Origin of the sequence: Bradyrhizobium sp. WU425 (assembly GCF_021052305.1) — a bacterium.
GTDB classification, from domain to species: Bacteria; Pseudomonadota; Alphaproteobacteria; order Rhizobiales; family Xanthobacteraceae; genus Bradyrhizobium; species Bradyrhizobium canariense_D.
Genome location: NZ_CP088089.1, coordinates 6,799,890 through 7,030,575, shown reverse-complemented (window position 1 = coordinate 7,030,575; position 230,686 = coordinate 6,799,890). Strand labels below are relative to the sequence as shown.

The window sequence follows — 230,686 nt, the reverse complement described above, 5'->3', positions numbered from 1 at the left end:
TTGGGACTGGATCGACGGCGAGGTCGCGCCGCTCTACAGCGAGAATGGCCGGCCCGGGATCGAGACCCGGTTCATGATCGGGCTGCTGTTGCTCAAGCACACTTACGGGCTGTCCGATGAGGGCGTTTGCGAGCGCTGGGTTCACGACCCGTATTTCCAGTTCTTCACCGGGCAAGAGTTCTTTCAGCATGCCTTCCCGCACGAGCGCTCGGACCTGAGCCATTGGCGCAAGCGGCTCGGCGACAAGTTGGAGCTGCTGCTGGCGGAGAGCCTGCGGGTGGCGCACGAGGCCGGCGCGTTACGCGGCCAGGACCTCAAGCGCGTCACCGTCGACACCACGGTGCAGCCGAAGGCCATCACCTTTCCGACCGATGCCAAGCTGCTCCATGCGGCTATCAAGGGGCTCAACCGCCTGGCGAGAAGGCACGCCGTCAGGCTGCGGCAATCCTATTCTCGTGTGGCCAAGGCCGCCGCGATGATGGCGGGCCGCTACGCCCATGCCAAACAGTTCAGCCGGCATCAGCGGCAGTTGCGCATTCTGCGCAGCCGGCTCGGCCGCATCATCCGCGACATCCGCCGCAAGATCGAGGGCCAGCCGGCATTGGAGGAGGCATTCGCCCTCCCGCTTGGCCGGGCCGTGCAAATCCGCTCGCAGCAGCAGCGCCAGCGCGGCTGGAAGCTTTATTCCTTCCATGCCCCGGAGGTGGAATGCATCGGCAAAGGCAAGGCCGCCGCGCCTTACGAGTTCGGCGTGAAGGCCTCCATCGTCACCAACAACCGCCGGGCGCCCGGTGGCCTGTTCGTACTGCACGCCAGGTCGCTGCCCGATAATCCCTACGACGGTCATACCCTGCGGGACGTCATCGACCGCACCGAGGCGCTCACTGGCTGTCCGATCGAGCGGGCCTATGTCGACAAGGGATATCGCGGCCACGACACGCAAAATCCCCGTCGCGTCTTCATTTCGGGCCAGAAGCGCGGCGTGTTCGGCGCCATCAAGCGCGAGCTCCGGCGCCGCTCCGCCATCGAGCCCATCATCGGACATCTGAAGGCCGAAGGTCACCTTGGCCGCTGCTATCTCAAAGGCCGCGCCGGCGACGCCGCCAACGTCGTGCTCTCAGCAGTCGGCCACAACTTCCGCCGTATCCTCGCCTGGCTCAGAGAACTCTTGTGCCTCTTCCTGATCCAGCTATCGCATACGCTTGCCTGTCCGCTCCCGCTCAATTCGGCTTCTTAACGGACGACTAAATATCCGGGCGCCAGCGCTACGGCCGGACTTGCGAGGCGTCTTCTCGATGATGGTCCAGAACAGGAGTGGGGCCGCGCTGGCCTTGCGTACGAATGTTCCGCCCTACTGGCTTTTGACTTTTTCTAAACCGCTGGCAAGTCGGCGGCGCTAGTAGGGCACGGGCGACTTCACCTATATCTACGATATCGCGATGGGCAGTTTCACGGTTGGCTCGGGCGCGGTTCGCTCATCGTCTTTCACGGGGGGCAGTTCACCGACAACCCCATTGCGGTGTTCATCGGACAAAACTCGAGTGGCACGCGCAATTTCGCTTCGACTCCGAGCGTCCTGCCGACCTTGATGCGCTTCTCGCTCGGTGTCGCGTACAACGACGTCCTCAACCGACTTCGATAGCCGCACGCTTGCCGCTTGGTCATGTCCTCGATGCCCTGGCAGCTTAGTGTTTCGTTTACCAATCTCAGGTAGGAAATTGTGCGTTATGTAGGGTATGGGGGCCATGTGCCCTAATTGTGGAGGTCGCTATGACTGCGGACGAGCCATCTTGGAAGATGTTGATCGCCTTCTTGACGGTAATCACGCTCTCCACGGTTTTGCTTCACGCTGGGCACAAGCCGGAGATCGCGATCATGCCGTGCTTTCTGTTGTCGATGCTGATGCAGGGGCGGCTGACCGAGTGATGGCTTCGACCAAAAAGCCTACCGATCTCGCAGACAAGAGTCCTTCCGGTCCGGCCGATGTGATGCGTGCCCCCCGCATCCTAATCGTCGATGACGATAAGGCTGATGCAGATCGCATTGGAACGGCGTTAAAAAATCCCCTGACGAAAATTGGGCAGCTTGATTGCAAGATAGAGTGGGTCAACGACGTAGCAAGCGCTCGCCAATATCTCGAGAAAGATGATATCGACTTGTATTTCCTTGACCTTGATATCTCGGAATACTGGGGAAAGCCGACCGACAAGGAAACGGGCAAAGCTTTCGTGAAAGCTGTAATCAACAATACGAATGCTGGCATCATCGTATGTTCTAATCTGCCGATTGACGAGGAGGCGCCACCTCTCATCGAGTATGGAGCAGATGATTACGTCGAAAAATCCTACGGCTTCATGGCAATCGCACCCCGGGCAATGTCGGTCTGGCGAAGAACGCATACCGAGAGGCGTTCCAAGCAATCGCATTCCGGCCGGAGGTTTCGGATCGGGAATTGGATGTTCACGATTGGTGATCGTCAGATTACCGATCGTTTGGGGATCTCCAAGCGGCTTTCGATAACCGAACACATTTTCCTGCGCCATCTCTGTGCGGTGCAGGGTCATGCTATCGATAGCGAAGTCTTCAACATCGAGGTGCTGCGTAGAGAGAAAGGTGATAAGCACGTTCGACTGGACGTCTTCGTGCCAAGGCTTCGCGCCAAGTTGAACAACACGATCGACTTGGTTCCCCAAGGGCGAACGGGGATTTACAGGCTCTTGGACGTTGAAGAAGTGTTCTCCTTATAGTTTGCTATGGCGCCTTGAGTGTAGTTTTCAATTTTTGAAGATCCCAATACGGATCGATGAACGGGCACTTGTAGTTGGGTCCGATATATTCCCTCTCGGCGTCATCAAAGAAGATCCGAGCCGCACCATGAGACTCCTCAGGTATGATCAGGAAAGCGGCGTCCTCTTGTATAAAGTCTAGGTCGCCGACGTGCCACCACTCTCGTTGCCATTCGAAGAAGTAGGTGGTTTTGCCTGGTGCCTGGCTGGCAGCCGACCACCTCGAGCCCTCGCTTTCGCGAGCGTCAGCCGATTCTTTCCAAATAGGCCAGACACTTTTCGAGGTTATCCTTGGCTTCGCTTAAAAGCCTCTTCGTCTCGCCCAGTCGCTTGAAGTCAGGTTTCACCGGGCCGGCACCCACCGCGCTTAAGTGATGGCAAACAGTCGTGAGATCGCTAGACATATCCTCGAGAACGAAAGCTATATTTTCGAGCGGCACTAGCCCCGAAAAAAAGGTGTTGGATACAGTGTCGTCCTGGCCGGTCGGCCCCTCGAACCTCACCTCGACGAGCGGGACTAGGACATCGCGATTGTCACGCGCAGCTCTGCCCATACTCATGACCAGCGAGCTGAATGTCGCCGAGATATATGTAAGCCGGTCGACCAGGGCGCTTCCATACAACATGACAGCGTCGGGATCGCTTTGCACCTCACCCGGCTTCGAAGCACTAAGATCTTCATTCGACATGTTCGGTGTCCTCTCCCTGCAGATGCAGGATCCCCACGGGGAATGAGACGGCTTTGGCACTCGTCATGGGTTCTATCGTGTAGGAGCCGTGCGCTTCGGCCTTTTTTGCCTGTACGACAGCGACGGTAAGAGCTTGATAGGAGCTTTTCGTCCTCGCCTTCATATATCCGGGCGCGGCGGGTGCCGGCCCATGGAAATGGAGCAGATAGTCCTCCATCGCTCGCCGGACGCCGACAGCGCTCGCGTTCAGCGTCCCAGCTGTGGCGTGCGATGAGCCCTGCATTGCCAAATCAATAAAGGTGCGAACAACCGTGTCTGCATCTGCTGCTAGGTGGAGCGGGTGGGCGGCTACCGGAAATTTGTCTCGAACGAGATGGGTTGACCCGCCACGCTCCTTCGCTTCGCGCTTTTCTAGCGCAAGCAAGCCGTCACGCGTCAGCGCGAAATGAGCGAATTTGCCCTGTGTTGTTCGCTCCACGAAACGCGCATTCGTCATGAGGCGGAGGATACGGCTGAGATTTGCATCTCTCAGAGACAACCTCTTTGCGATCGCTGCCTTTTCCATCTGGCCCGACGGTGTGTCGCGGAGTAACGCAAGTATTGCGACGACGTGCTGACGATGCATGACCTCGTCCGGACGCGCGAGCTTCGAGGTATTGATCGACATCTGCAGAAGGTCGTAGAATGCTCTGAAGCGCTCCGCATAGGCAGCATTCCTTGGTCCGAGTGTTGCGCTCATCCGACGCAAGATATCGAACCATTCCCGCAGCTCAGGGTCACGCCGACGGCTTTCAAGGGCGTTCCAAACCCACGCCCCGAGTGTTGCATAGAGGCGCTCCAAGCTTCTTTCGGAGCCCTCTTTGAGGAGGTCCGAAATGACACGCCGTGCCTCGCTCGCCGTCGCTTCGCCCGTCTCTATCTTTTCCAATGCTACGTCCGACATGGGCTAGCCCTACACCACAACCATTAAGAACGTTTTACAACGATTTACTCTGATTTTAGTCCCCGAATCTAGGTGTCAAGGGCCCCATTTGTAGGCAGCCCAAACGCTTTTTTGACCGAGTTCCTCGAGAGAAACCGCGCTGGGTTCCTTCAGAAGCGGTAGGACGCTACCTATTCTGTGATCTTTGAGCGCTGTTTGGGTCGGATGCTGCACCACGAAGCTACGGGTGCCGAACCGCACCTCAACCTGAGCCGCAGTGATCTGGTGGCCGTGCATCGTGCGGTCGTTTCCCATCGAGGGGACAAGCATCACGTCCACATCGAGTTCGCTGAAGGGTGTCTCGCAGACGTCACAGAAATCCAGGCAAATGGCGATCCCAATCAAAGCGCCTTCGGTTGCCAGGACACATACGCGGTCACCCGCAGCGATGTTTTCCGTTCCCCAACCATCGTCCGCGTACGGGGCGATCTTGTCGTAGATCAGGCGCTCCTCTCCATAGCCGTTGTAGATCCGGGCTCGGTTGACGATCCCACGGTCGGTTGTCTCGTGCCAGGTCCCTGGAATCAGAATTTCGGGAGCTTCCAGCTCGTCCGTAATGTCGCGATCTCGAACGAGCTTGAGGATCTTCTCGCGCAATTCCGGCGAGACGGTTAACTCGGGCCACACAATCGCGATGCAGTTCTCCTTCAGAGCCTGACTGATCTGCTGAGAAATCGTGTCCTCAGCTAACGGCACCTCAATGCCCGAGATGATGAAGCGCTTATCGCCCTCTGTTGAACAGAACTCTGGCTCGAGCTCTAGTGGCTTGAACAGGCAAGCGCCCATCTTCCATTCGCTCACATCCGGTGCGGTACTATGCAATGTGCGAGTATCCACGACCTGGACAGGATAGCCCTGTATCACTGAGGGCAAGATCCGATGAAAGAGCAGGCCTCGTTTTGAGTAGGCCTGCAGCCTTCGAGCCGGACGCAATGCGCTCACGCCCTGCCGCGGAATGAACCAACATCTAAGCTGCTCGACGTGCCACTCACTCGGCGCGATCGGCCAATGAGTCCGCCGATCAGCAAGCGCACGATCGAGTTCCCGTATCAGGCCGCCCATTCTTACGGCCGCGAGTTCAGGCGTCTCATCGGACAGCGACCAAGAGAGATGCCCATCTCCTATTGCGCCGGTGAAGCTCTCTCGTGCGTCCTCGATTCGCTTTTCTGTAAGATTTCGGTAGGCCTTGTGCACGCTTCCCGGAGCATTCCGAAACAGCGTATCGAGCTCGATCAGAGCTTTCCTGAGATCATCCCGACTGGCCTTCGTGACTAGCTCCTGCCGCGCGGCAAGCTCCCGCGCCTCCTTCTTCCAGGCATCAAAAACTGACGTTTCGGCTCGGCTGTCCACGCGCCCAGGCAAAATTTTCGTCCCAATCACCACCACCAATATATTCCATCGATAGGCGTGCGCCGACGATTTTGCAATCGGCCCGACCAGTTGCTCACACTTGTCGGCCGGTGCCGAGCCGCCACAAGTGACTCGCTTTCGCAGAAGTGTACGACCGCAGTGAAAATCTGCGCAAAACCGAGTGGGGACAACGAAAAGCTGCATTGTTGTCACGATGCTATTGACGAACCCATGCGGACTGTTTTTCAATGTGCACGGGAGATCCGCGGGTGCTCAGGCACGCGGACGGGGGCGTTCATATGGGGATATTCAGCCGAGCCGCGGCTGGCATTGGCATCTGCCTTGCCGTGGGCGGGTGCACCAGCCTGTATCATATTCATGACCCGCAGACAGGTGTGATCACGGTGGGTGAGCTGCCGTACTTTCTCAAGTCGATCAGGTGTGAGGTCGTGACTTTCTACCAGCTCGAACGCGAGAGGCGAAAGGAATACCTGAAGATCTACAAGAGGCGGCCTGAAGAGGCGTTCGATAGGTACGCTCATTTCGACATCGACCCCTTCCTGTACGGCACATTCTTTCTGGAGTTGAAGGTGACCGATACCGGCGGGCTCGGATCCGGTACAGCATTCGACTACAAAAGGATTCTGAGCGTGAGCAGTAATGACGTGACCCATGTGGGCCCCACTGCTTCAGCCCAGGATACCTATGACCTGATCTGGTCATTTCTGATGAAGCAGAACGCCCAGCTAGCGTCCGATACGGCGCCGGCGCCGGCGGATCCAGCAAGGTATGAGCGTGGCTGCTATCGAGGAGCGCCTGCGGACCTGATCGAACTCGAGGGCCTCGCCGAGCATAAGTATCCGGACCGCGCCGCCTACAAGCGCATCATTGTCGATGCATCCAAGCCGCTCGCAGCTTGGTTACGGGACAACGCGATCCTCATAGCCGCCAACAATCTCACGCCGGCCATGCCTTCGGAGAGCGCGGAGCCGGCGCAAATGACGTACACGTTTTCAGTCCAGGTTACTGGCGGCGTCGAGGCAAAATACTCTCTCACCTCGTCGCGCTGGACGCCTGCTGCAGTCCAGGCGTCGGCCTCCGCTCAGCAATTCAGTAATCTCGGAATCTACATCAACGGTCCGAATGCCGTCCTTGCTAACGGAGCCAAATCCGGGTCCGCCGGCTATGCGGACAAAACGCCGCCGCTTGGATCAAAGGACAATCCAATTTACACGGCACCCTCGCCGGGAGGAGAAAAGTCGCAGGAATTCCCGGGAGCAGCCGGGTCCACCGGGCGCCGTACGGGCGCTGGGCCTCGGACAAATGGTTTCATTGTGGCGCCAGTGCCTGTGTTCCCGCCGACCCCTACACCGACGCAGTAGGAAAATGTTTCGCCTGTGGCCGCCCAGACTCGTTCTGTTGCTCGTCCTCTTGTTCTGCTGGGGGGCGAACGCTCAACCTGCGCTTCCTTCGGGAGTCTCCGAAATGGAATTGTACGGCACGGTCATTCGCGGCTCGAAATGGGACATCAAAGAGATACCGGTCTGCTGGGAAAACCTGCAGCCGAAGGATCAAAAGTATGCCGATCTTGTTCGAAAAGCGGTTGCGGAAACGTGGGAGACTGCGGCGCAAGGTGGCGTGCGGTTTTCGAAGACCTGGCCGTCCTGTACCGACGGCGCGCCGGGTGTGCACGTGCGAGTCTCTGATGAGGGTGCCCACACCGACGTCGTCGGCAAGTATCTCGACCGCAAGCCATCGGGCATGACTCTCAATTTCAGTTTCGATCATTGGAGCAAGGGCTGTCGAAATAGACGCGAGTTCTGCATTCGTGCGGTTGCAGTCCACGAGTTCGGACATGCTCTTGGTTTCACCCATGAACAGAACCGCGACGATGCGCCGGAGCAGTGCCGCAACGAGAAAGCTTCTGGCTCGGTCGGCGATTATAAAGTCACCAAGTACGACCCCAATTCCATAATGAACTATTGTAATCCAGCATGGAACGGAAACGGACAGCTCAGCCCTCTCGATATCGCCGCTGTCAGGACATTCTATCCCTCCTGACACTCGGCCCTTTGGTATTCATGGGCGCTCCCGCGCAGGCGGATCGTGCGGCAGTGCAAATTGCTGCGCGTTACAACGTCAGGACGGTTCACGTCCAGTTCGTTGGCGTGATGTACAACGACAAGCAGGAAGTCGGCGGCGGCTCCGGGCTGCTCATCGGCGACAGCCTCGTGCTGACCAACAGCCATGTGATCGGACGCGAGGAGAACTATAAGAGCTTCGAAGTCAATGCCCGTCTCGGGTCGCGCAATGCGAACCCGATCAAAGTCACTGCGGTTCATCGCGACGATGCCAGAGACTTGGCTCTTCTCGAGCTGTCGCAGTCCGCCGGAAACAGCGGAGGCGCCTCTCGTTGTCCGATGCCCGTGATCGATGACAACCAGCAAGCCCCGATGGGGACTCAGCTTTATCTGCTCGGTTATCCGCTCGATCTGGATCTGAGCATATCGAGCGGTCTGATAAGCAACCAGACTAGCCCGAACGGTCGCTGGCAAACGAACACGGTCATGAACGTCGGCAATAGCGGCGGCCCCGCATTCAACGAGTTCGGCGCCCTGCTGGGGATCGCAGTTGGCGGCATCGTCAAGTGGAACGAGGCGGATGTTTTTGGCGTCAACTTCATCATTCCCGCCACCGTGATTACTGCAAGCCCCCTGTACAGCATGATCGCGGCCATTCCGCAGCCGTCTGTTTGCTGGACCAAGTGGGTCGAGACAACGATCTCGTTTGAGAACTGGACCAAACTGAATTCCACCCATGTGCAGACGCAAGCCAATGCCGGCGTGAAGATCCCCGAAATCCTCTCCGGAGCGATCCATACGCTTCTGCCCGAAGACCGCCGCCTCATCGTGAACGTCCCGGTGTCGCAGCTCGTCGACCCGAAGCTGATCGAGCGGGCGTATACGGTGGACAAAACCAAGGACGATCACCCGGTCGTATTTGCGGAGCATTCGGCGGACTACGCCGAGACTTTCCCTGCTGAGCCCGGCTACCGCATCACAGGGTGCACGTGGCACGTTGAGACCGCCAATGGTGCCAGCAATATCGGTTGCGCGATCAACGGCGGCGGGGCGGAGGTTCGCTTCACCTACAAGCTTACCAGCGGACCTGCTGTCGACAGGTATCGCGGATGGCTGGGCGCTACGGTCAACGTTTCCCAAACCCTTGCAAAGTAGGTAGCTGATCGATGGTCATGCTCGTCTTGCCAATTCGAGGTTCGAACCGGTTGCATCGGCTCGGCCACGCGTTCCAGCAGCTTCGAACAGTGCTCATTGCCTTGTTTTGCGCGCTCGCGACCGGTTGCGCCCACCAGGGTCCGGCCTCGCAGCAGGCCAACCGGCATATACAGAAGGCGCCCCAGAAACATGAGAGCGCGTTCAAGAAATACGGCTATCGCTATGGCCCCGGGTACTACCACCATGTCCGGCACTATCATGCCTATCGGCCGTGGCGACGGACAACCGGTGAGGCGAGCGAGGAGGCGCCTCCCGACAAACGCAGCACCGGAGCCGCGGTGGTGGTCAATAGATCTGTGATTAAGGGGTTGGTACCCGTCTACTTCGCCACCAATCGCGTGGTGACCGGTGGGTCCGGTCTGGAATTGACCCAGATCTCCTATAGTCGTGCGGCCACCAACACATTTGGCTGCGTGACGGTTAGCATTCCCATCGTTCACAAGATGGGAGAAGTCGAAACGCCGAAGACAAGCTGGTTCGGGATGCGCAAGGAGGCGGAGGCCGATGGAAAGCACTTCCGAATCCAGAAGCTCGATCGTCTTTCTCGTGAGGAGTTTGCTTCCGCTATCGCAAATCCGGCCGACAGCCTGATGCTCTTTGTGCACGGCTACAACGTTGCCTTTTCGGACGCAGCCTTCAAGGCGGCTCAAATTGCTTTCGACGCGAACTACAAAGGCCGTGTCATGATGTACTCCTGGCCGTCCAAGGGCGGAGTGAAGGACTATGACTACGATCGGGAGAGTGCTTTGTACGCTCCGGATGGCTTGTTCGATCTCCTCCAGCTCATTAAAACGGCGGGCAAAGTGTCACGGATTATCGTGATTGCGCATAGTCTGGGCAGCGAGGTGGTTTTGGGCGCCTTGCAGCAAGCCGCGCTGAGCCAGACGGCGCTCGGGATTACTGAATTGATTTTTGCGGCCCCGGACGTCGATCGCGACATTTATCTTCAGCGCGCGAGCCAAATCAAGGCAGCGGCGGGCGCGGTGACGCTATACGCGTCCTCGACGGATCTCGCGTTGCTCGCCTCCATGGAGAAAGCGCAATCCACGTCGCGAATGGGGTTCGTAACCAAGAGCGGGCCAACTCTCGTGCCCGGTATCGAAACGGTCGATGTTTCTGCTGTGGGAAGCGAAATGTTTGCTCTAAATCACAGTACGTACTCAACCAGCCGCGCGGTTCTCGATGACATAGGCCGGATCATCTCGTCTTCGACGCATCTTAAACCCCCGCAGCGGACGCCGACCCTGCGATCGATGCCCGACGATTCGAATACGACTTATTGGATGTATCCATATTAAGAATCGCTCTTCGATCAGCAAACGACCGTACAGCGCCCCAGGCGCCGCCAGATTGTCATCCCCTCCGCTGATTCCGACCAGCTATCCAGACGCATCCCTGCCCGCCCGCGAGCGCATCGAACCGGGTGCCGGGTCCGCGGATTCGTTGATCGGGACTGGATCACCAACTTTGAGTCGGAGGCTCCTTATGAACATGTTCGTCTCGTCTGCGGCAGCGGCGGGCGCGCCAGCCGTCGCCATGAACTTGGCTCCCCATGAGCCTGTCGTCGACCACCAGGGCATTTTGGCCCGGGTTGAGCAAATCGTCGACGTGCTGCGGACCCGTTATATTTGCGAAGGCTGGCAAATGGACGAGGACGGGGCAGCGCGCGCTTTGAACTATTTCCGTCGGCATGTGGAGGGGCCCGGTTTCAAGGAAGAAGACGAGGACACGCTTGAATTCACTCGCGTGCTGGAATTCTTCAGATCGCATGGTCAATCTCTCGATTGGGCGCACGACGGCGATCTCGCTGAAATGATTTGTAGGCTGGCGAAAGTATCCCCGCGTGGAGGCGCTTTGGGCGCCAGCTGCGTCAAGGCCGACCCGACCTTCGCAGAAATCGAGTCTCATAAGAAAGCGAGTGCAGACTACTCGGCTGCAATTCGCGATGTGGTACCAGGCACCCTTGATCCGGATACGGTGAAGGAAGAGACGTTCGGCGACCGAGAGGCTGAAGTCCGTCACGAACTCGCCACAAGCGTTCCGACAACGTTGCCCGGACTGCTCGCGATGCTGACCTACGTCGAGGACGTCTCCAGCGGAAAGTATTCGGCAGCGGACGGCCGGACAATGCTTTTGACAGGAACGACCTTTTGAACGTCATCGTCAGCGCGCAAGATTGCCTTCGTGACCACTCAGCCGGCTCTGCCGTCTGACGCCCACCGGCTTGGATGAATCGATGCCCGGTTCGCGCCGGCGGGCTTTCGACCGTCTAGTCCGCCCAAACTGTGGCAGCTATTCCCGACAGGGCTGTTTCCGAGTGAACCTGTGGGCGAGCTGGGGACAACGGAATGAAAGGCTGAGAATGTGGCTTTGCGGGCCTAAACCCGGCTAACGCCAAATCAGCAACACACGGAGTCTCGCATGTCTATTGGACCGCACAGCGTGAAGCCCGCTGACATTCGGAAGACCGTGGACGTTCTAATCGCTGCCTGGAATCCAGCGTGTTGAAGTTGATCGCGGCGGCAAGATCACCGTTACCACCGGGAAACACCCGCCCGCGGGTGCGGTTCAGGCGACCGCGGATTGAGGGAACGGGTATGATCTCGCTAGTATTCGAAGATGTGGTTGGGGAAGCCGTCAAGATGCTGAGGTCGACCGACCGATTCCCTCATCGCCGAAAGATCACCTCCAAGACCTTCGCCGACGCAAGATCCTTCAATCTAATCTCAGGCACGCTGTTCAATTTGGTGCCTGCCGGCGGCGGCTGGACTGTCGGGGATCACAGGCTTGCGCACGAAGCTATCGGCCAAGAACTTCTGGTGCAAAATGCGACCATTCAGATGGTTTGCTGAAATGCGTGAGCAGATGCGTAAGCCAGCACTCAGACGCCGCCTGAATGCTGGCGCCGCAGCGCTAGAAGCCCGCGGGTGCGCACGCCATCGAGCTCGGCAAGAGGTCGTGTCCCCGGTGGTGGTGTAGCTCGGTAGAGCAAAGCCGCCCGGACGCGCGCCTTCAAACAGCGCCGTAGCGGGCGGGCGGCTTTGCGGTGGTCACCGGCAGTTCTCCGGTAGGATCGGGTTGCGATACGCCAACGCAACCGAGGAACCACCGATGACCGACGACATGATGAACCTGCGCACGCTCGTGGAGAAGACCCCTGATGCCGATCTCTTGCGCGAGATGATTGGCTTTGCCGCCCAGCGCCTGATGGAGCTGGAAGTGGGAGGCCAGACGGGGGCGGCCTACGGCGAGAAGAGCCCCGAACGTCTGGCCCAGCGCAACGGCTACCGGGACCGGATCTGGGAGACCCGCGCCGGTGCGGTTGAGCTGCGGATTCCCAAGTTGCGCAAAGGCTCCTACTTCCCTGGCTTCCTGGAGCCGCGCCGCATGGCCGAGAAGGCGCTCACTGCCGTGGTGCAGGAAGCCTATGTGCAGGGCGTCTCGACCCGCTCGGTGGACGATCTGGTGCAGGCGATGGGCATGACCGGCATCTCCAAGAGCCAGGTCAGCCGGCTGTGCGGCGAGATCGATGACAAGGTGAAGGCCTTCCTCGCCCGTCCGATCGAGGGCGACTGGCCGTATCTGTGGATCGACGCCACCTACGTGAAGGTGCGCCAGAATGGCCGCATCGTCTCAGTCGCGGTGATTGTCGCGGTCGGCGTCAATAGCGACGGCCGACGCGAGGTCCTCGGCATGGACATCGGCCCTTCCGAGGCCGAGACGTTCTGGACGGCGTTCCTGCGCAAGCTCGCCCGCCGCGGCCTGCGCGGCGTCAAGCTGGTCGTGTCCGACGCCCACGAAGGCATCAAGGCCACCGTCGCCAAGGTGCTCAATGCCAGCTGGCAGCGTTGCCGCGTCCACTTCATGCGCAACGCGCTGGCGCATGCTGGCAAGAGCGGGCGGCGCGTCGTCTCCGCCTTCATCGCCACCGCCTTTGCTCAGGACGACGCCGAGGCCGCGCGAACCCAGTGGCGCAAGGTCGCCGACCAGCTCCGCCCCAAGCTGCCCAAACTTGCCGGCTTCCTCAACGAGGCCGAGACCGATGTGCTCGCCTACATGACCTTTCCGCCACAGCATCGGACCAAGCTGCACTCGACCAACCCGATCGAGCGTCTCAACGGCGAGATCAAACGGCGGACCGAGGTGATCGGCATCTTCCCCAACGAGGACGCCATCACTCGCCTCATCGGCGCGATCCTGCTCGAACAGAATGATGAATGGGCCGTCCAGCGTGCCCGCTACATGACACTGGAAACCATCGCGCCGTTGAGCGATGATCCGAGCGTCAGCATCACGGCTATCGCCAGCTGACCAGCCCGGCTCCAGCCGGCGAACGCGGTGGCCCGCCGCCACCTACACCACGCCACGGGACACGATCCGGCAAGATCGCAGGCAATCCCTGTGAAGGCATTAGCACCTCTACAACAACGATCGTTCGGAGATCATCTGGACCGACTCTGACGTCGCGCGGATCAGGAAGGCCTGCTCTGCCGAAATCGCCCACGCCGTTGATCTGGCCGGGCATACTGGCTTGCGCCTAGGCGACTTGCTGCGTTTGTCCTGGTCTCATGTTGGCGAGGACGCGATTGTGCTGACGACCGGCAAGACGAGCACACCGATTCAGCAGGCCCACCAGTACACTGAATTGTTTGTCAGGGATCGGTCGAAAGCGGGCGATTCGCGTTGTATGTGGGCAACGACCACGTTCAAACTGCCCACGATCTTGTACCACTCGAACAGTATCGCCCTGTAGTCGCCTGTACAATGATTACCTTTTCGTCGGCGAACGAAGGCGGTCTGGGCAGCAGGTCAAACTTCGGTTCGTCGCTCATAAGCACATCCTAGCGTAGACATCTCGTCGCGCCCCCTCTCCAAATTTCTACCGATTGTTATATTTCCTCGGGCGAGGCTGGTTGGACCCGGACACATCTAATTTTCGCACAATAAGACAACGCGACCGCCGTTGTCCGCTGCCCTGGCAGCGTCACAGCAATGATGGCCGCACTCATAGTGGTCGTTTGCTGTCAGCGTTCACAGAGCGCGTTGACGCCACGGCCCCCAGCGGCTGACATTGATGAAACCTCAAAGCGCTGCAACAGATGCTGCTCTGCAATAGAAACACCCATTGGTTGTCGCACGATCATCGTTATAGGATAGGTGTGGCTTTTGGGCCGTGGATTTTCCTAGCTTCAGTTGTTGTCGATCCAATTTGTCGAGAAGGATCAAAAAATGCTTCGAGGGCGTGCTGTCGTTAAGCCGTTTTCCATAGCAATCTTACTCTCGCTAGTCGCACTTGGCTGCTGGCCGGTTCTCGCCGAGCGACCTCGCCGGTCGGCGGACGCGCCCAAATTGCTTGAACGGCAAAGATGTTTTTTCGGGATTACCCTCTTAAGGCACGAGCCGAAAAATGTGTCTGTGGAGCAAATGAGCCATGATGGGACACAGATTCCTTGGGCGGGCACCGCAAAGACCAATCGAGTAGTTCTGCGAGTAGGCGGCGATCCAGATCCTTCGCCCAATATTTGCCCGCCGAGGGGGATCGTCGAATTCGAAATCAGAGAAGGGCACGAACAGTTTACGTATCAACCCAATATCCTGTCTCCCGTAGCAGGATGTCTTCCAAACGATTGCTCTCGACTTGTAGGGGCAACAGCCGTGACGCTGCAGCCCAAGACGGCGTACAAATGGCAAGCTCGTCTCGTGGCTATCTATGACTGGATGGAGTGCACAAAACTCCGGTTGCCGCTGCACCGGCGAGGCGAACAGGTGGCCAGGATTTTGGGAAGAGATTGGCCTCCCCGTGCCCGGCTATTTCTCATTCTTTACGCCGTAGGCTGATGCGGATCAATGCTCAGGTTCATCTAACATGGTCTCCAAACGGCTCTTGCTCTGCTGCCCGCTCCAGCCCGCCGTCTTCTGCCGATTGTTCTCGCCCCTACGATTCGAAGCCTATTTCGAAGCTTCTCCACCTCTCTAAGCTCGGCGATGAGCGTTTGGAGGCGTGCGTGCAGAACAGCACAGCTGTAGCCCTCGCGAATATTGGTCATTACCTGCCCCGGAATATAATTTGGATTAAGGAGCCACGATAAAACAGGACATTTGAGCAATCGCTAATTCGTGCGTTTAGTGGGCTAGAGCTGTAGCCGCCAGATGCTCCCAGTACTCTGCCTCTGCGAGCAGCTTCCAGCTTCTCTCGGGATCACGCGCGGCGGCTTGTCGGCATAGCAACGCCATCGCGCGAAAGCGGCGCATAGCTTCCATCGCAAAACTCCCTGCTTCTGTTTTCCCCAATCCTATTTTTTATTACTGCGGTGGAGTCATCATGATTATCGGACATAACTAAATTTGCCCTTTGAGGGCATCCAATTGGGTTCCGTCAGAGCATCGAAACGGAACTGCTTTCGCTTCAGGCTTCACATCAGTTTCGAATGCCACTTGATGCGGCATTGTCGCGCGCGGATTTCGCAGCTTGACGTAATCCTTCAATAACCGTCGAAGCAGCGCCGTCAGCGCTGGCGGGTTACGACAGCAAACCTGCCCATGCTCCTCAACCCGACGGCGCTCAGGACACTCAGCCAACATGGCATGATGCTTCGCGGGAGCACCCGCTTGTTCGGGGCGCTAACCCATCTGAACCAACGCCCCGGTTTGACCAACAAATATTTTGAATCTGCAATAAACTGCGCCGTTTGTAAGCGCACGTGATAATTTGGAGAGCGCTGGGCCCGAAGCTCTCGACCGAAAGCTGATACGCCGCGATGCGCGGCTTATTTGGGGCGCTGCTCAGCTGCCGGCCCGCCTGAGTGGAGTTGCTCATGAGTACTGAGCGGAATCCCGACCCTGTGATCCTGTTGTTCGCGATTGCCGTGATAGTCGCGGCGTTCGCGGCATTCGTCACGACGTTTGAGCGGGTTGGGAGCACCACAGCTGGTGGCGAGGCTCCCTCCGGGACCACGGGGATGGGCAAGCCTCGCACGCCTCTTGAGCGAGCACCAGACCCATCAGCAGGGAAGTAACCGCCACACCGGTGCCGGCGCGTGTGCCCGTTCTTGTATTGCAGCATCGCCCCCGCAGCCTTGTCAATCGACTGAACCTTCGAACGGAGCTGACCCGAAACACAAAGCGAAAGGAACGCGCAGCGACAACCCCTCTGGTGTCTGGGGCCTTCCAAGTTCACGCTACCGTCTTTTGGAGCTTGTATGGTCCTACCTCCGATTGCATACTCTTCCCGTTGCGGCCTGCATATTGTTTCAATAGTCATTGTTCGAGGCAGTAATGAGTAATCGAGGTCAGGTTTACAACTATTCGGCTATTCTGCGTGAACGGGTCGAGGAGCTCATCGCACTATTCGGGCAACTGCAGACGCTTAGGCGTCGCCTGCAAGCCGCTAACGCGAGAAGGTTTGGTCGGCGTATCCCGAAGGCCGCGCGGAGAAGGAGAGTTCTTCGGCGGTGATAGCTACCGTTCAATGCAACGATCGCGCGTCCCCGCGTCGACATTGATACGAAGCCGCGTCCAGGCCGCTTCAAAACACCTGCATCTGCAGCCATTATCTGCAACACCGAAGCGTTGGAGCAACAGTTTCCCGGCGCTTTGACCAGTGCGCGATTCTTAATTTGCGTCGTGTGCGCGACTCAGACCTGCTCTCCGTGGGAAGCAGACAGGCGGCGGGGGAATGGTTGTACGCGCGGGGGCCATTGTTACGTTGCTGCTGCCCCTGGGCTCCGAAGCCTTCGCTTCGCGTCACTACAGACCCACATCGCGGTATCATGCAGCGAGGTCAGATACTACGTCCCGAAATATTCGGCACCGGTGGCCGAGATGTACGCTCGTAATCAGCGCGCTACCGACGCACAAATCGAATGGGCCCGACGTTGCGTGGCTTCGAACGAGGCCGCCGAAACAGGGCCGCGCCGGTACGAATGAGCATGACCGGTGATCGCCTGGACATGCTGCATATTCTTAGACGCTAAATCCGTGGCGTAACTCAAGTGACACCAAAAATAGAGCCGCATTCGCGCGGCTCCTCCTCTTACTGCGGGTCGGCTTCGTCGCCCTCAGCTTCGTCCCGCTCGGCTTCTCCGTCGTCCTCTTCTTCTTCGACATTGTAGCCGAAATCGACTTCTCTGAAATCGATTCGAGAGGCGGCGCATCGTCCTCCAACTCGGTTCCGCATCTTTCGCAGCGCTGAACGAAGAGCCAGGAGTGTTCTTCGCTAATGCGAGAGTGACGGCATTCGGGACACCAGAGAAGGTCGCTCATGGCAGTCCTCTTTTGTCCGATCCTTCAAGGTCGACCTTACTCATTGGTTCACCAGTTGGAGCTCGCTCCCTTTCTTCTTGCGCGTCGCGCGGGGTTTCTTGAGTGCCGCAGTCTCCTGAGTGATCTGCTCCTTCAGCGTTTTAAGCTCGTTATCTATCGATGTTTTTTCAGCGACGAGTTCAGTTATGCGCTTTAGCCTGTCCACTATAGTTCTCCTATGTGCAGGGTTTTTCCACGCATTGGTACCAAGGCTGTTCGAAGACCCAGCCTTTATCGACGGGCTGCAGTGTGTTGCCCGTGATCGTCGGAAACGTTTCGAATGCAAAGTGGTTGAGAAAGCGCAGCGCGATCGACGGCAGCAGCTCCATCATGCTTTCGCAGAGAGAAGCAAGCTGGAGTATGCAGATTGGCGCCGGGCGCCGCAAAAAACCGAGCTCAAGTCGGAATGACGCTGAGGTGGACGCGCGCTGAGCCCAAGCGAAGCTCCGCGGACCAGAAAGATAGCGGTTCAAGTTTCAGAACAGCATTTTGCTGACCGCCCGGGAATGCGCGAGAGCGTCGTCGCCCAGGCGGCTCTTGAGCGCTTCCTGGATCGGGCCGCCTATGGCTGCTTTTGTTTACGCGGCCATCGAGCAGGTGCTCAACTTCTGCATTTCGGGTGGGCTTTCCTCGTCCAGTACGCGACGGGGTGAATTCTCGAGCAATGGCCGCAAAGGAAGGAAACTATCCCTCAATCCCCCTTGGCTCAAAAAGTTACATTGGAAATGTCAGATCGCACTCAAGCGCAAGTCGACGGGCCAAAGCAGGTCAGTTCACGTCGTGATCCCGAGCGCCGAAATGGTCATCCTGGAAGCCGATCAGGACGTGGAGTGGTGAACTCGCCCTTGCGCTGCCTGACTTCCCGCCTCATCGGATAACAGGCGCGTCAAGAACCTCCGACCGACCGATTGCCTGAGAAGCTCCAAGCAACTGGTCGGATATGCGACATGCGTCGCAAGCTCGACAGGAATGATACAAAAAATGCGTAATTTCAATGAGCGCTGGCTGGCATGCGACTTGCTATTTTCTCCGCAGAGCCAGGTAAAGCGAATTTGAGCAATGACCAGTCTGACTGAGAGCGCAAGTCAAGTCGGTGCGGCGAACCTGCTGAGCGTCCGTTCGCGGGCCCCCTCGATCAAAGTGGAGAACTGGCTACGCGGCCAGCCCGTTAGAAAGTTCGAACGTGGGAAAGTATATATCCTCGAATTTTGGGCGACGTGGTGCGGACCATGTATCGCCTCGATGCCAAATCTGGTGGTCCTGCAAGACAAATACAGGAACAACGGAGTTGAGGTGGTGGGCATCGCTGCTCACGAACAAGCTTCGACGGAAAATGAAGCGCGAGCCAGCTTGGACGCCTGGTTGACAAAAAGCTTGTCAAATCTGAACTACGCGATCGCATTCGACTACGCCGGCGAAATGAACAAGCTTTGGCTGGATCCAAGCTTTTCTGTCGGGATTCCCACGTCATTCGTCGTTGACCGTGACGGCCACATCGCCTTTATTGGCCATCCGACGCAGCTCGATCATGCCTTGCCCAAAGTTCTGAACGGATCCTGGGCAATGAGCGACGAAGCCAAAGCGCTGGATGCGGAAAGGATAAACACGGGCCGACGCAGAAAGCGTGAACTATCGCAGAAGAGAGCTCTGGTGGAGCCAATCTTTGCCAGACTTGAGCCCGCCATGAAGACAAAGGATTGGCCGACAGCCCTTTCAGCTATCGAGGAGGCCCTCGCCGCGATGCCGGACGAGGTCACCTTCCGTGGGCTTCACGCGGAATTGTTGCTTCACAAGATACGCGACCTGGGGGCTGGCCTGCCGGTGCTGCGCCAATTAGTTCGCGACGCGATCGAGAAGAAGTCCGTGGTTTGGATGAGCGTCGCGATCCGCCAACTGTTCGACCCCGCGAAAGACTACTCCGATTTTCCACATGCGGAGCGCTTTGCCATGGGCAAGGAGCTCTCCGAACACATCCTGGCGGCGAATCCGCCCCGCGGCAACGACGGCGCGAAGTTCCTGTCGTACGGGGCGGTCGCTCAGTACTATTACGAGACCGGTAAGAGGGACCGCGCGATCGAATTGGTCGAGGTGGCGCTGAGATGGCTGGATGCAGCGCCTGCCTCGGATCTAGCGAAACGGGACGTCGTGCAGTGCTCTCTCCAGGCGTTGGCGAGCTACAGGAGTGAGAAGCTTTTTACGAGGAGTGCTGTTCAGCCCCGCAAAACACGGCTCTCGAAAAACCGGAACCGAGATCGCCAAGGGAGGCAGCGTGAGCAATGCTGCTTGGCGTGTCTTTTCGGCCTCGTGGTTTTGCGATCGAAATCGAAGCCTCTTGGGAATGTCCGGGCATTCACATGAAGTGAGGACAGGAGCCGCGAGCCGGTGAACGCAGGCGAGGCCGCACCACCATAAGTTCTTTATGGCGAATGCTTCCTCAAGTTTGGTCGCGCTCCGACGCGATAGCGGCGAGAGTGCCTGCTGAAGTGAAGATGGTTGGCGGCTGCTAAGATTGACGTCCTAGAAGATGCTGGATGGCATCTTCGAACAACTAAAAAGATAGAAATGGGTGGTGACGCTGATGCTTTCTAGCTCTCAAGGAAGCTTTCTCAAGTTTCTATCGTTGCTGTTGGAAGCGGTTCAGGACTTCGTTCCGCTTGGACGGCAAGCCGATTCGGGAGAGGCGCCAGTCCGTGGCTCTGGACTGTGCTGTTCGGAGCCGTCACATTCCCCTGCGCCCTCCGGTGAAGGAACACTGAGCGAAGCTGTACCTTCAATGAGCCTCTTTGCGAGCACGGCGCCGGGTCGAGCATGATGTACAATCAGCGCCAGCGCCGCTCTGCCAAAGCCGCCGCCCTGTTCCGGAAATCTGGGCCCTGGTACAAAGTGCTTTACGTCCAGGTACTCATAGCGATCCTGATTGGCATTCTCGTTGGCTGGCTATGGCCCGCTGTGGGGACGAGTAGCTGGGTCAAAGCGCTTGGTGATGGGTTCATCAAGCTGATCAAGATGGTGATCGCGCCGATCATCTTCTGCACTGTTGTCTCCGGAATTTCGCATGTTCAGGATGCACGAAAGGTCGGCCGAGTCGGCGTCAAAGCGCTACTTTACTTCGAGATCGTATCAACCTTCGCGCTCATCCTGGGTCTTGTGATGGGCAATCTCGCTCAGGTCGGTCATGGGCTCGCTCCCAAGGGGGATGCCGCGGCCGTAGCCAACTACGTCAAGACGGCGGAAGCGCAGAAGACGGTCGAGTTCCTCCTCAATATCATTCCGGATAGTGTAGTTGGCGCCTTGGCCCGAGGTGACGTGCTCCAGGTGCTACTGTTTGCCATCCTATTCGGGTTCTCGCTGATGGCGCTTGGGGAGGGGGGTGAGCGGATGCGCGGTCTGGTTGACGATGCTGCGCAAGCGGTGTTTGGAGTCATCAGGATCGTAATGAAGGCAGCGCCAATCGGGGCGTTCGGCGCCATGGCCTACACTATCGGCGAATTCGGACCGTCCGCGCTCGGTAAACTCCTCGGATTGGTTGCCCTGTTTTATGTGACAGCCGGGCTCTTCGTGATCATTGTGCTTGGCCTGATCGCGCGCTTGGTAGGCTTTTCTATTCTAAAGTTCATCGGGTATATCAAGGATGAGCTGCTGATCGTGCTCGGAACATCGTCGTCCGAAAGCGCGCTGCCGCAGTTGATGGAAAAACTGGAACGGCTCGGCTGTTCGAAGGCGGTCGTTGGCCTGGTGGTGCCGACAGGATACTCGTTCAATTTGGATGGGACGAACATTTACATGACGTTGGCGACCTTGTTCATCGCGCAAGCGCTCGGGGTCGATCTCAATTTCGGCCAACAGCTCACGATACTCATTGTGGCGATGCTCACCTCGAAAGGCGCAAGCGGTGTTACCGGTGCCGGCTTTGTCACCCTGGCCGCGACCTTGACTGTGGTCAGTCCTGAACTTGTCCCTGGCATTGCGATCGTATTCTCGATCGATAAGTTCATGAGCGAGGTGCGTGCGCTTACCAACATAATCGGGAACGGTATTGCCGCGGTGTTTGTGTCCTGGTGGGAAGGCGAACTCGATAGTGTTTCGCTACACGCGCAGTTAAAATAAATGTGCCAGCTCAGCCTAGATCGCTGACGAATGCCGCGGGCCAACAAAGCCGTACCGTTCAATCCTGACTGGTAACAGGCGACCATCCGGTGGAGACATTTGTTTTATTCAAAAGTGCCACACAGACCAATGGTTCCCCTTAAGCTTTCGATTTCGAAAGCGAGCCAGCTCGACCGTTCTCTTATGAGCATCATTTAGATCACGCATGATCTACGCGTAGTAGCCAGGATGGCCCGATCGTGATGGTCATGCATGGCGAACTCATCGTGGACTAAAACCCGAGGATCAGGCAGCGGGAGAACCCTGTGGCGAAGGTCACAGTCCATCAGTTTACGAACTGCGACATCGGCATTCGCCGTTCCCGAGACGAGCATGAGGCCATCATGCAGGTGATTGCGGAGGGTGACGGCGATACGGCAGCGCGGCGGATGCGCGCCCATATGCTGAACGCGGCTGCGGCACTCAGGCGCTATATTGATGATGCTTTGGTAAACAGTGCAGCGGCGATGCGCCTGAGAACATTCGACAAGTGACGGCAAGAGCTGGAGCATTTGGCGGCCAACAAAGAGCTCATTAGGAACTTAGTTTGGATCGCCAGAGAGGAATTGGAGCGCCCTCTCTCTCTCTTGAATAGGAGGCCGGTGGTTCGAGCCCACCCAACTCTCCAAGACGCCGAGCTTGGGGCGGACGCGGCCTGCGGAGGGATTCAAGGACAGCTGCGGAGGCGGCGCGCGAGCAACGCCGGTCATCAAATGATGAGCTGCTGCGAACCCGGATCTTATCGAGGACGCCGTAAACGGAGCCGCGACATTCACTGAAAAGCGTGCGCCGATCCGGCTGAACGCCTGATCAACAAATCGAAAACGGGATCGATAGTCGACCATTCGGAGTGCGATCGCCATTGGGCACGATGCGATGCTTGACCAGCGGTCGGCCTGTTGAACCTGAGGAATCGTTATCCTTGGGACGGGTGCTCACGAGAATGGAAGAAACCGCTCTTCGACCTTCGGGCGCGGGGAATTCAGGGCAAATCCAGACCCGATAGCAAAAAAAACAGCCGGATCAACCGCACAGCGACTTGGAAGTGGTTGCTTTGGGCAGTGCATCGCTGACAGAATGGCCTTGTTATTTTGGTGTGGGTTGCGGTTGTGAACTTCCAAGCGTCCATAATGAAGGTGCTTGCCAGCTGCCCGAATGGGTTGGCTAGGCTTCCGGACATTAAGCGCGACCTCGCATTTCTCGCGACCTGCGGCTCGGATTGGGCGGAGTATAGCAAGCGCCTTGGTGCCGCGTTTCCTTCGCTGGACATCTTCTCGCTCGGTTTCGTGCAGCGATATTCGTTCGGCTGGCGGTTGACCGCGAAGGGTGCGATTGCGCTTGAGATGATGGAAGAGAGCGCCAGAGCCACGGTGCGTGGTATCGAATCGACGGGGGAAGCGACCGCGCCGGACTCCGTCCGAGTAGATCCATCACTGTCAGACGTAGAGGAAGTTGGCGGGCAGAGCGAGCAACCGGCGTCACCGGCGGATCGGCGCGCCCGGTTTACCGTGGTCGAGGGTGGCCAAAGCAAGGCCGCGTAGCAGCTCCTGTCGGTCCGCAACGTGCGCTTTACACGCTGCTTTGGGGCACAATGGAGCGGCCCGCAGTTTCCGCAACGACTTGGACTGCGCTTCGGTGGTGCGAGCTCAGCGTCGTCCGAAAGCCAATCGCAGCGAGCAGCGCGCGGTTTTTGTTGGGGGGCTGACGAGGCTTTCACAACCGCTTGGCCGCTAACCCATTTCTTTGATTCCGCCTTTCCCACGGCATAGACCTTGACCTACACCGTAAATGGTTACTTGAATTTGGATGCCGGATGTTACAACGTGGCTGTTCGCTCACGTACGCGGGCTCTGCTGCGTTCTGCATTCACGCAGAGCCTTCCCCCAAGATTCTGGAGCCCACGTTCACGAAAAGCCAGCAAAAATTCAAACAACCGCTCTGGAAAAGGCCAGAAGAACTCACCAATCGATTCATCGGCGCGGCGCTTGCAAAAATGAGTACCAGCTGACCTGCATTGAACCAGCAATGAAAACTTGCCTACGAAATATCCGAGCAGGCCGAGCGGCGTGTTTCGAGCTCAGTAGAATCGGCGCTGGCCAGTCTCGCTAGCTGCGACAGCTCTTCTCAAACGCTTCTCGATAAACGAGCGCTCAAATTCGGTCAGGCGGGTTCGCAATTACCGGCGGTATCGTTGGATGTTGTTTTGACAAGCTTGCGTTCGAGCCGACTGCTCAGTTTCCATCATCGGCAACTCACACTGGCCTTTTTCATGACGTCGAAGCTCCGCTGCTTCCGCATGCCTAGCCGGATTAGCGGTCTCGCCGACTGCGATGTAGTCACTCAAGCCGGCGCCACCTGACGAAACCAAGGGCCGTGGCGGCGGTTGTTCAACCGCGCCCTTGAGAGCTCCCACTGAAGTAAGGCGAACAGGCCGACGGTGACGAACCTGTGAAGCAGTTCACAAAGAAACGAGAGTTCACTTTCGGTCAAAGGCTTCTAATCGGCCGCACGCGTGGCCCCCATCGTGAGTGTGAAGCAGCCTTGCGAGGCCACTCTAGCAGGCGGAGCCGTCAGGACCCATCCGTCGAGCGGCTGCCCCGTCGGTCGCGGCGGCGGTCTCTCGCTCTCTGTCTCAGACGCGAAATCCTTTGTTGCCGCCGCAAAACGGCGGGCGGTTCGGCAAATCCGCTGACAAATTGCGCTCTTGCGCGGAAACAGCAGTAATTATGCGGTCAATTTGGAGGACAATCTCGGTTCAGGCAGCGTACTTGGCAGCAATTAGCGCTCTCAAGTTCGAGGCGGTTATGTAATTTGCCTTCACCGCAGTGAGGATCACTCTGCTCAACTCGATCTCTCTGCATTCAGCTAAAAGCCGATCTTCTCGGCGCTGTCTCAAGCTGGTTACCCGCTGCTGACGGACTGTGTCTCTGTAGAAGCCCTCGCTCTGAGCCGAAGTATCTCGGTCTAATTCTTTAAATGACTATTGAAGCTGTTATTGAACAGCGTGAGCCTATGAAGTGCGATAAGCGGAAGGCGAGGCGTGTTCAATTTGAACATCAGCACAGAGCCACTCTCTTGGGGGCTGATGGAACATGGTGGCGCGATTGCGTATTCATCGATGTTTCTGAAACTGGCGCGAGACTGCGAATAAGTGGACCGACGGATGTCCTGCAATCGCGTCGGTGTTTCCTATTGCTGTCCACGACGGGGCTGGCATTCCGGCGTTGCGAACTGGTTCGACTGAACGGGCAGGAAGTCGCGCTGCGGTTTGTGACAAGGTGGACTGTTGGGGGGCGCCCGGCACTCCGGGCGACGTTTCCAACGCCGGGGTCAGACTAAGCGAAGGAATCACTATTCCGACGTGTCGCGCCATCGCGAACGATCAGCGGGTTTACCCCAACGAGGCTCGGTGGCCGGTTGCGTCCTCGCATTGGCTAGGCGGGCGGCCGCGGCGGGTTCGCGCTGCCGATCCCGTATTTTCATGCCTTGTGGAGGACATGCTTTCCTTTCACGTGCTCATGCGCTGCGACAGGTCCGGAGAGGGTCAATCGGCCCTTTAATTGCGGTTTGTTGTCAAGCTCTTCCTCTCTCCAGTGACACGCCGGTAGCGATTGCTCCGTCGGAGCTGGTCAGGTTGCGGAGACGGAGCGATCGCGGATGGCGAGACGATTGCCTAGAGGGCTTGGCAATCGACGTCGTTGGCGGCTTCGTCGGGTTGGGTTGATGTCGTAGTTGGGGTCATGGTCCTTTCCGAGGTCGCGAGCACCTCATGATGATGTCCGGATCGGGCGCCTCAACGTTTGCAGCGGAGTGCGGGCGAACCGCCACCAGCCGATTGACCGAGGTCACCACGACCACCGTTCCAGCGGGACATCGCCAGTCCGGCGGACCGGACCAGGAACTTGCGAGCAAATATCAGATTGGCTTCGGCTGGCCCCAGTCGAACGACGTGCCATCGACCCAGATGCAGTGGAGAATCACGGCGATGTTTCGGGCGATGGCGACCCTTGCCTTCTTCATGCCGATCCGCTTGGCGAGCTTCATGCCCCAGGCCTTTAGGGAGACCACTTTTTGGTTCGATAAAGAAGGACAGTGGCGGCCTCGAACAAGTAAGTTCGGAGAAGCCGGTCGCCCCATCGAGATATCTTTCCGTCGTGTCGCGCCATCGCGAACGATCAGCGGTTTACCCCAACGACCCTCGGTGGCCCGTTCCGTCGCATTCGGTAGGCGGGCGCCCGCGGCGGGTTCGCGCTGCCGATCGCGTGTTTTCATGACTTGGGAGGACATGCTTTCACGTGCTCATGGGCTGCGACAGGTCCGGAGAGTGTTAATCGGCCTGCAAGTTTTGCAGGCTAATTGCTGGCCGCCATCATCATCCCTTCTCGGTGGAATATTGCCCGCATGAAGCATTCGGCCGGCTGCCACATCGAAGGATCACTGGAACCGGAGATCAGGGCCCACTTAAAGGCTGTCGCTGGGTCGAGAGCGACGTTCTTTTCCCGAATGCCATCATTCTCACTATCGCGGCGGACGCGAAAGGGTGGTGAATTGGCGTACTACACCGCGGTTCGGATCCCGCAGGCGATCGACAAGAACAAGCTTGACAAGGGCCGCAAGGGTGGCCGCAATCAGGAGAACCTGCTTCGGCTGGAAATGCGCGTTGGAAGGTGTTCGCAAATTCGCGTCTCGAAGAATGAAGATCGACTCCGTTGTGGCGTCAGAAACCGATTTATGAGGCTGCGGTTTCGAAAGGTCGCTGCGAGCTTAAATCCCGCGAAGGCGTCAGGTCGATCCGCTACAATCGACCTGAGAGTTCGAGAAAGCCGGCGCTGAAGGACATGAGAAAAGGTCCGGCAAGCTACGCGATCGCCTGAATGGAATTCGAGAAAACGCTTGCTGGCCGATCCAAGCCGTAGTGATCGCGCAGCGTTTTGCCCGCGTAGTCGTGCCGGAACAGACCGCGCCTGCGCAGGATCGGCACGACCTGCTCGGCGAAGATGTCGAATCCGCCGGGTAGCCAAGGCGGCATGACGTTGAAACCATCGGCCGCGCCGTTCTCGAACCATGTCTGGATGTTGTCGGCGATCTTTTCCGGCGGACCAGCGATCACCCAATGGCCGCGCGCCCCCGCTAGTCGTTGCACGAGTCGACGAAGGGTCGGTTTCTCGCGATCCACGATATCGACCACCAGCTTGAAGCGGCTGGCCACGCCGTGCGCGCTGCCAGTATCGATCAAATGACGGGGAAAGGGATCGTCGAGGTTAAAGCCTGAAAGGTCGAGCCCGAGCATCTGACGCAGCTGGGTCAGCGAATACTCTGGCTGGATCAGGTCATTGAATTCTTCCTGCAGCCGGTCGGCCTCGAGCTGCGTGCTGCCGATGAAAGGGCTGATGCCGGGCAGGATCTTGATCTGATCCGGGCTGCGATCGAAGGCGCGAGCCTGGCGCTTGATGTCGGCGTAGAATTCCTGGGCACTCGCCAGTGTCTGATGCGCGGTGAAGATCGCCTCGGCGAAACGTGCTGCAAAGGCCCGTCCATCGTCGGACGACCCTGCTTGGACATAGACCGGCCGTCCCTGAGGCGTCCTTGAGATGTTCAGCGGCCCACGTACACGAAAATGCTTTCCGACGTGATTGATCGCGTGGATCTTGCCGGTGTCGGCGAAAATACCCGAGATGGGATCGTTGACAAGCGCGTCGTCCTCCCAGCTGTCCCAAAGCCGTGTGATCACGTCGAGATACTCCCGCGCCCGCTCGTAGCGTTCGTGATGCGGAGGATGCTCGGGTAGACCAAAGTTCTGCGCGGCCTGCGGCGAACTCGTGGTCACGATGTTCCAACCCGCGCGACCACCACTGATATGATCCAGGGAGGCGAACAGTCGCGCCAGGTTGTACGGCTCGGTGTAGGTCGTCGACGCCGTCGCGATCAAGCCGATCCGACTGGTAGCCGATGCGATCGCCGTGAGCAGGGTGATCGGCTCGAGCCGAAACCGCTGGGCATAACGGACATTGTCCGCCAGCGCCGGGCCATCGGCAAAGAAGACCGCGTCGAACTTGTGCGCCTCGGCGCGCCGCGCCAGCTCCTGATAGTAGGTGACGTCGAGAATACGGTCGGATGCTGAATCTCTGTGACGCCAAGCGGCCTCGTGATGGCCGTCAGGATATATGAAGAAGTTGAGAGAAAGTTGCCGTCGTCCGCTCATGTCTGAGATCCGCATCCATTGGGAGCTGTAGGAAGCGAAACTCTACGTCTGCACCCGGTTTGATGTCGATGAAATGAATTTGCATTGTTGAGTCGGATGCAAGCATGAATCTTGCGAGCGGAGCGCTAAGCGAAGATCAGGGCAAGCGCCAGCACCAGAAAGGGTGCTAGCTGCAGCGACTTCATCACTCATACCGAGCAATGGTGCGTTGCCTCGGTGAAGATTGCATCCCTCTTTCGATCCGACGAGGCGTCATCATTGCAAATCTTTCGGCGTGAGCATCGATGGCAAAGCGTTCGTTGCCTATCGCCAAAAACAAAGCTGATTTCGTTTCATTGACTGGCGGCCGATCACCCGTACCATTCAGAACCTCAACACGAGGGTCCGTCATGCTCCAATTTGATCCCGGCGATCGATGTTGCGGCTCCGGCCGTGTGCGGGAGCATGTTGCGGCCGAATAGGGCCCGCAGCCTGAAATGACCTGATTTATCTCCGCCGTCGCTCTTGCGACCGGCGTTCGGCGGAGCTTTGCCTTGGGATCGCATGGCGAGAAACGATCATGAGCAACACGACAAGCATCGACAATGTCATTCCGCGCGCGGACATCGTCAAGCGTGCGGCGCGGCTCGGCGCCGAGATCAGCAACATCAAGCTATCGGGCGATCTCGGCGACGAGACCGTCCGTGCCATCAACCAGGTGCTGCTCGAGCATAAGGTCATCTTCTTTCGTAACCAGGAACATCTCGACGATGCCGAGCAGGAGCGCTTTGCCATCCGGCTTGGCAAGCTGGTTCCCCATCCGACGGTCGGGGCGATCAAGGGGACGTCGTCGATCCTGGAGCTGGATTCCGGTCGAGGCGGTGGCCGCGCGGACCAATGGCATACCGATGTCACATTCGTCGATGCCTATCCGAAGATCTCGGTGCTGCGCGGGGTGGTGATCCCGCCCTATGGCGGCGACACGGTGTGGTCGAACACGGCGGCAGCCTATCTCGAGCTGCCGGCACCGCTGCGCAAGCTCGCCGACGAGCTGTGGGCGGTTCACAGCAATGCCTACGACTACGCCGTGAAGACGCAAGCAACTGAAGCGGATAGGAAACACTTCGACGAGGTGTTCACCGGAACGATCTACGAAACCGAGCATCCGGTGGTGCGTGTCCATCCCGAGACCGGCGAACGGACCCTCGTGCTCGGCAATTTCGTCCAGCGTTTCGTTGGGCTGCCGAAGTATGACGGCCAGAAGCTGTTCGAGCTGTTCCAATCGCACATTACGGCGCCGGAAAACACCCTGCGTTGGAGCTGGAAGACCGGCGACGTGGCGATCTGGGACAATCGCGCCACACAGCATTACGCGGTCAACGACTACGGCGATCAGCACCGCATCGTCCGGCGCGCCACGATCGATGGCGAGGTGCCGCTGAGCGTGGACGGCCGGTCCAGCGTGACCCGCGTCAAGGCATCCAAACCTCAGGCCGCAAAAGCCGCTTGATTCAAGCCCACTCCAGGAAAACCATGAAATGAACGCGATAAGTCGAATGCTCCACGCGCCGCGGCACACCGTGCGCTCGGCCGCGCGAGTTCTTTTGGCCGGGGCCGTGGCGCTCGGCCTTACGGCCCCGGCGTTCGCCGAGCCGCCGCTCGAGAAGACCGAGATCCGTTACCAGGGTTGGGCGGGACAGGTGACCTTTACCGAGCTGGCCGAGGACCTCGGCTATCTCGCGCCGCTGAAACTGAAATGGGTCGGCAATACGATCAGCGGACCGCAGGATATTCAGACCGTGGTCACCGGTGACATCGACATCGGCGGCGCGTTCTATGGTGCGATCCTCAAGCTGATCGCGGCGAAAGCCCCGATCAAGGCGGTCGTCGGCTATTACGGCTCCGATGCCAATACCTATTATGGCTACTTCGTGAAGGACGACAGTCCGATTAAGAGCGCGCGTGACCTGATCGGCAAGAAGGTGGCGGTCAACACGCTGGGCGCACATCTGGAGTTCGTATTGCGCGAGTACCTGGCTAGGTCCGGCCTCAGCCCGAGCGAGGCCAAGCAGGTCACGCTGGTGGCGATCCCACCGGTGAGCGGCGAGCAAGCGTTGCGCCAGGGTCAGGTCGAGGTGAGCGCGCTCAGCGGGGTCTTGCGCGACAAGGCCCTCGATCGTGGGGGCATCCGCTCGCTTTTCAATGACACCGATCTGTTCGGCCAGTTCACCGGTGGTGCCTACGTGCTGCGAGACAAATTCATCAAGGACAATCCCAATGCCTCGCGCAAGCTGGTGGAAGGGATTTCGCAGGCGATCGAATGGGCCCAGACCACAGCTCCGGAAGAGGTGAGGGCCCGGTTCGACAAGATCATCGCGGAGCGCAAGCGCAATGAGGATGCCTCCTCGATCAAGTACTGGAAGAGTACGGGCGTCGCCTCCAAGGGCGGCGTGATCTCGGATGCCGAAATCCAGGTCTGGATCGACTGGCTGGAGAAGGACGGCCTGTTCAAACCGGGGCAGGTCAAGGCCTCCGACACTTACACTAACCAGTTCAACTACTTTCGTCCCGGTAAGACGGCGGAGGCCCGATGACCTCGGTCAAAATCCGTATCGAGCAAGTCCGTAAGGAGTTTTTCCTGCGTGGCGAAGGGGGCGAGCAAAGAAAGCACTTTGCCGCGCTTGAGGACATCACGCTCGATGTTCGCTCCGGCGAGTTCCTGGCTCTTGTCGGCCCCAGCGGCTGCGGAAAGTCCACCTTGCTCGATCTGCTGGGCGGTCTCACGCTGCCCAGTAGCGGCCGGATTCTGCTCGATGGGCGGCCGATTGCCGGACCAGGTCGCGACCGCGGAATCGTGTTCCAGCAGTATGCGCTGTTTCCTTGGCGTTCCGCCATTGAGAATGTCGAGTTCGGGCTCGATATCGCAGGGCTCAAGCCCAAGCAGCGCCGCGACATCGCCCGGCATTTCCTTGACCTGGTCGGCCTGTCCGGCTTTGCCGACCGCTACCCGCACGAGCTCTCCGGTGGCATGAAGCAGCGCGTCGCGATCGCGCGGAGTCTCGCCTACGATCCGGAGGTGCTGCTGATGGACGAGCCGTTCGCCGCACTCGATGCTCAGACCCGCGAGACGCTGCAAGGAGAATTGCTCCGGATCTGGCGTGCCACCGGAAAAACCATCGTCTTCATCACCCATGGCATCGACGAGGCGATCGTGCTCGGCCAGCGGGTGGCCATGATGACGTCGCGCCCGGGCCGGATCAAGCAGGTATTCGACATTCCAGATGTGCTGCGCAGTGAAGATGGCGACGTACGCTCGCTATCCGAGTTCGGCCGCGTGCGTCACGACGTCTGGAGTCTTTTGCGCGAGGAAGTGTTGAAAGCACAGCAGGGACAATTGGCCAGCGCCATTGACACGCAGCGTGCCGCCGCCCGCAAAGTGAAAGAGGTTGCCCATGTCTAGTCTCGAAATGTTGACATTGCTGGAGGTTGCCCATGGGCGCCGAGAGCCGCTCACCAGCATGGAAAGACCGGCATCGCCCGTGGCGGACCGGATCCGCGCCGCGGCCCGCGGGCTGGCTGCCTTCGGGCACCGCTCGTTGCTGTTGATTGCCCTGCTGGCGGTCTGGGAGGCAGCTCCGAGAATCGGGCTGATCGATGCCGTGTTCCTGCCCCCCTTCTCGGAGGTGATCGCTGCGGGCTGGCAGCTTGCGCAAACCGGCGAGCTCTACGATGACGTCTCCGCCAGCCTGTTGCGCGCCCTGAGCGGATTTCTGATTTCGGTCGCGTTGATCGTCCCGCTCGGCGTGGCCGTCGGTTGGTATGCCCGGCTCGGTGATCTCGTCAATCAGTTCATCGAGATCTGCCGGAATACCGCGCCGCTCGCGCTGCTGCCGGTCTTCATCCTGCTGCTCGGCATCGGCGAAACGTCGAAGATCACGATGGTGGTCTATAGCTGCGCGTGGCCGCTGCTGCTCAATACCGTTGCCGCGGTGAAGCAGGTCGATCCGTTGCTGATCAAGTCGGCACGGACCATGGGGGCGACCCCGCAGCAGCTGTTCCGCAAGGTGATCCTGCCGGCAGCGCTTCCCACCATCTTTGTCGGGATACGCCTCGCCAGCGCGTCGGCCATGCTGGTGCTGGTGGCGTCCGAAATGGTCGGCGCGAAGGCCGGCCTCGGCTATCTCATCATCAACAGCCAATACAGCTTCCTGATCCCGCAGATGTATTTCGGCATCCTCGGGATCACCGTCATCGGGCTGGCGTCCAATGCAGTTCTCGAAGCGCTGGAGCGGCGCTTCATGCGCTGGAAGGCGTCAGTGACGGCGTAATCCGTCAGCTCCACATGTGATGATTTAGCCGACGCAGCGCGCAATTGAGATTGTTCCGCTTAGAGGAGTGTACGATGACAAGCCAACCCCATCGCGCCGAGCGCGTGTCCGCCCCGCCGGGATCGGTTGAGTTCGACGCCGACGTGCTGGTCCTCGGCGGCGGACCTGCGGGCACTTGGGCTGCGGTGAGTGCGGCGGAACGCGGGGCGCGCGTTGTGCTGGCAGACAAGGGTTTTTGTGGCACGTCCGGGGCTACAGCTGCTGCCGGCACAGGCGTGTGGTACGTCGGCCCGGATCCTGCGTTGCGCGAGGCGGCGATGGCCAAGCGCGAGAAGCTGGGCGGACAGCTCCAAGACCGCCGTTGGATGGCGCGCGTCCTCGAGCAGACCTACCAGCAGAGCAGCCGGCTCGCCGATTGGGGCTATCCTTATCCCACCAATGACGAGAGCAAGTCGCAGCGCACCTCGCTGCAGGGCCCAGAATACATGCGCCTGATGCGCAAGAGGACCAAGCAGGCTGGCGTCACCATTCTAGATCATAGTCCTGCGCTCGAACTGCTCGTGGACGACAATGGCGCCGTTGCTGGTGCCAGCGGCCTGCGCCGGCAGAAGCATGATCGCTGGACGGTGCGGGCCAAGGCGGTCGTGATTGCGACAGGCGGCTGCGCGTTCCTGAGCAAGACCCTGGGATCGAATGTCCTGACCGGTGATGGCTACCTTATGGCGGCGGAGGCTGGCGCTGAATTCAGCAGCATGGAGTTCTCGAATCCATATGCAATTTCCCCGGCCTTCGGTTCGGTAACCAAGACCCTCTTCTACGGTTGGGCAACCTTTACCTATGAAGATGGCAGCGTTGTCCCCGGCGCGGCCTCGAAGGCTGGGCGCTCGGCTATTGCCAGAGCGTTGCTCGAGGGCGCGGTCTATGCGCGGCTCGACAAGGCTGCGGATGACGTGCAGCACCAGATGCGTGCCTCGCAGCCGAACTTCTTCCTGCCATTCGATCGCACCGGCATCGACCCGTTTAACGATCGCTTTCCGGTCACGCTTAGGCTCGAGGGCACGGTACGCGGCACCGGCGGGCTCCGGATCGTTGACGACAGTTGTGCGACCAGTGTCCCGGGCCTCTATGCGGCCGGCGATGCCGCGACGCGCGAGTTGATCTGCGGCGGTTTCACCGGCGGCGGCAGCCACAATGCGGCTTGGGCTATGTCATCGGGAAGCTGGGCGGGGCAGGGCGCCGCCGACTACGCCAAGCAGCTTGGTAAGACCGCCAGGCGAAAACTGTCATCTGCGGGCACGGTCGCCCTTCGTAACCGGTCGCTGCGCCCGTTCGAACCCGCGGCGCTCGCAAGAGCGGTTCAGGACGAGGTCTTTCCATATGAACTGAACTACTTTCGCGATGGGGCACGCCTCGATGGAGCACTGGCGCGTCTCGACGCGGCGTGGCTCGGCGTCTCGGACGCGGATGCGGCGACCGGAGCCGATGTGTTGCGGGCCCGCGAAAGCGCGGCCATGCTGGCGACGGCCAGGTGGATGTACCGCAGCGCGCTGGCGCGTCAGGAAACTCGCGGTATGCACCGCCGCGACGATTTCCCTGACCAGGATGCGCAGCAGCGTCATTATGTAACGACAGGCGGTCTCGACGATGTCTGGACCTCGGTTCGGCCCCACCCCGAGACCGCCTATGCGGAGGCCGCGGAATGATCGAGGTCATCGATGCGGAACGCTGCACATCGTGCGATATTTGTATCAACGTCTGCCCAACCAATGTCTTCGACAAGACGGATGGGATTCCGGTCATTGCCCGTCAGGACGACTGCCAGACCTGCTTCCTATGCGAGCTTTATTGTCCCGAAGATGCGCTCTGGGTCTCCCCCTTCGCCGATGAGAATCAGCTCGTGGACCTCACGGTGCTCAAGCGATCGGCGGCGATGGGAAGCTATCGCCGAGCTGTCGGTTGGACCGAGGAGACCCGGGATCGCCGTGGCATCGACCAGAGCTATCTCCTGTTTGGTCAATGAGTGGCGGCTCGACGGCGGAGAGTCGCCGGACTTTCTGGCTGGTCGAAGACGACGAACTCCGCCGGATGCTCGACGAACCGCTGGATTTTTGGCGCATCTTCCTGCATCCCTCTCAACGGAAGTTGGTCCAGCGGACTTGGAATGGTGCCGTTCTCGTCCGCGGAGGCGCTGGTACCGGTAAGACCGTCGTCGCTATGCACCGTGCGCGCTGGCTGTCCGATCTCATTTCTAAACGCAATGACCAGAACGGCCGGGTGCTGTTCACGACCTTCACGTCGAACCTCGCGGCCGACGTAACGGCCAGCCCAGCGAATTGATTGCTCACCTCGAGCCGGCGCAGCGGGAGCCTGGCGAGTAAGGCTGGGCCGGTCAAAGACCCGCGTCGTCGGCAAAAAGAGGGGGTACAAGCGTTCTCCTGCTCAACGGTGACGTCTGAGGCGGGTTAGCCGTCAGAAACACGGGGAGACCGTAGAATCCGGGATGGCGAGTCACGGTCTGTTCCCTACAATCCGGGGATGAAGAAACTTTCCCAAAATCAACTAATCGGCGAGCGGGGTGAACTCCTGGCTGGGGAGCGCGCCATGTCGATAGGCTTTGCGTTCGACCAGAAAGGACGTCTTGAGACCGGCGTGGACGGCATGCTGGAGCTTCGGGATCCGCGCACCGGGCGCACGTTGGCCAAATGGATCGGGGCGCAGGTCAAGACCACTGAGAACGGTCGCTACACCCGCGAGGACGATAACAAGTTTGAGTATCTGCTCGAGCCGGCGGACCTGAACTACTGGCGCGGATCGAACCTCCCGGTGATCATCGTCCTGGTGCGTCTGAGTAGCAATGAGATGTACTGGAAGCAGGTCGATGCCGGGCCCGCGTCTGAGCCGCGGCGGTTATGTTTCGACAAGAAGGCCGACCGCTTCGACAAGTCGGCGGCGGACCGGATCGCCTCGCTCTGCATCGAACGCGACAAGCTCGGTACCTATGTCCCGCCAATGTTGTCCGGGGAGGGCGTGCACATCAACATGATCAACGTCGTGTTGCCGGAGAAGATTTTCGTCGCGACATCGCTGTTTGCCTCCGGCCGGGATGCCTTGGCCGAAGTGGATGCGGACGCGCCCTTCGATTGGGTCATCCGCGATCGGCGGTTTATATCCTTCCGGGATCCCGAAAGCACTCCGCTGATGGAGGTGCTCGACGAGGGGACCGTCGAGGCCGTAGAGACCACGGCCATCTCGGCTTCCGACGATATCTGTGACGAGAACGCCTTCATCGAGCTTTTGGGGCGGACGGTGCGCGTCCAATTCGAGGACAAGCTTTCCTTCGACCGGGACAGCAAAGCCCTCTACTTCCGAGCCAAGGCGATGAACAAGGGGTTCAAGTATTGCTATCGATCATTGATCAACGAGACGTCCGCCTTGGTCGTGGCCCCTTGGGTTCGGAAGAAGGATGGCATGGTTGGAAGCGTTAGACACCACGCCTTCGTTCCTCGGTTCCACCGGATCGGCGACGACTGGTTTCTTACAGTGACACCCACGTTCGTGTTCACCCGCGACGGATACCGGCCGCACAACTTCTCAAGCAACCTCCTAGCCGGCAAAAAAAAGATGGAGAAGAACGGCGCAGTGCGGGGTCAGTTCTTGATGTGGCGCTATCTGCTGACCGGTGCGGGACAACAGCAAAGTGACCTGCTCTTGCAGGGACAGTCCTTGAACGGGCCGCTACACTTCGAGGCGCTCGAACCGATCCAGATGCCCATGGCCGTTCCCGAAGAGCTTTCTATAAAGCGTATGGTCAATCTTCTGGTCAGACACTGAATAAGGCCTGCCTCCAATGAGAGGAACTGCGACAGTCGAGCCGGCGCTTCTCGCGAGATCTTTGGCGAGCTGGTGCAGGTCCAGTTCATCAGAAACCACTTCGGTGACGTGGGCGCCGCCAGGGTAGAGGCGCAGAATGCCGAAATCCGGTCTCATCGACAGAAGGAGCGCGGAGAGGAATCGTATTTCTTCAAAAGCGAAGAACGTCAGTTCTGACCAGTAGGCGTGGTTTCGTTGTTCGTTGGTCTGAACCGCGACGAAGGCCAGTTGCTCATCCAGGTGACAGATGCCTTTGCCGCTTTTGATGGTTCCCTGCGGGTAGAGGCCGATGCTTGAAAGCAGCCTGATGCGGAGAAATGCGCCGGGTGCTCGCCTCCGGTCGGGGCGACGTCGCTACTGACAACATGTCCGACTGCCACCGTCGCCCTCCATCTGCCACCCAAGCCGTCAAACGGAGATACTGAAAGCCGCCTCGGCCACCAAACAGACCCCCCTCGATTTCTTGGCAGTCAAAAATCGGCGAAAAAAGCGAGGAGAAATTCGTTAGCCGCGTCAGGGGGATGTGAGATCGAGTCGTTTTCAAAATGAAATCGAGTCGTTCTTAAAGCGGAAATCGAGTCGTTTTCAAAGTGCCCGCATAACAACAACAATAATGGTGGGCCCGGCAAGACTCGAACTTGCAACCAGACCGTTATGAGCGGCCGGCTCTAACCATTGAGCTACAGGCCCGCCGCGCAAGACCGCCAAATGCGGCAGACGGCGTGCGGGGATCGTTTACAGGGAAGCAGCTATTCGGGCAATCCCAGGATCGTCTACACGGCCAAGTGTTTGAACTCAGTCCGCCTTCAGCTTTGCAGGTCAAAGCTCGCGAGCCGCTCCCGGTCGAAAATCATAATCTCGCGTGGCGTATTGCCGATGAAGCCGAGAATGCCGTCATGGTGCAGCCGGGACACCGCACGCGAGACGGTTCGATCGTTAAGCCAAGGTGATCGGCGGTGTCGCGTCGGGACGGACATTGGCGGCGAATCACGTCAGTGGCGGTCAACTGCCCGTTCCAGTGCTGTATGGCACCCGAGCAGCAGTATATAGTTTTCGGCGTGCTGCAAGCCATTCGTGTTTACAGCAGCAGGCCCCAACCATGTCGACATTGCGCGAGCGCGTCGCGCATTCAGTCGAGAACAATTTCGGCCGACATCAGCACCTTCCCATCTTGCAAAAACGCTGTGATCGGCTATCAGCCATTCGCATCGTCGTCGATGGTGCTGAAAAGCGATGGACTGGGTTAGCTTTCTGAAATTTCTGCTGTCTGTGGGCACGGTGGCTTGCACATGCTTGGCGTCCGTCAATTGGGCCAAATCGGCAATCGTCAAGATCCCAAATCTGACTGCAGGCACGAACTGGGACGGTAGCGGCCCGTATCCCGAGGCGCTGAAGGAACAAGGCAGACTGAACGCTCGGGCTGCCGGATGGGCATGCGCTGCCGCGAGCTGTCAGGCAGGCGTGTTCATTTGGGATACGTTAGCTAATCTGCAGTTGCTTCATTGAGGCGATCACCGCGCCGCAAGGCTCAGATGCAGTACACGAAATGGCTGTCCGCGGCAGATCGACCGTCTGTTGCTCGAGAATTTGAAGGACCGAGACGCCGGAATCCTCATTGCGTCGGCTCGGTTCGCTTGTCCCATGGTCGGCCCTTGCGGCCATCCGGCCGCAAGAACGCCACCAAAAGCTTGGTTACTCGATCGGGGTCGAGGGTTTCGCATTCCCAAATGACAAGGATTTGCCACCCGCTTTGCCGAAGCAGCCTGACATTTCTCTTGTCTCGGGCGATGTTCGTTGCAAATTTTTCAGCCCAGAAACGGGCGCGCGTCTTGGGGCTGGTCGTTCGCGAGCAATTCCGATGACGATGCCAAAAGCATCCGTGCACGAAAATCACTCGCTTCAGGGCTGGGAAAACGACATCGGGCGTTCCTGGCAAGTCGCGTCGATGCAATCGAAATCGGTAGCCTAGCCGATGGGCGATCCGCCGCACCACCATCTCCGGACGAGAGTTCTTTGGTCCAATCCTGGACATGAGGGCGGATCTGGCTGGCGATATCGGCTCGAACGCGCCAGGTCTCCTCGCCGCCGCTTTTTTCGATTTTTGTTTTGAAGCCATGGGCCGCATACTGCTGCCGACCGAAGGTTACGCTGCTCGCGGTATCTTTCTTGCGGCGCTTCGCAGCGCCTCCAGGAATCCTTCGGGAACCCAAAGACCGCCTTCCTCGGCGCGTTTGATGAACCCATCCAAGGCGCGATCCGATAGGCGCGTCCAGGTGCCGTCCCGGAAATCGGAAATGGATTTCTGGGGCGCAGTAATGGGCCTGTCACTCGCGACCGCGCCGACGCGCCCCTGCCCGACGTTCCATCCGGCATCCGGCCACATCTTGCCTTCACGAATGGGCGTTTCCGCGAATTCTCGATGCTTGCCGGGAGATTTCAAGCGCTGAGCGACCCAATGTGCCACTGGAACGGATACGGCATTGCCCACCAATCGCCATTCGGCCCTTCTTCCTGGATGCTGCGTCGACGCGTGCGTCCATCCCCGAGCAAACCCCTGAAGGCGTTCGCAGGCGGAAAGACTCGGCATCAGGACCTCCCCGTCAGGAAACAAAACCGCGGGGGCTGAGGGAATCCCAAGCGACGACCCTACCTTCAATGGGGGAATGCCGTCGACCGTCAATCCGATGCCCGATCGTCCTTCGGTCCAATAGAAGCCCAAGGGCTGCCGAAGCGTCCGCTCGGGAGGCTGGGGAGCAACAGCCTCGTCGGCCAACAGGACATCTCTCGGATCGAGCTTGCGGCTTGCTACCAAATACACACGGCGCCTGCGCTGCGGCAGCCCGAATCCCATGCTATCAAGCACCCTGTAGGCCCAGGAGTAGTTCAGGCGTTCGAATTGCTCCACGAGCCAACGCATGCCGTTGCCGCGATCGAGCTGGAGCAAGAAGTAGACGTTTTCGATGACGACCGTCGGCACATGGGATTTCTCGATCAGCTCGAACATCCGCTCGACAACTGTCGATTTGCTGCCTCGGATCCCGGTCTTGTCTCCTGCCATGCTGAGATTCTGGCACGGAAACCCGGCGGTCAAGATTTCGGTGTCCGACGGCAATGCCTCGATGCTCGCCACATCCCCGAAATGAGCCACGTCCGGAAAGTGCTCTTTGAGCACCAATTGGGCGGCAGGATCGATCTCTGCAAGCAGCTTCGCCTGGTAGCCAGCCTGAGCGAAAGCGACCTCGAATCCCCCTATGCCCGAAAAAAGTCCCGCAATCGGCATCTTGTTAACCTGTTAAGAGCTTGCAGCGATACACTATTTACGGCCATAGGAAAGACCGTCCAGAGAAATCACCCGGATAATGCATGCAAGAGGCCAGTCATCGACAGTTATCTGAGACGCCCGGCCCTCGACGATCAGCGGTCCCACGGAGAGTGGAGGTACAGAAACTCCACGATCGATGTGGAATCTACACCAAACCGGAGGTTGTGGCATCGATTCTCGATGAGGTCGGCTGGGTACCACGGGTAAAGCTCTTCCAGAAGCGGCTGCTGGAGCCGGCTGCTGGTGACGGAGCCTTCGTGGTGGAAGCCGCCCGTCGATTGGTATTGTCTTGCAAAAAATTCGGGCTCAAGCCGACAGTGGGGAGCTTGGCGCGCTGTATCGCATCGTTCGAGCTGCACCCAAGAGAGGCCGGGCGCGCTCGATCCAGGATCGCGCGGGCGCTCAGAGAGTTGAAAGTTCGTTCCGCGACTGCCCATGCACTGGCTCGCAGATGGGTCACCTGCGGTGATTTCCTTCTCACCCCGCCGGCAGGCGGGTCTTTCACCCACGTGGTCGGAAATCCTCCCTACGTCCGCTGGTCGAAGATTCCGCCGCAACTCAAGGCCGAATACGACGCGAGCGTCGCCAAGGAATTCACGGGCGGAGACCTGTTTCTTCCCTTCCTGGACATGGCACTCAGCCGGCTCGCTCTCGCTGGAAAATGCGGCTTCCTTTGCTCCGATCGATGGCGCTTCATGGCGTTTGCGGAATCTTTCCGACAAAAGTGGCTGCCTCAGCTCCTCATCTCCTCGGAGCATCAGCTGTGTTCCTCCAACGCGTTCGTGAAGGATGTGGACGCTTATCCGAGTATCCTGATAGCCGCCCGTTGCAAGCCAGTCCGGCAGCTTCGACGGTCGAAGTCGAACACGATCCGCGAAGCCGGGTTCATGGTCCGGGTCGGCCCCGCACTCGGGCACACGGCGGCGTTCGTTCTGGGAGCGGACGAGAACGATGTCGAGCCCGAACTGCTGCGCCCGTGGGTGGAGGCAGCCGAAATCCAAGAAGGAAGCATTCGCTCGAAGGGAAAGCGCATCGTCGCAATGCACGATTCCAGCGGAAATCTGCGGGAGCTCGAAAGATACCCGCTTCTGTCCGCGCGGTTGCGTCGTTTCAGACCGAAGTTGACGCAGCGGGCCATCGTCATCAATGGAGCAGCTTGGTACAGCCCGATCGACAAGGTCCTTGCTTCCGGCTGGGAGCGGCCTAAACTGCTGGTACCAGAGCTGGCGAAAATCCCGCGTCTCGCTCTTGATCGCTCCGGTTCAATCCCTTCGCACGGTGTATATGCAATCTTCGCAGACGAAGAGCGAATGATCCACGAGCTGCACGAAGAATTGCGAGATGGGGGCTTGGCCCTTGCTCTCGAGAAGATCGCCCCGAGGGTCAAGGGCGGGTATTTCAGATGTTACAAGCGTTTTCTCGACAGTATAGAGTTGGCTTAGCCTTCTATCGTTTTGATGCGGAATCTTTTGGCTTGCGATGGCAGAGTTCACGGTAGACACCAAGCTGTTTCGTGAGTTGGGCGAATTGCTCGTCGGGCGCGACTCGACGGCTGTCGTCGAGCTCGTGAAGAACTCGTACGATGCCGATGCAACGAAGGTTACGATCCTCGGCACCAACCTGGAGAACCCGGAGAAGGGCAGCATCATCGTCGAGGACGACGGGATCGGCATGGATGTCGAGGATTTCGAGAAGGGCTTCCTTCGTATCGCCGGACGGACGAAAAACACGACCGACAGACGGTCCCCTTGGTTCAAGCGAAGATTCACGGGAGAAAAGGGCGTCGGTCGCCTTGCAGCCCACAAGCTTGCGCGGAATCTCGAAATCGTATCCCGCAAGTGGAACGGTGCGAAACGAAATCTCGAAACTGGCTTTCCTGCCGGAAAAGGTGCCCGAGCCACGATCGATTGGGACGGCGTCGAGAGGCTGGAAACCTTGCAGCAGGTCGCGAAATCGAAGTCGGTCGCGACTCACGAACTGCCCCAACAGGAATTGAAGGGAAGGCCCGCCGGAACGCGCCTGATATTGAAAAAACTGCGTCGCGCCTGGAGCGCAAGGACGCTCGATAGGTTCTTCCGCGAGGTCATCACTCTCACTCCACCTGCTGCTTTGGTGGAGCCCCTCCCCAAGGGGCTGGTCGAGGGGCGTACCATCCTTCCGGTCGTAAACGTCCGCGATGCCCAGCGCGAGGCGGGCTTCAAGATCGAGTTTGCCGGCGAGTTCCTGCAGAGAGAACCCGACATTCCGGGCTCCATCGAAAGCGCCGCCTGGGTCATCGAAATCGACTGCGGTGCCGAAGACCGGATGCTGAAGTTGGCGGTCCTGCCGACCAAGGCCACTCGCAAGGAGTTTCCGGGCGCCGAGGCCTTTCAGCTCAAGCGCAAGCTCGACAAGGATGCACCGGCGGTCGGTTTTCAGGCGCGAATACTTCAGCGCCAACACACGGCGTGGCCGGCGGCGTTGGCCGGAATCAGAATGTATTACGAGGGATTTCGGGTTCTGCCATACGGCGATCCTTCCGACGACTGGCTTGATCTCGATCGTGACTATCGTTCGCGCGGCAGAGGCGAACTCGGACGACTGCGCAGGTTCTCGGACTGGAAGCTTCCCGACGGCGATCCCAACGAGGCGCTGACGCTTCAAGGCAACAAGATGTGGTTCGGGGCCGTGTTTCTCACACGGGCGCATGCAGGCGACCTGAAAATGCTCGTCAACCGGGAAGGCTTTCTTCCCGGCCCAGAGTTCGACTTCATCGGTGACATGGTCAGGCTTGGTATCGATCTCCAGATCCGTCAGAACTACTCGGCCAGAATGGTGCTGACGCAGGCGCGCAAGCAGGAGCAGGAACGACAGAGAAGAGCCGTTCCAGCCTCTCCTGCTTCACAGGCGCCGACCTCGCATCTCGTCAACAGCATGCAGAGCGATGCCATCGGCTCGTTGAGGCAAGCCCGCGCGGCTTTGGCCCGCGGAGATACCGATGCGGTTCAACAAACGATCTCCTCCGTGGAGAAGACTCTGTCCTCGGCCAAGGAACTGATCGAGGAGGGCGCTTCCGAAGCGACCATGTATCGCGTCCTTGCGTCGATGGGGCTGGAGCAGGCGGCGTTCATTCACGAGGTCAATGCGCTGGCGATCCTGTCGCAGGGCATCGCTCAGAGTTTGGAAGGCCTCGCCAAGTCGATCACGGACCAGAAGCTGTCGCGGCGCATCAGCGCGGTCGCCAAGGATTGCCGTGACATTCGCGACAGACTTCGCCGAAATGCCGTCTATCTGGCCGACATGACCGGTATCGAAGGCCGACGGCGCAGGTCGAAGCAACCGCTGCTGGAGCGCTTCGAGAAGGTCCTTGATTTTCACAAATCTTCAATTGAGAAGAGAAGAATTGAAATCAAGACCAACATTCCTGCAAACACAAAAACACCCGCGATGTTTCCGGCCGAAGTCTCCGCCGTTTTCAACAACCTCCTCAGTAATGCGATCAAATTCGCGGGCGAGAACGGGCTGATCAAGGTTTCTGCCACGACTGATGATGGCGAACTGGTCGTGCGCTTCGAGAACACGGGGGATGCAGTCGATCTGAAGATCGCCGACAGATGGTTCGAACCATTCCGATCGTCGACCTCGGAAGTGGAAGAATCGCTGGGACAGGGGATGGGATTGGGTCTGACTGTCACTAAGAGCCTTCTCGACGAGTACGGTGGAGGCATTCAATTCGTTTCGCCTTCCAGAGGATTTGCCACAGCTATCGAGGCCCGGATACCAACATCATGAGCAAGCCGCCGCTGATTCTCGCCATCGACGACGACGAGAACGAAGTCAGACCTAAAATCCCGGACGGATACGCGTTAGAAGTCGTCGATCCGAAATCCGACCGAGAAGTGTTCGCACAGTTGATGTCGAAATTGGTCGGCGAGGCATGCCTTATATTGCTCGACCAAAAATTCCACGACACTCCTATTTCGATTTCGCTGGATGCTCAAGACGGCTCGAGCTTCGTATCGCATCTTCGTTCCTGGTCGCGTTTCAACAAGCAGCCGCTCGCGCCTATCATCATGTTCACGAACGATGTCGAGGTCTTTGCCAACGAAGTTCCAGCCGTTGGACCGGCGCTCCCTGTCGAGGGATCCTTCGTCAATCGGGAGCATCGGCTGGCCCCGGCTCTCGACGTAGAGTGGATTCTGTTCAAGAACGATGAGCGAGCCACACAACGTCTGGCCAACTTGGCAGAGGCCTTTCAAGAAATACGAGATGGAGTCGGGAACGACGGCGCCAGCCTGGATGAAATCCTTCAAATCCTGAACGCGCCCACAGACTGTGTGTGGTCGGAACAGGCTGGGGAGGAGCTGCAGAATGCAAGACCCCCTGTTGATCAAACGGAAGAGGGCACCTCCCAGTCGGCTCGTGGGGCATCCCAGATCATGCGATGGTTATGCCATAAGGCGCTGCCGTATCCTGGGGTCTTCTTGTCCGACTTCTATGCCGCTTGGGCACTGGGAATATCGGCCGAGGATTTCAGGAAGATAGCAGATCTTGCGCCATCGACCGATTGGTTGGCCGAACTGAAACGAGCCAAGTACACGGGTCCCCTGGAGAGCTTGATGGGTCGGCGTTGGTGGCGCCCGGGAATAGACCAACTCGTCTGGTTGTTGGATGAGGCGACTGCGAAAAGCGGCACACGGCTCGAAGGACTGGGATTGGCCGTTCCCGGATTTCAATTTGGAGAGCTGAAGCCGTCATCGTCTCACGTCGTGATTTGCGATGAAGACCTTCTTGAGTCGGAGATCGGGACGATCGAGGAAGCTATCCAGGTTCATCCGCCCGGCTGGCCAGCTGAAGCGCTGGAGCCTTGGATGCTGAAAGCAGAAGTGAAAGCCGATCCCGTGCTCACGGCAATGGCTGATCCGAACGACTTGGTTTGAGGAGCTTTCTTTGCCTGTGGTATTCGACGTGAAGCTGATGCAAAGCGACCTGAGTGCATTTTCAAAGGCCAGTTCCAGGTTTTTGGCGAACCACAGGCGATTGGACGATTTGCAGGCGCTACTGGCTACGGCTGTGGCGAACGCAAGACAGGGAGACGGCAGCATACGGTGGGGTACCGGCCAAGGCGAAGCCGCCCAGCCCATCAGGACACGCCCAAGCAAGAGCTATCGCAGTCACGGCGAGTTCGCAAAAGAGCTCGTGGCTGAAGTTTCGTTCAACTTCAAAGGCCACTTGGCTGAGGACGACAACGGCCGCATGATCGTAACTTCGGGTGGGACTTGCATCAAGCTGATGTGGAAGGAAGGTGACAGCGACTGTACAGAGTGCCATTTCGACGTCCATCCCAACAAGGCCGGACATCCGACGCTGCACATTCAGTTCGTCGGGGAGGTCAAGGAGCTGCCGCGCTTGCCTTCCTTTTTTGCTCATCCACTCGACATTCTCGAGTTCACGCTGATGGAAGTGTTTCAAGAGAGCTGGCGGCGAGAGCGTTCCAAGATCACTTGTCGGACTCAGCTGCATACCTTTCCCGCCAGCCAACGTACTCGGCTCAAGGCGGTCTTGCAGAAATACAGTGGCTGGTTGGACGCCGAGAACGATACTGCACCTCTGGTCAGCTTGCAGGCTACGCCTGCCCAGCCTTTCGATCTCTATCCGCAATAGTATGGAGCCGTTCAGGATCCAGCGTAGTGCTTGCAGATTGCCGGGCCGCATGCGCCGCTCTGTAGCCCCGGAACGCAAACCTCGTCTTGTAGGTTTTGCGCGACGACGCCGAACAATGCGCCCGACGCGATCGCCGCCTAGACCACTGTTTGTGAACGGGTTGGTCTGTTCTGGCCAACGGAGCAGCGCTTGTCGTGGCGGCGTCGCAATTCGTGGCCGTACGGCTCCCTGGCCCCGCATCCTTCTAAAGTATGACGGTTCACAGTACGTTGTAGTCGGACGGCTGCGAACGAGCTCGGCGCTTACGAGGGTGTCCCGCTCAGGCTCGACCTGCGCGGCGGCACGGCCGCGACCTGTTCCGTCGCAGGAGGGTTTTGGGAATGGCTTTGTACCCAACGGTCGTGCGCTGGACTGGCCCCAATAGTCGAAGGGCAGATATCACGAAGTTCAGCGAGCCGTATGTCCATCGTGCACGCATCCGCGCAAGCCGAAAGCGCTCCGACTCTTCGGACGATGCGAATGTCCATCCTTGACCCGACGAGAACGTCATCTCGAGCTCACCGGAGCACGAACTCTTGCAGCTACCCCCCGGACAACCTGTATCTCATCGGGCAACTCAGAAGGCCAATGCGTCGCAAAGAGTTGGATCGGAAAACACGATTCGCTCCTTGCTATCGTGATCCCTTGCGTCATGCTCCCATGATGGTGCACTCAGCGACTATCTTATCGAGGTGTTGATAATGCCAGACAGGTCGCCGCAATTTTCACGCAAGACCGTGCTTGCCGCGGTCGACACGCTGCCCTTCAACCAGGGTCAGTTTTCGCGCTTTTTGCAGGACCTAGGTACTGAGTATTTCAATTGGGTTCGACACGAAGACGTCAGCGTCGGGAAACGTCACAGTGACTTGATCGAGATGTACGACGAAGACCCTATGAGGAAACTGCGGGACGGCGAATACCTCAGCGAGTTCATCGTAGAGACGGCCGCCTCGCATGTGGCCGAGCCTCCGCAACAGTATCCGTGGGCCGACCTGGTCGAGGAAAATTCGGTCCTCAAGAAGTTCAGGGCGACGCTGGAGCGGGACGGATTCACCATTGTGGATAGGACGCTGCGGCGGGTATCACCGGTAGAGCTGGGCATCGCAGCCGCTGAAGACGAAGTAACCCGCATATTGTCTCAGCCGCCATTCGAGGTCGCGAGGGGGCACCTCACCCAGGCGCTCGATGCACATGGTCGAGGCGACTGGGCGGCGGCAAACAGCCAGATACGAGTTTTCTATGAAGCTCTTTTGTATGATCTTGCCAAAGCGATCGATCCGGCAACGGCCGCCCAGAGCGGTGAAGGCCGACGCCAGCGATTGGCGAGGGAAGGCATTCTCCGCATCGATCTGAACGAGTGGGGAGGCGAGGGAAAAAATTTCATAAACGGCCTTATGAAGCGCCTGCATCCGGAGGGCGCGCATCCCGGGCTGTCCAATGAAAAAGACAGTACCTACAGACTACATATAGTCCTGTTGACCGCGAGGCTCCTGCTGGAGCGGTGGGAATCCGCCAGAGCGTAGCCATTTTTTTCGAGATGTTTGGAGTAGTCGCTCTTTTGGCCGCATTGGTAATCTTCGCCCCGATGATTTCTGGAATACCTGCCAAGGCGCCGGAGCGCGCAAACGGTCCGTCCTCGAAAGCGCTCTTAGAAACTATCGGCATCCTTTCCGTGACGCTCTTCATCGTGGTTTCCGAGTTCATCGCTTATTCCTATGTGAGCGTCTTTATGAGCGGTTCTCTGCTTGCGGGGGTGCCACTCCTCTCGGCCGCGCTCATTGCCCACGGTTTCGGACGCGTGACGGGAAACGCTACGTGTGGCGTTCTGACTGACCGTAGACTCTTCGTCGCGGCTGCAGGCGCACAACTCATCCTTCCTAGGTTTGCTTGCGTTCGGACAGCATGGTGCCTTCACGTGCTCATCGCCTTCCTTTGGGCCAACGTGAGCTACATGCATCTCGTCCCGCTCCAGCATCGGCTTCTCCGGTCTGGCCGGAGATAGGTCGAAGCTGGTCCTGGCAATGAACAGCTCAACCACCTTGGCAGGGATCGCCATCGGCGCTTTTCTCGGCGGCATCCTTGTCCAGATCAGCGGCGTAACGCTGCTGAATGCGGCATCGATCATGATTGGCGCCATCGGCGTCGGGCTGCCTGTTGCCTTCATGAGTGATGCAGCACCTCCAGAAGCCGCGGCTGCAATATGTCCGAGATGATCCGCTAGCCGAATGCGACCCAAGTCGCCTTTCGATCCTGGGACAACGGGGTCTCCCGCTGTCGCCGAGGATGTCCTGCCAAACACGCAAGAAACTGATCGCTGAGCCTTCGTGGTCGCAAGATCCCGCGCAGTGAGATCCAGCGAAGGCCCTACTTCATCTGCTACAATAAACCTCAGAGACGGAGAAAGCCCGTTATATGAAGCGAGATGTGAGGAGTTCCGGCAAGTACAGCGATCGACTGAACCGAGTTGGAGAAAACGCTTGCTGCCCGGTCCGGGCCATGGTGGCCGCGCCGCCCTTTGCCCGCGTAGTCGTGCCGGACAGAGCGCGCTTGCGCATGATCGGCACGACCTGCTCGGCGAAGATGTCGACACCACCACGTGGCCAAGCCGGCATGAGGTTGAACCTTTCCGCGCGCCGATCTCGAATTTGGTCTGGATGTTGTCGGCGCTTATCCAGACCGATTGCAGAAAGAATACAACGATCTGATCCAGCCAGAGTATTCGCTGACGCAGTTGCGCGTCAGATGCTCGATCTCAGCCTTTCAGGGTTGGATTTCGACGAACCCTTTCCGCATCAGTTGATCGATACTGGCGGCGCGCACGGCGTCGCCAGTCCCAACAAGCTTGTGATCGATACCGCCGATCGGGAGAAGCCGACCCTTCGTCAACTGGTGTAACGACCAGCCGGAGCGCGCCGCCATCGGCTCACTGCGGGCCCACCGCGAATAGCCGCACAGCGGGAGCTGCGTCCGCCGTGTGACGACGGCTGGCACGCCGACCCAAATCTTTCCGGGCTTTAACCTGCCTGAACCGGCAGTTGCAGGCATGGGGCGATAGGCACTCGATGCGTCGCCGACTTGGATGAGGCTCGCGAGAGCTGCGTTAAGTTTCGGAATCTGTAGAACTAGAAAACGGCGCGTTTTGAGTCTATCATCGGTGCCACCGGGGCTGGACTACATTTATTCACGTTGGCATTTTCAACCCGGAAGGCCGCCGGCGAGATTGTCGGCGGCCTTTTTCGGGGATACTCGATAGGATTGGGCCGGCCTAGATACGATCGGGCTCGGCGCCACAGTCGCCGGTTGGCTTGTAACGGATTGGCGCGCCCGCGCGGCGTGCCACACGGGGGCGTTAATGCATAATTGGAAGAGGGAACTCGATGCGCTCGTCGCTGAAACGATGGCGTTCACCAAATCGCTGAAGGTAGAAATCGAGGGGCCGAGGCCTGAGCTGAAAAAAGGCGTTGAGCCGCATGAGCTCAGGTTGCCCAACTATGGCGGCAGCGAGCGCGATGAGATCAGGAAGCGGGTCGAGCGATTCAAAGCACATCAAGAGCGCTTCACGCGCGAGCGCGAGGACCATGCCGAGTCGCTGCTGGGTCGGATCAGGCCGATGACGAAGCCCTAGGAGAGCTCAAGCTCGCTGAATCTTCCTAGGCCCCGCCAGATCTGCTCGAGGGCCTCTTCTCAAGTGATACATGCTCAAACGGGCGGGATATTTCGGCGTTCGAGATAACCGAGCCCAGTTGGATCGCCCCGAACCGATAGTTTGCAAGCTCGGGTCGACTATTCCCTCAGGGTTTCGCTCCCCCCGAGGCCTGAAAGCTGCACTGCTTTTTAAGAAGCCGCAGGAATCCTGCTCCAATCTCGGAGCCGCTGACGATCGGAGTTCTTTCGTACGCGATCGGCCAAGCACTCCACCAAATGTTTTTGGCATTGACCAAAACTAAAAACGTCACATTTAGACTCTGTTCGAAGATTTAACGGAGGCTACAGTCCAATGCGCAACCTTCTCGTTTTTTGTATGCTTGCACTTCCGATCCTCGCCGGCTTCGGATCGCCTTCGCTTGCCGCTTCGCGGGGGCATTCGTACATTCCACCGGCTCGGCAGGACGTTTATTGCTTGCAGGGACGCGCCTGGGGATATCCGGGCAATTGCCAGTTCTCGACCTATGACCAGTGCATGGCCACTGCCTCCGGTACCTTGGCCTATTGCGGGATGAATCCAACCTACGCATTCCAGCGACAAGGACAGCAATTGCGCTGACGCGTGATCGACAAGCGTGCTCGAGCTATCAATATTGCTCATGGAAATGGATGCGCCGGCTGTGCAGCTTAAGCGTTGAGCTTTCTGCCCGGTTGACATCCCGCGTGAGTAGGGTCGCGCTCTCGGTTCGACCGGGACGTAAGCCTGGAGCGCGATGGATTGTCGGCCTCGCATAGCGTCTGTTGCTGGCCGGAGTGAGTGGGTTCCTCCAGCCAGGTCTTGGCGCGACTGGCGCATGGCATTCACCCGCCCGTCCTTCCTCAATAAGGCTGGTCTCCCCGTGGACAGGTGTCTATGGCCATGCATCGTTTCGGCAGCGCTGCTGTAGCCGGCCTATGGGATTGCCTGGCTCGACGCATTCTGCGTGTGCTCCCCAAGTCAGGGCGAACTGAAACCGTTCCTAGAGTTCGGTTCGCGTGAGGCGTCCCGCCATCTGCTCGAGGAGCGCCAAAGTCTGTCCGCTGCGGTCACGGTGCGACTCGCATTTGCGGTGATCCAGACTAAAAACCTGCTGTTGCCTTGTTTTGTTGTTCATTCGCTTGGAGGCGGCAGCCGCTGGCCGTGATGGTGCTCGATGCCATGCTCTGGAGCCCCTCACGTGCTGCGGCGAGCGGACATGTTTTTTACCGCAATGGATTCCACCCCCATCGGTCCTGTCCAGCTACTCACGACCTGCTGACAGGCGTGCTCGATCCGCTAGTCTTCCTGCTTCCGACGCTTTTTGAACCGTCGCGCAGGCGTGGCTTTATGCGGTGGCCTGAGTCAGGGCGTAGTCACTATCGCGCTTGCCGGTCGATGGACCCAGAGCCGAGGCTATGGGGCCGCTGAAGAGCTGAAATTTTAATATGAACCCGGCTCTGCCGGACTGCTTGTGGCGGCCGGAAACAGGCAAGACTTGCTTTTCGCGTCCAGGTTCGTGTGACGAGGGTCTCATCGAAGTCCATAACGTGCAATGGCTGATCTGCGCCGCTCAGGCAGATGGCTTTAGCGTGGTTCGGGCGACTCACGGTATCCATCATTCCCTGACTTACCGCACAATGGGAATGAAATGGTTGCAGCCACTCGTGAATTGCCGGCCTCTGGTTACGCCCTTGAAGTGGACGGTCGACTCAAGGCCGAGTTTGCGACCAGAGATGGCGCCAAGGCGGGCGGAGAAGAACTGAAGAAGCGTTTTCCTATGCTTCAGATCAGGATCTATGACGTGCAGACGCATGCGCGCGAGGAAATCTAGGTCCTCTGACTCCGACTCGAGCCTTAGCGGAGTTCTTCCTCTTGCGCGCGTGCGGCTGTCGCCGCACCGGGCTCTCGTAAACCGAGCCGCTTTGCGTCTCGGCCGTGCGGCGTCGATCCCTCGCGCAGGGGATGCGGAGCTCCTCGCCGGGGGCACTCGGAAAAGGGGCTCGCCTGCGGCGACCGCTATCACTGCCCCGTTCCCGGGTGCCGCTATTGAACCGGTCTCGTCGCTGCACTCGGACCCGCGTGTCCCTTCGGGTCGCTATGCTCACGCTCTCCGGGTGCCATTTTGCGTTGAGGCGATGCGCCCTGGCGCACGCCTGGTCGGGCCTGCGACCCTAAGTAGCTCAACGCAATTCTCATGAATTGTCCGATGGAAGGCGGGCTGCGTCGCAGATTTCGGATTGTCTCAGGTGGAGGCGAGAGTCAGAGTGTCGGCCGGGTTTTGCCGTGACGGGTTACAGGCTGCGAGAGAGGCTCGCGGTCCCCGTCGCGGAGATCCGCGATGTCCAGACATTATCCTCGGGGGCGCACCGGTGAGGACCGAACGAGCCTTTATGACGACATCACCAACAAGATCATCGCCGAGCTGGAGGCCGGCCGCGTGCCGTGGGTGCAGCCTTGGGGTACCGGGGCGGCGAAGGCGCCTTTGGCCATGCCGAAAAGCGCCACGTCCGGCCGCCAATACAGCGGCATAAACATTCTAATTCTCTGGGGTGCCGCCACGGAACGTGGATTCACCGGTCAGAGCTGGCTTACTTTCCGCCAGGCGCTGTCGCTCGGTGGTCACGTCCGCAAGGGCGAGCGCGGCACGACCGTCGTCTATGCCGACCGTTTTGTGCCGGTCGACGAAAAGCGCCGCGCACACGAGACCGGCGAGGAGGCACAAGCTGTTCCATTTTTGAAGCGCTTCACCGTTTTCAATCTCGATCAATGCGACGGGCTGGCTTCGGACATCGTAACTGCTGCGCCACCACCGCCATCCGGCATGATCGAGCCGCGGGTCGAATACCTGATCAAGGCGACCGGCATCGACTTCCGCATCGGCGGCAACCGCGCCTTTTATGCGCCGACGGAAGATTATGTGCAGGTGCCCCCACCGCAAGCCTATTTCGAACCGATCAATTGGCATCGAACGGCCTTGCACGAACTGGCGCATGCCAGCGGACATCCGTCACGCCTCAACCGCGACCTGTCGGGCAGCTTTGGGACCATGAAGTATGCCTTTGAGGAGCTGGTTGCGGAAATCTCGTCTGCGTTCAGTTGCGCCTCGCTCGGCATCGTGCCGACGGTGCGGCACGCCGACTACATCGGGTCCTGGCTGGAGGTGCTGCGCGAGGACAATCGCGCGATCGTGCGAGCTGCTTCGCAGGCCAGCAAGGTTGCGGATTATCTCCTTGGCTTCCTGCCGGAAGTCACTGCCGAGAGAGCGGAGCAGGAGGTGGCGTGAGTTTCACCCGTGTCGCCTCGAACAAGAGAGTGAGAGGGGAGCGGCGGCTTTCGCGACGGGTTGGAGGCCGAGAGAGAGTCTCCCGGCTGCCCGTCGTGGAGAATCGACATGACGAAGGCTGTTCAGAAGATCACGCTCTCCCCCTCGCGTGACATTCCGTTCAACAAGCTGGTGCTGAGCCAATCCAACGTCCGACATGTGAAAGCGGGCATTTCGATCGAGCAACTCGCCGAAAGCATCGCGCAGCGTACGCTGCTGCAAAGTCTCAACGTGCGGGCGGTTGTGGATCCCGAAGGCCATGAGACCGGCATGTTCGAGGTGCCGGCCGGCGGACGGCGCTATCGCGCGCTGGAGCTTCTCGTCAAGCAGAAGCGCATGGCGAAGACGCAGGCCGTTCCTTGTGTCGTGCGCGAGGGCGGCATCGCTGAAGACGACTCGCTTGCCGAGAATGACGAGCGGGTAGGGCTTCATCCGCTCGACCAGTTTCGAGCCTTCCAGACCTTGAGTGGCGTGGGCATGTCCGAGGAGGATATCGCTGCAAGGCACTTCGTGACACCGGCTGTCGTGAAGCAAAGGCTCAGGCTGGCGTCGGTGTCGCCAAAGCTCCACGACGTCTATGCCGAAGACGGCATGACTCTCGAGCAACTCATGGCCTTCTCAGTTACAGCCGATCATGCCAGGCAGGAGCAGGTGTGGGAGAACGTCAGCCGATCCGGTTATGACGAGCCCTACCAGATCCGGCGGATGCTCACGGAAAATACCGTGCGCGCGTCCGATCGCCGCGTTCAGTTCATTGGGCTTGATGCTTACGAGCAGGCGGGCGGCGGTGTCCTGCGGGATCTATTCGCGCACGACGATGGCGGCTGGCTTCAGGACGTCCGCTTGCTTGATCGTCTGGTGACAGAAAAGCTTAAAGCCGAGGCTGAGACGATTGCAGCGGAGGGGTGGAAGTGGATTTCGCTCGCCGTCGAATTCCCCTACGGCCACACGGATGGCTTGCGTGAGCTCGAGGGCAAACCGGTCGATCTCTCCCCAGAAGAGCAGGCCACAATCGACGCCCTCAACGCGCAGCGAGCCAAGCTTGAATCCGATTACCAGGATGCCGACGAGCTGCCCGAAGAGGTAGATCAGCGTCTCGGCGAAATCGAGACGGCACTGATGGCGTTTGATGAGCGGCCGATAATTTACAATCCGGCCGAGATCGCCCGTGCCGGCGCCTTCGTCAGCATCGATTTCGAAGGCCGCCTCTCGGTCGATCGGGGTTACGTCCGGCCGGAGGACGACGTCTCGGCAGCCGAGGCCGATGTCGGGGAGGGCGCCGATACACTGTCGATCGAGGGGAAGGCGGCTGGCACTTCCGTCCAGCGCACGGTCATCGCCGTGGCTAGCGGCGCGACTGACGCGGAAGAAGATGAGGACGCGACAAAACCTCTGCCGGATCGGCTGATCACCGAGCTGACGGCGCATCGCACGCTGGCATTGCGGGATGCGCTGGCAGAAAATCCTGCAATTGCGTTCCAGGCGGTGCTGCACAACTTCGTGCGGACGGCCTTTTACCGGTTGGCATCGTCCGGGAGCTGCCTTGAGGTCGGACTTCGCACACCGACCTTTCCGGCTCAAGCGCCTGGCTTGAGGGAAAGCGTGTCCGCGAAGGCCGTTGAGGCGCGGCATGAGTCCTGGAAGGCACGGTTGCCGAAGGGCGAGGACGATCTCTGGGATGCGCTCACGGCCCTCGACGGCGCCGCACAGGCATCCCTGTTCGCTCACTGTGCGTCATTTGCGGTCAACGCCGTCTATGAGCCGGCCAACCGCTACAATCAGGGCCGCGTCTCCGCCCACGGCGTCCGCACCCGGCTCGACCAGGCTGATGTGCTGGCAGGTGCCGTCGGCCTCGACATGGTTCGCTCTGGCTGGAGACCGACCGTCGACAACTATCTCGGCCGCGTCACCAAGCCTCGCATCCTGGAGGCGGTGCGGGAAGCCAAGGGCGAATCCTCCGCGCAACTGATCGACCACCTGAAGAAGGCCGACATGGCCAAGGAAGCCGAGCGTCTCCTCGATGGTTCGGGCTGGTTGCCGGAGCCGCTGCGCCTCGTCGATCCCAATGCGGCGTCAGTGGAACAGGAGAGTGAAGCGGGCCCCCTGCCGGAATTCCTCGACGAGGACGAGGATCGGGACAACGCGAAGGACGATGATCCGCAACAGCTCGACGCGGCTGAGTGACATCGTAGAAGAAACGGCTCCGGCCGTCCGGCAATTGCTTGGGGACCGGTGTTTCGCGCCGGTCCCCATCTTATGGGCCAAGGCTGAGAGGGAGAGCCGGGCCGGGAAGGGTTTGAGCCGTCGGGTCTTAAGGAGAGCGCCTGATGGTTCGACCCATTCCTGCTCTCCGAAAGATTCCTGCCATGACCGAATCTCTCGCCGGCGGCGCTGCCGCCGCGCCGCTCTCGATGCGTGCCGCTGCAAGTCTCACCACCGCCGCCGTCAGGGCTGCGCGACAGCTTCTGACCGATCTGGAACGCGGCCGACGTATCGACGCCGCTGTCCTGCGTAGCGCCATGGAAGCTGCCTTCGGCGCTTCCGACGCGACCGGCGTCTGGAACTGGAAGACCGCCTATTATGTCTGCGAGGCGGCAACCGTTCTGTTCCTTCGCAAGTTTGGCCCGGCTATCCGCGTCAAGGCCGGCTCGACGGCCGCGATGCTGCCGATCCTCGCGAAGATCGCCAGCCTTCCTCCCACCCACACACGCCGCTCGGAGGACAGCCAGGCCTTTCAACAATTCTCGACGCCGATCCCGCTGGGGCTGGCTGCATGCACCGCAGCCGGCATTACGTCTGCCGATCGCGTTCTGGAGCCCTCCGCGGGGACCGGCTTGCTCGCCATCTTTGCTGAGCTCGCCGGCGGCGCCTTGGTATTGAATGAGCTGGCCGAGGCCCGCGCGGCACTGCTCGATCAACTGTTCGCCAAAGTAAAAGTGACGCGGTTCGACGCCGCCCAGATCGATGATCACCTTGATGCTGGTGTCGTACCGAGCGTGGTCCTGATGAACCCGCCATTCTCGGCATTGGCAAACGTGGATCGACGCATGGCGGATGCTGCGCTCCGGCACATCGCCTCTGCCTTGGCGCGTCTTTGCGACGGCGGGCGTCTGGTCGCCATTACGGGCGCGAGCCTTGCGCCGGACAATCCGGCGTGGCGAGACGCCGTCGTTCGTCTCCAGGAGAGCGGGCGGGTGGTATTTTCTGCCGCCATCGACGGCGCGGTGTACGCGAAACAGGGAACGCAGACCGACACAAGGCTGCTTGTGATCGACAAGTTGCCCGCCGCGGATCCGAAAGTCCTTCCGGCCTCGCTGGGCATGGCGAGCGATGTCGCTACCTTGCTTGACTGGGTGACCCAGCATGTGCCTCCAAGGCTGCCTCTTGTCGCGCCCGTCATGGTCGACGTCATCAGGCGCCGTGCGACGTCTCGGCCGTCCGGCGCCTCTGCACCAAGTCCATCGTCCCCTTCGGGAGATGGCGCGCCACAGGGCGTCGAACTTACCTACGAGATGGTCGAGTGGACGCCTCTCGAGGGCGCTCGACTGACCGACGCGCTTTATGAGGAATGCGCGCTGCAGGCGGTCCGTATTCCGGACGCGCATGCGCATCCGACCAAACTCGTGCAGTCCGCCGCGATGGCCTCGGTCGCGCCGCCGAAGCCGTCTTACCGGCCACATCTGCCAGCTAATGTCGTGGCGGATGGCATCCTGTCCGACGCGCAGCTTGAGAGCATCATCTATGCCGGCCAGGCGCATTCCGAGTGTCTTGCGGGCTCCTGGACGGTGGATGCGACCTTTGATGTTGTGGCTGCCACACGCGACGGCGCAGAAAATGCCGTGCGTTTTCGTCGCGGCTGGTTCTTGGGCGACGGCACCGGCGCGGGCAAGGGCCGGCAGGCCGCAGGCATCCTTGTCGACAATTGGCTCAAGGGCCGCCGCCGCGCGGTCTGGATCAGCAAATCCGACAAGCTGATCGAGGATGCGCAGCGCGACTGGTCCGCGCTCGGAATGGAGCGGTTGCTCGTGACGCCGCTGTCACGTTTCCGGCAGGGCACACCGATCAGGCTTTCGGAAGGCATCCTATTCACCACCTACGCTACGCTGCGCACCGACGAGCGCGGCGAAAAGCTTTCGCGCGTTCGGCAGATCGTTGAATGGTTGGGCTCCGATTTCGACGGAGTGATCGTCTTCGACGAGAGCCACGCGATGCAGAACGCGGCAGGCCAGAAGGGCGAGCGCGGTGACCAGGCGGCGTCACAGCAGGGGCGGGCTGGCCTGAGACTCCAGCACGCCCTGCCGAATGCCCGGGTCGTCTACGTCTCGGCGACCGGCGCCACGACCGTGCACAATCTCGCCTACGCCCAGCGGCTGGGATTGTGGGGTGGCGTCGATTTCCCGTTCGCTACCCGCGCCGAGTTTGTCGAGGCGATCGAGGAGGGCGGCGTCGCGGCCATGGAGGTGCTGGCCCGCGACCTCAAGGCGCTCGGTCTCTACGCGGCCCGCTCGCTCTCTTACGAGGGCGTCGCGTACGAGCTCGTCGAGCACCAGCTCACGCCCGAACAGGTTCGTATCTACGACGCCTATGCCGGAGCGTTCAGCGTCATCCATAACAATCTCGATGCCGCGATGCGGGCCGCCAACATCACCGGCGAGACCGGAACACTGAACGGCCACGCCAAATCGGCCGCGCGATCCGCTTTCGAGAGCGCAAAGCAGCGCTTCTTTGGCCATCTCCTGACTTCGATGAAGACGCCGTCGCTCATCAGCTCGATCGAGCACGATCTTGAGGCCGGCCATGCCGCCGTCATCCAGATTGTCTCGACCGGCGAGGCGCTGATGGAGCGCCGGCTCGCCGAGATCCCGACCGAAGAATGGGGCGACGTCCAGGTCGACATCACGCCGCGCGAGTATGTCCTCGACTATCTCGCCCATTCCTTTCCGGTCCAGCTCTACGAGCCCTTCACCGACCAGGAAGGCAATCTCTGCTCCCGGCCTGTCTACCGTGACGGCCAACCGGTCGAGAGCCGGGAGGCCGTCGCCCGCCGCGACCGCCTCATCGAGAAGCTTGCCTCGCTGCCGCCGGTGCCTGGGGCATTGGATCAGGTCATCCAGCGTTTCGGCACCGACATGGTCGCGGAGGTGACCGGCCGCTCACGTCGCATCGTCCGCAAGGGCGACCGGCTGGTCGTCGAAAACCGAACTGGTTCGGCCAACCTCGCCGAGACCTCGGCGTTCATGGATGACGTCAAGCGGATCCTCGTGTTCTCCGACGCGGGCGGCACGGGGAGGAGCTACCATGCCGAGCTGTCGGCCCGGAATCGCCGCCTGCGGGTCCACTATTTGCTCGAGCCCGGCTGGAAAGCGGACGCCGCGATCCAGGGGCTCGGCCGTACCAACCGGACCAACCAGGCGCAGCCGCCGCTGTTTCGTCCCATCGCAACCGATGTGAAGGCCGAAAAGCGCTTTCTCAGCACAATCGCCCGTCGGCTCGACACGTTGGGTGCCATCACGCGCGGCCAGCGTCAGACCGGAGGGCAGGGGCTGTTCCGTCCCGAAGACAATCTCGAAAGCCAGTACGGCCGTGATGCGTTGCGTCAGCTCTACACCTTGCTCGCGCGCGGCAAGGTCGAGGGCTGCGCGCTCGAGAGGTTCGAGGATGCGACCGGCCTGAAGCTCACGGATGCCAATGGGCTCAGGGATGACCTGCCGCCGATCACGACGTTCCTGAACCGGTTGCTGGCGCTCACGATTGATCTTCAGAACATCCTGTTCACCGTCTTCGAGCAGCTCTTGACCGGTCGGATCGAGGGCGCGGTCGCCTCGGCCACCTATGACGCCGGGCTGGAAACGCTTCGCGCCGCGAGCTTTCTCGTCACCGATCGGCGGACGATCTACGTCCATCCGGGCACTGGCGCCGAGACCCGACTTCTCACGATCACCCAGCGCCTGCGCAACCATCCTGTGGATCTGGATGATGCGCTTGTTCGTGCCTCCGATCGCAACGCTGTCCTGCTGATCAATGAGCGCTCGGGACGAGCCGCCGTGCAGGTCCCCGCCCCGAGCTTCATGCTTGACGACGGCGAGATCGAGCGGCGCGTCCGCCTGATCCGGCCGATGGAGCAGCATACGATCCCCCTGAATATGATGGCGGAGAGCCACTGGATCGAACCGGATCGCGAAGTTTTTGCTACGGCCTGGCTGGCAGAGGTTGCCGAAATCCCGGAGTTCACGGAAAGCACGATCCACGTCGTGGCGGGCTTGCTGTTGCCCATCTGGAAGCGGCTGCCGAATGAATCGACCCGGGTCTATCGGCTTCGGACCGACGCGGGCGAGCGCATCATCGGCCGCAAGGTCTCGGCGACCTGGGTCGCGAACGTCCTTGCGGCGGATGCGCCGATGTTGACGCCGGACACCGCCTTTACCGCGCTGGTAGAGGGACGGACCGTCCTCGAGCTTACGGAGGGGCTCCTACTTCGCCGAGTCCGGGTGATGGGCACAGCCCGCATCGAATTGTCGGGCTTCAACGACACGATACGCGATCGCCTCCGGGCTTACGGCCTCTTTGGAGAGATCATTTCCTGGAAGCTGCGCATGTTTGTGCCCACGGACGCGAGCGGTGTCGAGATCCTGTCGAAGGTGCTCGACACCTATCCGGTTGCTGGCATAAGCGAGCGGGAGGCCGCGTGATGTCCCGCGATGCTTCCGAACTGGCAGGCCGCCTCGCGCGCGAGGCCGAGGCGGTGTGCCGACACTATCTCTCCAATGGGAAGCGCGCGGGGCGGTACTGGGTGGTCGGAGACGTCCACAACAGCCCAGGCCGCTCGCTATTTGTGCGGCTCCAGGAATCGCCAAGGGGGCCGGCGGGCAAGTGGACCGATGCCGCAACCGGCGAACATGGTGATCTCCTCGACGTCATCCGCGAAAGTCTGGCCTTGCGAGACTTCCGCGAGGTCGCCGAGGAAGCGAGGCGGTTTCTGTGTCTGCCTCGTACTGAACCGGAGCTCGTGCCGAAACCCATTCGTGCGTTAGCACCGGCTGGATCGCAAGAGGCGGCGAGACGGCTCTTTGTCATATCGCAACCGATCGAGGGGACCGTGGTCGAGGCATATTTGCAGCGTCGCGGAATAGCCCGCGTGCACCATGGTGGTAGTCTGCGTTTCCACCCACGCTGCTTCTATCGGCCGGATGAACATTTGCCGACCGAGACTTGGCCGGCGATGATCGCCCGCGTCACGGATCTCGATGGTCGGATCACCGGCGTGCACCGCACATGGCTCGATCCGGATGGCTTTGATCGTGTTCGGCTCGGCAAGGCTCCGATCAATACCCCACGACGTGCTATGGGCGACCTTCTCGGCAACGCCGTTCGGTTCGGCGTGGTAGACGACGTGCTCGCTGCCGGCGAGGGTATCGAGACGATGCTTTCGCTGCGCTACGTGCTGCCGACGATGCCCATGGCGGCTGCGCTTTCAGCCAATCACCTTTCGGCAATATTGCTGCCCTCGAGCCTTCGTCGGCTCTATATCGCCCGCGACGCCGATGCCGCTGGCGATGCGGTGCAGACTATTCTCAGCCAGCGAGCAGCAGATGCCGGCATTGAAGCCATCGCGCTGTCGCCGCGGCTGGGCGACTTCAACGAAGATCTGCATGTCTTCGGTCTCGATGCCCTCCGGGCAGCCCTGCGGTTTCAGCTCGTGCCAGAGGACGTCGTTCGCTTCCCTGCATTCGTCGAGGGCCGTCGCAGAATAGCTTCCGGTGTTCGATCGATGCTGCCAGGTCGGTCATAGGCGAGGCCAATACCGGAAGAGGACGCGACCTCGGCCTTCTAGACGGCGATCGGACGGCAAGCGGCCCGGCCCGGCAATGGCTGCGTCCGGCTATTTTCCGCCGCGCGCCAGCGATGTGAGGACACATCATACGTTGGACCAGCGCGCTTTGCATCGCGAAGCAAAATAGCCGGCCTCCGCCATCCTCCGCTGTCGCTTCGGCCCTTTCGGGTGCTGGCCCGTTCCGCCTGCCGTTAGAGGATCGCCACGAAGGCCGCGATGGTCGCGGCCGATCCGGCAAAGGACCTCTTCCCATGACCGACCATGACGACATCGAACCGCCGCGTGCCTCTTCCCCAACCGACCACGTCCTCACCGAATTGCAGCTCTTCGGCTACCGTCCCTTCAACGACCAGCCCGATCCAAGACCGCTCCCCGAGGGCAAGATGATCGTCGGCGCCGTGGTCGATATCTTCGACGCCCTGGTTGCCACCCTGAACGATACGCGACTTGAGCCGGAGCTTGACGATCTGCTCTGGTCAACCGTCAACCTGTTCCATCGTGCCGTCGACCGCGTCGAACGCCAACTCGATGACAACGAACAAGCGCAGCACAAGAGCCAACGCGAGCAGAACGGCTCGGAGGTGCGATCGGTCGAACTCGAGCGTCTGACCGCCGAAGGCATCTCGCTCATCGAGCGCCGCAACTGCCTGGAGCTCTTCCGCGAGCAAGCGATTGAACGATTTGATGTCCACACCGGCTCGTCCTGGCGCCCGCGGTCGGGATCCTTGGTCAATCACCGGACGCTCACCGCGGCAATGATCGACTCCCGCGACTTCATCGCCGCCAAGCGTCGTTCCGAGACTGAGGTCATGTTGCCGCTAGGGCCGAAAATCGCACTCACCGGTGGACTCGACTTCAACGACCACCACCTCATCTGGGATCGCCTCGACAAGGTTCACGCCAAGCACGCCGACATGGTCCTGCTCCATGGCGGCTCCCCGAAAGGCGCCGAACTGATCGCCTCGAAATGGGCGACCAACCGCAAGGTGCCACAGATCGCCTTCAGGCCCGATTGGACAAAACACGCCAAGGCGGCGCCGTTCAAGCGCAACGATGCACTGCTCGAGCTTTTGCCAATCGGCGTCATGCATTTCCCGGGCACGGGAATTCAGGACAACCTCGCCGACAAGGCGAAGCGGCTCGGTATTCCCGTCTGGAGGTTCGGCGGCGCGTGAGCGCCGTCGTTCTTGACATCGAGACAACCAAGCCGGAGTTGCGCGCCGCAACTCCGCCTCGTTTGGATTTTACCTCCGAATCCGCGCCGAGGTGGTGGTGGAAGGCGCGACGGGTACATCTATGCACATGGAGCCACACCATGCTCGCGCTTGGGCTTGTTCTCAACACACTCGGCATTGGCTTGTTCTGCTGGGCGATCTTTGCGCTCGCTGTGTACGCCCTGCCGTTTTTCGTCGCACTCAGTGTCGGGATGGCATTTCGTGATGGCGCAGGCGTCGTCGGCGCGCTGCTTATCGGAATTGTTTCTGGCGCGCTGACACTTGCAGCTGGTCGGGTTGCCGTCGCCGTTAGTCGGTCCTTGGCCTTGCGCGTCGCGATCGCAGCCGCATTCGCGGTCACCGCGGCAATCGCTGGCTATCATGTCGTGTTTGCCCTCTCGCAGATCGGGGTGCCTTCGCTGGCTTGGCGCGAGGCCTTTGCTTGCGGAGGTGCGGTTTGCATCGGCGGCACTGCATGGGCGCGCTTGACCGTGTTCGCGGAGACCCGCCCGTTGGATTCGGCTGGCGTGGTGGAGAAGATGCGGCAACCAGTTCTCACAGCCGCGCCGCATGAGCGGTGATGCTTCGTCGCCATCATCGGTGGAGCAAGGTCGCACATGGCGCCACGTTGAGCGAGGGGGCGTCGAGCTTGAACGAGAGGTAGCCGCGCTTCTCCTCGGAGCCCTTTAGGCAAGCCCTAGCAATCTCGGTCTGGCCCACATGGCTGCGGTGGAGCGACGCGCCACGCTCGATCATTCCTTCCGGGACGATACCGCCCTTTGCGGCAGATTGTTTCTCTTTCCGCGCCGGAACGTACCAACCTCTTGTTCAGCAGAACCGAGATTCGCCAGACTTCTCCTCACGATTGCGGTTCAGCACGCAGACCACGTGGCCTCTTTGATGGCTCGATCTGGCCGAAGACCGGCTGCGCCTCGATCGTCTGAGCCGCAACGCCGTTGATGCGACTTTCTTCCCCTGGGCTTCGCCCATTCCTCGCGAGACAAGAAAGTCGCCACAACGACGTCCTCCGCTGCGCTGCGGCCCGCGAGCGGGTGCGTCGCCGATCGTCTTCGGCGTCTAGATCGCCATCGAGGCCGCGGTGGTCGCGGGCTCGAAACACAACAGGAGAAGAGACATGGCTAACATCGGTTCCTTCAAGAAGGTCGGCAACGATTTCCAGGGCGAGATCATCACCCTGAGCTTGCAGGCCAAGGGCGTCCGCATCGTCGCCGAAACCAACCGCTCCAACGACAACGCCCCCAGCCACCGCATCTACGTGGGCCGCGCGGAAATTGGGGCAGCCTGGTCGAAGCGCTCCGAAGAGGGCCGCGATTATCTCTCGCTCAAGCTCGACGATCCGTCCTTCAACGCGCCGATCTACGCGAACCTGTTCGATGAGGAAGGCGGCGAAGGTTACACGCTCCTGTGGTCGCGTCCGCGCAAGAACGGAGAGTGAGGCCCATTATCGCCCCGCCCGACGACCTCGGGCGGGGCTTCCTCTTGGACAAAAGCCGAACTGAGCAACGCTGCAGCTGGACCGGCTTGGTCAGTTGATTTTCGAGTTTAAGACACGCACTTACGTGGCGCTTGTCCGCGCCGCTTGAACTCGCCCAAAGCTATTGCTTCTTGGAAGGTAGACGCGCTGACTTGCGACCCTTAGGCAATGTCTTGGGTGTCGCCGCTCCCTTGGGTGGCTGAACAAAGAACTCAGATAAATGAACACCCAGCGTCTCGGCGAGTCGGTCGAGAAGATCAATTGTCGGATTCTCAGATTGCCGCTCAAGGCCGCTCATGTATGAGCGGTCAATCCCGGCGTCGTAGGCCAGTTGCTCTTGCGGAATACCGCGATCCACGCGGATCCGGCGCACATTCCAGGCCACGAGCGCACGAGCTTTCATGCGCTCAAACAGCCATTAGGCAGACCATCAAACCACTGGCTATAACCGAACTATTTTGGTAAGTTTCGCTTACAATGCAGATTGGCGAAGTGCGCGCATAACCCTACATGACGAACCCACCGTTAGATCCCGATGTCGCGGATGTCGCGCCGCATGAGCCGGTGCTGACGACCTATGACGAGCAGCATCTGGTAACGTATTGGCGACTTCTTGATGCCGAGACTGACGGCGCCGATTGGAAAGAAGTGGCTCGGATCGTGTTGCACATCGATCCGGATCGCGAACCGGCTCGCGCCCGCAATGCGTTTGATAGTCATCTGGCGCGAGCAAAATGGATGTCAGACCACGGCTACCGCGACTTGCTTCGCGGCAGCGCGCTTAAATAGTAAAATCTGTCATGAAGAATTCGCGCTCGAGAACAGATTTCCCCGCTGACGCGTGATCGCCTGCAGGCATCACGCAATGCATAATTGGTGACTTCCCCGGCAATCCCAAGCTTCATAAACATTGCGCCGCAATCGACTTACGGCAGGGGATAACAGCAATGTCCGAGTTCGACTGGCGCTCACCGGAGGCGTATCAGCACGCTATCAAGTCGGGCGAGATGGCGGATTTCGCCTGGGAGTCACTGCGGCGCAGCCCTAACTATCGAGCTTCCTATCGTGAAAATCGATCGCAGATGACCTCCGAATTCCGAAGGAGATGGGGCGTCTGCTTTCGCTCATGACCCTCAGGGGCCCTTTTACCAACAGACAATCTTCTGGGCACCTGAGGCGTTGCCGACGGTGGTGCCGCTCGTTCGCAGCACGTCCGGCTCAAAAGCGGTCGGCGCGAGGCTGCGGCTTACCGACCTTTCATCAGGCACCATCAGACAGGCATCTGACGGCTGGCATGCCGTATTGCGCATTCAAGGGGCACAACATCATCTCTGGCTGAAAGAGGCGCCGCAGTTTGGTGTCACTTATGCTGCCGAACTGCCGCTCGATGCGGACTTTGAGATCCGCGCCCATGCCTCACATCGGCTGTGGCGCGTAATCAAGGGCCGCCGGCCGGGACCTCCCCTTCATCAGCTTTCCGCGCAGCGGCGCGAACGACTCGTCTTGGTGCTGCGAGCGCTCGACGGACGCATGGAAGGTGCTTCCTATCGCGTCATCGCCGAGGTGCTGTTCGGCCGAAAACGCATCCCTGAGCGCGCCTGGAAAACCCACGAATTGCGCAGCCGGACCATCCGCCTGGTGCAGGCTGGCTTGGCTCTGATGCGCGGTGGCTATCGCGCATTGCTGCGTCCCTCGTCTCGCAAGGAGTAGAGCAGGGGTGCCGAAAATCATCGCTTGATTTTCGGCATCCCCCTGAGCACGCCTACTGCGCCATCGTGGCCGTCGACGCGCGGGCCGAGCCGGCCGCGCTCCAGACGACCACGGAGCCTCGCAAATGCCCGATCCGAACGCTGGCCTGCCGCCGCGATACCTGCGCACGCCCGAAGCGGCGCGCTTTCTCGGCCTCTCCGGCCGAACCCTGGAAAAGCACCGCACCTATGGGACAGGCCCGACCTACCGCAAGCTCGGCGGTCGCGTTGTGTATGCGCTCGAGGACCTGAAGGCGTGGGTTGACCGCGGCGCCAAAACGTCCACCAGCGATCCCGGCACAGGCACGGTCCTGCCGGCGAAACGGCACACACCCGTTCCGTATGCCGGTAAGGAGCGGCGCTGACCCATGCCGGACAGCAACTCCACTGCAAGCAAGATGCGGCGATCAGAGCGCGACCAACTCGATCTGTTTCGCGCCCTCCCAGGCGATCTGGCGCCACGGGACGCGCAAGACCTGATGGCGTATCCGTTCTTTTCGTTGGCAAAGTCGAGGCGCATTGTTCCCATCGATTTCCGCGCAGGCACCATCACGATTCGTGTCGAAGCCGTGCCGGAACATGGCATGGCGACGATCTGGGACGCGGACGTTCTGATCTGGGCTGCCTCGCAGATTGTCGAAGCCCGCGATGCCGGCTTGAAAACGTCCCGGCTGATGGCAGCGACCCCTTACGAGATCCTGACCTTTGTCGGCCGCGGCACCAGCGTGCGCGACTACGACCGCCTGAAGGCTGCGCTCGACCGGCTGCAATCGACCACTGTGATGACATCGATCCGTCAGCCGAGCGAACGGCGGCGGTATCGCTTCTCCTGGATCAACGAATGGAAAGAGACAGCCGATCTGCACGGGCATGCCCGTGGAATCGAGCTGATACTGCCCGATTGGTTCTACACGGGCGTTCTCGATGAAGCGCTCGTGCTGACGATTGACGGGGCCTATTTCGATCTGACCGGTGGATTGGAGCGCTGGCTCTATCGGCTGGTCCGCAAGCACGGCGGCCGTCAGAATGGCGGCTGGAGCTTCGATCTTGTGCACTTGCATGCGAAGTCCGGCAGCCTGTCGCCGCTCAAACACTTTGCCTACGACCTGCGTCAGATCGTCCGTCGTCAGAGATTGCCAGGCTATCGGCTCATCATGACGCATCATCCGAATGGCGCAGAGCGATTGAATTTCGCACCAGTCCCAAGCGGCCCGTTGAGCAAGCGACTGCGCAACCGTGGCCTCGTCCTTCCTGCTGGGGATAAGCTGTGAATTCGCTCGTGCTATCAGGGACCAGAACCCTCGTGCCATCAGGGACGCGATGCTCGTGCTATCGAGGACCGGAATCAGAGCTAAGGTCCTGCGGCGCCAAGTCTTCCTGCTCTTGTAACTTTACTAACATACTGACACTAACTTCTTGTTGTGAATCAGTACGTTGTGAACAAGTCGGCGGCGCGTGCAGCGAGCATGCCTCATGCACTCACTCTCTCACGCGCAAAACTCTTCTGCAATGCGAATCTGTTCTCCAATCTGCGCGCGCAAGCGCGATCGCGCGCAAATCTTCGCGATCGCTGGCGTCGACATCATTGCCAGGTGCGCGTCACGTCCTTTTGCAGCCACTCGCTCGTCGAGGAGAACTCGCTAACATCCGTGGTTGGCACGATGGCCACCACAAGCCGGAATCTGAGGAAAGGGCGGTCAGGCTAACCAGCGCCGTGCTTGATGGCTTCAAACCTCGTCATGAAGCCGCCGGCAAGAAAAGTTGCGATCTCACCCAGATCCCCGTCTCCTCGGGAGACGCCGCTCCGCCGTGGCGGAACGAAAAGGCGCGCGTGGAAGCGGCCGGGTCGCGGAGGCCCCTACACCGCCGCAGCGACCCGGCCGCGCTTGCCGCCGGCGCCAAACCGGAAGGTGGTGCCATCGATCCAGATCTTGTGCAGCAGCACGGCGAGCGCCCGCGCCACCGCGGTTGCCGCGCGCTTCAGACCCTTCTTCCTGGCCAGCCGCAGGCCCCAGAGCCGCAGCTTGAAGGTCTTCGGAATGCGCGTCAGGATCGCGATCGCAGCCTCGTACAGCATCGCCCGCGTCAGCTCGTCGCCGCATTTGGAGATGCTGCCGATCCGGTCGGTCTGGCCGGATTGATAGCGCCGCGGCGTCAGTCCGAAATGGGCGCCGACATTGGTCGACTTTTTGAATCGCGCCGGATCATCGACGGTGGCGCGGAATGTCAGCGCCACCAGCGCGCCGACGCCCGGCACCGTCATCATCCGCCGCACCACCTCGTCACCGCGTGCGGCCGCCAGCACCAGGCGGTGCAGTTTTGCCAACTGCAGCCGCATGGCGTTGCGGGCGTCCAGCAGCGGCACGACGATCGCTTCCAATTCCTTCTTCCCGGCCAGGAGATCGCGCACCCGCGCCTCAAAACGGCCGACCGAGATCTCGCCGACCTTGAGGCCGAACGGGCGCAACAGGCCGCGGATCATGTTCTCCATGTCCAGCACCTTGCCGAGCAAAGCCTTGCGCCCGACCAGCAGCGCGCGCAACGTCTGTGCGCTCTCCGACTTGACGTGAACCGCGCGGAACCAGCCGGTCCGCATCATCTGCGCAATGCCCCTGGCGTCGTTGCGGTCGGTCTTGTTCAGCATCGCGTTCAGCGCCGCCTCGGCGTGACCGGTCTCGATGCACATCATCGTGGGCCCCTTTTCGGCAGGCGCCGTGAACAGCCAGGCGCTGAACGAGAGCCCTTCCAGGCCGACGCGCTTGAGATGAATTCCCCACTCCGCCAGCAACAGTTCGATCGCGTCCGGATCGGTGTCCAGCTTCGTCTCCCAGATGACCTCGCCGTCGCCGCCGACTACACAAATGTTCGTCGCCTCCAGCGGCACGTCCAGCCCTGCATAGAAATCCATCATACGCCTCCATTGCCGAACGCCGGAACGCGCCGCGCGTTCTATTCGCGAATCGTCGCGATGCATCAGCGTCGCAATGCGACCGGCGAGGAGCCACCGGTCAGCACCCCGGCTAACCCGCTCTCCTTCAGATTTCTTCTAACGAATTGGAGCCACTCGGCTGCGATCGTTGGCAGCAGCAGGAGCGCTGCAACGCTTGGACAACGCCGATCATCGACGCTTCATCGCAACCGTTCTGCCGAAACCAAGGCTCTGACGTCGATGCGCTGGCGACAGCGCACCCGTTGGCATGTCCGAAATTCCTCTCAAAACTATGGAGTGGCCGGGTGAGCGATCTCACAAGTGTTGAACTCTTGTGGCTCGAGAAGCGGATGGAGAACCGAATCCGGTTCGGCAAGCCTGTATCGGAGAAGATCATTGACCAGCACCGGCGCATTCTCTCGTTTATGCCGGGCAGCATCTTTGCGTTCGTGCGCTGGTCGTCCAATGACTTTGGAACCATCCTGTCTCGCATCGACATTCTGCGCGCGATCACACCGGGGCAGCGGTATTCGACTGTGCCTTGGGTCAGCCCCGGCGGCGAAAGCCTACTGCGACTGGCGGGCTGGCGAAAGGTCGAGCGCGTTCTCCAGTTGATCGACGCAGTGGAGTCACTCGGCATCGAACCTGCCGATGCAGCGCCCGAGTATTGGCATCACATCCACAACCGTCTTTCCGTCAACGAAACGCCACGACCTTATACGCGTGCGCGCCACCAGGCGTGGCTCCACCGGCGCAGGGTGGTGTTCTGATGGGGCGGCTAAGGATCATTCTTGCGATATGTGGGGCCACAACGCTCGCGCTTTGGCCGGTCACCGACACCTCACCGTCGTACATCTGGAACGCTTCCGGAAGTGTGCCGATCGGTCTCTACCGTTTGCAAGGGACCGAACGATTGCACATCACTGAGCTCGTGGCCGTTCGGGCACCGGAGCCGCTTGCGAGCTTCCTCGACTTCAACGGCTATTTGCCGAGCGGTCTTCCAATGCTCAAGCGCGTGCTGGCGTTGCCCGGACAAACCGTCTGCAGAACGGGACTAACAATCGTCGTCGACGGCATCGAAATGGGCCAGGCACGCGAGCGCGACCGCCGTGGCAGGCCATTGCCGGCCTGGCAGGGCTGCCGGGTCGTCGCTGAGGACGAGGTCTTTCTCATGAACTGGCAGTCGGCGGAATCCTTTGACGGCAGATATTTCGGACCGCTCCCGAGATCGGCCGTCATAGGGCACGCGGTTCCGGTGTGGACCAGGGAGGACTGACAAATGGCGGCATTGCTCCAATGGCTTGCGGTCTCTCTAGTCGACCGATCGCGCCGTCATTCCTCCATCCCGGCCGAATTGTCGGCACTCGGCGCGCGTCGCGGCCCTCTCGCGCCGTCTCAGTGCCGGCCGGGAAGAGCTCTATCCTTGGCGGCTGTCCGCACATTGCTATCTCGAGCCGCTGCTTGCTTTTTGGCAATTCTGCTGACGTTCGGAGCGACATCGGCCGGCAGAGCGGAGGTTGGATCGCGCGCACAAGCAGCGCGCTCCTCAAACCTGCTTCCAGGCGGTGCATACACCGCGTTCGTGACCGAAGCCTCGCATCGATTCGCGATCCAGGAGCGTTGGATTCGTGCCGTCATGCAGGCCGAAAGCGGCGGGAATGCGCACGCTATATCGCCTTGGGGAGCGCTCGGGTTGATGCAAATCATGCCAGCGACCTGGGTAGAGCTGAGCGTTCGTCACGATCTCGGTATCGATCCGTTTGATCCCCACGACAACATTATGGCTGGGGCAGCGTACCTTCGCGAGATGCTCGATCGTTTCGGATCGGAAGGGTTTCTCGCAGCCTACAATGCGGGACCCAGGCGGTACGAGGAGCACCTGGCCACCGGTCGACCGCTTCCGGATGAAACACAAATCTATATCGCTCGACTCGCACCAGTGATCGGTATTGAGCAGCGCAACAGCGGTGGTTCGGCTGCCAGACGCTTCGCCGCGTGGCAGCAAGCGCCAGTCCTTGTTGAGCGATCCGAGAGCTTATTCCCTGACGGCAACTCGGCATCTGGCGTCTGCACAATGAATTCGTCGAAAGCAGCGGCTAAGGCGGGTACGACTGCACTCCTACCTCGTAGGACGGGGCTGTTTGTGCGGCGATTAGACGAGGTGCGGTCCCGATGACCCCAATCGCATTTCCTCGCATGTTGTCGAAGCTGGTCGCAACGTTGAGAGTGGTCGGCAGAGAGCCGGGAGTGGGCGACCGGGGAGGGCAGGATAAAAGCCGCAAGGTGCGGCCGGTCGGTTGTGGGCGAAATTGCATCGATTTCAATGATCCGGAAAACATTGCGAATGGGCGACGCAACTTGGGATTTGTGGTAACACTACGTTGTTGCTCGGTTTTCGACAGGTTGCAGCCGGCACGATGACCGGTCACGACGATTTCCGCATCCGCCCAGGCCGCATCCGTTCGACGCGCGCGCCTCGGACAAAGCCGTTCTTGGCGCAGGCGCTCAAGGCTGCTCAGAAGGCCGGCGGTCTCTCGCGGGGCAGCCGCAGCCGTGGCAGCAAGTTTGGGCGCGGTCGCGCGGCGAGCCTTGCCGCGACGCGGCTCCTCAACAACCGTGCGCGATCCGCCATGGTCAAGGCGCGGGTCGTGCGCCGAATGCGTTCGCCGGGCGCGCTGCGCGCGCATATCGGTTATCTCCAGCGCGACGGGGTCACCCGCCAAGGGACACCGGGCAAGCTCTTTGACGCCGCGGGCGATGACGCCGACGGCCGCGCGTTCGCCGAGCGCTGCGAGGGCGACCGGCATCACTTCCGGTTCATCGTCTCGCCCGACGATGCTGGCGAGCTCGCGAACTTGCGGATCTTTACCCGGGAGTTGATGGATCAGGCCTCGCGCGACCTCGGCACCCGGCTCGATTGGGTTGCGGTCGATCATTGGAACACCGAGCACCCGCATGTCCACATCCTGGTGCGCGGCCGCGCGGATGACGGAAATGACCTCGTCATCAGCCGTGACTATATCTCGACAGGCTTGCGCGCCCGGGCCGGCGATCTCGTCACGCGCGAGCTTGGCCCGCGATCGGAGCTCGAGATCCGCCACGCCCTTGAAGCGGAGGTGACGGCAGAACGCTGGACCAGGCTCGACCGGGCGCTTGCCCGGGAAGCGGGTGCGGCGGACGGGGTGATCGATCTGAGGCCGGACGGGATTGCCGGGGACGACCCGTTACGGGAGATTCGCATCGGGCGGATGCGGACACTCGAGCGGCTCGGCGTGGCCGCGCCCGCCGGTCCTGCGCAGTGGATACTGGCCGCAGACGCCCAGCCGCGGCTGCGTGCGCTCGGTGAGCGCGGCGACATCATCAAGCGGCTGCACAATACAATCTCGAAAGAGGGCACGGCACGCGCGCCCTCGTCCTGGGCACTCGAAGGCGAACGCCATGGCGAACCGGTCCTCGGGCGTCTTATGGCGCGCGGGCTCGACGACGAGCTCAAGGGCACGGCGTTTGCCATCATCGACGGGATCGACGGGCGCGTGCATCACCTGAAACTCCCCGATATCGAGTCGGCTGGCAACGGGGCGATCGGCGCCATTGTGGAGGTCCGGCGCTTTGACGATGCGCGCGGTCGAGCACGGATCGCGCTCGCTGTGCGCTCGGACGTGGCGCTGGAGCAGCAGGTCTCGGCGGAGGGAGCGACCTGGCTCGACCGACAGCTTGTGGCACGCGAGCCTACCGATCTCTCACGCGCTGGCTTTGGCGCCGAGGTGCGGACCGCGCTCGATCGGCGGATCGACGTCCTGGCACAGCAGGGACTTGCCCGCCGTAACGGCGAAAAGATCACACTCGGTCGTAACCTGGTCGAGACCCTTCGCCGCCGTGAGTTGGAAGCCGTCGGACGACGTCTGGCCGAGGAGTCAGGGCTTGCGCACTTGGCCGTCGATGCAGGTGAGCAGATTTCGGGGGTCTATCGCCGGCGCCTATCGTTGGCCTCTGGACGTTTCGCCATGATCGACAATGGGCTTGGTTTCCAGCTCGTGCCGTGGACGCCTTCACTTGAGCACCAACTGGGAAAACAAGTAAGCGGCATCGCGGGACCGGCCAATGTCGAGTGGAGCTTTGGACGCAAACGGGGGCTCACGCTCTGACCCGTCGATTTCTGCTTAGGGGCGCCGGCAGTTGCTGGGCACGACGGGCTATTATTGAGCCGCACATCGTTCCTATTCAACCCGAACCCTGTTCGCGTCAAAGGGGGCAATCTTGAGGGTCCGGCATGACGACTGGATCTCCATTTCTCAACGAGAGCTGGCAGAGTTCATGAGGTTTTGAGACCATCCTACCCATTCAACGTTGAGGCGGTTGGCTTCATCAAGTCGTAACAGTGGAATGTAGGCCGACGACCTTAGGCCACCCCTTGTACACGCCGACATCAGCCCACTAGTTAGAGATTTAGCCGTCAACTCAGCGTGCATTGCACTAATTGAGATTTGAATCCCCCTTAGGATCGGAAATCGAGCAGCTTCCACTCTCGGCCATCACCAGCCTGCAGCGAACTCAAAAGGGACATCATCAGGAAGCTGCCACAGGTGATGTCGAAAAGGCGCATGCTAATGGCGCGTCTCAGCCTTCTTCTCGGCCTGGGCAGCCGATACCAAATGCACGACTCGATAACCGTTCTTGTGCAGATATCGCAGCAACGCCGGCATCATCGCGGCAGTGCGGGCTTGGGCATCGTGCAGGAGGATGATGCCCTTTCTCGTGCTCTCTAGCTGCGCGATCACGTTCATGAGCTCTTGGTCTGAGCTTATGTCTTCCCAATCGCTCGCCCAAAGGTCGGTTCCGAACACGACGATCCCGCGCGACTGTAACGCGTCGAGCATTGCAGGCGACGAGCCGAAATAGGGAAAGCGGAAGAATGGCGTCGAAGGGACGTTGGTCGACACGCCCTTGAGCGCCAGTTCATCAGCCGCAATGCCGCGATCGATGTCGTCCATTGCCTGCTCGAACGGCATCTTGGACATCATCTGGTGCGACCAGCTATGGTGCGCAATGCTGTGGCCCTGTGAGGCGATGCGGCGGACGAGCTCGGGAAATTCTGCCGAGGATCTGCCGACAAGGAAGAAGGTGGCCCGCACGCATTCCTGCGCGAGCGCTTCCAGCACCTTTTGTGTGTTCGGCGGGCTCGGACCGTCATCGAAGGTGAGGACGACCTCGTGATCTGCCAGAGGAAGGGTCTTCGGAAACTCATTCGATCCCACGCGCGGATAGGCCTTCGGATCGACAGCGAGTACGCGCGACGTTCCCAATGCGTCCTGCCGCGGGCAGTCGGCCGCGCTAGCGATGCCATTGCAGGCAAACACCACGGCCGCAGCGCCGGCAAGCCATGATGCCAATCTGTTCAAACGCCTGTTTGCCATCGCCCCCGGCGCGACTTTGCTTGCTGCGCAAACCCGTGCGCGCCGTACGATATTCGATGTCGCTAGCGGGATTTCTGCGCATCAATGGCATATCGGGCCAAAAAGCGTCGTTAGGCCCCGGCTGATGCGATGAACGCGGCGTTCTTAATGATTGAACGTATTTCTGTGCCCTCTCTGCTGGGAAGCATCCTGGCCCGACCTTGGGCATAGTCGACAGGTCGCCAAGTCGCTCGTGTCGAGCACAACAACTTCCGAAAGAGAACGCCACCAGCGCCGGTTGATCAGAACAAGGACGAATCCGCCATATCGAGCAAACGTTGGGTAACGTCTGACGCCGTAGCCGCGACGGTCACGCAACAATAGGATAATCGCCGGCTCTTCCCAGTCGTTTTCGGAGCGTGACATGGATCATCGCATGTTGTGGCTAGCATCACCGGTACGTACAGGGCCGTTGGGGATCTTTATTCACGAATGCGACCGTTCGCCTGACCGGCCGATTGCTGCGCCTTGACGCGCGCGAGCACGATGCACGGGCGGCACCGCTTGTGCGCCCCCCATGAATGCCTCCACATCTCCAATCCATGTCCGCAACAAAGATCATATGGCATCAGGTCATCCTGGTTTGTCTCGTCGTACTCGCCTTTCTTTGGGGGGCTACCGAATGGACGGCATGGCGGCTCGCCTTCCAACCGCAGCTTGGACCGGCCTGGTTCAGGATTGGGCATTGGCCGATTTACCAGCCGGCAGCCTTCTTCGCTTGGTGGTTCAAATTCGACGCTTACGCACCGTTGATCTTCCTGGAGGGCGGCGCCATTGCCGCGAGCGGTGGCATCGCAGCAATTGCGCTAGCGATGATGCTCTCCGTCTTGCGGGCGCAAGAGGCGAGGGACGTCACCACCTATGGCTCGGCACGCTGGGCGGATGCGCGCGAGGTCAGGCGGGCGGGTCTCTTGGGATCTGACGGCATCGTGCTTGGCCGGCTTGAGGGCCATTATCTGCGGCATGACGGGCCTGAGCACGTGCTCTGCTTTGCTCCCACACGCTCTGGAAAGGGCGTTGGCCTCGTCATACCGACTCTTTTGACCTGGCCGGCTTCCACGATTGTTCATGACATCAAGGGCGAGAACTTCCAGTTGACTTCCGGCTGGCGCGCGCGATTTGGGCCAGTGCTCTTGTTCGACCCGACCAATCCGGCCAGCGCCGCCTACAACCCGCTTCTCGAGATCCGTCGTGGTGATTGCGAGGTGCGAGATGCCCAAAACATCGCCGATATCCTTGTCGACCCGGAAGGGGCACTCGAGCGCCGCAACCACTGGGAAAAGACCAGCCACTCTCTCCTTGTCGGCGCAATCCTGCATGTCCTGTACGCCGAAGCCGACAAGACCCTCGCAGGCGTCGCCAATTTCCTGTCCGATCCCTCCCGCCCGATCGACGCTACGCTCACCGCAATGCTTGCAACCCCGCATCTTGGAGGTAGCGTTCATCCCGTTGTCGCTTCGGCCGCGCGCGAGCTTCTCAACAAGAGCGAGAACGAGCGCTCCGGCGTGCTCTCAACCGCGATGAGCTTCCTGGGGCTCTATCGCGATCCGGTGGTTGCCAAGATCACCGCGCGAAGCAATTGGCGCATCAGCGACCTCGTCGACGGCGCCGAGCCCGTCTCACTCTATCTCGTGGTGCCTCCATCCGACATCGTTCGCACCAAACCCTTGATGCGGCTCATCCTCAACCAGATCGGGCGGCGGTTGACCGAGAGCCTGGATCCAGACCGGCGCCGGCACAAACTCCTTCTGATGCTCGATGAGTTTGCAGCGCTCGGCCGGCTCGACTTCTTCGAGAGCCAGCTCGCCTTCATGGCAGGCTATGGCATCCGCAGCTTTCTGATCACCCAGAGCCTCAATCAGCTCGAACGCGCCTATGGGCCGAACCATGCCATCCTCGACAATTGCCACGTCCGGATCGCCTTCTCGACCAATGATGAGCGTACCGCCAAGCGCGTATCCGACGCACTCGGAACTGCGACCGAGTTGCGTGCAATGAAGAACTATGCCGGTCACCGCTTGAGCCCCTGGCTCGGACACCTGATGGTGAGCCGTCAGGAGACCTCGCGGCCGCTGCTGACGCCAGGCGAGATCATGCAACTCTCGCCTAAAGAGGCAATCGTGATGATCTCCGGGGCGCACCCGGTGCGCGCTACGAAAGCCCGCTACTATGAGGATCCGCAGTTCCAGCGACGTGTGCTGAAGCCAGCCCGCTTCGATCCGCGTACCATGTCCGCAGGACCGGACGACTGGTCAGCCGGCGCCCCAATTCCGCCATCAGTCGAGCTACTGACCAGACGCAAGCGCAGGAGTGACGAGGCGAACGGTGGTTTGCGTCGCGAGCCGGAATTGCCGGAACATGAGGAGATCGAGGTCAAGGCGCCGCTCGGCGAACACGAGTTCGACACCGACCTCGATGAGGTTGATGCCGATGCCGTCCAGGCACAAGCTCTAAGTCGCTCGATGCAGGGTGTTGCGCGGACCGTCAGCCTCGACGCGGACGATGGGATGGATCTGTGAGCGGGCAGCGTGAAAAAGATTCAGCTTAGCATCTATCTCGATCCGGAAACCTTCAAAACCATCGAGGCCTTCGCACAACGCCGGGGTCAGCCCAAGTCCCTGGTCGCCGAGGCAGCGATTGCCGCCTTTCTTTCTCCCGATGACTCCGACCGCCGCGAGGCGGCGATCGCCAAGCGGCTGGACCGGATCGCGCGCCTGCTTGAGCGCCTCGAGCGCAATGATGGCGTCACGCTCGAGACCGTCGCGCTCTTCATCCGTTTCTGGCTGACCTCAACGCCGGCGCTCCCCGAACATTCGACGCCCGCCGCGCGCGCCAAGGGCGCGGAACGTTACGATCGCTTTGTTGAGGCGCTCGGACGGCGGCTTGCAAGCGGATCCACCATCCTGAAAGAGGTGAGCATCGACATGCAGGCCTCTGAGAAGCCCGAGTAATCAGTACGCGCGCCCCAATGCGCCCTGGCAGCTCCTGGCGATGGGTGCGGCGCTGAATCAGATAATAAGCAGACTGCAGGTCGGCAGTACGCCACGAAGCAACAAGCGATGGGCTCGTCACTCAAGGCGCCTGGCCCCGCTGCAACAGGTCGTTGGCTGCCCGCGAATGACAGAGGCTTACAAATCCCGCTCTTCTGAGACCGCCTTGTCTTTCTTTGGCTACGCCAGACTACGACGCAGATGTTGGTGCGGTTGAAGTGACGTTCGGATTGGCCCTTGTGTCAAGTCCATCATCGCTGGCGGCGATTCAGCCGTTTCGATTCCGAAATCGACGCCGCGCTTGCCGCGGTGCGCAGGCAGGTCGCGGCCGCAAGTTGGGAGTGAACAAGCAATGCAAGTCGATGGGGAGCTTGGAGGTCAGCCCAGCTCATTTGTGAATCAGGCCGACAGCGATGCGCAGCCGAGCCCAAACGAAGGAGCGCGAACCAAGAAGGTAACCGTTCAGCTCTCCGAGAGCATGTTTCAGCGGCTTGAACTTGCGACCGAACGTCCGGGGCTCGGCAAGAGCATGGTCGTCGAGACGGCGCTTGAACGATTCCTGAATCCTGCAGCGCCCATCGAGGGGCTGGTTCATGAGGCTTTGGACCGGATCAGTGGCCAGATGGCCAGGCTCGAGCGCGAGATCGCGATCATCACCGAGACGGTAGCCCTGCATGCCCGCTATCACCTCACCGTGACCCCGCCCATGCTGCCATCCGGGCAGCGGGAGGCGTGCCTGCTCGGACAGCAGCGTTTCAAGGTATTGGCGGAGCAGGTCGAACGGCGGGTACGGCTCGGTCAGCCATTGATCCAGGAGACGATCGATCGGCTGGGCAGGCGTAGTCGACCTGCCAGTGAAGCTCATGCCGGCGCGTCACAGCGCGCGGCAGAACAACAGCCGAGTCAGGAAGGTCTGTCCGCGGTCGCGGCGGATGGAAACTCCGAGCCGAGCGCTGCCGCCGAGGAGGGCGGCAGCAATTCGAACTTTCGAAACCCGCCGAACTCCTTTTGTTGAGGCGACCAAGTGGGCCAGCAGAAGCGCGCCAAAGCAAATGAGCGCGCAAACATCGCCCGCAAAACGCGTTGAGCCTTGTCCCTTGTGGCGGCTCATCGCGTGCGTGTTTCTTCCCTTCGCGGCCGGGTACTACCTTTCGTACCTGTTCCGGACCATCAATACGCTCATTGCCGGGCGCCTCGCCTCTGATCTCGGGCTTGGCGCCGCCGATATCGGGCTGCTCACGTCAATCTATTTCCTGGTCGTTATGGCGGCCCAGATTCCGATCGGCATGTTACTTGATCGCTTCGGGCCGCGCCGGGTCCAGAGCGTGCTCTTGGCTGTTGCTGCAGGGGGTGCCGCGCTCTTTGGACTATCGACGGGATTCCTGTCCCTTCTTTTTGCTCGCGCGATGGTCGGACTTGGGAGTGCAGCAGCCCTGATGTCGGGGCTGAAAATCATCGTCCTCTGGTTTCCAAGAGAACGAATGGCCCTCATCAATGGCTATATGATCATGCTGGGCTCATTGGGGGCCGTTACCGCAACGGCTCCTGCCGAGGTGCTGCTTGACTGGATCGGATGGCGGGGCCTATTCGGCATGCTGGGCGCCGCAAGCGCGCTTGCTGCCATTTTGATCTATCTTGTGGTTCCCGAACGAACCACTGGGCCACAGGGGAGCAGGACGCCCGCCACTCTGAAAACCGTCTACTCGGATGCGCGGTTCTGGAGAATGGCGCCCTTATCGGCCACCTGCATCGGGTCCGCTTGGGCACTGCAATCCTTGTGGGCGGCGCCCTGGCTTTCCGATGTGGAGCGGGTGGATCGAACGAGACTCGTCAACGAATTGTTCGTGATGGCGGTCGCTCTGAGTCTCGGCGCTCTGGTCTTGGGCGTCCTTGCCAACTGGGTACGCCGCCGGGCTAAGAAGAGCGAGGCTCTGTTTGGCTTGGTCGCGGCGATGTTGATTGTGGCGGAGCTTGTGCTGATCCTGCATCCGCCCTGGCCATCACTCCTGCCGTGGTGCGTGCTGTCGATGGCTGGATCAGCCACTGCTCTGACCTACGCCATCATAGCGGATTATTTCCCGGCCGAGCTGGTTGCGCGCGCCAATGCCGGTCTGAACGTCCTGCAGTTTGGCTGGGCTTTCCTCGTGCAGTACGGGACGGGACTGATTCTGGAGCAATGGCCTCTAGAGGCGGGGCATTATCCTTTAACGGCCTATCAGACCGCGTTCGGTGTGAACGTTATGCTGCAGCTGGCAGCGCTGGTCTGGTTCGCCGCCGTCCCGTGGCTCGATCGCCGGAAACGAAAGGCTGGCGCTTCGGTCACACGTAGCCGCCAGGCTGGAACTCGGCTGAGGCCGTTATTCCACCAGCCGAGCTCGCCATCCTGGAGGCGGAGGATCATGCGGAGTGGTGAAGCCCGCATGTCGCCGGGCTCATGTCCGGGGTCATGATGTTCGGCGCGTCAAAAGCGATCGTCCCGAATCTTTCTTCTTCTACGCCAGACTACGATTGACATGGTCCCATTGTTGCTGTTGCGCAGGTTCTGCTTTTTCTAGTTGTCCTCATGTGAGGCGGCTAGACGCTAGCTGCCTCAGTTAACAGGGGGCAGTCGTGGCGATCCATTCATTTCATTCGGAAGCCGAGTTGCGCGGAGCGCGCATGCTCCGCACGGCGCTGGGCGCGGCAATCGCGGGCTTTCTGGAAGATCCGTCCGTCGTTGAGGTGATGCTGAACCCTGATGGGCGGCTGTGGATTGATCGGCTGTCGAGCGGCCTTACCGATACCGGCGAGAGTCTATCAGCTGCCGACGGCGAGCGAATTGTCCGGCTCGTCGCGCACTATGTGGGCGCCGAGGTTCACGCCGGCTCGCCCCGAATCTCGGCTGAGCTGCCGGAAACGGGAGAGCGTTTCGAAGGTTTGTTGCCGCCGGTGGTTGCAGCGCCGGCCTTCGCGATCCGCAAACCTGCGGTCGCCGTGTTTGGGCTGGACGACTATGTCGCAGCCGGCATGCTGAACTTGGAGCAGGCGAACGCGCTCCGCGATGCGGTCGCTACACGCAAGAACATCCTGGTCGCGGGCGGCACATCGACGGGCAAGACGACGCTGACGAACGCGCTTCTGGCAGAGGTGGCCAAAGGTTCGGACCGCGTCGTTCTCATCGAAGATACGCGGGAGCTTCAGTGCACGGCGCCGAACCTCGTCGCGCTGCGGACCAAGGATGGCATCGTCTCGCTGTCTGAACTGGTGCGCTCGTCACTTCGTCTGCGCCCCGATCGTATCCCGATTGGCGAGGTGCGCGGAGCCGAGGCGCTCGACCTGCTCAAAGCCTGGGGCACGGGCCATCCCGGCGGTGTCGGCACGATTCACGCTGGCACCGCGCTTGGCGCGCTCCGTCGGCTCGAGCAGCTCATCCAGGAGGCCGTCGTCACGGTCCCGCGCGCGCTGATCGCCGAGACCATCAACGTCATCGCCGTGCTCTCTGGCCGTGGTGCCGAACGGCGTTTGAGCGAACTCGCTTCCGTCACCGGGCTTGGACCATCAGGCGACTACAGCCTTTCGAAAATCGGAGATCAGTCATGAACGTACGATCGTCTATCAGGCGAGGTTTCGCATCAGTTGCGGCATTCGCTTGTCTGTACCTGGTGAGTAGCCCAGCCTGGGCCGCCGGTTCGAACATGCCCTGGGAGCAGCCGCTCAACCAGATCCTGCAATCGGTCGAAGGACCCGTCGCCAAGATCATCGCGGTCATCATCATCATCGTGACCGGTCTCTCGCTCGCATTCGGCGACACCTCGGGCGGCTTCCGGCGGCTGATCCAGATCGTGTTTGGTCTGTCGATCGCATTTGCCGCCTCGAGCTTCTTCCTGTCGTTCTTCTCGTTCGGCGGCGGGGTGGTGATCTGATGGATGAGCCAGTCCCGGGCTTTGTCGCGCCTGTCCACCGTGCGCTGACCGAGCCGATCCTGATGGGCGGTGCACCGCGATCGGTTGCCATTCTCAACGGCACATTGGCTGCAGCGCTGGGCCTTGGTCTGCGCTTGTGGCTGGCAGGCCTTCTGCTGGCGTTCATCGGCCACATGGCCGCGGTCTGGGCCGCAAAACGCGATCCGGAATTCGTCGAAGTCGTGCGCCGGCACGTTCGTGTTCCCGGTCACCTCAGCGCTTGAGAATAGTCCCATGATGAATCTTGCCGAATACCGCCGCTCGAATACGCGCCTTGCTGATTTCCTGCCCTGGGCTGCTCTGGTCGACGAGGGAATTGTATTGAACAAGGACGGCTCACTTCAGCGGACGGCGCGGTTCAGGGGACCGGACCTCGACAGTTCCGTGCCGGCTGAGCTTGTTGCGGTCGCAAGCCGGCTGAACAATGCGCTCCGGCGTCTCGGATCGGGCTGGGCGGTTTTCGTCGAGGCGCAACGGCATTCGGCAGGGCGCTATCCGCCCGACACATTCCCGGATGTCGCATCCGCCCTGGTGGATGCGGAGCGCAAAGCGCAATTCGAGGAGGCCGGCAGCCATTATGAATCGAGCTACTACCTGACCTTCCTTTATCTGCCGCCTGCAGAGAGTGCCGCTGTGGCAGAGCGTCTCCTGTACGAGGGCGGCCATCGCAGCGCGGGAGCGGATGAGGTGCTGAGTGGCTTCGTCGACCGGACCAACCGCGTGCTGCAGCTCGTTGAGGGCTTTATGCCGGAATGCGGCTGGCTCGATGACGAGGCAACGCTCACCTACCTGCACTCGACGGTCTCGACCAAGCGGCATCGCGTTCGCGTGCCGGAAATCCCGATGTATCTCGATGCGCTTCTTGCCGATCAGCCGCTGACAGGCGGGCTTGAGCCGATGCTGGGTGAGGCGCATGTGCGTGTCCTGACGGTTGTGGGGTTTCCCACGACGACGACGCCCGGGATCCTCGATGATCTCAACCGCCTCGCATTCCCGTACCGCTGGTCCACGCGGGCGATCATGCTCGACAAGACGGATGCTCTAAAGCTCCTGACCAGGATCAGGCGGCAATGGTTTGCCAAGCGCAAGTCGATTGCCGGGATCCTGAAGGAGGTGATGACGAACGAGGCGTCCACGCTTCTGGATACCGATGCCCACAACAAGGCGATTGATGCAGACAGCGCGCTCCAGGAGCTCGGCTCGGATCGGATTGGAGAGGCCTTTGTGACGGCAACCGTCACGGTCTGGGACAGGGATCCGCACGGGGCGGACGAAAAGCTACGCCTCGTTGAAAAGGTGATCCAGGGCCGGGACTTTACCTCCATGACCGAGACAGTAAATGCCGTTGAGGCCTGGCTCGGCAGCCTGCCGGGACAGGTCTATGCAAACGTGCGCCAGCCACCGGTGTCGACGCTAAATCTCGCCCACATGATCCCGCTCTCTGCGGTCTGGGCGGGAGAGGTGAGGGACCATCATTTCAAGGCGCCTCCGCTGTTCTTCGGCAAGACGGAAGGATCGACCCCTTTCCGCTTCTCGCTCCATGTCGGGGATGTCGGACATACCTTGGTGATTGGGCCGACGGGCGCCGGCAAATCGGTGCTGCTCGCGCTGATGGCGCTGCAGTTCCGGCGATATCCGGCCGCTCAGATCTTTGCCTTCGATTTCGGTGGGTCGATCCGTGCGGCGGCGATCGCCATGGGTGGCGACTGGCATGATCTCGGCGGCGCAGTTGGTGGAGACTCGGCAGAATTCGTGGCGCTCCAGCCGCTTGCGCATATCGAGGATATCGGTGAGCGCGGTTGGGCAGCCGATTGGATTGCTTCGATCCTTACGCGCGAGCGCATCGAGGTCACGCCCGAGACCAAGGATCATGTCTGGTCGGCCTTGACCTCGCTCGCCTCGGCGCCAGTTCGGGAGCGGACGCTGACGGGCTTGTCCGTTCTTCTGCAATCCAATGCCTTGAAGCGCGCGCTGCAACCCTATTGCCTCGGCGGGCCGTTTGAGCGGCTGCTGGATGCCGAAGGTGAACGGCTGGGAGAGACCTCCGTCCAGGTGTTTGAGACTGACGGGTTGATCGGGACCGGTGTCGCGCCGGCGGTTCTCTCCTATTTGTTCCACCGGATTGAGGATCGCTTCGACGGCCGTCCGACCCTTCTCATCATCGATGAGGGCTGGCTTGCGCTGGACGATGCCGATTTTGCCGGTAAGCTCCGCGAATGGCTGAAGACGCTGCGCAAGAAGAACGCCTCCGTCGTGTTTGCGACCCAGTCGCTGACCGATATCGATGGCTCCGCAATTGCGCCCGCCATTATCGAGAGCTGCCCGACCCGGATCCTGCTTCCCAATGACCGCGCGATCGAGCCGCAAATCATGGCGGTCTACCGGCGCTTTGGACTGAATGACCGGCAGATCGAGATCCTCGCCCGCGCGACGCCAAAGCGCGACTACTACTGCCAGTCGCGCCGGGGCAACCGCCTGTTCGAGCTTGGTCTTGGCGAAATCGCGCTCACCTTTGCGGCCGCGTCGTCCAAGACCGACCAGGCTCTCATTGAGCGGGTTCTTGAAGAGCACGGACGAGACGATTTCGTCACCGGCTGGCTCGAGGCGCGCGACCTCAGCTGGGCCTGCAATCTCATTCCGCAGCTTGCCAAGGAAGGTGGCTTGTCATGAAACGTCTCCGTCCGCTGCTGGCAGCAAGCATCATCGCAATTAGCCTGACCCAAGCGCCCCGGGAAGGAAAGGCACAGTGGATCGTGTTCGATCCCAACAACTACGTGCAAAATGTGCTGACGGCCGCGCGCGAGCTGCAACAGATCAACAACCAGATCACCTCGCTGCAAAACGAAGCGCAGATGTTGATCAATCAGGCGAAGAACCTGGCGAGTCTGCCGTATTCGTCGTTGCAGCAGCTCGAGCAATCGATCCAGCGCACGCAGCAGCTGCTCAGTCAAGCGCAGCGCATTGCCTACGATGTCCAGCAGATCGATCGCGCGTTCTCGACAACTTATGCGCCGGCATCCGCGAGCATGTCCAATGGGCTCCTCGTCGCCAACGCCCAGACCCGCTGGCAGAATGCGGTTGCCGGCCTGCAGGACGCCATGCGGGTGCAGGCAACCGTCGTCGGCAATCTCGATACCAACCGCACCCAGATGTCGGCCCTGGTCACGGCGAGCCAGGGCGCGTCAGGTGCTCTGCAGGCAAGTCAGGCCGGCAACCAGCTCCTTGCACTGCAAGCCCAGCAGCTTGCTGATCTCACCGCGACCGTGGCCGCGCAGGGGCGCGCGCAAACGCTCGAAGCCGCGCAAAGAGCAGTAGCCCAGGATCAGGGGAGGGAGCAGCTGCGGCGCTTTCTGACGCAAGGTCAGGGCTATCAACCGACAACCGTGCAGATGTTCCACTGATGATGAAGAACAGATTTGAACGGCTGCCGATGACGGTGGCAGTTAGCCTCATAGTCCTGGTCGTCGCCGCCTACGCCATTCGCCTGCGCGGCGACGACAGTGCGACCAAATCTTCCGCCTCGCTCGATGCGAAGCCCGATCCGGCGGCGGCAAAGCTCGAGCAATGCCGCACCGTCACCTACGAGCAGAAAGAGGCTCTTCTCGAATGCGAGAGGATCTGGGCGGAACGGCGCAGCCAGTTCTTGGGAAAAACCGGATCGGTAAACGGTTCGGATAGCAATGCGGGCACGGCGCCATTTTCCTCCCCGCGGCCGCGTAAGGACGAAAGCCGCCTGCCGTCGCTCTCACCCTCCATTCCAAGCCAAAGCGAGTGAGCAATGGGTGGCACCTCCGTCATCGACCAGTTTCTGGAAACCTTCACCCGCTACATCGATTCCGGATTTGGCCTGGTCGGGGGCGAAGTCGGATATCTCGCCACGACGTTAGCTGCAATCGACCTCACGCTTGCGGGCCTGTTCTGGTCCCTCGGAAGTGATGAGGAGATTCTTGCCCGGCTGGTCAAGAAAACCTTGTTTGTCGGTGTCTTTGCCTACCTGATCGGTAATTGGAATAGCCTTGCCCGCATCGTCTTCGAGAGCTTTGCAGGTCTTGGCCTCAAGGCCTCGGGCACGAGCCTGTCATCGGCAGATTTCTTGCGGCCAGGCCGGATCGCGCAAGTGGGGCTCGATGCCGGCCGTCCGATTCTGGACTCCATCTCGGGCCTGATGGGGTATGTCAGCTTCTTCGAAAATTTCGTCCAGATCGCGGTCCTGCTGTTCGCCTGGATCGTGGTGCTGCTCGCCTTCTTTATTCTCGCCATCCAGCTCTTCGTCACGCTGATCGAGTTCAAGCTGACGACGCTTGCAGGTTTCGTCCTGATCCCCTTCGGTCTGTTCGGCAAGACCGCCTTTGCGGCCGAACGGGTGCTGGGCAACGTCATCTCCTCCGGCGTCAAGGTTTTGGTCCTCGCCGTCATCGTCGGTATTGGATCGACCTTATTCTCGCAGTTCACGGCAGGCTTCGGCGGCAACCAGCCGACCATCGAGAACGCGATGGCGCTGGTGCTCGGCGCACTTTCCTTGTTGGGGCTCGGCATTTTCGGACCTGGGATTGCCAACGGCATCGTCTCCGGAGGTCCGCAGCTCGGCGCAGGTAGCGCAGTCGGGACGGGACTTGCCGCCGGTGGAGTCGTTGCGGCTGGCGCTGGCCTTGCGGCCGGCGCTGCCGGTCTCGCCGGCGGCGCGATTGCAGGCTCGCTACGCGGTGGAAGCGCGATTGCAAGCGGCACCATGAGCGTGTTTCGGGCGGGGAGTCAGTCCGGCTCGGAGGGAAGCGCATCCGGGGCCGCAAGTCCCTTGCGTTCGGTCGCAGCTAGTCTTGGTGGAGCGGCGAGCGATGCCGGTAAGGGGGAAGCGGACGCCTCGAGACCTTCCGACAGTCCGCCTGCTTGGGTTCGGCGCATGAAGCGAGCGCAGACGATCAGCCATGGCGCATCAGCGGCAACCCACGCGATCCGCTCAGGTGATCACGGCGGCGGCGGCGGATCTGTCGACCTCTCGCAAGAGGATCGCTGAGACTTCTGATCGACCAATGCCGTTTTCTCACCCGTCACTTGAGGTCAAGAAATGTTCAAACGATCGGCTGTTCACTATGGCCGCACCCCAGAGGCCGTCACTCCCTATCAACGCGCAGCTCAGGTCTGGGACGATCGCATTGGATCTGCGCGCGTGCAGGCCAAGAACTGGCGCCTGATGGCCTTTGGCTGCCTCTTCTTATCAGCCGGCTTTGCCGGCGCCCTGGTCTGGCAATCCGCTCAAGGGACGATCACGCCCTGGGTGGTCGAAGTTGATCAATTGGGCGAAGCGAAAGCCGTTGCTCCGGCAAATGCCAGCTACCAACCGACCGATCCGCAAGTAGCTTTTCACCTGGCGCGCTTCATCGAGCATGTGCGAGGCCTGCCGATGGACGCCATCGTCCTTCGCGAAAACTGGCTCCGCGCCTACGACTTTACAACCGATCGCGGTGCGGCCGCACTGAATGACTACGCCCGCAACAACGATCCATTCGCCAAGCTCGGCAAGACGCAAATTGCGATCGAGGTCTCGAGCGTCATCCGGGCTTCGCCTGAGAGCTTTCGCCTCGCCTGGGTCGAGCGCCGCTACGACAACGGCCAGCTTGCCGCAACCGAGCGGTGGAGCGCGATCCTCACGATCATCGTGGAGATGCCTCGCGATCTCGATCGCCTCCGCAAGAATCCGCTTGGCATCTTTGTCAACGCCATCAACTGGTCGAAGGAGCTGGGCTAGTCATGCCATCAGGTCTCGTTATTGCGTCACAGAGGGGCCGCCCGAGCCTGGCCCTGGCTCTTGTTATTGGTGTGTCCACCCTTGGCGGGTGCACCACGTTCAAGCCGCCGCAAATCAGCTATGATAGCGATGTCCCGCCGGCTCCAGATCTGCCGGCGCTTGCCGACGATCGGTCGCGGCCGCTGCATGTCCCACCGGCCTGGAAGGCGGCGCGCGGCGGCAAGAACGCGGAAGCCAAAGAGCCGATTGAGCGGATTGAAACCGCGAATGACGCCGCACGTGTGCAGCCGCGGAAGGCTGGCTACTTCAATGCGGTGCAGGTGTTTTCGTATAGTCCGGGCGCTCTCTATCAGGTCTATGCCGCGCCGGGGCAGATCACCGACGTCGCCTTGGAGCCCGGCGAGCAACTGATCGGGTCAGGACCAGTTGCCGCGGGTGATACCGTGCGTTGGGTGGTCGGCGACACCGAAAGCGGCAGCGGCGACACGCGACGTGTGCACATCATGGTGAAGCCGACACGACCGGCGATCGAGACCAATCTCGTCGTCAACACGGACCGGCGCACTTACCTGATCGAGCTCCGCTCCCGGGAAAAGCCCTACATGCCACAGGTCGCATGGTTCTATCCGGAGGATCGGACCGCGCGTGGTCGAGCCCTGCCGCCCACACCCGTCATCCCGGATCAGGTGCAGCGCCGTTACCGCTACGCCATCGAGGGAGACAGCCCACCCTGGCGTCCTGTCAATGCCTATGACGATGGGCGCAAGGTCTACATCGAGTTTTCGCCCGGCGTCGGCCAGGGCGAGATGCCGCCGCTGTTCGTAATCGGGCCTGATGGCAAGACCGAGCTCGTCAACTATCGCGCCTACGGCAATGTGCTGATCGTCGACCGGCTGTTCGCGGCCGCGGAACTGAGGCTGGGCGAGGAGCACCAGCAGAAGGTCAGAATCGTCCGAACCGACGGGAGGTCGCTGTGACAGAGACCGGCCAGCCGAATGACACACCCAAGGACGCTCCTCGGGTTAAGCCGCCGGAAAATATCGCCGAAACCCTTCGGCTCCGGCCAGATCGGCCGCAAGTTACGCGCCTATCGCGCAAGGTGCTTGCGGGTGGCAGCGCTCTTTTGCTGGTGCTCATCTCTGGTGCGGTCTTCTGGGCTCTGCAGGAGAAGCGATCGCGCACGCCGGCCACCGAGGAGTTTTACGCGACCGACCACCACAATGTCGCAGATCAGCTTGCAACCTTGCCGAAGGATTATACCGAGATCCCGAAGGAGGTGCCGCGTCTTGGACCACCTTTACCCGGCGATCTTGGCCGGCCGATCGTTGCAGCACAGGGCGCGTCGACGTCGAGCCCGCTCGGTATTGACGCTGAACAGCAGCGCGTCAATCAGGAGAGCGAGGCGGCACGCACCAGCAAGGTGTTTGCCAGCACGAACGTCCGCGCACAGGCCCCTGTCACATCGGCAAGTGAAGCCCCATCAAATGCAGCGCCATCATCCGACGAAGCATTTGCCCAGAATGGCCAGGACCGAAAACTTGCATTCGTCAGTGCTTCCGTTGACCGTCGAACCACCAGTCCCGATCGCCTGGCAAGACCGGTCTCTCCCTTTGTGGTCCAGGCGGGAACGGTCATTCCGGCCGCTCTTATCACGGGGATTCGGTCCGACCTGCCTGGGCAGATCACGGCCCAAGTCACAGAAGCGGTATACGATTCCCCGACCGGGCGAGCTCGCCTTATTCCGCAAGGAGCCCGGTTGATCGGGACGTATGATAGCCAAGTCGCATTTGGGCAATCGGGCGTGCTCCTGGTGTGGACGCGCCTCATCATGCCAAATGGGCGCTCGATTGTCCTGGAGCGGCAGCCGGGCGCAGATGTCGCGGGCTACTCTGGGCTTGAGGATGGGGTCGACAACCATTGGAAGGAGCTGTTGGGGGCCGCTGCGCTTTCGACGCTGCTCGCCGTCGGCACGGAGGTGAATTCCGCATCGGATACGGGTAGCACCAACAGCGACCTCATCACTGCGCTCCGCCGCGGGGCGGGGGACTCGGTGAACCAGACGGGCCAGCAGGTGGTCCGCCGCAATCTCAACATCCAGCCCACTTTGACGATCCGTCCGGGATTTCCGGTGCGGGTGATCGTCAATCGCGATCTGGTGTTCGAACCGTATAGAGGGTGAGGTACGATGGCTAAGCTTAAACTTGGAGCGCTCGAAGACGATAAGCCGATCAAGATTACGCATGAAATCCCGGCGAGCGTGCACAGGGATCTCGTGGCATACGCAGAAATCCTTGCACAAGAGAGCGGGCAGCCGATCGGGGAGCCGGCCAAGCTTATCGCTCCCATGTTGGCACGGTTTATGGCAGCGGACAGAAATTTTCGGAAGGCTCGACGGGCCCGTCAACATCCGAGCGGAGGCGAGGGATAGCGCTCAGAAAGCAAGTTCAAGAAGGCAGCTAACGCTGGGTTCTCGTTGTCGTCTCGCCAGTATGCAGAAAAGTCGAATCGGCTCGGACCGGCTGCGTCGCGCAATTCGCGGTAGACGAGGCCTGCATGGTTGATGCCCATGTCAGATTCCAGCACCAGGCTGATTCCTGTGTTCATCCTGATCAGGCTCTTGATAATACCGCGGCTGACGTCGTGGCGCTCGAGTTTAGGACGGTCCTCAGGCGACACGAGCTTGGAAATCAGAAGATCTTCAAACTCTTTTCCCGGATCGTAGTGGCTCATCAGGACCGTCTCGCCGCGCAGGTCAGTCCAATAGACCGTGTCGCGCGCGGCGAGGGGATGATCATGGGGTAAGGCGACCAGAACACGTTCGCTCCACAGCGGCATCACTCGGTTATCGACTAACGGCAGGTTCCCTGTGACGATCAGGATATCGAGAACGCCGTTGCGAAGTGCCGTCGCTAGTCGTGTTCGTGATTTCTCGATCGTCACAAGCTCGATTTGCGGGAATCGCTGCTTGAAATCCAGCAAGGACGTCTGCAGGTTGCCAATGGAAAGTGAGGTGCAGAGCCCGACACTCAGCCGGCCAGCCTCGCTGTTGCGTACAGCCCTCGCGGTCGCGATGAGAGCATCGAACTCCTCCAGAATTGTCCTTGCCAGGCGAAGAACACTGCGGCCTGCTTGCGTCGGGCGCACACCACCGCTGAAGCGCTCAAAAATCGCAATTCCCAGGTGATATTCGATCTCGCTGATTCTTCGGCTGAGACTCGATTGTTGGGTTCTCAGCAATTCCGCCGCTTGACGGAGGCTGCCACAATCAGCCGCAGCAACGGCCGATTGCAGGTGTTTCAGTTCGATTGCCTTGCTGGCTTGAAGGGAAGGTGTTGATCGACGTGGATTGTGCATCGTAAGTCTTAAGCAGATGGCTTTCCGGTCCAATGCGCAGCGATGCCTCGGATTGTACTTGCTTCCAGATCCTAGGCGGCCGCTTGGATGACTGGAGCCCAGAGCACCGGACCTGAGATGTGTCCCGTTTTGCGGATGCGATGCAACGCTTCGGGCGAGACCTCCAGGTATCCAGCAATGGCCGTGGTGTTTCCGAGAGGACGAGCTTCTCCGATTTTGCGGAGCGGCCAGCCCGCGCGCCGAAGAATGCGTTCCATCCGGGCGTCAGTGACGGTAACGATTTCGGTCAGATGAAGCGAAAGGCCGAATTCAATCATGCCCGCAAACAGCTCGTAAGTCGCGGCAGCAAGTCCACCACTTGCCTTCGGCGCATCAGGAGGAACATCGAGGGCGAAGCGACTGCTCTCCCAAATCCTGTCGCTTCGGGGCGCCGGCTGCCCGTCCAGAAGGATCGGGAAGGTGTCTCTCACCATGGTTGGGCCGGTCGAAGGCAGAAGTCGTACGCAACCCTGAAGACGTCCAGCGTTCGAGCGGTTCAGGAGGTGCACGGGTCGAAGGACATCGAACTCGTCGACTTCCATCTCGCCACTGACCTCGACGTTCCAGTCCAGGCGCTGTTTGAAAACGCGATAACGCAGCCGGTGCATCTCGGTGAGATCGTCGACGAATTCGCCGTAGTACTCCGGCGTGATGAGCTGCATCATTCTTGCCTCCTTGCCTTGCTTCAGGCAAGCAAGCAGAGAAGGCAGGAGAGCACATCCTGTGGAGTTGCACAGGTGCTTGCAGCCTGGTGGTTGATCTATGTTCGAGATTTTGATTCGGTCAACAGCACGATCGCTTGACGAAGCGAGCTGACGCCGAGCTTCGCGCGCGCGTTATCCAGGTGATATCCCGCGGTTCGCTCTTTGATGCCAAGAATGATCCCGATCTCCCCAGCTGATTTGCCGCGCGCGGACCATTCTAGACACTGGTACTCGCGAGGAGACAGCACCACCCCGCCGACCATGCGATCTATCCTGAAGAAGCGTTTCGCATGTGCATGGAAAAACGTTGCGATTAACCGCAGGCTCTGGGCGTGCTCGACCAGCGAGCGCTCGAAACCAGTTCGACGATCGTCGCTTGCAAAGCTCAGCGCGGCGATCGCGCCGTTGTCATCGTGGATAGGCAATGTAAATCCGCAGCGAATCCCAAATTTGGCGGCTTCTTCGAACAGAGCGCGTTCTGCCTCAGACCGATTTCGCGCTTCGAATCCAAGTCCCCATTGGAAAGGCTTAGGCTGGCGCGTTGCCCGACGTACCACCGGATCGACGGATTCGTAGCCGCGCTGCAGATAGATGGCGGTCCATGAGGGTGGATATGTCGAGATCAGATTGGGAGCACTGCCCGGCCTACTGGGAAAAGCGAGATATGCGAAGCACGACAGTTCGAGCGCAGCGGCGACTTCGGCCATGCTCTGCTGAGCTGCGTCTCGATGCGTGCTTTCGGTCAATTGCTCTGCAAATCTTTGAAAAACCCGATCCATCGTTGATGAACCCGCGGGCCTCCCTCGCAAGCGCTACTCGCATTACAGATCGAGCATCACTGCGAATGGGGCAAAACAACGAAGAAGCCCATCTATTCCGGCTTCGATCGATCTCGATCGCGAGACCCTGCATCGGGTGGTTGAGGCGTATCGGGTCAGCCGAGTCCTCGCGCTCAGTTGTGATATCATCGCGACCAAGTCCGCGAACTCCGTCTTCTGTTTGAAATCCTGCAAGAGGGCGCCGAAGGTCGCCGGATTGCTGCGTTCTTTGCGTTCCAAGTTGGAGGTTTGTACGGCACTTGCGATCTGATCGTCACGCCGCAACTCAGTAACCATGCGTCTTCTTGGATAACGCGAAATTGGATCCGGAAATCAACGCACTGGCCCCCTCGGCGGCAAGAGCGTGCAAGACTTCATACGGCCGCAAAGTCAGGAAGGCGGCGCTCGGACCAAGCCTTCAGCCCTTCCTGAGCATCGGCGCAAGAGAGACTTTTAAAGAACCTCGCGTTGATCTCTGCCGCATCAGCGGTGCCTCGGCAAATTGAATTGAGCGACGCCTTTAGGCCGCGGAGCGAAGCCGGAGAACGCTGAGCGAGCATTCCGGCAACGACCTCCAATCGCGCTTCGAAACTGTCGGGCGTACAGGTTTCGGTGAGAAAGCCGATCCGCAACATCGTGGCGGTGTCAATCTGCTCCCCCATTAGAAACAACCGCTTGGCCTCGGGCAAGCCGAGTCTCTCTACGTATCGGCGGAGACCGGAATGGTAGTACTGGATGCCTAGCCGTGCAGGAGACATCTGCAAACGACAACCTTCGACCCCGATGCGGAAGTCGCACGCGAGCGCGAAGTCAGTGGCTCCCCCGTAGACATTCCCATTAAGTCCGCACACCGTCGGGATCGGCAACGCTTCGAGCAAGTCGCACATAGCCGCAAACGCGGCCGTGCACTCCACCGCTCGCTCGCTTGACAGCGTGTCGAGGTCAAATCCCGAGCTGAAGCTCGGCCCGCTGGCCGTGACGATTAGAACCCGCAGCCCCTTGTGTCCCGCCAATTCTCTTAGCATCGCCGAAAGCGCTTCGATGTCCGCCGGCTCGAACCGATTGTGCTGCTGCGGCCTGTTCAAAAGGATCCACGCGCTCGTTTCAGAGACACGCAACGTCGGCAGCCCCGACCGCTCTAGTGCTTTCTCCTGATCCATAGGTGTTTTATTGTTCTTAAAAAAAATATCTGTCAAGATGGAAATGTCTGGGCTTACTGCAAGGGTCGCTTTCATGGGGAGATGGTCGTGGATTCCGCTTTGCTGACCAAGAAGCCATACCGAACAGAGGAGATCGCGCAGTGGATTCGCCACGAGATCGAGTCAGGCGCCTTTCCGCCAGGCTCGCGTTTGGAGGAGCGGCCACTCTCAGAACGGTTCGGCGTCTCGAAAACGCCGGTGCGCGAGGCCCTTATCCAGCTTTCTTCGATCGGCCTAGTTGAGTTGCGTCAGCGTCGTGGCGCTATCGTTACGCTGCTTAACGTCGAGCAGGTGATCTCGATGTTCGAGGTCATGACCGAGCTCGAAAGCATGGCGGCCAGGCTCGCCGCGTCGCGGATCTCGCCTGACCTCCGGGAGGAGCTGGCCGAGATTCACCGGCGCAGCGCGGCATTCATTCCGACCCAGGATTTCGAGAAGTACGACGCGATCAATAGGGAATTTCACGAGCTGATCTATCGCTGTTCGTGCAACGATTATCTCGAAACGAGCATCAAGGACGTTCGCGGTCGCTTGCGCGTGTATCGCAGGTATCCCTTTCAGAAGCCAGGTCGCATCCGCCGCTCGTTCGCTGATCACGCCCAGATCCTCGAGGCCATATTGAGGGGCGACGAGGAGACGGCCGGGAGCGCGATGCGAGATCATATCAGCGTTGGCGGCCGCGTGTTCGCAGACTTAATTGTTGAAATGGGACGGCGCTCCTGACCAAGGACTGATCTGGAGGCCTAACAGCTCAACCCGCTGATCAGAATGGGGTCACCTCCGAGCTGCATTGAATCGAGTAAACGCGAATGACATCGGAAAACACCGATGGACACATCAAGCGTGGGCCAGCTTTCATCATCTCTCGACGCACAGCTACGTAACGTGGCGTCACAACGCTGAGTGCAACTGGACGCACCGACGAAAAGCTGCATGAAGCGCCTCGCGCGCCGCAAAAGCCCCGAACCGTTGTGTAGCTCCTCCTGGCGGGAGAGGGCCGACTCGATCTCTGACAAATCCATTGCGGAAAGTTAGGCTCATTCCCTTCCCTTTGAGGACGCACTCAAGGCTGCCACCAAAGCTGTCATATTGTTTTCCTCTTGAAAGATATTTTTTTTACTCGTATTAAAACATCAAAATTCGGTTGAGAAGGCAGTTTAGGGGCTGCCCCACCACTGAGCGCGGGTTGCGCCCGGAGACCCAAAACGAAGACGGCTCAAATCAATGACTGATGCAAATTTCTACCGGTTGTTCGAGACCTGGCTGCAACTGGAGCCAACCGGCGCGGTCTTCGAGCTCGAGACCGGCCAGACGCTCACGCGTGAATGGCTTCACGTCCTGTCAGGACGATATGCGAATGCATTGCGGCGATCCGGATGCGCAACCGGTGATCGCGTCGCGGTCCAAGTGGAAAAGTCGGCGCACGCGTTCGCCTTATACCTCGCCTGCTTGCGTGCAGGATTTTGCTATTTGCCGATGAACACCGCCTACCGGCCAGCCGAATTGGCTTATCTCCTGCAGGATGCTCAGCCGGCGGTATTCTTCACGGGACTAACCGCGGAAACTCTTGCGGCGGAGATCGTACCAGCGACAACGAAGGCCTTCACCTTCGGTCCACAAGGAGAAGGGACGTTCGCGGCCATCGTTGAGTTGGTAGATCCAACATACCGGACGATCGAGCTGACTGAAGGCGCCCCGGCCGCGCTTCTCTATACGTCCGGTACCACCGGACGCCCTAAAGGTGCTCTCATCAGCCATGGTGCGCTCTCGTACTCTGCGCAGACCTTGAGCGAACTCTGGGGCTTCTCCGCATCGGACGTTCTCCTCCACACTCTGCCGATCTTCCACAGCCACGGACTTTTCATTTCGTTCAACGTAGCTCTGGCAAGCGGAGCGCGGCTGCTTCTTCAAAGCAAGTTCGATGCTGCCGATGTACTCAAGGCCCTTCCGCGTTCGACCGTATTCATGGGCGTGCCGACCTATTACCATCGATTGTTGTCGAGCCCGTTGCTAAACAGTGATCGGTGCAGACGAGTGCGGCTGTTCGTATCAGGGTCCGCACCTCTTTCCGCGGATGTGCATGGCCAATTCGAAGCCCGCACCGGTCATCGTATTCTGGAACGTTATGGTTCCACGGAAGCAATGATCCTCTGCTCGAATCCCTTGGAAGGCGAGCGCAAGCCAAGTTCAGTAGGGCTTCCGATTCCTGGAGTCGATCTGCGCATCAGTGGAAGTAGCGATGAGGTTCTGAAAGCGGGAACTATCGGTATGATTCAAGCGCGAGGGCCAGGCCTGTTTTCCGGTTACTGGAATAGGCCGGACCAGACCCGCGAGGAATTCACAGCCGACGGCTTCTTCCGCACTGGGGATCTGGGATTTGTCGATGACCAAGGATACGTATCGATCACCGGCCGAGCCAAGGATCTCATTATCAGCGGCGGCTACAATGTCTATCCCGCCGAGATAGAAGCCGTGATCGACGAAATGCCCTCTGTTCAAGAGTCAGCAGTCGTCGGTTCCCCGCATCCGGACTTCGGCGAGTGCGTCGTGGCTTTCGTCATCCCTTCAGACAAAGAGCTCCCGCCGGCCGCCGGCGAAGTGATTCAGCGTGTCAAGGATCGTCTCGCAAACTACAAGGTCCCTAAGAAGGTGATCGTTGTCAATGAACTGCCGCGGAATACGATGGGCAAGGTTATGAAGAAGGAGCTTCGGAGCTCGCTCGCTGAGCCATCGCGACGCCTCGTCACCGGGGCCCAATAACACACTTCAATCGTTCAGCGCGGTTGGAGCAATCCTGTCTTTAGCTCGTCCAGCAACTCAACTCCGAGGATAATCTGTTGTCCGCCCAATATAGCCCCGCTGACTTTCAGCCTCTCACATTCCACGATGCGGTGCCGGCCTTTAAGGACAGTACGGACACCCCCCGCAAATACCTCGAGAGATGTCTTGAAACCATCGAGACCCGCGAACCGGTTGTCCGGGCCTGGGTCGAGATGAACATCCCGGCGGCGAGATCCGCTGCCGATGCCTCGACGGACCGGTATCAGGCCGGACGTGAGCTATCGAACATCGATGGTATGCCAGTCGGCATAAAAGACATGCTGATGACTAAAGACATGGCTACTCGCATGGGCTCGCCCCTATTCGAAGGCAATTACACCAAACAGGATTCTGCTTGCGTGCAAGCACTCAGGGGAGCCGGCGCCATTGTCCTCGGAAAGACGGTTACAACCGAGCTCGGTATGTCTCACCCCGGACCGACCACCAACCCGTTTGATCCGCTTCGTACCCCAGGGGGATCATCCAGCGGATCCGCAGCGGTGGTCGGTGCCCGCATGGTTCCTGCGGCGATCGGAACACAGGTCGTTGGCTCAGTGATCAGGCCGGCGAGCTTTTGTGCGAACTACGCGATTAAGCCCACTCTCGGCGCTCTTAATCGCGGCGAGCGGCTGGGTTTCAGCCAGAGCCATATAGGCATTCATGCTGGCGATCTTCAGGATATGTGGCAAGTTTCGATAGAAGTCGCCAAGAGGTCGGGTGGAGACCCCGGTTTTCCGGGCCTCTACGGCGGAACAGTGCTCCACGCCGCAGCGCGCCCAGCGAGGCTCATTGTGATGGAAGCGGAAGGAGCGCCAGAGCTGGATGAAGCCACTAAGGGAGCATTCGATAGTCTTCTGTCGGATCTCCACAGCGCTGGCGTCGAGATTATCGGCAGAACAGATCACCCACTCGTGGAGGCTTTTGAGCAGGCAATTAGCGAAAGTCTGGCGATAAGCCGGGACATTTGCGCATACGAAATGCGTTGGTCACTTGAGAACCTTCTCGAACAGTTTGGTGGAGGGTTGAGCGAAAGCCTTAGGTCGCGTCTCGATATCGCACGCAAGATGACGCTCGATGACTACCGTCTGGTACTCTCAAAACGTGACGCGGCAAGAGCAGCCCACCACGCAATCTCGAACATCGCCGATGCCACTATTTCTCCGTCTTCCGTCGGTCCCGCGCCAACTTTGAACAATAAGGGCGTTGATTCCGGTGTCATACACACGACCGGCTTGCCAAACTACAATGCCGTCACCTCTGTGCTTGGTGCTCCAACCATCACAATGCCACTCCTTGCTATCCATGAGCTTCCCGTCGGGGTTCAGGTCATAGGGCAGCAGCATACAGACGACGGTCTGGCGGGAGTTGCTCGATGGATAAGCCAGACCATTCACGAGCGGCCCGTATAAGCTCCAATACTCTTAGGCGGCTGAGCAGGCGAGAACACGGTGGACGCGAGGCGCGAGCTGCCGGAGTTGATGGACCATACATCCAGTTCGCGGTAAGAAGTGCGAAACGGCGCCTGCGCTTGGAGAGCCTGCGCCCAGCCCGTCGAGATCGGATGAGGCCGACCCTCTGGTCACGCTCATTTCAAACCGACCGAAACCCGGGACTAAGAAGACCATGGGTTTAAGCCAGTCCATGCTGGGCGACAGACGGCTGCGGCGCGCAACTGTTGATTCCATGCACAAGCGTTGTTGCGCAATGATTCCTACTGAGTGCAAATGATCCTCCACCGGCGGCACAGGCCGGTTTTGAGAGCCGTGAGGCTCACCTAGCCCGGTCCTCTGGATTCCTGCACTAACGTCCAAAAAATAGCTGAATTTCTGCGCCACTTCGTGATGTCCGCTGCAGGTTAGTACGGCTGTTCCGACTACAAAGAGTTATCCAAACGAGGAGATTGCAAATGAAGGTCGGTGTTCCCAAGGAAATCAAGACACACGAATATCGCGTGGGTCTGACGCCTGGAGCCGTCCGCGAGTATGTTGCTGCCGGTCATAGCGTAGCGGTTGAGACGAATGCAGGGGCTGGCATTGGTGCGACAGACGAAACCTATCGCAAGGCTGGTGCAACAATCCTAGGCTCCGCTCGCGAGGTATTTGGGTCGAGCGAATTGATCGTGAAGGTCAAGGAGCCCCAGCCTTCCGAATGGACCCAGCTGCGAGAGAATCAGATTCTGTTCACGTATCTCCACTTGGCGCCGGACCCTGAGCAAGCGAAGGGCCTCTTGAAATCTGGATGTACCGCAATCGCCTACGAAACGGTCACTGATGCATATGGCGGACTTCCATTGCTTGCGCCCATGAGCGAGGTTGCAGGTAGGCTTTCGATTGAGGCAGCCGGTGCGGCGCTGAAGCGGTATGCAGGCGGTCGCGGGCTGTTGATCGGCGGTGTGCCGGGTGTTCAGGCGGCGCGCATCGTGGTGATCGGAGGCGGTGTTGTCGGCACGCACGCAGCTCGAATGGCGGTTGGCTTGGGAGCCGAGGTTACAATCCTTGATAGGTCGATTCCCCGGCTTCGTGAACTTGATGAACTGTTCGAAGGGCGAGCTCGTACCAGGTTCTCGACCATAGATGCCGTTGAGGAAGAGGTCTTTGCTGCGGACGTCGTGATTGGGGCCGTGCTCGTTCCCGGAGCGAGCGCGCCGAAGCTGGTTAGCCGCAGCATGTTGAGTTCGATGCGAAAGGGCTCGGTGATCGTTGACGTCGCGATCGATCAGGGCGGGTGCTTCGAAACATCTCGTCCAACCACACACGCCGATCCAACCTATGAGGTAGATGGGGTCATTCACTACTGCGTCGCGAATATGCCCGGGGCTGTACCCCTCACCTCAAGCCAGGCTCTGAATAACGCCACGCTGCCCTTTGGACTGGCTCTCGCCAACAAGGGATTTGCAGCCGTGCTCGAGAACCAGCATCTGCGAGCGGGCCTCAATGTCTATCGTGGCCGTCTAACTTACAAGGCCGTGGCCGAGAGTCTCGGCCTGCCATACTCACCGATCGATCAGGCTGCGGCCTGATCCCCGAGGCCTCCCATGGGGGCATTTCCTCCCTGACTTGGCGGGCCACTCCTTCGGGAGTGGCCCTTTTTTTATCGAAGCCGTCAACCGTGAGCTCCGGAATCATCCGCTTGTCGAAATTGCCGCGTTTAGCCATCAACTCCTTGACCTCACGCGTGTGCTCGCGGACGCTTGTTGACCCAGACGCTGCGACCGCGGCTCGGAGGTGATCAAGGCCCTGCGGGCACCGGGACGGCTGGCGAGCCTTCGACCTCTTTACCTGACCGATGCCGAGGCCGGCAGACAAAGTACCTCTGGCAAGCAGAACAAGACGCCCGCGTAGCCGCAAGAAGGAGATCATCCGCCAGATTGCCGAGCAAATCGACCGTCCATCGAGAACCACAATTTCGGCGATCTCAGGCAGGATAACGCCCAGCAGGGTCCGGCCCTACCGACAGGGAATGGATGCTGCTGGGCAATGCTCATACACTTCGAGCGCACTTATTCTTACTCGGCGCATCGAGCTCGCCAGACTGAAATTCCTCAAGCGCAACCACCGAGTTGCCAACGGTAAAGAATCCTCTTGTGGCATGCGGATTGAGCGAAGTTGCGAGGTCACTCCAATGAACGGTCGTAATTATCTGGACCAGCGGCGCCAACTGAGCTCAGACTGGACATCAGATCCGGGATGCAGGCGTCTAGCTACGGGCGCCTTTGCGCAAATGCGGCGCTGTCATGCGGCCCTGCCTCGTTGGCCTCAGGCATGCCTTGCTTCTCAGCTCCAAGCAGTCCCTGAGCGCGGCATGACGTCCTTCGCGGCCCGTTCACGTTCATCTTCCCTCCGGCGCACCGATCCGAACGGACGCTCGAGCATGCGGCGAACCCGCATGGGCTGAGGACCAATGTGGAACGCCGCCGCCGTTTCATCCAGAGCGCGCTCTGACTTAGTCGAGCGATTGCGCTGCCGCAGATAATCAAGCCACGTCGGGCAGTGATAGCGCTCGGTCCAAAGCTCGGGATCGGCGACATCGCGCGCGATGGACCACCCATAAGCACCGCTGCGCTGGCGAAACAGCTGTACATCCTGCATCACATTGTGAAACGCGCGCGCATCCTCCGAGGCGATACGATATTCGATTTCGACCACAAGCGGCCCACTGCGTGCGGAAAGTGCAACACGCACCTCGGGATCGGCCAACATCTCGGCATCTTCCTCACGAGTACTTACGCGTGGAATGCGTAGCCAGAACCCCAAGAGCGGGCTGGCTAACATTAGACCGGCCGACATCAGAAGGGCAGTCTGCACACCAGTGGCGTCAGCCAGAGAGCCCCACACCCAACTGCCAACCGCAATCCCACCCGATCCCGCCGCCTGATAGGCTGCAAGCGCGCGCCCCGCGACCCAGCGCGGCGCCGATAGCTGGACCCCAATATTGAACAACGCCCATGCGATCATCCACACAGCTCCCGCGAGGAACAGCGCAATGGCCGTTAACATCGGCTCGCGGCTCAGCGCTACCGCGGTGATCGCGCCACCCATCGAAAGCGCACAGGCACGGATTGCCGCTTCGCCGCTCAGGCGTTTACGCACCTGCGTAATATTGAGCGCGCCGATCACAGCGCCTAGACCAAAGGCACTGAGCATTGTCCCATAAGTCTGTGCGCCACCTTGCAGCAAATCGCGAGCGACGAGAGGCATAAGCGCGACGATCCCTCCGCCGATTACGCCCGTCACCATGGAGCGACCGAGCACGACCTTGATAGAGGGCGAGTTAACGATGTAGCGGATCCCGGTAACGATAGCGCGATTCAGCGTCTCGGGCGGCAGATGCGCGGGTTCAGGGATGCGCTTCCACAGAAATAGTGCCAACATCAGCGGCAGATACAGCAGCGCATTGACCGCGAACGAAGTCGCCGCGCCAGCGGTGGCAACGAGGATACCGCCGATCGCAGGGCCCACACTGCGAGCAATATTGTAACTAATACTGTTCAGCGCGATGGCCGCGGGGAGCGTTTTTAGAGGAACTTGCTCACTGACCGAGGACTGCGAGGCTGGATCCATCAGCGCCATTCCGCTGCCGACGACGAAACACAGGGCCAGCAACATGTTCGGCGTGACTAGGCCGACCCACGCCAGCGTCGTCAGCGCGGTCGCGCCAGCGAACGAAATCGCAACGGAGATGAGGGCTACCACGCGACGGTCGTACATATCGGCGATCGCGCCGGCAGGCATCGATATCAGCATGACTGGTAGCAATAGAGCAGTCTGCACCAGCGCCACTTTATCTGCCGACGAGGTCATCTGCGTCATCGCCCAAGCTGCTCCAACGCTGCGGATTAGAGCGCCGAGATTGGCGAGTACGCTCGCAATCCAGATGCGCCGAAACGTGACATGCTGGAGCGGTGCGGTGATCCCGTCGGCGCGGAAGATGCGCGAGTTCCGCGAATCGGTCATCTCGTGCCTGCTGCGCGTCCGGGGGCTGGTCGGATGAGGGCCGTTCTAAGCTCAGATACATTTGGCGCTGGCAACGACTGACCTAATATGGGCAGCTCAAATACAACAAGCTTCGACGCGACAAGACGGCCCTGAGATCGCTTGGAAACCCGGTCCTTGGGACATTGCGCGCAAGACGCACCCCCTCGATGCAAACGGGACCGGCACCAGGCCAGTCGCCATGTCAATTTGTTTGAGCTTGTGGAAAGCTCGCAGAGTTCCGCCAGACTCCCCGCCCAGCTCTTAGCGTCAGCTTGGAGATATTCTGATCTCAGCGATCTCGATGTCGCATGCTGTGATGATCGAACACGTGGGCAGAAGACGTTCGAGCGAAGCCACACTAGCTCGTCTGCCGTACCGTAGTTAAATCTCCACCGCGTTCTTTCAGTCTGCATCGTCTCGCCAGAGCAGACGAATCAAGCCAGCGCTTGAAACGCCTTATCGGTATAGCTGCAGTCTCGTCTGAAAGCTGAAGCACACTTCAGCCAAGACCTTGGCAGGCGCAGAAACTAGCGGATCACCGTTGGGGTTTTTGGGCATTGTATGCGAATGCGTGAGGAAAAAATGCGAGGCATGGAACGATGCGAGGGCAGCTCAGTCTTCGTCCGGCATCTCGATCGGAACGGCGAAACCGGTTTTTACCCGGTCCATTATAACCATCGTCTTGAAACCCTTGATGTCGGGGTTCTCATAAAAGAACCGTCGAGTGAACTGCTCATACTCCTCCATGCTACGGGCTGTAAGGTAGAGAACAAAGTCAGCATCGCCGGTCACGTAGAAGCCGTTGACCACCTCAGCTGACGACTTGATAGCTTTCTTGAACCTGTCGATGATGTCTGAACGCTCGCGCTCCAGGCTCACTAGGACAAGCATCTGGATCGGTCGCCCGACCGCCCTCGCCGAGACGATAGAGACATCGGCCTCGATGATCCCTTCAGAGCGAAGTCGCTTTAGCCTCCGTTGGCACGCGGTAGCAGAAAGCCCAGCCATCTCGCCAATGACCTCCGACGTCAAACGGTTGTTCTTCTGCACAATCTCGAGGATGCGCGCGTCTGTCCGGTCGTATCGCATGTTTAAGCTCCAGCCCTCAGGTGCATTCCGTCTCCGAACGCGTGTCCGTTGCAGGAAATCGTTAGCGCATCCGAGAAATGCGCCGCAAATCTGTTGAGATTACCAGTATCCTGAATGCACAACAAATTTCAACAGTTGACGGTGTCGGACCCGCAAATGGCCCTTCAAACTCTTCGGCAGGAAAATCGCGAGTTGGTCGGTCTTGCTAAGGAGCGCCTGCAGACTTTGCGCAAAGATTTTGTGGCAGGGGCTGCGCTGCTGGACGGCCGGTGGATTTCGGGCCACCGAAGAGACGTCGTCGTCGATCCGGCTACCGGAGATCAGATCGCAGACGTTGCTCATTGTAGCGCGGCCGACATGAATGCCGCGATCGCGGCGGCTGAGCGGTCTTTCTCGGCATGGCGCGAATTGTTGCCAGCAAAACGGGGGGCGATCCTTCGGTCTTGGGCGTCCTTAATACTCGATCATGCTGAAGAACTCGCGGTCATCGTCACGAGCGAGCAGGGTAAGCCCCTCGCGGAAGCGCATCATGAAATCCGGTACGGTGCAGGATTTCTTGAGTGGTTCGCAGCGGAGGGAGAACGTGCGTACGGAGAGACCATCCCAAGTCACAAGCCCGGCAGTCTCCTTCACGTCCGAATGCAGCCAGTTGGTGTTGCGGCTGCGATTACGCCCTGGAACTTCCCTGTCGCGATGATTACGCGAAAGGCCGGGGCCGCGCTCGCCGCTGGCTGCCCCATCATTGTAAAGCCTGCTCCGGAGACACCGCTCTCTGCGCTCGCTATTGCCCGGTTGGCCGAACAGGCCGGACTCCCTGCCGGCGTGTTTCAAGTCCTGGTAGGCGATCCAATCGAACTGTCGACGCCTCTATTGCACGACGCGAGAGTGCGGGCCCTGTCGTTCACAGGTTCTACAGAGGTTGGCCGCCATCTCCTTCAAGGGGCGGCGGACACGGTGAAGAAGGTCTCCATGGAATTAGGCGGGCATGCCCCGTTTATCATCTTTGATGACGTGGACCTCGAGAAGGCGGTCAAGGGGGCGATGGCAGCTAAATTCGCGACGTCAGGGCAGGACTGCCTGGCAGCGAACCGCATCTACGTTCAAAAGGGAATCTATAGGGCCTTTGTCGAAGCGTTTGCTGCAGAAATGGCTCGACTGCGAGTCGGTCATGGACTGGACCCGACAACAGATATCGGGCCTATGACCAAGCTATCTGTTGCTAACAAGTGCAGGGCCCAAGTCGATGATGCGGTGAAAAAGGGAGCCACCGTTGTGTTGGCCCATCAGGGCGCCACTGCCGGCCCCAACTTCGTTCCTCCGACACTGCTCACTGAAGTTTCCGAGAATATGCTCATTGCTTCTGAGGAAACATTTGGCCCAATCGCAGCAGTCCTTCCGTTTGACACCGAAGAAGAGGTTATCGGTAGAGCCAACGCCAGCGAAATGGGCTTAGCCGGGTACGTCTACACCGACAGCTTGCGTCGGGCGCTTCGGGCTTCTGAGCGGCTCGAGTGCGGTATGGTCGGCATCAACACAGCCTCATTCACAGGGCCACCTATTCCGTTCGGCGGATGGAAGCAATCTGGCCTTGGTCGAGAAGGCTCGCGACACGGCTTAGCCGAATTCATGGAACTCAAGTACGTCTGTTTCGGCGATCTGGCAGGTTAGGAGAAGTGACATGATTGATATCAAGGCCATCGCTGAACGAGATCGCTCCAGTGTTCTGCATCCTTTCACTCAGCTCAAGGACTTCGCGAGCGGCAAGATGGGTGATCCCACGATCGTTACGGGTGGCAAAGGTATTCGCATAAACGACGCCGAGGGTCGAAACTACATCGACGGCTTTGCGGGGCTGTACTGCGTCAACATCGGTTACGGTCGGACCGAAGTCGCAGAAGCTATTGCGCGGCAGGCATATCAATTGGCTTACTACCACACGTATGCGGCGCACACGACGGAAGAGTTGGCAACTCTTTCGGATCGTCTCGTGCGGATGGCGCCGGGCAAGCCAAGCAAGGTGTTCTATGGGCTGTCCGGATCGGACGCTAACGAAACGCAAGCAAAGCTGGTCTGGTACTACAATAATCTACGCGGTCAGCCCAGGAAGAAGAAGATTATCTCGCGCGAGCGAGGTTACCATGGTTGCTCGGTTATTTCTGGTTCGATGACCGGCATGTCATTTTACCACGATCACATGGATCTTCCTTTCCCTGGTATTCTGCACACGGGAACGCCGCATCATTATTGGGGTGCTGAGCCGGGCGAGACGGAAGAGGCCTTTTCTCGCCGGCGTGCAGCGGAGCTTGAACAGCTAATCTTGCGAGCGGGTCCAGAGACAGTCGGCGGCTTCATCGCAGAGCCGGTGCTCGGCACGGGCGGTATTACGCCGCCTCCTGCTGGGTACTGGCAAGAAATCCAAACTGTGCTCAGTCGCTACGACATTCTTCTGATCGCTGACGAGGTCATCTGTGGATTCGGTCGAACCGGTGCCGACTTCGGCAGCACACTCTACGGGATCGAGCCAGATCTGGTGACTGTGGCCAAGGGGCTGACCTCCGGATACGTACCACTCTCTGCCGCCATCGTCGGTGAGAAAGTTTACAAGGTCATGGAAGAAGGAGCCGATCGCGTTGGAGCTTTCTCGCATGGATATACGTATTCCGGCCATCCAATTGCGGCTGCAGCTGCAAATGCAGTGCTCGACATTGTAGAGAAAGAGGCGCTAAGCGACCGAGCCAAGACCGTCGGCGCGCACTTGCAGAGACGGCTTAAGGAGCGTTTTGCGCAGCTCGAGATCGTTGGTGAAGTCAGAGGCGTAGGCTTGCTCGGCGCTGTGGAATTCGTCGCGGATCGTCAGACCAAACGGAGATTTGATCCGGAGCTAAAAGTAGGTGCTCGCATTTCAAAGGCTGCCCGTGATCGAGGACTTATCGCGCGAGCGATGCCGCACGGAGACATCCTTGGTTTTGCCCCACCGCTCGTTGTGTCCGAGGCAGAGATCGATGAAATAGTCGATCTTGCATATCAGGCGACCAAGCAAGTAATGGACGAACTTACAAAGGAATCGCGTCTGTCTTGAGAAGTGGGCAGCATGTGCTGCATGAGCGTCGTCGGGAACTTACTACTGGCGCCAGGCGTCAGAGATGAGCACGGAAGTGCAGCCTAAGACGCAAAACTGGCTAATGCCTGCAGCAAGGAGCATAAGCGCCTGCGCGGCGTCGCGCGTTAAGCGTCGCGCCAACATATCAACGCACCGGCCCCATCGCATTCGCTGACCACTGTCTCTTCGCGATCGCATCTGCTGCACTTCGAAAAGTCGATGTGGTCGTCATTTTTGCAGCGAATTCCTGGTGACTTAGCGAGAGGGGGCATGATAAGCTCGTTACCCACGCGGATGGCTCGCTTTTATTCGTTCGATCCGACGCAGCTGCTAATGAGGGTCGATTCCGGCAAGTGATCTTCACCTCGGCTGCAATCGTCTCCAGGCCACATTCGATTGACCGAAGGTCATTTCCGGCAAGGTTCACAAATCATCTGGAATTTGACGGGTGTGCGCTTCACGAACCTGATAGGGTTCGCCGCGCTTTCGAATGGCTACAGACCAGCCGGGGTGCCGCGCGGCGTCACAGCTTGGGTTCGAGCCGCGTATGACAAATTGCGGCGCTCAATGTCGCACGAACTGAATGTGCGCGCCTCGGGGGCGACAGCCCTCTCTTAATCGTCTTGACGCGGGATGGCGACGGTCGAGGGCGAGGGCCGCCTGTGCTTCGCGCGTATAAATGGTCTATTTCCGCGCCGAGTGAGCGCGTGCGATTGGAATGGCGCTGACGTCTATCGGCATGTGCGGATTCCGACGAAGTCGCCCAGGCGTACCGATATGAAGTCGCCCGTGGATTCCGAGACGATGTCGCCCACCTTTCCGATTTGATCTCGCCCAGCGGCGAGGCGTTCTGGCCGGCTGGTTCTCTGGCATCGGTCAAGCCGCGTGGTCAATCTGGAATCGCGACTTCAACCTGTTTTTCTTCTTCTGCGGTTGCTGTGGGCATGTGGGCAACGCGATTGCGTTGTCCAAGCGCAGCGGCATGTCCACAGCGCCACGGGCTCAGGTCTTTCGGGCGGATTGCCGGGTTCGGCGCAGGCTCTCACCGGTGAGGTCGAGCCGATGGGCATTGTGGACGAGGCGATCGAGCACGGCGTCGGCATAGGTGGGATCTCCAATGAGCAGATGCCACTGGTCCACGGGGAGCTGGCTGGTGACGATGGTGGAGTGATGACCGTAGCGATCTTCGAGGATTTCCAGGAGGTCGTGACGGGCACCGGCGTCGAGCGGCTCGAGTCCCCAATCATCGAGGATCAGCAGATCGACACGGCCAAGGCCGCGCAACAGGCGTGGATGGCGGCCGTCGCCGCGGGCGAGCGCCAGATCGTCGAACAGTCGCGGGACGCGCTGATAGAGCACGGAGCGATTGTCGCGACAGGCCTTGTGGCCGAGCGCCGAGGCGAGCCAACTCTTGCCAACGCCGGCCGGGCCGCAGATCAGGAGATTGACGTGGTCGTCGATCCAGCGGCCCTCGACAAGCTTAGCGAACAGCGGGCGGTCGAGACCGCGCGGGGTGCGGTAGTCGATGTCCTCGACGCACGCCTGCTGGCGCAGCTTGGCGTAGCGCAGGCGAGTGGCGAGCCGTTTGTCGTGCCGCAGCGAGGCTTCACGTTCGAGCAGCAGCGCAAGCCATTCGGTGTGACCGAGGCTTGCGGCCTCACCGGTGGCTTCGATGTCGGCGAAGGCCTTGGCCATGCCGTGGAGGCCGAGGGCGTTGAGGCGGTCGAGGGTCGGATGGGTGAGCAAGGGATGATCTCCTAATTGTAGTAGCGCGGTCCGCGGATGTTGGCATGCAGGATCGGCGCATCGTCCGCGGAACGCTGGTGAGCAGAACGCCGATCGAGATTGTTGGCGAGGATCGACTTGACCGAACCATAGGTGCGCGCGCCGATGTCGATTGCCCGCGCAGCCGCGGCGTCCAGCCGTTCGCGCCCATAGGAGGCGGCGAGCCTGAGGATGCCGAGGCAGGCGCGGAAGCCTTGCTCGGGGTGCGAGCGCTCGTCGGAGAATGAGGTCGCACAACGCGCTGGTCGCCGGCCCGATCGCGGCGGCGTCCTGGCGGATACGCGCGATGGTCCAGCCGGCGTAGCGCCGATGGCTGGAGGCCATGTGCTCCGGCACGGTGGTGTGTTTGTGATTGCCGCTCATGCGCTGATGCGCGGCGATCCGCTCGCCCTTGTGGAAGATCTCGACGGTACGGGCCGTGAACCGCACCTCGACCTCGGCGCGGGCGAAGCGATGCGGAACGCTGTAGTAATGCTTCTCCACCTCGACGTGGTAATCGAGACTGACGCGGCGGATCCGCCACTCGGCGAGGACATAGGGGACGCCGGCAATGGCTTGAGCGCCGGCCGGTCGACCTCCTCGAGCAACCGGCGGCGTGTCACGCCGAGCCGCCGGATCGGCCGTTCCTCATTCAGCCTCGTGAGCAGTTCGCCGATCGCCGCATTGACCTCGGCCAGGCTGTAGAAGGTGCGATGGCGCAGGCGGCCGAGCAGCCAGCGCTCGACGATGAGGACGGCCTGCTCGACCTTGGCCTTGTCGCGCGGCTTGCGCGGCCGCGCCGGCAAGATGGCGGTGCCGTAATGCGCCGCCATCTCCGCGTAGGTACGATTGATCTGCGGGTCGTACAGGCTCGCCTTAATGACCGCGACCTTGGTGTTGTCGGGCACCACCAGCGCCGGTATGCCGCCGATCGCCGCGAAGGCGCCAACATGGGCGCTGATCCAGTCGGCGAGCCCCTGCGTCCACGTCGCCTGCGCGTAGGTGAAGCTCGATGCGCCGAGCACGGCGACGAAGATCTGCGCCGTTCTGCGCTCACCGGTCAGGCGGTCGACCACCACCGGCACGCCATCGCCGGCATAGTCGACGAACAACTTGTCGCCGGCCGCATGGGCCTGGCGCATCGTCACCGACAGGCGGCCCTCCCAGGCGCGGTAGAGCTCACAGAAGCGCGAGTACCGGTATCCGCCGGGCTCGGTGGCGATATATTCCTCCCACAGGATCGACAGCGTCACGTGCTTGCGTTTGAGCTCGCGGTGCACGGTCGCCCAGTCGGGCTCGGCGATGCGGCGGTGACCCTGACGGTTGCCATTGCCGGTCTTCGCGAACAGGCGAAGTTCCAGAACCGTGTCGGTGACGTCGTCTGGCAACGGCCAGCTCAAGCCCGCGGCCTCGAACCGCCGGAGCGCCAGGCGCACCGTCGAGGGCGCCGCGCCCACCCGTCGCGCAATCTCGCGGCTCGGCAGCCCGGCCGCCTTCATTCTGATCACATCGCGCACACGGCGCATCGCAAGCCTCTCCGTCGGCATCCAGGGTCCCCTTCGCAAAGCCGAAAGAGTTGACCCTATGGGAGCCAGAAGAGGCCTCGTCACCCGGGCGACATCATCCCGGAATGGTGGGCGACATCATTTCGGAACGGGTGGGCGACTTCAAATCGGAATGGTGGGCGAGATCATCTCGGAATCCTGGGCGACATCGATCGGAATCCGCAGGCATGCATCCGGGCGGTCGCAAGGCGAAGTCCGCCGGGTGCGGGGAAGCCGGATGCCCGGTTCTTTGAGGACAAAGCAGTCACTTAGCTAATTGACGAAGATCGCGAATTAGACGCCCCATCTTGCAGGCGGAACGACATACATCATTAGATCCGTGAGGAGCTTGCTTTCGGTGCATCCGAAGAGCGATTGAGGAAACCTGAAGTGAGTATCCGATCCGCTTTGGAACGGGAGGGATGTTCTACACTGGCCTCAGGAAAAGGCGCGCTGAAACACTCACTAAGGATAAACAGCGGTGCTTATGTTCGCCAAGATTCAGTGAGCGGTCGTCCCGTGTAATAGAGGCGTTCAAGAAACCGATGCGATCATCAGACGGCAGAGATCGGTGATGTCGTAGACGGGTAACTTGACCCTACGGCGGATCGCTGCCGCTATCATCGGGAATGCAGCGCACTCGAACAAGATGGTCGCGATTTCAGGATAGGCGTTGCGAAGACTTTCGATCCGTGCACCAACATCAGTCTCGATTGACGTGACATCGATCGGCGGCGGTGGACGCTTCAACTCGTCGTGCCAGAACTTACCGCCTTCAATCCCGCCGATGACAATCCTCGCCCGCTCGCCTGGATCATCGACGCCGAGCAACTCTTCGCCACAATGCGTCGAATCGTACGTTAGTACACCGATCTTGGCGCCCGGTGGGGCTTGACGAAGCAACGTCGGCAAAAGGAGCAAGCTCGACATTGCTACCGGTACATCCACAGACGCGGCTACTGCTTGCTGGTGTCTGATCGAGAACCCGCAGGTGGAGCTTATCGCTACGGCCCCGCGCTCAACCAGTCGCCGAGCCGCGGCGACGTAAGCCGGCTCAAGCCCCGGATCGCCGCGGACGACGTTCTCAACCCAAGCTCCCGTGACAGTTTCTGCAATAATCGGAAAGTTGAAGGTAGACGGATTCAATAAAGAGCCCGGGCGCGGCGGTGGCGGCGCGGCGCCGGCTGGCACTCCTCGCTCCAGGTTGAGAATTCCAATCGACCGTCCGCTCTGCGATGCCATGAGGGAAAGATACCTAGAATCGAGGTTGGTATTCTTCATATTAACCGATCTAAGTCGAGAAATTCTGCACCAACATTGAAGAGCGGAGCTGTTTTGTGCGCGGGACCGGATACCTATTTTGCTTTTGAGTGCTGCGCCTCAAGGTTCGACAGCTCGCATCGCAAAGCTATCATCCTGCCACTTGAATCGAAGCCCATGGTGGATTGCCCGCTGAGGGCTGAGTGGCCGACTTACAAATAAAACCTACGCATTTTGTCTGTAAGTTGCAGGATTTCGAACGCACGAATGCTCACATTGGGGAATTTCACCTCCAGCTAGCCCATATCGTATGTTTAGAAGTTCGAGTCTAGGGCCAGCCTTTCTTCGGCGGACTCTCCTTCTGGATCGCTACTCGAGCGGCTGAGAGTTGTTCGGTATCCGCGAGCGATAGGGTGAGGGTATAGCGAGGGTACACCGGATGGATTACGCTACATGGCCTGTTGTTCTAGGCGATTTGGCGTCCACACGGTGCGATGCCGCAGCTTTCCTGGACGGTCTGCAATTCGTTGACGTGCAGAATGCCAGTCATTGGCAGCACTGGGGTACGAGATGGTCAAAACTCGGAGATGCTCAGTCGCTTCACGGCGATCTAAATGCCGACAAAGGAGCGACAGATCAGGCTCGGGAAGCCTGGCTCTGTGCTCTAACCGCGTTCGAAGTTGCTAGACGACTAATTGATGAAGACGATCCAGACGCTAAGCAGATTTCAGCGAAGATCGAGGGTGGAGTTCAACGGCTCGGATCAGCGCTAGAGCAGAATATTGAGCGGGTGCAAATCGCACGGTGGGATCAATCCGAAGTCTCGACATACTACGTGCCTCCCCGTGATCGCGAATTCTGCGCCCCCGCAGTTATTTGCGTCAGCAGAGAGGAAGAGAGGGCGGAGACGTTGCTTGGAAGGCTCTTGCCTCTCGTGGTCGGACGAGGCATTTCGATCCTCGTTGTTTCTCATGATGACGTCTCAAATCATGCCCGCGATTTGTCGAACCTGTTCTTATCTAGCTGCATGGATTTCTTGTCGGTTCAGCCCAAGGTCGATGCTGCCCGTGTTGGCGTCTACGGTGAGGGGCTGTCCGCTGTTTTAGCTACTGATTTTGCGCGGTCAGATTCCCGTGTTGCTGCAGCGGTTTGTGACGGAGGGCTTTGGAATCGGACTCGGCTACTCGCATCAATCGGCTGGATGACGAGAACTGCTGGATCCGACAACCACTTGGTTTGTACGCGTCGCAGGGAAATGGTGTGGCATTTAAAATGCCCGGTTCTCGTGATCGCCGGGGGGCGCAGCGTCGTCAGCGTGTCGGAGGCGATCAGACTTCAAAATGATTGCGAGGGCGCGCAGGTCGACCTCGAAGTGACGATGCCGCGGATGAGCGCCTTCCCACTACGCGAGATCGAAAACTTCCCAAGTTCTGACGACTGCGTATTTCGATGGCTGGATCGTAAGCTCGCGAACAGTTCGCAGCGGTCTCTACAAGCTTAGGTCCATTGAACAGTCGATGCCGATCGTCATCATGTAGTGGAATTGTGGAAGCGACACATGACTTGCTCGCGAGCGCAAATCTTGCAATGAATGAGATCGCCATCATTGTCGTAGTGCAATCCACGCTTTGTAACATCAGTTCACCGATTGGATCGGGGTCAGCAGCTCGCGGCCAATTACTTTGGTAACGCAGGACAGATGCTCGTAGAGGCGGGAATATCAAGCTGTCAAGGATGTGCCGAGGTTGATCGCTGCATTGGTCCGGCTCTGCAACGCCAGCCTTCCGAATGTCATAGGCGAGCGCAGCGGCGAGATCCGCATCACGTCAATGACCAAATCCGGCAATTTTACCAACAAGTCTCACGTCGCCGGAGGCTTAATTCTTGAGGCGATCGACTCACTGCCTACAAGACGCCGATACTCAGCTTCTGAGATGCCAGGCGGCTATTCTTAGCGAGCAAGGACAGCCGCTTGTTGAGATAGTCAATGGTCGTTTGGTCCACCCCTTCAAGTATCGTAGCGTTGAGGGCCTTTCTCTTAATCGACAGCTTTGCGATCTCCGCTCGCGCCGTTTCCGTGAGGGACATCTGTATGAATCGTGCGTCGTCGGGCGATGTTGGGCGGGCTAGAAACTCCATGGTCTCCAATCTTTTTGTCTGACTGGTAACAAACGGCGGATGAAACCCCAGTTTGTTTGCAACTGCAGTTCCAGAAACACCGCTCCCATCATCGAGCTCGTTAATAGCCATCAGGATCAACCACTGCGCTTCAGTGATTCCGAGCATTTTAGCCCAGCTCTTATGGATCTCTTCGAGCTGTGAGTGAATCTCCACGATGTTCCAGATGAAGTCCCTTACGGCGTTATCGGATTGTTCGGCTTCAGCCATTTTGTTGTTCAACCTTTTTCGCTGGTGCTGGCGGCCGCGCCGCAAGGCGTCGTGAACGGTACCTACCCGTCTTAAGTAGCCTGAAGAACCCCGCGATAGTACATAGGGGCCATGTACGAAAGTAATTACAATTTCTAATTATTCGGATGCACTATGAGCTATAGATCGTCAGGCCACTCCGACGGTCATGGTCAAGTTCTTAGATGAAAAGCTGCCGGAGGCGCAATTTCGGAGGCGCAATCTGATGGTGGCTGACCCCAAGGCTGCAATTTGTTGCCCTTCAGCAACACGTTGCCACCAAAAAGTAATTATTGAAATTAATGCATGAAAGTAATGAAATTGGATGTTAGACAGGACTCGACAGCGAGGGGGCACCTCGAAGTCGTTCCGTCAAGCGGCCGCCCCAAGGGCGAGGTTAGCGAGCGGTTCTTTGAAAGACGGAAACGAGTTTTCCAACTTGGAGGTTCACCCATGAAAGTGATGAAGAGCCTTATTCTAGGTTCTGCCGCGATGTTCGCGGGGGCGGGGGCTCAGGCAGCCGATCTTCCCGTCAAGGCCAAGGCAGTCGAGTACGTGAAGATCTGCTCATTGTACGGTGCCGGATTCTATTACATCCCCGGAAGTGACACCTGCATCAAGATGGGTGGTTACCTACGCGCCAGCGTAGCGCTAGGTGCGCAGGGCCTGTGGGCCGCACCTACCGGCGGTCTCGGTGGCGCGCACGATCGCCTCAGCAACTACTATACTGCGCAATCTCGTTTTGACCTCAACGTCGACACGCGCACGGCGACCGAATACGGTCTCGTTCGCACGTACGCTGAATTAGCCTTTACCTGGACCGCGGGCGGCTACAATGGGGCGGGCTCTACCGCGATCAACGGTGCGACCAGCTATTCCGGAAATGCGACTGGCGCCTCGGGCAGTGGCGCGATCGCGGGTGGCTCGATGGCTGTTTACTACGCGTTCATGCAATTCGCCGGTTTCACCTTCGGTAGAGCACAGTCACAGTTCTCCTCTCCGTGGACGAACTACCCGGCGAATAGCTACGATGGTTTGCCGGGCGGTGGCGGTTGGGAGGCTGTCAATCAGGTTGCCTACACTGCGGATTTTGGGCAGGGCATCACGGCTAGCTTCTCGGCCGAGGATCAGGTCGTCCGCAACACGACAAATATTTGGAACGTGAGTGGCGCAACCGCTGCAGGTCTCGCAACTGGCTCGTACGGTGCTGGCGACATCGGCGGATCGCGGGCTCCAGACCTCGTTGCGATGCTTCGGGTTGACCAGGCTTGGGGCCTTTTCCAAGCGTCGGTCGCCGCGCATGATAATCACGCTGGTTACTACGGCGTTGACGAAACGACTGGTCATCCTGACGACAAGTGGGGCTGGGCTGGACAGTTGGCCTTGTCGATCAAGAACGTCCCGACCGGACCGGGCGATACCATCAACGTCCAAGGCGTGTATACCAACGGCGCGTCGGGCTACAACTTCCAGCCCTATGGGCCCTACACTTTCGCTCTGTACAGGGGTGCCGGGGGCGCCGGAGCCTACCAGAGCGTCGGCCTCGCGGGGGTCTCTGACTCTGTCTTCGTTGCAGGCGCTGGTCAGCAGTTGACTACGACTTACGGCTTCAACGGCGGTTATACCCACAATTGGAACGCAAATTGGAACACCTCAATTTTCGGTGGGTGGGCCGCCGTCAGGTATAACAACACGGCCAAAGGTTACGTCTGCGGCGCGTTCGTGACCACACTCGCACTGTCAAGCGGCGTTGGTGGCTGCAACCCTGACTTCAACTATTCGGTCGTAGGCACCGCCACCCGTTGGACCCCCGTGAAGAACCTGACGTTCTCGGCAGAGCTCGCGTACGTCATGCTCGACCAGAAGTATGCAAGCGGAAGCACTGTGACGCTGCCGATCCAAGCAGGTGTTGCCAAGCCCGGGGCTGCGTATGAGCTGAAGGATCAGAACAGTCTGGCGCTGCTGCTCCGCGCTCAGCGAAACTGGTGAGTTTTCAGTCTAACTAGCAGAAGGAGAAACGTAGCGGCTTTTAGACCTAAGTTAACCTCCAAGAAGGCCTCCGGCATGCCCGCCGGGGGCCTTTTATCTATGCAATGCCGTGCTAGCCCCTGTCCTTAGTTGAGCAAGATGAAAGCCGAGCCAACGCGAACATTTCTGCCGAGCTTGTCGTCGGGCCTTGTGCTGGCGTCAAAGTCCCTGAGTTCTTGGAGAAGAGCTCGGCAAGGTTGCGCTAGAGGGGGCAATCGCACGGCAGTAGGATCGCGCGGCACGGATGAAAAGGCACGACCGGGGCGATTTGCCTGTCGGAGAATTGGCGGCATAGGCCTAACCGCCTATCAAGGCCGCTCGATCGGATCCGATTTCTTGAGCAGCGCCTCTCAAAACGTAGCGCGCGCATCGGCGGGCCGTCGCAAAGCCGATCACCCGTGAATCACTCATTTCCGTAGTTGGAAACTCTTGAGAGTTCCGTGAAGTCGCAGGGTAAGCCCAGCCTCGCGCTGTGGCGCAAGTGGTGACCTCTAGAAGCCGGATTGAACGAGCTCTGGCAAGCCCGAGCGGAGCACGGGCAAAATTCAAGGCCGATGGTCGTCGACGATGGGTCGGGTGGGCGGAAAAGTCATGGCGGCCGTGGGCGCGAGATGAAGGACAACGGCCTTCAACAAGTGCGAAGGAATTACTCCCGGCATGGGCCCTCGGTTGTGTCCAGATGCTGTTCATTCTTGATCCGAAGCATTGCCTGCCCAGCGTATCAAGCTTGCTGGTACTCCAGCGGCGTCATCACCGGGCGCTATGTGATCCCCGATTCAAGCTCGTAGCCTCAGGGCGGCCAAGCAAGGCTGGCGCGACGCTCTCCTCTTGGAGCGTTCCGCGAGAGGGAAATGGGGGCAGATTCTCGCGATCGACGCGATGATGACCCAAGATTGCACCTTCTCGGTCGGCATCGTGCATGGTCCGTCGCAACGAGCTGCACTGGCGAAGCGTTTAACATGGCCAAGCATCAGGCCAATCGTATTCCTGCGTTGAGGGCCGCCTTGTTTGACGGACGGGAACGCTGCAGGTCCTAGGGGTAATCCTAGGAGAAGCGCTATGACGATTTCGAGGGCGGAGGTGATCACGTCGGTCGAGCGGCGGCGCCGGTGGTCGCAGGATGAGAAGGAACGGCTTGTTGCAGCATCGCTCGAGCCCGGAGCCTGCGTTTCCGAGGTGGCTCGCATGGCTGGCCTTCATGTGAGCCAGCTGTTTAGGTGGCGCAAAGAGCTTTGCAAGCACGCTGAAGCGAGTATAGCGCCGTTCGTGCCGGTCGAGATTGGGTCGTCTGTGCCGCCGCGGGCGGTGGCCGAAGCGCCATTGACGACGACGGCGGCGCGTCGACGGAAGAGCCATGGCATCATCGAGATCGACCTTGGTAGCGGGCACCGCATTCGGGTCGACGGCGACGTTGATGGAGACGCCCTGCGTCGGGTTCTCGAGGCTCTGGTGCGCCGATGATCCCGGTTCCGACGGGCGCGCGCGTGTGGCTTGCGACAGGCTACACGGACATGCGGCGAGGCTTTCCGACGCTGGCACTCCAGGTGCAGGAGGTGCTGCGCAAGGACCCGCTCAGCGGTCATCTGTTTGTCTTCCGCGGTCGCCGAAGCGATCTTGTGAAGGTGATCTGGCACGATGGCCAGGGAGCATGCCTGTTCACCAAAAGACTGGAGAGAGGGCGGTTCATCTGGCCTTCGGTTGCCGGCGAAGCAGTGACGATCTCTCCGGCGCAGATGAGCTACCTGTTGTCCGGAATCGATTGGCGCAACCCGCAAGAAGCCCAGCGTCCGACGCGGATCGGATAGCCGTTTTGGGTTTGAATCTGCTGCTTGATCTGATTCAATGGCTTCATGATATCGAAGCCGGACGAACTTCCATCGGACCTTGTGAGTGCCCTGGCGGCGCTGCAGGGCGAGCGTGAGGCGCGGCTGCTCGCCGAGGCGGTGGCTGCCAGTGCGCGGGCGGAGCTGTCGGACAACGCGGCGCTGATCGCGCATCTCGAGCTGCGGATCGAGAAGCTCAAGCGCGAACTGTACGGGCAGCGCTCCGAGCGCACGGCGCGTCTGATCGAACAATTGGAATTGGAACTCGAAGAACTCGCCACCACGGCGAGCGAGGATGAGCTTGCGGCTCAGGCCGCGGCGGCGAAGACCCAGAGCGTGCGCGCCTTCACGCGCAAGCGGCCGGTACGCAAGCCCTGGCCGGACGACATCGAACACGAGCGCATCGTTATCGAGGCTCCGACGAGCTGCGCCTGCTGCGGCGGATCGCGGCTCGCGAAGATCGGCGAGGATGTGACCAAGACGCTGGAGGAGATCCCGCGCCGCTTCAAGGTCATCGAGACAGTGCGCGAGAAGTTCACCTGCCGCGATTGCGAGAAGATCAGCCAGCCGCCGGCGCCGTTCCACGCGACGCCGCGCGGCTTCATCGGCCCACAATTGCTGGCGACGATTCTGTTCGACAAGTTCGGCATGCACATCCCGCTCAATCGCCAGAGTGCGCGCTTTAAGGCCGAGGGGATCGACCTGCCATTGTCGACGCTGGCCGACCAGGTCGGCCACGGGACCTTCGCCGTCATGCCGCTCTTCCACTTGATCGAACGCCATGTGCTTGCTGCCGAGCGCCTGCATGGCGACGACACCACCATCCGCATCCTGGCGAAGGGCAAGTGCAAGACCGGTCGGATCTGGACATATGTGCGGGATGACCGGCCCTTCGCCGGGCCAGCGCCACCGGCGGCGGTCTATTACGCCTCGAGCGACCGTCGAGGCGAGCATCCACAGAAGCATCTGGCCGCCTTCGCCGGTATCCTGCAAGCTGATTGCTACAACGGCTTCGAGCCGTTGTTCGATCCGCAGAAGAAGGTGCTGCCGATTACGCCGGCGTTTTGCTTCGCCCATGCGCGGCGGGGCTTCTTCGAGCTGGCCGACATCGAGAAGAACGCCCGGGAAGGCCACAGGGGCAAACCGGTCTCGCCGATCGCGTTGGAGGCGGTCAGACGCCTCGACGCTTTGTTCGAGATCGAGCGCACCATCAACGGCTGCGGCGCCGACGAGCGGTGCGCCGTGCGCCAGGAAAAGAGCAAGCCGCTTCTCGAGGACATGCATGCCTGGCTGCTCCTCGAGCGCGAACCCCTCTCGCGCTCCTCCGAGGTCCTGAAGCCCATGAATTACATGCTCAGGCGCTGGGACGACTTCGCCCGCTTTCTCGATGATGGCAGGATCTGCTTGACCAACAATTGTGCTGAGCGCGCATTGAGAGGCATCGCCCTGGGAAGGCGCAATTGGACCTTCGCCGGCAGCCTGCGCGGTGCCGACCGCGCCGCCATCATGCTGACGATGATCACCACCTGTCGTCTCAACGATGTCGATCCCAAGGCCTGGCTCGCCGATATCGTCGCCCGTATCGCCGATCTTCCCGTATCGAGTCTGCACGAACTGCTGCCCTGGGAATGGAAGCTCCTCCGCCAAGGCGACACTCCCGCCGATCAGCAGGCTGCCTGATCTTCACGCAACGCCCTTCATAGAGCTCGTCGCGCTCGCGCGCATGCGTCAATCAGGCGGCCTTCGTCGTATGCGTACGGCCAATCTCGATCGTGGCGTCGAGAGGATGCTGGCCCTATAGGGCACGACCAACGATGTCATCTTCGAGGTGACGCGCGGGCGTCACGCGGCCGGTATGGAAGCCTAACGCCGGCACGATGGCGCTCTACAGAAGCCACCCGGGATCGCATCCCTGGGCGCTGAATTTCCGCATACCAGTGCCGGCGGCCGCTCCGATGGCAATTTCACGGGCGCGCTTGGAGTACCAACGCTCGACGGCCTGGGAGTCTGTGGCGCCAATGCGCACACGCTGCACGAGCATGTCGAGGTTCATAGCCTTGTCGAGCGCGACAAGTTGATGGCAGGGCTACCCGCGACCGCAGAGTGACCAAGTGCAGGAGCAGGCGTAATCGGAGCTTGCATAAATCCCTAGCGGCTCACTAACATCTTTGTGAAAGATAGACGCCCTCTGTTGATCGAAGCGCTGGCCGGACGCTTCTCCCAGCTCAAACAATCTGGTGAAGACCGGGGGCCTTGAGGGAGTGCGGACGAACGTGATCCGGATATCTTACGAAAGCGATCTCAATGAATGGTGCCGTTCATTAAGGACTACTTCAACGCATACTGGGGGTCCAAAAGGAGATGCCATCTCGTCGCGTGGGACTGCCGGTACAAACCATCCTGGTTTTCCGGATTTGGTTTAAGCCTAGGGGAACAATCGAGCGAGAGGTCGCCCGGTCAAGGGCTTCAGCTCCAGACAGGAGTCATCATTCCCGCAATCAGGCGCGCCTACTAATAGCCATCATCTTAGCTCCTGCGTCCGGATGTTGATTAAAGCTGCTCTATTGCGCGTGTCACGGACAGCCACGCAGCTCATCGGCAACATGTTTAAGCGCTTTTGTGACGCCCGCGCTTAGTTAACGGACAACCAGACTGCCTGCATGACGGATAGCATTGCTGTAAAAGCGGTGCCGTCCGGGATGTGGTTGGAATTCGGTGTGGCGCGATCTCCGGTAGCATGAAGGTATCGTTTCAGGCTGCGAGGTCAATCGGTTGATCGATGGGCTTTGTGGCGAGCGTTTGCCAGCCATCGACTTTGCGCATGTTGATCTGGCCAGAGGCAAGCAGGGCCCACAACAACATGGCTGCGGTGTCGGCGGAAGGCCAGCACGGTCTGCGTCTTGATCCGTCGCTTGAACTCCTCATGCAGCCGTTCGATTGCGTTGGTGGTGCGCGCGCTCCTCCATTGGCTCGGTGGCAGATGGGTGAAGCTGAACAGGCGCTCGCCTGCCTCCTCCAGGCTGTCCGCGACGGCACGGTGCTTGAGCCGCCATTTGCGGATGAAAGCCTTGCGGCGGGCCTCGATCTCGTCGCGTGTCGCCGCATAGATCATATCGTTGTAGTCGGCGGTGATCTCCTCGTGCAACCGCTCCGGCGCGTGCGCGAGCAGGTTCCTGGGCTTGTGCACGGTGCATCGTTGGACCGGCACACCGTCCCACGCGGCGGCGATCGCGCTGTCGAGCCCCGGCGCGCCGTCGACAATGAGGAACTCGGCCGCCGTAGACCGCGCCTGATGAGATCGTCGAGCGCACTGCGCCAAGCCTCGGCGTTTTCGCCGCCCATGCTCTTGATCGCGAGCAGAACTTTCTGCCCGTCGGCACGTACGCCAAGGACGACGAGCAGCGAGATCGTAGTCGCTTTGCGATCGAGCCGCACGCGCACAACTGTGCCGTCGAGAATGAGCCGCACAATCGGTTCATCGGCCAGCGAGCGGGCGTTCCAGGCGTCCCAGTCGGTCTTCACCTTGCGCCAGGTTCGGCTCACCGTGTGCTTGCCCACCGCACCGCCAAAGAGCGCCGTAAGCGCGCGACGAACGCGGCGCGTATTGGTGCCGGCCAGGTGGGTACCTGGATCACCCGCGTCCACCGCCAGCGTGCGGCGCTGGTAGGCGCTCAATGCCTTGCTCTTCCATTCCCTCTCTTGCCTTCCGGGGTGTTGAGCCTGGCGCGCGGCATTGCGATCTCGACACGGCTGAACGTGCCCCGAAGCGAGCGCGACCGGTGGCCACGGCGATGGCCACTGCGCTCTCTGCCTTGCTGGCCTCTTTGCCCCACGGCGGCGCACGACGTGCGTAGCGGGGACGCGACAGCGCCGCCTCGAGTTCGTCTTCCATCATGATTTCGATGAACTCGCGCACGCGATTGCGCACGCCAGATTCGAGCGGATCAAACCAGCTGTCGAAAGGCCGGGTACCGTCTCGTCTGCAGGCCGCACGGAGTCAGGCTTCGTGGTATGGCTCGTCATGGCGTGGTCTCCTGCACGGCGCGTCAACGCCGGGTGATTCGAGGTTGAACACCCCGGAGACTACGCCACCCTTAATTCCCACCAACACCGCGACGGTTCCGTGAAAGCTACTGTGAATCAAATCTCGAACAGCTCGCGCGGCAACTTCGTAAATGGTTCGCCGCCAGCGTCAGTGACGCGAAACGTTTCGCTGATTACGTAACCGACATCTTCATTGATCCAGTTTCCGAGCATGAGATGAAACGTCATGTTTGGCTGGAGGACCGTCATATCACCTTCCTTCAGGCTCGCCGTCGGCTCCGTCCAGTCGATGCCGACGGCGTAGCCACACCGCGATTCTTTCTCAAAACCATGTTTCTTCAGCGTGGCATTGAACGCCACTGCGATGTCGCTGCACGTGCCACCCGTCTTGGCGGCAGCAAGGGCAGCCTCCAAACCTGCCACCTCTCCGTCATGCAGCCGCCGCAGATGGTCCGCTGGCCTGCCTATGGACATCGTGCGCATTAATGGAGACGTATAGCCGTGGCGTACGCCGCTGAATTCGAGGTTGATCTGCGATCCCTGTCGGAAGATGTCCTCAGTCCAGCGAATATGGCACGTGGACGTACGCGGCGTCGAGCACATGAAAAAGCTCGCGATATCCGTCCCTGGCTTTCCATTAGCGCCACGCACTAGCGTTGCAATAATCTCTGCGGCTGCGTCGGCTTCACGCAGCCCGGGTCGAATGACTTCCTTCGCTTTGAGCATCCCAGCGTCACTAATGGCGGCGGCTTCACGCATCATTGCGATTTCGAGATCCGACTTCAGACCCCGAATCCAGGTAACCGCGTTCGTGCAATCGACAATTCTCGCTTCGGCCGCTCGGTGCCTGAACTTCTCAATAGTCAAGGAGGGCAAGAACTTCGCTTCGAGCCCGATCCCTCTATTGCCGACCTTGTCCAAAAGGAAGTCGATGATTGCATCGTATCCATCCCGATCGGGGTTAGCGATGAGCGCTTCCGGGTAGCCGATTACCCGGCTAGGATCGATGAACATCTGATGAATTGCCGCTGGTCCGTCCATGCGACGTGTAATGAAGGTCGGCTCTTCATCTTCTAAAAGCACGAGTAGGCCTTGAGGCACATATCCCGACTTTGATGTGTAACCCGAAAGATAGGTAATGTTGGCAGGTGTCGTAACCACCAGCGCGTCGATCTCTCGCCGCTTCATTTCCAATTTCACTTCAGCCAATCTTCGCAGATATTCGGATCGGGGGAACGCCTGCGAGCTCTTGGGGATTGCCATAGGTTCAACTCCTTCCGTGAGGGCTTGGCCGTGCTAGCTTTGTTTTGACCAGCCAATAAGGTTTGTGCAGCAGATCGGGAACGCTCGGCGGAATTCCCATTCGCCGCGGGCGTGTCGAGCAGAGCGCCATCCCTGCCGGAGTGCTTCGCTTGTGGTGGAAATGAACACCCGATGCCATCACGAATTCAGCATTGCCAAGCAGTAGCGGATCGTGAGTTCCGTGGTTGGAACGAGCAAGTTGTCGGACGCCCCGAAAGTCGGCGTGTGCACGCCAGACTCATTGCCGCGTTCCTCGCTGCCAAACCAGAAATAAATCGAAGGCACGCAGGCGGAATAGAAACCGAAGTCATCGCTGCCGCCGCCGGCGGTCGGAGACTTCTTGTCAGAAAATTTATCGTCGCCCACCGTTTCAATAACTAGCCGACGAAACCGTTCGACCATTTCAGCATCATTGATGACAGGCGGCTCGCCAAGCTTGTAGGAAAATTCTGCTTTGCCTCGATGCATGGCCGCCACGCCTTCGGCAATCTCTCGAACGCGTTGAACCAAAAGCGTTCTACGCTCCGCACCGCTCGTTCTGATTGTCCCTGTCATGGAGACGGAGGGGCAAATGATGTTTGTCGCTTCCCCTCCCGCGATCGTACCAATCGTGATGATCGCCCCATCGTCGAAGGGCATCTCCCGTGATACGATCTTTTGCACTTCGTTGATAAATGCTCCTGCCATCGCAATTGCGTCCACGCCGGCGTGCGGCTTAGCCCCATGAGCCATGATCCCGATCAATTTGAGCTCGAATTGGTCGGCCGACTTGGTCACTGCGCCAGTGCGTGCGCCATACATTCCCGCAGGCAAATCAGTTTTCACGTGAAAGCCGACGGCAGCGTCAAACCCTCGGAGTAGCCCGTCCTCAGCAACTGAACGGCCACCTAGCGGCTCTGCCTCCTCAGAAGGCTGAAAAAAGACGCGAAGCTTGCCAGAAAACCTCGCGCGAATCCTATGGAATGCGAGGGCAGTGCCCAATGCTATCGACGCGTGCATATCGTGTCCACAGGCATGCATAACGCCCGGAACTTGCGAACGATATGGCAAATCGTCTCGAGCTTCCTGGATTGGCAATGCATCGATGTCGCCGCGAATAGCGATGGAACGCTGCGGTCCAGGGGCCAATCCCTGAATGTCAACGTAAAGACCGGTCTTGTGAAATGTCTTGGGGCTGTTAAGTCCGAATCTTTCCAGAGTTTCACGGATCCGTTGCTGAGTCTTCCATTCATCGTTTGAAAGCTCGGGCTCGCAATGCATGGCATGACGCGTCTCGATTATGGCGTCCTGTTCGGAGGCGGAAAGCAAGCTGTTCGCGATTGTTTCCATAGTGATCTGCCGCTGTATCGAGCTAAAGGCCACTTCTCAATAGCAGACCGAGATCGAGAGATCGCATCGACGGGCAGGCGGATGGCGCAGAAAAGCTGCAATATTACCCGTGACCATGCGCTTTTTCGGAAACATTCGAGGCCGTTGCGCCAGCCGACAGATCAGTGCGTCGGAAAATCCTCATCCCTTGCACCCAGTAACTGAAGTGCGGATCCAATACGACGGTGCGCCGATGTTGCCGCGGAGGCGATGCTATCCCGCAAGCTCAGGGTTCCTGACTTCTCAGGTCTTGGTAATGCCAGGTCTTTGTCATTCTCTCTCCCATCGCCGGTCCCATGCACGAATGGGCTTCCCGGTCGATCGCCCTATCAGAGCGCTCCTGTCCTGCGGCCCATCGATCATTTTGGTTCGAAAGCCGTGCTCCCGGAAACGACGCGTTTGTCCATATGCAGATACGCGGAGCCTGTGACGATGCTGTCATTCCCATGACGGAGCTCACCGTCAGATACACATTCTCGATTACCGAATTCGAAGGGTTGGGGAGGTGGTACCAAACAACGATGATGCAGATCGCTTTCGCTCAGATGCACTGCGCATAGCCAATGCCGAACCCATTCCAATGATTATCTCGGCGGAGCGGTGCTGGTTTGTGCGTCGCCGCTAACCAGCACCGACATATGGCGGACTTGATGCCCCAGGCGTCTAAAACGGTCAGATCCGCGCCACGACTCGCATGATGTGCAACTGGCCGCGTCGGGCTTCAAAACGTACAAACACCTCGCCGAAAGCTTTTCCGCCCTGGTGGGCCCGCGCGTGCCGATCTCCCCGGAGAACCGAGAGGACGGAGTGATTGGTCGCGAAGGCTGGGGCACCGATAGCCAACGGGCGCTCAAGGTGTAATTTATGCCGAAATTCGGCTAGCTCAGCGGAGCAGGCGCAGTAATTTTGCGTCAAATAGGGCAAGTTTACATCTTTCCATCGCCTCGTCGAGCTACCTTTCGGCGATTGGACACGGAGGTCGGGGTGACACTATTCCAAAGAAGCGCGTTAGAGTTTCCCGCTGATTTTCCGTCCGGCGGATGACGGATCGAGTCTGGGTCAACAACTTCTTCGGTGAAAGCGATGAGCTCGTCTACAGCTGAATCGGAAGCTGAGAAAAGAACCTGGATGCTATTCTTGGCGCCGGCATTGCTCACGCTGATCGTTTTTCTAGTCATTCCGGCTGGCATCGTCCTGCGAATTAGCTTCTTTCCCGGCAGCACAACAATAGGCGCGGAAGGCTACTCGCTCGCTCAGTACGGGAAATTCTTCGGAAACTCGCTCTACCTATCAGTGCTTGGGGAAACAGTGAGCTACGCAGTCATTGTTTGTCTTGGATGCTTAGTCCTTGGCTTTCCTGTCGGTTATTCTCTCGCGCGCCACCCTCCATATCAGCGTCGCCTGCGAATGCTAATGGTGATCGTACCCCTCACCTTGAGCCTGGTGATTGTTGTGTTTGGCTGGTTGGTGCTCCTGGGTCGACAAGGGTTGGTGAACAATATCCTCATGTGGTTGGGAATTATCTCCAGTCCGCAGCAGCTATTGTTCAATCGCACAGCTGTCGTAGTCGTTCTAATTCAGCAATTCCTTCCATTCATGATCCTTTCGGTGATGAATGTTGTTATGCAAATAGATCCCGTTCTCGAGCAGGCGTCGACGAGTCTGCGTGCAAGTCGCGCGCGTACGTTCATAAAGGTGATCATCCCTCTCTCAACCCCAGGAATAATGGCAGGATTGTCTCTGATCTTCGTCATGGCCGTTTCTGCTTTTGTGACTCCCCGGCTAGTTGGTGGACCTCGTGCGCAAATGATTGGCGGCTTTGTTTATGATCAAATCCTCAGCACGTCGAACTGGCCATTTGGAGCCGCGATGGCCTTCATTCTGTTCGCTATAGGCTTCGGACTCATGGCAGCCCTGAATGCCACCATCATCCGCCCTCTCACGAGGGGCCTTCATGTTCGATGATATTATTGATCGACTTCTAGCGGGGGCCGGCAGGTGTCTTCGCGCGTTTGTATACCTTACACTGATACTTCCTGCGGTTATCGTCGTCGCGACTTCATTTACATCGGGCGACGCGATGCGGTTTCCGTCGACTGGCTTCTCCCTCCGTTGGTATTACGCGTTCTGGGAGAGTTCACTTTTTATCGACTCGCTGAGCCTAAGTCTGAAAGTGGCCGCGCTCGCGACGGTGCTATCCCTTCTGTTTGGTTTCGCCGCAGCATTCGGGATCGAGCGACACAACTTTCGGGGGCGAGGGCTCATACGAGGTTTCATGCTTTCTCCGCTGCTGATCCCAGCCGTGGTCCTCGGCTTGGGGTTGATGCAAATGCAAGTCTGGATTGGCATAAGTCAAACGTTCCTTGGCTTGCTCGTCGGACACGTGGTCGTGACGCTGCCTTACGTAGTCCGCACGTTGTCTGCGAGTATGGTTTTGTTCGATAGAAATCTGGAGCAGGCCGCAATGAGTCTCCGTGCAACGCCCGTGACCGTTCTAAGGACAGTGACGATCCCGCTCCTTGTGCCTGGCATCATTTCCGCCGGTGTGTTCGCGTTTGTTACGTCCTTCGGAAATGTGAACCTCTCAGTATTCTTAGGCGCCGGAGGTAATGTCACGCTTCCCGTACAGGTACTGGCTTATGTTGAGCAAACAGTCGACCCGCTCGTTGCCGCTGTATCCTCAGTCGTGATCGTCTTCACATTGCTGGCCATCTTGATCGCCGATCGTATCTCGGGCCCAAGGTCTGTCGTCTAGGAAGTAACATGCAAATACTTGCTCAAGATGCACTTGCGCCCGAGCTGCAACGCGAACCGGTTGTTTCCTTTCGAAATGTTAGGAAGGACTACGGCGCAATCACGATTGTACCCGACTTTTCGCTTGAAATCCGCCGTGGCGAGTTGGTGTGTCTTCTCGGCCCGTCCGGGTGCGGCAAGACGACGAGCCTACGGATGCTGGCTGGGTTTGTCTCCCCAACGAGCGGAGATATCCTGATCGACGGCCGAAGTGTGACGCACGTTCCGGCGTATAGGCGCGACGTTGGCATTGTCTTCCAAAACTATGCGCTTTTTCCACATATGACTGTGGCCAAAAACGTGGAGTATGGGCTGGTGAATATCGGCATGAGGAAGCAGGAACGGCTGAGCCGCGTTCAGGACATGCTTCGCCGGGTGGAGCTGCAGCATCTCGCCGGCCGCTACCCGCGTGAGCTTTCCGGAGGTCAGCAGCAACGCGTCGCGCTTGCCCGGGCACTCGCCCTTCAGCCGAAGGTTCTCCTGCTAGACGAACCCTTCTCCAATCTGGATGCGCAGCTTCGCGTTCGTCTTCGCGAGGACCTCCACAACCTCATCCGTAGCCTCGAAACGACTACTCTTTTTGTAACCCACGATCAAGATGAGGCGCTCACACTAGCCGACCGTATCGTCGTCATGAACAAGGGCGCGGTGGAGCAGATCGGTAGCCCAGAGGAGATTTACGATGCTCCAGCCACGCGATTCGTGGCTGAGTTCATCGGACAATGCTCTCTGTTGGATGGACAGATCCTCGAGGGAGGCGAATTCAAAGCCGATGATGGATTGTGTTTGCTAGCCTCGGGCCACGCCGGAAAAGTCACCGCCGTCATCCGGCCCGAGAATGTCAAGAAGGCGCATGAGTTGCCTCGGCAAACGGCTCATCGCGCGAGGATCGAGGCGAGTGACTATCATGGCTCCCTTACCCGGCTCCAGCTTCGCCTGGACGGATCCAAACTGATCATGGATACCCAATTTCCCGTCGGTCAAAAGCCGAGGCCCGGCGAGCAGATCGACGTATCCATTGATCCAGCAGGAGTCCGATTTGTACCCCGAGTCCAATGATCAGAGCGCCAACTTGCGAAGTGCAGCCAAGTTTTGAAGAACTGTTTAGGAGGGGATGATGAAAAGACGTGACTTTCTTGTACTCGGTGCTGCTTCTGCTTTGACGACCGTTGCATCGCCAGCCGTCTACGCTCAGCAGAAGAAATTTGCCGGCGTTACACTTCGAATCAATGGCTACGGAGGCACGTACGACAAAGCCCTGATCGAGGGCGTTGCAAAACCTCTCGAAGAGAGTACCGGCCTCAAGATCGAATATATCCCTTCGAGCCCTAGCATCGACTTAGCGAAGCTTATTTCCAGCAAAGCCAACCCCCACATTGATCTCTTTATGGCGGATAGCCCGCTCATGCCTCAAGCAATTGCGGGAGATGTTTTGGAGAGCTTTGGCCCGTCCGATGCCCCCAATCTTTCGCGTGTCCTTCCCGGTTTTCGTGAGTTCGGCGACTATGGCGCGCCATTTAGCGTTGCTTCGATCGTGCCCGTTTACAACGTTAATACCGTTAAGCCTCCGCTCACGGGTTTCTCCGATATCGCTCGACCCGACTTGAAGGGCAAGGTTTCAACGATGCCGGCCAACGGCTATACCGGCTGGATGGTCTTGCTTGCTCTGGCCGAAGGCAATGGCGGATCATTGGCAAACATGGATCCAGCCTTCAAAATCATCGCCGCAGCTAAGGATAACATCATCGCGACACCGCCTAGCTCCGTCACGCAACTGCAGGCCTTTACACAGGGTGAGGCGCAGGCCGGTACATTGTGGGATGGTCGGGCGTACGAGGCGCGGAAATCGGGAACGCCGTTGGAAACGGTTGTCGCGCGAGAGGGCATCTACGCCGTCACCTCGTATACGAACATCGTGCGGGGCGGGCGCAATAAAGAGGCTGCCCTGGCCTACATCAATCAGCTTCTTTCCGATCAAGGCATGCTCTCCGTGCCGAAAGCGCTCCGCTACGGACCAACCACTGATGTGGCTCTAGGCGCCCTCGCAGCTGACATCCTTATTAGTTCTCCCGAACGGGCGGCATTGAAGCGGCCGATTGACTGGAAAGCTTTGATGCAGCAGGGCACGGCTCTCGGCGAGAGGATGACGAAGGAGCTACGAGGCTAGTATTTGCGAAACTGCGCCATCGCTCCCGCATCTGCGCATGTCTTCAACAGGTTGCCGTTGTAGCGAGCGGAACGAAGAGCGAGATTGTTATCGGCGCATCCACAAGGGTTGGGAAGGACGCTGCTAGCCGAAGGCCATCGCAGAGTGACGCTGCTTTCTTGCCGGGAAGGGTTGTGCCAACAGGCACAAATCAGCAGCGGGCGCTGCTTGGCTTGTTTCTGCGGGGAGTCATTCTCGACGAAACTGTGGTCTCGCGGCGACTGCGCTCGATCGTACAGCGCGGCTGCGAGGATTTATGAATGGGCACACCCAGAATTGCCTTAAGCTCAGCAGTCGCACTGAACGCAAAGGTGTTCTTGCGCCTTCGGAGGATGGTCTGCCCAGCAGCGGTCTGGATTTCGATTTCCTAGTCGCCGCGTCATCGCCGCCGCACAGTGTTAGTCTTCATCGCAATTCCATCGGGTGTAAGCAGGCGAATAGAGAGCAACGGGTTCTGAAGTGCGGCAGATAATCCGAGATACAGCGTGCGGCGTCGTTCACAAATTGACCAGCGGCGACGTATCGCCGCTCGAGCTCCTGGGCGTGCTAGAGGAACGGATTGCGGAGGTGGACGGTAAGCTAAACGCACTCCCAATCTTGTGTTTCGATCGCGCGCGCGAGCACGCTGAGGCGATCATGAAAAAGCCCGTGAGCGAGCGCGGTCTCCTCTGCGGTCTGCCTGTACCGATCAAAGACCTCACAGACGTCGCTGGTGTGCGCAACACTATGGGCTCGCTGATTTTCAGGGATCATGTCCCCGCTCGGTCAGATATCCTTGTCGAGCGACTCGAAGAGAGCGGCGCGCTGGTCTATGCTAGGTCGAACACCCCCGAGTTCGGGGCCGGCGCCAATACTTTCAACGACGTGTTCGGGCCAACACTCAATCCATGGAATACGTCGCGATCGGCGGCTGGCTCCTCCGGCGGAGCTGCGGTTGCGCTTGCCACTGGGACGGCATGGCTTGCTCACGGGTCCGATATGGGGGGCTCGCTCCGGAATCCGGCAAGCTTCTGCAGCGTGGTTGGCCTGCGGCCCAGCATCGGCCGGGTTGCGCACACACCGAAGTTCAAGGTCGACCGTAACCTTGGTGTGCCGGGACCTATGGCCCGCAACGTGGAGGATGTTGCGCTGATGTTGGACGCGATGAGCGGTGAACATCTTGGAGACCCGCTGTCGCTTCCAAAGCTGCCGCACTCGTTCCTTTCGGCCGCCCGATCGGGCAAAAAGCCGCGACGGGTCGCCTATTCACCCGATTTCGGCATCACTCCGGTGGATCCCCAAGTTGCGGCAATTACGCGCCGGGCCGCTGCACGATTGGTCGAAGCGGGTGTAATCGTCGAGGAAGCGCATCCGGACTTCCGTGAAGCCCAGGAATGCTTTCACGTGCTGCGCGCCTTTGATTTCGCAGTCAGCAAAGCTGGCCTGTTGCGCAGCCACCGTGATCTACTCAAGCCAGAGGTCATCTGGAATATTGAGGAAGGCTTGAAGCTTACGGTCGAACGGATCGAGCGCGCCGAGGCACAACGGCTAGCGATGATGACGCGCGCAGTGGACTTCTTCAGGGAATACGATTTGCTGTTGTCACCTGCGACCATTGTCGAACCATTCCCGGTCCAAAATCGGTATGTCACCGAATGCAACGGTAAGAAACTCGACCACTATGTAGATTGGGTTGCCATTGCCTCTGCAATCACGCTGTCCTGTTGTCCGGCGCTATCTCTCCCCTGCGGCTTCACTAGTTCCGGCCTACCGGTCGGACTACAAATAGTGGCCGCGCCCCGTGCCGAGGGGAACCTGTTGGCCGGCGCCAAAACACTTGAGGATATTCTGGGCCTGCGAGACTGCACGCCTATCGATCCGCGGCCGCAATTGTGAGGATCATGTTGCGCTATCTCTGACGCCGGCGGCACCGTTGTGGTGGCCTTCCCGGAGATCATCCTGTGTACGTGGAACCTTTGTCGTGAACGCATGCTGCTGCTCGACGCATCGACACGGCAGCCAATAGAGTTTCACTAGATTCGAAAGCATGAACAAGGAAGCATAGAAAGCCCGCCGCAGCTTCCAGCGGCCTGCCTTCGTTATGCGCAATCGCCGACCTCGTGCGTGAGCATGCGGCCGCGGCCCGGCGCCATCGCCATGCGCCAGGGCGGACGCACGATGCCATGGCTGCAGCTCGATACCATAGCCGATCGCGTTGCCGCCACTTTGCAGCACTCAGGCGTGTTGCCGCGCAGGCCATCGCGATCTCCGGTGCGAATTCGCTGGAGTACACCACAGTATTCGTTGGCGCGCTGCGCGCGGACGCCACAGTGGCGCCGCTGCCGACGAGTGCCGCGCCCGAACAACTCGCGAGAATGGTGGCCGACAGTGGCGCGGTCTTTTTTCCGACGACAGCGCACCTGCTTTCGACACGGCGCTGTAACGCCTCGCAATCGAACAGCTTGGCATATAAGAAATCACGTGCGGCAAGCGTCGGCACGAGGTTCGGACAGATCGACGGCAACCTCAAACAGAAACGCTGGTCCAATCCACCACAAAGCGAGGTGGCGCCATTGTTCACCGCGAGTCGAGAACGTTCGCAGCCTGGCTTGAGAGAATGAAAGCGGAGCTCGCCGCATCAGGTGCCCCCTAATCGTGTGCTTCTTCCAGTCCCTTGCTCGATGTAGGAGGCTGGCATCTCGCCGCCTCGCGGTGGAGATGTCAGCCTCTCATCGTTCTCGCCGTTAACTCAGGGACAGGGTGCGATCAATTGTCGTTGTGCGTGTGTGTGTTCGTGGGTGTGTAGAAGATCCAAGGCCGGAGGGGGACAGTGTTCTTGCACGAATCATCGACCGGATCGTTGGGCGACTTGAGGAATTGGACGATGAGTTTGTCTCTGCATCCACCGCCCGATCCACCATGTTCCTGCGCCTGCAGCACGACCCGCTGTAGCTTGGGCATCGTCTCGGCCAGCAGTTGGCTCCATCTGATATTGCAGCACGCATCTACCTGTCCATGGATCGCCAAGGCGGGCACGTTGCTCACGGGCGTTGTATTCAGACTTGCGGGCACATCTCCGGCTTCTGGCCACCAGGCGCAGAAGATATTTGTCTCGTAGCCCATTAGAGCCGGCTCACGCTCGATCATCGCCGTGGCTTCTTTCGGCGTTTGCTTGTTCTGCCCCATCGAGCCGCACACATTGGATAAGAAGTGCCCGATAGCGTACGGATGCGGAGAACGCGTGTCGACATCGTTCAGACCGAAATACTGATCCAAGGCTGAATAGTCGCCTCGAAAGATGGCCTCCAGCGCCTGAGGCAGCCGATCGTAGATGCTCGGAAAGTCGGGGTTACCTGCGTAATACAGGGTCGAAAGGAAGGTGGCCCCGTCGATCTTGATCTTGAGTTTGCCCTCGGGTTCAACTTGACTGGCGACAGTGGTTACATACGGCTTCGCGTCGAGGATCGCACGAGCTCGATCCGCAGCGTGCAGGTAACCGGGGAATCTCTTTGCACATTCCGCGTTGTCGCGCACGCAAATGCCCAGGATGTCATTGACGATATTCTTCGCTGTGATTAGCTCATCGAATTGTGGTCGGTCTCTGAGAGTGGTGAGCCACGGGAATGCGAAAATCGCCGATCGCACATGGTCGCCATAGTACTTCAAGTAGGTTGCAACTGAGCCGCCCCCGGTCGAAATGCCGTAGATGTCGATAGTCTGAAAACCAAGCGCCTTGCGGATCTCATCGTAGTCTCGAGTGATGTGATAGTCGGTGTATTCGCGAACGTCGACTCTCTGGCTCTTAAGCGTCTCATAGCACAACGTGACAAGGTCACTTCTTTCCTTAATCCGCTCGCGAAGACCTTCTAAGCCGTAAATCTTGGGGGCATATTTGCGACTGTACCATCCCGGACAATCCAGAACTGGCGTCGCGAGCTTCAGCCCCCGACTCTCAATGACTACAACCGGATGCGGTTGGAAGACCTGCAACCTCGATCGGACCGTATTCTCGCTCATGTCGAGGCTAGATAAACCCGGTCCGCCGGGGAAGTAGAACACCGGGGTGAGATTCGGGTCGGTGAAGCTATCCTTTAACACCGCAAGTGGGAGCGTCACCGTCCTGCTGTTGGGGTGGTCCCAATTCTCCGGTGCGGTGAACCTATAACACGTAGCTCCCGAGTTCGTGAGAGCTTGCGTTGCGCAGCCCGACGGCTGCAGCCCGGCGGCTTGGCTGGCCGAGCTGAAAGGCGTGCCTGCTAGTGCAACCAGGACAGCTGAGCAGGCAGCAGTCGCGCCGCGCATTACAGTGCGAGCTAACATCATTCCCTCCTGGGTGCGGGTATCGGTCCACGATGGACACACCCGAAAGTGGGGCATGGTAGTGTCGCGGTTGCGCCGAAAACACGCATCCATAGGGATCTATTCGTCAATAATCTGCGTGTTTGCGGGCAAACGAGATAGAAGATGCGTATGGTGCGAGAAGCCAAAAACTAAAACGCCGTGCGATAAGCCGCCTTCTCGAGATCGGAGTGCGGACGACGGCAGCAGGAGGTATTCGGGACCATGACGCGACGGACTCGACGCGCTCGTGGTGACGGGGCCGAAGCTAGGTCTGGCGGCTGAGGAGTTTGTTCAACCCAACTGACTACCTCACGTCTTACGCCGCGGTTTACGGAAATGGTGCAGTGGGTTATCGAGGGGAAACAGCCGTTCGCGTTGTGACCGCAGGGTTCGGCGTCAGTGAACGTCGCGCTCGGGAGTGGCTGAAGATGGTCGCGCGGATCGCCCGCGACACGATGACCGAACACCCGAACCGAGCGAGCTTCCTCGTGGCGAGATGCAGCAGTTCGCCGGGCCGTTCGTGTTAATGGCGTCGGGGTGGCCCGGTCTCGGTCAGGCTCGCAAGGCCGAGCCCGAGCCGGGTCAACCGTCCCGCAACCGTCGAGCGCAGACGGAGCGCGGGGCGATCACCTCCCCGGTCATCCGGCCACTCGCGGTGAAGCGCACCGTGTTGTTGGCTACAACTGCACGGCGGCCTCTGTGGCGGGGGCTCTTGAAATGGTGCAATAATGTGCGCTCAGACTCGAGGGGAGCAGTGGCGTCGTAGGCACTATCCGATAAAGTGTCCCGACGTGAGGTGGGAGTTATTCCCCCGGTGCTTAAGGCCCCGGTGTTCGCATTGCTTTTGGCATGTCGATCGTGATGACGATCGCAGTCGTTTTCTGAAACGCGCTTTGCGGCGTGCCTCGCTTGCCGTGCTAGAACCGACACGCTCGCTTCCGGCTCCTGCGACGGCGCTACCAGCTGCTGCTTCTCCGAACTGCACCAGCTTCGCCGCCGCAGAACCGACGTGATGATCTCGACCCGCCCGTTCGTCATGTGACTACTCCCGTGAATAGTCACATGACTCACACCCTCAACTCACCGGCAGGCAGCCCTGCCGGAGGGGATACTGAGCATCGGCAACTTGCGTGAGTGTCCTTGTGTCCTTGTTCGATACCGCCTTCTCCTGATTCCGAATGACCGCGCTGACACCTAGCCACGCGCCGCTTCAGATATCGACACTTACCAAGGTCGCCTCGGTAAACTCCACGCATGTTTCTGAAGAAACCAAGCACCTCAGCTTACCTATAAGGCAGGCACCAAACCTGCATCCCAGTTAGCATCCAAGTATGGCAAGAGCTGGAGCCAGAAATGAAGTGCTCCCCAAAACTAGGCGAGCCGGCGCTGGAATTTGCCGGGGTTATGCTCATGCCGGCTGGGGCGCCGATGAGCCATTCAACAGCGATATCGGCGCCTTATTGCCGATCGCGCTGTGGGGCCGGACTTCGTTGTAGTCTCTGCGCCAATCCTCCATTATCTGCCGCGCGTCGTCAAGGCTCAGGAACCAGTGCGTGTCTTCAGGCACTCGCTTCTGAACTTGCCGTTGAGCGACTGAAGGTGTCCACAATCGTGAGAACACGGATCTTGCGGCCCGTGGCGAGCTGGTCGTGAACGAAGTCCATTGCCCAGGTCTCATTGATCTGGCGTGCTTCCGTCCTATCCTCGCGCAGCTTGGCCTTCACGCGACGCTTCGGCGCTTTGTTGCGTAATTGCAGGCTTAACTCCCGATAAAGACGATAGACGCGTTTGACGTTGATGGCCCAGGCGTCATGTTGCAGCAGGACATGGACCCGGCGATAGCCGTATCTCACCCGCGGCTCGCAGATGTCCTTGATCCGACTTTTGAGAGCGGCCTGGTCGCCGCGTTTCGACTTGTAGACGTACAGTGCGCGATCGATCCGAAGAGCCGAGCAGGCCCGCCTGATCGAGACCTTCCAGTCACTTCGCACCTTTCGACAAGCTCACGCTTGGGGCCAGGCTTTAGAGCTGTTTTTTCAGCACATCCTGAAGCATGGCCTTGTCCAACGACAGGTCGGCGGCAATCCGCTTCAGCTTGCTGTTCTCTTCCTCAAGCTGACGCAGCCGCTTCATCTCTGAGGGCAACAGGCCAGCATATTTCTTCCGCCAATTGTAGAACGTCGCCTCGCTGATCCCGGCCTTGCGGCAGACCTCTGCCACTGCCGAGCCATCTTCAGCCTGCTTCAAAACAAATGCGATCTGCGCCTCTGAAAACTTCGATGCCTTCATGGAACTCTCCTCGTCCCGTCAGGGATCATAAATGGAAAATTCCAGTTCAAACTGGCCTAAATTGGCGGGGGCACGTCAGAAATTGGATTGCCACCTTTTGAACACGCAAGGGCAAGACGTTGGCGGTCCTGGCTCCAGACGACTACTCGACACACACCTCATTGCCTTGTTAGTTGAAATCCGTCGAAGAAAGGCGGCAGAACGCAGGATTTGCGCGTGGCCGGCCCGCTCATTGCATTAAATTGGATTAGGATGTCGTTACACTCAAAACGCGAAGAAACTGCGAAAGAAGTTGCAGGGGCGACCCGCTATGAGCGGTTTACTACCTCTGGCGAACGGCCCCTTGCTCCAAGAAATGCGCGGACCGCTTCAAGGCACGCGAGGAGGCCGACCATCGAATGCGGTTGTCGTGCTCCCATCATCACCTAGTGTCCCGAGTCACAAGTCCGGAATCGTAGATTCGCAATTTCGCGTCGCTGTGCCAAGGCTGGAGGCAGCAACAGTGACGGAGGGTCTGATGGCGGTCCGGCAACTTGCCTCCCTGACATTGAGTGATGAAGAGCGCGCCGAACTGAAGGCGCTGACGACGCGGCGGAAGACGGCGCAGGCGCTGGCTCTGAGAGCCCGGATCGTGCTGACCTGCGCGGAAGTCGCCGACATCGCATCGCTGACGAGTCTCGTTGACGGAGCGCATTTCAGCCGCCAGTTCCGAAATTACTCGGGGAGTCGCCGTCGCACTGGCGCAAACGAATGCCTTCGACCGAGGCCGACTCGCTGGGCGGCATGTCTGATTGGAGTCATCCACAGACAAGGCCTCGGGGTCGCAAACGTGGGCGAGTCGCTCGAGCAACGCACAGAATCTTGGCCATCAGCGATATTCTCCTCGCGAAATGGCGCAATTCTACTCGCATTGAGCCGGTCTGAAGCCTCATGCTTCCGGCCAACGTCGAGGATACGCCATGCGCTTTTCTTTTGTGAGCCTGCTTCGCCAGGCCTTCGCCGGCAATATGGGTTGGCCAGAGCAATGGCGTTCGCCGGAACCCAAGGCCGCATACGATGCGGTTATTGTCGGCGCCGGCGGACATGGCCTCGCGACCGCCTATTACATGGTCAAGGAGCATGGCCTCACGAATATCGCCGTGATCGAAAAGGGCTGGCTGGGCGGCGGCAACACCGGTCGCAATACCACGATCATCCGCTCGAACTACCTCTGGGAAGAATCCGAGGCGCTTTACGAGCACGCGCTGAAACTATGGGAAGGTCTCAGCCAGGACCTCAACTACAATGTGATGTATTCCCCGCGCGGGGTGATGATGCTCGCGCACAACATCCACGATGTGCAGGTCTTCAAGCGCCACGTCCACGCCAACCGCCTCGCCGGCATCGACAACGAATGGCTGAGCGCCGAGGAGGCGCTGGCGTTCTGCCCGATCTTGAATATCAGCAAGAATGTCCGCTATCCCATTATCGGCGCAGCCTTGCAGCGACGCGGCGGGACGGCGCGGCATGACGCCGTGGCGTGGGGTTATGCGCGCGCCGCTTCGGCGCTCGGTGTCGACATCATCCAGAATTGCGAGGTCACCGGCATTCGCCGCAATGTGAACGGGGCGGTCAGCGGCCTCGACACCACGCGCGGCTTTGTCGGCGCCAGGAAAATCGGCGTCGTCGCGGCGGGCCACACCAGTGTCGTCATGGGCATGGCCGATGTGCAGATGCCGCTGGAGAGTTATCCCTTGCAAGCTCTGGTGTCGGAGCCTGTCAAGCCGATCATGCCTTGCGTTGTGATGTCCAACACCATCCACGCCTATATGTCGCAATCGGACAAGGGCGAAATGGTCATCGGCGCGGGCACAGACGCCTACACGTCATATTCTCAGACCGGCGGCCTGCACATAGCAAGCCACACGTTGGATGCGATCTGCGAACTGTTCCCCGTCGTCCGCCGCCTGCGCATGCTGCGCAACTGGGGTGGCATTGTCGACGTGACCCCGGATCGCTCGCCGATCATCGGCAAGACGCCTGTGCCGGGGCTCTACGTCAATTGCGGCTGGGGCACCGGCGGCTTCAAGGCGACGCCCGGTTCTGGGCATGTGTTCGCGCATACGGTTGCGACCGGCGAGCCGCATCCGATCGCCGCGCCGTTCACCCTCGATCGCTTCGGCACGGGGCGTCTCATCGACGAAGCCGCCGCCGCCGCCGTCGCGCATTGAGGTAACGTCATGCTGCTCATTCATTGCCCCTACTGCGAAATGGATCGGCCGGAACTGGAATTCCGCTACGCGGGCCAGGCGCATATCGCGCGTCCCGCCGATCCGGAGACCATGTCCGACGAGGATTGGGCGAAATACCTCTATTTTCGGGCGAATCCCAGGGGGCTGCACGCCGAGCGTTGGCGACACACCAACGGCTGCGGTCGCTTCTTCAATTGCCTGCGCGACACCGTGACCGACAAGATCCAGACGACATACAAGGCGGGCCAAGCCCGACCGGAGGCGGTGCGATGAACAACAATCTTCGCATGGTCCAAGGCGGTCGGATCGATCGTGGCGCCCCGCTCAACTTCCGCTTCGATGGGCGGCGCTATCAAGGCTATCTGGGCGATACGCTCGCTTCGGCGCTGATCGCCAACGGCGTGCATCTCATCGGGCGCTCGTTCAAATACCACCGCCCGCGTGGCTTCCTCGCCGCCGGCGCCGAGGAGCCGAACGCGCTGGTGGACGTCGATCGCGGTGCGGGACGCACCGCTCCAAACCTGCGCGCGACCCAGGTCGAGCTTTACGAAGGGTTGGTCGCGAACAGCCAAAACCGCTGGCCATCGCTCAGCTTCGATATCGGCGAGATCAACGATCTCGTTCCGGCGGGGCTGTTCAGCGCGGGTTTCTACTACAAGACTTTTATGGCGCCTGTGAGCGCGTGGAAGACGATCTACGAGCCGTTCATCCGCCGCGCGGCGGGGCTGGGCGTCGCGCCGACAGCGCCCGATCCGGATCATTACGCGCAGCAATACGCCTTCTCAGACGTTCTCATCGTCGGTGCTGGGGCGACGGGACTAGCCGCCGCCCTCGCGGCCGGGCAAACAGGCAAGCGCGTGATTCTCGCTGACGAACAAGCGGAAATGGGAGGTGGTCTGCTCGACGAAGTAGACGCAACCATCGACGGACAGTCCGCGCGGGCTTGGGTCGCCGCAACGCTCCAGCAATTGAAGACGATGGCGAATGTCACCTTGCTTGCGCGCACGCAGGCTTTCGGCTACTACGCGCAAAATTTCGTCGGCCTCGCCGAACGCGTGACCGAGCATGTCGCTGCGCCCGATGCACGCGCGCCGCGTGAACGGCTATGGAAGGTTCGAGCGAAACAAGTCGTTCTCGCGACGGGCGCGATCGAACGCCCGCTCGTGTTCCCCGACAACGACAGGCCAGGCGTGATGCTCGCCTCGGCCGCGCGCACCTACCTCAACCGCTACGGCGCGAAGCCCGGCAAGAAGGCCGTGATGTTCACTGCCGACGATACCGGCTATGCGGCGGCGCTCGATCTACATAAGGCGGGCATCAGGATCGTCGCCATCGCCGATATTCGCCGCGCTCCGGAAGGTCCAGGTCTCGTGTTGGCGAAGGCGGCGGGGCTGCCGATCCGATTTGCCACGGCGGTTTCAGGCGTATCCGGACGCGCTCGCGTCACCGGCGCGAGCCTCTGCGCGCTGGGCGCTGACGGTTCGACCATCTCCGGCCCATCCGTCCGCTGCGATCTCGTCCTGATGGCCGGTGGGTGGACGCCCGCGGTGCATCTGTTCTCACAATCGCGCGGCAAGCTGACCTTCGACGCGTTACGTCAAATATATGTCCCGGGCGTTTCCGCGCAAAACGAACGTTCCGCAGGCGCCTGCAACGGCGTATTCGATCTCGCCGCCGCCCTCGCCGAGGGCCATACCGTCGGCGCTGCGGCGGTAGGCGCGCCAACTGAACGCGCCTTCGTTGTCTCGGATGCGACAGCGCCCTCCGGCGGGTTCCATGGCGCAGTTCCGCATCCGCGCGATCCGCAGAAGGTTAAGGCCTTCGTCGATTTTCAGAACGACGTCACCGCTAAAGACATCAAGCTCGCTGTGCGCGAAGGCATGCGATCCATCGAGCACGTCAAGCGCTACACCACGACCGGCATGGCGACCGATCAGGGCAAGACCTCGAACATGAACGGCCTCGCCATCGCCGCCACGGCGCTCGACAAGGCAATTCCCGAGGTCGGCTTGACGACGTTCCGCTCACCCTTCACCCCGGTAACTTTCGGGACCCTCGCGGGCCATTCGCGTGGCGATCTCTTCGATCCGATCCGCCGCACACCAATGCACGCCAAAGCCAAGGCCTTGGGCGCCATGTTCGAGGACGTCGGGCAGTGGAAGCGCGCGTGGTATTTTCCGAAGGCGGGCGAATCCATGCATGCCGCTGTCAATCGCGAAGGCCTCGCTGTGCGGAAAGATGCCGGAATTTTCGACGCGACGACCCTCGGCAAGATCGAAGTCGTCGGCCCTGACGCCGTCGAATTCATGGAGCGGCTCTACACTAATCCTTGGGCCAAGCTCGGCGTTGGCCGTTGCCGCTATGGCCTGATGCTCAACGAAGCCGGTTTCGTCATCGACGACGGCGTCGTCGGTCGCATGGCGAACGACCGATTCCACGTGACAACGACGACGGGCGGCGCGCCGCGCGTGCTTGCGCATATGGAGGATTATCTTCAGACCGAGTTTCCGGACCTGAAGGTCTGGCTGACCTCGACCACCGAGCAATGGGCCGTGGTCGCGGTACAGGGACCGAAGGCGCGCGAAATTCTCGCGCCGCTCGTTGAGGGCATGGACCTCTCCGCCGTCGCAATGCCGCATATGAGCCTGCGCGAGGGCAAGATCTGCGGCGTGCCAACGCGGTTGTTCCGCGTCAGCTTCACCGGCGAACTCGGCTTCGAGGTCAACGTTCCCGCCGACCATGGTCCGGCAATTTGGCAGGCGATCTATGAGGCAGGCCACCCGCATGGCCTTACGCCCTATGGCACCGAGACCATGCACGTGCTGCGCGCTGAGAAAGGCTATATCATCGTTGGGCAGGAAACTGACGGCACGGTTACCCCATCCGACCTCGCTCTCGACTGGGCAATCGGCAAGAACAAGCGCGATTTTGTCGGCAAACGTTCCTTGCGCCGCCTCGACCTCATCGCGCCGAACCGAAAGCAACTCGTCGGCTTGTTGACCGACGATCCAGCGACCGTCCTTGAGGAGGGCGCACAAATCACGGCCGAAGCCACGCCCGTAAAGGGAACGCCAGCGCTTGGCCATGTCACTTCGGCCTATTGGAGCGCGACGCTCGGCCGATCAATCGCCCTGGCGATAATTGCAGGCGGACGCGCGCGTATGGGCGAGACGCTTCATGCACCGATGGCGAGTGGACCTATCGCCGTCAGAGTCGTTGAACCCATCTTCTTCGATCCAGACGGAGTGCGTATCAATGCTTGATCTTTCCCAGACCCGTCGGGCGCCGGTCGATCTACCACCGGCGCCCGTCACGGGCGTCACGTTGAGGACAGCGCCCGCGGCGACCCGATTGTTGCTGCGCGGCGTGGACGCGGTCGCGGCTGCTGGCAAAGCGTTTGGCGTCGCCATACCGATGACGTCGCGTGAATTCAACGCTGACGGCGCGCGCGTAGCGCTCTGGCTCGGCCCCGACGAATGGCTGCTGATTGCGCCGGAGGAGGAGACCCCCGCGCTTCAGGCGAAACTGGAAGCCGCGCTTAGTGGCATCGCCCATTCTCTCGTTGACATCTCGCATCGGCAAACTGCGCTGGCTGTCGAGGGGCGTGGCGCGGAACTGCTTCTCAATGCGGGCGTACCTCTGGATATCTCGCTTGCGGCGTTTCCCGTCGGCGCCGTCGTGCGAACGATATTCGAAAAGGCCGAAATCATTCTATGGCGGCAGCAATCGGATAGCTTTCACGTCGAGGTCTGGCGGTCGTTCGCACCCTACGTCTGCGCGCTTCTCGAAGCGGCCCGCGCCGACAATTCTTCGCTCTGACCGGTAGCAATGAGATGATCAGCGTATTCGACCTCTTCAAAATTGGCATCGGTCCATCGTCGTCACACACGGTCGGGCCGACGAAAGCCGCGGCGTCCTTCGTTGCCGGCGACCTCTCCGAAGTCGCTCGAATTGAAGTCACACTCTACGGTTCGCTCGCCGGGACGGGTGTAGGCCATGCGACGGACCGCGCCATAATCCTCGGCTTGTCCGGCGAAAGGCCGGACACCGTAAATCCCGATCATGCGCAGGCTCTGCTCGCGCGCGTCGGCAGCGAGCGGCGTCTTGTCCTGGACGGTCGCAAAGCGATCGCGTTTGAAGCGGCGCGCGATCTCCAGTTCGATAAGCAGACTCGCCCGCCGCGTCATCCCAACACGTTGCGCTTCGCAGCTTATGGCGACAGCGGCGAATGTCTGAGGGAAGAGCGTTGGTGCTCCGTCGGTGGCGGGTTCGTGATCCCGGAAAACGAACTCGGCGCTGCGCAGCCCGCAAATGGGGCGACGCATTTCTCCTTCTCAAATGCCCGCGAGTTGCTGATCCTCGGCGAACGGCATGGGTTGCCTATCGCCGCGATGATTCGTGAAAACGAAGCCACCTCGCGACCTGCCGACGAAGTGCGCGATCATTTGCGACGTGTCGCGAGAACCATGTTCGCCTGCATAGATCGCGGCCTTTCGACCTCCGGTGAATTGCCGGGCGGGCTGAAGGTGAAGCGCCGCGCGTCCGCCATTTATCAACATTGAAATCGGAACGCCTCGTAAATGACCGATCGGCGCATGAAGTCATGGATTTCCTCAGCGTTTTCGCTATCGCTGTCAACGAGGAAAACGCTGCCGGCGGACAGGTGGTCACAGCGCCGACCAACGGCGCGGCGGGCGTTGTTCCGGCCGTGCTTCGCTACTACCATGACTTCTGCGCTGGCACCTCTGAAGAGGGGATCGAGACCTTCCTCCTCACTGCAACAGCGATTGGAGCTCTGTTTAAAATGAACGCGTCGATTTCGGGAGCGGAAGTTGGATGTCAAGGCGAGGTCGGCGTTGCCAGCTCCATGGCGGCGGCAGGTCTCGCGGCGGCGTTAGGTGGCAGCAATACGCAGATTGAGAATGCCGCTGAGATCGCAATGGAACATCATCTCGGCATGACATGCGATCCCATAAATGGGCTCGTCCAGATCCGATGCATTGAACGCAACGCATGGGCGGTTAAAGCAGTCAACGCGGCCTCTTTGGCGCTGCACGGCGACGGGGCTCACAAAGTGAGTCTCGACCAGGTCGTCGCCACGATGCGCAGACCGGCGCCGACATGCAGGACAAATACAAGGAAACGTCCTTGGGCGGCCTCGCGGTCAGTTGGGTCGAATGCTGAAGAGGAGAAACGCCATGAATGTTGCACCGCAGACACCCAGCGCTGCCGATGATTCTGTTTTACCGGCTCACTCATGCAACGTGACCCCGAGATTGCTCGGGCCATCACGCTAGAACTTGGCCGCCAGCGCAATGAGATCGAACTCATCGCCTCCGAGAGTATCGTTCCGCGAGCTGCGCTTGAAGCGCAAGGTTCAGTGATGACCAACAAATATGCGAAGGGTTATCCGGGGCGCCGCTATTACGGCGGTTGCCAGTTCGTGGATCTCGCGGAAACGTTGGCGATTGAGCGTGCTTGTAAGTTATTCGAATGCGGTTTCGCCAATGTGTAGCCGAGCTCGGGCAGTCGGGCTAATCAAGCCGTATCCGGCGAAGTTGTTGATGTTCCGGATGCTAACCCGGCAGGGCCCTCTCGCGCAGACTGAGCTCCTTGGCGACCGCCCCGATCGATCGACCGCTCAAACCAACTACAGGTGTCCACCCATTTGGAGAAGGTCCACCGACTACAGCGGCCGTCTCACTCGCTGCTTGAAAACTTCCACGCCATCTCTGGAAAATACGCTCAACTACGCAACCTGATGAGCTCGCCGGATTATCCCTCACGGTCTGCTAGCGGCGCTCGGCTTACAAACCCCCGAGACTCCAAAGCTGCTGAACGAACGTCCAATGTGCCAGACGTCCTCGGCGCATGGAGATGTGGGAACTCAGATCGGCCCGAGCGTCGGACAACTATTGGACGCCATGCTCCCACGAACACTGACGGCCTCGGGCCTAAAACCTTCGCGACTTCTGATCGCGCGCAGAATTTCAAAGCAAAAACACGCTATCTCGAAGGCTTTCGTCTGGCCGGGTCGGTTAATGCTTCCGCCAACGGCAAGAATACACTTTCCAGTGAATGGTCTGCTCAAGAAGGGGAGGATGTAGTGAGCTTTTTGGCGAGCCCAGGGCGCCTTGTGCACGTTTCTTCCCGCTTGCGCCTTCCTGACGGTGAAAAGACTGCAATGCCCGGTCTAATAGGAGGTGTCGCGATCGCCGAGCAGCGTGGGGCGGAGGTGGACGCAATGCCAGACTACAATAGTGCTTTTGTAAAATTTTTGAACGTTCAGAAGACCTACGACGGCGAAACGCTCGTCGTAAGGGATATTAATCTAGATGTCGCGCGCGGTGAGTTTTTGACGATGTTAGGCCCTTCGGGGTCGGGCAAGACGACCACCCTCATGATGCTTGCTGGGTTCGAAGCGCCAACCCGCGGCTCGATCTTCCTGGAAGGACGCCCCATCGACAAGATGCCGCCCCACAAGCGCGACATTGGTATGGTCTTCCAGAACTACGCGCTATTTCCGCATATGACGGTAGCCGAGAATCTCGCCTTCCCACTCAAGGTTCGGAAGCTCGGCAGGGCTGAGCGCGAGGCTAGGATCAAGCGGGCACTTGAGATGGTCCGGCTTGGTCCTTATGGGGGGCGCCGGCCCGCCCAGCTCTCCGGTGGTCAGCAGCAGCGAGTCGCACTTGCCCGTGCGCTTGTCTTCGATCCGAAGCTCGTACTAATGGACGAGCCGCTCGGAGCACTCGACAAGCAGCTGCGCGAGCAGATGCAGTTGGAAATCAAGCATATCCACGAGGATCTCGGCGTTACTGTTGTCTACGTTACGCATGATCAGGCCGAAGCGCTGACCATGTCTGACCGCATAGCGGTGTTTAACGATGGCGTAATCCAGCAGCTCGCAAAGCCGGTGGAACTATACGAGCGGCCGTGCAACGCCTTCGTCGCTCAATTCATTGGTGAGAACAATAGGTTGCCCGGCAAGGTCGTGGCAGTGAACGGCGTGACCTGCACGGTGGAAGTTCCGGGGGGCGGAAATGTTCAAGCGTTGGCTATCAACGTCGAGGCAGTTGGCCGATCAACCATACTGTCCCTGCGGCCGGAACGAGTAAGGCTGAATCCGCAACCTGGCTCGCTGCCCAATATCTTCAGCGCGAGGATCGAAGAGCTGATCTATCTAGGAGATCAAGTGCGCATCCGAGTTTCGGTCTGCGGCCAGAGCGAATTCGTGGTCAAGCTGCCGAATTTGGAAGGTATGACGCAAGCCGAGGGGGGAGCGACGATCACAGTTGGTTGGAAAGTGGAGGATTGTCGTGCACTTGACGAACCAGGTGGCACGTTGGACCTCAAGCAATAGCGGAACTGAACGGCATTTTCGCTTAAATCTTCCCGCTCAGGGCGGCATTTAGAGGAGGTATTGCACTATGAACAGATTCTTAAAGGTCGCCGCCCAAGCGGTCATTGCGCTGCTGCCACTGGCGCCTGCCTTGGCGGATGATCAGCTAAGGATCGTTTCCTTCGGAGGCGTCTACCAGAGTGCCGAGCGCAAGACCTACTACGAGCCTTTCGCCAAAGAGACAGGGATAAAGATCATCGAGGACGAATACAATGGTGAGATCGCCAAAGTCCGCGCGATGGTCAAGTCAAAGACCGTGACTTGGGATGTGGCCCACGCGGACGCAGGCCAGGCCGCGGAAATGTGCGCCGAAGGCATCATCGAGGTGATCGACTGGAAACGGCTTGGGCTCGACCGGTCGAAGTTCACCGACCAGGAGAAGAACGACTGCGGCGTTCCTAACAACGCCTATGGCTACATCATCGCCTGGGACAAGGACAAGCTGCCCAACGGCCCGGCTACTATGGCCGACTTCTTCGACCTGAGGAAGTTTCCAGGGAAGCGTGCCATCCAAAAGACTCCGTGGGGTATCATCGAGTGGGCGCTGGTCGCTGACGGCGTAGCCGTCAAGGACGTGTACAAGGTGCTCCGCACACGCGAGGGAGTCGACCAAGCATTCAAGAAGCTCGATACAATCAAAAAGGACGTTGTCTGGTTTACGACGAACGCCCAAGGTCCACAACTGCTCGCCGACGGCCAAGTCGTCATGGTAACGGCAACGAGCGGCCGGATTCTCGAGGCAATCAAAAACTCTGGCAAGCATTTTGAGATGATGTGGGACGCCCCGCTAGTCTCTACAACTCTCTGGACAATTCCCAAGGGCACTTCGCACCAAGACGAGGCGTACAAGTTCATCTCCTTTGCCGCTTCGCCGGCCCGGCAGGCTGGCCTGACCCAGTACATAAACTACGGACCCACTAACATGGACGCTATCCCTCTGGTCGATCCAGGCATCTTGCGCAACCTTGCCACTTCACCGGAGCACATGCAGAACGCCTTGCTCATCGACCCCAGTTTCTGGACTGACAACGGCGAGGAACTGCGCCAGCGTTTTACTGCTTGGGTCTCCAAGTAAAGGCCCGAAAGGATACGATAGGCGAGGGGTCTTCCGCTCGCCTCAGCAACCAACAGATGAACCAAGAGAGAACCCATGACAGCAATGGCCGCGCAAACTGCCCGCAGCCCGGATGGCAGTTCGCTGCGGATCAAACTGCAACAGGTAGACCGCCGGCGCAAACTGAGGGCGTTCACGCTCGTAACGCCGCTTCTCCTGTTCGTGCTTGTCACTTTCGTCTTTCCTATTGGCCGCGTGATGTTCAACGCGGTCCATGACGAGACACTGCTGCTGCAGCTGCCGCGAACTATGGCCGCGTTGCGCACCTGGAACGGCCAACAGCTGCCCGACGAGGCTACCTTTGCGGCTCTCGCGCACGACTTACGAGAATCCTGGACTCGCAAGACTGCTGCGCTAATCGGTAAGCGGATCAACTATGAAATACCTGGCGCTAGTAGCGCCGTGACCTCCAGTGCCCGCAAAGCGACCACACTCTCGGGGGGGCCCTACAAAGCAGCGCTGATCGAGATCCAACCACTTTGGGAGCGGCATGACGTCTGGAGCGTACTGAAGCGCGGACGCTCAGCCTATACGGCTTTTTATCTGCTGCGTTCGTTCGATTACCAGTACGGTTCAGAGGGCCAAGTCGTCGCAACTCCGCCGGAGAGCGCGGTCTTCCACGACGCGTTCCTGCGAACGGTGGGAATCAGCATTGGCGTGACCGCCGCCACGCTGCTGCTGGGCTTCCCGGTTGCCTATCTCCTTGCAACACTGTCGCCTAGATCCAGCAATCTGCTGATGATCATGGTAGTGCTACCGTTCTGGACATCAGTATTAGTGCGTACAACGGCCTGGGTCGTTCTTCTGCAGGAGCACGGCATCATCAACGACACGTTACTGGCGCTACATTTTATATCACAGCCCGCTGAGCTGATCTTTAATCGTGTCGGGACCGTAATTGCGATGACGCACATCCAGCTTCCTGTCACGCTATTACCAATATACAGCGTAATGAAGAACATCTCCCCCAGCCACCTTCGGGCAGCTCGCTCGCTCGGCGCCGGCCCGTTCTACGCCTTCTGGAAAGTATATTTCCCGCAAACGATGCCTGGTGTTGCTGCAGGCTGCCTGCTGACTTTCATTCTCTGCCTTGGTTACTACATCACGCCCGCACTAGTAGGAGGCCCCGCTGACCAAATGGTCGGCTATTTCGTCGCTCGCTATACCACCGACGAGCTCAACTGGGGTATGGCTTCAGCCCTCGGTGCCATCCTACTTGCCGGCACCCTGGTGCTCTATTGCCTGTTCAACAAGCTGGTTGGCGTCGACCGGGTCCGACTGGGGTAAAAGCGATGACTGTCTCCGCCTATAGATCTCCAATCGAAAGGACTTGGTACTTCCTTCACCGGGTGCTCGGTGGGGCGGTCCTGCTGTTCCTTCTTGCGCCCATCCTCGCGATCGTGCCGCTCTCTTTCAACTCGGTGCCGTTCTTCACCTATCCGATGCAGTCGTTGTCGTTGCGGTGGTATCAGGAGTTCTTCTTAACAACCCGATGGCAGGGCGCGCTGTTCAACTCCATATTCATAGCCTTCTCGGTCACCCTGCTCGCGACCATGCTCGGCACTTTAGCCGCTGTTGGGCTCAGCCGGCCGAATTTTCCCTTTCGAACGGCGGTGACCGGTCTTTTGATCTCTCCTATGATTGTGCCAACAGTGATCACAGCGGTCGGCCTGTACTTCTTCTACGCCGAAGTTGGATTGCTGAATTCTTACGCGGGGCTAATCCTCGCGCATACGATGCTGGCGACCCCCTACGTGCTCATCACCGTGACCGCGACGCTCAGCGGTTTCGATCGCTCCCTCGCTCTTGCCGCAGCGAGCTTGGGAGCGTCGCCGATCCTCGTGTTCTTCAGAGTAACCATGCCACTAATCCTGCCCGGCATGATTGCCGGCGCCCTGTTCGCTTTTATCACCTCTTTTGACGAGCTAGTCGTGGCGCTCTTTGTGGCGGGTCCCGAGCAGCGAACGCTGCCAAGAGTCATGTTCTCTGGTATCCGCGAAGAACTTAATCCTACGATCACCGCGGCAGCGACAGTGCTAATCTTCGTCGCGGCCGGGATGCTGATCACCCTCGAACTGCTGCGCCGCCGCGCCGAGAGGCTGCGCGGCATCTACAATACGACCCAGATCTCCAAGTGAGTAGATATCTCTATTCGATGCTGCCGGTTTAGCCTCTCGTGTACGCGCAGGGAGGTTACGTCATTCGAATCTACCGACGAGGGGCCTCTATAAACGCATCGTCCGGAACGGATAGCTATTGCTTTCGCCGGGCTCGCGCTGGCTACTGCGAACGCTGACGAACGGCACCTGGAGCTATTTAGTGGATGGGGAAAGGCGAATCGACGTTGAACGGGTATCACCCGTACTCCATGGCACCTGCGGCGCAGGTCGCGTTTTCGAGCTGAGACAATTGCTGTGTGACAACCCTTCGCGTACGGCAATAAATGCAGTGCACAGTTTGATCGATTCGAGGTTGTTGATGCTGGCTGGCCGGGTCGGTGGACCTGCGTGGCTGACCTTGTCGTCGGCGCTGCAGGCGAGTCCGACGTTCCCCTCGTGGGCACGAACGTAAGCTGAGGTTGTTCATTCGCTCGCCGTGAGCGATCGCCGATGGTGCGGCGTAATGGGATTCGCGCCCGCTTATAACTCGGCGATGAGACAACACGCGGGTTCTGCAAGTCGTCCAAAAACTCTTGAACTTCTCCTGATCGGCGCGGGTGACATGAGCACCCTGCAAGGACCGAATATGTCAATCGCAGCGATCCCGTCCCGGCGGTCGGGATGCTGTGGTAGGCCATGGCTGCGCGTGCCGCCGGTTGCTCCACCGAGCCGCAAGGGTTCAAATCCCACCACACTCTTCCCGTTCCTGGATGCAACGGGGCATCAGACCAGCTGATGCAGCGCACTGCGTTGTAGCTGCTTCCTTGGACACCAAAGCATCATCGCACGCCGCCATCAGCTAGCCCGGCCCATATTTTACGGAAGTATTCCTAGGGAGCGCCTTTACGTCGTCGAAATATTGCATTTGCGATGACTTGTTCGCCAAAAGTATGCGCTCGACGCAGCATTTCGTTGAAAACCGCCAGGTCTAGCGTGTCATCTTTCTGAGCACGGCATCGGGAAGAGCGTCATGTCTTCCGGGCCAGCAGAATTGTGATCCTGACGGTTCGTATGGTTGCCTTAGCACTGCGATTCTGCCGCGCGATATTGACCTCCAATCTTGCCGGAGTGCGGGCGAAGTAAACGGATATCTGACAAATGAGATTAGGCGAGTATATCAACTACGATGCGACCGGATTAGCCTCTCTCGTGCGCGCGGGGGACGTCACGCCCTTAGAACTAACGCAGCTAGCCCGCAACGCGCACGACGATGTCAACCCGCGTATCAATGCCGTCATCGAATTCTACGGGGACGCTGATGGTATCACTGGCGCTGACGGAGGGTTATTCCATGGCGTGCCTTTCTTTCGCAAAGATGCCGGTGCCACCGAAGCTGGCCGCCTCCAGGAACTCGGGTGCCGGTTGTACAAGGGCCGTCGTCCCGACGTCGAAAGCTATTTTTTTCGCCGGGCTCGAGCCGCCGGTCTCCAAACGCTCGGAAGAACGACAACACCGGAAATTTTTGGCGGCTCCGGAGTGAGCGAATCCATTCTGACTGGCATTACCGGCAATCCATGGAATCTGGAACGCTCCGCGGGCGGCTCATCTTCTGGTGCAGCCGCAGCGGTTGCTTCCGGCATTGCCCCCATGGCGCATGGAAGCGACGGCGGCGGATCCATTCGCATTCCCGCCGGCTGGTGTGGCCTTGTCGGACTGAACCCCTCGCGCGGGCGCGTTTCGGGTGGTCCGAACAACCAGGATAGGTCATTTGGCCTCCCTCGCGACTTTGTTCTATGTCGCACTGTGCGCGATATGGCGGCCGCCCTCGATGTCTTTGCAGGTCCCCATCCCGGTGATCCATTTATCATCGTGCAGCCGCACCGAACATATGTGGAGGAACTTTCGCGGCCGACCGGCGCTCTCAGAGTGGGGCTTGCTATTACCGATTGGGGGACGATTAGTACCGATCCGGAAATCCGACAGGCCGTCGAGAATACGGCTACGCTGCTAGAGGAAATGGGACATGTGGTGACGGAAATTTCGCCACCATTCGAATTCGGTGAGTACTGTCGCTCACTTCTTCCCATCAGGATACTCGGTAGGAGACTCAGCGCCGACAGTCTTGAAAACGATGCGCGAGCCCAGGGGCGGCGAATTGATTCGAACACCTTGGAGCCATTGAGTCTCAAGCTTTATGAGTATGGCAAGTCTCAATCGGCTTCTGTAGGGGATGTGCTTGAAGCACTGCGTGGGATAAGGTTCCGAGTTGGGGAGGCAATCCATCCCTTTGACGTACTGCTAACTCCGACAATGCCCACGGTGGCGCTAGCCCACTGCAGCATCTACAGCACGACCAATCCCGCGCTTTCCGCTGAGGAATACCTCGAAGCGGATGCTTCGCTTTATCAATATCTTGGAGTGTTCAACGTGACCGGACATCCATCCGTATCATTGCCTTTGGCACAAAGTCGCGGCGGGCTACCAATCGGAGTGCAGATCGTCAGCCGTTTCGGAGACGAGGCCACGTTGGTCCGTATCGCGCGCGATCTGGAGGAAGCCAGACCGTGGCACGACCGGCGGCCACCTGTTCGGGCGGGAGCGGTGTGAAGCGGTGTTTTGCTGACCTCCGCGCCTTTCGATCGATATCGTCTCCATGCACGATATGCTGCGGCTACCGCCAAGCTCAATGACATCGACCCACAGGCTTGGTTTGCAGTCCTAGCGCGCCTACCGTCATCAAGCGCATTCATAAGTTGCTGCCCTGAAATCGGCCATACAGCGCCTCAGGCTTATGGATTCGCAAATTGTCCTGCGAAAAGGTTACTGGCGCCGTGCGCGTCGGAGCGCCAGACGGGTTGGGGAACTATTTTTTGGCTAGCCGGCTCGGAGCGCTCGCGGCCAAATCCTGGGCTTGTCATTCTCGTCCCGCTTCTCCGCACGTTTCATTGTCGCGGCGCGAGCGGATATTGCAATCATCCTCGACGAGCCAAAGCAAGGACGGCTGATCGTCTCGAAGTTGACCGACTACCCGTTGAGCGTCTCTGCTGCGCAGAGCTATTTGTCGCGCGAGGCGAAATCGAAAGTCAATCTGATCTGGCGGGAAGGTTGTTCGTCACGCAAGTGGAAGACTTCGTCTACAGCCGGTCACCGAACTATGCATCGGCTCTTAGCCGCCTGATGTCGCGCCGCTACGAATGCGGTAGCGTCATTGCCCAGCTGGAAGCCGTGCGGTTCCGACACTCATGAGACCCGCCGTGTTCAGGAGGAGCGCCGCTTCATCGCAAGTTCAGTTAAGGCTGCGAGGAGCCCCCTCGAGATGGATTAAGCGGCTTCGCTGCCCGATTCGAACGCCACTCACTAATAATGCGGCGTCGTATTCACCCAGACCACTTTTGCCGGTACCGTTCCTGGAGTTACGCAGCGATGTTGCGAGGTGCTATTGAACGAAAAGCTATCGCCCTCCTCAAGCTCGAAACGCTTTCCATCGACCCACAGGTCCAATCGGCCTGCGATCAAAATCCCCGCTTCATTGCCGTCATGGCTGTCTCGCCGCTATCGGCGCCTGGTTCGATCGTGCTCAGAAGCAATTCGAGCGGACCGGCGAGATTGGGAGACAGAAGCTCTTCAGCGCCAACCCTGTAAATGTCAGGCGCCGCCGGTCCGCTTTACGGACGACAATCTCCCTTTCATCGGCAGTAGCCTCCAAATTGCCGTTGAAGAACCAGTTCATATGGACGCCGAGAACGTCGCCGAGCTTCTTCAAAACTCCAATCGGCAGCTTGGATTGATTTCTCTCGATTTGGCTCAAATAGCCGACTGATATCCCGGCTGCCTGAGCAAGCTGGGTCAAGGTCAGCTTCTTGATTTTGCGCAGTTCACGGATTTGCCCGCCCACGGCGGCGTCAGAGTCCATGTTGGCCCGCGGAGCCCGTGGCTGCCCATTTGTCAGCCGCGCGGATCGAGCTAATAGCCATCGATTCCTTTGACTTTCAAGCAACGCCAGCACGAAAAGCCTTCCCGATTTCCGGCGACAAACGGACACCTCGCAGCAGAGCCAACGTCGGATCTAGGTGCGCAGGGGTTAAGGCGCCGATTCTTTATACAAGTGACATCATCGAAAAAAACACCATGCCCGTGAAAAACGTCTCGCAAGCGTGAAAAAAATCGCAATAAGTTTGCAATCAGACGGAGGTCGGGTGTGACGGAACTTCCAAAGTCGGCTCAAGTCGTCATCATTGGCGGCGGAATGATGGGCTGTAGTCTGGCCTACCATCCGACCCTTCGCGGTTGGAGGGACGTTGTTTTGCTCGAACGAAAGCAGCTTACGTCCGGCACCACTTGGCAACGCTGCGGGTCTCGTTGGGCAGCTTGGTGCAACTCACAATCTCACGCGATTAGCGCAATACACGACAGAGCTTTACTTTGAGCTCGAGCGCGAAATGGGTCAAAATACCGGATACCGACAGATTGGATCGCTCGCATTCGCGAACAACCATGAGCGTTTTGAAGAGCTCCGGCGTGGAGCCTCAATGGCCCGATGTTTCGGGTTGGAAGTCAACGTCATGTCTGCAAAGGAGGCGGGTGATCTTTGGCCTTTGGCGACCGAGGACCTCGTTGGCGCGGTGCACCTTCCGAAGGACGGGCAGAGAAACCCGGTGGATACGACGCAAGCTCTAGCAAGGGGAGCGAGGGGTCGTGGGGCGAAGAAATTTGAAAATATCGCGGTTACCGACATTCTCATCGAAAATGGCCGTGCCACGGGCGTGCGAACAAAGGACGCTGGAATAACAGCTGAATTCGTCGTTAATTGTGCTGGCATGTGGGCGAGGGAGCTCGGTGCAAAAACCGGCACGACTGTCCCTCTTCACGCGGCCGAGCACTTCTACATCGTGACCGAGCCCGTGCCTGAAATCAGAAAGCATCTTCCTGTACTGCGTGACGGCGATGCCTGTAGTCACTTCAAGAAAGGTGCTGGCAAGCGCTGGTCGGTTGGTTCGAGCCGATCGCAAAGCCGTGGGGTATGCAAGGGATCCCCGAGCGTTGAGTTCGACACTCTGCCAGATGACCTTGAGCATATTGAGCCATTGCTCGAAGGGGCAATTCGTCGTGTGCCAATACTGGCAAAAACCGGGATTCAGTTGTTTTTCAACGGTCCCGAAAGCTTCACGCTCGACGACCGCTACATGCTGGGCGAGACGCCGGAAGTGCGGAATCTATTCGTGGCGGCGGGCTTCAACTCAATCGGTATTCGGTCCGCGGGAGGAGCAGGTAAAGTCCTGGCCGACTGGACTGTCGACGGTCATCCGCCGTTGGACCTCTGGGACGTTGATGTGCGGCGCGTCATGCCGTTCCAGTCGAATCGACGATACTTAAAGGACCGCACCGTCGAAGCTCTCGGTCTCTTGTACGCCATGCATTGGCCGTTCCGACAGCCCGATACGGCAAGAGGAGTTCGCCGCTCGGCGCTCCACGATCGCTTGCTTGCGCAAGGAGCTTGTTTTGGAGAGGCCGTGGGCTGGGAACGGCCGAACTGGTTCGCGCCGAAGGGGCGAGAGGCAAAATACGAATATAGTTACGGTCGTCAGAATTGGTTCGAACACTCCGCCGCAGAACAGCGGGCAGTAAGGGAAAGTGTTGGATTGTTCGATCAATCGTCCTTCGCGAAATCCTTGAGGGGGAAGACGCCGAATCCATCCTAAACATGATATGTTCCAAGAACATTTCGGTGCTGGTCGGCCGCATCGTCTATACGCAATGGCTCGATGAACGAGGCGGTATCGAAGCGGATCTTACCGTCACGCGCCAAGGTTTGAAGCGATTCCTCATCGTGACGGCGGCGGCGACGCAAGTCAGGGACTTTGCATGGTTGAGCCGTCACATTCCCGAAGGATCCCCAGCATCGCGATCGACGTAAGCTCCGCCTACGCGGTGCTGGGCGTCATGGGTCCGAAATCCAGGGATCTCCTGAGCAAGTTACGGAAGCGGACCTCTCCAACTCGGCATTTTCCCTTTGCAACCTCCCAAGTCATTGACCTCGGCTACGCCAAAGTCTGGGCAAGCGGCATTACCTATGTCGGCGAACTCGGATAGAAATTGTACATCCCTACAGAGTTCGTGCAGGGGGTCTATGATTGCCTCGTCGAAGAAGGCGCGGCATCAGATATGCGCCTGGCTGGCTTTCATGCCATGAGTTCTCTGCGGTGGAGAAGGGATACCGTCATTGGGGGCACGACGTCACGGACGAGGACACCCCATTGGAATCAGGTCTCGGATTTGCGGTGGCGTGGTCGAAGACGCAAGGCTTCATCGGACGAGATGCACTGCTACGCCAGAGGGACGCAGGGCCCCGGCGAAAAATGATCCACCTCGCGCTGAACGATCCGAACGTGTTGATCTACCACAACGAGCCGATATGGCACGACGGCCGGCTCGTTGGCCGTAGCACGTCCGGCATGTTCGGACATACAGTCGGCACCTGCTTGGGATTGGGATTCATCGATAACTCAAACGGCATGATCGATGCAACCCTTCTCCAGACCGGAAACTTCGAAGTCGAGGTCGCCGGCGTGCGCATACCCGCGTGCGCTTCACGGCGTCCATTTTATGATCCCAACAACGGCCGCGTGAAGGGTGTCAGGGCGGATGCGCTCGTCTCAGCCGCGGCCTCGTAGAATAGTAAAATTGTCGTGACCGAAACAAGCGTCGTATTCGAGCCTCGACCTATTCATGCCGAAAAGCAAACGTCAGTTGTCGACAGGTCTTCCAAAGACCGCTTCCTGCGTCGCGATTTCATTCTGACATTCTCCTGTCCGGACCGAATTGGGATTGTGCACGCCGTATCGGGCTTTCTCGCCACGCGCGGGTGCAATATCCGCGACAGCGCTCAATTCTCAGACCGCAGCGTTCGAAGGCTTTTCATGCGCGTGTCGTTTGATGCGCTTGGCGTCCTGCTGACGGATCTGCAGGCGGAATTCTCGGAACTCAGCACTTGATTCGGCATGACCTGGGAATTTCATGACTGCAAGTCGAAGCCTCGTCTCCTGATCATGGTGTCAAAGGAAGGGCATTGTCTGAACGATCTGCTGTTCCGGTACGCAACCGGCACCCTTTCCGTCGAAATCCCGTTGATCGTCTCCAATCACCGGGACCTCTACCGGCTCGGGGCTTCCTATGACCTTCCTTTTGATCATATGCCTATCACCGCTGATACGAAGCCCGCGCAGGAGGCAAAGCTTTTCAAATTGGTTGAGCAGGAGCGGATCGACCTAATTGTCCTGGCGCGGTACATGCAAGTCTTGTCGGACAATGTTTGTCAAAAGATGTCCGGCAGGATCATAAGTATACACCATTCCTTCCTGCCAAGTTTCAAAGGAGCCCGGCCCTACCATCAGGCTCACTCACGAGGGGTCAAGTTGATTGGGGCAACAGCCCACTACGTCACAGCAGATTTGATAAGGTCCAATCATTGAGCAAGATGTGCTCCGTGTGGACCACTCCCTGACGCCAGACGATCTTTCGGCGATCGGAAGAGATGTGTCGAGTCCGCTGTCCTGGCGCGGGCCGTCAAGCTGCATGCCGAAAATAGAATACTCATGAATGGCGATCGCACGGTGATCTTTCGATGAACGTCCAGGACATGATGGGCACTCACACAAGTTAGGCCGCTCACATCGATGGTGCCGCGGTTGCGGCAGGGCTCCATTCTAAGCTGCGAAGTGCAGTTGAGAACCTTGTGGAGAGGAGACTTACACCCGAATTGGCCGTTGTCCTTGTTGGCAACGATCCGGCGAGTTCGGTGTATGTTCGCAATAAGATTCGCCGTTTTGTTGAAGCTGATTTGCGTTCGTTTCATCACGAAGTGCCAAGCACGACGAGCGAAACAGATCTGTTGTCGTCGATCGATGGGCTGAATTCCGCTCACGATGTGGACGGCATCCTCGTCCAGTTGCCGGTACCTTCCCATATCCAAGCGCAAAAAGTGACCGCAGCCATCGATCCGGCGAAGCACGTAGACGGTTTTCATCCGATGAATGTAGGCAAGCTCTCGCTCGGCGGGGGGCGCTAGTCCCCTGTACTTCGCTTGGCTGTATGCTGCTGATTAAGGGAGTTCGGAGTCAGCTCGCTAGGCTGAATGCCGTCATTGTTGGACGCTCCGACATTGTCGATAGAGCAAACCCGCTCACACGAGTCGTGGCAGGCGCAACAATTGTTTCCAGACCGCCAATTGTGGGTTATGTCTATTATGCCGCTGAAGTCGTGAGGGTAGAGTAGAAGGCGCTTAGGGATGTAAAGAAACATCGACATTCTTCACAAGGTGTTCGGAATAGCGGTTAAGAGATAGTCGTCCGTGAACAAGGCTCTGAGCGATTGAGCAGGAGTCTCTTTTTCGGATTCAAGGCGGTTTGAGATTGCAGGGAATGGGAGGTTGAGCCCGCCAAACCCTGCAATTTCTCTTTTGGATTCCCTTTCGCTGCGGCCCATGATTCTGTGGTGCATCGGAGGAAACGATGCGGCCGAAGAAGCACAAGACGACGGGATCGAACGATCTGTTCCGGGCGCGGCTGGACCAGATCATCAACATGAAGCACGAGCTGGTTCAGCTCGCCGGCAAGATGGATTGGGACTGGATCGACGGCGAGGTCGCGCCGCTCTACAGCGAGAATGGCCGGCCCGGGATCGAGACCCGGTTCATGATCGGGCTGCTGTTGCTCAAGCACACTTACGGGCTGTCCGATGAGGGCGTTTGCGAGCGCTGGGTTCACGACCCGTATTTCCAGTTCTTCACCGGCGAAGAGTTTTTCCAGCACGCTTTCCCGCACGAACGCTCGGACCTGAGCCATTGGCGCAAGCGGCTCGGCGACAAGCTGGAGCTGCTGCTGGCCGAGAGCCTGCGGGTGGCGCACGAAGCCGGCGCCTTACGCAGCCAGGACCTCAAGCGCGTCACCGTCGACACCACGGTGCAGCCGAAGGCCATCACCTTCCCGACCGACGCCAAGCTGCTTCATGCGGCTATCAAGGGCCTCAACCGCCTAGCGAGTAGGCACGGCGTCAGGCTGCGGCAATCCTATTCTCGCGTGGCCAAGGCCGCGGCGATGATGGCGGGCCGCTACGCCCATGCCAGGCAATTCAAGCGGCATCGGCGGCAGTTGCGTATCCTGCGCAGCCGGCTCGGCCGGATCATCCGCGACATCCGCCGCAGGATCGAGGGCCACCCGGCACTGGAGGAGGCGTTCGGGCCGGGCCTCGCAGATCCGCTCGCAGCAGCAGCGACAGCGCGGCTGGAAGCTCTATTCCTTCCGTGCCCCGGAGGTGGAATGCATCGGCAAAAGCAAGGCCGCCGCCCCTTACGAGTTCGGCGTGAAGGCCGCCATCGTCAGCAACAACCGCCGGGCGCCCGGTGGCCTGTTCGTACTGCACGCCAGGTCGCTGCCCGATAATCCCTACGACCGTCATACCCTGCGGGACGTCATCGACCGCACCGAGGCGCTCACCGGCTGTGCGATCGAGCGGGCCTATGTCGACAAGGGATATCGCGGGCATGACACGCAAAATCCCCGTCGCGTCTTCATTTCGGGCCAGAAGCGCGGCGTGTTCGGCGCCATCAAGCGCGAGCTCCGGCACCGCTCCGCCATCGAGCCCATCATCGGACACCTGAAGGCCGAAGGTCACCTTGGCCGCGGCTGCCTCAAAAGCCGTGCCGGCGACGCCGCCAGCGTCGTGCTCACAGCAGTGGGCCACAACTTCCGCCGTATCCTCCCCTGGCTCAGGCAACTCTTGTGCCTCTTCCTGATCCAGCTATCGCATTCAACGGCCGCTATGACAATATCTGTCGGCGGCACTCCGATGCAAGATCCCCGGTGTTGGAGTGCGCGACTGTGACTGTGCAATTTTCTCAAAGTAGAAGCTGGGCAAGCGGCTTACCGGGCTTTTTATCGAGTGCGTAAAGAACGCCTGACCGTCGATCGCGTTTACAGGCGCAAACATTGACGCGTCGTCGTCAATAGCTCGGGGGCGTGATGGCCCATACGACCACGCATTCTCGTTTGTTGGTGTTTGCGTAACGATGGGGAAGGTCGCTTGCGAACGCGAAACTATCGCCTTCGCGTAGAACCGCATGACGCTCGCCAATCCAAAGGTCGAGCTCACCTGAAATCACATATCCCGCTTCCTCACCCTGATGCGTGTAGGGTTCTTTGCCGCTTTCGGAGCCAGGAGGAAATGTGCATCTCAGAAGCTGGAGCTGCCGGCCAAGATTGGGGGACAGAAGCTCATCTGTAATGCCACCTACGAAGGTCAGTTTCCGTCGCGAGCTTGCTCTCACAACATAGTCACGCAAATGGCTGTCACCATCGGCCTTCGGTGGAAAAAACCAGCTGATTGTGACCCCCAGCGCCCGGCTGATACTATGAAGAGCTTTCACCGAAGGGCTCGAGACCCCACGCTCGATCTGACTGAGATATCCCTTTGACAAGCCCGCGGCGTCGCTAAGTGCGTCGAGCGTAATGCCACGCCCCTTGCGTAGGTTCTTGATTTCTCCTCCGATGCGGTCGCCGACATTGAGCAATTCTTCCACGTTGACGGGTTGCTCAGCCTGCTCTGCCAGTCCCTCCAGATTGGAAGGACGCAGCATTCTGGGCCGCGTTCTGATCACCGAACTCATATTCGCTCCTTGAATCGATCGAGTGCAAGTGTGGGACGGGATCAATTCCGCTTATCTCTGCTGACCCAGCAAGGCGCACACTTGATCCTTTCGCATAGATTCTCGTGTCAACAAACCGTTCTAAAGTGTCTTTTGTTATTGTAATGTTCACTTTTGTATATTCTTATCTAGAATAATTCATCTCGTGAGACGGTAAGAATGGCAGGAAGGATTCCCGGGGAGGCCGAAGTCGTAATTATCGGCGGTGGCATAGCGGGCTGTTCGGTCGCCTATCACCTCACCAAGCTCGGTGTGAGCGACGTTGTCTTACTCGAACGCAAGCAGTTGACATCCGGAACGACATGGCATGCGGCGGGTCTCGTGACGCAATTGCGCGCCACCCGAAACATGACGGAGCTAGCCAAATACACCGGCGAATTGTTTCACAGTCTCGGCCCCGAGACTGGTCAGGAAACAGGCTTCAAGCAAAACGGCGCTCTGCGGCTCGCCAAAGGTCCTAGCCGACTCGAGGAATTGCTGCGCGGCGCTTCGATGGGCCGCAACTTCGGACTTGAGATGCATGCTGTCTCGCCTGCAGAGATCAAGGAGCGCTGGCCGCTCCTCAATCTTGATGGCATCGTTGGAGGGATATGGGCTCCCAAAGATGGTCAAGTGAATCCTGCCGATGTTACGCAGGCCTTTGCGAAGGGCGCGCGTATGGGCGGTGCGAAGATCATTGAAAACCTGCGCGCCGACCGGATTTTAATTGAGCACGGACGCGCCGCAGGCGTCTCGACGAATGAAGGTGACATTCGCTCCAAGAAGGTCGTCATTTGCGGCGGCATGTGGTCACGCGAGTTTGCCTCGAAACATAGCATTTCTTTGCCTCTTCATGCAGCAGAGCACTTCTACGTCGTCACTGACGCAATTCCGGACTTACCGCGACAACTGCCGGTATTGTTCGTGACCGATGAGGAGGCTTACTACAAGGAAGATGCCGGCAAGCTGCTCGTGGGATGCTTCGAAAAGGAGGCGAAGCCCTGGGCTCGCGATGGTATTCCGACGGACTTCTGTTTTGACTCGCTGCCTGAGGACTTCGATCGTTTTGAACGAATTCTAAGTATGGCGATCAACCGGGTTCCGGTGCTTGCCAACACCGGCATACAGCTGTTTTTCAACGGCCCCGAAAGTTTCACGCCTGACAATCGATACCTGCTTGGCGAGACTTCCGAGGTATCGGGTCTCTTCACGGCCTGCGGGTTCAATTCGGTAGGCATTCTGTCTTCCGGCGGCATCGGAAAGGCGCTCGCCTCTTGGATCAAGGAGGGCCACGCACCCGTCGATCTCGCCGATGTCGATGTTCTCCGCATGCATACGTTCCAATCGAACAAGTCGTATCTTTACGATCGGACGAAAGAGGCTCTAGGCCTCCTCTTTGATATGCATTGGCCCTACCGTCAATACACGACGGCGCGCAATGTTCGTCAAAGCGTCTTCCATGATCGGTTGAAAGCACTCGGCGCAGTGATGACGGAGGCTGCCGGATGGGAGAGGCCCGGGTACTTCTCCCCCGACGGAAAGGCGAAGGAAATTGAATATTCATATGGCCGGCAAAACTGGTTCGATATCGTCGGCCAAGAGTGCCGTAACTCAGCCGGGCACGTCGCACTGTTCGATCAGAGTTGCTTCGTCAAGTATATGGTCGACGGGCGGGATGCCTGTGCAGTCCTCAGCCGGATCTGCGCCAACAATGTGGACGTGCCCGTGGGCAAACTCGTTTACACGCAATGCCTAAACGAGCGCGGTGGGATAGAGGCGGACATTACAGTAACTCGGCTTGCCGAAGACGCCTACTTGGTAGTGACCGCGGCAACGTCGCAGACACGGGACCTAGTTTGGTTGCGACGCAACACTCCAGATAAGGCCCATGTTTTTATCCGGGATGTGACGTCCGGGTTGCCCATGCTCGGTCTTATGGGACCCAACGCAAGGCCATTGCTTGAGCGGCTATCAGGTTGCGACCTCTCGAATGCGGCCTTTCCGTTCGCATCCAGCCACGAAATCGAGATCGGCTACGCGAAGCTACGCGCGAGCCGCGTCACGTATGTGGGCGAACTCGGGTGGGAGCTCTACGTGCCGGCCGAGTTCGCGGCACATGTCTTTGACAGGGTCATTGAGGCTGGCGCTGACTACGGCTTGTCGCAGGCTGGCTACTTTGCTCTTGGCTCTATGCGTATGGAAAAGGGCTATCGCCACTGGGGCCACGACATCGGGCCGGAAGATACACCTTACCAAGCTGGCCTTGGCTTTGCGGTGAAACTGGAAAAGCCGGGAGGATTCGTTGGCCGCGAGGCATTGCTTCGACAGAAGGAGCAGGGACCCGTACGCCGCCGGCTCGTGCAATTCAGAATGATTGCACCGGACGCTCCGCTTGTCTTCCATCAGGAGCCCATATGGGCAGATGGTCGTCTGGTCGGATCTATTACCTCTGGCGCCTATGGACATCGCCTCGGAGCGTCTCTCGCAATGGGCTACGTCGAGAGCGGCGACGGAATAGACGCTTCGTTTCTGTCCGCATCGAAATTCCAGATCGAGGTGGCAGGCAGGCGCCATAGGGCAGTAGCCCAGTTTGCTGCGCACTATGATCCCTCTAATTCAAAGATCACTGCGTAGGTTCATCGCGGGGATGAGAGGGAACGCCGCGGAGAGCCGCAGTTCTCGGTGCAAAAGTCGCTATCTATTACTCGTTCCGCGTCAGTGGAAGGTGATCCAGCACGTACGCGAGAAGCTCGTCTGCCGTGCCTGCGAAGCGATCACCCAGCCATGTCGCTGAGATGCTAGGTAAAGACGAGGAATGGCTATTCGAAGTCGCCGAAGAAATGGACACCGAGGACGGCCAGCTATGGTCGTCGGTGTCGGCGAAGACGGGGTGATGGCGTTCACCGATAACGGGATCGAGAACCTCAAAGAGCTGATCGCAATCCGCAAGGACAATCCCAGCATCGTCGAAAAACGCCGCCAAGCGCTCGCTGCGATGATGAAGCCGCTGACCGAAGGGTCCGACGAGATCTAACCGCTCACCGGATGTATCAATAGATCAGCGCAGTTGCGGCCTACAGCGCATGGTTACGGTGAAACTGACACCAGTGGCAAGGTATCCGATGGGGTGACCGGCTTCTCCGAACCTACCCGTTCGAGGCCGCAACCGTCTTCTCTATCATGAAGCTCGCGAAGCGCGTCGGCATGAAAAAGGCAAAGGTCGCCATTGCCCGCAAGATCGCTATAATCCTCCACTGCATCTGGGTCGACGGCACGTCGTTCGATCGGAGCCACGCACCGGCCTAAGTTTGCAAGATCCTGGCCCGGTCCGCCAGGCTGGCGATGTCCCGCTGGGACGGTGGTCGGTGGTGACCTCGTTCAATCGGCTGTCGGCGGCTCAGCTGCACTCCGCTGCACCCGATCCGGACATCATCATGAGGCGCACGCGACCTCGAAAAGGACCATGACCCCAGCTACGGACAACAGTTCGCATTGAAACCAGGTGAGAGCTATCGGCCTACTATTATGAGCTGGCTATACCATCTACCAGCCGCGCTCGCCCCGCGTGTGCAATCTCGACCCGCTCCGACGGGCCGAGCGCTACCGTCTTGCCGAATGGTTTCAAAAAGAGAATTGACATCAATCGCAATGAAGGGGCCTATTTACAGCCAATGCTGCCGAGTGTCGAGGAGGTAACGATCTTTCTGGACGTCATCCCGAGCCTGAAGAACCGCCAGTGCAGCAAAGTAGGAGCACCGTCTAATGCTTTAGTAGGACCATATGCTGGCACATCTGCTTGGCAAAGCGAGACAGGCGCAAGCCAGCTTCTTCGATCTCCGCGTCAGCAGCACCGAGACTGATACGCAGATGACCAGCTGTGCTGTCGCCAAATCCATCCGCGGGTAGGATAGCGACGCCCTCTTCGAGGACGAGGCCCTTGGCAAAGTCATAGGCCGACAGACCGGTGGCGCGCACATCGAGCAGAACGAACATACCACCTTCTGGGCGGTGGCAGGAAAGGACCGGAGCCGTTTCGATACAATCGCAAAGCCAGTCGCGGCGACGACGGTAAGCGGCTCGCAGCTCGGGGAGGCCATTCGGAAACTGTTCCAGCGCAGCGACACCCGCCTCCTGCAAAAAGGTGGGAATGCCGTAGGTAGCGCAGAGCGCCACTCGCTCCGCATGATGCACCAACTCCCGCGGACCGATCATCCAACCGAGCCGCCAACCGGCCATCGCGTAGGACTTGGAAAGGCTGCTGATGGTGATCGTGCGCTCCGCCATGCCGGGCAGAACAGCAGGTGAGACATGACTGCCCTCATAAACCAGTTCACCATAAACCTCATCGGAAACCAGCCAGAGATCATGGCGACGGCACACAGCGGCTATGGCCGAAAGTTCGTCACTGGTATAGACCGCTCCGGTCGGATTGTTAGGCGTAGCTAGAAATATCGCGCGAGTCCGCGAACCGATAGCGGCTTCGAATTCATTGATCAGCGGATGGAAGCGATTTTCCGCCGGCGAGCGGATGCTGATGATCTCGCCGCCGGCTGCGGCAATCGTACCCGGATAAGTGGTATACATTGGCTCCGGCACTAGCACTTGGTCTCCAGGCTCCAGAAGACAGAGCGCGGCAGTGAGCAGTGCGTTCTGCGCGCCGATCGTTGTAATGACCTGGTCGGCATCGATTGCTTGGCCAGTGTTGCGGGTATGTCGCCGCGCAATCGCCTCGCGGATTGCGCGACCACCCGCACTGGGGCTGTAGTGGGTCCGTCCGGCTGCGAGCTCGTCCCTTACCGCGGCGATCGCCCGTCCCGGGCTGCGGAAATCGGTGTTGCCGACGGTCAACAGGATGATACGTTCGCCGCGCTCGCGTTTCTCGACGGCGATGTGATGTATGTCCCATGCCCTCGACGTCCTACCGGCTATCCTGTGGACTCGGGATGAGTATCGCATGTCGAAATTCCTGTTATTGAGTGTGGAACTATTGGCCCGGCAAGCCACGAGGCAAATTTAGGCGTCGGCGGAATACCAGACGGATGGCATCACGCGGTGCGGCGCGCCACCACGGCGAGATGAACCTTTTTGCTGTTTGAGAATGCGGGTGACGTCGAGGTCGCGCCACCTTTTTCGGCGATGGCACAGCTCCCACCATATTGTCTCATCGCTTTGCCTGTGCGGAATTTCGATCATCAGCCACCCACGCGTTATGTATCAGGCTAGATCCAGGCCGCCTGAAACTCCGCTGCACTGGAGCGCGCGCAGCTTCTGCCAGGCCGTCATCTCGATTTCAATGCCCTCTGCCTTACGCTCCTTTTCGGGCACTATCCGGTCTCGCCCGGGTAGAACACGCCCGGATGAGCCGTCCGAGGGTCAGCCGCTTTCAGGTATCGCGCGGACTCGGCGACATTTTCCTTGAATTTACGAAGGGAGTAGAATGCCGACATGTTAGATACAGCCACTAAGCAGCCGAAGTTCTCCCGCCCGATCGGCTCGACTTTGAATTCGAGGCCGGTCAGCAGCCGCCCGCATAATATATCCACGATCGCTGTGAGGCGGCTGTCCTTGTAACCCTCCGTGCCGGCAAGCGGCAGTAGCGCACCGCCGTTGCGGCGTTCGATAGCGGACGTGCCTCGGCATCGATCAGCATTGGGAATAGCCTCGCCACGCGCAATCGCCAGCTCAAGCTTTCCAGCAGCAACTGCTAGGTCGCCTGATCGCGCAGAGATAACGTGTTGAGACTAGATGGCACTGCAATGGAGATCGGGTTGGTGCCAAGCCGCGGGTCGCGGCCGCCGACCGGCTCGATATATTTACGTGAGCGACCGGAATTCCCGTTGGCGGCGCTAGCTGGCATGACTGAACATGCAGTGAGGCGGCCGACGTGGCTTTGGTTAACCACTGTGCAGGCCGCGACACTACTCGCCTTGGCATTAGCGTGGACTCCGAAACCCCAGCGGCCGCCGGTGACAGTTGGGGTGGACCATTCATGCACGATCGTCCACTCCGTACCCGGGACAATACTTCCTGCCTTCATGCTATGGAGATAGCTGAGAACCGCGATCTCTCCATGAGAACGTACAAATGTGCGAGACGATCTGGGTGAAGAAAAAGCGCCCCGTTTCATTCGCTTCCAGCCGGAGGTTCTCGATCGAAGTGATCGACACTTCCAATTAAGCCAGTTTCCCGACAATGGGTCGGCACAGCACGGGATGCAAACTGCATGCCGGCCGCATGGCGTGTGAACACGACTAGCTCTTCAACAAGACTAGCTCTCAGAGACACGCATTTCCGTGGCGCGCGAGAGCTCTAGGCATCTCGGCTCATCAGGGCAGGTGGCCGGCCGGTTTTGGTGGGTTTGTAACACCGACGTCTTTAAGTCCACAATGGCATGACGATCTGGGCCGACTTGTCGAGTAATTGTCTTTTGCAACATTAGTCGGCGCTTCAGAATCTTGAACTCTATTGTTGACTGTAAGGAACTGTGTAGTCGGGATGACCAGCACGCACGACCTCCGATGACGCGCCCTGTTCTTTTTCGAAATCGGCCCTTGTATTCGTCGGCGGCATTCTCCATCGGGATTGATGAATGCTGTTCATCGTGGATTGTAAAGAATGGGTATTCGCAGACGGTCGGTCCGGTGGATTTCGCCGCCAGATCGTCCGCAGAAACCTGTAGTTCCGGTCCACATTAGTTGCTCGCCGATGTCTGGGGCGAGAAGCACTCATTTTAAATACCCATCACTGAATCACCACTAGAGTAGATAGTATTCAAGGCTTGAATAAGCTGCGATCTATGCAGCCGCAGTGCAACTCATCACGATCGGCCAGGTACGCAGATAAGTAGGTACACTGAAGGCAAATTTTGTAGACCCGGCCGCATCGCGCGGCAATGTAACGTGCTCTGGCAATAGTCAGGACCAAAGACGCGCTTGGCCATTCATAGACTCAAATTCAACTGGAACGTTTCAATGATGACACCCGCAAAATCAGCTCATGAGCTACTGAGAGATCGCGTCGCACACCAGCTACGAAACACCGAACAGCTGGAAATGGTGTACGAGACCATCACGATTGGACAGTTGGTCTCAAGCCGCGCAAAGACCCACGGGCCGAGGATTGCAATCGATTTCTTCGAGCGCGACGAGCGTGCTACCTACGCTGAGATAGACCGGGCATCTAACAAGTATGCACATGCACTGCGTTCATTCGGCGTACAAAAGGCCGACCGAATCGGGGTGATGCTGCCAAATCGGATCGAATTCTCGATCCTGTGGTTCGCGATTGCCAAGCTCGGTGCGGTGATGGTCCCGATAGATATGAGGTATACCTCAAGGGAAATTGAGTACGTTCTCAATGATGCGCAGGCCGAGTTCGCCATCATAGACGAGTCCGTATGGTCCGCATTCTTGGCCATAGAGCCTTGGCCGCCACACCTTAAAAGGGATCGAGCAATTCTCGTTGGGCGGCCAGACGGGGCTGCTACCACGCTAGTTGAAGTGCTGAATGGGGCAGACGACTCTGTAGTGGAGGAGGATGTCCGGCCCGACGACCTGTTAAACATTGAATACACCTCGGGAACAACGGGCTTTCCGAAGGGCTGCATGTTGACCCACGACTACTGGGGCGTGAGCTCGTACCAGGGTACGTGTGCAGACGCAGAGCCGTATCAGAGGTATCTGTCCACGCAAACTTTCACCTATGGCGATACAAAACAGTATTTTCTAAAGTCGTATCGACAGGGCGGTACACTATATCTCGCTTCGTCATTCGACCAGACACGCCTCCTAGATTGGATCAAGCAGCACCACATCGAGTGGTGTGTGTTTTCTGAGCGCGTCGCGCTTCAAGTCGAGGCCGCAAACGAAGGTGGGACAACAACCCTGAAGCAGACGCTCAATTGGGGTTGGAATCCTGATACCGTACGCAAGTTCCGGAAGCGATTTCGGGTGCGAACACAGGATGCCTATGGGATGACGGAAATCTGGTTGGGCACACAGATGCCGAAGGAATTTGACGAGATGGCTGATTCCGGTTCAGTTGGCATCCGTGCTCCGTTCCGCAGCCTGAAACTGATGCGTGTTGATGGCACACCCGCGCAGATCGGCGAAATCGGGGAGCTGTGGGTAAGTGGTCGTGGGATCTTTAAGGGCTATTGGAATCGGCAAGAAGCGAATGCCGCCTCGTTTGAAAGCGGTTGGTTCAAAACGGGGGACCTGCTGCGTCGTGATGAGTTAGGGTTTTATTGGTTCGTTGGACGCACGAAGGACATGATCCGACGCGCGGGCGGCGACAACGTCGCTGCGCGCGAAGTGGAGGCTGTCATTCGCGAGATTCCTGAGATCGAGGATGTCGCAGCTGTCCCCGTTCACGATTCCGAAAGCGGCGAGGAGATCAAGATTTGGGTCGAGCTGAAAGCGGGTCTCAGATCAAGCGATCTCCCGGTAGAACGCATTCTTGAGCACGCTCGCACTCGCCTTGCCGCCTTCAAGATACCTCGGTACATCACCTTCACTCAGGCGCTTCCTAGGACAACTTCCAGCAATAAGGTGCTAAAACGTGAGCTGATGGCCATGAGCGATCCACTTGCCGGCGCCTACGACTGTGAGGAGAAGCGCTGGCGCTGAAATCGGCTGGCAACGGAGTTTTCGTCCGGTGTTTCGGGTTCGTTCGAGACAGACGTGAACATCCATCCTGAATGGATTTTGAGCCCTGATAGGGGTCTGCGCCTTGAGCGAACTGGCGTGCCATCGCTCGGCCTGCAACGAATGCACGCATCCGACGAGGCCCGTGGTCAGGTCACTTTGGAGGGAGAGCGGATTGCGCTGAGGCAGCGCGAGAAATGCTCTGAAGGCGCCTTCCAAACAAGGAGTTCAGTTCGTTAATGCGCTTGGCGGAACGCCGGCAGGCGGGCTGATGTTGCCAGCACGTCAGCCAGAGGAGCCTGGGTCGATGTCGCTCAGTTGGGCTGTGGCGATGAGGGTGTAGATCGCGGCGGCACGCTGCCTCATCCGAGCCCGCGAGTGTCCAATTTCTTTCTGGCCACCGGACGGCCCGTAGCTCGCGTCCGGCGGCGTTGTTCGACATTCACAGGGTAGTTGATCGCCTTGGTGGTATCGTCCCTTCTGGTTAGCTTGGCGCTCTGTTTTAAGACCGTATGTCCGCCTCTGCCGGTGAGGTGGCTCGCCCTACACTGCGCGTCCGAGGGTCGTTCGGGCGAACCGAGCCGATCCTCATCACAGGAGGACGAGCCGTGGCAGATTATAAGGAAGCACTCGTCGGAATCGATGTGGCCAAGCTGAGAAACGCGGTCGCGATTGCGGACGCAGGCCGGGAGGGAGAGGTTCGTTTCTTCGGTGAGGTCGATGCTTCAGCGAGCAAACATGCGCCGCGTCATAGGGGGATCGCGAGTTTCGCCGTGCACATTTTTGTTACGAAGCTGGCCCGACCGGGTATGGTCTTTATCGCCTGATCCGGTCACTGGGCCACCAATGTACGGTGGTGGCGCCATCGCTGTTTCCAAGGAACCGGGGCGATCGTGTGAAGACGAACCGCCGGGACGCCGTTTCTCTCGCGCGGCTATTACGCGCCGGCGAGTTGACGGCCGTGTGGGTTCCCGATGAAGGTCACGAAGCGATGCGCGACCTCGTTCGCGCCCGATCGGCAGCGGTTGAGACGCTGCGGATCCACCGGCAGCAGTCAGCGCCTTCATGCTCGAGCATGGCCGCACCTATCCCCACAAGAAGGGCTGGACGATGCGCTATTTGCGTTGGCTCCAGGAACAGCCCCCGCACATCAGATCGCGGACAAGAAATGGTCGAAGCAGTTCGCGTCGCGAGGGATCGGGTCGATCGGCTCGAGCGCACGATCGAAGAGTTCGTCTCGGCCTAGTCTCTGGAGCCGCCCGTGCGGGCGCCACAAACGTTGCGAGGCGTCGATCTGATCGTCGGGTGATGTTCGCGACCGAGGTTGGTGACGTGAGCCGTTTTGAGAGCCCACGGCAACTTATGGCTTATCTCGGCCTGGTGCCAAGCGAACGATCTAGGAGAGAGTCCGTCAGGCCGGGCGGCATCACCAAGGCCGGCAACGGCCGTGTTCGCCACATGTTCGTCGAGAGCGCCTGGACATATCGACACTCGCCGAAGATCGGCAAGACAAAGCTTATACCGGCTCGAGCAGGCATCGTCAGCAGTGCGAGAGATTGCTTGGAAGGCGCAGAGCCGCTTGACGGCCCGCTACCGGAAGCTGGCTGGGCGCGGCAAGCGAACGACGGTGGTCTGCACCGCTATCGCCCGTGAACTGGTCGGCTTCGTGTGGGCGGTTGCCCAGCAAGTGCAGGCTGCCTGATTGGACGCCCTTCTCATCGTCGTGCATGAGCGGAGGCGGGACCATGGGAGAGGGAATGCCCGTCAGACGCTTTGTGGCCGGCAATAACGCCGACGTCCGCAGTAAGATAGGAGCTGACCTCGGACGCACAATCGGGAATGCGGTAGCCAATTCGCGCATCAGAGCTTGATTACCGACGTCGTTCGGTTCCGCCTCCACCCATGCACGACCATCTCTATGAACAGCCGATCGACGATCGGACGATGCTCTGCGTTCTAATGCTTGACAGCGGACATCAGAGCGATGTTCTGGGGCCGCCTTCCAGATGATGTGCTGATCTGCGAGTCTGCAGTTTAGTTTTGACCCCTGGGCTCAGAATGGACACAGTGCGTACTCCTATCACGGAGCCGGTCCGGCGGCTGGAAGTCTTCACTGGAGCTGGTCGGCGGAGGTGGAGCGACGAGCACAAGGCACGCGTCATCGTGGCGAGTGGGGAGTGTGCCGTGGCTCGGCGCCATGGTCTGTCGCCCTAGCAATTGTTTGGTTCGCGCCGTCAACTTGAGAGAAGTTGCGGTCAGGCATTCTGAAGCGGAAGAATTGCAGTTTCTGCCAGCGGTGGCCGATGTTGACGTATCGGCGCTCGCGTTTCGCCGGCGGCGCAAAGCACCTCGATGCAAGTCTGAGGCCGATGTCGGGATTATCGAGGTTGAGGTCGACGGGGGTGACGATCCGGGCCAGCCGCGGCGCGGACGCATACACGATCCCGGCCATCATCCAAGCGCTGAAGGCGACCGGTGATCAACCCAACGGGCGCGGTTCAGGGGTTCAGGTGATGATGGCAACCAAGCCGATCGACTTCCGCAGGGAAGGGTTGGCGACACTAGTGCGCGAGCGCATGCTGGCCGATCCTTTCTCGGGCACGGTCGATGTGTTCCGAGCCAAACGCGCGGACCGAATCTTGTCTTTTGGGATGAACGGGTCTGTGCCTGTTTGCGAAGCGCTTGGAGGACGGCATCTTCCGCTGGCCGAAGATCGAAGACACGTGATGCGTTTGTCGGCGGCGCGGATGTGTCCATGAGGCACGGGAAACAAGTCATTGTCTGCCGGGCTAGTGACGGCGAATGGAATGGGGAGCGGCGACCGATTGGCCCGGGCATCGGCCAGCCAATGGATGCACGCGATGCGTTGGCATTTGGTTAGTGCCAATCTCGATAACTGTTTGAGCGACGTGAGCCACGCTGCCTTCGTCGCACCGCTCGACATGGCCGCCGAGCGTCCGCGGTCCGACACACGTCGATGGCCGCCATAGAAAGGCGTTGGCGGACGAGAGTTGAAACTCCTGGGCGGCACGGAAGAAAGGAGAAAGCGCCGTTGCAGCAATAACTGTCGCCGACTCATGCAGGGATGTATATGCATGCCGCAATCCTTAATCGGGGGCGCCGGTAAGGAGAGCCGGCCGAGTGGACTGAAAGCGCGGGCAAGTAGATTGGTCGCAACTTGAGCGGAGCGCGGTCGACCTAGCTAAGGATGTCCAACCAAGGCTTTCGATAGGGCTTTCCAGCGAGATGGATCGCAAACGACCTATGCCTCCCACCAGCTTGCGCTCTCTCGATCGGGCGTATTCACCGACTGAGGCACTCACGGCGCGTATACTTCGGCCAGCGCCAGCACGAAGGTTTTTTCATCGCGTTGGATACTGCTGATCTTAGTAGGTTCCCTCACGCATCGGGAGCAATACAAGAGCTGCTAGCGGCCAGACAGGCGGTGAAGGCGGGCGAGAACAGGAAGATCTACCATGAAAAGCTCAGTCAATCCGTTAGAGGTGTCACGCTTCCTTCAGCGGCATGAGCAAGCTGCTATTCGGAAAGGCATCAAGCTTTCAATTGGTTTCGACTTCCATGAATATGTCGCTATCACTGAGGCAACTCCGACAAAAGGAAAGACCTCTCCGGTTTTTCGGCCCGATCGCTCACCGATTAAGCCAGGCGAAGGATATTGGGTCGTCGGCTTCGACAAGAACAATGAGGTAGCCCTTGTGACGGCTGCGCGACTATATAATCTCTACGAGGGCAACCTTGCAGAACACCTCCAATCTCTCAGGTTCTTCTACGCAGACCCGACCAAACATGCACATCCACAGGACTCTTGTATCTGCAAGGCACCAAGCGCCGGAAAGATCACCGGGAAAGTTGCCTACCACGGTGACTTTTGGGTGCGGACAGATTTCCGGGGGCAGGGTATGGTAGCGGTCACAACAGGGATATTACTCGGTGCGTCTCTCGCGATGTGGATGCCTGATTTTACGTGTGCACTTGCGGCAAGGTGGACAGTCGATCGGCGGGTGTATGATTGTCCGCACTGCGAACCGGGTGGGTCGATACTGCGGCTAGTGACCGAGGGTATTGAAGATGACGATTGGCTTTTCTGGAGAACCGGCGAGGAGATGATAGAGCAAATCGATCGTCATAACAGAAGCGCGTGAGCCATGCCTTCATTGTTGTTGTGGCCAAGACGGGAGGGCTATCGATCGTTTCTCGCGTCATGAGCACCCTCGCGTCTCCTTAATTTAGTGCCACTCGATCTGTCCCTTCTGGCTGATGCACAGCCCGCTCATGCCGACTCCAATGTCGGATACGTACAGCTGTGGCCGCCGCGCTAAGCGTGATGACATCGACTTCACCCGCGAGGGGCCTTGCAGGGAGGTATCAGCGCTCGGCGCCTGCAATCGAAGTCGCCGACTACGGCCACAATGCAGGGAACCGTCGGCTGAGTTGCGTCTTCCCAAGGTAGTCGAGCACAACCAATGCCGGACTGTGTTGCTGTCGACCCCAACTTAAAGCACGAGATCGCCAATGCTTTACGCACGGACTTGTCGGCCCTCGCTATCCGGGCGGAAGATACGCGGACTCCCAAACTGCTGTGACCGGTCTTCGAGAATGGCACGTGTCGCATACGATCGCCGCCGGGTTCAAGGAATGGAGGAAAATCAGATAGTGTGCTTGACGAACACGTTTAACATAGATGGTCTGGCCATCGGCTTTGTTGGATTTATGCGGCATGGGCATTCGGCGCCGCACATGGCATCCCGCTAACGAGCTCAAATGAACTGGCGAAGGCCGCGCAACCCCCGTCTGGCGTCTCACATACAACAGGACTGCCAAACTGCAATGCCGTTACATCGTTATTGAGTGCTCAAACCATCAATGCCGCTTCCCTAGATGAGAGGAAATGCCTCTGCGTGTCCAGGTAGTGACCAATAGCACACAGATAAGCTTCTGGCGGGGCTCGCGCGGTGTATAGTCGAGACTATCTCAGCACATTTCGCTGGACAAGGGGCACCATGATCCGAACTGAACGTTCGGCTAGAGCAGATTGCGATCAAGTGAACCGTATCCTGCGTCGCCACCGCATTCTCAAGCGTATCGACCGATCTGGCGGCGGCTTTGCCAGGCTGGCGCCCCGGACTTCAAGGGCGGTTCGGACCGCGGCTCCTTAGATGCCGGCAGATTACCCATCACGACGATGTCGCCGGGGGCAGGGGGCTGCTAACATCTTGTTCGACATAGGCGAGGAAGCCGACCGGGTTCATAGGTCCGTCGAGCGTCATCGGCGCGGTGAGGGCGGTGCAGCGCAAAGCAGGTGAACGTCGTGGATAACCATGGTGACCGCGGCGCAGCAACGTTAGCAGCGTTTCGAACGATTGTCGAGCCACGCCATTTTGGTCGAGGCGCTCGTCTCGTCGATAAAGACCAGCATGTCGCGATCAAGCTGCGGTGCGAGTTCGCGCCAGCCAGGCGCGCCGCCGCAACATCCGGCCTATCCTGCTGGGCTACGCGCGCGTGTTTCAAACGTTGCGTCGCGCCGGTCGGCAAGAATAGATTTCGGTGCAAAACGGAGGCAACGATTCCGAGTTGAGTTATCGCGGCAAACTCAACCAACGTCATGTCCGGCTTGACCTCGACCGCGCTCATGATGGCATCATCATCGTCTTTAATGGCCGCCCTGCCGCTTGCCCTTTGTCGCCCCACTCTCGCGCCGGTTCCGGACAAACGGCGCTCCCAACTAAGATGCCGAACGGTTTCTCCAGCGCGGCGCGACGTCCCCCCTCGACTGCCATAACTGTCCTGATCTGCAAATCTTTTTGACAAAGACTTGGCCACGTGCGCTGGCCTCCTTACCTGGCACGAAGGTGAATCAGATTTGACGGCCACGGGAATCTCTCGCGAGTCAAGTCCGCAGGTTTTGCTTTAGCCTTTCATGATCATGGCCCGCCTGTTTTCAGCAACCGCGAGAGTTGCTTGGGACTCGGGGCTGTGCTCATCGGCCAGATCCAAAGTAAACGTACTTGTCAGGCGTGGGCCTGCTTGGTGTCGAGGTTCGAAGGCCCCCCGAGAGGCTTAGCAATCAAGTGAAAGGAGGGCTGACAAGCTGGACGAGCGGCGCAGCTTTTCATGACACTGTGGCTGGTTCGCATTTAGCTCGTATCTCCAATATTCGACGCCAGCCGACGGTGGTTGGGTTTGAGGATCGTAGACAAGAACGCGTGGTGACACAGCTAGGAAGCGGATTGGTCGAGCACCAGGAGGCGTGTCTCCTTGCCGCGAACCACGGTCTGAACAGAGACGCTACGCATATGTTTGCGATCATCTCTTCGTTGATCAAGGCTGAGTCGACTGCACTTAGCGTCAGATGTGCGAAGGGAGATCTGTTGTCTGTGTGTTTGCGTCTAAGGCCCAAGAGCTGGTTGAGATGTAAGCCTGATCGCCGACTCAAGGAGCCGTGCAGAATAAGTCTGAGCTCTCTGCTCAAATGCGCCCGACTAAATTGTTCATTTGTGGACATGTCCTGTTTGCCTTCGAACAAAAGCGGGGGCGGCAGCCAAGTGATTCCGTGAATTCCCCGGCACGCCGTCGACTCTCCACCTCGGCACAACAGGCCCGACTCTTGCTTAACGCATCCACAGTCGAGGCGTCTACCGAAGAGAACCTGATGAGCTTGTTCGATGCCATAAAGACTAGCGGTCGTTAACGCGGACATCCCGCTTTCCTCACGACCTGTTTTGCCGTTCGAGGGTGAAGTTGTTTTCGACGAAATCAATCTGAGGCAGATGAAATGCTTCAGTTCTCTCGAGTGATGTGATGGCGAAGGCAGGCTGTACCAGCCCTGCTCTCCCCACACGGAGACGACGCGACAAAACGTCGGCTGATCTGATGTCCAGGAGCAAGCTTACGGGATCATGCTGCTGCGATTCCGGCTGATGCAGTGGAAATGGAGGTCACTGAAGCTGCGCGCATGCTCGTCCAGCCTCCTACGTACGCATGGGCTGGCCACATAACCGCGTGCGTAATAGACGGAAATCGGATTCTTGAAAGCACATTCGGGCGCCGTGAGTCTCTCGATGAGCGATCTTCACTAGGATTCCGGTGCACTTGGAAGTTGAGCCAGAGGATACGATAGGCGCACTTGTCAGTTAAGTGGATTGTCGCCGGTAAGGTGCGCGTACAAGCCGCTCACGGCGGAGCAATCGCAGCGGGTGGCCTCACATCCGCTAATCTTGGGAGTTCAATCATGAGCTTGAAGTTCATTAGATTCGCTGGAGCGCCTCGCGAGCGCGGAAGGCAACATGGGGAGGTAATGCGATCGGAAATCGCAGAAAATGCGGAATTCTATCTAAAGCGGTTTTGTGCATACGGCACCGATCAGAAGACCGTCCAATCCGAAGCCGAGTCTTGGCTTTCCCTTCTGGAGAAGCTATCGCCGGAGTACGTCGACGAACTGCGAGGCGTCGCCGAAGCGGCCAATCGGTCTGTGGAAACAGTCACGATGCTCAATATCCGGCATGAAATTTGGCTTCGACTGATGGCTCGACGAGCTATTAGTCTGTCAAACTTAGTTCTCGATGGCTGCACCTCTGCTGGATTGATGCCCGAAGCGACGTCGCACGGCGCGGCAATGCTGGCGCAAACAATCGATGGGCAGGCGGCTGTTTGTGGCACTTTGTTTGTCGGAAAGATTCCGAGAGGCAAGACGGTATCTTGGCTCGGAATTTTCGAAGCTGGCTGCGTGGGTCCTACCGCCGGTCTAAATGAAGTAGGTATTGGTTTGGTCTGCAATAGCATGCTCACGGCCATTGATGGCAGGGGCCGGATGACCGCACCGTTTAAGCGGAGATCCCGCTCCATTCTCGAAGCACGAACATTCGATCGTGCCATAAGCGTCATTATCAGCACGGACCGTAACATCTCTATGAATTATCTGATCGGTCACGCCGAGGGTGAAGTGATCAGCATTGAAACCTCTCCTAACGCCAAACGGTATCTTTATCCTAAGAATGGAATAGTCACTCACGCAAATCACTTCGAGCCTGGAGGAGTCATCGCTTCAGAATGGGAGCGCTTTGTACCCGATAGCCCATTTCGATCCCGCAGGTTCGCCCGCCACCTCCGCTCAAAGCTCGGGGCCATCGATGTCGATCACATTTTGGCAGGTCTAAAAGACCACTTTTCCTATCCGGCATCGATTTGCTGTCATCCTGCTGAAGGGTCTTGGCCAAACAGTACTCTAGCGGCAGTCATTTTGGATCTGCAGCGGCTTACGCTGTTTGCCACCGACGGGCCGCCGTGCGGCGCGCCGCTACAGCGGTTTGAGTTTACGACTTAACCAAGAAGCTTTTCGACTAGCCCTCGTCTGGCATGTGGCCGGGAGGGAAGGGGCGCATACCGTGCTTGACACAAATTCCCGAGAGCACGCAATGCCCTTGCGGCTCTTCCTGCGGACTCGAGTGGGACCGCAACCGACAATACCAGTCGGTTGCGGCTCGATCCGGCCCAGGAGCGCGGTGGCGGTCACCGCCACGTTGGCTGCAGTATGCTCCTTCGGCCGTCGACCGTCATCAATGCTTGCTTAAGGTGTGAAGCGGCTACGATCGCTCTCGACGAGAAGATTGCATAGCGGAGCGTTGGTGCGGAATCCTCGCATTCTGAGTCCGACTAGCGAAAAATTCGAAGTCATGACCGGCAGGATCTCGCAGCTGGTCAGCGTTTGTGCATAGTCTGGATCACGATGTTCAGACGCATTTGCCTAGCGGGCATTCCGGCTGGCTCGATGCCCGATTCGATTAGAGACGTAGAAGACAATGCCGCCTAAATTCGCGATCCGGCGTACATTTGCCAGTGATCGCCAACGCAATCCCAAGTAAGCTAAATTTCGCCGGCGTCGGACTGGAAGTGATGTTCTGCGCCAAATCCTTAAAATTAACCGAATGTATGCGCGCCCCGGCCGGTACTTCGCGGATGTGGTGCTTCATAAGATGCCCAGCTGGCCGCCGATTCTAGCGCCGCTTGCGAACGATTGATCGAGCGGGTCGTCGTAGGCACAGCTTTCGCGCAATTTTGAAGGCGAGTGTACTGGCGTTGCGGGTAAAGGGCTTTTGTCATTCAGGACCGGACGCGTTCAAACGGAACGCGCGAGCGAGGCTCCGCTTCGGTATCCAGCCGGGAATGCCCCGCTGGCCGAGCCGCTCGCCAGTATTTCTGCGCCCTTCGTCGCTCTCGCAACCCGGTCGTCCATCAGTCGATGGACGGCGGAACAAACCGAACTTGCGATCGCGCGCGCAAGAACGCTCGGGCGCTGATGAGGCGGCCTGCCAGCAATAACGTTCCCGCTCGGTCGGATATCGTCGTCGAGCGCCTCGAAAAGAATGGCGCAGTCATCCACGCTACATCGAATACGCCAGAGTTCGGGCCGGGCGCCAACACCAACGCTCAACCGCTGGAACCCGTTGCGCTCTGCCGCCTGATCGTCCGGTGGAGCTGCGGTCGCCCTTGCCAGAAGCATGGCCTGGCTTGCGCATGGCTCGGATGTGGGGGGCGTTACGAAGTCCAGCAAACTTCTGCAGCCTGGTAGGCCCGCGGCCCAGCATTGGGCGGGTGGGCCCATACACCGAAAATCAAGCTCGACCGCAATTTCGGTATGCCGGGACCGATGGCACGCAACGTCGAAGATGTTGCCCTGATGTTGGATGCAATGAGCGGCGAGCATCCAGGCGACCCCTTGTCACTCCCTAAGCTGACTAAGTCCTTCCTTTCGACCGCGCGCTCTGGCAAAAAGCCAAAGCGAGTTGCCTATTCCCCCGATTTCGGCATCACGCCCGAGGACCCGCAAGTTGCGGCGATCACGCGCATGGCGGCCGCCCGGTTTGCAGAAGTGGGCGCAATCGTCGAAGAGGCTCATCCCGATTTTCGCGAAACTCATGAGTGCTTCCACGTGCTCCGCGCATTCGATTTCGCGGTCAGTAAAGCGGCTCTATTGCGCAGTAATCGCGATCTCCTGAAAGCCGACGTTATTTGGAACAAGGGCTGAATCTTACGATCGAGCAGATCGAGCGGGCCGAGGCGCAGCGCGTAGCGATGGCCGCGCGTGCTGTGGAGTTTTTTAAGGAATACGAGTTGCTCTTGTCACCCGCTACCATCGTCGAGCCGTTCGCGGTGCAAGACCGTTATGTCACAGAATGCGACGGCAAGAGGTTCAAGCACTATGTGGATTGGGTCGCGATCGCCTCTGCAATCACACTGGCGTGTTGTCCAGCGCTATCTCTGCCCTGCGGCTTCACCCGCTCTGGCCTGCCGGTCGGGTTGCAGATGGTCGCCGCGCCTCGCGCTGAGGGCCAGCTACTAGCCGGCGCCAAAATGCTGGAGGATATTTTGGGCGTGCGGGAAAACACACCTATCGACCCAAGGGCACCAACGTCAGGGCTGTCGTAGCAATCGTGGCCTTCTCGGTATCTGCCTCGGTGCGCCTTCCGATAGTCAACCGGCCGATCGAAATCCAGTGTCAGGCGTGACGGTTCGATACGCAAATCGAAATGACACTCACTGGCTAGCTACCGATAGCGGGGCGGCCGAAAGCAAGACGTACAACCCGCCCGGGCGAGAGCCAACTGGCGCTCGGCATTGCGGTCCCCGGTGAGCCTCGCTGGCGAAGGAGGCGATCTCGTTGCACAGAGAGCGCACTCATCCCAAGTACTACCATTCCTCGACCGAGCGCTGCCAGCGAAGCGAGTCATCGCGCATCTCCTGTTCTAAGCTCGGCTTCAAGATCCTGGAGTTCCCGGGGTCACCCAACGCGGCTGCGGGTCAAGCGCCGGCCGCCTTGCGGATATCCTTGAAATTTCGTAGGCCGTTCCGCGGCGCGTTGATCAAGACGGCCATATTTCCTGGCTTGTGCTGGTTCTTCCACATCCTTGTGTGGGCTCGGGCGATCTCCTCCCACGGGAAGACCTCGCTCATGCAGGGTTCGATGCGACGATCGACTACAAGGCGGTTCGCCGCACTGGCCTGTTTGAGATTGGCAAAATGCGATCCTTGGATTCGTTTCTGGCGCATCCAGACGTAGCGCGCGTCGAATGTAATATTGAGCCCTGTGGTGCCGCCGCAGAACACAACCATGCCACCGCGCTTAGCGATAATGGTTGAAACTGGAAATGTCTGCTCACCTGGATGCTCGAACACGATGTCGACGTCGCGCTTCCCCGAGATATCCCAGATTGCTCTACCAAACCGCCGAACCTCTTGGATCCAGGTTTTATATTGTGGCGAATCTATCGTGGGCATTGTACCCCAGCAGTTGAATTCTTTGCGGTTAATGACACCCTTGGCGCCCAGTGCCAGAACGTATTCGGCTTTACTGGCTTCGGAAATTATGCCAATCGCGTTAGCACCGGATGCGACGGCGAGTTGGACCGCGAACACTCCGAGTCCGCCCGACGCGCCCCACACCAGCACGTCGTCGCCTGCCTTGAGGACGTGGGGCACGTACCCGAACAGCATCCGGTATGCAGTTGCGAGGGTTAGTGTGTAACAGGCTGCTTCTTCCCAGGTCAGGTGCTCTGGTTTTGGCATCAACTGTCGTGATTGCACACGGCAGAACTGTGCGAACGAGCCGTCCGGGGTCTCATATCCCCAGATCCGCTGGGACGGCGAGAGGAGCGGTTCGCCCCCGTTGCAATCCTCGTCATCGCCGTCGTCCTGGTTGCAGTGAACGATGATCTCGTCACCGACCTTCCAGCGCCGCACCTTTGCTCCTACCGCCCACACAACCCCGGCCGCGTCCGACCCGGCAATATGATAATGGAATTTGTGCATGTCGAAGGGTGAGGTTGGCCTGCCTAACGCGGCCCAGATTCCGTTATAGTTGACGCCGGCGGCCGCCACGAAAACGAGTACCTCGTCGTCGGCAATCGGCCAGGTAGGCACGACCTCAACCAGAATTGAAGCCTCCGGCGGCCCGTGGCGCTCGCGACGTATAGCCCACGCGTACATGCGGTCGGGGACGTGCCCAAGCGGCGGAATCTCACCAACTTCGTAGAGTTGCTTCCGACAGGATGCTGGTGGTGCGTGAGCAATGGTTGACACAGGTGACACTCCTTCGCAATTGTTAGTCATGCTTCCTGCACAACACTGACCGGTCCTGCCTCCACACCATCGGCCTGACACCGACTGGCAAAAAAGTACCTGCACGGAATTCAAAGTCGCAACACGGGAGCGCTCGCGGCATGTGCCACCTCAATGAACGCAATGTCATTCCGCCTCTAAATACAGACGCGGCCGCCCTGGCGCACGCCGAGCTGATGCAGACCGCAAATGCGGCTGGCGCGATCAGCGGCATCAGGATGGCGCGCCGTCGTTCGCCGGAAATAACGCCTAGAAGGACTTGGGATGCTGCGTCCATCGTTTGTTTCTTTGAACTGAAAGCGCGAGATCAGCAGTTCAGATGAGTCTTTGAGAATTGGAGCCGGATTGAGGCGCGCACTACAGACTGCTCTCGTCATAGTGAACTCATTTCACCATGGCTAAAGAGATCTCAAAGTCCCACGATGTGTCATCCAGATAAACTACCCACCTTGACGCTTGACGCGCAGCGGAATGGTTTGCAGGTCGCTGCAGCTCCGCTGGCTTGGTAGTTGAAGGCGTTGCATGCTCGCTGTAACAGTCGCGCCGTGCTCATGCATCTTGCGCAGATAGGCCTGCACGTCGGTGCAATATGCAGCCCCATCATCAACAGCCAGTCGCGCTTCCTGACCCCCGAACGTATTTCGGAACCATTGGGTATCTGTGAGCGGTCTTCCGTTCAACTCGAGGCGCTGGAGCGGCGCATTACGCGATGGGAGGCCGGTCACGAAATAAACGGGCCTATCGGGCGACTCCGATGCAACGACGTTGTCGCGATTTGCAACCTAACGCTCAACAAACCGCAACCGTCGGATCGCTGCGCTTTGTTTAGGAAGCAGGGACACCGAGTAGGAGGCCCACTCAGACGGCGGAACGAGCGACGCTCATACCAATAACTATTAGCGAGTTCCGCTCGCCGGCGGTTGCGGTAGCGACCATCGTCGTGAAGGGCGGGGCACAACGCCGCGGGCCCGAAGCGCACGACGCGCGTCCGATGTCTGACATCGAACGAGACGGTTAGCTCCAAAGAGCCCGCCATGTTGAACCGCCGAGGCTATCTTGGTCGAATCAGGCGGGTATGTGCGTTGGTACTGCTGGCACGGTCGTTGCTAGTCACAAAGCAACGCTGTCTCAGGCTGCGTGCATGCAGACGGGCTCTCTCGTTCATTGAACTCGTGTCGCGTTTCTTTGGAACAAACGAGCTTGCACAAACAATCGCGCGAAGGTTTGGGAATAGCTTGGGAGAACAACGTGATCCTTCGTATGGAGCCGCCAGCTCCTCCGATCAGAGTGGAAAGCTGGGTACGTGGCGAGCTCCTCACCAACTTTAAGCTGGGTACGCTGTATGTTGTCAAATTGGGCGACTTGGTGCGGCAGATGTGGGGCGGAGATCCCCCATCTCGCGCAGCTGCAAGAGAAATACAACCATAGCGCAGTTGAGGTCATGCTGCAGCTTCCGAGCGAGGCTCAACGGCCGAGGAGGCGCAAACAAACTTGGACGCGTGATTGACCGAGAAAGGAAGCTGAATTTCGGATCGCGTTCGATTACGCCGTAAAAATGAAGAAGTGTTGGATGGCGCCCAGTTTTTCTATCACTATCCCCAACTCATTCGTGATCGACCGTGAAGGACACGTCGCCTTTATCGGTCACCCGATGCAACTTTATGACGTGTTCCCAAAAATCGTAAATGGCACTTGGCGCACCAGCGATGAAGCCAAAGCAGCGGATGCGGCGCGAATCGCTGAAGCAAAATCTAAAATGCGAGAGAAAGCCCGGATGCAAGCCTTCTGGGGCAAACTTGGGCCGGCGTCGAAGGCGCAGGATTCGTCGACGACGCTTTGGGCCGAAGGAGGGCGTCGCCGTGATGCTGGACGACGTCAACGTTCGGCTAGTGCACGCGGATCTGCTTCTGCACAAAATCCATGACGTGCACACCGGGTTACGCATTATGCCTCGATTCGTTCGCGACGCGATCGAAAAAGAATCCGAGGTGTGCGGCACTTTCATAAGAATGACGCGGATACGGAATTCGCCGTCGGAAGCGAGCGCAATGTGATGCCCAAGAAAAAGCAGAAGATCGATTTATCGGATCCCAATCTCTCGAGCCTTATCCTGCGGCTCGCCATTCCGGCTGTCGTTGGCTTATCGATCGTGGCGTTGCAGCAGGCCGTTAACGCGATCTTTGTTGGCGCACTTGGCGTGCAGGCGATCGCAGCTGTCAGCATGACCTTGCCGATCGTGCTCCTGCTAGCGGCGGTCGGAGAGGGGATCGGTGTTGGGACAGCGTCGTTCATATCTCGTCATCTGGGCGCTAGTGAGTACCTGGAGGCGAGTCGAGGGGCAAGTACTGCTCTCGCGCTCGCCGCTCCAATCGGTCTCGTCGTTACGGCCGCTCTGCTTCCAAGCCTACGAGGGATCTTCGCAACGCTCGGGGCAACTCCAACCATCATGCCCGTGGCGCTCGACTACGCGGTGATGCTTTTGTTCGGGTACACCGTGATGCTTCTAAACATCGTCAGCGGCTTCATCGTCAGAGCCGAAGGCAACACACGATTCAGCATGTGGACGATGATTACCGCATTCGTCCTGAATGCCGTGCTTGATCCGATCTTCATATTTTCAATGGACTTCGGCGTGCGAGGTGCAGCCCTCGCGACGCTGGTATCTCAGATCGCTGCTATTTGCCTCTATATCGCTTATTTTTCGAAGCTTGGCGGGATAGTTCTCGTCAGGATATCTCACATCTCTTTGGGAGCAACCCGCATCAAACAGCTCGCGTTGGTAGGGGCCCCGGCGACCATGACCAGTGTTTTATCTGCGATTGCCGTTATGCTCTTGTACGGAGCTGCCGCGCCGTTCGGAGACGAATCCATCGCGGCCGTGGGAATAGCTGCGCGAATCTTGACAATCGGCGCACTGCCTATCACCGGCTTCTGTATAGGCGCTCAAGCTGTCTTGGGTTTCGGTTGGGGCGCACGCGACTTTGCTCGTATACTGAAGACTGCGAAGTTCATGCTCTTGATGACTGTCGCTCTTTCCGTTACGTATTCTGCGGCCGTTGTGGTTTTTGCCCGGCCTTTGGTCAGGCTGTTCAGCGATAGCGATAAGGTCACAGAAATCGCCGTATCGACCTGCATTGTCTTTCATCTGTTTTTTGGAGTTTTTGGTGTTCAGAGTTTCGTGACGACGATGCTTCAGTCGTTCGGGAGAGCACGCCTCAGTGCGGTTGTCTCCTTAGCGAGGCAAGGCTATCTCTTCATACCGGCCATACTGTTATTTCCCGTCGTATCGGGTTTCAACGGACTGCTGGCCAGTCAGGCAATCGCTGAGTTGGGCGCCGGAATAATTGCACTGTTTGTCTTGTTACACGAGTTCTCTGAGCTCAGACGAGCGCTCCGGGACCTTCCGTCAAGAACGACCGAGGTCGCGGGTTGACCTGACTACTGATATCGTCGGAGCCGAGGCCATTAGGCCTACATAGCCGTAAGCTCCTTAACTCCAAGAAGAGGACGAGCCTGAGGTGCAAGAGGCATGTATCTAGAGCAGCGCCCTTGAGCGTCACTCGCGACGAAGTAAAAGCAGTATTGCAGGCCACCGAGATGACAGTTGGAATGCGAAACGGGACCTTCGGGCCGGCGGAGCTGAAGGTGCCGCGAGCGCGGCTTAACGCGAGCGACGGAAATATCCCCGGATGACGCAGCTCGGCGCTGCGGACTGATCAACGTCCCACGCCGGCCCAACGCCTGGAAGACAGATACGCGCCTCACTACGAGGCGGGATGCAACCTTTGGACGATGTCGCCGGTTGCTTTTGCAGCGGGGTGGCAACTAGGTTGGAAGTGCGTGGCGAGAGCTTCGTCGCATTGGCCGAAGGGCTGCAGAAATGCCATTTGGTCGCTCGGGCGCGGGAGGATCGGACAGCCTGTCGGCCGCCTTCTGCGATCTCGGCCGCAATGCGAGGGACGATCTGACCCGGGGGCACGAGGACCTCTGCGTTCACGACGGTATGCGGCCTTCCCGCAACAATCGCGGCATCGACCACGAGAACGGGGCGATCAAGAGCACGCATGGCTATCTCAAGCGGACGCATCGCCGATGCGCTGCTGTTGCGCGGCACTGCCGACTTCGATGATCTCGCCGCCTATCGCGGCTTCATCGACGAGATCAGTCGCCGCAGTGCCGCAGTGCCCGGAACACCAAGCGCATCGACCACGAGCGCGCCACCCTACAGGCGCTGGCAGATCTCCGCACCTCGGACTACGAGGAGGTAATTGTCTGCGTGACGCCAGGGGGCGGCTTCCACCTTGCGCAAGATGTTCTATACCGTGCCGTCGCGTTTGATCGGGCACCAACTGCGGGTACGCCTTTCCGACGATGGTCTCGACGTGTTCGTCGGGCCCTCGCTCGTCACCCTGCGGTGGGCGGTCGTATCCCAACGGCAAGTACGACAAGGTCGTTGATTAGCGGCACGTGATCCTTTCCTTGCGGGGCAAGCCAATGGCACAGCTTAATCTCGTCTACCGTGGTCGGTCGTTCCCGCGCGATGCCTCTCGCCGAACTGTCGGTTGCTTGCGCGAACGGTTGCCGGACTTGAAAGCCTGCAGGATCATGGTCGATCTGCTCGCACTGGCTCATGGACGCGGTTGCGAGGCCGACTCCCAGATCAGCTCGCGAACTACCTTTATGCCTGCCGACCGCCCGACCCAACCGGTTGGAGACCTGTCGCTTCTGTTTGGTCGCGCGACGATAGCGTTTGGCACCGCGGCTTCCCTCATGTCTGGCCTGAAAACAATTGTCCTCTGGTTTCCGAGAGAGCGCGTGGCGCTCGTCGCCGGCTATATGATCATGTGGTGGCACTGCGGGTCGAGACGGCAACCGCACCAGCCGAGGCATTGCTTAACTGCATAGGCTGGCGCGGTCTATTGAGGTGCTTGCCCCATTCAGTGCCAGCACAGCCCTGTGGTTTATTTTTTAGTTCCGGAGGTAGACGCGGCTACGAAGAGCCCCTGAGGGATAAGCAGTCGGAAGACTGTCTAGACGGATGGGCGACTCTGGACAATTGCGCCGACTTCTTCAACATGTCTTGGATCCGCATGGGCGCTGCAGTCCTTGTGGGCAGCGTCTTGGCTGAGCGATGTGGAAGGGTTCGATCTAACAGCCTTGTCACACTACGTTCGTCATGGCGATAGCCCTAAGCATCGGGGTATTGCTGCTCGGCGCGGTCGCCGATTCGCTGCGCCGCAATGGCAAGAACATTGAAACGTTGCTCGCGATCATCGCTGCTGTGTTCATTGCAGCCGAACTCGCGCTGATCCTGCATCCACCTTTCCTGTCGCTACCGTCATGGATCATTGTGGCGGTGGTCGGATCAGCAATCGTCCTCAGATACGCGACCATCGGGGATTACTTTCCGGCCGAATTGATTGCCCGCAAACGCGTGCTCAACGCTGCACTTCGGGTGGGCTTTCCTGGTCCAGTACGGGACGGGATTGATTCTCGAGCAAAGGCCAGCATGGCCGCCCTGGTCTGGTTCATCGCCCATTGGCTCAAAGAGTTGAATCGAAAATCGCAGATCGCCCTCAAGAGCGCAAGTCGACGGATCAGAGCAGGCCAATTCAGGTCGTGATTCTGAGCGCCGAATGGTCATTGTGAAAGCCGATGAAGAAGTGGAGTGGTGAACTCGGCCTTGCGTTGTCTGACTTCCCGCCCGTCGGTCTACTAGCATCTATCGTGTCATTCAGCCCGTTTAATTGCTTGCTTGTTGTCAAAAGTTCCCCTTGAACTCGCCAACGGCAGGACGTAGCGCTCGGAGCTGGTCAGGGTCGCAGAGACAGGCGCGAGCGCAACTGAGTGTTGAGCTTGCCTCCCGGCGCCTAATCCAGTGAGGAGTCGTTTTAGCCCAGAACGAGGGTCAGGGCATCAAGCGAAATCGTTTCACCGGTGAGACTGGTGTTCGAACTGACGATCATGGAGGGAATCCATCCAAGGAGGAAAAGTCATGACCTTACGTCGGGCTCCATGTTTCGCTGAATTCCGCTCGATATGTGCGGTGGACGAGACCGGAAACATTATCATGGAGGGAACGACGTCGGCGGCCGCGCCACCGATTGTGCAGTACCTCGAACCATGGGCTGGTCGAGTTGTGCGCGTGGGGCTGGAGGCAGGACCGACCTCAGCACGGCTAGCCGCAAATCTCTTGGGCCGCAGACCGTCAGTTTGGAAGACCTCTAGGCTGAGGCGGCACTTTCAGCCATACCTCTGAAGGCCGATCGCAACGACGCCCTGAGATCGCACGGATGGTGAGATCGGGATGGTTCAAACCCGTTCCTCTCAAGAGGCATCGGCGGCTAAAGGCCGCGGACGTTACCAGCTGCTCGCAAGCATCTCATCCGCCCCCATCGCTCCCGCAGAGCAGGTCCGCCGAGTACTTCTGCGTCCGCTCGGTCTCAAAATCGGAATCGTCTTGCCGACTCTGTTCGCGACGGGAGTTCGTGAGTTGGTCGCGATGATGCCATGCTGGAGGCGATTAGGTATCCGCTGCTTGCCGACGCGAAGCGCTGATGCGAGAGTCGCCCGACTCGATGGTCCGGTTCTGAAAGGCTGTGCGCAGCGACCCGGCTGCTGGCTCCTGATGACCGATGCCGGGATCGGTCCGGCCTTTGGGTGACCTTCCGCTCCACCGTGGTCGATCCTTGGCGATTCCTGCATTCCCAACTCCGTGGGCGCCTACTGGTCTCCGATGAAGGCTTCGGCGGTGCGTGTTGCTCACCGGCGGGAAGCACTGTGGGAAGGTCGCGCAGGGCAGAACGATGGCTGTCGTCCTTCACCGAACGTGGGTCGACGGTACCGAATTCCGGTGGAGGGCGCGCGTAAGGACGCCATCGCCATCCAAAAAGACGCTCCCCGAGGCGCGTGGGACCGTCGAGTTCGCATGATCTGTGGTGGGTCCTCAAGGCGGCAGGGCTAGGCCGATGAGCTTGAACCGACCATTCAACCGAATCCCATCAAATGGCGCTTCGCCGATCACCAACAGAAGTAGGTAGCCGCAGCACGCGCTTTAAGGGATGGTTGACGGACGGCTGAGCTGGCTCGAAAGCATGGGATCTCCGAAGCGGCGATCTGCAATTGGAAGCCAGAGTTGCTGCTCAACGAGCGGAGACTACCATCATTCGCAGGTTGCCAGCCCAAAGGCAGAGCGTTAGATCGCATGATCATGACCAAGGCAGCACAGCTACCTTTTTCGACAGCTAAACGGGATAGAAGCAAAAGTTGAGTCAGATCGGAGACGTGACATCATGAGCCAAACTAATAACGTTTGTAAGCCGCCAGATCGCATCTACGTCGGACGATCTAAGATAAATGGGTTCGGCCTGTTTTCGAGAAAAACCATAACGAGGGGAAATGTCATAGAAAAGCTTGAAGGCGTAGTCTATCCGAAGGCAACCAAGAGAACGATACAAATCGATCGCAATAGACACCTTTGTAGTGAATACATAGACTTCATCAATCACAGCTGCCGCCCAAATGCCCGCCTTCAGGTGGAAGGTGGTGGCATTGTCCTGATTGCAATCGAGGAGATTGGTTGCGACAGGGACGAAGTAACGATCGACTACAACTGCTCCGAATACTCTCTCGCTGAGAGCTTCTCGTGTCGATGCTGTGAGCCTCCCAGACTTATCGCTGGATACAGTTACTTGCTAGAAACGGGTCAGGGCGACTATCTAAGTCGAATAGAGCGATTCGTGCTGCCGCATCTGTTTTCGATCTCCTCGGAATGTTGGTCTAACAACTAGATTTTGAACCGCCACTGGGGTGCCAGAGGCTCAAAATCTTGAGAGGAGGGAGCCATGAGAACGAGGCGACAATGCGGACCCGAGCGGTTCCTAGTCTGGATCACGCCAGGGAACACCCTTTCGCGCAGGGCGGCAGTGACGCCGATTGCGGTCAGATCGGCTGCACGCCGCAGAGGCTCGACGACTGGGCCAATAAGGACCGAGGTCGATAGCGGGTAGCGGGCCGCCGTCCCGACCGACAGGCCCGAGAACGCTGAAGGGCTGGAAAGGGGAGAAGCGCGAGCTTCGGCAGGCCAAACAAATTCTGCGCACAGCGAGCGCTGTTTTGCGATGGCGGAGCTCAACCGCAGGTCCAAGCCGATGATCGCCTTCATCGGCGATCATCGTGGGGTGCATGGGGCGAGCCGATCTGCAAGTCTCCCGAGCGTCCCTTCGGCCTACCACGCCCATTTGGCCAAGCGGCAAAGCGGACTAAGCCTGAAATAGCTCACCAGTTTCGGCGGGCTATTGAACCGGCTGAGGTCGCCGATCGCCGCCACGATGCCGGCGGCGATCGACAGATTCGCGCCGGTCACCGTTATCAATTCGGTTGACCGCGGAATTGTCGATGCGCGATCTCGCGGTCGAGCAGGGCGAGGTCTTCCGCCAGCCGCCCAAGCTCGCGGACGTGCCGATCGATCGTCGAGCGCTCATCGTCTGGAAGCTGTTGAGCGGCCACCCACACCCGGCCGCGAGGGTCGAACAGATCGGCGTGCGGGCACTTCGGAACCAGTTGCGCGTGCAGGATCGAATACACCCCGTTCTTGAGTCGCGCGCGATGCCGCACGACCGGGTAGCGCGTGACAAGAATAGTGGGCGTTCACATCATGCACTGGCGGTGCCACGCTCGGCAGGGCATTTGCAGAGCGAACTATGTCCGCTTCCAGACCTATACGGTCGAGACTCGACATTCCGCCGCGCAATCATTCCAGCGGCTGGCGGAAAGGCAAAATGTCCCCCTCTTTGCCTCTCTCGTTAAGCGAGATCGCGCACGCTGTCGTGGCACACCGATTGCTGAGAGATTGCGGGCTTGTCATCGCTACTGACGGAGGAATATCCAAATTGATCACAAAGACCAAAACGTTGGGGGCGGTTCCGATTCAAGCTGTGTCACCCCTGCCTTTGTCGAATGATGACACGGCAGGTCGTTCGTCTATGCCGTACGGCATCGGCACGCCCTTGCAGAGGTGCTCCCAGAGGCACAAGCGCAGACTGGACATTAAATCATCTGTTCTCATGCTACTCTCCGCCCCGTCAATGGGCTTGGCGCTCGTTGTCCTGCTCTGTCGCATCAGGTTGAAGGTGTTTCGAATTCTGGGGCTGATGTCAGCCCGAGGCATTGACCTCTCAAGTCGCAGCTCATGTAACTGGCCGCGAAACTCGAAGAGGCCATTCCCGCAAAAACCTAGTGAGCCGCTCAGCTACCGCGCCGCGTTCTTCACGGAGAGCGCGTCGGCCTGTTTGATTGCCATTTTGCTGGAGGAAGTGTGATGGAGGAGAGGACGGCTTCTTCGGCAGACGCGGGGTTTAAGGCGCGCACCTCGCAGCTTTGGTTGGGCGCATCGCGCAATGCCATCCGCCGGCTGGTCCGCTGTCTATTCGCCGAGCGTCTTCTTGACCCCGATGCATTAATGTGGGCTCGGGAAAGCAACGAAGCATGGCTCCCCCTTTGGCGATCACGCGAAGTCCTGCATTTTACGGATTTGCACCGTGCGCCTGCCGGAACGTTTCAAAATCGAGGTTCAATCGAAGTAATAGACGAGACCGGCGCTCGCTACCGGATCGACAATCCTTCCGATCTCATCGAACAGATCGCGCCCGCTTTGGCAATCACGCCCGCAACGGACGACGTTCAGCGTCTAATCCGTGACGTCGAGGACAGCATGCGTAACGACGCCCTCGCACGTAGTTACCGGGAACACTGGAGCGCAGAGCTTCGAGCTAAAATAGCCGAAGCAGGAGCCCGGGATTTCCTAGAGTATCTCCAGAATCTGCCGCCGCACCTGAGCGCAATTGCTCTCGATCAGTGGGGAGCGCTGGAGGGTCACCCCTTCTACCCGACATGGAAGGCCAAATCCGGCCTGCCGCCCCAGGACGTCGCTGCCTTGTCGCCTGAGTTCGGTGCTCGCGTGCGCGTCCGAATAGCCGCGTTACGCAAAGAATGGTGCTATGTGGAGAAGATGCCGCATGTCGGCAGCTATTCAGAATGGTTCTCGCAAAACTTCCCGGAGCTCTCGTGCGAATGGGCCGAAAGCTTGAGCAAACGTGGAAAGTCCGCTGAGGACTGGCTGCCCCTGCCTGTCCATATCTGGCACCTAGACAATTGTCTGCGACGTGAATTCGCCTCCGAGATAAGTTCCGGAGTTTTCGACCCGAACGGCCCGGAGATCGTAACGCTGCCGTCAATGTCGTTCCGCACAATGCTGCCGGACACTCAGGAGCCGAGACCGTTTATCAAATTGCCGGTGGCGATTTGGATGACCAGCGAGCAGCGCATTCTGCAGGCCAAGTCAATTTACATGGGACCGCGTCTCAGCACTTTGATTTCTGAAATTCTATCAAATGAGCGGTGCCTCTCGGACGGGTTCGAGATCTTCACAGAAGAACTGGGGGCAATCCTTTGCCACCCCGTAACAGGCGACGAGCATCCGGGCCGCTTTCTTTCAGTTGTCTACCGCAACTCCGGTGCATTGACGCGAAATGATGGACTATTACCGGTCACTGTGGCAGCGCTCCTTACGGCGAGCCCGATCGACGGTCGCCCGCTCATTTGCGAATTGATTGCGAGAGGCAGCGGTGAAAACGAAGCCTTCGTGTCTTCGTTCTTCCGTGCCTATGTGAGGACAGTGATCGGGCCGATACTCACCATGTATCTGCTTTACGGACTAGCTGTTGAGGCGCATCAGCAGAACAGTACAATTCTATTCGACCAAATCGGCCGGCCTAAAAAACTGCTACTCCGTGATTTCGGCGACGCCCGCAGCTTTGTTCCCCTGCTCAAGGAGCGAGGGTACGATCTCAAGCCCTTCACTAGGACGGGGATCTTACCAACGGCCTTTGACGACGATATCAGTATCGTGCGCTCATTCGTCATCGACGCGTGCTTCGTCTGCCACCTTCATGAGGTCGCACTGTGCCTCAACGAAATTTATAAACCGTCAGGCACATGCTTTTGGCACATCCTACGGGAAGAAACCGAGGCAGTCTTTGACGCGCTCAGGCCGCGCATGATGTCGGATGCATTCTGGCTCGAAGAACGCAAGGCGTTTCTTGACGATCCCTGGCGGACCCGCTCGGTGCTAAGGATGCATCTGGAGCGCTATCGGGACTTTCGAGTTGAGCACGAGTTAACAAATCCGCTGGCGGGAGTGAAACGTTAATGCCCTGCGGCGTCTCGTGGCTTCGGACCTGTCACATAGCTGCAACTCGCCGCGAACTACCGGTTTCGGGCGTTTAAATTTGAGCTTATCGTCCGCTCGAAAGTGGAGTTGGCCATAAGTGTCGGTGCGGAGCGAGCTGAAGAAGTGTTTTCCTCCTTCAGACAGGATCTACGATGCGCAGACTAAACCGCGAGTGGAGATCGCCATACAACCGACGCCGCGATGGTCGCGGGCTTGAAGCACGCCAGGAGAAATGACGTGGCTAACATCGTAAGAAGGCCAGCAACGATTTCGAGGGCGAGATCATCACTCTGGGGTTGGCAGGCTTTTCGTATCTTCGGCAAAGGCCAACTCTCCAGCCAAAACGGTCCAAGCCGCCGTCTCTATATCGGCCGGACGAGATCGAGGCTGTCTGGTCGAAGCACTCGGAGGGAAGGCCCTGACTATCTCTCACTCAAGTTCGATGATCCTTCCTTCATCGCACCGATCTGCCGACCTGTTCGACGAAGTCGACGAAGGCGCAACCTGTTCTGGTTATGGCCGCGGAAGAACGGAAAGTGGCAGACTTGCGGCCCCGCACAAACTGACCGGGCGGGGGTTATTCGGCCGCAGCCGAGTTGTAGTGCGGCCGCTGCATGGGGACAGTCTGTCCATCTCTCAGCAAACCGCCTCACTTGCGCTCATACCCGTGCTCGGTCTGGAGACCTGTCGAACGAGAAATCGTCGCTTTCGTCTAATCGCGCGGTGAATTTCGGCTGTGTGATGGCCTACATCGAAGAAACGCGGCCGCTGAGCCGGCTAGTATACAAACAAGAGGTGATTGCCTGAAGGTAGGCCAAGACTCGGTCGCGACACTAGGCGTCCATTGTCTCTTGCCTAGACGCTTACCCATTCGGCTGCTCGGAGTTCTGATTGTCGTGCTGTTTGCATTGATCCTTCGTTCGATCCTGATGCAGCGTCGATTTGCGTTTACCTGGAATTTTGCTGCTCTTGTTTGGCATGTTGATCGCTGCGCCTCGGCGTTCACGGTTCAAAGAGGGCTCTAGCATTGGACACTGGTGTATCGCAGTGCATTTATGGTCGACGCAGGCACCCTTGCCGAGGATTGTGTGGTACTATCGGTGTGCCCTCATTTAGCTCACTTCAGCCGTCGGCCCGCGACCACCTTAGAGCGCCGAGCGGTGTCTTGAGGTCCCTGCAAGCGATAGGCGCAAAGCTGAGACCATGAAGCACAGAGTCTCGGTGGAAGAGCTAGAGGGAAGAACTGGAATTATGGAAGCACACGTATCGACTACTGCCGTTTCATCCGATAATTGGGCACCCGCGCGCGATGCGAGTCATATCATTAGCGGCATTCATGCGATGCTGCACCCGCGCAATATTGTACTGGTCGGCGCCACCGACAAGCCGGGAAATTATGCCGAGCGCATTTGGAACAATCTCATCAAGTACAAGTATCGAGGCGGGCTCTACCCTGTAAATGCACGGAGAGACGTGGTCTGGGGAGTGACTTGTTACGAGGATTTCGTTTCCCTTCCGGAAAAGCCGGACCATGTGCTTGTGCTGGTGCCGGCACGTTTCGTGGTTCAAGTCGTGCGGGATGCTGCCGCGGCGGGCGCTCGGTCGGCAACGATCGTCACTTCGGGCTTCAGCGAGCTGCAGGACGAGGAGAGTCAGCGGCTCGCCGCCGAACTCAACGTCGCGGTGCGTGAGACAGGAATTGCAATAACAGGCCCAAATTGCCTCGGCAATCTGAGTGCGGGCGAAAAGCTCTTCACTAATCTCGACGATCGGATCGTCACCATGGAGCAGGGGCCGGTCGCAATCGCGGGCCAATCCGGAGCCATCGTGATGATGATTCGCCAGGCGTTGGAGGATCGCGGCGTCGGCGTCGGCTATATGGTCACCACAGGCAACGAGGCCGGGCTAGAGACCCCGGATCTGATGACATATTTCGCCGCCGATCCTTCCATCCGAGTCATCGTCGTTTACCTCGAGGGCGTGCGAAACGCTCAGACCTTTCGGAATGCCTGCAAAGCAGCGCGTGCTGCTGGCAAACCTGTTATTGCGTTGAAACTCGGGAGTTCCGAAGGCGGACGCGCCGCCGCCATGGCGCACACCGGGTCGCTGGCGGGCTCCATCGAGTCCTTCGATGCAATATCGACGCGCGAGGGAGTGATCCGAGTACGTGGACTCGACGAACTCGTGGAAACCACCGAATGTTTCGTTCATGCGCAACCGCCTAAAGGCAACCGCCTCGCTGCGGTGACGCTGTCCGGCGGAAAGCGTGGGCTCTTGATTGACGCATTCCATTCGGTGGGGCTCAATTTTCCTCCACTCAGCAAGAATGCCAGCGAGAAGCTCGCAACGATGCTCGGGCCGGGCTCGATTATCGGCAATCCGCTGGACGCGGGATTTGCAGCAGTTGTCGATCCATCAGTTTACATCAAATCGATCGAAATCATGATCGAAGACTCGGACATCGACATCGTCATCATTGACGCCGACTTGCCGAAGATGCCGCATGAATTGCGCGAGCGCAATTTGCGCATCGTCAACGGCATGGCGAGCAGCGCGACGAAGCCCGTAATCTATATCAGCCCGGTGTCCATGGGCTTCACCGAACATACAACTGCCTTGCGCAAGACATTGCCTAACATCGCTGTTATGCAAGGTATGGACCGCGCGGTCGGCGCAATCAAGGCGCTGATCGATTATGCCGCACTCGAAAAGGACGTGCCGGATATTATTTCCTCTTCCAACCCCCAGGCCCGGGCGGTCCTGGAAAAGACCTTGAATGGTGCCAGCGGCGCCGCGCTCGACGAGATCGCCTCCAAAAAGCTGCTCAAAGCTTATGGCATCCCGATCTCGAAGGAGGCAATAGCGCGGACGGCCGACGAGGCTGCAAGCGTCGCCAAGAAGGTCGGCTTTCCCGTCGTGGCAAAAGTAGTCAGCGCGGACATTTTGCACAAATCGGATATCGGCGGCGTGGTGCTCAATCTCAATAGCACAGCCGAGGTAAAAAAGGCATTCAACGACATCGCCGCTCGTGTCAAGAAATTGAAGGGGAAGCCGCACCTCGAAGGCATTTTGATCACGCAGCAGGTCAAGGCCGATCTCGAGCTCGTGATAGGCGCCTCGCTTGATGCCGAGATGGGACCGGTGGTGCTATTCGGTACGGGGGGCGTCGATATCGAGTTGATGAAAGACGTAGCGCTCGCCGGCGCGCCGATCGATGCCACCGAGGCCGCAAAGTTGATCCGTCGCACCAAGGCCGGCGTGAAGATAAAGGGCTACCGCGGCCGGCCGGCCCTGAACAAAGGCTCTGTGATCAGTGCGTTAGTTGGACTTTCCAATTTGATCGCCGATGCTGATGGTCGCATCGCCTCGATCGACGTCAATCCATTTTTACTCACTGCCAAAAGCGGGGTCGCAGTGGACGCGCTCGTAGTCTTGCGGAATCATGCAAGGAAGCGCGAGGGCGAATCGTAAGAGTCGCATGAGTCGGCTCGATCATTTCCGTGGAAGCACTACTGACCAGGAACAGGGCATTCTCTGCTTCGGGCGATGCGGGCCATCGAATTCGAACACAATGGCGTCGCGAGTATACGAACGGTGCTTGAGGCGCGAACGGACGTGTTCCGCCTCAGAAGAGTCATTAAGGAGAAAACCTTCCTATTACTCCTGCCGCTTTCTGGCATCAATTTATCCTTGACCTCACGCGTGTCCTCGCCTGCGCCCTTGTCGGCGCCGATGCTGGCGATATCGGCGCGGAGGTGATTAAAACGAGCGGCCCGGCACGCGACGACGCGCGCGCCTTCGGACTTCCTCACCGACCCGATCCCCGGGGTCAAGGAGAACAACAACATTCTATCTCTGCGCAAACCGCAATAAGAACTCGGTTACCGTCAACATCGCCAAGCCCGGTGGGCGGGAGATCATCTCTCAGCTTACCGAAGACGGTAACCCTACGCGGTAGGCCGCAGCGCGCTGATCTTTCCAGTTAACCGTTAGAGCTCGTCGGACTCCTCGGTTTTCGGCTTCATCGTCGCAGCGAGCACTTGGCGGCGTTTTTCGATGATGCTAGGGTCCTCTTTGTGGATTGCGATCAGCTCTTTGAGGTTCTCGATCCCCTCATCGGTGAACGCCATCACCCCATCTTCACCGACGCCCACGACCCATAGCTGGCCATCCTCGGGGTCCATTTCTTCGGCGACCTCGAACAGCCATTCCTCGTCTTCTCCAAGCATCTCGGCGACATGGCCGAGGGTAAACACGTGGCTGACTTTGTTGACGGGCCCCATCAAGCCGCCTGCGCCGCGAGGCCTTGCTGTTGCGCAATCTTCCAGTTCCAGGGCAGCAGCTCATCGAGCCTGTGGGCGGGGTGGATGGCGATGCGAGCGAGTACATCGGCAAGCCAGACCTGAGGATCGACGTCGTTCATCTTCGCAGAGACGATGAGGCTATACATGGCGGCGGCACGACGCCCTCCGCGGTCGGACCCGCAGAATAACCAAGACTTTCTGCCCAATGCGATGCCGCGCAGCGCTCTTTCGGCGGCGTTGTTCGAGAGACAGACGCGGCCATCGTCGAGGAAGCGTGTGAAGGAGCCCCAGCGCTTGAACATGTAGTTCATGGCCTTGGCCAGATCGTGACCGCGGGAGAGCTTGGCGCACTGCTCACGCATATAGGCTTCCAGATCGGCAACCAACGGAGCGCTCTGCGCCTGGCGGACAGCCTCTCGGTGGTCGGCGCCTTGGCCATTGATCGTGCGCTCGATTGCGAAGAGGGCGTCGATGCGACGCACGATCTCGATCGCAATCGGCGAGAGGGCGATCTCCTTCTTGCCAGCAGCCTTACGTCGCGCGTTTTCCTCAAGATCCGCCATGGCGAAGAACGGGCGCCGGGCATGCACTCAACAGGCCGCCTCCCTGATAGGCCCAGGACTTCGCGGGGGCTCGTAGAGTTTGGTGTATCCGCCGAAGGCGTCGGCCTGCAGGATACCGCTATAGTTGGCCAGATGCGCCTGCGGATGCTCGCCCCTTCGATCGCGCGAGTAATAGAACATTGCCGCCGGCGGATCTGAGCCGCCGAAGGGGCGGTCGTCCTTTACATAGACCCAGCATCGAGCGACATCGCACTTGCCCAAGGCCAGCACGGGCACGGTGGTGTCGTCGCCGTGGAGGCGTTCGGATGCCATGACGTGGGCTTCCAACAGACGCAACAGCGGCTCCAATACCGTGCAGCACGCTCCGACGGCGTCGGCTGCGGTCGACAGACTGATCGGCACGCCTTCCAACGCGTAACGCTCGGTTTGCCGGTTCAGAGGCTGATGCTGGCCGAACTTCTCATAGAGCAGCATGGCCAGCAGGCTCGGCCCCGCCCACCCTCGCGGGATCACATGGAATGGCGCCGGTGCCTGGCTGATCTTCTCGCAGTCGCGGCAAGAGAACTTCTCGCGCACCGTCTCGATTACCTTCCACTGACGCGGCACCGATTCCAGCGTTCGGGTCACATCTTCGCCGAGCTTGCGCAAGCGATTGCCGCCGCAGCATTCGCACGCCGTCGGCGGATCGATCACCACCCGCTCGCGCGGAAGGTGGTCTGGGAACGTGTTGCGCTCAGCGCGCTTGCGCGTAAATCCGTCAACCGTAGTCGTTTTGGCGACTGCCTGCTCCGCCGCCAATTCGTCTTCCGTCGCGTTAGCTTCCAATTCTTCGAAGGTAAGCGCCAGCTGGTCGATCAACCGCGCCGAGCGCTCCGATTTCTGGCCGTAAACCTGGCGCTCGAGCTTCGCTATCCGCAAGGTCTGCTGCACAATCAGCGCGGCGTCCTCCGACGCCTTTGCCCGCGCTACCGCCAGCTCCGCTTTCAGCGCGGCGTTTTCTTCGGCAAGAGCGGCGCGATGAGCATCCATGAGACGAAGTGAATCATAGTTTTAGTGATTTGCGGCACCCCAAAATACGCGGGTTTCCACATTTTTCTTCGCTCATCCCGCCCTTGTCGGCCGCCACGTCAGTTGTGGATTGCGCCCTACGCCATCTGCGCCGCCGAGATCGACACCGCGTCACCTGACGCCGAAGGCCAGATGAACTTTCCGCGATCCAAGCGTTTCGCATAGAGCGACAGCCCGATCCCGTCATGCCAGAGGATCTTTGCCAAATCGCCACGCCGGCCTCGGAAGATACAGAGATCTCCGGCGTGGGGATCCCGCTTCAGGCTCTCCTGAACCTGCAAAGCCAGACCCTGCATGCCGCGACGCATGTCGGTGTGGCCGGTTGCGATCCAGACTCTGACGCCACCCGGTATCGGGATCATCGCCGGCTCAGAACATCAAGGACCCGCCCCAACGCGTCAGCATCGACGTTCTCGTCAACGCTGACACGCTTGCCGCCACCGAGTTCGATCTCGATCAGGCCCCGGCGCCTCCGGGGCGAAATCACCGCTGGGGCTTCAATCGATGGAACGCTTTCGGTCGCACCCGGGGTGAGCTGAACAGGGACAAGCTTCGGTCCCGCCGAAACGACACTCGCCAGGCGCGCCCGCCGCCGCCACGTGAACACCAAACTCGTCGAAATGCCGTGCCGCCGCGCGATCTCCGTCACAACCGCGCCGGGCGCCAGCGTCTCTTCGATGATCCGCATCTTATCGTCGCGAGACCAGCGACGACGACGCTCTACCCCGCCCAGGACCTCTACCCGCATCTACCGACCTTAAGGCTAGCCTTAAAGTTAGATCCTCGTCGGATACCTGCAACTCAACAAGGCGGCCCACCCCGGAGGAATACCGAAGACGTAGAGGTATTCATGGAGAACTACGAGGTTGGGGATCTCAAGCGTTTCGGCTCGACTACGAGTGGGGGCCTCAAGAAGATCAATCCCGGCATCATCTAGTGGTCGGTCACAGGCCAGGCCGGGCCCTATGCGCCGCGCGCCGGTTATGACGGGGTCTTCCAGGCTATGGGGTGATGAGTGTCACCGGCCACATGGACGGTGGGCCGTGTCCGGCGCCGATGAAGTCGGTCCTTCGATCGTCGACTACATGACCCGCATGAACGTCTCGATCGGCCTTCCTGTCGGCCCTCTATTACCGAGAGGTCAATGGCGGGGCAGGGCAGCACATCGATGTCTCCCTGCTCGACGCCGCGATGACCTCGCTCAACCACGATCTCCAAATTATTCGTGATAGCCCGCCCAGCCGGCGGACTTGGGGCAATGGTGCGTTGGCAGTCGGTGTGTTTCGCTGCGCGGACGATGAGATGATGCTGATGGTCGGCAATGACCCAGTTTGCCCGGGCATGCGCCGCTCTCGAGGCACCTGAACTCGCTACCAACCGAAACTCCTCAAGAACAACGATCGCGTCACCAACGGCAAGGAAATCATGGCGATCTTTGCTGGTCCTCCATCAAAAAACCACGGTGGCGCATTGGCTCCGCAAGCTGGAGAAGGCGGTGTCCCTTGTGGTCCGGTAGACCAACTTTTACCAGGTGTTCGTCGATCCGCACGTCGCCAAGCGCGGCATGCGGGTGAACGTGTGAAGGACAAGTTCGTCCCAGCTGACCTTGATCCGCAACGCGCTGACCTTCTCCGAGACACCGATCACCTAATATCGCACCCCGCCGCTGCGCGACGAGAATACGCAAGTCGTGTTGACCGCCTGAGTTGAGTGGCTGCGGTCGCGGCGGCGCCAGCGGTGCTTATGGCAGTCGCATTAAGCTTTGGTGCAGCGGTTTGGGCGTCCGCGCAGTCGCAGTAGAAAAAAGTAGGCGTCTTTGCAGTTCGTGCAGCGATGTTGATTGTTGCAGAATCCGCCTTGGCCGCCTCTGCTGCCATAGTGCGTTGTGTCCGTAGCTGCATCGTGCACAGCCCTAACCTACGCCATCATAGGGACTATTTCCCGGCCGAGCTGGTCGCTTGCCCGAATGACGCTTCGAACATCCTGCAATTTGACTAAGCGTGAAAGGACGGGACTGGTTCTGGCGCAATGGCCGCTTAAGGGCGGCACGGCTGATCGCCTAACAGACGGCGTTCGCTGTGAACGCGTTGCTGCAACGTGGCGTTGGTCTGGTTTGACAGTCCGCGGCTCGAAGCGCGTAGAAACCGAAGGCTGCGCTTTGGCCCGCCTCAAAGGGGGCGGCTGGAGTGTGTTAACGTCATGACCAGCTGGGATGTTTGCGGCGCATGATGGACGGTCTTTAGGGGCCTTTTCCTTCCACGCGAGAGTGCGATCGACCCGTCCTGTCTCGGCCGTGGCAAGATCTATTGTTCGACTTGCTTCCATTTGCTGTCGCTGATCGGTCGCCAGCCGCAACTATTTGGACCAATCGTGTACCTCACGCGGAAGACGAGTTAGAGTACCGCCCCTTTACTGCGTCCGAATGACCTGTAGCGCACAAAATCTGCGCTTTGGTCGCGATCCACGCGGATGGACTCAATCAATTCGTGATAACTCCCTCCCAGATTGAGTGAAAGAGGATCGATGAAGGTCTTGGTGCCGGTAAAGCGGGTGGTCGATTACAACGTCAAGGTCCGCGTCAAGAGCGATGGATCGGGTGTTGAACTCGCCAACGTCAAAATGTCGATGAACCCGTTCGACGAAATTGCGGTCGAAGAAGCGCTGCGCCTGAAGGAAGCCGGCAAGGCGACCGAAGTCGTGGTGGTCTCGATCGGACCGGCGCAGGCGTCGGAAACGATCCGCACCGGTCTCGCCATGGGCGCCGATCGCGGCATCCTGGTGAAGGCCGAGGGTGCGGTCGAGCCGCTCGCGGTCGCCAAGATCCTGAAGAAGATTGCGGACGAAGAGCAGCCAGGCCTCATCATTCTCGGCAAGCAGGCGATCGACGACGACAGCAATCAGACCGGCCAGATGCTGGCCGCGCTGCTCGGCTGGTCGCAGGCGACCTTCGCCTCGAAGCTCGAGGTCGAAGGCAGCGACTTCAAGGTCACCCGCGAAGTCGACGGCGGCTTGCAGACCGTGAAGCTGAAGGGACCGGCGATCGTCACCACCGATCTCCGTCTCAACGAGCCGCGCTACGCCTCTCTGCCGAACATCATGAAGGCCAAAAAGAAGCCGATTGCGGACAAGACTGCCGCCGATTATGGCGTCGATCTCACCGCGCGCCTCGAGGTTCTCAAGACGACCGAGCCGGCGGGCCGCAAGGCGGGCGTCAAGGTCAAGGACGTCGCCGAGCTGGTGTCGAAACTCAAGAACGAAGCCGGGGTGCTCTGATGACGACGCTTCTGATTGCCGAACACGACAATGCGTCGCTCAAGGATGCGACCAACAAGGCCCTGACCGCGGCGGCCGCGCTTGGCGCGGACGTCGAGGTTCTGGTGGCCGGCGAGAACGCCAAGGCCGCGGCGGACGCCGCCGCAAAGCTTGCCGGTGTGAAGAAGGTGCTGCTCGCCGACGGCGCGCTTTACGCGCACGATCTGGCCGAGCCACTGGCCGCGCTGATCGTCTCGCTGGCGCCGTCCTATGACGCCATCGTCGCGCCCGCGACCTCGCGCTTCAAGAATGTGATGCCGCGCGTCGCGGCCCTGCTCGACGTCATGCAGGTCTCGGAGATCACCAAGGTGGTCGCCCCCGACACCTATGAGCGCCCGATCTACGCCGGCAACGCCATCCAGACGGTGAAGTCGAAGGACGCCAAGAAGGTCATCACTGTGCGCACCTCCACCTTCGCCGCAGCGGGTGAAGGCGGCAGCGCGTCGGTCGAGAGCGTCGCGGCGGCGGCCGATCCGGGCCTGTCGTCCTTTGTCGGCGAGGAGGTCGCAAAGAGCGATCGTCCCGAGCTGACCTCGGCCAAGATCATCGTTTCCGGTGGCCGCGCCATGCAGAGCCGCGAGAACTTCGCAAAGTACATCGAGCCGCTCGCCGACAAGCTCGGCGCCGGTGTGGGCGCTTCGCGTGCGGCGGTGGATGCGGGCTATGCGCCGAACGACTGGCAGGTCGGCCAGACCGGCAAGGTCGTGGCCCCCGAGCTCTATGTCGCGGTCGGCATTTCCGGCGCGATCCAGCATCTGGCCGGCATGAAGGACTCCAAGGTGATCGTCGCGATCAACAAGGACGAGGACGCGCCGATCTTCCAGGTCGCCGATTACGGCCTGGTGGCCGACCTCTACCAGGCGGTTCCGGAATTGACGGCCGAACTCGGTAAGCTCGGTAAGTAAAGCGCTAAAACACCGGCCGAAGCTATAAACTCCGGCCGGTGTTGTTTTTCTGAGGGGGGTATCTTTCACAATGCTGCCGCGCGATGGCAAGGCTTCGTTTATTTCGAGGTCTAGCCGGCATGCTCTCCGAATCTTTCTAGTCGTAGGCCATTTAATCGAAAAGGTTCGGGTCAGCTTTCGGCCGAAGCAGGGCCAGCCCGTCTCGTCGCTGCATTCGACCAGTGTGCCCCGCTCTCCGGGTGCCATTTTGCCTTGAGAAGACGCGCCCTTGGCGCACGCCTACTTGGGCCTGCGGCTCTAAACTAACAAGTCCTGAACAATGGAGCGGAAGGCGGAGCGCGTTGCAGATTTCGCATTCCGTCATTTGTGTGCGTGCGGCGCCTCGCAAATCACGCCACCTCGATTCCGCCTGAAGAAGCTGAGACTAGGAGTGCTGGTCGGGTTTTGCCGCGACGGGGTACAGACTGCGAGAGAGGCTCGCGGTGCCCGTCGCGGAGATGAGCGATGTCCAGATACTATCTTCGGGCGCACGGGTGAGGACCGGACAAGCCTTTATGACGAAATCAGCAAGAAGAGTTTAGGCGAACTTGAGGCCGGCTGAGTGCCGTGGGTACAGCCCTGGGGTACCCCGGCTGCGACAGGGTCGTTGGCCATGCCGAAAAGCGCCGCGCCGACCGTCAATACAGCGGCATCAATATTCTGATCCTCGGGAGGCTGCCATCGAACGCGCCTTCACAGTCCAGAGCTGGCTTACCTTCCACTAGGCGCTAGCTGTCCCTCGGTGGTCACGTCCGCAATGGCGAGCGTGGGACTACTGTTGTCTCTGGTAACCGTTTGTACCGGTCCACGAAAAGCGGCGCGCGAGCGAGAACGGTGAGGAAGCACAGGCCATTCCGTTCCTCAAGTGCTTTACGGGTCTAATTCTCGAATACCTCGAAGTCGCGTTTCCCTCCGGTGAGGGCCGCCTTGTTGGGTTAGTCCAATTGGTGCGTAACAGTCCTTATGGACAGCCATAAGCGCAGTACTCAGCTTGAACGGCTTGAGGTGGTCGAGACTGGTCGTCGTCGGCGCTGGTCGGATGACGAGAAGCTGCGGATCGTGAGCGAGAGCTTTGAAGAGCCGCGTGCTATATCGTCGACGGCACGGCGCCATGGCATATCACGTTCGTTGCTGATGACATGGCGTCGCGCGTTCGGGCCCGAGCCGATCAGCCCTCAAAGCGAACAATCTGGCTTTGCGCGGGTCATCCTGGCCGCTGAGGTCGAGCCGGCGGTTGCTGCCACACCGCCGAGTGGGCAGATGGTGATCGTAGTCGGCAGGGATCGTCGAGTGATTGTCGACGCCAGCGTCGATGCGGCGGCGCTGGCGCGGGTGCTGCAGGTTCTGGAGCTTCGATGATACCGATCTCTTCGAACGCCCGGATCTGGATTGCGACCGGCCACACCGACATGCGCAAGGGCATGCAGGGTTTGTCATTATTGGTGCAGGAAAGCCTTGGTCGTGATCCGTTCGCCGGAGATGTCTTCGTGTTCCGCGGACGCGGCGGTTCGCTGATCAAGGCCTTGTGGCACGATGGAGTTGGACTGTCGCTCTACGCGAAGCGGTTGGACCGTGGCCGTTTTGTCTGGCCGGCGACGGTTGGCGGTGTGGTGGGGCTGAGCGCGGCGCAGATGAGTTATCTGCTGGAGGCGATCGACTGGCGCAATCCGCAGCACACGTGGCGGCCACAGAGCGCAGGATAGGCTCAAAAAGTTCTGAGGTGCGGAAGAAAAGAGGCCTCAAATCGCCTCTTTTGTGATTCCATCGGGGCCATGGGTGACGACCTTGAATCGCTGCCAGACGACGTCGAAACGCTGCAAGCGGCATTGATCGTTGCACGGGCGGAGGCTGCGGCCGCCCGTGCCCGGCAGTCCGACGACCAGGCGTTGATCGCCCATCTGAAGCTGCAAATCGAGAAACTTAACCGCGACCGCCATGGTCCGCGCTCGGAGCGTACCGCGCGGCTATTGGATCAGCTTGAACTGACGTTGGAGGAGCTGGAGAGTTCGGCGACGGAGGACGAACTCACCGCCGAAATGGCCGCGGCCAAAACCACGAAGGTGGCGTCGTTCACGCGCAAGCGGCCGTCACGCCAGCCGTTCCCGGAGCATCTGCCTCGCGAGCGGGTGATAGTGCCGGGACCTGTGGCGTGCGCCTGCTGTGGCGGCGCGCGGCTGTCCAAGCTCGGCGAGGACATCACCGAGACGCTGGAGGTGATCCCGAAATCCTGGAAAGTGATCCAGCACGTCCGCGAGAAGTTTACTTGCCGTGATTGCGAGAAGATCAGCCAGGCTCCGGCGCCGTTCCATGTGCTTGCCCGCGGCTGGGCGGGGCCAAGCCTGCTGGCGATGGTGCTGTTCGAGAAGTTTGGTCAACATCAGCCGCTGAACCGGCAAGCGGAGCGCTATGCCAAGGAGGGTGTGCCGATCAGTCTGTCGACCCTGGCCGACCAGGTCGGCGGCTGCACCGCGGCGCTGGCACCCTTGTTCAAGCGCCTCGAGGCCTATGTGCTGAGCGCCGAGCGATTGCACGGGGACGACACCACGGTCCCGGTCCTGGCCAAAGGCAAGACCGACACCGGCCGGATCTGGGTCTATGTGCGCGACGACAAGCCCTTTGGAGGGCCGGCCCCGCCGGGGGCGGTGTTCTATTACTCGCGCGATCGGGCCGGCGAGCATCCCCAGGCTCACTTGGCCAACTACAGCGGAATCTTCCAGGCCGATGCCTATGGGGGCTATGGCAGGCTTTACGAACCGGGCCGCAACGCAGGTCCGATCCTGGAAGCCGCGTGCTGGGTCCATGCCCGGCGGCCGTTCTTCGTGATGGCTGATCTGGCCGAGAATGCGCGTCGCAAGGCTCAGGGCAAGAAGCCGGCAGTGATCTCGCCGCTGGCGCTGGAAACAGTCCGCCGGATAGACGCCCTGTTCGAGATCGAGCGAGGCATCAACGGCGAGACGCCCGAACGGCGCCGGGTCGTCCGCCAGGAACTGAGCGCGCCGCTGATCGCCGATTTAGAAGCCTGGATGCGCGAGCAACGCGCCAAGCTCTCACGTCGCAACGACATCGCCAAAGCAATGGACTACATGCTCAAGCGCTGGACCGCGTTCACACGCTTCCTCGACGACGGCCGCATCTGCATGTCCAACAATGCGGCGGAGCGTGGCGTGCGCGGCATCGCTTTAGGTCGCAAGTCGTGGTTGTTCTGCGGCTCGGATCGCGGCGGCGAGCGGGCGGCGGTGATGTACAGCCTAATCGTCACCGCCAAGATGAACGATGTCGATCCGCAAGCCTGGCTCGCCGACGTTCTGGCGCGCATCGCAGAGCATCCCGTCCAAAGGCTCGACGAACTGCTGCCATGGAATTGGCGCTCTGCTATCCGGAACGTTGATCAAGCCGCCTGAGCCGAAAATGACCCGCGCGCGGTCTTCGCCGGATGCTTACGAAGTCGCTGCCCGGTCGAGCGGATCAGCTAGCGGTTGCACTGGCTGTTGTGCGTCCGGACCTCAAGTCCAACGGTTGCGCGGTTGGGTTAACGCTCGCTCCGCCCGAGCTCGGCGAAATCGCTGTCGTGCGACCTTTGACTACGGAGGGGGGTCTGGTTTTTGGCTCGTGCCACAACGGTGCTAGGCAATCGGCACTCGCAAACAGCGCAAAATGCGTCGTGATTGGTCGGAATCGAGCAGCCCGACGGCTCATGATCAACTCGGGCCGAAAAAGGGGAGGTTGCGCAGAAATTCAGCATAAATCTCCGGGCCATTGCATTAATCGATATGGACATCCTGTTACTCTACTGCCTCCCAACTGAACCTGTTCGGATGGGTTCCAATAAAGACGGTTGTCCCAAGGACATGGTAGCTGGGCATGTTTAGACACTTTTACCGCCTCCGCATGATCAAGCATGCCGAGTGTTTCCGGCGCAGCAGGCGGGATTTGCAGCAAATAATCCGGTGGCGGTGCAACCTGATGCTGCTCGGACCCGAACTAGTGCGGCCCGGGTACCCAACAGGGCAACGCAACCAGTTCGGCAATAAATCAGTCTCCCGGAAATCGTCCCTTGCGAGTCACACCGACGGCAGAGCGTATGTCTGGCAATCATCATCAGCAGGCTGGTTCGAGGCATCGCACCGAGCGTTTGAGCCTTGCTAGCTGAACTGGTCCGCTACCCACCCGATTTTATTGTTTCACTGAGGAGCCCACTGTGAGCGAAGTGGTCAAGCTTGAGCGTCATGACGAAGTCGGGATCGTCACGGTCGACAGCCCTCCGGTCAACGCGCTGAGCGCCGCGGTTCGTGGCGGAATTCTGGAGTGCATCAAGGCGGCGGTCGCCGATCCCGCTATCAAGGGCATCGTGTTGACCTGCGCCGGCCGCACCTTCATCGCGGGCGCCGACATCACCGAATTCGGCAAGCCGCCGAAGCCGCCCGCCCTCAACGACGTGCTTTCCGAGATCGAGAATTCACCGAAGCCGGTCGTGGCCGCGATCCACGGCACCGCGCTCGGCGGCGGCCTCGAGGTCGCACTCGCCTGTCATTTCCGCGTTGCGGTGAAGGAAGCCAAGCTCGGCCTGCCCGAGGTGAAGCTCGGCCTGCTGCCGGGCGCCGGCGGCACCCAGCGCCTGCCGCGCGCAGTCGGACCGGAACTCGCGGTCAAGATGATCGTCGGCGGTGATCCGATCGGCGCTGCGGAAGCGCTGAAGAACGGTCTGATCGAGGAGATCGTCGAGGGCCCGGCTGCCGGAGCCGAAGCCTTCGTACGAAAGCTGCTGGCTGAAAAGCGTCCGCTGCGCCGCCTGCGTGACGACGACTCCAAGATCGCGGCGGCCAAGGCCGACCGCTCGATCTTCACCAATGCGGTCGCCGCCATGACCAAGAAATCGCGCGGCCTGGAAGCGCCGTTCGCAGCGGCCGACGCGGTCGGCTACGCCATCGACCTGCCGTTCGACGAGGGCCTCAGGAAGGAGCGCGAGGGCTTCCTGAAGCTCGTCGCCAGCGATCAGTCCAAGGCGCAGCGTTATGCCTTCTTTGCCGAGCGCGAGGCCAGCAAGATCGCCGGCGTTCCTGAAGGGACCAAGCCGCGGCCCGTGAACCGCGTCGCCATCCTCGGCGCCGGCACGATGGGCGGCGGCATCGCGATGTCCTTTGCCAATGCCGGCGTTCCCGTCACCCTGATCGAGACCGGCGAGGAGCAGCTCAAGCGCGGCATGGGCATCATGCAGAAGAACTGGGAAGCGACCGCGGCGCGCGGCGGCATCCCGGCGGATGCGCCCGCCAAGCGCATGGCGCTGATCAACGGCGTCGTGGGCATCGAGAACGTCGGTGATGCTGACCTGGTGATCGAGGCCGTGTTCGAGACCATGGCGGTGAAGAAGGAAGTGTTCGGCAAGCTCGACCAGTACGTCAAGCCGGGCGCCGTGCTCGCCTCCAACACCTCGTACCTGAACATCGACGAGATCGCGAAGTCGACCAAGCGCCCGCAGGACGTGCTCGGCATGCACTTCTTCTCGCCCGCCAACGTCATGAAATTGTGCGAGATCGTGCGCGCCGACAAGACCGCGCCGGATGCGCTGGTGACTGCTGTCAACATCGCACGCAAAATCGCAAAGGTGCCGGCCGTGGTCGGTGTCTGCGACGGCTTTGTCGGCAACCGCATGCTGGCCCAGCGCGGCAAGCAGTCGGAGAAACTGCTGTTCGAAGGCGCGCTGCCGCAGCAGGTCGACGCCGTCGTGACGAAGTTCGGCATGCCGATGGGGCCGTTCGCGATGAGTGACCTCGCCGGCCTCGACATCGGCTGGCGCTCGCGCAAGGACCGCGGCATCAAGTCGGAGATCGCGGATGCGCTGTGCGAAGCCGGTCGCTTCGGCCAGAAGACCGGCAAGGGCTATTACAAATACGAAGCCGGCTCCCGTTCGGCGCTGCCCGATCCCGAAGTCGAGAAGCTGATCGACGAGACGCTGCTTCATTTCGGCCGCAAGAAGCGCGTGGTCAGCGACGACGAGATCCTCGAGCGCATGATGTACCCGATGATCAACGAGGGCGCGAAAATCCTGGAAGAAGGCATCGCCGCGCGACCGTCCGATATCGACGTGGTCTGGCTCTATGGCTATGGCTGGCCGATCTACCGCGGCGGCCCGATGTTCTGGGCCGACACCGTCGGCCTCAAGCACATCGCCGATCGGCTCTCCTTCTACGCCAAGGAGACCAACGATCCGAGCCTCGAGCCCGCGCCGCTGCTGAAGAAGCTCGCGGCCGAAGGCAAGACGTTTTGGTCGCTGGCGGCGGCGTCCAAGGCGGCGTGATGACGGCTGCCAATCCTTTCGTTGTTCCACGTTTCGCGATTACGCGACGTGGGTGGCCCGAAAGGCCTGACGGGGAAATCATCTCGCCTTCGAGTACGCTGCTCGGTGGACTTTCTGATTCGCATTGCGCGTTAGAGCTCGCGACGGAGCTTCTCATCGGGCGCGTTTTGCGCGGAGCCTGTGGTCGCACGCCGGAATGATGAGTGATGTATTGCGGAACATGCCCCATCCCGGCGAACAGTTTGTTTCGAGGGCGCGTTGGGGCGACAACATCGTCCATGGCACCCTCTCTGGCCAATTGTCGAAGGCAGCCGCTGACTACGGCTCGCGCACGCGCTCGAGCTTCGCGACCGCCCGATCAACTGCACCAAACTCGCGGCCATGGCCAGCGCGGCAGCAGAAATCGTCACAATCCAACCAACTCGCATCAGGAGATCGTTCTTGACCGACGCTGTCATCGTTTCCACCGCCCGTACCCCGATTGGAAAGGCCTATCGCGGTGCGCTCAACGCCACCGAGGGCGCGACCCTGCTCGGCCACGCGATCGCCGAGGCCGTCGCCCGAGCCAAGGTCGATCCGAAGGAGATCGAGGACGTCGTGATGGGAGTGGCGCTTCAGCAGGGTTCAACCGGCAGCAACATCGCGCGCAAGGCGCTGCTGCGCGCCGGCCTGCCCGTCACCGTTGCCGGCAGCACGGTCGACCGGCAATGCGCCTCGGGGCTTCAAGCCATCGCGCTCGCCGCTCGTTCGGTGATCTTTGACGGAGTCGAGATCGCCGTCGGCGGCGGTGGCGAGTCGATCAGCCTCGTGCAGAACGACAAGATGAACTCGTTCCACGTGCGAGATCCGGCGCTGCTCAAGATCAAGGGCGATGCCTATATGCCCATGATCGACACGGCCGAGGTGGTGGCCAAACGCTACGGCATCTCGCGCCAGAAGCAGGACGAATATTCGCTGGAGAGCCAGCGTCGCACCGCGGCCGCCCAGCAGGGCGGCAAGTTCAGGGAGGAGATCGCGCCGATCACGACCCAGATGGCAGTCACGGATAAGGCGACCGGCGCGGTTTGCTTTAAGGAGGTGACGTTGTCGCGGGACGAGGGCCCGCGCCCCGAAACCACGGCCGAAGGACTGTCCGGACTCAAGCCCGTGCGCGGCGAAGGTTTCACCATCACCGCCGGCAATGCCAGCCAGCTCTCGGACGGCGCCAGCGCTTCCGTGATCATGAGCGACAAGGAAGCGGCCAAACGTGGCCTCAAGCCGCTCGGCATCTTCCGCGGTTTCATCACCACCGGCTGCGAGCCGGATGAGATGGGCATCGGCCCGGCCTTCGCCGTGCCGCGCCTGCTCAAACGTCATGGCCTGAGCGTCGACGACATCGGCCTGTGGGAGCTGAACGAAGCCTTCGCTGTGCAGGTGCTGTATTGCCGGGACAAGCTCGGCATCGATCCCGAAAGAATCAACGTCGACGGCGGCGCGATCTCGATCGGCCATCCCTACGGCATGTCCGGCGCGCGCCTGGCCGGCCACGCCTTGATTGAGGGCCGTCGCCGCAAAGCCAAATACGCGGTCGTCACCATGTGCGTCGGTGGCGGCATGGGCGCGGCGGGTTTGTTCGAGGTCTTGCCGTAACCTAGTTGCGCAATTGCGCACGCGCGGCCGGGACCCATGCTCCGCGGCCGGATTTTGACGGGAGTGGCTTTCGTAACAACGAAGGCCGGCGGTTATGGGTCCCGACCTTCGGGGCGCCCCTTACAGGAGGACACGATGGATCTCGCATTCACGAAGGAAGAGCAGGCGTTTCGCGAGGAAGTGCGGACATTCTTCCGCGACAACGTGCCGCCGGATACAAGGCGCAAGCTGGTCGAGGGCCGCCACCTCTCCAAAAACGAGACGGTGACGTGGTGGCGCATCCTCAACAAGAAGGGGTGGGGCGTCAGCCACTGGCCCAAGGAATATGGCGGCACCGGCTGGACAAGCGTGCAGCACTACATCTTCACCGAGGAGCTACAGTCCTATCCGGCACAGCCACCGCTCGCCTTTGGCGTCAGCATGGTCGGTCCCGTCATCTACACCTTCGGGAACGAGGAGCAGCAGAAGAAGTACCTGCCACGCATCGCCAATGTCGACGATTGGTGGTGCCAGGGCTTCTCCGAACCCGGCTCCGGCTCTGACCTCGCCTCGCTGAAGACCAAGGCCGAGCGCAGCGGCGACAAGTGGATCATCAACGGCCAGAAGACCTGGACCACGCTCGCCCAGCACGCCGACATGATCTTCTGCCTCTGCCGCACCGATCCTTCCGCCAAGAAGCAGATGGGCATCTCCTTCATCGTGTTCTCGATGAAGGCGAAGGGCGTCACGGTGCGTCCGATCCAGACCATCGATGGCGGCGCCGAGGTCAACGAAGTGTTCTTCGACGACGTCGAGGTCCCCTACGAGAACCTGATCGGTGAGGAGAATAAGGGCTGGGATTACGCAAAATTCCTGCTCGGCCATGAGCGGACCGGCTTGGCTCGCGTCGGCCTCTCCAAGGAGCGGCTGCGCCGCATCCGCGATTTGGCCTCAAAGATCGAGTCCGGCGGCAAGCCGCTCATCCAGGATGCCGCGTTCCGCGAAAAATTGGCCGCCTGCGAGATCGAGCTGAAGGCGCTCGAGCTGACCCAGCTCCGCGTCGTCGCCGACGAAGGCAAGCACGGCAAGGGAAAGCCCAACCCGGCATCCTCAGTGCTGAAGATCAAGGGCTCCCAGATCCAGCAGACCACCACCGAGCTCTTGATGGAGGTCATCGGCCCGCTCGCCGCGCCCTACGATGTGCACGGCCATGATGGCTCGAACGAAGCCATGGACTGGACCGCCCAGATCGCGCCGAGCTACTTCAACAACCGCAAGGTCTCGATCTACGGCGGCTCCGACGAGATTCAGCGAAACATCATTGCCAAAGCGGTGCTAGGACTTTGACCCGCGAATTACGCAATTGCGCGGTGGGGCGGGATCCAACAGGCCGCGGCGGTCGCGAGCATGGCAGGCGGCCGCGTTTATTGGTTCCCCGCTTTCCCGGGTTGACGTCTAAGGGTGAGCCGACGGCAGGGCAATTCCCGCCCATTTGGAGAGCAGCATGGATTTTGATTTGACCGAGGAGCAACGGCTTCTCAAGGAAAGCATCTACGGCCTGCTGACCGATTCCTACGATTTCGAGAGCCGCAAGAAGTACATGAAGGAGAAGGGCGGCTGGAGCAAAGCGGTCTGGGGCAAGCTCGCCGAGCAGGGCCTGCTCGGTCTGCCCTTCGCGGAGGCCGATGGCGGCTTCGGCGGCGGCGGCGTCGAGACCATGATCGTGATGGAAGCGCTCGGCAAGGCACTGGTGCTCGAGCCTTATCTCGCAACCGTCGTGATCGGCGGCGGCTTCCTGCGCCATGCGGGCAGCGATGCGCAGAAGGCCGCGCATGTGCCCGGCATCGTAGACGGCAGCAAGACGCTCGCCTTTGCCCAGCTCGAGAAGAACTCGCGCTACGATCTCTTCGACGTCACCACGACGGCGAAGAAGAAGGGCGACGGTTGGGTCATCGACGGCGAGAAGTTCGTCGTGCTCAACGGCGAGAATGCAGATACCCTCATCGTCACCGCGCGCACCAGGGGCGAGCGCCGCGACAAGAGCGGCATCGGCGTGTTCCTGGTGCCGGCCGACGCCAAGGGCGTCGTCAAGAAGTCGTACCCGACCCAGGACGGCCTGCACGCCGCCGACATCACCTTCACCGGCGTCGAGGTCGGTGCCGATGCGGCGCTCGGCAATCCCGACGACTCGCTCGCGCTGATCGAGCGTGTGGTCGACGAAGCTCGCATCGCGCTTTGCGCCGAAGCGGTCGGCCTGATGGACGAGTCGCTTAAGACCACGGTCGAGTACATCAAGACCCGCAAGCAGTTCGGCGTGCCGATCGGCTCGTTCCAGTCGCTGCAGCACCGCGCCTCCGACATGTTTGTCGCCACCGAGCAGGCGCGATCGATGTCGATGTTCGCGACCATGGCTGCTGATTTCGAGGACGCCAAGGAGCGCAGCAACGCCGTTGCGGCGGCCAAGGTGCAGATCGGCAAGTCGCTGAAGTTCGTCGGACAGCAGGCCATCCAGCTCCACGGCGGCATCGGCATGACCATGGAGGCGAAGATCGGCCACTATTTCAAGCGCCTGACCATGATCGAGAACTCGTTCGGCGACACCGATTACCACCAGCGCCGCGTCGGGAACGCGGGTGGGTTGATCTGACACTGGTCGTCATCCCGGGGCATCGCAACCTGTCCGCCGAAGCTCAAAGAGCGAAGGCGGAAGCGATGAGCCCGGGTCGCGAGCGAAGCGAAGCAATCCAGTATCTTTTCCACGAGACAGTCTGGATTGCCTCGTCGCTTGCGCTTCTGGCAATGGCGGAGCAGGCGGAATCAGGGAAGGTGACAACAATAAAAATGGCCCGTTCGATCTCACCGCTAAGGTGGCCGTCGTTACCTGCGCCTGCCGCGCCATGAACTGTGCATTTTCTTTGCAAGGACGCCCGGGGAAGAACGAGAAGCGGACTGCCGTAGGCCGCGCCGGCGATTCAGACATCGGAACGCCTAGTGCACGAATTTATCGATATGCTGAGGTGTTCCCGACACCGACCATCGCGGCTCCAACGCTCGGACATTGAATCACGAAGTCGCGACCCGCTGAGCCCGTTAGCGAAGATCGATGATCCGTGCACTTCGCCGTCAACTCATCGTCGGCATGACGAACTCAGCTCCAGAGCGAATGCCAGTAGGCCACCGTGTCGTGATCGTCTTCAATTTAGTGTAGAACCGTATCCCTTCGGGTCCATGCATGTTGTGATCACCAAACAGGGACGCCTTCCACCCGCCGAATGAGTGGAATGCCATCGGAACCGGGACCGGTACGTTGATGCCAATCATCCCGACTTGAATTTGATGCGCAAATTCGCGCGCGACATCTCCGTCCCTCGTGAAGATGGCGGTGCCGTTGCCGAACTCGTGCGCGTTGATCATCTCGGCGGCCTCATCGTATGATTTGGCGCGTGCGACGGCGAGCACCGGTCCGAAGATCTCCTCCTTGTAGATGTTCATATCGGTCGTGACGTAATCGAACAGCGTCCCCCCGATGAAATATCCCTTCTCGCAACCCTGGCGCCGGAAGTCCCGCCCATCGACAATCAGGTTTGCTCCCTCGTCTACACCGATGTCGATATAGCCACGAACCTTGTCGAGATGCTGCTTGGTCACAAGCGGCCCCATCTCGGCATCGGGATCGGTTCCCGGGCCGATCTTCAGAGCGCGAACCTTGGGCGCAAGTTTTTCGATCAGCCGGTCGGCTGTCGCGTCTCCGATCGGGACCGCGACCGAAATCGCCATGCAACGCTCGCCCGCGGCGCCGTAGGCTGCGCCCATCAGCGCGTCAACCGCCTGATCCATGTCGGCGTCCGGCATGATGATCATGTGGTTCTTGGCGCCGCCAAGCGCCTGACAGCGCTTTCCGTTTCGAGTGGCCATTTCGTGGATGTAGCGGGCAATCGGAGTGGACCCGACAAAGCTCACGGCCACTATGTTGGCGTCGGACAAGATGGCGTCGACCGCTTCCTTGTCTCCATGAACGACGTTGAAGACGCCATCGGGCAATCCGGCCTCCTTCAGCCACTTCGCCAATATGAGCGAGGCGGACGGATCGCGTTCGGACGGCTTGAGAATGAAAGTGTTGCCGCACGCGAGGGCGACCGGAAACATCCACATCGGTACCATCGCCGGAAAATTGAATGGTGTAATCCCGGCAACAACGCCGAGCGGTTGACGTAGAGAGTAACTGTCGACGCGACTTCCGACGTTCTCTGTCACCTCTCCCTTGAGAAGATGAGGTGCGCCGGTGGCAAACTCCACGACTTCCATGCCGCGCTGAATCTCCCCCTTTGCGTCCGACAGCACCTTGCCGTGCTCGCCAGTAATTACTTGGGCGAGTTCGTCGATCCGATCCTCTAGAATTCGCAAGAAGCGATTGAGGATTCGGGCGCGACGCAACGGAGGGGTGCTCGCCCAGGCCGGAAACGCCTTTCGTGCCGCCGTCGCCGCCGCACGGACGTCTTGGACCGAAGCCAATCCAAGCGTCCCCGACTGTTCGCCCGTCGCGGGATTGTATATGGCCACGGTACGGGTGCCGCGGCTTGGCACCAGCTCGCCATTGATGAAATTCGGAATCTTTGTCGACATTGAGCATTTCCCTGCAAACAGAGCTTGATCACCGTTGGTATGCAGCGCATACAATCGTGCATCAACAAGTGAATGTGCGGCTTCGTTGTGCAGAAACTGTAGTCGATGGACTGGGAACGGGTTCGCATATTTCTTGAGGTCGCGCGAGCGGGGCAAATCCTGAAGGCCTCGAAGAGTCTTCGATTGAATCATGCGACGGTAGCGCGGCAGCTTAGTGCCCTTGAGCGAAGCTTGAACGCCAAGCTGCTCGAACGACATACGTCCGGGTGCATTCTGACCCCGGCGGGCGAGGCGTTGGTCGCCGCAGCGGAGCGCGCGGAGAGCGAATTTCTCAGAGTAGGCTCCAGAATCGGCGCTACCAGCCAAGCACTCGCAGGTACCGTACGCGTCGGTGCGCCCGACGGTCTTGGCAACTATTTCCTTGCAGATCGGCTCGGCATGCTCGCCGCGAAACATTCGAGGCTCGTTGTTCAATTGGTGCCGTTACCACGAACATTTTCGCTGTCGCGGCGAGAGGCCGACATCGTTATTACGTTGGATCGCCCCAAACGGGGACGATTAATCCTGTCGAAGCTGACCGACTACACACTCAGCGTCTATGCGGCGGAGCAATACCTTGGGCGCGAGGGCCCGATCATAAGCCAGGATGAACTCGGCGGCCGTTTGTTCGTGACGCATGTCGGGGACATGACTTACAGCCGCGCCTTGGACTACGCTTCCGTTCTGGGTCGCCTCATGTCACGTCGATACGAATGCAGCAGCGTGGTCGCGCAGATCGAAGCGGTTCGCGCCGGGCATGGCATTGGGATCCTCCACGACTATGCAGCGCAACGGTATCCGGAATTGAAGCGCTTGCTGCCCGAGGTCCGGTTCGTGCGCAATTACTGGATCACGTCTCATCCCGATACGCACGAGACACGCCGGGTCCAAGAGGTGCATCGGTTCATATCCGGATCCGTGAAGGCCGCGAGGGCTTCGTTCGTATCGGACTGAGATGGCCCGACCAAAGGCGAATGCATCGAACGGCTTCTCCAGATTGGCACCCGCTTATCGGACGAGGCGGCGTCAGATGGCAATCAAAGCAAAAGGGATCCAGGTGCATCGGCTCGGTGCGGATGGCCCGGAGAGAGAGTTCGTGATCACGACGACTCTCGCGAACAAGCCAATAACAACTGGTCCAACGCGCGTGCTTGGAAAGAGCCGCCTCAACAGTTTCTTTTTCGGGTTCCCATTGTCACCGTTCAGGACAAAACACCAGTACACTCTCATGGTACGCATCCGACGGATCGGGAGGGCGCTAGCTGAACGTCGCCGCCCGCGACTTGAACGAGGTACCTATTCTTTGCTTCCTCGGACGTGACAATAACACCGTTAATCCGCTCTGCTGTTTTTGTCAGTCGAGTCAAAGACTGGCGTATCCCAAGCTGATCGGCTAACTCTTTGGTGCGCAGAACCAGGGTGCTGAATGCATCGCCAGCGACGTCAGCGTCGTCCGCGGCGGGAAGCACTTTCGAGGGGCGCCGCGTCAGGGTCGGTGTGCCATCTCGCAAGCAGACGGCACTAGCATCGCCGGCTAGGCTGGGCATGTACAGACGTCGCTCATTTGTTCTCGTGCGTGGTGAAGGGGGCGAGGCGCGGCCGAGCTGACCTTCGCCGAGGTCGGTCAACAACACCGCCTCACTGCGGCCAAATAGCTATCCGTTCTCGCTGAATAGGATCATGGGCCGCGTCGAGGGCCTCGTCGGCCACGGCGAGAAGCAATCCGAGGAAATTGCGATGCATCCGTGACCTTCCTATCGGCCAAGCGCATAGGCCGGGCGACGGGGATCCGCGGCGGCTTCGAGCGTCCCCCCCGGCCGTTGGCGGGCGACGCATACCGCACCCGCGCGCCACGCCCAGTCCGGCCAGACCGCAACGTCGTGACCCAGCATCCGGAGATCGGAAATCTGTTGCGGGCCTAGGCGTTCTTCAATGTTGAGGCGGCCCGGATGCGCAGCGTGCGGTTCGAACGAGTCTGGGAAACTGTAGCTCGCGAACCGAGCCGCCTCGACCGCCGCTTGCGGCTGCATTCCGAAGACTTCTAGGTTCAGCCAGACCTGGAGCAGGGCCTGGAGTTGCACATCGCCGCCCGGAGTGCCCATGGCGGTGAAGGCGCCATCCGCCGCTCGGGCAAGGAAAGGCGCGGGCGTCAGGCGCGGCCGCTTGCCGGGCGCGACGCCTGAAGGATGTCGCGGGTCGGCCCACGACTGGCTGCCCCTCGAAGACGGGCACAGCCCGGTTCCGGTGACCACCGGTGTGTCGTAGGAAACGTCGCTGGGAGTGGCGGAGAACACGTTGCCCCGACGGTCGACAACCGCGACGTAGGAGGTGTCGAGCGCGGCGAGCTTGGGGGCCGCGAGGACCCCGCCGTCGATCCTCGCATCGCCGCCCAGGTCGCCAGGCGGTGGCATGTCGGGCCAGGCCCGGCGCGGGTCAATGAGCCCCCGCCGGCCTGCGGCGTATGCCGGGTCGAGCAGCGAGCCTAAAGGAACATCGGTGAAGCGCGGGTCGCCGAAGTAGCGATGCCGGTCGGCGAAGGCCAGCTTGATGGTCTCGACCAGGGTGTGAACGTAGGCGCTGCTGTTGTGGCCCAGACTAGCCAGGTCGACGCCCGCCAGCATTGTCAGCATCTGCAGCAGCGCCGGGCCTTGGCACCAGGGGCCGCAGGCGTACATCGTCGATCTGCGGAACTTGGCGCTGACCGCCGGCTCTATGCCGACCTGGAAGTCCGCCAGGTCCCGCATCGACAGCAAGCCGCCATTCTCCTCGTGGAAAGCCACGATCGTTCGCGCGATGTCGCCCCGATAGAAGGCGTCCCGAGCGGCCTCGAGGCCTTCGACACGGCTCCGGCCTCGCGCCGCCGTCTCGCAGTCGGCCATGTACTGCAGAGTGCGGCCAAGATCGGATTGGACGAACAGATCACCGACCTCGGGCGGACGTCCCCCCGGCAGATAGATCGTCGCGGAGCTGGGCCATCTCGCATAGCTGTCGGCGTAGGTGTGTAGCAGCTCCGCCATCAGCGGATACATGACGAAGCCATCACGCGCGAAACCGATGGCGCTTTGCGCCACCTCTGAGAAGCTCATGGTGCCGTAGCGAGCCAGGGCCGTGATCCAGGCGTCCGGCGCGGCTGGAATGACAGTCCGCAGGACCCCCTCCGGGATCGCGCCGCCGTGCTCGCGCATGAAAAGATCTGGATCAAGGGCGCGAGGCCAGCAGCCCAGGCCGCTGATGGTGATTACCTCGTCGCGTTCGGCCAGGTAGAGAATGATCGGCGCGACGCCGGCGACGTTAACAAGCTCGCTCTGCACGACGCCCAACACAAGGCCCGCGGCCACGCCAGCGTCGATCGCGTTGCCGCCGCTTTCGAGGATCTGCAGCGCGGACTGCGCCGCGAGATAGTGGCCCGCTGAGACGACATGGCTCGTCCCGGCGATGGTCGGACGCATCGAGGCCAGGCGGTGGGCCGTGCCCAGTCCTGACAAGGAATCGATACTCATGGTGCGACCTCGCCTCGGAATGTCGCCGCGCGAGCCGCGCGCCGCTGAGCCAGCACGGCGCGGACGGCGAGCTGGATCTGGAAGACCAGCGTCATGAAAAGCCCGAAGACGTTGGAAAGCGAGGCGCTGCGAACTGCTGCCGATACATTATCGTGGCCGACGGCTGTGAAGGCGATCAACGACTGCACGGTCGACGGGAGCAGGGTCAGGAACAGAAAACCGGCCGGCAGCCTGGGGCTGAGAACGGGTGCGGTCAGGCGCCCGACGGCCAATACCGGCAGGGGGAAGAGTACGAAGGTCAAGACCAGCACCTCCAGGTGCAGCCGCCAATGGCACGCGCCCGCCGGTACCGCGAGACGGGACAGCCTCGCCCCGTGCGGGAGGGACAGCAGGCCGATTCCGATTTTCGAGGGCTCGCCGAGCATGTGTGCGGCCTCGCCGCGACTGGGGACCGGGAGCGCCCCGACACGACAGCCGCCAGAAATGCCGGCGGTGAACGAGTCGGGCCTCGGACGGCGGAGGGTGGTAACGAGCGTGGTCATGCGGCGAGCAGCAGTGGGGTCAGGAGATAGGCGAGCGGCTTGGTGACCGCCTCGTCGCCAGGATGATAGCGGCCGGGCTCGTGCAGAAGGTTTAGGGCGCCCAGGCAGCGTCGGTCGAACAGGATCGGCGTATTAATCACCGAGCCCAGCCCGAGACCCGCCAGTTTCGCATGGTCATCGAAGGCCCATTCAAGGTCGTGTGGGTGGCTTCCGATGAACACTTCGCCCCGTACCAGCACATGCTCCGTCCAGGGCAAGCCGCGCTTCGACTTCCTGCCTCCAACGGGATAGGCGTCGGCGTGGCTGCTGTAGAGGCGCTCGAGCTCCATGGTCGCTGCGTGCAGACGCATCACGGTCAGCAGCCGATGGCCCAGTAGACATTGGGCGATTTCGTCGATGACCGGCAGAATCGCCGCTTTCGGGCCAGTCCTTGCCGCCTCGGTGACCCGCGCCAGGTCGTCGCCGCCGATCACAGGAGCACCACGCGCAAAAGGGCCTCGATTGGTGTGGGCAGCGGCGAGACCGTGTTCGTCTCGTGCAGCATCATCGTGATCACTAACTTCTGCGCCATGCCTCACCTTCTCGTTCCCGAATTCGCGACGATCCCCCTCCACAGACCTCCAGCCCTGCTGGAAATCCATCGTTGGCCCGCTCTCGGCTCGCTCGGGCATAGCAACCCCGCAGGCAGGGCAAGATACATTCGGGCCGCGGGGTTTTTGGGCGAAGTTCATCCATCAGCGCTGGATTGCAGCCAGGCTGCGGCGCCTTGCGCTGGAATTGATCGAAGGGGCGGCGACACCTGGGCAGGGAACGAGCGGCGGCGCTGATCGATGATCGGCGGGATGCGATCTCTACCGCGAAGGCACTTTGACACGACCGAGCGCGTTGGACCTTAGCCTTGATGGGCGCAGAGCGCCGTGCGCGAATGCTGTAGAAAGCAACCGGCGGAAGAGCCGATCTGACGCGCCGTGGCGGCGAAAGAGGACAGAGGCGATTGCCGTCTGATGGGCAGCCTCATCCGGTAAAAAATATTGGAAACACCGACGGAGTTCTTGCGCTTGCGGCTGAACCACAACGAAAATTGATGCAGAACAACCTATCGGCGCAGAATGGCCGTAGTCCACAGACCGGCCGCTCTCCATCGCCGTCCGGCCCGCCCGGGACTTTGGCGCATGCGGCCGGTCGGCTACGGCGCTGCGGCTCCCAACGCCGGATCGAGGTCTCGCCGACCCCGAGCTCGGCCGCCAATTCCGCGACTGACCCTCTTACTGCGCTGGACGTAGGCTCGCGTCTTCGGCGTCGTCGCAGCGTTGGCGTGCAGGCTCGGCTCCATGATACGAGGCGCTTACTTGGCGCTGGTTCAGGTGTCGCACTTACCGACCCGACCAATGGCGCCACGGAGTCCCGAAAAGCGGAACGCATTCTTTCCAGGGGAACTTCTCCCGTACGTCTTGCTCCACCTCTGCCGCGGATCGGCGCCGTCGCGCGGCGACGCCGACAGCCACACGAACCGGCCACGTTCAGCATCCACCTGAGGGACTCCCTTGAAGCCGCATGGTTCGGCCTGCCATAATTAGCTGCCGAGCGACAGCTAGTCGCCTTTCGCCCCGGGCCTAGAGGTGGGTTACGACCGGGAGAGACGCGCTAACCGCTGGCCACACCGATATCCGGCGTCATTGCGGCGAAGTTTGCATAATCTCTGCAAAAATCTGCTTGAATTCGCGGACGACGACCGACACCAAACCGCAAACTGCAGCAAACAAAAAAGGCTCGACCCACACAGATTTTGTCCCAATCAGCTGTCCAGGGGAAGGAAATGTCAATGCTCAAATATATGGCGCGTCGTGGGAGCGTGCGCCTTGCACCCTTCGTGGGCGCGGCGGCGCTGCTTGCGATTTCTTCTTCCGCGAATGCGGAAACGCTGAAATGGGCTCGCCGTTTAGATGTTCAAACGCTTGACCCGCATGCGTATAACGAGGGCACCACCTATACGTTTAATCAGCAGATCTATGAGCCCCTCGTGTCACGAGACGATGATGGCAAGCTCATCGGTGTGCTGGCGACAGAATGGCACATGCTCCCCGACCGGCCTGACATATGGGAGCTCAAGCTTCGCCAGAACGTCACCTTCCACGACGGAGCTCCTTTCACGGCAGAAGACGTTGTATTTTCGATCCGACGAGCCATGGCGCCGACGTCGAACGTGCGCACATACGTAAAAGCGATCGAGTCCGTCGTCGCAAAGGATGCCAATACCGTACAGATCAAGACCAAGGCCCCTAGCCTCCTGATGGCGGAGAATCTGACGGTCGTCTTGATAATGAACGAAGCTTGGGCCGAGAAGAACGATTCCGTGGCCCCGCAGGACTATCAGGCGAAGAAAGAGAACTATGCGGCGCGCCATGAAAACGGCACGGGCGCATACCGGCTCGTCAGCCGCGAGTCCGATCGCCGGACAGAACTGGTGGCATATGATAAGTACTGGGGTATCGGTCAATTCCCGCTGAGCATCGATCGAATTATCTATACACCTATCCAGTCGGACGCGACGCGCGTATCCGCCTTGATTAGCGGCCAGGTCAATTTTCTGCAAGATGTTCCTCCCCAGGATGTCTCGCGCCTCGAACAGAGCCCCGACCTGCGAGTAGTTAAGGGCCCTGAATCCCGTACCGTTTTTCTTGGCGTCAACATGGGGGAGGATAAACTTGCAAGCGGAAACGTGAAGGGGAATCCCTTCGCGGATAAGCGGGTCCGTCAAGCCATGAATATGTCTATTGATCGTCAAGCCATCCAGAAGACGATCATGCGGGGGCAGTCCATCCCGCTTGGGACGATCCTTCCGCCATCCGCCAGCGGCTTTACTCAAGAATTGGGAAGAATGCCGAAGTTCGACGCCGCAAATGCGCGGCAGCTCATGATGGAAGCGGGCTACGGCGATGGTTTTTCTGTAACCCTCAATTGCACCAACGATGGCATGGTTAGCGATGAACGCATCTGTGAGGCGCTAGTGGCGATGCTGGCGAAGATTGGCATAACTGTAAACCTGGACGTGCAGCCCTCCGCCGCAGTCTGGCCGCTGGTTCTTCACCGGAAGACCGACTTCTACCTGATGACTTGGGGTGGGTTCAATTCTCAAATCTTTTTTGAAAACCTTGTTCACTCTCGGGGCACTTGGGCTGGGGTTAATTTCAAGAACCCAGAGATCGACGCGAAAATTGATTCGCTTAGCTCGGAGGCCAGCATTGAAAAGTACAACGCCACCGTCGCTGAAATTTGGAAGGTCGTCCAGGACGAGTGTTTCTATCTTCCGATTCACGCGCAAATGTTAGCGCGTGCAATGCAGAGCAAGATTCACGTCACATCACACGTCGGCAACATGATCTATGTAAAGAACGTCAAGGTAGATAAATGACTGGCTTCTTCCTGCGCAGACTGGCGTCTGTTTTTCCGGTGATGCTGGTCACGGCCTTCCTGTCCTTCGCCGCCTTTCATTTTATCGGTGATCCGCTGCAGAACATGCTGGGGCAGGAGGCCAGCGCGCAGGACCGCGCACGCTTGGCGGCCGAACTGGGTTTCGACCGCCCCTTTTACATCCAATTCCTCCGGTTCGTCGGCTCTGCACTTCAGGGTGATTTTGGCATTTCCACTCGCGTGGGACGGCCGGTGTTGGATCTAATCCTTGAACGGCTGCCTGCGACACTCGAACTAGCGCTACTGTCGTTTTTCTTCGCGATGTCGGCAGGCATTGCGCTCGGGGTGATGACGGCGTTGCGTCCGAGCTCCGCACTGTCTCGGGTGAGCATGACTGGCTCGCTGATTGCGGTATCGCTACCTAACTTTCTGATCGGCATCGGCCTGATCTATGTCTTTTCGATTAAACTTGGGTGGCTGCCCTCATTCGGGCGTGGCGACACAGTAAAGATCGGCTGGTGGACAACTGGATTACTGACCAAAAGCGGTTGGAAGGCCATTCTCCTGCCGGCAGTTTCACTGGCAGCTTACCAGCTTACGCTGATCTTGCGACTGGTTCGCGCTGAAATGCTTGAAGTCATGCACTCCGACTACATTCGGTTCGCGAGAGCGCGGGGCTTGCCTAAGCGGCTCATCTATTTCTCGTATGCATTGAAGAACACCATGGTCCCGGTGGTCACGGTTGCTGGCCTGCAGTTAGGATCGATTATCGCATTCGCCGTAGTAACGGAGACGGTGTTCCAGTGGCCCGGCGTCGGGCTGCTCTTCGTTAATTCGATTCGTTTTTCAGATGTGCCGATCATGGCAACATACCTTCTCATTGTGTCGTTTATTTTTGTTGCCATCAATATGGTGGTGGATTGCATCTACTACCTCTTGGACCCTCGTTTGCGCGCGGTAGGGGGCATCAAGTGAAGAGATTGACCAGAAAGTTTGCGGCGCTGTTCGGTTCAGATATCGGTCACTCCTTCTTGCGCTCTCCCGGGGCACTTTTCTCGACCTTGGTCCTGCTAATCCTCATTGCTGCAGCCTTGGGTGCCCCTCTGCTGGCTCCGCAGGACATTCTCGAACCGCGCACATTCGACCTCTTATCGGCAAACACACCCCCGTGGAGCGCAAACGATCTTACCGGACATTTTTACGCCCTTGGCACAGACGGCCAAGGTCGCGATGTTCTCTCGGCGACTCTTTACGGAACGCGGGTTTCCCTTCTGGTGGCCCTTGTCGCTGTCCTGTTGTCGATGTCGATCGGCGTCACACTAGGTCTGGTGTCAGGGTATTTCGGCGGGCGTACCGACGCGGCAATCATGCGCATTGCAGACGTTCAGCTGTCTATCCCTGCGATCTTCATTGCTCTGTTGATCTCGGGCTTGTCTCGAACGCTTTTGGCTCCCGGAGTTCGCGATACGCTCGCGGTCTACATGGTCATTTTGGCCATTGGATTTTCCGGATGGGTCACCTACGCACGCACGGTGCGCGGCGCGGTCATGGTGGAAAAGCAGCGCGAATATGTCCAGGCTGCGCTAATGATCGGGCTGCCGACGCGCACGATGCTTCTGCGGCACATTCTTCCAAACGTTCGCCGTCCCATTCTCGTTATAGCAACAATCTCGCTTGCGCTTTCCATCATTACAGAAGCCACTTTGTCCTACCTCGGCGCGGGCCTGCCTCCTACCCAGCCCTCTCTGGGAACGTTGATACGCAGCGGTCAGGATTTTCTGTTCGCGGGGGAGTGGTGGATTCTAGTTTTTCCCGCCGCAGCGCTCCTGACGCTCGCGCTCGCAATTAATGTTCTAGGGGACTGGTTGAGGGATGTGCTGAACCCGAGGGGCCTTTGAACATGACATCCGGCCGACCTCCCGTTCTTTCAATTCGCGGGCTCTGCGTTGACTTTCCAAGCCGTCATGGCACGCTTCATGCTGTCCGCGATGTCAGCCTCGAGATAGCACCTGGCGAAATACTTGGGATTGTCGGCGAGTCCGGCGCAGGCAAATCGACTGTCGGGGCGGCGATCACGGGCTTGCTCCAGGCTCCAGGACTAATTAGCGCGGGCGAAGTTCGGCTTTCCGGCGACATCATCGATGCGCGAGACGTCAAAGCTATGCAGGCGTTGCGCGGGAGACGCATCTCGACCATTTTCCAGGATCCGTTGACCAGCCTTAATCCACTCTTCACGATTGAGAGGCAACTGGTTGATACGATCCGGGCCCATCGGGCTTTGTCACGGGCTGAAGCGCGAGCCGAGGCGGTGCGTCAGTTGGAGGCCGTAGGCATCCCTGAGCCCGCCCAACGAGTGAAGAACTGGCCGCATGAATTTTCGGGCGGCATGCGACAGCGCGCGGTCATCGCGCTCGCCCTCTGCTCGCAGCCCGAACTAATCATTGCGGACGAGCCGACGACGGCACTCGACGTGACCGTCCAAGCACAGATTTTGAAACTGATTCAGAACTTGGCTCGTGAACGTCGGGTAGCGGTGATGCTCATCACCCACAACATGGGGGTGATCTCCCAAATCACAGACCGCGTCGCGGTAATGAAATCAGGCGAAGTCGTTGAGCTAGGAACGACATCGACAGTGCTTAGTCGTCCATGTCACGAATACAGCCAAGCGTTGCTATCGGTCGTTCCGCGTGGTGACGTGAAGCTTAGTCGTTTTCCGGTCGCTGGGGCCGCTAGGAATATCGATGCCGCCATGAAGTGGTTGCTGGAATCTAACTCGCAGCACGGCTCTGGAGGCGCTGATGCACTTGTGGAGCTGCGCCGAGTCAATCGGGTTTTTGGAGTTCCGCGGCTGTTTGGAAGCGTGACGCACGGGGCATTCAAAGCGTTGGACAATGTGAGCCTGTGCATCCGCCGCGGAGAGGTGATGGGGCTTGTCGGCGAATCCGGGTCCGGGAAAAGCACGATCGCTAGGATTGTCGCTGGCCTGAACCCTCCGAGTACCGGTGAACTGCTTTTCAATGGGGAGGATGTGTACGCCGCGAGGTTCGAGGTGCGCCAACATATCCGCCGCCAGACCCAGATGGTGTTCCAAGACCCATACTCCTCTCTAAACTCGCATATGCGGGTGGCAGACATAATCATGGAGCCAATGATTCACTTTGGACTCGCAAAGAATAGGCAGCTGGCAGAACCATTAATGTTGGAACTCCTGAACGCTGTCGGGTTGGAAGCAAGCGTGGCCGGCCGATATCCGCATGCGTTTTCAGGCGGCCAACGGCAACGCATTTCAATCGCCCGTGCCTTGGCTAGCCGTCCGAGCTTTCTGATTTGTGATGAACCGACGTCGGCATTGGACGTCTCAATTCAGGCCCAAATTTTGAATCTTCTGAAGGACCTACAAGAAAAGCTATCGCTGACCATGCTGTTTATCAGTCACGATCTGCCTGTGGTTCGTCAAATGTGCGACAGAGTCACGGTGCTGCAAAAGGGTCAAGTCTGTGAAATTGGGGAGGCGGACGACGTGTTTAATCATCCGCGACATCCTTACACCGAATCGCTCCTTTCGATGATACCGAGCATGCATCGTCCGATCGAGCTCATCCAGGCGACGTCCTAGGGTGTAAACCGATCGAGCTGACTCGTGATGCTCAACGACCTAACGTCATTACTCGTAGGCTCCTGCAGTCTCTCTAAAGTCGCTGCGTCAATAGAAGCAGCCGCAGAGACAATCAATCCTCCTTGTTTCCAACCCAATCGCAAGTCCATCGCGCACAGGGTCCGCGAGAAGTATGATCCTCTAAAATCAATCGGGAGGCTCAAGCCATGCTCTCAAAACTTCCACGCACCGCTATCGACATTTTTCGCGCGAGCCCCGAAGTATTGGAGACTATTCGGAAGGCCAAGCTATTCGGCTGGTGGGATCATCCACTCGAGGGTGCCGCCACGGACAGGGCAGAAATGAATGACATTGATCGGGCGTACTGGTTTTACAAGTGCGCCAACCCCGTTACGCGAACTTCAAAGGACGTGTCTGATACGCTCTTTTTGAATGATAGCTCGATCGTCAAATTGCCTGATCGGTTCGAAAAGAGCAAATCAGTGACAATGAGCGCGGTTGGAGACTTGATCCAGGCCAATGGACTAGAACATTCCAAGGACCTACTCTTCGACGGCATCGAGGATGTTGTTTTTGGGAAAGACATATCGTTCGCAAACTATGAGTCTCCTGTGGCAGAAGAAGCTGTCGTCAGGGATGCCATAGGGGACGGCCGTTCAGCCACGATGTGCTGCTCGGCCGCCCAATATTCGACACTGACGCAGCATATGGGGAAGCGCTTTTCAGTGCTCAACCTGGCGAACAATCACGCGCTTGACTTGGGCATTGAAGGGCTCAACGCCACCCAAACTCTCTGCTCGCAGAACGGAATTCTAGATATTGGCGCACCGCGATGTGTCGAAGAGTATGGCAAAGGTCGGCTTCTTACCAAATTGGGAATCAACATAGGGTTTGTGTCGGCAACTTTTGGTCTTAATGCCCGGCAACTGCCGGCCGGTCACGGCCATCGAGTCCATGTGTCAAGGCTCGTCTCGAAACACGTACCAGCTGACTTGGAGCTTCTTAAATCACAGATCAGAGACTGTAAGGAGCAAGGCAGTGACTTCATCGTGGCCTCCGTCCATTGGGGGTTCGAGCATGAGTTTTTTCCTAGACTCTCACAAATTGAGGCCGCCCACGCATTGGTTGAGGAGGGTGTCGATCTACTGCTTGGACATCACCCGCACGTGATTCAGCCGATCGAATATTACAGAACACAAAGGGATCCGAACCGTGTGGCCACCATTGCGTACTCCTCCGGAAGCTTGACTTGGGATTGGTGTACGGCCCCACATCTCATTCTGAGCATAATTTTGGACATCGAGTTGGCCAAAGGCCAGATAGATGGCGCAAATCGTACTTACATCGAGAAATGCGAGATAGTCCCTGTCTTCCGAAGCATTTTCTACCGCGATGACAAGAAACTGATGCGCATCGAAAAACTACGACAGCACATCGCCGCCGAGAGCAACGGAGTAGGCGGCTTGAAGGAGATGGAGCACTACGTCAATCTGATTTCCGGCCAGGCTGGATCGTGACTGCCGTCGTCTCGATTGCCCCACAGTCAGTGTTCGTATGACCTGATCGCGGAGTCGTCAGCACGGTCACGGCTCCACGCGTCGGGCGGAGCCGTGCGGTAGATAGCCGAGGCGACCCCGTGCGGCCCTTCGGATTGGTAGTCATGTCGCCAGTTGTTCGATCGGTGCCCCAAATCCGTGAGGCTCGCATCAATACTGCCGCCGCATTGACGGGCCGTTAGGGAGTGCTCACATCCGGGTCACCTTTGCGCCGCTGAAATCTCCGATGGCTGGGTCGCCGACAGGGCGGCGGACGATCGCCGTGGTGAAATCTTTCGAAAGGTCGCTCGAACGCTGAATTGGAGCGTTGACACGGGGCTCGTTGCAGTAATCAATATGGACATATTGGGCTACTGTCGGAATCAAACGTAACGCTGTTTAATGGTAAGCGCTCAGCCGGGGCCCTATTGAGCCTGGCTTGACGCTTTGCGGAATCGCCACGGCATGAGGTCTTCGATTCTGCTATGGGGATGGCCGTCGATAATGGCCTCGAGTGTTTCGGCGATGTAGGCGGCCGGGTTGATGTCGTTGAGCTTGCAGGTGGCGACGATCGACGCGAGCAAGGCCCAGTTTTCTGCCCCGATTTCATGACCGGCGACGAGAGCGTTTTTCCTGGTCAAGCAGACTGGCCGGATGGCGTTCTCGACGGGGTTGGTGTCGAGCTCGAGACGCCCGTCTTCGAGGAATCGGGTCAGCCCCTGCCAATGATTGAGCGCATAGCGAATATCCTCGGCGAGGGTCGAACCGCTGGAGATCATCGACAGCTGTTTCTCGAACCACGACTTTAACGCGGCTACCATTGGCAGCGAGTGCTCCTTGCGCGCGGCCAACCGGATGTCCGGCGATGAGCCGCGCACCATGGCTTCGATAGCGTAAAGCTGCGCGATGTGCCGAACAGCGGCCTCGGCGATCGGTGACTTGCTGTTGCGCACCAATTTGACGAAGCGCCGGCGCAAATGGCTCCAGCAATGCACGAGCGTCCATGGCCCTTGCGGTCGAACGACTTCGTTCAACCGGTCATACCCGTCATAGGCATCGCATTGCAGGTAGCGTCCGCCAAAGCCGTCGAGGAACTGCTCGGCAAAGGCACCGCTGCGACCGGGGGCATATCGGAACAGCACGATCGGCGGACTTGGCCCGCTGTGGCCGCGGTCGTCTGAGGCGATCGCCTAGAAGTAGCCTTTCTTCGTTTGGCCGCGCCCGGGATCGAGTACCGGCGCCTTGGTCTCATCCACGAACAGCCGATCCGCCATGGCCAGGTGGTGGCGCATGTGGTCGGCGATGGGCTGAAGATGGAAGCAGGCGCCGCCAGACCAGTTGCCCAGTGTCGCCCGATCAAGCCGGATCCCCTGGCGCGCATAGATCTCGGCCTGACGGTAAAATGGCGTACGGTCGCCAAATTTGGAGACGATCACGTGCGCGATGGCCGCTTCGGTCGGCAGCCCGCCGGGCACGACGTGCTCCGGTGCGTGCGCCTGCACGACGGGGCCCGAGCAGCGGCGACAGATATATTTCGGGCGGCGCGTGACCAGCACGCGCCATTGCGCCGGGATCACGTCAAGACGCTGGCTGACGTCCTCGCCGATCTTCGTCATGGCGCCGCAACCGCACGGGCAAAGCGTGCTTGCAGGCTCGATGATCCGTTCCACCCGCGGCAAATGGACAGGCAAGCAGCCGCGATTGCGATGAGAACCATGATCTGGCGCGTTCCGTGATCGGCCCTGGATCACCGCCTCGGCCCTCTCCTGCGCGGCATCCAGTATGCCTTGCGCGATCTCCACGTCTTCGAGCGGCAAATGATACTGATCTGGTCGCAGCTTCTCGGATTTCGCGCCGAACCTGTCGCGTCGCAATTCGCCAAGAATGATCTCCAGGCGGCGTCGGGCTTCTTCCGACGCCGCCAGCGCCCCCTGATGCTCGCTCAAGGCCGCCTGCGTTTGCGTCAAAAGCGCCTTCAGGCGTTCGTTTTCGTCGCGCAGCGCCGCGATGCTCATGCGCTATTTCGAGCACATCGCCGCCGCGTGTGCCACGATCAAAATAGCTGCCGAGTCATTCTGCCGCAGCTATCCCGCCGCCTGCGGGCGCCGTGCTTCTTCCGGGCGGACCAATCTCCAATCCAGCCCTTCGAACAAGGCAGCGAACATCGCCGGCGATATCCGCATCACGCCGTCCGCGATCGTTGGCCAAACGAACTTGCAACCTTCGAGGCGCTTGTGCACCAACACTAGGCCCGTTCGATCCCACACCAAAATCTTGATCCGGTCCGCTCGTTTCGATCGGAACACGAAGGCTGCGCCGCTGAACGGATCGAGACGGAGCACCTCCTGCACCTTTGCCGCAAGCCCATCGTAAGTCGATCGGCCGCATTGCAACGTAAATCTTCAGATCAGCACCGGCCGCAATCATCGTGACGCTCGCACCGCACGGATCACCCGGGAGAGCTGCTCACCATCAATGTCCGTATCCGTCCGCAGCACGACATCACCGATCGCGATCTCAAGCTTGATCGCCGGAGTCTGACGCTCCTCCAACGCATGTTCCACGACCAGCGGCGCGAATGTCGGCGGGGACGCCTCGCACGGCGGCAACATGCCTCGCCGCCGCAGCAAGGGCACGACGTCGACGCCGGGCGAACCAAGCGCCGCCGCGGCAGGTGGGGGGGAAAGTTCCGGCGCGATGTCTGCCGCCGCATGAAGACTTGAACCTCGACGCCGGCTGCCTCGGCCACGCGCCGCTGGAGCAAGTCGCAGACGCGTTCCCCGATTACTACGTTATCCACGGTTCCAATCGCCCATCAACGCAAGCGAACGTGGCCGCGAGCCCGTTGCTTGTTGTCTCAGGTAAGTCGGTTTCGTTTTCAGATTATAGAAGACGAAATAGCCGTTCGTTCAGTCCAGCTTATAAAGCGATCTGTTATTTTTATATAAGATTTTTCTGGCGCCCTCAATTGCCTCATCGAAGCTAAGGCTTCCTCCCACAACGTGTTCAGTGAGAGCCTGCGCCAAGTATCGCTTGCCCCAGCGACCAGCAAGCCAATAGAGCTCAGGAATATGAACGGCGTCGCTTGCATACATTATTTTGGAGAGTGGAACTACCTCCATAACTTGCATGTATCTCTGGAACAGACTCTGATGCACGAATGGTGTCATGATCGACAATTCAAAATAGCAGTTTGGGTACAAATGACTAAGCCAAGCGGCCTTTCCTACCGACGGATAACCTGCGTGTAGAGGAATTATCTTCGGCATACGCATTACGTCATCTCGGTCGAAGCGGCACACCTCCTCAAGAAAAAAGGGATCTTGATTGCGAAGTATCACAGAAGGAGGTTCTCCATCTCCGGTATGAATCTGCATTGGAATGTCGCGCTTTAGGCACTCTTCTAGTGCGATTGTGAAATTGTAGCGGCGGAGATCTTTCGATATACTGTACGTGGCCTCTCGATCTCTGGCCGGAATCTTGTGAAAGGATTCCCTAAGAGTCTTCCAGGACTCCCGAGCCACTTCACGATCATAAAGTGGCCTGATCAAACCTATAAATGGGAGAAGATAGGACTTCATTCCATAGGATTTCTTTCCATAATTTCCCTCTCCTCCTCCATCGAGCATTTCGTGCATCCTCGTTACGAAGCGCTGCTCGTAGTCCTCGAATGAAATGTCGAGAGGAAAGAGCTCTCTTTGGATCATCTCTATCCTGGCGAGACGGTTGGTTCGGCAGGGCAGTATGGCTTCTTCAAACCGCGATATCTCGACCGCCCCGCAACCTTCAGCATATCCCGTATCCAGCATGATGTTCTCGTAGTTCGCATCGCGGAAGAGGCTATTTACGTAAGCCCAGTAATTCTTTCCGCGTTCATTCCTTGCCTCAATGACCGCCTCAAGTCTTGGCTCACAGCTCAAAAACTGCGAGAGCTCCTTAACAAGAAACTTAATGAATACGCTTTCTGCGATATCACGAGTGATACCAGCGACCTTGCTCTGGATGTCAAATGCCTTGTTGAGATCGTGCCTCGTTGCCTCGTCACCATTTAGCCAACTGTCATACACGCCCTGTGGAAAGTACGATGCGACAGCAAAACCGGCCAAGGATATGCGCTCCACATAGCGCTGCGGATTTGTTACGGCATCTCGATCGGTGATCAGGTGGCAATGCGTGTCGTCGATTGGCAGATCGTTGACTGCCTCAAACACTTTTATGAACTCGGGATGCTGCTTAGAGAGAAACAGCGGGAGGTGATCGAGCTGACTTGAGGGGTTGATTTGGGCGGTCATCGTCTTCGCAGCTCCCAGTCGGCCCGCAACGTCAATACGAGATGAAGCGCACAGTTGCTACGGTTCCTGGAATAAGAGGCTGGTTCCGAGCGAACCGAGTGCGCGCTTCATTCTAGCACGCATTCCTGAGGATACTTTGAGCGTTACATCGCGGCGATATGATGCATTTGTGCATATACCGCGACTTTGGTGCAGCTTTTGACCATCAGCCGGCGATGCCGCCCACAAAATCCTTGGGATGGAAAGCCCGTTCTTGCTCGCCAGTGCCAAGGCACATCAATGCACGGATACTTCCATTCGCGCCCTGGATGCACTCGCCTCCACGAGCTTGCCACCGCTGCTTGCCGTCAGCTCTGCTCTGTCCAGCCAGTCTTGAACTTCTCGTGATGGTCGGGACAACGGCCAGGAGTGGCCGTCCATCCTATGCCGCATGCCGTCCGGTCGGCGCTTCATCAGCCGAGCACTCCCAAATTCGTTCTCCCTCGACATACGTGCCGAGGACCTTCAGATCGAGCACGTGCTCGGGATCGACGGTGCGTGGATTCCTATCGAGGAGCACAAAATCGGCATATTTGCCGACCTCAATGCTCCCGATTTCGTTGTGCTTTCTGAGGTGGAAGGCGGCGTCGATTGTCACGGAGCGGAGGGCCGAGTCGATGTCCATGATCTGATCCGGACCAATGACATTTCCGGCCCGGCTTCGACGAGTTGTCGCTAGATGTAGGCAAAGGAGCGCATGCGGCCAAGTCATTGGTGGATCGCAGTGGAGCGAACTCCGCATCCCCTTTCGGACTGCGCTCCCGGCTGGCACAAACTTTGCGGCCGCTTCCGGTCCAAGGAGCGCGTCGCGGAGTGCTTCGCCCCAATAATACAGGTAAGGCAAGAAGAAGCTGCAGACGACGCCCAGCTTGTTGCAGCGGTCTATTTGGTCTTCGCGCAACGTTCCGCAATGCTCGAGCCGAAATGGACGCTTTGCTTCGGGAAAGTCTTTGAGCGCCACCTCGTACGCATCCAGAACCGCGTCGATCGTGCGATCGCCATGCGTATGGACCGACATTTGATGCCCGCGGGCCGCGTAAGCCCTGATTATTCGCTTCAGCTCTTCGGGCTTGTAGTTCATATGGCCGACGCTATCGCGCGGAAGACCCATGCTCGTAAGGGTGATTTCGTTGTTGAGGTATGGCTTCGTCAACCAGACGTTCCCCATGAGGACGGACCCATCACCCCACATCTTGATGCCGGCCATGGCAAACCGATCGTTTCCTCCCTCAAAGGGAATCGTCTCGATTCCTTCGGGAACGGCCCTCTGATAGCAAAAGACTCGAATGGGCATTTGCTCGCGCTCCAGAGTCTTCTTGTAGAAGACACTGGTCATTGGCGTCAGTCCCATTTCCGAGCTGGTTGTATACCCAGACTTTGAGAACTTCCACAGCCAATCCCGCAGCGAGTCGATACCCCGCTGCTCGCCACAGATCGCATAGAAGCTCTCGACGATGTAATCGCGTGAGCGCTCCTCAAACTTCCATGGTTCACCATTCTCGTCGTAACGAACATGCCCGCCGGCAACGACAGGGGTCTCTCGTGTGATTTTAAGTGCTTTAAGGGCCGCCGTGTTCAGAAATATTCCGTGCATGTTTGACACCTGCACGGCGATCGGAATCGTCGGTGAGAGTGCGTCGAGCTCTGCTTTGCTAGGCTCTTTGGCACCCACGTGGAGCTGGGCGTCAAGGCCCAGGAACCAGAGGAAATCACCCTCCTTGGCCTTGCTAACCCTTCTTCTGATCTTGGCGAGAGCTGCCTCGTAGGTAGGCGTGTGCACTGATCGAATATCGACGACCGGGTCGCCCCAACACAGAGCGCTAAGCAGAGGATGGCCATGTGCTTCGACGAAACCAGGTAACATCGTGCGCCCGTCGAGATCGACCATGGTGGTTTCGGAACCACGGTAGCTGCTTACGGCTTCCAAAGATCCAACGGCGAGTATTTTCCCCTTGGATATCGCGACCGCTTCAACTTGCATCTGGTCGCGATCCATCGTGACGATCGGACCGCCGTGAAAAATCGCGTCTGCACCCATCTGTGCTCCCCTTGCCTGCTTCCGGGCTTCAAGCGCCGTTGGTTTGCCGTGAAAACATTTCCGTGAGTCTGCCGGTTGGCAGTTCGCCGCGCATTCCTATGAATACGAGTTCGCTTCTCTGATCGCCCGAAGATGAAAGGCGTAGATCGATCGTCGAGCGCTTGCCGATCAGCTGGAAGACGCCGCTCTGATCGGGCAAATCCGAAAATCTAACGATGCCCTTCGCCCGCAGGACCGATGCAGGAAGAGCTTTTACGATCGCAGCGAAGTTGGCCTGGTTGCCGACATTGCCTGACCAGGACCAGCTCTCAAACATGCCGGAGTGATCACGAGTCCTGTAAGCGCCGCTGCAGGCGGCGCAGGCTCGATCGCGGCATGGGCTTTCAGTCTGGTCACAACGAAATGTTGTTGTC

At 59.4% G+C, this 230,686-nt stretch carries 169 protein-coding genes, 1 tRNA gene, 24 pseudogenes and 1 other annotated feature (2 of these 195 only partly in view); of the genes and pseudogenes, 142 read left to right on the top strand and 52 right to left on the bottom strand.

What is annotated here, in order from left to right:
* Both BcanWU425_RS33630 and BcanWU425_RS33625 read left to right on the top strand, forming a co-directional pair.
* A protein-coding gene (locus BcanWU425_RS33630; protein WP_007605691.1) for an IS5 family transposase crosses the window boundary here: on the top strand, positions 1-1,237 show its 3' portion. 110 nt of this gene lie to the left of the window's left edge; 1,237 of the gene's 1,347 nt are visible here — the last part of the coding sequence; the start codon falls outside the window, past its left edge; its stop codon occupies positions 1,235-1,237.
* A gap of 553 nt (positions 1,238-1,790) precedes the next feature.
* On the top strand, positions 1,791-2,747 hold the full coding sequence (locus tag BcanWU425_RS33625; RefSeq protein ID WP_204513356.1) for a response regulator: 957 nt from the start codon (positions 1,791-1,793) through the stop codon (positions 2,745-2,747).
* Positions 2,748-3,031: 284 nt separating this feature from the next.
* Here BcanWU425_RS33625 and BcanWU425_RS33620 read toward each other — a convergent pair whose 3' ends face one another.
* The 3 genes from BcanWU425_RS33620 to BcanWU425_RS33610 form a co-directional block, all read right to left on the bottom strand.
* Entirely contained in the window at positions 3,032-3,475 is a 444-nt protein-coding gene (locus BcanWU425_RS33620; protein WP_231189445.1) for a hypothetical protein, read from the bottom strand.
* Positions 3,465-4,418, bottom strand: coding sequence for a winged helix DNA-binding protein (locus BcanWU425_RS33615; RefSeq protein ID WP_204513358.1), 954 nt, complete (start codon positions 4,416-4,418; stop codon positions 3,465-3,467). Before BcanWU425_RS33615 ends, BcanWU425_RS33620 begins: the two co-directional genes overlap by 11 nt.
* A 75-nt stretch (positions 4,419-4,493) precedes the next feature.
* Complete coding sequence (locus BcanWU425_RS33610) at positions 4,494-5,846, bottom strand: hypothetical protein (protein WP_231189443.1); 1,353 nt, start codon at positions 5,844-5,846, stop codon at positions 4,494-4,496.
* Between the two features lie 260 nt (positions 5,847-6,106).
* On the opposite strand from BcanWU425_RS33610, the gene BcanWU425_RS33605 reads away from it, so the two are divergent.
* From BcanWU425_RS33605 to BcanWU425_RS33570, 8 genes and pseudogenes are all read left to right on the top strand, one after another.
* Positions 6,107-7,189: a hypothetical protein gene (locus BcanWU425_RS33605; RefSeq protein ID WP_204513360.1), complete on the top strand. Its 1,083-nt coding sequence runs from the start codon at positions 6,107-6,109 to the stop codon at positions 7,187-7,189.
* Positions 7,190-7,292: 103 nt separating this feature from the next.
* On the top strand, positions 7,293-7,868 hold the full coding sequence (locus tag BcanWU425_RS33600; RefSeq protein WP_231189440.1) for a M12 family metallopeptidase: 576 nt from the start codon (positions 7,293-7,295) through the stop codon (positions 7,866-7,868).
* A gap of 20 nt (positions 7,869-7,888) precedes the next feature.
* A complete protein-coding gene (locus BcanWU425_RS33595) occupies positions 7,889-9,043 on the top strand; it encodes a S1 family peptidase (protein ID WP_231189437.1) in 1,155 nt (384 codons plus the stop codon).
* A gap of 11 nt (positions 9,044-9,054) precedes the next feature.
* Entirely contained in the window at positions 9,055-10,401 is a 1,347-nt protein-coding gene (locus tag BcanWU425_RS33590; RefSeq protein WP_231189434.1) for an alpha/beta hydrolase, read from the top strand.
* A gap of 187 nt (positions 10,402-10,588) precedes the next feature.
* Positions 10,589-11,257, top strand: coding sequence for a hypothetical protein (locus BcanWU425_RS33585; RefSeq protein WP_231189431.1), 669 nt, complete (start codon positions 10,589-10,591; stop codon positions 11,255-11,257).
* 347 nt (positions 11,258-11,604) lie between these two features.
* Complete coding sequence (locus BcanWU425_RS33580; RefSeq protein ID WP_204513368.1) at positions 11,605-11,955, top strand: hypothetical protein; 351 nt, start codon at positions 11,605-11,607, stop codon at positions 11,953-11,955.
* Positions 11,956-12,214: 259 nt separating this feature from the next.
* On the top strand, positions 12,215-13,414 hold the full coding sequence (locus BcanWU425_RS33575) for an IS256 family transposase (RefSeq protein WP_204513443.1): 1,200 nt from the start codon (positions 12,215-12,217) through the stop codon (positions 13,412-13,414).
* A 68-nt stretch (positions 13,415-13,482) separates the two neighbouring features.
* Positions 13,483-13,712 (top strand): annotated as a pseudogene (locus tag BcanWU425_RS33570) (tyrosine-type recombinase/integrase); the annotation flags it as partial.
* Positions 13,713-17,405: 3,693 nt separating this feature from the next.
* On the opposite strand, the gene BcanWU425_RS33565 reads toward BcanWU425_RS33570, so the two are convergent.
* Together BcanWU425_RS33565 and BcanWU425_RS33560 are read right to left on the bottom strand one after the other, a co-directional pair.
* The gene (locus tag BcanWU425_RS33565; RefSeq protein WP_204513370.1) at positions 17,406-17,570 is read right to left on the bottom strand and encodes a hypothetical protein; all 165 of its coding nucleotides are present in this window, start codon (positions 17,568-17,570) and stop codon (positions 17,406-17,408) included.
* A 10-nt stretch (positions 17,571-17,580) separates the two neighbouring features.
* On the bottom strand, positions 17,581-17,736 hold the full coding sequence (locus tag BcanWU425_RS33560) for a hypothetical protein (protein WP_204513371.1): 156 nt from the start codon (positions 17,734-17,736) through the stop codon (positions 17,581-17,583).
* A 232-nt stretch (positions 17,737-17,968) separates the two neighbouring features.
* Between BcanWU425_RS33560 and BcanWU425_RS33555 the strand changes: the two genes are divergently transcribed.
* The 6 genes and pseudogenes from BcanWU425_RS33555 to BcanWU425_RS33530 all read left to right on the top strand — a co-directional run bounded on the left by BcanWU425_RS33555 (position 17,969) and on the right by BcanWU425_RS33530 (position 24,889).
* A complete protein-coding gene (locus tag BcanWU425_RS33555; RefSeq protein WP_231189429.1) occupies positions 17,969-18,241 on the top strand; it encodes a hypothetical protein in 273 nt (90 codons plus the stop codon).
* 222 nt (positions 18,242-18,463) lie between these two features.
* Positions 18,464-19,762 (top strand): TlpA disulfide reductase family protein, encoded by a 1,299-nt coding sequence (locus BcanWU425_RS33550; protein ID WP_231189426.1) that lies wholly within the window; start codon positions 18,464-18,466, stop codon positions 19,760-19,762.
* A gap of 453 nt (positions 19,763-20,215) precedes the next feature.
* Positions 20,216-21,511: a C4-dicarboxylate transporter DctA gene (dctA, locus tag BcanWU425_RS33545; protein ID WP_204514056.1), complete on the top strand. Its 1,296-nt coding sequence runs from the start codon at positions 20,216-20,218 to the stop codon at positions 21,509-21,511.
* A gap of 350 nt (positions 21,512-21,861) precedes the next feature.
* Positions 21,862-22,044 (top strand): annotated as a pseudogene (locus tag BcanWU425_RS33540) (FCD domain-containing protein); the annotation flags it as partial.
* A 636-nt stretch (positions 22,045-22,680) separates the two neighbouring features.
* Positions 22,681-23,091 carry a hypothetical protein gene (locus BcanWU425_RS33535; RefSeq protein WP_204513376.1) on the top strand — a complete coding sequence of 137 codons (411 nt, stop codon included), beginning with the start codon at positions 22,681-22,683 and terminating at the stop codon, positions 23,089-23,091.
* A 1,435-nt stretch (positions 23,092-24,526) separates the two neighbouring features.
* Positions 24,527-24,889: a PilZ domain-containing protein gene (locus BcanWU425_RS33530; protein ID WP_326952240.1), complete on the top strand. Its 363-nt coding sequence runs from the start codon at positions 24,527-24,529 to the stop codon at positions 24,887-24,889.
* Positions 24,890-25,465: 576 nt separating this feature from the next.
* On the opposite strand, the pseudogene BcanWU425_RS33525 reads toward BcanWU425_RS33530, so the two are convergent.
* Positions 25,466-25,701: pseudogene (locus BcanWU425_RS33525) on the bottom strand (IS110 family transposase); the annotation flags it as partial.
* 707 nt (positions 25,702-26,408) lie between these two features.
* Entirely contained in the window at positions 26,409-27,752 is a 1,344-nt protein-coding gene (locus tag BcanWU425_RS33520; RefSeq protein ID WP_085383571.1) for an LLM class flavin-dependent oxidoreductase, read from the bottom strand.
* Positions 27,753-28,311: 559 nt separating this feature from the next.
* Here BcanWU425_RS33520 and BcanWU425_RS33515 point away from each other — a divergent pair.
* The 8 genes from BcanWU425_RS33515 (at position 28,312) to BcanWU425_RS33480 (ending at position 35,890) form a co-directional block, all read left to right on the top strand.
* Positions 28,312-29,241, top strand: coding sequence for a TauD/TfdA dioxygenase family protein (locus BcanWU425_RS33515; protein WP_204513378.1), 930 nt, complete (start codon positions 28,312-28,314; stop codon positions 29,239-29,241).
* Between the two features lie 46 nt (positions 29,242-29,287).
* The gene (locus BcanWU425_RS33510) at positions 29,288-30,325 is read left to right on the top strand and encodes an ABC transporter substrate-binding protein (RefSeq protein ID WP_231189423.1); all 1,038 of its coding nucleotides are present in this window, start codon (positions 29,288-29,290) and stop codon (positions 30,323-30,325) included.
* Positions 30,322-31,191 (top strand): ABC transporter ATP-binding protein, encoded by an 870-nt coding sequence (locus tag BcanWU425_RS33505; protein WP_204513384.1) that lies wholly within the window; start codon positions 30,322-30,324, stop codon positions 31,189-31,191. The genes BcanWU425_RS33510 and BcanWU425_RS33505 overlap by 4 nt, the downstream gene beginning before the upstream one ends.
* A complete protein-coding gene (locus tag BcanWU425_RS33500; protein ID WP_204513385.1) occupies positions 31,184-32,059 on the top strand; it encodes an ABC transporter permease in 876 nt (291 codons plus the stop codon). Before BcanWU425_RS33505 ends, BcanWU425_RS33500 begins: the two co-directional genes overlap by 8 nt.
* Positions 32,060-32,133: 74 nt before the next feature.
* On the top strand, positions 32,134-33,762 hold the full coding sequence (locus BcanWU425_RS33495; protein ID WP_231190976.1) for an FAD-dependent oxidoreductase: 1,629 nt from the start codon (positions 32,134-32,136) through the stop codon (positions 33,760-33,762).
* The gene (locus BcanWU425_RS33490; RefSeq protein WP_204513386.1) at positions 33,759-34,079 is read left to right on the top strand and encodes a 4Fe-4S dicluster domain-containing protein; all 321 of its coding nucleotides are present in this window, start codon (positions 33,759-33,761) and stop codon (positions 34,077-34,079) included. The genes BcanWU425_RS33495 and BcanWU425_RS33490 overlap by 4 nt, the downstream gene beginning before the upstream one ends.
* Positions 34,076-34,396 (top strand): UvrD-helicase domain-containing protein, encoded by a 321-nt coding sequence (locus BcanWU425_RS33485; RefSeq protein ID WP_204513387.1) that lies wholly within the window; start codon positions 34,076-34,078, stop codon positions 34,394-34,396. The genes BcanWU425_RS33490 and BcanWU425_RS33485 overlap by 4 nt, the downstream gene beginning before the upstream one ends.
* Positions 34,397-34,594: 198 nt before the next feature.
* Complete coding sequence (locus BcanWU425_RS33480; protein ID WP_231189421.1) at positions 34,595-35,890, top strand: DUF4365 domain-containing protein; 1,296 nt, start codon at positions 34,595-34,597, stop codon at positions 35,888-35,890.
* 653 nt (positions 35,891-36,543) lie between these two features.
* Here the strand turns inward: BcanWU425_RS33480 and BcanWU425_RS33475 are convergent.
* From BcanWU425_RS33475 to BcanWU425_RS33465, 3 genes are all read right to left on the bottom strand, one after another.
* A tRNA-Ile gene (locus BcanWU425_RS33475) sits at positions 36,544-36,619 on the bottom strand.
* A 922-nt stretch (positions 36,620-37,541) separates the two neighbouring features.
* The gene (locus tag BcanWU425_RS33470) at positions 37,542-37,925 is read right to left on the bottom strand and encodes a very short patch repair endonuclease (RefSeq protein ID WP_326956100.1); all 384 of its coding nucleotides are present in this window, start codon (positions 37,923-37,925) and stop codon (positions 37,542-37,544) included.
* Between the two features lie 147 nt (positions 37,926-38,072).
* Entirely contained in the window at positions 38,073-39,209 is a 1,137-nt protein-coding gene (locus BcanWU425_RS33465) for a DNA cytosine methyltransferase (protein WP_204513390.1), read from the bottom strand.
* 206 nt (positions 39,210-39,415) lie between these two features.
* On the opposite strand from BcanWU425_RS33465, the gene BcanWU425_RS33460 reads away from it, so the two are divergent.
* The 18 genes and pseudogenes from BcanWU425_RS33460 (at position 39,416) to BcanWU425_RS33370 (ending at position 62,420) form a co-directional block, all read left to right on the top strand.
* Positions 39,416-40,693 carry an Eco57I restriction-modification methylase domain-containing protein gene (locus BcanWU425_RS33460; RefSeq protein ID WP_204513391.1) on the top strand — a complete coding sequence of 426 codons (1,278 nt, stop codon included), beginning with the start codon at positions 39,416-39,418 and terminating at the stop codon, positions 40,691-40,693.
* Positions 40,694-40,730: 37 nt separating this feature from the next.
* Entirely contained in the window at positions 40,731-43,022 is a 2,292-nt protein-coding gene (locus tag BcanWU425_RS33455; RefSeq protein ID WP_231189419.1) for a sensor histidine kinase, read from the top strand.
* On the top strand, positions 43,019-44,170 hold the full coding sequence (locus BcanWU425_RS33450; RefSeq protein ID WP_204513394.1) for a hypothetical protein: 1,152 nt from the start codon (positions 43,019-43,021) through the stop codon (positions 44,168-44,170). The genes BcanWU425_RS33455 and BcanWU425_RS33450 overlap by 4 nt, the downstream gene beginning before the upstream one ends.
* A 10-nt stretch (positions 44,171-44,180) precedes the next feature.
* Positions 44,181-44,894 (top strand): hypothetical protein, encoded by a 714-nt coding sequence (locus BcanWU425_RS33445; RefSeq protein WP_204513396.1) that lies wholly within the window; start codon positions 44,181-44,183, stop codon positions 44,892-44,894.
* A 740-nt stretch (positions 44,895-45,634) separates the two neighbouring features.
* Positions 45,635-46,456, top strand: a complete 822-nt coding sequence (locus BcanWU425_RS33440) for a hypothetical protein (RefSeq protein ID WP_231189417.1) — start codon at positions 45,635-45,637, stop codon at positions 46,454-46,456.
* A gap of 498 nt (positions 46,457-46,954) precedes the next feature.
* Entirely contained in the window at positions 46,955-47,146 is a 192-nt protein-coding gene (locus BcanWU425_RS33435; RefSeq protein WP_204513402.1) for a hypothetical protein, read from the top strand.
* A 264-nt stretch (positions 47,147-47,410) separates the two neighbouring features.
* Positions 47,411-47,638: a hypothetical protein gene (locus BcanWU425_RS33430; protein WP_204514111.1), complete on the top strand. Its 228-nt coding sequence runs from the start codon at positions 47,411-47,413 to the stop codon at positions 47,636-47,638.
* A 37-nt stretch (positions 47,639-47,675) separates the two neighbouring features.
* Positions 47,676-47,828, top strand: coding sequence for a hypothetical protein (locus BcanWU425_RS33425; protein ID WP_231189415.1), 153 nt, complete (start codon positions 47,676-47,678; stop codon positions 47,826-47,828).
* A gap of 502 nt (positions 47,829-48,330) precedes the next feature.
* Positions 48,331-48,558: a hypothetical protein gene (locus BcanWU425_RS33420; protein WP_231189412.1), complete on the top strand. Its 228-nt coding sequence runs from the start codon at positions 48,331-48,333 to the stop codon at positions 48,556-48,558.
* Between the two features lie 372 nt (positions 48,559-48,930).
* Positions 48,931-49,197, top strand: coding sequence for a DUF3551 domain-containing protein (locus BcanWU425_RS33415; RefSeq protein ID WP_204513406.1), 267 nt, complete (start codon positions 48,931-48,933; stop codon positions 49,195-49,197).
* Positions 49,198-50,245: 1,048 nt separating this feature from the next.
* Positions 50,246-50,428 (top strand): hypothetical protein, encoded by a 183-nt coding sequence (locus BcanWU425_RS33410; protein WP_204513407.1) that lies wholly within the window; start codon positions 50,246-50,248, stop codon positions 50,426-50,428.
* A gap of 507 nt (positions 50,429-50,935) precedes the next feature.
* Positions 50,936-51,880 (top strand): ArdC family protein, encoded by a 945-nt coding sequence (locus BcanWU425_RS33405; RefSeq protein ID WP_204513408.1) that lies wholly within the window; start codon positions 50,936-50,938, stop codon positions 51,878-51,880.
* A gap of 108 nt (positions 51,881-51,988) precedes the next feature.
* Positions 51,989-54,103 (top strand): ParB/RepB/Spo0J family partition protein, encoded by a 2,115-nt coding sequence (locus tag BcanWU425_RS33400; RefSeq protein ID WP_204513409.1) that lies wholly within the window; start codon positions 51,989-51,991, stop codon positions 54,101-54,103.
* 182 nt (positions 54,104-54,285) lie between these two features.
* Positions 54,286-58,608, top strand: a complete 4,323-nt coding sequence (locus BcanWU425_RS33395; protein ID WP_204513410.1) for a strawberry notch-like NTP hydrolase domain-containing protein — start codon at positions 54,286-54,288, stop codon at positions 58,606-58,608.
* Positions 58,608-59,670 (top strand): annotated as a pseudogene (locus BcanWU425_RS33390) (DUF7146 domain-containing protein). The gene BcanWU425_RS33395 and the pseudogene BcanWU425_RS33390 overlap by 1 nt, the downstream one beginning before the upstream one ends.
* A 331-nt stretch (positions 59,671-60,001) precedes the next feature.
* Entirely contained in the window at positions 60,002-60,925 is a 924-nt protein-coding gene (locus BcanWU425_RS33385) for a DUF2493 domain-containing protein (protein WP_204513412.1), read from the top strand.
* 140 nt (positions 60,926-61,065) lie between these two features.
* On the top strand, positions 61,066-61,545 hold the full coding sequence (locus BcanWU425_RS33380; protein WP_204513413.1) for a hypothetical protein: 480 nt from the start codon (positions 61,066-61,068) through the stop codon (positions 61,543-61,545).
* 554 nt (positions 61,546-62,099) lie between these two features.
* Complete coding sequence (locus BcanWU425_RS33370) at positions 62,100-62,420, top strand: DUF736 domain-containing protein (RefSeq protein WP_007605948.1); 321 nt, start codon at positions 62,100-62,102, stop codon at positions 62,418-62,420.
* A 160-nt stretch (positions 62,421-62,580) separates the two neighbouring features.
* On the opposite strand, the gene BcanWU425_RS33365 is transcribed toward BcanWU425_RS33370, so the two are convergent.
* Complete coding sequence (locus BcanWU425_RS33365) at positions 62,581-62,862, bottom strand: helix-turn-helix domain-containing protein (protein WP_204513414.1); 282 nt, start codon at positions 62,860-62,862, stop codon at positions 62,581-62,583.
* Between the two features lie 107 nt (positions 62,863-62,969).
* Between BcanWU425_RS33365 and BcanWU425_RS33360 the strand changes: the two genes are divergently transcribed.
* The 5 genes from BcanWU425_RS33360 (at position 62,970) to BcanWU425_RS33340 (ending at position 65,478) form a co-directional block, all read left to right on the top strand.
* Positions 62,970-63,248, top strand: a complete 279-nt coding sequence (locus BcanWU425_RS33360) for a DNA -binding domain-containing protein (RefSeq protein WP_231189409.1) — start codon at positions 62,970-62,972, stop codon at positions 63,246-63,248.
* Between the two features lie 158 nt (positions 63,249-63,406).
* Entirely contained in the window at positions 63,407-63,589 is a 183-nt protein-coding gene (locus BcanWU425_RS33355; protein WP_204513416.1) for a transcriptional regulator domain-containing protein, read from the top strand.
* 58 nt (positions 63,590-63,647) lie between these two features.
* Positions 63,648-64,169, top strand: coding sequence for a DUF2285 domain-containing protein (locus BcanWU425_RS33350; RefSeq protein ID WP_204513417.1), 522 nt, complete (start codon positions 63,648-63,650; stop codon positions 64,167-64,169).
* 124 nt (positions 64,170-64,293) lie between these two features.
* Positions 64,294-64,572, top strand: coding sequence for a helix-turn-helix transcriptional regulator (locus tag BcanWU425_RS33345; RefSeq protein ID WP_085398892.1), 279 nt, complete (start codon positions 64,294-64,296; stop codon positions 64,570-64,572).
* A gap of 33 nt (positions 64,573-64,605) precedes the next feature.
* The gene (locus tag BcanWU425_RS33340) at positions 64,606-65,478 is read left to right on the top strand and encodes a replication initiator protein A (protein ID WP_204514060.1); all 873 of its coding nucleotides are present in this window, start codon (positions 64,606-64,608) and stop codon (positions 65,476-65,478) included.
* 587 nt (positions 65,479-66,065) lie between these two features.
* Here the strand turns inward: BcanWU425_RS33340 and BcanWU425_RS33335 are convergent.
* Positions 66,066-67,115, bottom strand: a complete 1,050-nt coding sequence (locus BcanWU425_RS33335) for an IS110 family transposase (protein WP_231189407.1) — start codon at positions 67,113-67,115, stop codon at positions 66,066-66,068.
* 326 nt (positions 67,116-67,441) lie between these two features.
* On the opposite strand from BcanWU425_RS33335, the gene BcanWU425_RS33330 reads away from it, so the two are divergent.
* The 4 genes from BcanWU425_RS33330 to BcanWU425_RS33315 all read left to right on the top strand — a co-directional run bounded on the left by BcanWU425_RS33330 (position 67,442) and on the right by BcanWU425_RS33315 (position 71,281).
* Complete coding sequence (locus BcanWU425_RS33330) at positions 67,442-67,906, top strand: DUF2840 domain-containing protein (RefSeq protein ID WP_231189405.1); 465 nt, start codon at positions 67,442-67,444, stop codon at positions 67,904-67,906.
* Positions 67,906-68,412, top strand: coding sequence for a S26 family signal peptidase (locus BcanWU425_RS33325; RefSeq protein WP_231190974.1), 507 nt, complete (start codon positions 67,906-67,908; stop codon positions 68,410-68,412). The genes BcanWU425_RS33330 and BcanWU425_RS33325 overlap by 1 nt, the downstream gene beginning before the upstream one ends.
* Before the next feature lie 3 nt (positions 68,413-68,415).
* Positions 68,416-69,312 (top strand): lytic transglycosylase domain-containing protein, encoded by an 897-nt coding sequence (locus tag BcanWU425_RS33320; RefSeq protein WP_231189403.1) that lies wholly within the window; start codon positions 68,416-68,418, stop codon positions 69,310-69,312.
* Positions 69,313-69,553: 241 nt separating this feature from the next.
* Complete coding sequence (locus tag BcanWU425_RS33315; RefSeq protein WP_204513422.1) at positions 69,554-71,281, top strand: relaxase/mobilization nuclease domain-containing protein; 1,728 nt, start codon at positions 69,554-69,556, stop codon at positions 71,279-71,281.
* A 459-nt stretch (positions 71,282-71,740) separates the two neighbouring features.
* Here BcanWU425_RS33315 and BcanWU425_RS33310 read toward each other — a convergent pair whose 3' ends face one another.
* Positions 71,741-72,550, bottom strand: a complete 810-nt coding sequence (locus BcanWU425_RS33310; RefSeq protein WP_204513423.1) for a polysaccharide deacetylase family protein — start codon at positions 72,548-72,550, stop codon at positions 71,741-71,743.
* Between the two features lie 581 nt (positions 72,551-73,131).
* On the opposite strand from BcanWU425_RS33310, the gene BcanWU425_RS33305 reads away from it, so the two are divergent.
* The 15 genes from BcanWU425_RS33305 to BcanWU425_RS33235 all read left to right on the top strand — a co-directional run bounded on the left by BcanWU425_RS33305 (position 73,132) and on the right by BcanWU425_RS33235 (position 87,694).
* Complete coding sequence (locus BcanWU425_RS33305; protein WP_231189399.1) at positions 73,132-75,108, top strand: conjugal transfer protein TraG; 1,977 nt, start codon at positions 73,132-73,134, stop codon at positions 75,106-75,108.
* Positions 75,109-75,117: 9 nt separating this feature from the next.
* The gene (locus BcanWU425_RS33300; RefSeq protein ID WP_231189398.1) at positions 75,118-75,540 is read left to right on the top strand and encodes a CopG family transcriptional regulator; all 423 of its coding nucleotides are present in this window, start codon (positions 75,118-75,120) and stop codon (positions 75,538-75,540) included.
* A gap of 391 nt (positions 75,541-75,931) precedes the next feature.
* Positions 75,932-76,594, top strand: coding sequence for a hypothetical protein (locus tag BcanWU425_RS33295; RefSeq protein WP_231189396.1), 663 nt, complete (start codon positions 75,932-75,934; stop codon positions 76,592-76,594).
* An 82-nt stretch (positions 76,595-76,676) separates the two neighbouring features.
* Positions 76,677-78,029, top strand: a complete 1,353-nt coding sequence (locus tag BcanWU425_RS33290; RefSeq protein WP_231189395.1) for an MFS transporter — start codon at positions 76,677-76,679, stop codon at positions 78,027-78,029.
* A gap of 208 nt (positions 78,030-78,237) precedes the next feature.
* Positions 78,238-79,158, top strand: a complete 921-nt coding sequence (gene trbB / locus BcanWU425_RS33285) for a P-type conjugative transfer ATPase TrbB (RefSeq protein ID WP_231190972.1) — start codon at positions 78,238-78,240, stop codon at positions 79,156-79,158.
* Positions 79,155-79,481 (top strand): TrbC/VirB2 family protein, encoded by a 327-nt coding sequence (locus BcanWU425_RS33280; RefSeq protein WP_231189394.1) that lies wholly within the window; start codon positions 79,155-79,157, stop codon positions 79,479-79,481. Before trbB ends, BcanWU425_RS33280 begins: the two co-directional genes overlap by 4 nt.
* A complete protein-coding gene (locus BcanWU425_RS33275; protein ID WP_007600323.1) occupies positions 79,481-79,744 on the top strand; it encodes a VirB3 family type IV secretion system protein in 264 nt (87 codons plus the stop codon). Before BcanWU425_RS33280 ends, BcanWU425_RS33275 begins: the two co-directional genes overlap by 1 nt.
* A 10-nt stretch (positions 79,745-79,754) precedes the next feature.
* Positions 79,755-82,190, top strand: a complete 2,436-nt coding sequence (gene trbE, locus BcanWU425_RS33270) for a conjugal transfer protein TrbE (protein WP_231189393.1) — start codon at positions 79,755-79,757, stop codon at positions 82,188-82,190.
* Positions 82,187-82,921: a P-type conjugative transfer protein TrbJ gene (trbJ, locus tag BcanWU425_RS33265; RefSeq protein ID WP_219684523.1), complete on the top strand. Its 735-nt coding sequence runs from the start codon at positions 82,187-82,189 to the stop codon at positions 82,919-82,921. Before trbE ends, trbJ begins: the two co-directional genes overlap by 4 nt.
* Complete coding sequence (gene trbK-alt, locus BcanWU425_RS33260; protein ID WP_231189392.1) at positions 82,921-83,295, top strand: putative entry exclusion protein TrbK-alt; 375 nt, start codon at positions 82,921-82,923, stop codon at positions 83,293-83,295. The genes trbJ and trbK-alt overlap by 1 nt, the downstream gene beginning before the upstream one ends.
* 3 nt (positions 83,296-83,298) lie before the next feature.
* Positions 83,299-84,534 carry a P-type conjugative transfer protein TrbL gene (trbL, locus tag BcanWU425_RS33255; RefSeq protein ID WP_231189390.1) on the top strand — a complete coding sequence of 412 codons (1,236 nt, stop codon included), beginning with the start codon at positions 83,299-83,301 and terminating at the stop codon, positions 84,532-84,534.
* A gap of 51 nt (positions 84,535-84,585) precedes the next feature.
* The gene (gene trbF / locus BcanWU425_RS33250; protein ID WP_231189388.1) at positions 84,586-85,266 is read left to right on the top strand and encodes a conjugal transfer protein TrbF; all 681 of its coding nucleotides are present in this window, start codon (positions 84,586-84,588) and stop codon (positions 85,264-85,266) included.
* A 2-nt stretch (positions 85,267-85,268) separates the two neighbouring features.
* A complete protein-coding gene (gene trbG, locus BcanWU425_RS33245) occupies positions 85,269-86,243 on the top strand; it encodes a P-type conjugative transfer protein TrbG (protein ID WP_231189386.1) in 975 nt (324 codons plus the stop codon).
* A complete protein-coding gene (locus BcanWU425_RS33240; protein ID WP_231189384.1) occupies positions 86,240-87,445 on the top strand; it encodes a TrbI/VirB10 family protein in 1,206 nt (401 codons plus the stop codon). The genes trbG and BcanWU425_RS33240 overlap by 4 nt, the downstream gene beginning before the upstream one ends.
* Before the next feature lie 6 nt (positions 87,446-87,451).
* Positions 87,452-87,694, top strand: a complete 243-nt coding sequence (locus tag BcanWU425_RS33235) for a DUF2274 domain-containing protein (protein ID WP_231189382.1) — start codon at positions 87,452-87,454, stop codon at positions 87,692-87,694.
* Here the strand turns inward: BcanWU425_RS33235 and BcanWU425_RS33230 are convergent.
* The 4 genes from BcanWU425_RS33230 to BcanWU425_RS33215 all read right to left on the bottom strand — a co-directional run bounded on the left by BcanWU425_RS33230 (position 87,667) and on the right by BcanWU425_RS33215 (position 91,416).
* On the bottom strand, positions 87,667-88,620 hold the full coding sequence (locus BcanWU425_RS33230; protein WP_231189380.1) for a LysR family transcriptional regulator: 954 nt from the start codon (positions 88,618-88,620) through the stop codon (positions 87,667-87,669). The genes BcanWU425_RS33235 and BcanWU425_RS33230 overlap by 28 nt on opposite strands.
* A 71-nt stretch (positions 88,621-88,691) precedes the next feature.
* Positions 88,692-89,324, bottom strand: coding sequence for an acyl-homoserine-lactone synthase (locus tag BcanWU425_RS33225; protein WP_231189379.1), 633 nt, complete (start codon positions 89,322-89,324; stop codon positions 88,692-88,694).
* Positions 89,325-89,419: 95 nt separating this feature from the next.
* Positions 89,420-90,142: a helix-turn-helix transcriptional regulator gene (locus BcanWU425_RS33220; RefSeq protein WP_231189378.1), complete on the bottom strand. Its 723-nt coding sequence runs from the start codon at positions 90,140-90,142 to the stop codon at positions 89,420-89,422.
* 413 nt (positions 90,143-90,555) lie between these two features.
* Positions 90,556-91,416, bottom strand: a complete 861-nt coding sequence (locus BcanWU425_RS33215) for an enoyl-CoA hydratase/isomerase family protein (RefSeq protein ID WP_231189377.1) — start codon at positions 91,414-91,416, stop codon at positions 90,556-90,558.
* 12 nt (positions 91,417-91,428) lie between these two features.
* Between BcanWU425_RS33215 and BcanWU425_RS33210 the strand changes: the two genes are divergently transcribed.
* The 4 genes from BcanWU425_RS33210 (at position 91,429) to ald (ending at position 97,219) form a co-directional block, all read left to right on the top strand.
* On the top strand, positions 91,429-92,103 hold the full coding sequence (locus BcanWU425_RS33210) for a GntR family transcriptional regulator (RefSeq protein ID WP_231189375.1): 675 nt from the start codon (positions 91,429-91,431) through the stop codon (positions 92,101-92,103).
* Between the two features lie 501 nt (positions 92,104-92,604).
* Positions 92,605-94,140: an AMP-binding protein gene (locus BcanWU425_RS33205; RefSeq protein WP_231189373.1), complete on the top strand. Its 1,536-nt coding sequence runs from the start codon at positions 92,605-92,607 to the stop codon at positions 94,138-94,140.
* A gap of 77 nt (positions 94,141-94,217) precedes the next feature.
* Positions 94,218-95,609, top strand: a complete 1,392-nt coding sequence (locus tag BcanWU425_RS33200) for an amidase (RefSeq protein WP_231189371.1) — start codon at positions 94,218-94,220, stop codon at positions 95,607-95,609.
* Between the two features lie 497 nt (positions 95,610-96,106).
* Positions 96,107-97,219, top strand: a complete 1,113-nt coding sequence (gene ald / locus BcanWU425_RS33195) for an alanine dehydrogenase (protein ID WP_231144081.1) — start codon at positions 96,107-96,109, stop codon at positions 97,217-97,219.
* 754 nt (positions 97,220-97,973) lie between these two features.
* Here ald and BcanWU425_RS33190 read toward each other — a convergent pair.
* Together BcanWU425_RS33190 and BcanWU425_RS33185 are read right to left on the bottom strand one after the other, a co-directional pair.
* Positions 97,974-99,653, bottom strand: a complete 1,680-nt coding sequence (locus BcanWU425_RS33190; protein WP_231189369.1) for an MFS transporter — start codon at positions 99,651-99,653, stop codon at positions 97,974-97,976.
* Between the two features lie 633 nt (positions 99,654-100,286).
* Positions 100,287-100,763, bottom strand: coding sequence for an Lrp/AsnC family transcriptional regulator (locus tag BcanWU425_RS33185; RefSeq protein WP_231189367.1), 477 nt, complete (start codon positions 100,761-100,763; stop codon positions 100,287-100,289).
* Positions 100,764-100,919: 156 nt separating this feature from the next.
* On the opposite strand from BcanWU425_RS33185, the gene BcanWU425_RS33180 reads away from it, so the two are divergent.
* Entirely contained in the window at positions 100,920-102,431 is a 1,512-nt protein-coding gene (locus tag BcanWU425_RS33180) for an NAD-dependent succinate-semialdehyde dehydrogenase (RefSeq protein ID WP_445818662.1), read from the top strand.
* Between the two features lie 10 nt (positions 102,432-102,441).
* Entirely contained in the window at positions 102,442-103,842 is a 1,401-nt protein-coding gene (locus BcanWU425_RS33175) for an aminotransferase (RefSeq protein WP_231189365.1), read from the top strand.
* A 1,023-nt stretch (positions 103,843-104,865) separates the two neighbouring features.
* On the opposite strand, the gene istB is transcribed toward BcanWU425_RS33175, so the two are convergent.
* The 3 genes and pseudogenes from istB to BcanWU425_RS33160 all read right to left on the bottom strand — a co-directional run bounded on the left by istB (position 104,866) and on the right by BcanWU425_RS33160 (position 108,452).
* Positions 104,866-105,609: an IS21-like element helper ATPase IstB gene (gene istB, locus BcanWU425_RS33170; protein WP_231189362.1), complete on the bottom strand. Its 744-nt coding sequence runs from the start codon at positions 105,607-105,609 to the stop codon at positions 104,866-104,868.
* Positions 105,610-105,620: 11 nt separating this feature from the next.
* Positions 105,621-107,153: pseudogene (gene istA / locus BcanWU425_RS33165) on the bottom strand (IS21 family transposase).
* Between the two features lie 552 nt (positions 107,154-107,705).
* Complete coding sequence (locus tag BcanWU425_RS33160; protein ID WP_326952195.1) at positions 107,706-108,452, bottom strand: hypothetical protein; 747 nt, start codon at positions 108,450-108,452, stop codon at positions 107,706-107,708.
* A 418-nt stretch (positions 108,453-108,870) separates the two neighbouring features.
* Here BcanWU425_RS33160 and BcanWU425_RS33155 point away from each other — a divergent pair, with 418 nt between their 5' ends.
* Positions 108,871-109,932, top strand: a complete 1,062-nt coding sequence (locus BcanWU425_RS33155; protein ID WP_231189360.1) for an alpha/beta hydrolase family protein — start codon at positions 108,871-108,873, stop codon at positions 109,930-109,932.
* Between the two features lie 404 nt (positions 109,933-110,336).
* Here BcanWU425_RS33155 and BcanWU425_RS33150 read toward each other — a convergent pair whose 3' ends face one another.
* The gene (locus tag BcanWU425_RS33150; protein ID WP_231189358.1) at positions 110,337-110,819 is read right to left on the bottom strand and encodes a MarR family winged helix-turn-helix transcriptional regulator; all 483 of its coding nucleotides are present in this window, start codon (positions 110,817-110,819) and stop codon (positions 110,337-110,339) included.
* Positions 110,820-111,290: 471 nt separating this feature from the next.
* Between BcanWU425_RS33150 and BcanWU425_RS33145 the strand changes: the two genes are divergently transcribed.
* The 6 genes and pseudogenes from BcanWU425_RS33145 to BcanWU425_RS33120 form a co-directional block, all read left to right on the top strand.
* Positions 111,291-112,826 (top strand): porin, encoded by a 1,536-nt coding sequence (locus BcanWU425_RS33145; protein WP_231189356.1) that lies wholly within the window; start codon positions 111,291-111,293, stop codon positions 112,824-112,826.
* Positions 112,827-113,605: 779 nt separating this feature from the next.
* Positions 113,606-113,845: pseudogene (locus BcanWU425_RS33140) on the top strand (M20/M25/M40 family metallo-hydrolase); the annotation flags it as partial.
* 79 nt (positions 113,846-113,924) lie between these two features.
* Positions 113,925-114,326, top strand: a complete 402-nt coding sequence (gene tnpA / locus BcanWU425_RS33135) for an IS66-like element accessory protein TnpA (RefSeq protein WP_204513673.1) — start codon at positions 113,925-113,927, stop codon at positions 114,324-114,326.
* Complete coding sequence (gene tnpB / locus BcanWU425_RS33130; RefSeq protein ID WP_231188510.1) at positions 114,323-114,670, top strand: IS66 family insertion sequence element accessory protein TnpB; 348 nt, start codon at positions 114,323-114,325, stop codon at positions 114,668-114,670. The genes tnpA (BcanWU425_RS33135) and tnpB (BcanWU425_RS33130) overlap by 4 nt, the downstream gene beginning before the upstream one ends.
* Positions 114,671-114,715: 45 nt before the next feature.
* Positions 114,716-116,368 (top strand): IS66 family transposase, encoded by a 1,653-nt coding sequence (gene tnpC / locus BcanWU425_RS33125; RefSeq protein ID WP_231188506.1) that lies wholly within the window; start codon positions 114,716-114,718, stop codon positions 116,366-116,368.
* Between the two features lie 73 nt (positions 116,369-116,441).
* Positions 116,442-116,795, top strand: a pseudogene (locus BcanWU425_RS33120) (M20/M25/M40 family metallo-hydrolase); the annotation flags it as partial.
* A 644-nt stretch (positions 116,796-117,439) separates the two neighbouring features.
* On the opposite strand, the pseudogene BcanWU425_RS33115 reads toward BcanWU425_RS33120, so the two are convergent.
* The 3 genes and pseudogenes from BcanWU425_RS33115 to BcanWU425_RS33105 form a co-directional block, all read right to left on the bottom strand.
* Positions 117,440-118,711: pseudogene (locus tag BcanWU425_RS33115) on the bottom strand (IS256 family transposase).
* A 117-nt stretch (positions 118,712-118,828) separates the two neighbouring features.
* Positions 118,829-119,995 carry a M24 family metallopeptidase gene (locus BcanWU425_RS33110; RefSeq protein WP_231189353.1) on the bottom strand — a complete coding sequence of 389 codons (1,167 nt, stop codon included), beginning with the start codon at positions 119,993-119,995 and terminating at the stop codon, positions 118,829-118,831.
* 177 nt (positions 119,996-120,172) lie between these two features.
* A complete protein-coding gene (locus BcanWU425_RS33105) occupies positions 120,173-121,363 on the bottom strand; it encodes a M20 family metallopeptidase (RefSeq protein ID WP_231189351.1) in 1,191 nt (396 codons plus the stop codon).
* A gap of 1,176 nt (positions 121,364-122,539) precedes the next feature.
* Between BcanWU425_RS33105 and BcanWU425_RS33100 the strand changes: the two genes are divergently transcribed.
* The 6 genes from BcanWU425_RS33100 (at position 122,540) to BcanWU425_RS33075 (ending at position 129,001) form a co-directional block, all read left to right on the top strand.
* The gene (locus BcanWU425_RS33100) at positions 122,540-123,367 is read left to right on the top strand and encodes an ABC transporter permease (protein WP_231189348.1); all 828 of its coding nucleotides are present in this window, start codon (positions 122,540-122,542) and stop codon (positions 123,365-123,367) included.
* Complete coding sequence (locus BcanWU425_RS33095; protein WP_231189336.1) at positions 123,357-124,157, top strand: ABC transporter permease; 801 nt, start codon at positions 123,357-123,359, stop codon at positions 124,155-124,157. The genes BcanWU425_RS33100 and BcanWU425_RS33095 overlap by 11 nt, the downstream gene beginning before the upstream one ends.
* Before the next feature lie 8 nt (positions 124,158-124,165).
* Positions 124,166-125,254, top strand: coding sequence for an ABC transporter ATP-binding protein (locus BcanWU425_RS33090; RefSeq protein WP_231189282.1), 1,089 nt, complete (start codon positions 124,166-124,168; stop codon positions 125,252-125,254).
* Positions 125,255-125,312: 58 nt separating this feature from the next.
* Complete coding sequence (locus BcanWU425_RS33085) at positions 125,313-126,362, top strand: extracellular solute-binding protein (protein ID WP_231189279.1); 1,050 nt, start codon at positions 125,313-125,315, stop codon at positions 126,360-126,362.
* 498 nt (positions 126,363-126,860) lie between these two features.
* A complete protein-coding gene (locus tag BcanWU425_RS33080) occupies positions 126,861-128,276 on the top strand; it encodes an amidase (RefSeq protein ID WP_231189277.1) in 1,416 nt (471 codons plus the stop codon).
* 287 nt (positions 128,277-128,563) lie between these two features.
* Positions 128,564-129,001 carry an AMP-binding protein gene (locus BcanWU425_RS33075; RefSeq protein WP_231189275.1) on the top strand — a complete coding sequence of 146 codons (438 nt, stop codon included), beginning with the start codon at positions 128,564-128,566 and terminating at the stop codon, positions 128,999-129,001.
* A 145-nt stretch (positions 129,002-129,146) separates the two neighbouring features.
* On the opposite strand, the gene BcanWU425_RS33070 is transcribed toward BcanWU425_RS33075, so the two are convergent.
* Positions 129,147-130,496 carry an alpha/beta fold hydrolase gene (locus tag BcanWU425_RS33070; protein WP_231189262.1) on the bottom strand — a complete coding sequence of 450 codons (1,350 nt, stop codon included), beginning with the start codon at positions 130,494-130,496 and terminating at the stop codon, positions 129,147-129,149.
* 1,633 nt (positions 130,497-132,129) lie between these two features.
* A pseudogene (locus tag BcanWU425_RS33065) lies at positions 132,130-133,010 on the bottom strand (IS3 family transposase).
* A 959-nt stretch (positions 133,011-133,969) separates the two neighbouring features.
* Here BcanWU425_RS33065 and BcanWU425_RS33060 point away from each other — a divergent pair.
* The 11 genes and pseudogenes from BcanWU425_RS33060 (at position 133,970) to BcanWU425_RS33010 (ending at position 148,463) form a co-directional block, all read left to right on the top strand.
* Entirely contained in the window at positions 133,970-135,220 is a 1,251-nt protein-coding gene (locus BcanWU425_RS33060; RefSeq protein WP_231189259.1) for a sarcosine oxidase subunit beta family protein, read from the top strand.
* Positions 135,221-135,229: 9 nt separating this feature from the next.
* Positions 135,230-135,514: a sarcosine oxidase subunit delta gene (locus BcanWU425_RS33055; RefSeq protein ID WP_231189257.1), complete on the top strand. Its 285-nt coding sequence runs from the start codon at positions 135,230-135,232 to the stop codon at positions 135,512-135,514.
* Positions 135,511-138,504, top strand: coding sequence for a sarcosine oxidase subunit alpha family protein (locus BcanWU425_RS33050; protein ID WP_445818644.1), 2,994 nt, complete (start codon positions 135,511-135,513; stop codon positions 138,502-138,504). The genes BcanWU425_RS33055 and BcanWU425_RS33050 overlap by 4 nt, the downstream gene beginning before the upstream one ends.
* Before the next feature lie 88 nt (positions 138,505-138,592).
* Positions 138,593-139,060, top strand: a complete 468-nt coding sequence (locus BcanWU425_RS33045) for a sarcosine oxidase subunit gamma (protein WP_231189254.1) — start codon at positions 138,593-138,595, stop codon at positions 139,058-139,060.
* A gap of 14 nt (positions 139,061-139,074) precedes the next feature.
* Positions 139,075-140,425, top strand: a pseudogene (locus tag BcanWU425_RS33040) (L-serine ammonia-lyase).
* A gap of 76 nt (positions 140,426-140,501) precedes the next feature.
* Positions 140,502-140,753, top strand: a pseudogene (gene glyA / locus BcanWU425_RS33035) (serine hydroxymethyltransferase); the annotation flags it as partial.
* A 732-nt stretch (positions 140,754-141,485) separates the two neighbouring features.
* Positions 141,486-142,604, top strand: a complete 1,119-nt coding sequence (locus BcanWU425_RS33030; protein ID WP_231190962.1) for an ABC transporter ATP-binding protein — start codon at positions 141,486-141,488, stop codon at positions 142,602-142,604.
* A 67-nt stretch (positions 142,605-142,671) separates the two neighbouring features.
* Complete coding sequence (locus tag BcanWU425_RS33025; RefSeq protein ID WP_231189251.1) at positions 142,672-143,718, top strand: ABC transporter substrate-binding protein; 1,047 nt, start codon at positions 142,672-142,674, stop codon at positions 143,716-143,718.
* Positions 143,719-143,793: 75 nt separating this feature from the next.
* The gene (locus tag BcanWU425_RS33020) at positions 143,794-145,044 is read left to right on the top strand and encodes an ABC transporter permease (RefSeq protein ID WP_231189249.1); all 1,251 of its coding nucleotides are present in this window, start codon (positions 143,794-143,796) and stop codon (positions 145,042-145,044) included.
* A gap of 5 nt (positions 145,045-145,049) precedes the next feature.
* Positions 145,050-145,895 (top strand): ABC transporter permease, encoded by an 846-nt coding sequence (locus BcanWU425_RS33015; protein WP_231189239.1) that lies wholly within the window; start codon positions 145,050-145,052, stop codon positions 145,893-145,895.
* A gap of 1,119 nt (positions 145,896-147,014) precedes the next feature.
* Complete coding sequence (locus BcanWU425_RS33010; protein ID WP_231189237.1) at positions 147,015-148,463, top strand: amidase; 1,449 nt, start codon at positions 147,015-147,017, stop codon at positions 148,461-148,463.
* Between the two features lie 750 nt (positions 148,464-149,213).
* Here the strand turns inward: BcanWU425_RS33010 and BcanWU425_RS33000 are convergent.
* Together BcanWU425_RS33000 and BcanWU425_RS32995 are read right to left on the bottom strand one after the other, a co-directional pair.
* Positions 149,214-149,357 (bottom strand): cupin domain-containing protein, encoded by a 144-nt coding sequence (locus BcanWU425_RS33000; protein ID WP_231189235.1) that lies wholly within the window; start codon positions 149,355-149,357, stop codon positions 149,214-149,216.
* 76 nt (positions 149,358-149,433) lie between these two features.
* Entirely contained in the window at positions 149,434-149,769 is a 336-nt protein-coding gene (locus BcanWU425_RS32995) for a helix-turn-helix domain-containing protein (protein ID WP_231189231.1), read from the bottom strand.
* A 333-nt stretch (positions 149,770-150,102) separates the two neighbouring features.
* Here BcanWU425_RS32995 and BcanWU425_RS32990 point away from each other — a divergent pair, with 333 nt between their 5' ends.
* The 10 genes and pseudogenes from BcanWU425_RS32990 to BcanWU425_RS32965 all read left to right on the top strand — a co-directional run bounded on the left by BcanWU425_RS32990 (position 150,103) and on the right by BcanWU425_RS32965 (position 155,735).
* The gene (locus tag BcanWU425_RS32990; RefSeq protein WP_326956095.1) at positions 150,103-150,282 is read left to right on the top strand and encodes a hypothetical protein; all 180 of its coding nucleotides are present in this window, start codon (positions 150,103-150,105) and stop codon (positions 150,280-150,282) included.
* A gap of 7 nt (positions 150,283-150,289) precedes the next feature.
* Positions 150,290-151,084 (top strand): annotated as a pseudogene (locus BcanWU425_RS37510) (NAD(P)/FAD-dependent oxidoreductase); the annotation flags it as partial.
* 114 nt (positions 151,085-151,198) lie between these two features.
* Positions 151,199-151,555 (top strand): hypothetical protein, encoded by a 357-nt coding sequence (locus tag BcanWU425_RS37505; protein ID WP_268738951.1) that lies wholly within the window; start codon positions 151,199-151,201, stop codon positions 151,553-151,555.
* Positions 151,556-151,581: 26 nt separating this feature from the next.
* The gene (locus tag BcanWU425_RS37500; RefSeq protein ID WP_268738920.1) at positions 151,582-151,770 is read left to right on the top strand and encodes a hypothetical protein; all 189 of its coding nucleotides are present in this window, start codon (positions 151,582-151,584) and stop codon (positions 151,768-151,770) included.
* Positions 151,719-151,946: a hypothetical protein gene (locus tag BcanWU425_RS37495; RefSeq protein ID WP_326952182.1), complete on the top strand. Its 228-nt coding sequence runs from the start codon at positions 151,719-151,721 to the stop codon at positions 151,944-151,946. Before BcanWU425_RS37500 ends, BcanWU425_RS37495 begins: the two co-directional genes overlap by 52 nt.
* 266 nt (positions 151,947-152,212) lie before the next feature.
* Entirely contained in the window at positions 152,213-152,527 is a 315-nt protein-coding gene (locus BcanWU425_RS32980) for a glycine cleavage T C-terminal barrel domain-containing protein (RefSeq protein ID WP_231189230.1), read from the top strand.
* A gap of 105 nt (positions 152,528-152,632) precedes the next feature.
* Positions 152,633-153,481: pseudogene (gene purU / locus BcanWU425_RS32975) on the top strand (formyltetrahydrofolate deformylase).
* Between the two features lie 44 nt (positions 153,482-153,525).
* Positions 153,526-153,921 carry a tetrahydrofolate dehydrogenase/cyclohydrolase catalytic domain-containing protein gene (locus BcanWU425_RS32970; protein ID WP_326956093.1) on the top strand — a complete coding sequence of 132 codons (396 nt, stop codon included), beginning with the start codon at positions 153,526-153,528 and terminating at the stop codon, positions 153,919-153,921.
* A 23-nt stretch (positions 153,922-153,944) separates the two neighbouring features.
* Complete coding sequence (locus tag BcanWU425_RS37875) at positions 153,945-154,127, top strand: hypothetical protein (RefSeq protein WP_445818643.1); 183 nt, start codon at positions 153,945-153,947, stop codon at positions 154,125-154,127.
* 236 nt (positions 154,128-154,363) lie between these two features.
* Positions 154,364-155,735: pseudogene (locus tag BcanWU425_RS32965) on the top strand (IS5 family transposase).
* Positions 155,736-155,853: 118 nt separating this feature from the next.
* Here BcanWU425_RS32965 and BcanWU425_RS32960 read toward each other — a convergent pair.
* Positions 155,854-156,516 (bottom strand): cupin domain-containing protein, encoded by a 663-nt coding sequence (locus tag BcanWU425_RS32960; RefSeq protein ID WP_231189227.1) that lies wholly within the window; start codon positions 156,514-156,516, stop codon positions 155,854-155,856.
* A 198-nt stretch (positions 156,517-156,714) separates the two neighbouring features.
* Here BcanWU425_RS32960 and BcanWU425_RS32955 point away from each other — a divergent pair, with 198 nt between their 5' ends.
* The 4 genes and pseudogenes from BcanWU425_RS32955 to BcanWU425_RS32940 form a co-directional block, all read left to right on the top strand.
* Positions 156,715-159,168: a GcvT family protein gene (locus BcanWU425_RS32955; RefSeq protein ID WP_231189224.1), complete on the top strand. Its 2,454-nt coding sequence runs from the start codon at positions 156,715-156,717 to the stop codon at positions 159,166-159,168.
* Between the two features lie 64 nt (positions 159,169-159,232).
* A pseudogene (locus tag BcanWU425_RS32950) lies at positions 159,233-159,319 on the top strand (IS66 family transposase zinc-finger binding domain-containing protein); the annotation flags it as partial.
* A gap of 78 nt (positions 159,320-159,397) precedes the next feature.
* Positions 159,398-159,568 (top strand): hypothetical protein, encoded by a 171-nt coding sequence (locus BcanWU425_RS32945; protein WP_231189222.1) that lies wholly within the window; start codon positions 159,398-159,400, stop codon positions 159,566-159,568.
* 57 nt (positions 159,569-159,625) lie between these two features.
* A pseudogene (locus BcanWU425_RS32940) lies at positions 159,626-159,840 on the top strand (IS110 family transposase); the annotation flags it as partial.
* 453 nt (positions 159,841-160,293) lie between these two features.
* Here the strand turns inward: BcanWU425_RS32940 and BcanWU425_RS32935 are convergent.
* The 3 genes from BcanWU425_RS32935 to BcanWU425_RS37865 all read right to left on the bottom strand — a co-directional run bounded on the left by BcanWU425_RS32935 (position 160,294) and on the right by BcanWU425_RS37865 (position 162,571).
* Positions 160,294-161,490 carry a pyridoxal phosphate-dependent aminotransferase gene (locus BcanWU425_RS32935; protein ID WP_231189219.1) on the bottom strand — a complete coding sequence of 399 codons (1,197 nt, stop codon included), beginning with the start codon at positions 161,488-161,490 and terminating at the stop codon, positions 160,294-160,296.
* A gap of 368 nt (positions 161,491-161,858) precedes the next feature.
* On the bottom strand, positions 161,859-162,191 hold the full coding sequence (locus tag BcanWU425_RS37870; RefSeq protein WP_445818661.1) for an Ldh family oxidoreductase: 333 nt from the start codon (positions 162,189-162,191) through the stop codon (positions 161,859-161,861).
* Positions 162,192-162,238: 47 nt separating this feature from the next.
* Complete coding sequence (locus BcanWU425_RS37865; RefSeq protein ID WP_445818660.1) at positions 162,239-162,571, bottom strand: hypothetical protein; 333 nt, start codon at positions 162,569-162,571, stop codon at positions 162,239-162,241.
* Positions 162,572-163,505: 934 nt separating this feature from the next.
* Between BcanWU425_RS37865 and BcanWU425_RS32930 the strand changes: the two genes are divergently transcribed.
* From BcanWU425_RS32930 to BcanWU425_RS32900, 6 genes and pseudogenes are all read left to right on the top strand, one after another.
* Complete coding sequence (locus tag BcanWU425_RS32930; protein ID WP_231189218.1) at positions 163,506-165,161, top strand: class I adenylate-forming enzyme family protein; 1,656 nt, start codon at positions 163,506-163,508, stop codon at positions 165,159-165,161.
* A 626-nt stretch (positions 165,162-165,787) separates the two neighbouring features.
* Positions 165,788-166,881, top strand: a pseudogene (locus BcanWU425_RS32925) (IS110 family transposase).
* Between the two features lie 700 nt (positions 166,882-167,581).
* On the top strand, positions 167,582-167,938 hold the full coding sequence (gene tnpB, locus BcanWU425_RS32920) for an IS66 family insertion sequence element accessory protein TnpB (RefSeq protein WP_231189217.1): 357 nt from the start codon (positions 167,582-167,584) through the stop codon (positions 167,936-167,938).
* Positions 167,939-168,655: 717 nt separating this feature from the next.
* Positions 168,656-169,342, top strand: a complete 687-nt coding sequence (locus BcanWU425_RS32915) for a hypothetical protein (RefSeq protein WP_231189216.1) — start codon at positions 168,656-168,658, stop codon at positions 169,340-169,342.
* Positions 169,343-172,428: 3,086 nt separating this feature from the next.
* Positions 172,429-173,520 carry a C45 family autoproteolytic acyltransferase/hydolase gene (locus tag BcanWU425_RS32905; protein ID WP_231189215.1) on the top strand — a complete coding sequence of 364 codons (1,092 nt, stop codon included), beginning with the start codon at positions 172,429-172,431 and terminating at the stop codon, positions 173,518-173,520.
* 990 nt (positions 173,521-174,510) lie between these two features.
* Positions 174,511-175,622 (top strand): annotated as a pseudogene (locus tag BcanWU425_RS32900) (amidase); the annotation flags it as partial.
* Positions 175,623-175,994: 372 nt separating this feature from the next.
* Here the strand turns inward: BcanWU425_RS32900 and ccrA are convergent.
* Positions 175,995-177,272: a crotonyl-CoA carboxylase/reductase gene (ccrA, locus tag BcanWU425_RS32895; protein WP_231189195.1), complete on the bottom strand. Its 1,278-nt coding sequence runs from the start codon at positions 177,270-177,272 to the stop codon at positions 175,995-175,997.
* Positions 177,273-177,412: 140 nt separating this feature from the next.
* On the opposite strand from ccrA, the gene BcanWU425_RS32890 reads away from it, so the two are divergent.
* The 6 genes and pseudogenes from BcanWU425_RS32890 to BcanWU425_RS37860 all read left to right on the top strand — a co-directional run bounded on the left by BcanWU425_RS32890 (position 177,413) and on the right by BcanWU425_RS37860 (position 185,101).
* Positions 177,413-177,634: a hypothetical protein gene (locus tag BcanWU425_RS32890; protein WP_231189192.1), complete on the top strand. Its 222-nt coding sequence runs from the start codon at positions 177,413-177,415 to the stop codon at positions 177,632-177,634.
* A gap of 1,247 nt (positions 177,635-178,881) precedes the next feature.
* Complete coding sequence (locus BcanWU425_RS32885; RefSeq protein WP_231189189.1) at positions 178,882-179,235, top strand: hypothetical protein; 354 nt, start codon at positions 178,882-178,884, stop codon at positions 179,233-179,235.
* Between the two features lie 129 nt (positions 179,236-179,364).
* Positions 179,365-180,744 carry an MATE family efflux transporter gene (locus tag BcanWU425_RS32880; RefSeq protein ID WP_231189186.1) on the top strand — a complete coding sequence of 460 codons (1,380 nt, stop codon included), beginning with the start codon at positions 179,365-179,367 and terminating at the stop codon, positions 180,742-180,744.
* Between the two features lie 409 nt (positions 180,745-181,153).
* Positions 181,154-181,964 (top strand): annotated as a pseudogene (locus BcanWU425_RS32875) (IS21 family transposase); the annotation flags it as partial.
* Between the two features lie 523 nt (positions 181,965-182,487).
* Complete coding sequence (locus tag BcanWU425_RS32870) at positions 182,488-182,934, top strand: hypothetical protein (RefSeq protein ID WP_231189182.1); 447 nt, start codon at positions 182,488-182,490, stop codon at positions 182,932-182,934.
* A gap of 1,669 nt (positions 182,935-184,603) precedes the next feature.
* The gene (locus tag BcanWU425_RS37860; RefSeq protein WP_445818642.1) at positions 184,604-185,101 is read left to right on the top strand and encodes an SET domain-containing protein-lysine N-methyltransferase; all 498 of its coding nucleotides are present in this window, start codon (positions 184,604-184,606) and stop codon (positions 185,099-185,101) included.
* Here the strand turns inward: BcanWU425_RS37860 and BcanWU425_RS32865 are convergent.
* The 3 genes from BcanWU425_RS32865 to BcanWU425_RS32855 form a co-directional block, all read right to left on the bottom strand.
* On the bottom strand, positions 185,098-185,475 hold the full coding sequence (locus tag BcanWU425_RS32865; RefSeq protein ID WP_231189180.1) for a hypothetical protein: 378 nt from the start codon (positions 185,473-185,475) through the stop codon (positions 185,098-185,100). The two genes, BcanWU425_RS37860 and BcanWU425_RS32865, sit on opposite strands and share 4 nt — an antisense overlap.
* Positions 185,420-185,533: a sequence feature (AL1L pseudoknot), on the top strand. It overlaps the preceding gene by 56 nt.
* Positions 185,534-185,538: 5 nt before the next feature.
* Complete coding sequence (locus BcanWU425_RS32860; protein ID WP_231189178.1) at positions 185,539-185,676, bottom strand: transposase; 138 nt, start codon at positions 185,674-185,676, stop codon at positions 185,539-185,541.
* Between the two features lie 5 nt (positions 185,677-185,681).
* Positions 185,682-185,897, bottom strand: a complete 216-nt coding sequence (locus BcanWU425_RS32855; RefSeq protein ID WP_231189176.1) for a hypothetical protein — start codon at positions 185,895-185,897, stop codon at positions 185,682-185,684.
* Between the two features lie 733 nt (positions 185,898-186,630).
* Between BcanWU425_RS32855 and BcanWU425_RS32850 the strand changes: the two genes are divergently transcribed.
* The 3 genes and pseudogenes from BcanWU425_RS32850 to BcanWU425_RS37855 all read left to right on the top strand — a co-directional run.
* Positions 186,631-188,520, top strand: coding sequence for an IucA/IucC family protein (locus tag BcanWU425_RS32850; protein ID WP_231189167.1), 1,890 nt, complete (start codon positions 186,631-186,633; stop codon positions 188,518-188,520).
* Between the two features lie 1,272 nt (positions 188,521-189,792).
* Positions 189,793-192,012, top strand: a complete 2,220-nt coding sequence (locus tag BcanWU425_RS32845; protein ID WP_231190958.1) for an acetate--CoA ligase family protein — start codon at positions 189,793-189,795, stop codon at positions 192,010-192,012.
* Between the two features lie 192 nt (positions 192,013-192,204).
* Positions 192,205-192,481 (top strand): annotated as a pseudogene (locus BcanWU425_RS37855) (CoA transferase); the annotation flags it as partial.
* 49 nt (positions 192,482-192,530) lie between these two features.
* Here BcanWU425_RS37855 and BcanWU425_RS32835 read toward each other — a convergent pair.
* The 4 genes and pseudogenes from BcanWU425_RS32835 to tnpA (BcanWU425_RS32820) all read right to left on the bottom strand — a co-directional run bounded on the left by BcanWU425_RS32835 (position 192,531) and on the right by tnpA (BcanWU425_RS32820) (position 195,164).
* A complete protein-coding gene (locus BcanWU425_RS32835) occupies positions 192,531-192,824 on the bottom strand; it encodes a hypothetical protein (protein ID WP_007590556.1) in 294 nt (97 codons plus the stop codon).
* A pseudogene (gene tnpC, locus BcanWU425_RS32830) lies at positions 192,824-194,437 on the bottom strand (IS66 family transposase). Before tnpC (BcanWU425_RS32830) ends, BcanWU425_RS32835 begins: the two are co-directional and overlap by 1 nt.
* A gap of 116 nt (positions 194,438-194,553) precedes the next feature.
* Positions 194,554-194,838: an IS66 family insertion sequence element accessory protein TnpB gene (tnpB, locus tag BcanWU425_RS32825; protein WP_231189165.1), complete on the bottom strand. Its 285-nt coding sequence runs from the start codon at positions 194,836-194,838 to the stop codon at positions 194,554-194,556.
* Positions 194,835-195,164 carry an IS66-like element accessory protein TnpA gene (gene tnpA / locus BcanWU425_RS32820; RefSeq protein ID WP_157158533.1) on the bottom strand — a complete coding sequence of 110 codons (330 nt, stop codon included), beginning with the start codon at positions 195,162-195,164 and terminating at the stop codon, positions 194,835-194,837. Before tnpA (BcanWU425_RS32820) ends, tnpB (BcanWU425_RS32825) begins: the two co-directional genes overlap by 4 nt.
* 132 nt (positions 195,165-195,296) lie before the next feature.
* Here tnpA (BcanWU425_RS32820) and BcanWU425_RS37635 point away from each other — a divergent pair.
* The 11 genes and pseudogenes from BcanWU425_RS37635 to pimD form a co-directional block, all read left to right on the top strand.
* Positions 195,297-196,124: pseudogene (locus tag BcanWU425_RS37635) on the top strand (CoA transferase); the annotation flags it as partial.
* An 875-nt stretch (positions 196,125-196,999) separates the two neighbouring features.
* A complete protein-coding gene (locus BcanWU425_RS32810) occupies positions 197,000-197,749 on the top strand; it encodes an electron transfer flavoprotein subunit beta/FixA family protein (RefSeq protein WP_018453239.1) in 750 nt (249 codons plus the stop codon).
* Positions 197,749-198,693 carry an electron transfer flavoprotein subunit alpha/FixB family protein gene (locus BcanWU425_RS32805; protein WP_027514159.1) on the top strand — a complete coding sequence of 315 codons (945 nt, stop codon included), beginning with the start codon at positions 197,749-197,751 and terminating at the stop codon, positions 198,691-198,693. The genes BcanWU425_RS32810 and BcanWU425_RS32805 overlap by 1 nt, the downstream gene beginning before the upstream one ends.
* Before the next feature lie 504 nt (positions 198,694-199,197).
* Positions 199,198-199,607: pseudogene (locus BcanWU425_RS32800) on the top strand (ArdC-like ssDNA-binding domain-containing protein); the annotation flags it as partial.
* Between the two features lie 88 nt (positions 199,608-199,695).
* A complete protein-coding gene (gene tnpA, locus BcanWU425_RS32795) occupies positions 199,696-200,091 on the top strand; it encodes an IS66-like element accessory protein TnpA (protein WP_231188495.1) in 396 nt (131 codons plus the stop codon).
* The gene (gene tnpB / locus BcanWU425_RS32790; RefSeq protein WP_231188497.1) at positions 200,088-200,435 is read left to right on the top strand and encodes an IS66 family insertion sequence element accessory protein TnpB; all 348 of its coding nucleotides are present in this window, start codon (positions 200,088-200,090) and stop codon (positions 200,433-200,435) included. The genes tnpA (BcanWU425_RS32795) and tnpB (BcanWU425_RS32790) overlap by 4 nt, the downstream gene beginning before the upstream one ends.
* A 69-nt stretch (positions 200,436-200,504) precedes the next feature.
* Entirely contained in the window at positions 200,505-202,133 is a 1,629-nt protein-coding gene (gene tnpC / locus BcanWU425_RS32785; RefSeq protein WP_231188500.1) for an IS66 family transposase, read from the top strand.
* A gap of 797 nt (positions 202,134-202,930) precedes the next feature.
* Positions 202,931-205,027: a 3-hydroxyacyl-CoA dehydrogenase NAD-binding domain-containing protein gene (locus tag BcanWU425_RS32780; RefSeq protein WP_231189162.1), complete on the top strand. Its 2,097-nt coding sequence runs from the start codon at positions 202,931-202,933 to the stop codon at positions 205,025-205,027.
* Positions 205,028-205,468: 441 nt separating this feature from the next.
* Positions 205,469-206,656, top strand: a complete 1,188-nt coding sequence (locus tag BcanWU425_RS32775; RefSeq protein ID WP_231189159.1) for an acetyl-CoA C-acyltransferase — start codon at positions 205,469-205,471, stop codon at positions 206,654-206,656.
* A 135-nt stretch (positions 206,657-206,791) separates the two neighbouring features.
* Positions 206,792-207,982, top strand: coding sequence for a pimeloyl-CoA dehydrogenase large subunit (gene pimC / locus BcanWU425_RS32770; protein ID WP_231189156.1), 1,191 nt, complete (start codon positions 206,792-206,794; stop codon positions 207,980-207,982).
* Positions 207,983-208,139: 157 nt separating this feature from the next.
* Entirely contained in the window at positions 208,140-209,282 is a 1,143-nt protein-coding gene (gene pimD, locus BcanWU425_RS32765) for a pimeloyl-CoA dehydrogenase small subunit (protein WP_231189153.1), read from the top strand.
* 476 nt (positions 209,283-209,758) lie between these two features.
* Here the strand turns inward: pimD and BcanWU425_RS32760 are convergent, their stop codons facing one another.
* Positions 209,759-211,258, bottom strand: coding sequence for a CoA-acylating methylmalonate-semialdehyde dehydrogenase (locus BcanWU425_RS32760; RefSeq protein WP_231189150.1), 1,500 nt, complete (start codon positions 211,256-211,258; stop codon positions 209,759-209,761).
* Positions 211,259-211,363: 105 nt separating this feature from the next.
* On the opposite strand from BcanWU425_RS32760, the gene BcanWU425_RS32755 reads away from it, so the two are divergent.
* Positions 211,364-212,251, top strand: coding sequence for a LysR family transcriptional regulator (locus tag BcanWU425_RS32755; protein WP_231189148.1), 888 nt, complete (start codon positions 211,364-211,366; stop codon positions 212,249-212,251).
* A gap of 800 nt (positions 212,252-213,051) precedes the next feature.
* On the opposite strand, the gene BcanWU425_RS32750 is transcribed toward BcanWU425_RS32755, so the two are convergent.
* The 3 genes from BcanWU425_RS32750 to BcanWU425_RS32740 all read right to left on the bottom strand — a co-directional run bounded on the left by BcanWU425_RS32750 (position 213,052) and on the right by BcanWU425_RS32740 (position 215,812).
* A complete protein-coding gene (locus tag BcanWU425_RS32750; RefSeq protein WP_231189147.1) occupies positions 213,052-214,797 on the bottom strand; it encodes a gamma-glutamyltransferase family protein in 1,746 nt (581 codons plus the stop codon).
* Positions 214,794-215,222, bottom strand: coding sequence for a bile acid:sodium symporter (locus tag BcanWU425_RS32745; protein ID WP_231189146.1), 429 nt, complete (start codon positions 215,220-215,222; stop codon positions 214,794-214,796). Before BcanWU425_RS32745 ends, BcanWU425_RS32750 begins: the two co-directional genes overlap by 4 nt.
* A 113-nt stretch (positions 215,223-215,335) precedes the next feature.
* Positions 215,336-215,812: a GAF domain-containing protein gene (locus BcanWU425_RS32740; protein WP_231189144.1), complete on the bottom strand. Its 477-nt coding sequence runs from the start codon at positions 215,810-215,812 to the stop codon at positions 215,336-215,338.
* Positions 215,813-217,161: 1,349 nt separating this feature from the next.
* On the opposite strand from BcanWU425_RS32740, the gene BcanWU425_RS32735 reads away from it, so the two are divergent.
* The 5 genes from BcanWU425_RS32735 (at position 217,162) to BcanWU425_RS32715 (ending at position 223,886) form a co-directional block, all read left to right on the top strand.
* Positions 217,162-218,751 (top strand): ABC transporter substrate-binding protein, encoded by a 1,590-nt coding sequence (locus tag BcanWU425_RS32735; RefSeq protein WP_231189142.1) that lies wholly within the window; start codon positions 217,162-217,164, stop codon positions 218,749-218,751.
* Entirely contained in the window at positions 218,748-219,725 is a 978-nt protein-coding gene (locus BcanWU425_RS32730; RefSeq protein WP_231189140.1) for an ABC transporter permease, read from the top strand. Before BcanWU425_RS32735 ends, BcanWU425_RS32730 begins: the two co-directional genes overlap by 4 nt.
* Complete coding sequence (locus tag BcanWU425_RS32725) at positions 219,722-220,648, top strand: ABC transporter permease (protein ID WP_231189138.1); 927 nt, start codon at positions 219,722-219,724, stop codon at positions 220,646-220,648. Before BcanWU425_RS32730 ends, BcanWU425_RS32725 begins: the two co-directional genes overlap by 4 nt.
* Positions 220,649-220,650: 2 nt before the next feature.
* Positions 220,651-222,369 carry a dipeptide ABC transporter ATP-binding protein gene (locus BcanWU425_RS32720; protein WP_231190956.1) on the top strand — a complete coding sequence of 573 codons (1,719 nt, stop codon included), beginning with the start codon at positions 220,651-220,653 and terminating at the stop codon, positions 222,367-222,369.
* 206 nt (positions 222,370-222,575) lie between these two features.
* Entirely contained in the window at positions 222,576-223,886 is a 1,311-nt protein-coding gene (locus BcanWU425_RS32715; RefSeq protein ID WP_231189136.1) for a CapA family protein, read from the top strand.
* Positions 223,887-224,329: 443 nt separating this feature from the next.
* Here the strand turns inward: BcanWU425_RS32715 and tnpC (BcanWU425_RS32710) are convergent.
* The 6 genes and pseudogenes from tnpC (BcanWU425_RS32710) to BcanWU425_RS32685 form a co-directional block, all read right to left on the bottom strand.
* Positions 224,330-225,919, bottom strand: a pseudogene (gene tnpC / locus BcanWU425_RS32710) (IS66 family transposase).
* Between the two features lie 69 nt (positions 225,920-225,988).
* On the bottom strand, positions 225,989-226,246 hold the full coding sequence (gene tnpB / locus BcanWU425_RS32705; RefSeq protein WP_212491081.1) for an IS66 family insertion sequence element accessory protein TnpB: 258 nt from the start codon (positions 226,244-226,246) through the stop codon (positions 225,989-225,991).
* An 81-nt stretch (positions 226,247-226,327) separates the two neighbouring features.
* Entirely contained in the window at positions 226,328-226,516 is a 189-nt protein-coding gene (locus tag BcanWU425_RS32700) for a hypothetical protein (RefSeq protein WP_231190999.1), read from the bottom strand.
* 297 nt (positions 226,517-226,813) lie between these two features.
* Positions 226,814-228,196, bottom strand: a complete 1,383-nt coding sequence (locus BcanWU425_RS32695) for an amidohydrolase family protein (RefSeq protein ID WP_231189134.1) — start codon at positions 228,194-228,196, stop codon at positions 226,814-226,816.
* Between the two features lie 421 nt (positions 228,197-228,617).
* Positions 228,618-230,273 (bottom strand): amidohydrolase, encoded by a 1,656-nt coding sequence (locus BcanWU425_RS32690; RefSeq protein WP_231189127.1) that lies wholly within the window; start codon positions 230,271-230,273, stop codon positions 228,618-228,620.
* A 28-nt stretch (positions 230,274-230,301) separates the two neighbouring features.
* Positions 230,302-230,686 carry the final stretch of a CobW family GTP-binding protein gene (locus BcanWU425_RS32685; RefSeq protein ID WP_231189125.1) on the bottom strand. 644 nt of this gene lie beyond the right edge of the window, so only the last 385 of its 1,029 coding nucleotides appear in the window; its start codon lies beyond the right edge, outside the window; it ends in the stop codon at positions 230,302-230,304.

Bases quoted from the DNA above. Each gene is read 5' to 3' on its own strand.
- BcanWU425_RS33620 (WP_231189445.1), bottom strand. From the start codon at position 3,475: ATGTCGAATGAAGATCTTAGTGCTTCGAAGCCGGGTGAGGTGCAAAGC.
- BcanWU425_RS33615 (WP_204513358.1), bottom strand. From the start codon at position 4,418: ATGTCGGACGTAGCATTGGAAAAGATAGAGACGGGCGAAGCGACGGCG.
- BcanWU425_RS33605 (WP_204513360.1), top strand. From the start codon at position 6,107: ATGGGGATATTCAGCCGAGCCGCGGCTGGCATTGGCATCTGCCTTGCC.
- BcanWU425_RS33600 (WP_231189440.1), top strand. From the start codon at position 7,293: ATGGAATTGTACGGCACGGTCATTCGCGGCTCGAAATGGGACATCAAA.
- BcanWU425_RS33595 (WP_231189437.1), top strand. From the start codon at position 7,889: ATGGGCGCTCCCGCGCAGGCGGATCGTGCGGCAGTGCAAATTGCTGCG.
- BcanWU425_RS33590 (WP_231189434.1), top strand. From the start codon at position 9,055: ATGGTCATGCTCGTCTTGCCAATTCGAGGTTCGAACCGGTTGCATCGG.
- BcanWU425_RS33585 (WP_231189431.1), top strand. From the start codon at position 10,589: ATGAACATGTTCGTCTCGTCTGCGGCAGCGGCGGGCGCGCCAGCCGTC.
- BcanWU425_RS33575 (WP_204513443.1), top strand. From the start codon at position 12,215: ATGACCGACGACATGATGAACCTGCGCACGCTCGTGGAGAAGACCCCT.
- BcanWU425_RS33560 (WP_204513371.1), bottom strand. From the start codon at position 17,736: ATGATGGAGCTGCTGCCGTCGATCGCGCTGCGCTTTCTCAACCACTTT.
- BcanWU425_RS33555 (WP_231189429.1), top strand. From the start codon at position 17,969: ATGGCTGCTTTTGTTTACGCGGCCATCGAGCAGGTGCTCAACTTCTGC.
- BcanWU425_RS33550 (WP_231189426.1), top strand. From the start codon at position 18,464: ATGACCAGTCTGACTGAGAGCGCAAGTCAAGTCGGTGCGGCGAACCTG.
- dctA (WP_204514056.1), top strand. From the start codon at position 20,216: ATGTACAATCAGCGCCAGCGCCGCTCTGCCAAAGCCGCCGCCCTGTTC.
- BcanWU425_RS33535 (WP_204513376.1), top strand. From the start codon at position 22,681: ATGAAGGTGCTTGCCAGCTGCCCGAATGGGTTGGCTAGGCTTCCGGAC.
- BcanWU425_RS33530 (WP_326952240.1), top strand. From the start codon at position 24,527: ATGACTATTGAAGCTGTTATTGAACAGCGTGAGCCTATGAAGTGCGAT.
- BcanWU425_RS33520 (WP_085383571.1), bottom strand. From the start codon at position 27,752: ATGAGCGGACGACGGCAACTTTCTCTCAACTTCTTCATATATCCTGAC.
- BcanWU425_RS33515 (WP_204513378.1), top strand. From the start codon at position 28,312: ATGAGCAACACGACAAGCATCGACAATGTCATTCCGCGCGCGGACATC.
- BcanWU425_RS33510 (WP_231189423.1), top strand. From the start codon at position 29,288: ATGCTCCACGCGCCGCGGCACACCGTGCGCTCGGCCGCGCGAGTTCTT.
- BcanWU425_RS33505 (WP_204513384.1), top strand. From the start codon at position 30,322: ATGACCTCGGTCAAAATCCGTATCGAGCAAGTCCGTAAGGAGTTTTTC.
- BcanWU425_RS33500 (WP_204513385.1), top strand. From the start codon at position 31,184: ATGTCTAGTCTCGAAATGTTGACATTGCTGGAGGTTGCCCATGGGCGC.
- BcanWU425_RS33495 (WP_231190976.1), top strand. From the start codon at position 32,134: ATGACAAGCCAACCCCATCGCGCCGAGCGCGTGTCCGCCCCGCCGGGA.
- BcanWU425_RS33490 (WP_204513386.1), top strand. From the start codon at position 33,759: ATGATCGAGGTCATCGATGCGGAACGCTGCACATCGTGCGATATTTGT.
- BcanWU425_RS33485 (WP_204513387.1), top strand. From the start codon at position 34,076: ATGAGTGGCGGCTCGACGGCGGAGAGTCGCCGGACTTTCTGGCTGGTC.
- BcanWU425_RS33480 (WP_231189421.1), top strand. From the start codon at position 34,595: ATGAAGAAACTTTCCCAAAATCAACTAATCGGCGAGCGGGGTGAACTC.
- BcanWU425_RS33470 (WP_326956100.1), bottom strand. From the start codon at position 37,925: ATGGTGGTGCGGCGGATCGCCCATCGGCTAGGCTACCGATTTCGATTG.
- BcanWU425_RS33465 (WP_204513390.1), bottom strand. From the start codon at position 39,209: ATGCCGATTGCGGGACTTTTTTCGGGCATAGGGGGATTCGAGGTCGCT.
- BcanWU425_RS33455 (WP_231189419.1), top strand. From the start codon at position 40,731: ATGGCAGAGTTCACGGTAGACACCAAGCTGTTTCGTGAGTTGGGCGAA.
- BcanWU425_RS33450 (WP_204513394.1), top strand. From the start codon at position 43,019: ATGAGCAAGCCGCCGCTGATTCTCGCCATCGACGACGACGAGAACGAA.
- BcanWU425_RS33440 (WP_231189417.1), top strand. From the start codon at position 45,635: ATGCCAGACAGGTCGCCGCAATTTTCACGCAAGACCGTGCTTGCCGCG.
- BcanWU425_RS33435 (WP_204513402.1), top strand. From the start codon at position 46,955: ATGAACAGCTCAACCACCTTGGCAGGGATCGCCATCGGCGCTTTTCTC.
- BcanWU425_RS33425 (WP_231189415.1), top strand. From the start codon at position 47,676: ATGCTCGATCTCAGCCTTTCAGGGTTGGATTTCGACGAACCCTTTCCG.
- BcanWU425_RS33420 (WP_231189412.1), top strand. From the start codon at position 48,331: ATGGCGTTCACCAAATCGCTGAAGGTAGAAATCGAGGGGCCGAGGCCT.
- BcanWU425_RS33415 (WP_204513406.1), top strand. From the start codon at position 48,931: ATGCGCAACCTTCTCGTTTTTTGTATGCTTGCACTTCCGATCCTCGCC.
- BcanWU425_RS33410 (WP_204513407.1), top strand. From the start codon at position 50,246: ATGGTTGCAGCCACTCGTGAATTGCCGGCCTCTGGTTACGCCCTTGAA.
- BcanWU425_RS33405 (WP_204513408.1), top strand. From the start codon at position 50,936: ATGTCCAGACATTATCCTCGGGGGCGCACCGGTGAGGACCGAACGAGC.
- BcanWU425_RS33400 (WP_204513409.1), top strand. From the start codon at position 51,989: ATGACGAAGGCTGTTCAGAAGATCACGCTCTCCCCCTCGCGTGACATT.
- BcanWU425_RS33395 (WP_204513410.1), top strand. From the start codon at position 54,286: ATGACCGAATCTCTCGCCGGCGGCGCTGCCGCCGCGCCGCTCTCGATG.
- BcanWU425_RS33385 (WP_204513412.1), top strand. From the start codon at position 60,002: ATGACCGACCATGACGACATCGAACCGCCGCGTGCCTCTTCCCCAACC.
- BcanWU425_RS33380 (WP_204513413.1), top strand. From the start codon at position 61,066: ATGCTCGCGCTTGGGCTTGTTCTCAACACACTCGGCATTGGCTTGTTC.
- BcanWU425_RS33370 (WP_007605948.1), top strand. From the start codon at position 62,100: ATGGCTAACATCGGTTCCTTCAAGAAGGTCGGCAACGATTTCCAGGGC.
- BcanWU425_RS33365 (WP_204513414.1), bottom strand. From the start codon at position 62,862: ATGAAAGCTCGTGCGCTCGTGGCCTGGAATGTGCGCCGGATCCGCGTG.
- BcanWU425_RS33360 (WP_231189409.1), top strand. From the start codon at position 62,970: ATGACGAACCCACCGTTAGATCCCGATGTCGCGGATGTCGCGCCGCAT.
- BcanWU425_RS33355 (WP_204513416.1), top strand. From the start codon at position 63,407: ATGTCCGAGTTCGACTGGCGCTCACCGGAGGCGTATCAGCACGCTATC.
- BcanWU425_RS33345 (WP_085398892.1), top strand. From the start codon at position 64,294: ATGCCCGATCCGAACGCTGGCCTGCCGCCGCGATACCTGCGCACGCCC.
- BcanWU425_RS33340 (WP_204514060.1), top strand. From the start codon at position 64,606: ATGCGGCGATCAGAGCGCGACCAACTCGATCTGTTTCGCGCCCTCCCA.
- BcanWU425_RS33335 (WP_231189407.1), bottom strand. From the start codon at position 67,115: ATGGATTTCTATGCAGGGCTGGACGTGCCGCTGGAGGCGACGAACATT.
- BcanWU425_RS33325 (WP_231190974.1), top strand. From the start codon at position 67,906: ATGGGGCGGCTAAGGATCATTCTTGCGATATGTGGGGCCACAACGCTC.
- BcanWU425_RS33320 (WP_231189403.1), top strand. From the start codon at position 68,416: ATGGCGGCATTGCTCCAATGGCTTGCGGTCTCTCTAGTCGACCGATCG.
- BcanWU425_RS33315 (WP_204513422.1), top strand. From the start codon at position 69,554: ATGACCGGTCACGACGATTTCCGCATCCGCCCAGGCCGCATCCGTTCG.
- BcanWU425_RS33310 (WP_204513423.1), bottom strand. From the start codon at position 72,550: ATGGCAAACAGGCGTTTGAACAGATTGGCATCATGGCTTGCCGGCGCT.
- BcanWU425_RS33305 (WP_231189399.1), top strand. From the start codon at position 73,132: ATGTCCGCAACAAAGATCATATGGCATCAGGTCATCCTGGTTTGTCTC.
- BcanWU425_RS33295 (WP_231189396.1), top strand. From the start codon at position 75,932: ATGCAAGTCGATGGGGAGCTTGGAGGTCAGCCCAGCTCATTTGTGAAT.
- trbB (WP_231190972.1), top strand. From the start codon at position 78,238: ATGCTCCGCACGGCGCTGGGCGCGGCAATCGCGGGCTTTCTGGAAGAT.
- BcanWU425_RS33280 (WP_231189394.1), top strand. From the start codon at position 79,155: ATGAACGTACGATCGTCTATCAGGCGAGGTTTCGCATCAGTTGCGGCA.
- BcanWU425_RS33275 (WP_007600323.1), top strand. From the start codon at position 79,481: ATGGATGAGCCAGTCCCGGGCTTTGTCGCGCCTGTCCACCGTGCGCTG.
- trbE (WP_231189393.1), top strand. From the start codon at position 79,755: ATGATGAATCTTGCCGAATACCGCCGCTCGAATACGCGCCTTGCTGAT.
- trbJ (WP_219684523.1), top strand. From the start codon at position 82,187: ATGAAACGTCTCCGTCCGCTGCTGGCAGCAAGCATCATCGCAATTAGC.
- trbK-alt (WP_231189392.1), top strand. From the start codon at position 82,921: ATGATGAAGAACAGATTTGAACGGCTGCCGATGACGGTGGCAGTTAGC.
- trbL (WP_231189390.1), top strand. From the start codon at position 83,299: ATGGGTGGCACCTCCGTCATCGACCAGTTTCTGGAAACCTTCACCCGC.
- trbF (WP_231189388.1), top strand. From the start codon at position 84,586: ATGTTCAAACGATCGGCTGTTCACTATGGCCGCACCCCAGAGGCCGTC.
- trbG (WP_231189386.1), top strand. From the start codon at position 85,269: ATGCCATCAGGTCTCGTTATTGCGTCACAGAGGGGCCGCCCGAGCCTG.
- BcanWU425_RS33235 (WP_231189382.1), top strand. From the start codon at position 87,452: ATGGCTAAGCTTAAACTTGGAGCGCTCGAAGACGATAAGCCGATCAAG.
- BcanWU425_RS33230 (WP_231189380.1), bottom strand. From the start codon at position 88,620: ATGCACAATCCACGTCGATCAACACCTTCCCTTCAAGCCAGCAAGGCA.
- BcanWU425_RS33225 (WP_231189379.1), bottom strand. From the start codon at position 89,324: ATGATGCAGCTCATCACGCCGGAGTACTACGGCGAATTCGTCGACGAT.
- BcanWU425_RS33220 (WP_231189378.1), bottom strand. From the start codon at position 90,142: ATGGATCGGGTTTTTCAAAGATTTGCAGAGCAATTGACCGAAAGCACG.
- BcanWU425_RS33215 (WP_231189377.1), bottom strand. From the start codon at position 91,416: ATGAAAGCGACCCTTGCAGTAAGCCCAGACATTTCCATCTTGACAGAT.
- BcanWU425_RS33205 (WP_231189373.1), top strand. From the start codon at position 92,605: ATGACTGATGCAAATTTCTACCGGTTGTTCGAGACCTGGCTGCAACTG.
- ald (WP_231144081.1), top strand. From the start codon at position 96,107: ATGAAGGTCGGTGTTCCCAAGGAAATCAAGACACACGAATATCGCGTG.
- BcanWU425_RS33190 (WP_231189369.1), bottom strand. From the start codon at position 99,653: ATGACCGATTCGCGGAACTCGCGCATCTTCCGCGCCGACGGGATCACC.
- BcanWU425_RS33185 (WP_231189367.1), bottom strand. From the start codon at position 100,763: ATGCGATACGACCGGACAGACGCGCGCATCCTCGAGATTGTGCAGAAG.
- BcanWU425_RS33180 (WP_445818662.1), top strand. From the start codon at position 100,920: ATGGCCCTTCAAACTCTTCGGCAGGAAAATCGCGAGTTGGTCGGTCTT.
- BcanWU425_RS33175 (WP_231189365.1), top strand. From the start codon at position 102,442: ATGATTGATATCAAGGCCATCGCTGAACGAGATCGCTCCAGTGTTCTG.
- BcanWU425_RS33160 (WP_326952195.1), bottom strand. From the start codon at position 108,452: ATGAAGAATACCAACCTCGATTCTAGGTATCTTTCCCTCATGGCATCG.
- BcanWU425_RS33155 (WP_231189360.1), top strand. From the start codon at position 108,871: ATGGATTACGCTACATGGCCTGTTGTTCTAGGCGATTTGGCGTCCACA.
- BcanWU425_RS33150 (WP_231189358.1), bottom strand. From the start codon at position 110,819: ATGGCTGAAGCCGAACAATCCGATAACGCCGTAAGGGACTTCATCTGG.
- BcanWU425_RS33145 (WP_231189356.1), top strand. From the start codon at position 111,291: ATGAAAGTGATGAAGAGCCTTATTCTAGGTTCTGCCGCGATGTTCGCG.
- tnpA (WP_204513673.1), top strand. From the start codon at position 113,925: ATGACGATTTCGAGGGCGGAGGTGATCACGTCGGTCGAGCGGCGGCGC.
- tnpB (WP_231188510.1), top strand. From the start codon at position 114,323: ATGATCCCGGTTCCGACGGGCGCGCGCGTGTGGCTTGCGACAGGCTAC.
- tnpC (WP_231188506.1), top strand. From the start codon at position 114,716: ATGATATCGAAGCCGGACGAACTTCCATCGGACCTTGTGAGTGCCCTG.
- BcanWU425_RS33110 (WP_231189353.1), bottom strand. From the start codon at position 119,995: ATGGCAATCCCCAAGAGCTCGCAGGCGTTCCCCCGATCCGAATATCTG.
- BcanWU425_RS33105 (WP_231189351.1), bottom strand. From the start codon at position 121,363: ATGGAAACAATCGCGAACAGCTTGCTTTCCGCCTCCGAACAGGACGCC.
- BcanWU425_RS33095 (WP_231189336.1), top strand. From the start codon at position 123,357: ATGTTCGATGATATTATTGATCGACTTCTAGCGGGGGCCGGCAGGTGT.
- BcanWU425_RS33090 (WP_231189282.1), top strand. From the start codon at position 124,166: ATGCAAATACTTGCTCAAGATGCACTTGCGCCCGAGCTGCAACGCGAA.
- BcanWU425_RS33085 (WP_231189279.1), top strand. From the start codon at position 125,313: ATGAAAAGACGTGACTTTCTTGTACTCGGTGCTGCTTCTGCTTTGACG.
- BcanWU425_RS33075 (WP_231189275.1), top strand. From the start codon at position 128,564: ATGGCTGCAGCTCGATACCATAGCCGATCGCGTTGCCGCCACTTTGCA.
- BcanWU425_RS33060 (WP_231189259.1), top strand. From the start codon at position 133,970: ATGCGCTTTTCTTTTGTGAGCCTGCTTCGCCAGGCCTTCGCCGGCAAT.
- BcanWU425_RS33055 (WP_231189257.1), top strand. From the start codon at position 135,230: ATGCTGCTCATTCATTGCCCCTACTGCGAAATGGATCGGCCGGAACTG.
- BcanWU425_RS33050 (WP_445818644.1), top strand. From the start codon at position 135,511: ATGAACAACAATCTTCGCATGGTCCAAGGCGGTCGGATCGATCGTGGC.
- BcanWU425_RS33030 (WP_231190962.1), top strand. From the start codon at position 141,486: ATGCCAGACTACAATAGTGCTTTTGTAAAATTTTTGAACGTTCAGAAG.
- BcanWU425_RS33025 (WP_231189251.1), top strand. From the start codon at position 142,672: ATGAACAGATTCTTAAAGGTCGCCGCCCAAGCGGTCATTGCGCTGCTG.
- BcanWU425_RS33020 (WP_231189249.1), top strand. From the start codon at position 143,794: ATGACAGCAATGGCCGCGCAAACTGCCCGCAGCCCGGATGGCAGTTCG.
- BcanWU425_RS33015 (WP_231189239.1), top strand. From the start codon at position 145,050: ATGACTGTCTCCGCCTATAGATCTCCAATCGAAAGGACTTGGTACTTC.
- BcanWU425_RS33010 (WP_231189237.1), top strand. From the start codon at position 147,015: ATGAGATTAGGCGAGTATATCAACTACGATGCGACCGGATTAGCCTCT.
- BcanWU425_RS32995 (WP_231189231.1), bottom strand. From the start codon at position 149,769: ATGGACTCTGACGCCGCCGTGGGCGGGCAAATCCGTGAACTGCGCAAA.
- BcanWU425_RS32990 (WP_326956095.1), top strand. From the start codon at position 150,103: ATGATGGGCTGTAGTCTGGCCTACCATCCGACCCTTCGCGGTTGGAGG.
- BcanWU425_RS37505 (WP_268738951.1), top strand. From the start codon at position 151,199: ATGCCGTTCCAGTCGAATCGACGATACTTAAAGGACCGCACCGTCGAA.
- BcanWU425_RS37495 (WP_326952182.1), top strand. From the start codon at position 151,719: ATGGTTGAGCCGTCACATTCCCGAAGGATCCCCAGCATCGCGATCGAC.
- BcanWU425_RS32980 (WP_231189230.1), top strand. From the start codon at position 152,213: ATGATCCACCTCGCGCTGAACGATCCGAACGTGTTGATCTACCACAAC.
- BcanWU425_RS37875 (WP_445818643.1), top strand. From the start codon at position 153,945: ATGCTGCTGATTAAGGGAGTTCGGAGTCAGCTCGCTAGGCTGAATGCC.
- BcanWU425_RS32960 (WP_231189227.1), bottom strand. From the start codon at position 156,516: ATGAGTTCGGTGATCAGAACGCGGCCCAGAATGCTGCGTCCTTCCAAT.
- BcanWU425_RS32955 (WP_231189224.1), top strand. From the start codon at position 156,715: ATGGCAGGAAGGATTCCCGGGGAGGCCGAAGTCGTAATTATCGGCGGT.
- BcanWU425_RS32945 (WP_231189222.1), top strand. From the start codon at position 159,398: ATGGTCGTCGGTGTCGGCGAAGACGGGGTGATGGCGTTCACCGATAAC.
- BcanWU425_RS32935 (WP_231189219.1), bottom strand. From the start codon at position 161,490: ATGCGATACTCATCCCGAGTCCACAGGATAGCCGGTAGGACGTCGAGG.
- BcanWU425_RS37865 (WP_445818660.1), bottom strand. From the start codon at position 162,571: ATGAAGGCAGGAAGTATTGTCCCGGGTACGGAGTGGACGATCGTGCAT.
- BcanWU425_RS32930 (WP_231189218.1), top strand. From the start codon at position 163,506: ATGATGACACCCGCAAAATCAGCTCATGAGCTACTGAGAGATCGCGTC.
- BcanWU425_RS32915 (WP_231189216.1), top strand. From the start codon at position 168,656: ATGAAAAGCTCAGTCAATCCGTTAGAGGTGTCACGCTTCCTTCAGCGG.
- BcanWU425_RS32905 (WP_231189215.1), top strand. From the start codon at position 172,429: ATGAGCTTGAAGTTCATTAGATTCGCTGGAGCGCCTCGCGAGCGCGGA.
- BcanWU425_RS32890 (WP_231189192.1), top strand. From the start codon at position 177,413: ATGTGCCACCTCAATGAACGCAATGTCATTCCGCCTCTAAATACAGAC.
- BcanWU425_RS32885 (WP_231189189.1), top strand. From the start codon at position 178,882: ATGGCGCCCAGTTTTTCTATCACTATCCCCAACTCATTCGTGATCGAC.
- BcanWU425_RS32880 (WP_231189186.1), top strand. From the start codon at position 179,365: ATGCCCAAGAAAAAGCAGAAGATCGATTTATCGGATCCCAATCTCTCG.
- BcanWU425_RS32870 (WP_231189182.1), top strand. From the start codon at position 182,488: ATGGCGATAGCCCTAAGCATCGGGGTATTGCTGCTCGGCGCGGTCGCC.
- BcanWU425_RS37860 (WP_445818642.1), top strand. From the start codon at position 184,604: ATGAGCCAAACTAATAACGTTTGTAAGCCGCCAGATCGCATCTACGTC.
- BcanWU425_RS32865 (WP_231189180.1), bottom strand. From the start codon at position 185,475: ATGAAGGCGATCATCGGCTTGGACCTGCGGTTGAGCTCCGCCATCGCA.
- BcanWU425_RS32850 (WP_231189167.1), top strand. From the start codon at position 186,631: ATGGAGGAGAGGACGGCTTCTTCGGCAGACGCGGGGTTTAAGGCGCGC.
- BcanWU425_RS32845 (WP_231190958.1), top strand. From the start codon at position 189,793: ATGGAAGCACACGTATCGACTACTGCCGTTTCATCCGATAATTGGGCA.
- BcanWU425_RS32835 (WP_007590556.1), bottom strand. From the start codon at position 192,824: ATGGGGCCCGTCAACAAAGTCAGCCACGTGTTTACCCTCGGCCATGTC.
- tnpB (WP_231189165.1), bottom strand. From the start codon at position 194,838: ATGATCCCGATACCGGGTGGCGTCAGAGTCTGGATCGCAACCGGCCAC.
- tnpA (WP_157158533.1), bottom strand. From the start codon at position 195,164: ATGCGGATCATCGAAGAGACGCTGGCGCCCGGCGCGGTTGTGACGGAG.
- BcanWU425_RS32810 (WP_018453239.1), top strand. From the start codon at position 197,000: ATGAAGGTCTTGGTGCCGGTAAAGCGGGTGGTCGATTACAACGTCAAG.
- BcanWU425_RS32805 (WP_027514159.1), top strand. From the start codon at position 197,749: ATGACGACGCTTCTGATTGCCGAACACGACAATGCGTCGCTCAAGGAT.
- tnpA (WP_231188495.1), top strand. From the start codon at position 199,696: ATGGACAGCCATAAGCGCAGTACTCAGCTTGAACGGCTTGAGGTGGTC.
- tnpB (WP_231188497.1), top strand. From the start codon at position 200,088: ATGATACCGATCTCTTCGAACGCCCGGATCTGGATTGCGACCGGCCAC.
- tnpC (WP_231188500.1), top strand. From the start codon at position 200,505: ATGGGTGACGACCTTGAATCGCTGCCAGACGACGTCGAAACGCTGCAA.
- pimC (WP_231189156.1), top strand. From the start codon at position 206,792: ATGGATCTCGCATTCACGAAGGAAGAGCAGGCGTTTCGCGAGGAAGTG.
- pimD (WP_231189153.1), top strand. From the start codon at position 208,140: ATGGATTTTGATTTGACCGAGGAGCAACGGCTTCTCAAGGAAAGCATC.
- BcanWU425_RS32760 (WP_231189150.1), bottom strand. From the start codon at position 211,258: ATGTCGACAAAGATTCCGAATTTCATCAATGGCGAGCTGGTGCCAAGC.
- BcanWU425_RS32755 (WP_231189148.1), top strand. From the start codon at position 211,364: ATGGACTGGGAACGGGTTCGCATATTTCTTGAGGTCGCGCGAGCGGGG.
- BcanWU425_RS32750 (WP_231189147.1), bottom strand. From the start codon at position 214,797: ATGAGTATCGATTCCTTGTCAGGACTGGGCACGGCCCACCGCCTGGCC.
- BcanWU425_RS32745 (WP_231189146.1), bottom strand. From the start codon at position 215,222: ATGCTCGGCGAGCCCTCGAAAATCGGAATCGGCCTGCTGTCCCTCCCG.
- BcanWU425_RS32735 (WP_231189142.1), top strand. From the start codon at position 217,162: ATGCTCAAATATATGGCGCGTCGTGGGAGCGTGCGCCTTGCACCCTTC.
- BcanWU425_RS32730 (WP_231189140.1), top strand. From the start codon at position 218,748: ATGACTGGCTTCTTCCTGCGCAGACTGGCGTCTGTTTTTCCGGTGATG.
- BcanWU425_RS32720 (WP_231190956.1), top strand. From the start codon at position 220,651: ATGACATCCGGCCGACCTCCCGTTCTTTCAATTCGCGGGCTCTGCGTT.
- BcanWU425_RS32715 (WP_231189136.1), top strand. From the start codon at position 222,576: ATGCTCTCAAAACTTCCACGCACCGCTATCGACATTTTTCGCGCGAGC.
- BcanWU425_RS32700 (WP_231190999.1), bottom strand. From the start codon at position 226,516: ATGTTGCCGCCGTGCGAGGCGTCCCCGCCGACATTCGCGCCGCTGGTC.
- BcanWU425_RS32695 (WP_231189134.1), bottom strand. From the start codon at position 228,196: ATGACCGCCCAAATCAACCCCTCAAGTCAGCTCGATCACCTCCCGCTG.
- BcanWU425_RS32690 (WP_231189127.1), bottom strand. From the start codon at position 230,273: ATGGGTGCAGACGCGATTTTTCACGGCGGTCCGATCGTCACGATGGAT.